The organism is Ktedonospora formicarum (assembly GCF_016587355.1).
GTDB lineage: Bacteria > Chloroflexota > Ktedonobacteria > Ktedonobacterales > Ktedonobacteraceae > Ktedonobacter > Ktedonobacter formicarum.
The window spans coordinates 57672-261055 of record NZ_BNJF01000010.1 but is presented as its reverse complement, the minus strand read 5'-3'; the positions used below and the strand labels follow the sequence as shown (position 1 = coordinate 261055).

Sequence of the window (203384 nt, the reverse complement as noted above, 5' to 3'; positions counted from 1 at the left end):
ATCTGTGAGGGTCTCGACATAATTACGAACCGTTCGGATATCCACCTCCAGACGATTGGCAAGTTCTGCGCCGGTCATACTCCCATGCGATTGTAGTAATTCCAGGACGGTGAGCACACGGGCGGTCGGGCGATAGACCAATTGCTTGCTCCTCTCAGGAAAGTGTCCTCAATTAGGAACGATTTTATCAGCTTATCGGGCTACAATCAAGAACGTAGACAGGGATGAGTGAGGTTGGAAGAATGCAATTTTAGACATCATGAAAGAGGAAGATAATGACCAGAACGGACCCAATGACGACACCTTTACAGCAACAGATTGACCTGGCAGTGCAAGAAGGTCAACGCAGTGTCCCCGCTGAGCTGCTTGAGCCATTCATGCGCCCGATTCAGCAACTTATTGATTCTTCTGCCGCCTCGAAGGCGCGAAAAGTTGGTGAGATGGCGCCAGACTTCACACTTCCTGATGCTCTGGGACGCTCGGTGAAGCTTTCGGAGCTCCTTCAACGGGGGCCGGTGGTTCTGACCTTCTATCGAGGCATCTGGTGCCCGATTTGTAATCTGGAGGTGCGTGCCTACCAGCAGGCCTTACCTCAGTTGGAGGCATTAGGCGCCTCGGTGGTGGCGATTTCTCCGCAGATACCAAAACAGAGCCTCTCGATGGCAGAAAAGCACGCTTTGAGCTTTGCGGTGTTGAACGATGCAGGCAACCTGGTAGCACGCCAGTATGGCCTGGATTTCATATTGGATGAAGCCGTGCGCACAGCCCATCAGCAATTGGGTGCGGATCTACCTGCCTATAACGGCGATGCATCGTGGCAACTGCCAATACCAGCAACCTTTCTGATCGATCAAGCTGGGATCGTGCGCCTGGCCTTTGTCGATCCAGATTTCACCCATCGCCTTGACCCCTCCATCATCATCGCACAGCTCAAAAGGCTCAGCGGAGCATTGGTAGAATAAAGGTATTGTTCGCAGGAAATTCGACACTGTATTCGACTTCCCAACAAACGAACTCGCTGGACAGAGCACCGCTATGTCGAACCTCCAGGTCAAAACAAGAGACCCGAAGGTTCGACCTTATTTTGGCTTTTGAGTGCATCACAGAATGAAATGAGAGGAATCTGTACAATTCTGTGAGTTATAACAACCTCAAAAAAAACAGCGAACTAGCTTGAGGGTTCACCAACAGTATCAGTTTCGGGAAGCAGCACGTTTCACTCTGCTATTTTTAGCAATAAATGCTTGACACCATGACCAAGAACACTCAGGATAGATTGTAGGGGAACGCTGCGATCTCGCTCCAGGATGGAGAAGCGTGTAAGCAGGCATTCATAGGCTATGCGGGCTTCCAGACGGGGAATGGAAGAAGCCAGGCACATGTGAATGCCATTACCGAAAGCCAGGTGCTTGTTGGGCGAGCGATAGATATCAAAGGTCTCAGCATGAGGAAACTGTTGTTCGTCGCGGTTGGCAGAGCCAAGCCAGAGGAAGATTCCCTGCCCGGCCCGGATATGCTGACCCGCGATTTGTGTATCGCTCAGGCAGAGTCGGCTCATTCGCTGCACTGGTGAGCGGAAGCGCAAGACCTCTTCAAGCGCACCAGGCAACAATCCCTGGTTAGCACGCAGTTCGGCCCAGATCTCGGGCTGCTCATCAAAACAGAGCATGGCATTGCCGATCAGATTGGTCGTGGTCTCGTTGCCCGCTAGCAACAGAAGGATACAGAAATCGACGATCTCATCCTCAGTCAACGGCTTGTCATCCACTCTGGCGGCCAGTAGATCGCTGATAAGATCATCTCTAGGCTCTTGACGTCTGGTCTGGATAATGCCTCGGCAGTAGTGATCCAGTTCCTCCGATCCAGCACTGGCCCGCTCTTTCGAGTCACTAATCATATCGTCCGAATAGCGTTTGAAGGTATCGAGCTCCTCGAGCGGCACACCGAGCATCTCAGTCAGGACAATCACCGGCAGGGGATAGGCCAGGTCGTGGATCAGGTCGAGCTGGTTCGTGTGTGGACGCCTGTCTAGCAACATATCGACAACCTGGCGAATACGCCCTTCCAGGCGAGCAATTGAGCGCGGCGTAAAAGCTTGAGAAACCAGGGCACGCAACTGGTGATGTCGCGGCGGGTCAAGCCCCAGAATACTGCCAATGCGCTCCCGTTCGACCTTCTCAATGGCGCCCCGCTGGGAAGAAAAGATGTCTGGTCGTCTGAGGATCTCCTGACAGAACTCATGGGTAAAGACTTCCCAGACGTGCCAACGTTTGTTAAAATGCACCGGGCTCTGCACACGCATTTCCCTGTACCAGGAGAAAGGGTTCAACCCCATCCTGGAGGCGGGATATTCGCGAGCGAGATCCCAGAGATTGACTGTGTTCACGACACTGTTTTCCTTTCTCATCTCTCTTCATCACAAGACGCTCACATTGTTGAGTATGAAACCTGGTGATGAAACTGACCAGTAGACGATAGAGGTTCCTTGTAGGGAGGCCCGGACCCTCTTTACTTACAAGAGGCAGAATTGCCAGTTGGTGGATGTTGCTGGAGGCTCTGTTCAAGAGAAGCCAATGATTTTCCTTTCAGAGAATACAATTCTTCCAGAGAAAAAGCATGAAGACGAACCGCTCTTTGAAACATCTCGCTGATTGACCATCCTCTTTCGACCGCTTTTAATGCGCTGGTATCAAAGACAGGAAGCACAGCCCCCTTATTCACTGCCGTGGTCACTTCTGGATCACATAAAGCGGTACGTTGCCTATAACCGAATAACAGAACTGGCGCGGGCAGAAGCACGCGCTGGCGTTTCAATCTGGCGGCAATGGACCCGGCGATCTTCTCACCAATCACAAAATGTTGTAGGCCCAACGCCGATGTGAGCATCTCCAGATGGTCCCCATATCCCTTAACCTGCTGAGCGTCTTTGTGCAGGTGTCCATCCGTTGCCGTTACGACCCCCAGATCTGTTGCCATCAGACCCACAGGGGTATAACAACTATCTTTGAGGATAGTGGTAAGTTCTCTCGTCGCAAAATGCAGGCTAAAATTCTCCTGTTGAAAAAACTCGTGCAGAGCCTCTGGAGATGTGGGAACCTGAAAAGAAAAGCGGTGATCACATCCGGTCCTTGTGACACCGTTGCCCTGCTCATTCCGAAAGAAAAACTCCTGGGGCTTACAATGGACGGTGATTGTCTTTCCATCACCCATGAGCTTTGAGCAGAGAATCCGCTTGTCTCCTTGACCACATTGAGGACACGATTTCGTCAGAATCCAGGGATTCTTCAATCCAGTGATCTTGCGATAAGCAATTCTTCCCTCAGGGGTGTGTAATTCTAGAAGAACTTTGAGGAAACTGCTCATTGAATCCCCATCAATCATTTCCTCTTTGGGAATGAAGTTAAAATAGAGTGGAATATTTTGCATATCGATTGCAAGAGCTTTCGCAAAGGTTTGCAACGTTAAGTAATATTGAATAGCTTTTGCCTGTACCAAAGTCTCTGCTGCTTGCATGGCGATTTCAGCAATCTGCTGATCGGCGAGCGTCCAGTAATCCCGATTGAGCGGTGGGGAAGGGAGCTTGCCATACTGCTCAGAAGTGATCTCTGTGACCCGTTTGGTGAGGACCGCAGGGTCTAATCGCCACAGATGATGTTTATAGTATCGCAGTGGAACTACATCTGTATCTAAGTTCGCCACAATCGCAATGTCAGGTTTGCTTAATCCATCCATGATCTCATCGTCGGTGATGCTTAGGAGATCTGTTTTCATGGCTGAAAAAACGTCGTGTTTGTTCAAAAACTCAGAAGAATGATGATAGCGCCTGAGAAAGGCTGTTCCTACTCCTGCGAGAAAAAGACACTGGAAAAAATATCCAATCTCGTAGAGAGGCGAAAAGGAATTGGGGACTTCCCCCCTGTTCCAAGGGAGTAGTCACTTCGTTTTTCCTCTGGCTTTCCTTTCCGAACCTGAGGGGTTCCGCCCGTCACATCAACCACATACAATTTTTCCGGATGGATCGTTCCCTGATGGATAATTAGTCGGGAAAGAAAATGCGCCACGGCATCTATATTCTCTAGAAGAATTTGTCTATATGATATGTATTTTCCCTGTTTCTCATAATACATATGAGAATTTGTATTCATATGAGACCCCTTTTTCTTTCCAGAGCAAAATTACACGCTCAGCATCTCCATTGTAGGAAAAGAGCAAAGCTCAAAAAGCAACAGCACGAAGCTCTCGTTACAGCGCAGGATCATCAATAATATTTTATTTACATGCAATTTCTTAGATAAGCTGCTTATGGAACATAAAGAGTAGAGTGGTCTTCTGCTGCATATTGGGCAAACGAATGGTCAGATTCGATGTGTGCGTCGCCTAAAGGAACACGAAGATTATGAACAAAGAGCAGGTCAGATCATCGGCGACGCAAGCAGCGTCCATGACGGACGCTGCTTGCGTCGCCCGCGTCGTTTGGCTTCCTGCTGGGTTGATGGGGAAAGTTCGCTCGTTCCCCTATCTGGAGGATGTGCCCATACGGGATCGCTGCATTGTCGCGCAGACATGCAAATTGTCCTGCTTGGTAAGGCCCATATAGTAAAGAGGCTCGTATAGTGCATTAGACACTGGGAACAAAAATATGGTCAGCAATTTTTTTTGACACGATCTCATAGTTAAGATATAGTCATGAACCCTATCAATCACATCCTTAGGATAGATGAGAGACTCACGGGACACCTCATCAACCCATGAGAGAACGATTTCAGAAAGGAGTGACGTCATGAGCGTAATCATTCCGTATGAGAATGCACGTCATATCCCTCCTGTAGAATGGCATCATCATGCGCGAACTTGGTGCCGAGAACACCGCATGAAGCAGCCCGTGGTCTATAGCGACGAATATAAGCGATGGCTGATCTTCCGCTATCAAGATGTGCTTCACGTCTACAAGCAGCCCGAACTCTACTCTTCCAGCCTGCTCCCAAGTGCCAATGTGCCAGTCAAGATTCCAAATCAAATGACTGGCATTGTCCAACTAGACCCTCCGCAACATCAGCGCTGGCGTCTGCTCGAACAAAAAGCGCTCGCAGCTTGTTCTCTTGCCCAGTTACGCCCCTATATTATACAGGTGACAAGTGAGCGCCTAAAAAAGATCCAGAAGCAGGGCCAGGCAGATTTTATGACAGAACTTGCCATCCCACTCCCCTTACTTGTCATGACAAAGTGGCTTGGTCTCCCTCCAGAACAATGGCCTCTCTTTCATGCATGGGTGGATAGCCTCATTCTTGTGGAAAAAGAAGAAAACAGGGAAAAGGTGCAGCGAGAAGTAGAAGTGTGTTTCCAGATAATTTTTAAACAACGGCAGCAACACCCCCGTCAAGATCTCATTAGCCATCTCTTAACCAGCAGTGTTGAGGGTCCTCCCCTGACCATCCAGGACCTGTTGTTTTTGGCAACTGAATTGCTCGTAGCAGGAACCTTCTCATCCACAGCCTTGCTTGGCAATATGCTTCTGTGCCTGGAACTTTTCCCCCAGGAGCTTGTTCGTCTCCGTCGTCATCCTGATTTGGTACAAAATACGTGCGAGGAGGTGTTACGATACATGGGGGCAGCACGCGTTGTAGAACATCATCTGATGCATTGTCGTATCGCTACTGAAGAGAGTCAATTGGGAGGACAGCGCATTCGCAAGGGGGAGATTCTCAGGCCAATCGTCTTTTCCGCAAATTATGATGAAGCGATCTTCGACCATGCGGAGTGTTTTTCCATTCAGCGTTCTCCCAACCCCCATCTAGCGTTTGGTTCTGGTATTCACTCTTGTCTTGGGGGTCAGCTGATGCGTTTGGAAGCACGCATCGTTCTGGAACAGATGCTGGAGCATTTTCACGAATGGGAAATCATGAATCCTCAATGTCTGGAGCAGCTGGACACTGAAATGATCTTTGGATTGAAAAGCCTCCCTATGCGTTTTTAAAGAGATGACTTTTATGGGAACTGCCACTCCAATATGATTACACCTCGGAAGCAAGTGCCGCAGCATGGCAGTTGTGTTCCCTGATCACAGAATCAAGATTGAGTGTCGCAATCTCACCTTTGTCAACAATGAGACATCCACCTACCACTGTATAGTAAGCATGTTGCGGCGCGCAGAACACGACAGCAGCAACGGGGTCACTCAACGCCCCCGCGTAGCCAACAGTATTGAGATCAAGCGTGAAGAAGTCCGCACACTTCCCTGGCTCCAACGCCCCGATGTCTGATCGCCCAAGCACCTGTGCGCCCCCACGGGTAGCAATCTCCAGCGCTTCGCGAGCCGTCATCAATTCTCTCGTCCTCAACGGATCGCTGGAAGGGAACGGCTGCTTTGATCCCTCTGGCGGGAACAATCCCATCTTCAACCGAGCAAGCAACAGAGCTTCCCGCACTTCAAGAAGAAGGTTAGAGGAATCATTACTCGCCGAGCCATCGACACCAATACCTACTTTCACATCACACTCCAAGTATTTCTTGACGGGAGCAATACCCGAAGCCAGTCGCATGTTCGATGATGGGCAATGGCACACTCCCGTACCCCTCTGACCGAAGAGGCGGATTTCCTCATCGTTAACGTGAATTGCATGGGCATACCATACGTCGTCTGCGATCCAGCCCAGTGTATCCAGATAGGCAACGGGCCGCATTTGAAAATGTTCAAGCATGTAGCGCTCTTCATCGGCCGTCTCACAGAGATGCGTATGGAGCCGAACACCATACTCTCGCGCCAGAGAGGCAGATTCGCGCATCATATCTGCCGTAACGCTGAACAGAGAACCAGGGGCCAGAACAATTTGCAGCATCGATCCACAGCCAATAGTATGGTATTGCTGAATGAGCCGGTGAGAATCAGCAAGAATGACGGACTCCTTTTCAACACAAGTATCTGGAAGAAGACCTCCAAGCGACACGCCTCCACGTGCAGCAACAAAGCGAACACCCAGCTCCCTGGCTGCGTGGATCTGGTCGTCAAGCGTACAGCCATTCTGGAAAATGTAGGTATGGTCGAAGGAAGTGGTGCAGCCGGAGAGTGCAAGCTCAGCGAGGCCAATGATGGTCGCGGTACGAGATGCATCCGGTGTACGACGAATCAAAACAGGATAGAGAGCACGAAGCCAGGGAAAAAGATCAGTGTTCTGAGCTCTCGGCAGGTTCCTGGTCAAAACCTGATCCAGATGATGATGGCAGTTCACCAGTCCAGGCAAGAGGATCTGGTCGCGCAAATCGAGAACCGTGTCTGCTGACACTGGCAGTTCACTCGTTAATGCCACCTGCTCTATGAAGCCATCCCGAGCGAATAAACCAGCATCTCGCAATTCCCGGCGCTCGCCATCCATCGTAACGACAAGCGTTGCGTTCTTTGCCAGCAATGTGGTCATCTGCTCCCCTCCTTTCTCATGTGAGAAGTTCATACCGAAACCAACCCAGGAAAAGCATCATCTTCGCAATTATAATGAATCCATAAAATAGGTTCTCCGCCATCTTGAAACGTCATACGCAGCGAGCGCACCATTCCCGATGAGATTGTTTGACGACCTCATAAGATGCTATTGGTCTACCCTCTAAACTGACAGAAGAAAGGATTTCTCTTGAAGGGAGGGAAAATAAGTCAGAAGGAGGAAATGTTATGTCGCTCAAATCAGAACCTATTGGACTTATTCCGGATGCAACTACTCATGTGGACAAAGCCACCTTCCCTTAGGTCAGCACATGTATCCACATGCGAGATACATCAGGCCCCTTTTTTCAGAATGAAAGGTTTACGGGTCTCTTCCCCAAGCGTGCGCAACTAGCACACATATCCTGGAGACTCGCTTTGGGAACATTTGCCCAAGGATGCTCTGAACGTCATGCGACTGAGGTGGTACTTCAATGAAACAAAACAAATATGATGATCCAGCATTCTTCACCAAATACAGTCAGATGCCCCGTTCCATCGGCGGGCTGGAGGATGCGATTGATTGGCCTGCCTTCCGCGAGCGACTGCCCGATCTTTGTGGGAAAGACGTGCTGGATCTGGGCTGTGGCTTTGGCTGGCACTGCCATTATGCACGCACGAAGCTTGCACGAAGCGTGGTGGGCATTGATCTCTCTGAGAACATGCTTACTCGCGCCAGAGAGAGCACCGACGATCCTGCCATTCAGTATCAACGGCTGGCGATTGAAGACATCGACTTTCCCGCAGACGCCTTCGACGTGGTGTTCAGTTCGCTAGCCCTGCAGTATGTGGAGCGGTTCGACCTTGTCTGTCGCAAGGTGTATCGCTGTCTGAAAACAGGAGGCACCTTCGTTTTCTCAGCCGAACATCCCATTTTTACCGCGCGAGCAGCACAAGACTGGTCGTACGGTTCGCATGGGGAGCGGTTACACTGGCCCGTCGATCAGTATCAAGAGGAAGGTTTGCGTCATGCCTGCTTTTTAGATGATGACGTGGTGAAGTATCACCGTACAGTTGCTACCTATGTCAATACACTCCTTGCCTGTGGCTTCCGCCTTTCGACGCTGGATGAACCATCCCCCACGCCAACCCAATTGAAGAGGCATCCCGAATGGAAGGAGGCACTGCGCCGCCCGATGTTTCTCTTGCTTGCAGCGATCAAATCAGACATGAAACAAACATGATTCATCCCGAATCTTGAAACGTCATACGTCGCACATCTGATAGTATTCCAGCTGTGGTAGAACATAACAGCCCAGAGGACAGGCTTTGGCACCGTGTTACTGGGAGCGGTGTTGGTGTCACATGCGGCATATGTTCTTCTCCTCAAAGACAGCGCTCGTCATCTCAGCCTTCATGCCACAGGCTGAGCGCGAGCAACGAGTTTGCTCTCGCGCCAGATGATTACGGCGCTCCAGGCAATGGCCAACCCTTGAGCCGCATATCCGGCGATCTCGACCCACATCGGCACCATCAGATCAATACCCAGAATTACGCCCCCGACGAGAAACAGCCCCCAATAGGCCAGGGGAAGATGCGTTTCAGCAGGAGAAGAACCCCCAGAAACCCATAGCCTACGATCAGGAAGAGAGACATCAGGAAGGGAGTATACAGTGCGATCCCGAAGCTCTGAAGCAAGGGGCTCTGGGCCACGGCTTGAAAGAATTCAGGCGAATGGAATTGCGTTTGCAGCGCGGGATCAAAATGAGCAAAAAGAGGGTTGAAGAACCCATCAATAAACAGAAGCCCCGCATATGAGAGTTGCCCAAGGAGGGCCAGAATCAAGCTGAGAGGCGCGCTCTTGCCCATGCGCTCATGATATTGCAGGTAGATGGCAAGTAGCCCAAACCCAGCCAGGATGGTACAGTAGGCTCCTATCATATGAGCAGCCATATACGCGGCGGCGCGTGGGTTGATCTCCACCGCGCGTCGTCCACCATGGAGAAAGGCCTCATAGAAAGGAAGGAAAAGCGCAGGGAGGATACTCACTCCCGCTACCATACGAGTCATACGAGCGAAGTTCGCTGAGGAAATGTTGTCCATACAAATTCTTTATAGCCTTCTTCTTACAGAGAAGAGACAGAAAGTCTCTCCATGCTCACCTGGAACTCACGTCCTGGTGGCTATTCCTGTTATGCATAGCCGAATGATTCCTGGGCTCCAGGATCATTTGGCAGCGATCATACCAATGACAGGATGAGCCAATGATATACTCTAATGCCTCAAGAGAGATCACATCGGCCTCATGATCTCAACCTTTTAGGCTCAGGATCAGAGAAGGTAAAGTTCTTGCTCCAACACAAGCCGGCTTCACTTACCATACCCCCTCCTTTCCCGATGCAATGAACATACAAGAGAACAATGAAAGAAACAAGTACGCAAAATAATTTGCGTAGTCTAGCAAACCATACTACAAATCAGATGCACTACACACCATAACAGCAATTGACACACAGCCTAAGCAAATCATTTGATCGTAGAGAGAAATATGAGCGGAGGCCAGCCAGACGCCTCCCTTGACAAGCTCCTCATCTCTGATCTATAGTATGTGAGTGAATATTCACTCACATACAGGAAGAAGGAGTCTATGGCAACAACGCGAGAGAAAATCTTGGAATCCGCTGAAAAGCTGCTGCACTTGAAGGGTTCAGCACATGTCACCACGAAGGAGATTGCACGTGCGGTTGGCCTCTCTGAAAGCGCGCTCTACCGACATTTCGACCATAAAGAGGACATCTTCTTCGCCCTCATGGCTGAGCATCAGCCAGCCTTCCACGAGGCGTTTCAGACACATCCGGCAGGCACAGCAACGGTCAGTGAGAACCTGATCGCGCTGGTGCTGGCGGTTGTCCATTATTATGAGCAATTGATCCCCATGGGTGTCTCCTTCCTGGCAGACAAGGAACTTTTGAACCAATTTCGTGCCACCACCCAACCGCTGGGTATGGGGCCACATAACGTCTTTGAGCGCCTTGCAGCCTATCTTGAGGAGGAGCAGCATCTTGGACGCCTCGGACGGCATCTTTCAGCCTTGACGATGGCGACACTCTTGCTAGGCCCCTGTTTTCAGCGAGCCTTCAACCACCAATTCATGGGCTTTGATCCGCTCCACCAGACGGTACAGCAATTTGCTGAAGAAGTGATACAGGGGTTGATTCCTGCGATGCTGCCTTCCTGACTGGGACTGAGAGGCGCGAGTTCCTCTGCGATGTATGTACGAAAGTTTCAACATGTCAACCGAATGAATGGACGGCAGATCGTATCTACTGAGTGAAGAAAAACAAGGAGACCCATTGATGTGAGAGCTTCACGGAACTGCTTTGCTCTGGGGCAAATGCTCTTGAACGCTCCTCTCTGCCTCATTTGAACGTGGCATACGCTCGTAGAAAGGACAACAAATGACGATCAGTGCTGCCTTTCCATATGAAAAGCACTATCAAACTGTGCTGGGCTACCAGATGGCCTATGTCGAAGTGGGTGAGGGCGATCCCATCGTTTTTCTGCATGGCAATCCTGCTTCTTCCTATGTATGGCGCAACATCATTCCGTATCTGCAAGGACTGGGACGCTGCATTGCCCCCGATCTCATCGGGATGGGCGATTCGGACAAGCTGCACAACAGTGGTCCGGGTTCCTATGGATTCTTCGAGCATCGCAGTTACCTGGATAGGTTACTTGAGGCACTGGGGGTGCGTGAGCGCATTACATTTGTCCTCCATGATTGGGGTGCGGCCCTCGGCTTTGATTGGGCAAATCGCCATCGCCAGGCAGTCAAGGGTCTGGTATATATGGAACCGGTTGTCAGGCCGTATAGTTGGGCGACCTGGCCGGAATTCACCCGTGATCTCTGGAAAGCCTTACGTTCCAACACGGGCGAACGCCTGGTGCTCGAAGACAATGTGTTTATTGAGCGCCTGCTCCCACACACTGTATTACGTGAGCTCAGTAAGGAAGAACTGGCAGAATATCGTCGCCCTTTTGCCGAAGTAGGCGAGGGGCGTCGTCCTATGCTAAGTTGGCCCCGTCAGGCACCCATTGATGATGAGCGCGCGGATATGATCGAACTGGTTACGGCATATGGAAGGTGGCTGACCCAAAGTGATGTTCCAAAGTTATACATCAACAATAAACCGGGAACGGCGACGCAGGCAGCACGGGAGCTCTGCCAGTCGTTTCGGGCACAGGCAGAAGTGACCGTCAAAGGCAGCCACTACCCACAAGAGGATTCGCCCAATGAAATTGGGACTGCGATTGCGACTTGGCTACAGATCCTGGCATAGACAGACATTCTGCTCGAAGTTCGCCTTCAACCGAGCAACGAGCAGGCAATCACAAGAGAGAAGAGAGCATGAGCGAAAAAACAACGCATACCACACAAGCATACTTGACTACTCCTGGGAAAGGCCATATGACTCTACTGACCAGCTTTCGCCGCAACGGCGCAGGTGTTGGCACCCCAGTGGGTACAGTCGCCTCACAGGGTAAACTCTACTTTATGACACCCGCCGATACCTGGAAGGCCAAGCGCCTCGCCCACAATCCACACGTCACGCTTGCACCTGGCAACCGCAAAGGGGATGCGCTTGGACCGGCGATTGAAGGCACCGCACGTCGCCTGTATGCAGAGGAGGCAAAGCACGCACGAAAACTGCTGCGTATAGGGATCATAGGTCGCTTCTTCGGGATCGTCTTTAACCGCAAATACCCCGGCGAGAAAACAGCGGTGTATGAAATTGTGCTCGATGAAAGGGACGCTAACATGGGAAGGGGAAGCATTGAGAAGGTGCAATCTGCGCATTCCTGATGCTGGACCAAAACAGCAATTGGGCAAAAAGAAAGGATAAATGTATGCCAGTTTCATCACGTCTTCGCCTGCTCGGGATGCTCTGCCTGATCGGCGGAGTCCTTCAGGTAGCAGATACGCCACTCGACCTGTGGTGGTCAGATCCCACGAGTCCGGTCCACGCAGTTGCTCGTTTGATCTGGGCCATCGCGAATCTCGCGCTCATTGGCGGCCCCCTAGGTATCATTGCCCATCGATTTGTCTCGCCTGGCTGGCTTACAATGGCAGGAGCAGGCATCGCGATTCTTGGCATGCTTAGCCAGGCGAGTGGGATGATTAGCTATCTGGTTTTCCCCGACTCTGGTGCCGGGCAGATATTGACACCGCCTGGTGGCATCCTGATCGCGCTCGGCATGGTTGTCCTGGGAATAGCGACACTATTAGGAAAGATGCTAGCGGGCTGGCAAGCATGGGCACCTCTCCTCGTTGGGCTGTACTTCATCGCTCAACTGGCCCTGATCCAGATTCCTTTCTTTCTAGGAAAAGGGCTGTTAATCTTCGCTCCCCTTGTTGATCTCTGGGGTCTTTTCTGGATTCTTCTAGGTGCGGTAATCGTCTTGTCAGAAGCCGTGCCCGCGCAACTTCCACTTGCGCGAACGTGATCCGAAATCCAGTCGCAGGACTGCGGAAAAAGGCAAGGCAACCCGCAGTCACAAAGATATTTCAGTGTTTGCCCTGGCAAACACTGAAATATCTTCTCCCCCCTCATACGTTTTCTGCACATATGCAAAATACGCGTGAGCAAAAAAACAATCAAAAACGGAGTCTATATGACAAAAAGCTTTCGTCCCACGCTTTTCTTCCGTGCGGGGCATATCATCAATACGTTTCTGTTGCGGATTGGCGTAAAGAAGGGCAATATGGTCTTACTGACTGTGCGGGGGCGTAAAAGTGGGCAGCCTTATACCGTCCCGATAGCACTTCATGAATATGGTGGACAACGCTGGTTGATCGCCCCTTACGGCATTGTTCAATGGGTACGCAATCTGCGTGTAGCAGGCGAAGCCACACTGACGCGCGGTCGCTACAGCGAGCATATATCTGCTACTGAAGTCAGCGTTCAGGAAGCAGCTCCAATCCTCAAAAAAAGTCTGATCAATGCTCGTTCTTTTGTACTGGCATACTTCGATGTCACAACTGATGCCTCGCTTGCAGAATTCGAACGTGAAGTAGCGAATCACCCTGTCTTCCTGGTAAAAAGCTGCTCAGAGAAGCTTCAGGCCGACAAAAGCACGCTTCAATAAAAGACTCGTTTTGACATCAGCCAATACACATCTGTGGCTCAGAGCAAATAAGGTGTGTGGCAAAAACGCGCAAACTCGGGATGAGCCTGTTTATTCATTGTCTCTCACCTTCTCTTGCGTTAAGACAGAATTTGTAGCCTTCATTCAACGGAAGATAGAGGCATTTAATTTTAATACAGGCATCGGCGGCAGCACAATACCAAATCCTGATAGTGGCAACGGCATTGTGCTGTTCTTGCCAACGCGCTACCTGATGCTCAAGCTCTTCACACGTGGCAATGCGGTGTGAGAGACATTAGCGGGCCTTTGTCCGCCAATTCGATCTCGGCCATATCCAAAGCAGGGCAACTCATAAGGCAATGTAGTACAATATGGCAAGCTCTCACGCGAATGATCTAGCCAGGAAGGAGTAGGCGCTCAAGGCGTGCGCTTCTGTTTTCCAATACTCGCACGCCTTGCCCGTTCGTGGTATTCATATGACCTTCTTCACATCCACTCACCAGGAACTTTCGCGTTTTCTCACCTTCTCACGCGATGAGTGGGCAACATTACGTAAGAAGGCATCAATAATCCTTTCCTTCATGCTCATGAACCGCCATTCTGCTCTCCTGATACTGCATGCGTCCGTCACATTATCCTCAAAGCGCACATTCTCATACCACATTCACCCATCCTGGTTAAAGAGCAATATATCTACGCAGGCCTTGCCTGTGGAGGGGCACGAGGTCTGCCAGAAGGAAGGTGGCGAGGAATGAGCTGGCTCCGATGAGGCTAAGGGCACACCATGCAGGCAGAGGGAGGCATAGGATATAGTAAGCGCTGATCATGACTATGGGAAAATGGAGCAGATACCAATGAAATGAGGCACTGCTACTGTATGTGAGCAGAGGGCATGTCCGGTTCATATAGGTACTTCCCAGCGTCAGCAAAACAATGAGGCTAGACCAGAGGGCAAGGCATTGGGTCGCCTGGTAGAGCATGGAATTCAGAGTATAGCGAGGTATCAGCAATTCGCCACGTAAGAGTCCCATACACCAGAGAGCCAAAAGGGTGCTAGAGCAGAGTATGCTCAAGATCAGCGCCTGACGCCCTTGCTGGCGTAGGACCTGCTGGATAGTGGAGTTGGCGAAGAGCACATACCCATAGATATAGATGAGCAGCCAGCAGGATGCGTCCGCCAGACTACAATACTCAGGGAAGGCTGGAAGCAGGGCAAGCCGCGTGAGCAGAAGAGGGAAGACTGGCATTAACAGCCCGCCCGGACAGTTACTCAGGTGCGCCATCCACACCTGCCATCTAGCACTCCGCAACAGGAGACACAGGGGAAGCGTAAGCAGCGAGAAGCCAAAGAGGTATGCCAGGAACCAGAGATGGTGAATATGGAGAATAATCAAGTAGAGCTTTCCCCTGAGCAGGATCTCACCGAAGAAGTAAGGATAGAAGGCAAAGAGCGACCCTTGATAACTATTATTGCTTATCATTGTCACATAGGCCTGAAGTGGGAAAAGCAGGACAAAGCCCAATGCAAGCGGCATGAAGAGGCGGGAGAAACGCTCTCTAACGAACTCGATCGGCGATTTACGTTTTAGCGCGAACCAGGTACTGGCCCCTGCCAGAAGAAAGTAAAGGGCCATACACCATTGAGTGAGCACGGGCAGAAAGGCTGTGAGCGCGTCATTCTGTAATCCTGGAGCGTTACGAGGCTGGTAGAGATCATGAAACACCTCTATACAGTGAATCAAGACGACAAACACGAAGGCAAGAGTTCTAAGCCAGTCAAAATAGTACAATCTTTGCGTTTTCTGTGCTTCTGTATATACCGTATTCATATTATTGCAGCTTTCTTTTGAGATGGAGGATATGCATTGAGAGGAATTTTAGAATTTACATGTGAATGGGGTATTGCCAAACTGGAGGAATTTTGTGGCCAAAGTGTGTCAATTATGTATGGGGTAAGAGGGACAGTGGACATACTTCTGTAACACCTCTACCGTATGCTATACACATTCTAGGAATTTCACATGGCATAACGAGGTTATCCAATGCAAGCATCATCAACGGATAGGCAGCAGGTTGAATATGAATCCCTTTCAAACAATAGAGGCCGAACAAAAATATGGCCTGCCGCCGCCTACCTTTTATTTTCATTTCCGTCAGGAATCCTGTATTTCGTTATCCTGGTCGTCCTCTTGGCCTTGAGCGTGGGTTTATTCATTGTCTGGCTTGGCATTCCCATATTTATTGTGATGCTGTATCTGAGCTGGCAATTCGCCATCTTTGAGCGTAACCTCGCTATACGCTGGCTCAATTGCGACATCGCGCCATTTACACTTTCCAGGCAACATAAGGAGAGCTGGCTCCAATATCTCCGTGCGCGCCTCACCAATAAGATGACCTGGAAGGCGCTGGCGTTTCTCCTGCTCAAATTTCCTCTGGGAATACTCAGCTTTGTCTTCGTTCTCCAGGTCCCAATCTTGATACTGGTTCTGGCCTTGATCACATTCATCCTGGGCGTCATCTGCACCCCCACACTCTATCTCATACTTGCGGCACGCAATGCGCCGCTTGTAATACGATGGCCTGGACAGAGGCCAATCTACCTTTATGGTATGAAGGATCTCATACGCTACATGTTTACAGGCTTTGGCCTGACACTCCTGCCCAGGTACATTCTTCTGGGGATGGCCTGGGTCTGGAAACAATTGGGGCGCACCTTGCTGGGCATGAGTAATCAGGATCTCCGTGTTGCCCAGGCCGAAGAACAGGTGAGACGTGAACAGGCCAAAGCCGAACGTGCCGAGCTGAGTCGCCAGCAACTTATCGTCAATGTCTCACATGAGCTACGTACACCTGTCGCCAGCATACGCGCCCATCTTGAGGTGTTGCTGAAAGCCTGCGAGCAAGATGACAGCCTCGTACTCCATCCTCAAGAGTTGAGCAACTACCTGGGCATCGCACATCGAGAGGCTGTACGCCTCGGCGCTCTGGTCGAGGATCTACTCTCGCTCTCGCGCACAGAAGCCGATACGTTGCGCCTGAATATGGCCTCAATTGTACCAGGAGAAGTGATTGAAGAGGTCTACCAGGCGTTACTCCCCCTGGCACGCAAGGAGCGTATGATTACGCTGGTTCGCTCGTTACCTGAGAGATTGCCACTCGTACAGGCCGATTATCAGCGCCTTACCCAGGTTCTAATGAACCTGGTACGCAATGCGATCACCTACACCCCCGATGGGGGCATTATCTCAATATCGACGCGACAGGAGCGGAGTGATTATCTGGTTATCTCGGTCGCAGATACGGGGATAGGCATTCCAGCCGATCAACTGACACAGATTTTTGAGCGTTTCTACCGTACGGATGCATCACGATCGCGTTCCTCTGGCGGCTTTGGCCTGGGTCTCTCTATCGTTAAAGACCTGGTAGACGCCATGGGGGGGCATATAACAGTTGAGAGTCAGGAGGGAGAGGGGAGCAGCTTCCATATCCATTTGCGGCTCGCTCAAGGGATAACAAATTATAACTCGCGGCCATAAGACCTGGACGTTAGGGCAAGCAGCGTGTACACTTAGCATGCATATCGTTGCCCTCTGTCTATGCTGAAGATATTTTTGAAGGAGAAGTTGGCACATGGCTCGCGTGCTTGTTGTTGAGGATGAAATCGCTATTTGTAACCTGATCTGCGGTGAGCTGAGTGCCGAGGGTCATACGGTCTACCAGGCCAATGACGGCCTGCAAGCGCTGACCCTGGTTGAACAGCACCAGCCGCAGCTTATCATCCTTGACTGGATGTTGCCCGGCCTGGATGGCCTCTCCGTCTGCCGCCGTGTGCGCCAGAACTACTTGATGCCTATCCTTATGCTTACAGCTCGCAACGAAGAGATCGACCGGATTCTGGGCCTGGAAGTGGGGGCAGACGATTACATTAGCAAGCCTTTCAGCATGCGTGAGCTTATGGCCCGGGTGCGCGCCATGCTACGCCGCGTTGACCTGGACCAGCGGCTGGCGCAGACCCTCCAGCAGGCTCGATCAGAACCCTCAGTAGCACATGCATCACCCGCGCTCACCCCCTCACCAGAGCAGCCCTCTATCATACGCGGACCACTTGAGATCGATCCCAACGCCCGCATCGCTAGGCTTCATGGTGAAAGCATCATGCTCACACCGAAAGAATACGAACTATTGATTTTACTGGCTTCACATCCAGGACGCGCCTTTAGCCGCGAGTTTCTGCTGCAACAACTCTGGGGATACGACTACGATGGCTTTGATCGCACCGTCGATACTCACGTCACGCGCCTGCGCAAGAAGCTAGGCGGCGTTGGAGAAAAGATTGTCACCGTTTGGAGCGTTGGCTACCGCTTCATGGAATAGCCTACAAATTGAGCCACATAGATGAGCGTACATCTGGGATGAAATGAAGGTAGTTTACACAGCCGTTGCGTATTCAAGGTGTGGGTAGGAGAAATCTCCTGGAATGTCTAGAGCGGGCCGGGTCATAAAAAGCGCTTCTGGCTCACAGATCCGGCGTCGAATGGGCATATCACTCAATTCAGGAGTAAGTGGAAACATTCTTTCCATGTCCACATTGGTTGCATGCGGGGGAACGCAAAAACTCGCTCGATGTCAAAGTAAACTGCTGGGTATTTAGCAGATACCGGCGGTTGCAGGTCATCGGTTTTCCTACCCCCAGAAGGTGTTTGCAGATCTCACTGCAAATCAGGTTGGCAGCCATCGCAGTGACAAAATGAATGTTGGGATGACGAAGCCAGGTCGCTTGCTCTATCCAATCGAATTCTGCCATCTTCCCCACATCTGCATTACTGGCTGTCATTTCACATGCCAGGCAACCCGTTTCAAACGGGATCACAAATGGTCCGATTTCCGCACAGATCCCATGATACTCCCCTTCGATGAAAGAAATATTCTCCTCAAGAGCAGCCTGGTTCACCCACATCATAATCTCACTCGGCTGATCGACACAGCTGACCACAAGATCCACGCCCTTGATCAGGTCACAGATCTCGTGTGGTCCTGCGATCAACCGTTGTACCGGCTCGAAGGTCACACCAGGATTGAAGCGGGCAAGCTGTTCCCCTGCGGCGGCGACCTTTGGCTTCCCAATAAAGCACTGCACGGAGTTCTTACAAATCAATTACTTCCACGTATCATGACTAAGTGCAGGCACGAACCTTCAGCTTTTTCATCGCTTCCTCCTTGATTATTTAAAGCCAAAACGACTACGGGAAGATCTCCTTTATTGTTATGTTGCTTGTAAATGGCCTTGCAGAGTGAGTTGCTTCAATCTAGCAGCATCCGCATAAGCCAACCAACCACTCAGTATTGTGTGTACGAAAACGCTGGAATAATCTCTTTGCCATAGGCATCAAGTGTTCGCTCTTTGTCTTTGGTCATCAGGTAGATATTGAATTGGGTGACGCCAAGATTGGCGAGTTCCTCAATACGCTGCTGACATTGTTGGGCCGTACCAATGACACAAAAGCGATCAATGACCTCATCAGGAACAAAGTCGACGTGGAGAGCGCCAACCTGACAATGTTGCTGATAATCATAGGTAGGGCGATTGCGTACATAGCTAGTCAGTTCTGGTGGTAAATTCTCTATCGAGTAGCGCGAGATCAAGTCGAGAACATGATTAGAGACGAGAGCAGGAAACCACCTTACTTGAGCACGCGCACATTCCAGATCATCAGAGACATAACTTGCGGCTGCGCACATGACCTGAAAGCGTGACCAATCGCGTCCAGCCTCCTCACACCCCTGCCGTACGAATTGAAGGCTCCACTGAATCAAATGAGGATCCGCAAATTGCAATATGACCCCATCGCCAATGCGTCCCGCCAGTCGAAGCGCTTGAGGACCATAGGCAGCAACAAAGATGGGCATGTTGCCATGTGCCCATTTTATCTGAAGCGTCCCATGAATCATCTCTCCGGAGACGAGCGAGCGTATCTCATGAGTGGCTTGTTCCATAGTTGCCAAGCTAGCAGGTTTCTTGCCAAGGACTCGTACCGCACTATCGCCGCGTCCGATACCCATGAGCATTCTTCCACCTGAAATCTCCTGCAACGTGGCAAAAGCGCTGGCAATAACACTTGCCTCACGTGTGCAAGGATTGGTCACGCAGGTTCCCAATCGTATACGACTGGTATTGGTTGCCATGAGGGTAAGAAGGGAGAAAGGTTCCATCCAGAGAAGATGAGAATCAAATAACCAGGCATAAGAGAAGCCTTGCTCCTCGGCTTTGCGTGTCAATGCAACAATACTGCTTGATGGTGGATCCGGTTTAAGTGTGATGCCAAACTCAATCATATGATTTCTGCTCCCCCTCTCATTCTAAAATATGCTCCTCATGCAGTATAGCCAGGGAGCCAAAGCCAGTGGTGAATGAGCTCAAAGGGGCCGCTATGACATTTAACATGAAAATTGTGCTCCTCAATGACCAAGACCACGACTGATAGATGAGAGAAATAACCTTGCCGATCTCTTCTTTTTCTGGGTTGGGGATTCAAATCGATACAGGAGATGCTCAATAGTGATAGAGGCACAATTGAGGACGGTGGCCTGATATCATGTGTCTTGTCAGCCCTGAAAGAGGCAAAGTGTTTCCGGCAAAAGCATGCAAGGCATTTGGATCTCAGCAGATCGTAGATGTCCTGCAGGGCCCTGCTTTTCCACAAAACCTCCGGCCTTGCGCATCGACGCAGGAGCATAGACTGACAAGCCTGAGATGCTCAAGGCTCTGTTTGTCCGCCCTTCTTTCTCAGGCCGTTTTTCAGCCAATTTGCAAATTGTGTATTAGAGCCAGGGCTGAAGCCCTGGTGAGCACATCAACTGTATCACTCACTCCTAGGCAATGCTGAGGTCGTATCGAGTGCAGGCCCAATCCAAACGGTTTGGATGTTCACGAACTCGCGTATGCCAAATACAGAGAGCTCACGACCATATCCACTATGCTTGATTCCACCAAATGGCAAACGCGGGTCGCTTGCCGTCATACCGTTCAGGAACGTAGAACCACTTTCCAAACGGCGAGCGAGTGCACGAGCCCGGTCAACATTGCGTGTCCAGAGGTTGCCGCCAAGACCAAACTTAGAAGTATTCGCCAGTTCGATGGCATGATCCGTGTCTCTGGCATGGGTGATGGCTGCTACAGGGCCGAACGTTTCCTCATAGAACAATGGCATTTCAGGAGTGACATGCGTCACGATGGTGGGTGCATAAAAGTAGCCCCGTCCATCCAACGGGCGGCCACCGAAGAGGATCTTGGCTCCCATATTGACAGAGCTTTGCACCTGCTTATCTAGAGTTGCACGCAGATCACCTCTAGCCATTGGCCCGATCTGGGTCTCACGTTGCAGCGGATTCCCCACACGCAACGTTGCAGCCGCCTCCACGAATTTGTGCTCGAACGCTTCGGCGACCGCCTCGACGATAATAAAGCGTTTGGCGGCGATGCAACTTTGGCCTGTGTTCTGGAAACGAGAGCGGACTGCAGTTTGGGCGGCGGCGTCCAGGTCGGCATCCTCCAACACAATAAAATAATCCGACCCTCCCAGTTCCAATACATGTTTTTTGAGGTGCTGGCCGCTGGTAGAAGCGACAGCGATACCCGCTTCCTCACTGCCAGTCAATGTCACCGCAGCAATACGGTGATCAGCAATCAGTTTTCCGGTTTCTGCTCCTGGCACCAGCACCGTGCGGAAGACGCCTTCTGGAAAACCACACTCACGAAAGACCCGCTCTATTTCCAGGGCGCAGCGCGAGACGTTGGAAGCGTGTTTGAGTACTGCGGTATTGCCTGCCATTAAGGCAGGTGCAGCGAAACGAAAAACCTGCCAAAAAGGAAAATTCCAGGGCATGAGCGCCAGAACAACGCCCAACGGTTGATAGGAAACATAGCTATCAGTTGCATTCGTGGCAATCTTCTCGTCCTCCAGGAAGTGCTCAGCATTTTCCGCATAATACTCGCAACTCCAGGCGCATTTCTCGACTTCGGCCTCGCTCTCTGAGAGAGGTTTTCCCATCTCCAGGCTTGCCATGCGGCCCAACGCTGTTTTGTGTGCCCGCAAATAGGTTGCAATACGCTGGAAAAGTGCGCTACGCAGAGCAAAATTGGTTTCACGCCAGGCTCTGAAAGCAGTATGTGCTGAGGCCAGCGCCTCGTCAATCTGTGCAGAACTGTATAACTCAAATGACTCGACGATCTCTTCTGTCGCAGGGTTTATCGATTGAATGTTCATAGTTACCTCCTTACAAGGTTGGTGCATCGTAAGCCAACCAAAATAATCAAGACTTCTTATTCATTAAGTGCCTGGGCTACGGCTTGCTCGAGCGTCAACTCACGGCCCTGGGACCAGGTCGTCTGGAAGGTTACATCATCGAGTTGAGTGCGCACAATAGTAATTATGCTATCAATTTCCCGCTTATCATTTGGTTGGTGAAAGGCTCCTAATCTCTCCATGGCACTTTCTGATGCGCCAAGCAAGCGCGCGGCTTGCTGCGGCTGGCCCAAACCACACACAGCTCCTGCAAGAAGAGCCAGAATCGTTGCTACTTGGAGCGTATTATTGATTGCACGTGCTAACTGAAGTCCCTGGCGGCTCAACGCTCTGGCACGCTCAGCCTCATTTGTATGCAAGGCAAGAAAGGAGAGGTTATTGTACATGAAAATGATTCGGCGAGTTTCTCTCGTCTGCTGTGACACTGCCAGGCATTCTTCATAGGCTTGCCTGGCAAGCTCATCATCGCCGCAAAAACGTGCTATTTCCCCTCTGATATTGAGCGCTTGTGCTATCCCTGGTTGATATTTCAATGAATGAAAGACTGTCAGACTTTCCTCAACGAGAGAAAGAGCTACCACTGGCTCTTGCAGCATCGTGTAACCCAGCAACGCAAGTGCCCAGGCCATCTGGAGCTGTTCCTTGACCTCACGAGCACACGCAAGCGCTCTACGAAACAGGTTCTGTCCAGCCTCAAGATCATAGAGAAACGCAAGATGCCCGGCGCTGAGCAGAAATTTGGGATGATACACCAGAGAGACCTCATCGAGCCTCTTTAAGAGGTGTTGCGTCCATTGGTGCCCTTGAGCATGATATCCATCACCATACCAGAACAGGCAGAGAGCACCCGCTAATCGTATGCCAAGTGCTACATCCCCACTCGTTAAAGACCAGGAGAGGACAGCGCGGATGTTCTCCTGGTCTACGTTGAGCCGTACAGACCAATACTCATAGCCTGCCATTCGCAACTCTGGCTCAGCTTGTTCCGCCAGCGCTACAAAATACTCGGCATGTCGTCTCCTGAGAGTTTCCTCCTCGCCATTTCTTTTCAGTTGTTCATGCGCATACATATGGATCATTTGCAGCATAACAAAACGGAATTCATCGCCTGGTCCCGCTTTCTGTTGTACGAGGTGTTTCTCCACCAGAGACGAAAGCCCCTCTACCACATCACAGAACAGGCCTTCGCCACAGATGTTCTCAATAGCTTCGAGAGAGCATCCTCCGCGAAAAACTGACAATCGGGCAAACAGCCGCTTCTCACTCTCATCAAGCAGGTTATAGCTCCATTCAATCGAGTTGCGCAGCGTTCGTTGGCGTGACGGGGCATCGCGTAATCCCCCTGAGAGGAGATGCAAGGACGAATTCTCCCTTGCCCATTCCAGGCGTTCCAATAACGCCTGTGGCGAGAATAGCTTGCAACGTGCCGCAGCCAGTTCGATGGCAAGCGGTAATCCATCAAGAGAGAGACAGATTTGCCCGATCGCTGGAGCTGTTACTTCGCTTAGCGTAAAGTGGGGCAAGACCATTTGTGTACGCCGAAGAAAGAGGAGCCCTGCTTCGGATTCCATAAGTTGCTCAATAGAAGGTCGCTCAGCGAGAGGCAGTGAGAGCGGTGGGACAGAATATTCCTGCTCTACAGAGATATGCAATGGTTCCCGACTGGTGACAAGGATTTTCAATTGTGAAGAAGCCGCCAGGAGTTTGGGAATCAATGGAGCGGCCTTGATAACATGCTCAAAGTTGTCAATCAGCAGTAATAGCTCTCGTCGGGCAAGCACTCGTTGGAGAGTACCTAATAACGGCTCCAGAGAACCTTCAACGATACCAAGCGCAGAGGCGATGGCTTGTGCCACCAGTGTATGATCTGAGAGAGAGGCAAGATCGACAAAGTAGATGCCGTCAGCATATGCTTCAGTCATCTCTGCCACCACGCGCAATGCTAGCTGTGTTTTGCCAGTTCCCCCAGGGCCTGTGAGTGTCAGAAGGCGAGACGCACTCAGCAGTTGCTTTACGTCAGCAACTTCACGGCGGCGCCCGAGAAAGAGAGGCGTCTGTGTGGGAAGAGTAGGCCTGGATACAAGATCTGGTGATGGTGAAACCCTGCTCCCAAGCAAACCAAGATCTTTTACACGCATGATAGCTTGAGTCCGACTATTGACCCCCAGTTTGCTGTAAATCTGGCGGTTATACCACTTCACGGTATTGAGGCTCAAGACAAGCCCGTCCGCAATCTGCTGATCTGATAATCCAGCAGATAGTCGTTTTACAATCTCTAGTTCGCGTTTGTTCAGTCGCTCTTGTGACGTACCCTTTTCTTCCATGTACTAGTTCCGTGGGGATGAGGCGTCTAACTATACGTTTCCGAATAGAAGTATTCTACCTTTTGCTACCTGTCTTGTCTATTTTTTCCCATGCTTATTTCCATTCTTTCGAATGGTGACACACCTCCTCATTTCTCTTATCCTTAAATAAGACGAAAGCAATACAAAAGCGAGCTCAAGAATCCTGCAGCATGTATAAGGAGTTACCTCTCCACCAAGGAATAGTATTGACACAGGAGTGGAAGATGTCACATGGCACCAGAGTCATAGTTGGAGAGCATTGAAACTCACGAAGACGCTGAGAACAACTATCTCAGGTTTTCTGCTCGTTCTTAAATGACGCTTGCAACGTATCATGTTGAGAAGAAAGGGAACAAGCATGTCAACACCAAATACCGAACAGAAGAAGAGTGCAAGTCAATTCGTTACGGAAGCGCGCAAAGCCATCCCAGAATTTACCGCCGCACAGGCAAAGGAGAAGTTAGATCAAGGGCAAGTTGGTCTTCTGCTTGATGTCAGGGAACCCGCTGAATGGGAGAAAGGGCACATTCCAGGAGCAGTCCTCGCCCCGCGTGGGATGTTAGAGTGGTATGCGGATCCAACAACGCCCTATGCCAAACCAGAGCTCACGACAAAACGAGATGCGCTCATTCTTGTAGCGTGTGCCTCTGGTGGGCGCTCAATACTAGCAGCTCAAACGCTCCAATCGATGGGCTATTCCAACGTGGTGAGTATGGCTGGCGGTTTCAATGAGTGGAAAAAGCGAGAGTACCCAGTCGAGGAGAAAACAACAGAGGGAAAATAAACGTTCCGCTGATACATTGCCTTTCTCTACCCTCATGCCTGGCACAAATGGATGCACAACAAGATTGCAGGGAACAACAAACACAAACGTGTATGCATATGTTGGTAACACATCAAGGAGTACCGATAGCTTGCGCAAGCTATCGGTACTCCTTGATCGTTCCTCAGATGACCGTTGTCGCTCGTTTATAGGTTTGGGTAGAGGCAGCGCTCATGGTGCTTGCTTTAAAAGCCGCACGTCCCATCACCCGGCGTGTTGCCCCCTCCATTAGTTACAATACCTGAACAGTCGTTAGGATGGTTGTTGGTAACAACACTGCCTCTCACGAGCACATTAGAGTTTGCAGTGGCGATGCCACCTCCTGACGAGCTTGTATTGTTAGTGATGATGCTGGCGGTAATGTTTGTTGTGCCAAGATTGGAGAGTCCGCCACCTAAACTCCCGGATGTGTTGTTGGTGATGGTGCTGGTGGTAATATTTCTCATCGATCACTTCAAATTGTTCCCCCAAGTCCTGATGAACAGTGGTCAGGAGAATACTTCCAGTTCAACGCCAGATCATGCCACTCCATCAGTTCATTCACTCGCCTGATTGTATTCTTTGATAGTGGTAACTCTTCAGGGGCGATGGGATAGCCAAACTGTGACCTGATAGAAGCGGTCAAAAGTCTTGTCATGTTGCTCTCGTGGGGTTCCCAGGCCATAATCACGAACCTGAACCATGGCCGTTTCCCACACTGTCCGATTTACACGAACTACAACCTACCTTTTTTGAGAGTGTATGCTCGAATGAAAGGACTTTGCCACAAAAATTCAAAGCAAATATGGGGTCCAAAGAGCATAAAAGCGAACACTTGAAGAAGAGGCAAAAGATGTTTCGAACACGTTTGACTGAAGAGTATACTCTTCAGATTCCATTCATTGGTGCCGGAATGGCTTTTGTGACGACACCGGCGCTGGTGGCCGCTGTTTCAAATGCGGGAGGCATGGGAACACTTGGCGCATCGCTGATCCCCCATGACCAGCTACGAGAACTTCTGCGACAAATCCGATCAATGACTACAGGACCATTCGGCGTGAACTTTATTCCTCATTTGACCGAGAAGGTTCAATTGGAAGTCTGTATAGAGGAGCATGTCTCGGTAGTCAGCTTCTTCTGAACCGATCCTCCCGAGGCATTCATTCATCACCTTCATGGTGCAGGGGTGAAGGTATGGATGCAGGTTAGTTCTCTTCAGGTGGCACATGAGGCAATCCAACGTGGCGTCGATGCGGTGATCGTACGGGGCATGGAGGCAGGTGGGCACAATCGCAGCACCGCAACAACCCTCTCGCTGGTCCCTGCTGTAGCGGATGCCATCACGCCAGTACCCGTCATCACAGCCGGGGGCATTGCCGACGGGCGAGGCATGGTCGCAGCGCTCGCTCTGGGTGCGGAGGCGGTCTGGGTAGGAACACGTCTGGTGGCGAGCCAGGAAGCATATGCTCACGAAGCGTATAAAAATCGTATCGTTGAGGCCACTGTTTCAGATACCGTTCGCACTACTATTTTTGGTCCCGAATGGCCTCATCAGCCAATGCGAGTCATTCGGAATCGGGTGGTTGACGAGTGGAGCCCGCGAGAGCAGGAGGTCGTCTATCCTTGCGAACCAGACAAATTCATTGGGCAAACAATCCTTTTGGGCAAGCCCGTACCACTTCCGAAATTCTCTTCCCTTCCCCCCAATCCCAAGACCACTGGCGACATCGAAGAAATGGCCCTCATCGCTGGAGAGAGTGCAGGCCTGGTGAAGGAGATCAAGCCCGCTGGCGAGATTGTACATGAGATGATGGAGGAGGCAAGGCAGGTTATTGAGCATAGGCTCCTAGGGGCCGTACGTCCTCCTAGAAAATAATTGGTATTGTTACGACCTTGACTGCCAGAAGCACTGGAGCGAGAGGTACCCTCGCAACCCCGCTCCCTTCAGCGTGGGGAGGGAAAGACATGTGTCCAATCCAGATTATTTGAGGAAGAGGAGTTTGCAACTGGGCGGAGATATATTATAGTGATTTGAATGAGCAATGGAACATGAGAAAGAAAAGCATATGCAAATGAAACAAAAAGCTGGCACAGTGCAACGCTGGACGACGATCCAGTTGCTGCTGAGCCACGGAATTACTGCCGCCATTATTGCCTTGGTCATGATCTTCCTGACACAGTTTTTATTTGAGCCACATTTCTGGTGGCAACTGTTGCTGGGAGGAGGTGCTTTAGGTTGCTTGCTAGGGCTTCTCTTTACCAGCAATCTGCTCAATGATCTTTTTATTATGGAAGTTATACTGACGCGGCTTGTTCGTGGATTGAGGATAGAGCAAATCCCCATACGCCGAAATTGGCCCGCTTCACCTCTTCTGGCATTCTTAACTACCTTCGCACAACAGAGAGATATGCAGTGGAATCAGGAACAGCAGACCAGCGAATACCGGGATCAACTCTTGCAGCAAGTTGCGAAGACGGCAGCGCAGGAAGAACGTAATCGCCTGGCTCGTGACTTGCATGACTCGATTAAGCAGCAAATATTTAGCGTGGTTGTCAGCACGGCGGCAGTCAAAGCACGTTGGGGGAATAACCTGGACAGTGCCCGTACGATCATAGACGATATCCAGCGCAACGCTCAGGAGGCGCAGGTGGAAATGCAGGCTCTCTTGCAACAGTTACGTCCCTTTCCACTTGAGAATGTCGGCTTGATGGAAGCTCTACGCACGCAATGTCAGGCCCTCGGATATCGTACGGGAGCACAGATACACGTTGAATTGGGAGAGCTTCCACCTGACGACAATTTACCGCTCGGTACCCAGGAAATGCTCTTTCGCATTGCCCAGGAGGGCTTCGCCAATATTGCTCGCCATGCACGAGCCTCACAGGCGTGGGTAAGGCTCTACCAGAAAGAGGACGAACTTCTCCTGGAGATTGAGGACAATGGTCAAGGCTTCGAACTGACGCAGATTGGTCAACAAACGACAGGAGGGATGGGACTTTCAAATATTCGGGAGCGCGTGCAGACTATAAAGGGAAAAATGATCATCTCTAGCGAGCCAGGTACGGGAACAAAGCTGGTCATTCACATCCACCTCCTGAGCACGCAGAAGGCACAGGAGGTACAGAAGCCGGATCAAGAACTTGAAGCTGTGGAACACAAAATAAGTAGACTCTTACATGGTGGTGCCTGGCTGGCCGGATTGTCTATGCTGGCGCTCCTCTATATGCCTCTTCAATTTGCACATGCAGGAGCGCTCGCACCAGCAGGAGCACTTGTAACACTCCTGATACTCTTCTTTATCTATTTCCTAGCCAGAAATTCCCGCACACAACTCGCCATTTTTCCTCATGGCAGGAAAGCGCTTCTGCATTCAACCGCTGAAAGCTATCTTTTCCTCGCGCAAATCTTCCTGTTCTGTGCGCTGGCAGGATACTATATCTACACCATTGTTACTTATTATATGCCTGATTTGTTGATTGGAACAGCATATTCTACCATAGGGGCAAGCATAGACATGCTCTTTACACGCATAGTGCCAACGATCTTTATCCTTCTTGCTTTCCTCTTCCTGGTGCGCTATGTGCTTATAGGCAGGCAGTATCGCGCTGCCATGTCACCAGGAGAAATCAAAGGAAGGATAAGAAAACAGGTGCGCTGGGTAGGGCTAAACTTCCTGGCCTGGTTTATAATGGTAGTGATTACTTTTGTTCTTTATCATTCCTTCTTTCTCTCTATAGAAGCTTTTTTCTCCCCGCACGCTCTTTTGGCCTATCCCCATCTCCTTTTGCTTTCGATCTGGCTAATCTTCAACATCATAAGCTGTTTTCAAATCTGGTCCTGGCAACATTTCTCTCCCAGAAAAGGGGTCTAGTGTGAACGAACACATTCGTATAGGTTTAGTAGACGATCATCGCGTGGTACGGCAAGGTCTGCGCGTCTTGCTGGAGTCATATGACAATCTGGTAGTGGTAGGAGAAGCTTCCAGCGGAGAGGAGGCTCTCCACCAGGTTGAAAGCTGGTCTCCTGATGTTGTGATCATGGATTTGTTGCTGCCGGGAGGTATCGATGGTATCGAGACCATCAGGCGCATGCGTGCCTTGATGCCTCAAATACATATTCTTGTATTGACCAGCTACACCGACGATGCGCATGTCATCGCGGTCTTGCGTGCGGGTGCCATCGGTTACGTCCGCAAAGATGCAGACCCTGAGGTGATGCTTGCTGCGGTCTATGCCACAGCGAGGGGGCAATCCCTGCTTGATCCAGCAGTGGCAGGAGCAGTCCTACAAGAGCTCTCGTATACAGAGAGACCCGAACTTGCACTCACCGAACGTGAACATGAGGTACTACGACTCCTGGCGTTGGGTCGTACAAATCGTGAAATCGCCGATATATTAGTGCTTAGTCCAGAAACAGTTAAAACCCATGTCGGCAGTATTCTCAATAAGCTGCACCTGGCGCACCGCATGCAAGCCGTCATTTATGCTCTTAAACGAGGGCTAATCTCCCTGGATGATATCGATCTGGACGAGAACACATAAGGCAATAGCGTGTCTGTCACTGCCCCACGCGAACCGTGAGTACACATCCAGACGATCCTGATTGTTAACTTTCGTTAGGTATGGCTAGCATCATCTTCCTCACCTGTTTGACACGTGAAGACGGCAATTTCAGGACGACAATTGAGCCGCATCTGTGGAGGAAGCATGCCAAGTCCACGACTTGTATAGTGCTGCATGGATTTAATCGTATAGTATCCGGCCACATATTTTTGTCCTAATGGAGGAACAATCGGTGCCCCCAAAAAAGGAAGTCGTACCTGACCTCCATGAGAATGACCAGAGAGTTGAAGATCTATGCGCTCCGTCACTGCAGCCACATCCGCAAAGTCTGGCTCATGTACGAGTAAAATGGTCACTTCCTGATCCGGAAACAATTCCAGAAGTCTCTCGAGGCGACTTTTATGTTCCCATACGGAGCGAATAGGCCCTCCAGCATTTGGCCAGAGATCATCCATTCCGACCAAGTGAAGCATGGCCGCACCACGATGCAATGTATATATCTTGTCGTTCAATTCATGAACTCCAAAAGCTTCAAGACATGACGGTTGTTCCAGCTATGGCGATACCTGCGCCTTTGAGAAGTGTACGTCGATTGATATGTTTCATTGCTTTCCTCTCCACTAGACACAATACCAAAGTGATCATGGTAATGGCTTGGCTCACAAACAGCGAAAAGATAGCGCAGAAGGGGAGGGAAGAGCAATGAGCTGATTCACAATGGGACTTTGCAGTGACCATCGCATACATACCCGCATTTCTCTTCACCAAGTTATACAGAAGAAATGAGCTTCCAAGCAGGTAATTTGTGCGAGGTTTTATCTACTGTCTGAACTGATCAGGAGGAACAAACGGCCCTGCCTGCTTCCCAACAACCTCTTCCATTATTTCATTTCTCGCCTGCTACAAGCTGGTTGCACATCCTGTGGGAAGACCCAATTTAAATGACAGATAACAGTGCTCCCCTATTCGGGGGAGGAAACTCCACCCGTATAGGTGTTTGCCTCAGGGAGGTGGAAGCATATACTAGCAATGATTCATTGATGTATATCAATCTTCTATGACTGAAAGTTGAGAGTGCCCGTTGCCACCAAAATGAATATACATGTTTTCAAAATAAATTAGCAAATAAAACATTGTTACACCTATCGCACAGCGAAATATCCTCTGGCTCAGCCTCTTGTTCACACCTAAGAAACTGAAAGAGAAAATAGCCTACATGAAAAAATATCTTTTGCAAACAGTATGCATTCTTTTTGCTGCGCTTCTTCTTTTGACTGGTTGCTATTACTGGTTCCTGACGCCTCTCTGGTCACAGATCGTGCATGCTGATAAAGAACCAATGCTTGATGCCAGCGAAGCTATCCTTATGGACAATGACACAGGCGCTATTCTTTTTGCCAAAAATGAAAATGTCCAGGTACCAATAGCCAGCACGACCAAGATTATGACAGCCCTGGTCGCGATGAAAAAAGGCGATCTTGATCAGATGGTTACCGTAGGTCAGGATGCAATTGATCAAAATCTCATTGGGAGTTCCGCGTATTTACACAAAGGAGAGAGCATAAAACTCCGTGATCTCCTCTACGGTTTGCTGCTTAATTCTGGAGATGATGCGGCTGTCGCTATTGCGGATAGCGTCGCTATCTCAGACGAACGATATGTCGACATGATGAACGAAGAAGCTCAAGAATTACATCTGTCCCAAACTCATTTCGTGACGGTGAGTGGCTTAGATACTACACTGAGCGGCAATCCACTCACTGGCAACCAGCCTTACAGTACCGCGAGCGATCTCCTTACGCTGACGCGTTATGCCATGAGTATTCCTCTATTCGCACACATTGTCTCTCAAAAAAACTATGAGATTGCGGAAACGACGACACATACAGCTCACTCCTGGAAGAACAGCAATGGCCTCTTGTGGAGTTATCAAGGGATGCTTGGCATAAAGACTGGCTGGACAGGAGCTGCTGGTGGCTGCCTGGTTTTTGCTGCCACTCGCCAGGGACATACTCTGATCGGAGTGGTCTTACATTCTGTAGGAAAGGCAAGCCAGCAACTCCGAGATAACCAGGTAGCCGAACGTCAGGCATTAGATGAACAGACTCGTGAAGCCGATGCTATATCACTGCTCAATTGGGGATTCGTCCAACCTTTAGAGAAGAAGAAAAAGTAATGATGGCAATCACATCTGTGCCAGTGTATACCTTGCCTCACCATGAGAAAATCGGCTCATATTGTTAGAAAAGGAGAAGAACTTTGCAACTATCCTGCTCCGCCAGAGCGACCTCGCCCTGAAGTTGATACGCCAGCCCAAGGAGGAGCATGGGATTCAAGCGCCATCTGTAATCATTCTCAGGAAGAGAACGCAAGGCTCCATGAGCATAAGCAATCGTAAGATCTGGCTGCTTGCTACATGAGGTGAGCAAGATTTGGATAGTGGCAACTTTCCTATGTATTTCCTGAGCCGATACCTCGCTCAGAAGGAGACATGGCGAGCGTGAGATGATTTCTGTAGGAGGAAAAGCAATGATCTTACGGTTACTTGCAACATCCTTTCCCTGGTTTGAGACACCACCTTGTAGTCAAGACAGTACACTCAGGACCACCTTCCATACATCGGAATCGGAATGCCCACCACAAATACACATACCTGCCTAGGAATGCTGTATCATATCTGATATACTTCTTTTGAGCAGGATTCATCACACAGTTCGTCGAGAGACTCCTCCCCATGAGAACACTCCATAGACTGCTCTTGCAGGAGAGATGCAGCTGATCGCACCTGCTAAGGAGAGAGAACGTGATATCAATTTTAGCCACGAAACTATATCTCCCCCGGCTTCGGCCTAACATAATCAACCGCCCCAATTTGATCGAGCAGCTTAACGAAGGGCTACACCGCAAATTGACTCTTATCTCAGCTCCCGCTGGCTTTGGCAAAACCTCGCTCATTAGCTCATGGGTCAGAGGCATCGGGCGGCCAACCGCCTGGCTTTCCCTGGATGAGGCGGAGAACACTCCTACGCGCTTTCTGGCATATCTCGTTGCGGCTTTGCAGACGATTGAGGGCACGATTGGAGAAGGAGTATTGGTTGCCCTCCATTCAAGTCAGCCACCACCAACCGAAATGATACTGACGGCCTTGCTGAACGAACTGACCACCAGAAGCGACCATTTCATCCTCGTCTTGGACGATTATCACGTAATTGATGCCAAGCCAGTTGAGCAGATCCTCAGCTATCTCGTCAATCACCTGCCCCCCCAAATGCATCTGGTCATCTCTACGCGTGAAGACCCTCAGTTCTCCCTGGCGCGACTACGTGCTCAGGACCACTTGACCGAACTACGCGCCGCTGATTTGCGTTTTACGCTCTCGGAAGCCACCGCCTTTCTCAACCAGATGATGGGACACCCCCTTGCAGATCACGACATCGCCACCCTGGAAAAGCGTACCGAAGGCTGGATTGCCGGTCTACAATTCGCCGCGCTTGCCATGCAGGGACACCAGGACACGACCCGCTTCATTACCTCTTTCACTGGCACCCATCATTTCGTGTTGGACTACCTGATAGAAGAAGTTCTCTCGAAGCAGGACGCTCATGTTCAGGCGTTTTTGCTGTACACCTCCATCCTCAAGCAGATGTGCGGCTCCTTATGCGAGGCCGTTGTGCCTGACTCATCGCTTTCCGGGCAAACTACTCTGGAATATCTCGAACGCACCAACCTGTTCATCATCCCTCTTGACAACGAACGGCGCTGGTACCGTTATCACCATCTCTTTGCTGAATTACTGAGAAAGCGACTACAATCAACGACCGCCTCGCCCATGGGTGAAGAGAGGCACCTCATCGCCGAATTACATCGGCGCGCCAGTGTCTGGTATGAAGAAAATGGCTTGGAACTGGAAGCCTTTCATCATGCAGTTGCCGCCCATGATATTGACCGCGCCACACGCCTGGTGGAAGGCAAAGGAATGTCCCTGCCATTTCTGGGCACGGTAGCCCCTGTACTCTCCTGGTTGGAGTCGCTCCCAACCGCGGATCTAGATGCCAGGCCCTCATTATGGGTAGTGTATGCCTCGGCGGTCTTGTTTGTCGGCAAAAATACCGCCGTCGAACAGAAGCGCCAAGCTGCTGAAGTCGCACTTCAAGGCACAGAACCAGACGACAGGGTCCAGGATCTTATTGGACGTATTGCCTCAATGCGGGCCACATTGGCTGTCATGCAACACGATGTAGAAACCATCATGACCCAGTCGCACCGCGCCCTCTCGTATCTGCATTCCAATAACCTGTCTCTCCGTACCGCAATTACCTGGACACTGGGATACGCCCATCAGCTGCAAGGAGACCGTGCGGCAGCCAGCCGAGCCTATAGAGAAATTATCGCCAGCGGAAAGTCATTGGAGGATTCTATCTATACCATAGCAGCTATGGTCAGTCTGGGCCAGGTACAGGAAACTAACAACCAGCTACCTCTAGCAACACAGACCTACAAACGCGCCCTGCAATTGGCAGGTAATCCACCGCTACTGATTGCCTGCGAAGCACACCTTGGATTGGCCCGTATCCTCTATCAGTGGAATAACCTGGAAGAAGCCTGGCAGCACGGACAACAATGCATTCACCTGACGCAGCAGATAGAGAGCATCGATACATCCATTTCGTATGCTGTGTTCCTCGCCCATCTAAAACTGACCCAGGGAGACATGATTAGCGCAACCGCCATTTTGGCTGAGGCTGAAGAGTTCGTGCGTCGGCAGAACTTTGAACATCGGATGTCTGATGTTGCTGCCGCACAGGTGCTTCCCTTGCTTCACCGAGGGGATTTCTCAACAGCAGCAGAACTGGCTCAGGAGTACCAGCTCCCTCTTAGTCAGGCCCGGGTCTACCTGGCTAAGGGAGAAACATCCGCAGCACTGACAGTGCTAGAGTCATGGCGAGAGCAGGTAGAAGGGAAAGGGTGGCAAGATGAGCAACTCAAAGTAATGGTGCTCCAGGCACTCGCACTCCAGGCACATGGTGAGCAGGATCAGGCAGTGCACCTGGTCTGTGACGCGCTGGCGATTGCCGAACCTGCTGGCTTCATCCGTCTCTTTGTCAACGAAGGGGCAGCCATGGCGCTACTCTTGTCGCAAGCGCAGGCTTTTGGGAGGATGCCGAACTATATCAGGAAGTTACTTACTGTATGGAAGGCTGAGGAACACAAGAACGAAACCGCCGCTCATCCGTTCCCACCAACCCAATCCCTCATCGAGCCACTCAGCCGACGGGAGGTAGAAGTTCTCCAGCTCATTGCGCAGGGCCTCTCGAATCAGGAGATAAGCGAGAGGCTGGTCCTTGCCCTAGAAACAGTAAAAGGGCACAATAAGAAAATCTTTGGGAAACTACATGTCCAACGGCGTACGGAAGCGGTTGCCCGAGCGCGCCTGCTTGGTCTGTTATAAGCTGCTTGCGTAAAAATTTTCTAGCGCCCCTCTACAAACGTGGTCTAGGTAAGATCCACAATGAGCCATGCAATCAACGAGTGAGCCCTCCTTCCCACTTGATACCCCCTCTCGAGTCTCGCCGCCATCGCTTCACAACACCACCTCAAACACCCCTTTCGAGTCTCTCCACACAACTGATCCTAGGGTTATTCTTCTAAAAGATTGAGGAAGCAGCACAGGCGAAGGCGACCGATTACAGAAGGGACAGAATCATGCCAAGCATATCTAATGCAGCATATGATCCAGAAAAATCTTTGATCTACCAAATCAGGATCAAGGGCCACCTTGGGTATGAATGGACAGATTGGTTTGAGGGGCTCACGCTCACAACTCTCGACAATGGCGAGATGCTTTTAACCGGCCCGGTGGTTGACCAAGCCGCGTTGTATGGCTTACTTAAAAGAGTGCGTGATGTAGGCATGCCATTGCTCTCGGTCATGTGCATTGATCCCGACCAGGATACGTCAGTAAAAGCCAAACAGTAAATGATAGTTGGCTTCGCGCGATCTAAGATCGGCCTCCGAGGAGGAGGTCCTCCTCTGTTCGTTCCCAGAGACAGGATGGGTAACCACAATTTTACAGAAATTCAATCCAGTAGCAATTCAACACTATATCCAGTAAAGGAGAAAACGGTGATGACCAAAGAAGGCATGAATACCTACAGAACAACCGCTATCGTCGTGGGGGGAGTGTACCTTGGGGGGTTCGTTGTCGGCCTTGCAGGGACCGGACTCATCCAATCTATTCTTGGTGCTCCAGATTACCTTTCTACAGTTTCTGCAAAGAGCATGATACTGGCAATTGGCGCGATACTCTGGTTGATGGCCGCCGTTGGTGACGCTGCTCATGGGGTTATGATGTTCCCAGTCCTTAAAACACACAGCGAACGTCTAGCCATCGGCTACCTCGCTTCCAGGATCATCGATGCCATCTTTCTTGCCATCCACGTTCTCCTCGTACTCCTTCAAATACCACTTGCGGGTGCATACATGAAAGCAACGGCCCCCACCACATTCTCCCTTCAAGCCCTGAGCACGACGTTCGTCCAGGCAATCCCGTATGCAGACAATATCGGCTGGATCGCTCTTGGGCTGGCTGGTTTGATGCTTAACTATCTGTTCTATAGGGCACGATTGGTTCCTCGCTGGATCGCTGTCTGGGGCCTCGCTGGGTACGCGATCATTTGTTTCGGAATGGTCTCGGAACTTATGGGATCCGGCCTGGGTCTGGTTTCCGAGCTTCCAGGCGGTCTGTGGGAAATATTCGTAGGAGGATGGCTGATCGCGAAAGGATTCAATGCTTCAGCATTCGTATCCCAGACGACAAGAACCAGCAGCACAGCAAAGCCAGAAGCTGCAAATTCGTGAAGAGTACCTAAGAGAATATATAATATCTGGATGATAGCGGTTGGGAGCCGAACGCGCAACGGCCTGGACAAAAGGACTGCCCAGGCCGCTGCAGGCAAGAGAAATGGCTTCCGATTACAACCGAACATCAAGGGACCGGTTATGATGATATCCAGGTTGGCATGCTCAAAATTCGAGACTATTTAAATGCACTTTTCGGGCAGAAGCAGAATACGCACAAGTGCACACGTTCGGGTCGCCTGGCACACACTCTCTCGCTTTGGCTGACCAGTCTCGTCCACCTCCACATGATACATGCCGATCAAAGCATGGGAGCGCTGCATTGCGCGCAGATACCCATCAACGACCGTCTCATCACCATGAAAGGCTTCTACCACGCCATCATACCATCGTCCTTGTAGCAGGACTGAAACATGTGTATTCTCCCCTTGCAGATTCCTCCACCAGTTCCGAGGAGAAATCACCTCGAGCACTTCATCTTCACGCTGATATCCCACCACGATGGTATATCTCTTCCCGCTCCTGCGCCCTTTGAATGACAAGAGAATGAACCGTTGACTTAACTTCCTATGGAAGGGAGAACGTAAGATCGACGAAAGAATGACATTGAGCGCCTTTGTCAGAATCAGCGCAGACTTTGAGATAGAAGGAGGACCAGCAGGTGTTGTGTCTACCTTCATACAATAGTCACCTCCATACTGCGTGTATTGCAGGCTCATCTCATTGATAAGCTCATTGCCATTGTAAAAAATATAGACTATTATGTGAAGTAGGTACTATTTTTTTATCTAATTTTCGATACTAAACTATCTTACTTTTTAAAAGGATGAATGCGATGCACAAAGCGATAGATGAGCGATGCTTGCCTCCCATCAGAGAAGCATTGTCGGTACTGGGAGGAAAGTGGTCTTTTCTTGTGCTGACGCACCTGTCTATCAGTCCTCTGCGCTTCAACCAACTACGGAGGCACTTAGAAGACATCAGCACCAAAGCATTAACTGATACCTTGCGCCATTTAGAAGCTAATGGAGTCATCCATCGTCGTGTCGTTCCTACTGTGCCCATCACTGTAGAGTATTCCTTAACAGAGAAAGGAAGAGATTTTCGCGCAGTCCTGAATGCCATGTACCATTGGGGCAAGGCCTGGGAAAAACAGCCGGACGAGAACAATCAAGAGCATTCAATGACGCAAGAAGCCACACAATAGCAAAGAACACTGCCCTTATTATATGAGCGAAAAAATCAGGACCAATTCTATGTTTGTTCCCTTGAGCGAAACTTTGATTGGTTGTATGTTGGTACAACAAAGAGGCTGAAACTCTTTTCTCTCAAGAATTTCAGCCTCTTTGCAAAACACAGTCTTATGACACCTGCCCCCACGTGAATTGTTCCCAGCCCTGCACTTGAGTCACATTTGCATCCAGCGGCGTATTCGCTTGGTCAGTTCGGGCACTCACATAATTGTTATTCGCTACAGCTTGCAGCGCGACCGTCCCGTTGCTCTGGGGCAGCCACCTGAATTGTTCCCAGCCCTGCACCTGTGTAGCAATTGCCTCCAACGGCGCGTTAGCCTGGTTAATTCGAGCACTCACATAGTTGTTATTGGCGTGTGCCCTCAATGCGATAAGACCACCGCCAGCATCAATCACATCAAATTGCTCCCAGGCCTGCATCAGAGCCACATTTGCATCCAGCGGCATATTGGTCTGGTCAGTTCGAGCACTCACATAGTTGTTATTGTTCGTTGTTTTGAGCCAGATAGTATGACCCACCGGAGCGCCCGTACCACCTGTTTGCATCCCACTCCATTTGAAGGTCGCAGCCCCGCCTGCTGGCAGCGTGTAGGAAAATTTTTCCCCATTCCACTGCACATTAAATGTCTGACTACTTGATGCAGAGTTATAGACAACCAGCACTTTGGTTCCATCGGGATTCTTGAAGGCAACATCCTGAATGCCATTACTCCCAGTGCTGGAATCAATATGATAGGCACCGGGTGCGACAAACTTACTAGCCTGCCCCAAAGCGTAGTAATCCCCGTTATAGGTGACGTTACCATTGCTCTGATCCACGCTGACAACACCACGGCAGGTTGAGCAGGCCGCGCCCGTACCGAGATTCGGCTGACCATTAGGGTCAAGCACCATGCCCCAGCGAACCACCGACTTGCCCCAATTGCGCACAACGCCAATCAACAGCGACATTGTATTGGGAAAGCCATTGCTATTTTCCCATGTTCCGCCAGAACATTCCGTCTCCCAGGCATCCTTGTTGGGATACGAGGTATGCACCGACGTCTGCGCATCAACGCTACCACCATAACAATGCCAGGCGGTACCAGCGGTGTAAGCATTGGCGGTTGCATCATTCAAAATGGTAGTAGGATAGCCTGACTGATCCCAGTTGTGGTCGTAACCCAGGATTTTCGTTGTAACACCGTTGCTAGCGAAGGCTGGTCCCAGATAGTTTTTAATGAAGTTGGTTTCATCGCTCGCAGGAAACGACATTCCAGGATAACCATTGGGCACATAGAGAGGCTCATTTTGCGGTGTAATGGCATAGATAGGTAATCCCTGGGCCTGATATGCTTGAACATACTTGACGAAGTAGTTGGCATAGGCACTATAGGCACTCGTGTTGAGTGTGCCACCCTCCATCGAGCCAGTCGACTTCATCCAGCCAGGGGGGCTCCAGGGCGTGCCCATAATCTTGATGGCAGGGTTGATCTGCAACGCCTGTTGCAGCACTGGAATGATATAAGCGGAATCATGGGCGATGGTGAAATGCGTCAGCGATGGATCGGTCTGTCCACTGGGTATGTCATCATACGAATACTCACCCACAGCAGGAGCTGGCCGCGTGAGATCTGAAGCACCGATAGGCTGGCGGAGGAAGTTCAGGCCAATGCCACTACTGCTACTAAAAAGGTTATTCATCAATGTAGAACGCTGACTACTACTCATCTTGTTATAGACAAGCCACGCGGAGGAGTCAGTAAAAGAAGCACCAAAACCATCCATCTGTTGAAAGGTCTGATTCTCATTGACGGTAATTACGTTTCCAGAAGCGTTACCAGCGGCAAACGTGAGGCCAGGTTGCTGCGCGAGATGGGTGCTGAGATCCCCGGTGGTGAGCCACACGCTAACTGTCTCTCCAGCAGCACGCGCGTGGAATGGTGAAGAGAAGAAAGCAAAGACACTACATGCGAGAACAATACAAATTACGATGATATGAAATACGTGTACCGGGAGTTTGCGAAAAAGAGTCGACCAGGACATACTATCCTCCATGATATTCTTGTCTGTCGGCCTAACACAAACAAAGACAATGGGCTCCTTCCCCATCATGCGGGACAACTACGTACCATTTACCAGTCTATGGCGTGGGATACCTCCTCTCCAGCAAGGGGTACATCAAATAACCTTCAATCCTATAATGTATTGTTTTTTCCATGCACTCTTGAACCTTTATTGCTAAAGCCGCTAAAAGCTCGTACTATATCAACTATACCTACCGCCCTCTTAAATGTCAATATGTCCAGATCTCTAGACCAAAAGAGCAACATCTCAACTGATGAAGACGGCATTACAGCCTTCCACCAATGCTTCTTGTTCAACGCCTCTTCACACATTCAGCAAACATTCAGCAAACAGACCGTAATATTTCAACCTACAGAGGTATGCTTCTTTTCGAGGTACATAGAAAAAGCCTCAACCGAAAATGTGCATTGATGAAAGGAGAATACCTTGTTTCGGCAAAAACCTTCTGGAAAAAAAATTCTGTTTCTAACAAGCATGCTTGCCTTGATGGGCGCGGTGTTCCTCATGGGAGGTATCACTATGTCCTCTGCCAGTGCGAACAGCCTGAATAAGACGCCACCAAAAGAGAAGCCTCCTTGTTCACAGTCCTGCAATCTTACCAAAGGCCTGGCGACGATAACAAATGTGAACGGCAATACGATTCAGGCAAAGCTCATGGGTACAGAACAAAAAGACAATCAGGTCACGCTCCTCACTACAGCAAAGACGACCTACGATCCAGATCGTAGCATCGTCGCGGTGGGCAAATCCATCGTTTTTGCTGGTACAATCAACCATGATGGGAGTATCACTGCTCAGTTGATTACTTCCTATGATCCTTCTGCTACCGACGTTACTGGAACTATTGTGAAGATTGATGGTTCAACCATCACGCTGCAAACAAAGGATACGCAGTCCATCGTTCACCTGACCAATAGCACAATATTCCTCAAACTCGATTTCAAGGACAAAAAGAAGCTACCCGCAACATTAAGTGACCTCAAAGTAGGCATGACTGTTACCGCTCACTGCACAGTTCATGGTAATGGTTCGCTCACAGCGCAGTCCGTCGTCATCGTTCCGGCAAATTCCGAGGTTAAGTAACATCTATACAGGAACTCACTTCGGTGGTAGAGTACTGCTAGATTGATGAGGCAAAACCAGGCACAGGTACTTTCTGAGCAAGATGGTACCTGTGTTGATGAGAGAAGGGAAACTGCGCATGACCATTCAGCGCGACACTGCCAATCAGAAACCAACCGTTCTCGTGGTTGATGATGAGCCGCAAATCATTGATTTTCTGCGTATCGGATTGGGCTATGAAGGCTTCCTGGTTCATGTGGCGACCACTGGACCAGAAGCATTAGAGAGCTTTACTCGATGCCTCCCCGATCTGGTGATCCTTGATCTCATGCTCCCGGGTTTAGATGGCATGGCTGTCGCGCAGCGGATCTCTAAGGCACACGATACCGCAATTATTATGTTGACGGCAAAGGAAGATGTCGAGGATCGTGTTGCCGGGTTAGATATTGGTGCGGACGATTATGTGACCAAGCCCTTTGTCTTTAAGGAATTGATGGCACGTGTACGTGCAGTTTTGCGGCGGCGTGGCAAAACTCTTGGAGATGTCCTCTCGTTTCAAGGTATCACGCTCAATAGAGTCACGCGCATTGTCGCTCGTGAAGAACGCACAATAGACCTGACTCCCCGTGAGTTTGAACTCCTGGAATGCTTTCTGATGCATCCACGTCAGGTCCTGAAGCGTGACGCCATCCTGGCCCGTGTATGGGGCTATAATTATGTTGGCGATGATAATGTCATTGAAGTTTATATTCGCCATTTGCGTGAAAAGTTACAGGATGATCCTCCACGACTCTTGCAAACAGTACGTGGCGTGGGGTATGTCCTGCGCGGCTAAGGAGGTAGTCCATGTCCAGACGTTTTACGTTCCCTCCCTTGCTAGCATCTTTGCCGATCCGATGGCGATTAGCACTGGTTTCCTTTGGTCTCTTCGCGGTATTGCTCACCGCCTTAGGCATCATCATCTCAACGACCGAGGAAAAGATATTGTTGGCAAACCAGGCAAATATCCTCTCCCAGGAAACAAACCTCGCGCAATCGCAGTTGATCGTCACCAAAACTGCGCCTACACAGTCACAGATCATCTCCTTTCTCTCAATGAGAAAAGAGGCGGCGGTCAGTATCGTGCCAATAGTAGAGGGTTTTGATCAGAACATGAGCGTCGCCATCCTTACCCCCGAAGGAGCGGTGCTAGCAACAAATACGGGCAACACTTCTATTTCCAAATATCGCGCGTTACCAGCGCTTCCTCTGACACGCTCATTTCTCCAACAGTGGCTCGCAGAGAAATCCTATAAGCTTGCCAACGACAACCATGGACAACGCCAACTGGTTATCTTGCAACAAATAATCATATGGGACAAAACAGTAAAAACAACACCAGATAACGATATTGTAGGATATAAAAAAGGCCTCTTACTGCTTAGTATCCCGACCACGACCATTGATCAGGCAATCTCGATTACCCAACTGACCCTGACTCTTGGTATTTTCATTGTCTTGTGCATAGCTGCCGCTCTCACGCTACCTCTTATCAGCGTGGCCCTTCGTCCTCTGCGAGAACTGGAGAGAGTTAGCTCTTTAATCGCTATGGGAACATTATCACTACGTCTGGCAGAGCCACCGACACGGGATGAGATCGGAGGGATGGCGCGAGCTTTTAACAATATGGTCGCGCGCCTGGAAGCGACGTTTGCCAGGCAAAAACGTTTTGTAGCCGATGTTTCTCATGAATTACGCACGCCACTGACTGGGCTTGGAGGAAGTCTCGAAATGCTTCTCATTCGAGCTGACAATGGGGATGAGGAGACCAGACATCATCTTCTTAATGGCATGTATCGCGAGGTCGAGCGTATGCAACGCCTGGTAACGGAACTGCTTGCTCTCACGCGCCTGGATGAAGGATATATGAAACCTCAAATTGAGACAGTACCTCTAGCATCACTGGTCGCAGAGGTGTATGAACAGGTTCAAGAACTTCTCTGTGGTCAGGAACTTTCTTCTCAAATACCAGCAGATCTTCCTGCGCTGCGCGCAGATATGAGTCAACTGAGACGGGTACTTCTCAACATCGTTGAAAATGCCCTGAAGTTTACGCCGTCCACCGGTTGTATCACCATTGTGGCATCAAGAGAAAGAACGGAACATATCAAGCTTGAGATACAAGATACTGGTATTGGCATTCAGCCAAAGGATCTGCCTCATGTCTTTGATCGTTTCTACCGTGCCGATCCATCCCGAACGCGCCTTTCCCAACAAATAGGTGGGAGTGGTCTGGGTCTCTCCATTGCGAAAGAAATCGTCGAAGCACACAAAGGAAAGATAGCCATCAGGAGTGCCCCTGGTGAGGGCACTACTGTGACGCTCTGGCTCATAGCGGATACTAGCAAAATGGCCGAGAGTGTCAGACACTAGGAACCTCCCATTGTGCCAACCATTGCTGTGTGCGGTGATCACGCACACGAATAATAGCTTTCTGCGGGTAGATATGGACAGCAAATGAGGCCAGCATATCTGGATCGTCCGAGCGATACACTAAGGTTTGATCATCATCACTCTTGACAGGTCCATGAAAGCCCGTATACCAGGGACTCATCAGATTGACATGAGTCAGCGGATGGGAACCCAGCGTTTCGGTGTGGATGAGTTGTGGCGACCCCCATCCAGAATGGGTATGCCCGCAAATATAGAGAGCAGCATTGGAGTGACGAGCAAGAATATCGCGTACCGCTGGCGAGTTTTCCACAAAGAAGAAGCGGGTCAATGAATCATCGTCGAGATTCCTAACAGGGTCGCGGTCCAATACCGTGTTTTTTAAAGGACAATGGGCAAAGATAATAGCGGTGCGCCCAGCATGTGCGGTCAACGTCTCATCAAGGAAAGCAAGGGCTTCTGGCGTAAAGACAACATCCATATTGAGTTCATACCTGTCAGGGAAAAACCAATCAGGCTGTTCAAGCATAATACACACGATACCCTCATCTTCCCCGGCAAGCCAGGCATACCGTATAGGTACAGCCCAGGTCGAGACGAATTCTTCAATACCATGAGGTGCGTTTTCGTCCTCCTCAGGAAGGTATTCGTGGTTGCCAATGCCTGGATAGAATGGCATGTCCTTTAAATACATGGCGAGTTGCTTTTTCGCTAATTCATAGTTTCTGAGCGCACCGCGTTCTACGAGATCGCCGGGAAAAACGCAGAACGCAGGACGGCGTTCCTCCTGCCACACTGTTTGCAAGTCGTCAAACATCTGCGCCATACGCGGAGTATGGAGCTTTTTCCACTGCTCATGATCGCGAAAATGCAAGTCTCCAATGGCCCAGAAATACAGCAGTTCCTGATCAAGTGGCGCTGCAATGTGGGTACTATAGCTGTCATCCATAAAAGTTCTAAGAACCTCCAATTCGTTTCATCAACTTGATCAGTTACTGCGAAGCCACCTGTAAACATTTGCGCGTTTTGACCGCTAGCGGGTGTTCAGATCCAAGGATGCGTTCTCGGATAGAGAGTGCCCGTTGGTAAAGAGCTACAGCTTCTTTTGTTTTCCCTTGCATTTGTTGCGAAAATGCAAAATCGTGCAGGATGTGCGTAGTCTCAACACGCTCCGGGTAGAGCTCACTGATGTGTAACGCCCGTATGTAAAGTGGCTCGGCTTGCGTGTACAGTTCTTGGTCTCGATAAAGATTGGCTAATCCAAGCAGCACATCGATAATGATGCTATTTTCTGGTCCAAGATGCTGCACTCGGATGGAGAGCGCTCGCTGATAGAGCGGCTCGGCCTCAGTATATTTCTTTTCTCTGGAGTAAAGGTCTGCCAAGCCGCGCAGTGTGTCCGCGACGTCGAGATTCTCTGGCCCAAGTTGTTGTTCGCGCATATGCAGCGCCCGTTGATAGAATGGCTCAGCCTCAGCGTATCTTCCCTGCCCCGTATACAGCCTTGCCAGTGCATGTGAGGCCATGGCTACCAGTGGGTGTTCTGGTCCAAAATGTTGCTCGTAGATACGCAATGCCCGCAGATTGAGATGCTCAACTGGAGCGCCCTCGTCCTTTAAGGTCGTAATCTGAGCCAATCCAAGCAGCGCAGAGGCCACAGAGGGATGGTCTGGACCCACGTGTTGTTCACGGAGATGCAGCATCCGCTGGGAGAGGATAATTGCTTCTGTATATTTTCCCTGTTGAGCTTTGACAAAGGCCAGGCTTCCCAGAATGCCAACTCTTCGGATCTTTTCCGCTTCTGCGAGTTGCTCCCAGATAGACAGCGCTCTCTGGTAAAGCGCTTCTGCCTGGGCATACTTTCCTTGATCGCCATAGACATGCGCCAAGCCGCGCAATACTCCAATGAAGAGAAATGGTTCTGTTTCAGCGCGCTGTTCCACAATGGATAATGCACGCTGGTAGAGCGCTTCCGCCTCTGTAAATGCTCCCTGACTGAAATAGATGCGTGCTAAATAGGCCATAGCTGAGATGTTCGTGGGGTCGGTCTCATCCACCTGTTGTTCTCGCATGGAAAGAGCGTGCTGATAAAGCTGGGCAGCGGGCATGTACAGCCCACGTTCATACAGGTATGCTCCAGCCCGCTCGAAGAGTTCGAACGCTTCGGGAAGCAGAACATGCTGCTCCCGAACTAAGGCAGCGCAGTCTTGCACCTGATCCAAATAGCGCAAACAACTGGGCCAGGAAGTAGCATCTTGCGGATTCTGTGGAAAAACCGCATTAAGTACTCGCACTACCCTCACCATCCATTGGCGTTGCTCTTCCGGTGAGAGACGCTCCCTCTGTACCACCTGCACAAGCCGATGAATACTGAGGAAATGCTCCTCCGCAAACCGTTTGATCAGAGAAAAAGCAAGCAGCGCTTCGAGCATCTGGTTGAAGCTGAGACGATCCGCGACAGCCGCTTGTAGCGCAGGAGGCCAATGGGCAACTCCTTTGGTAAGCACTTCTTCAGGAATCACATCCGGTGAGAGGAAAGCACATAACCGCAGTAGATCTGCCGAGGCCGGATTGGTCGCTTGGATGTGCCGGAACGAGAGTTCCCAGGTAGTGGCAACTGAGTGTGGGTACCCTATCGCCTGTCTGCCACGGCGCGAGAGCAGTGCACGACGATGTGCCTGATAGAGCTGGAGATAGTCCGTCACACCACACCCAGTCTCCTCGATATATGCACCTGCCTGATCGAGTGCCAGAGGAAACAATGACAATTCCGTTGCCAGAGTAGCCGCTTCATTCATGTGCTCATCTGATGCCTGGGCGAAGCGTCCCGCACGGCGTAATAGCAATTCAGCACCCTCAATGACACCCATGGCGCTTACTTCTAGAGAAGGTGCCAGCCAGCCAACTGCACTTGAGCGCGTAGTAAAAAGCATGCTGCCTAGTCCTTGGACTGGAAGATAAGGATGTACCATGGAGAGATCATCAGCATTATCTAGAATCAACAGCCAGGGTTCCTGGCACTGCTCTAACCAGCGAATAACAGCAGTCACCAGTTTGCGTTGATCTGTCTCATTCTTGAAGGAAACAGATGGTAGATATTCAGTAAGCGCCGCAAAGCTCATCAAGAGAGCCTCTTCGTTGGCAGCCGAGATCCAGAAAGTATGGATATAATGACCCATTTCACGAGCGCGATAGGCATACTCAACTGCGATTTGTGTCTTCCCAATTCCACCCAGCCCTTTAATAACCTGGGACTGTGTCAGAGCCGCACGACGGATAGTGGTTGGTTGGCTTGAGACCAGGGGAGTGAGTTGCGAAGTAAGCTGGTCGAGCAGTTCGTGACGTCCGGTAAAGTGGCCATTACGGGGATATGGAACTGTCCAGAGCGAAGCTCCATTGGTCATTGTCTGAGTCCTCTGCATAGCGCCAACGAGATCTTGTTCAGATGAAGAGACAGGGGAGCGATGTAGCAGCTCACGGAACCAGTGTTCATCCAGGAGCACCTTCTGGCGTGCAGCCCACCAAAGTACCCGAATCGCTTCTTCTTCGTGTTGTGCAGGAAAGGCGAAAGCTTGAACCCCTAATTCGATCAAATGTTGAAGGTGTTTGGCTTTGGGATAACTACTGCCCCCCTCCCATTGAGCGACCGCATTACGAGAAACACCAAGCTGGCTAGCAAGCCCTGCTTGTGTCAATCCAATCGTGGTCCGTAGGGTTAGCATCATCTGACCAAAGGAATAGTCTCGCTCTCCATAAGAGGATCTCTGCATTGGTGGCCCCCTATTCATTCCATGGACTGGCACAGAAGAAGCGTTGTAAAGCAATGTAAAGCGATATGCCAACTGCTATACAGTGATTCCTCTGAGGAGCGTGGCTATACTTGGAGAGCGGGTGTCCTTACCAAGCGAGCCAATGCCTGTTCAAGTCGGATTTGCGCAGTGTCACAGCACGCAGAAGCCAGGACTCCTGCAAGCTCTGCTTCTATGGTAGCACACTCTCAAGTCAAATCAGAAGTTCTCCCTGGCCTACTTACCATGGGAGAATGTGTCCAAGAGACTATGCCCTAAGGAAAGCAGCTAATTTGTGAAAGAAAGGAAAGCATCATGGCAGAAGGATCGCATGTTGCAGAAAAAACAATTGTACTGGTCCATGGAGGATTCGTGGATGGCTCTGGTTGGGAAGATGTTTACACCATTTTAACGAATAGCGGCTACCGTGTAGCCATTGTTCAGAATCCAACCCTCTCACTGGCCGATGACGTCGCAGCGACCAAACGGGTCATTCACGCACAGAGCTGCTCTGTGCTGCTCGTTGGTCACTCCTATGGTGGAGTCGTAATCACCGAGGCGGGCACTGATCCCCAGGTCGCCGGGTTGGTGTATATCGCGGCCTTTGCTCCCGACAAAGGAGGGTCGGTCTCAAACTTGATCCAGGATCCCCCACCTGGAGCACCTGTGCCTCCAATCCTGCCCCCTCAGGAGGGATTTTTATTCCTGGATCAAGAGAAATTCGCGGCCTCCTTTGCGGCGGATGTGGACGCCAAGAAGGCCGCGTTTATGGCCGCTTCCCAGGTTCCATGGGGGGTAGAAGCCCTCGAAGGCGCGGTCAGCGAGCCAGCGTGGAAGACAAAACCAAGCTGGTATCTGGTCGCCACCGACGATAAGATGATCCCTCCTCCTGCCCAGCGGTTCATGTCCACACGCGCAGGAGCAAATGTAGTGGAGACAGCGGGTAGCCACGCGATCTATGTCTCACAGCCCGCTGCGGTGGCAAATCTCATTGAACGAGCTGCCAAGGAACTAGAGGAGTCAACGCACTAAGCGCCGAGAGTGCCGCTCTGCGGATGCTCGCAGGGCGACACTCCTTTCATTACAAGGCCAGCTACTGAGATGGTGCAGAGCCAGATCATCAGCAGAAACAGACAAGAATTTCGCTTCTCACCTGTTTCCTTTCCCTCTTACAAACCGTCGAGGAAACGCATTGAGGAAAAACGGTACATTCCTTTGTAAAAAAACACCCAATAGGTATGACAGCACGCGCGAGTGACTAGTGAATTACATCTATTATCCATACATCATGCATTAAGATACATCTCCCTTTACTTATTTTAGACCATGCAAGCTATCATTGATCGCCTGCTGGTCGCTATCCATCGGCTCTAGATTGACGACAATCGGCTCCTGACCAGTGCGCACGATGATCCACTGCGAGGGAATGTCGCCAGCATTTATCTCTTTGTGCGGCACAAAGGGCGGTACATAGATAAAATCGCCCCCTTCGGCATCGGTCTGGAACTCCAAATTATCCCCCCAGGCCATCTGAACGCTCCCGGTAGCGACATAAATGACGGTCTCCTGCTCTCCATGATGATGTTTGCCAGTGCCAACATGCGCCTCTACAGTGGTGACACCTGCCCATATACCTTTGGTATCGGCGAGCTGTTTGGAAATAGCCGAGACACGTCGCATCCCCTCCGTCTGGGGCGTATTGCTATCAAATTGGTTTGGTTTGACGACGCGCACCGCCCATTCCCAAGACGAATGCTTGTTTGATTGTGAACTCATATGCATGCTTCCTTATGGGCCAGAACTTCAATTACGCCAGCAAAAGCGTATTATTCCAACTACAGAGCCACATCACGGCCATCCCTGGTGGCATAAAACACCGATGTCTCAACTAGCGCAAACTCGCTAATGTTATAGACCTGGGTAGTCTGCCAAACTAGATGAGACAGACTAGCAGAGCGTCATAAGCAATAGGCAGAGGAGAAAAGACACATATTCAGCACCTCCCCAACCGTCATGAGGCAGTTTGCATTGATATTGTTATCGTTGTTGACTTCTTCCACTGATACGCTGTATGAGCCCTCTATGCTCAGGATGAACCAGAGATGCCAGCGAAGGATTCCATAAACTGAATAATGGCTGAAGCATCTTCTTCACCCACTTCACGCATCGCAGCCGCAGCTACTTGCTGCGCGGCTGCCGTCATTGGCAGAGGCACGGAGACCGCAAAGGCCTCACTGAGCATGAGTTGAAAGTCCTTATACATTAAAGCCAGGGCAAAATCGGCTGGATATGTCCGCTGCCGCGCGTGCTCCAGATCAGCTTGTTGTCGCGGAGAGACCACCGCTGTCTGCTTGAGGACATCAATGAGTTGCGTTCTTTCAAGCCCAGCCTTTTCTCCGAGCACGAGCGCTTCCGCCAGAGCCTGCCTGCCCAGGCCCAGCAACAAATTGACTACCAGCTTCATGGTCGTCCCTTTTCCGCTTGAGCCCAGATAGGTGCTCTGCTGGCCAAGTACATCAAGAATGGGTTTGCAGTACTCATACGTCTCTCGCTCGCCACCGACAAAGATAACCAGGCTTCCCTGTTCGACTTGAGGCACACTGCCAGAGACAGCAGCGTCGATCATTGGCACATTCTTTGCTCTCGCCGCCTGGAACAGATGGCGCGAGGTCTGTGGGGCAACGGTGCTCATATCGATGATCACCGACGAGGCATGCACTCCCGCCAGTGCACCATCTGGAGCTAGCATAACTGCTTCCAGGGCATGATCATTGGTGACACAGGAGATGATGACATCGCTGGTGGCAGCCAGATCCCTAGGAGTCTGGGCCACCAATGCTCCAAATTGGCCCATGGCTTGTGCTCGCTCCACTGTGCGATCATAGACCGTCAAGGCATAGCCTGCATGCAGCAGCCTCTTGATCATAGGACTTCCCATATGCCCCATACCGATAAAGCCGATGTTCTGCTTGGAATTCCCAGTTCCCGTCATTATCCTAGTTCCTCCATTTCTTCATCCCCACACCAAGCGTACGATCCTTGTATGTTTCCCCTCACTATATAAGCCAGTACAACAATTCGATTACGTTCTTCAACATGAATGGATATACTCGAAATAATCGTCTTGCTTTTTTGCTTGCAGACAGAACAAGGAGAGAGAAATACTTTGACATCAAGCAGATACTATCGTGTCCTCTGAGTGAACTGCTGTCAAGCTGAGGCATGTTCCATTTTCTCTGTTTCGTCTACAAAGGTTGTGGAAACGTAAAAGTTGGCAAAATCGCTGCTGTTCGTTAGAAGGGGGAAATGAGTGTCAAGCGAGTTTAGCCTCCTCCACGAGACATCAAAGACTATCTCGTAGAGGAGGCTTGTGCTGACCATTGCTTGTCCAACAGTATTTATTTGTGAGTAATTGGGATTGAATCTTCCCTCACCTTACTGCGCGACAAATTCCTGGGCAAAGCGATGGATAGGGGTCAGATCAGCTGCGCTCTGAGGGAAATCAAGGATGATCTCATGGATGCCCGCCTCTTCAAGTGCCGCGATACGCTGACGGATGGTCTGCGGACTGCCCACAAGCGAGGTATCTCTGAGCTGATTTCTCACGGCAGGGGGAAGTTGCGCAAGCGCCGTTTCATCGTCATCAGCAATGGAGCAGACCGCGCCAGTGGTGCAGTGGACCGTCGCAAAATCGCGCCCCAGCGCCTCACAATGATTTTTGAGCACGGCGAGCTTATGGCGGATGGTCTCCAGATCACCACCCACATTACAAGCGTCACCATATTGGGCGACCAGCTTTAATGTGACCTTCTCACCGCCGCCACCAATCAGGATCGGGATATGTGGTTTTTGTACTCCCTTGGGCTGATTGATAGCGCCACGTACCTGATAATACTTCCCCTCGAAGACGGCCTCTTCCTGGGTCCACATCGCGAGAATCACCTGGAGGGCTTCTCGGAGCATGCGTAGTCGCTCAGGGGCATCAGGGTAAGGATAGCCATACGCACGATACTCATGCTCGTACCACCCGGCCCCTATGCCGAAGTTCAAGCGACCATGGGAGAGGACATCAAAGGTGCTGGCCATTTTCGCGAGCAAGGCAGGATTGCGATAGCTATTGCAAGAGACAATCTGCCCAATGCGAACGCGTTTCGTGTCGCGTGCAATGGCAGCCAGAGACATCCAGGTCTCGAAGGTGACCTCTTGAGATGGGGTAGGAACGGTATGAAAGTGATCAACCATCCAGATAGACTCATATCCATCTTCATCGGCTGCCCTGGCGACGTTTGTCATGGCTTCATAGGCCTCAACGGGATCCTTGATCATTGCCAGATTCATTTTCCAGCCGTTGGGAATTTCGACACTGAACTTCATGTTTTCCTTCTTTCCTTGAAAAGACAATCAGACAGATTCACCAAACCAGCGGAAGGTCCGCTTATCAGAACTGAACAAAAGGTCCCTTGCTAGATCTATAGAGATACAGACAAGCCCTTTTGTGGCAGATAGGGTAGTTAGGATATCCAGCATTGTTCTATTTATACATGTGTATTTATATATGTTTTTTTTGGTAAAACACAACAAAAAAACTTATGTGTTCATAGGGAAATCGTGTCTTACAGTAAAAATACTTGCGTACACGTGTCTGTGTCCCTCACGAAAAGTTTTTAAGTACCCTCAAACTACCTTTCATGAAGAAAGCAACACGCGTTTGGTTCCCTCCGAGCCATCGAGAAGCTTCGTCCTGCTGAGAAGACCCCAGCTTTAGCCGTGGGGAATCATCACAATGAGACGTTGACCCCTAAGAATGTTCAGCAACAAAACTGCTGATCAGTTGAAGATCACGCACTCCCAAGCGGAAGTCAGCGGCCGCAACCAGTTCTGCAATCTGCTGAGGATGACGTGCACCAACAATAGCAGCTGTAACAGCGGGATTTCGCAGCGTCCAGGCTATAGCAACGGTACCGGCTGTGACATTGTTCTCTTGCCCAATAAGGCCTAATAACGCAGCTAGCTGGAGATTGCGCTCAAGATTTGCTCCAGTAAAATCGGGATGTGTTTTGCGCCAGTCACCTTCTGCCAGATGGTTCACACGCTCCTTGCTCATTGACCCTGTAAGCAAACCAGACGCCATTGGGGAATAGACGATGGCCCCAATATCATTTCGTCCACAATACGGTAAAATCTCTTTCTCTACATCAGGGTGGATCAGAGAATAGGGTGGTTGAAGCGTCTCGACGGGTGCAATTTTCTCAGCACGTTGCATCTGCTCTACTGAGAAGTTTGAAACGCCAATATGACGAACTTTGCCTTCTTTTTTTAGCTCGGCAAGTGTATTCCACCCCTCTTCAATGTCGGGATCAGGAAAAGGCCAATGAATCTGGTACAGGTCAATCATATCAATGTCGAGTCGCCGCAAGCTCTCCTCAACCTCACGTCTGATCGACGTTGCTTTGAGACTATTGGCCACGCCTCTCTCTTCATCGTTTTCTTCCCAAATCAGAGAGCACTTGGTGAAGATATAGGGACGTTCACGTCCTTTAATTGCCCTCCCTACCACCTCTTCAGAATGGCCTAGACCATAAACAGCAGCAGTGTCAATCCAGTTGATGCCAAGGTCCAGTGCATGCTTGATAGTATTCTCTGATTCATGGTCATCTTGTGGACCCCAGCCAACTTTCCAAGGGCCCCCGATTGCCCAGGCTCCTAGGCCAATTGGAGTGATCTGCATATCAGTTTTCCCAAAACGAACTTTTTGCATGATTGTACCTCTTCACACTGTTTCTTGTCGTGACACGAGCGATAGATGGTGTTCAACGAGCCCGAATGTGCTCTTGTCTTTCTGTGAGCGCTGAGAAAATGATAAACGACCATTGGAGATCTGCCTAGTACGCACTTTCGTTGCACATACTTACCTCAAGGTTACTAGTAGCTTGCTCTTGAACTGAGCAAGCTCTCAGTTGCTTTCTCACTTGTCGCTGTAAGCGGCAAGCTGCCAGTTGAAGTAGTTCAATTACACCCAGATAATGTAGCAAGATGCGCATTCCTCTCAATAGGAATAAAGCGTCTTGATCGTTCATGCTATCTCTTGTAAAATATATTTAGTTCCTTCCAGAGATGTAGTATCTCATGGTTACTAGATAGGGAGAGGAATGTAGATGGTTCTACAAGAAAAGAACACATGGGTCATTCGGGAAAACGATTGTGAAGTCTGCTCGATTGAACAGGCATTGGATGCTATTGGTGGTAAATGGTCTTTTCTAATAATACGAGAACTGCTCCATGGAGCAAAAAGATATGGCGAACTCAGACGTTCGATCCAACGCATTAGTCCAAAGTCATTAGCTGCAACACTCCGCCATCTTGAAAACAATGGCATTCTTCTGCGCACTGTCTACCCCACAACACCTCCAATGGTTGAATATGCTTTGACGGAAAAAGGGAACGAGCTCCGTCCAGCTATTTATGCAATGAAAGCCTGGGGGAAACATTGGGGAAAACAAAGTAACTGAGCAAAAGACAATTATGTGATGATGTGGATACTACGGTTTTTGAGTTTGAGACCCACAAAAGCCGGGAGCACAATTCATTTTATGCCTTGATCAGCTTCTCAAGCAGCTTGGGGGTAATCCTGATTTTTCAGTAAATGTGGCTGTGTTTTCTGTTGACATCATTTGAGATATCCCTTATAAGTGCCAGATGTTCTGTTTGGAAACAGAAGGAGCAAAATGGGTGCATCAGAGAGAAAAATTTATAGAGGGCAAAGAGGCACATTGCAGAGATAAAACCTTGCTTCCAGCCATCTTCAATGCAGGCTCTCTGTATTTTTCTTTACGAGAAGGAGGCTCAGAGGACAACAGCCAGCTTTCCGTTTCCTGCTTGCGCAAGAAATCAGCTCAAATCCCCTTTGGCAATGAGCTTTTATAAAGAATACCTTCCATCATCGCTCCTATTCTTCGATTAACCATATCCCAGTCCATTTCCGATGACCCATCATTGACTGGTAGTTGGAGTTAAGGCATGAATCATAGGATAGGATTCTGTAGTCAGCCTTTGGTGCGAGATATCTCTTACTCCTCTGGGTGTGGAAGCATATGACTGTGGAGCAAATAGTGCCGGATGGCTGTTTCCCAGGATGAGATATATGCCTGGTAATGGTGCTCCTCAGAAAATCGCTCAATATACTCGTTCCCATGTGGGGAGAGAGCCGTCAAAGTATAGGTGACACGCACGCTGGTCATCTCCGACCCATCAGGCTCACATCGCACATCGATTCGACTGGTATACATTTGTGGCAAGACGTTAATATACGTTACATAAGCCTGTTCTCTGTCGTAGCCAATGATAGTCCAGATTTTCGCTGGTTCACCAACATGTTGCGTCATAAAGACGGTCCCTTGCTGAGCGACACCAGAGGTAGGATAGAGCATGTCTGGATTCCAGCCCTGTACCCAGTGCTTTTCACCAAGTGGCTCAAAGAGCGGAAAGGTACGAACAACCGGAGCTGGTATATAAATGACATGAGATCGTGTGACCTGTTGGGCAACAAAATTCGACATCTTACTTGTGTCCATACAATAGCCATCCTTCTGAAAGAAATACGCGTGGTAGTGGAGGCAATAATACATTGAGCGACAAGGCAATAGAGACAAGAAATGTTTAACTCAATTCTCCAGTTGAGTGCTACTCGATGAAGCGATGGCTGGCGCTTGCATCATAATCCATCCCATACACCTCCTTGAGCTGTGAAATTCGTTTGAGTGTTTCCTCGCTAAAGGGATGCTTGCGCTCAAATGCATGTAAAGCCATCCCCTCAAGCAAATCACCAAGAGAGATGTCATAATATTCAGCCAGGGCTTTCAAGACTTTCACCAGATTCTTTTCCATACGTGCCCCAATTTGCACTCGTTCAACAGGAATGCGCTGATTAGAATTGCTGGTCTGTTCTTCCGTCTGACCCATTTTCTTCCTCTCTTTCGCAAGTTGTTATCATATTTTATTGTTACCAATGTAACATGATAACAATAAAAAGTCAATCAGATGGAACCAGCAAAAAACATTTCTTCTTATGCTTAACGAGGTGGCGCTCATTGGCAATAGCATTCTGATGTTGAAACCCGGTCCAAAAGCCACGTTTGTGGAGAGCAGATGAAATTATATAGTGTTGCGCGATATTGCTGTGATACATCCCTTGACAAGCACACTTACGTTTGGTTATGCTCACATTATTGAAATGTTTCGATTGGTTGCGTTTCGATACTAGAAAATCATTTCACGACACCACGTTTCCCAGCGCGACCTTCAAACAACAATCTTCGGATCTCTATTTCGCTAAGGCTACTAACCAGAGGGGGAATGCGATGAAGCCTTCTGAGCCTGTTATTGAGCTTATTGGCGTAACCCGACAGTTTGGGGCAGTTCAAGCCCTCAAAGGCGTCGACCTGTCGCTCCATCCAGGTGAAGTGCATGCTCTGGTAGGTGAGAATGGCGCAGGCAAGAGCACGCTTGTCAAGATGCTTGCTGGCATCCACCAACCAGATGTTGGCATGCTCACGATGAATAGAGCGACCATTGAACTGCGCAACCCCGCGCAGGCCCAGGCACTGGGTATTGCCGTTATTCACCAGGAACCCAGCCTCTTTCCCGATTTAGACGTAGCCGAGAACATATTTATGGGTCGTCATCCCCGTGACCGTCTTGGGCGCGTGGATTGGCGACGAATGTATCGCGAGGTCGAGCACTTGCTTCAATCGCTCGACGTGCAGTTGAGCGTGCGCGCGCCTGTACAGGGCCTCTCGATCGCGGATCAGCAGCTTGTTGAAATAGCCAAAGCGCTCTCGCTGAACACACGTATCCTGGTCATGGATGAACCAACAGCGGCCCTTTCACCGCATGAGGTACAGGAGCTCTTTCAGATCGTCAGGCAACTACGCCAGCAAGGCGTGGCGATTCTCTTCGTCAGCCATCGCCTGGAAGAGATCGCTGAACTGGCTGACCGCGTAACGGTCTTGCGCGATGGCGCCCACGTTATCACCGCTGCCGCGCACGAACTGAGCACCGATGCCATCATTCGCCATATGGTGGGCCGTGAACTTGACACGCTTTTCCCCAAAGGAGAGGCAAAGATTGGCGACGTTGTGCTGGAGGCGCGTGGTCTGACACGCGCTGGAGTCTTCCGCGACGTGAGCTTTACTCTGAGGCAGGGCGAGATCCTGGGCTTCTCTGGCCTGGTGGGAGCGGGGCGTACAGAGGTAGCACGTGTTCTCTTCGGGATTGATCGTGCCGATAGCGGCACAATTCTCCTCAAAGGGCTGCAGATCTCACTTTCCTCATCCAGGGCCGCGATGCGCCATGGCATTGCCTATGTCCCCGAGGACCGACACCAGCATGGGCTGATGCTCGACTTCACCATTACCAGAAACATCACGCTTCCACTGCTTGACCGGCTTTCACGACTGGGGCTGGTGGACCAACGTCGCGAGCACCAGCTTGCCAGCACCTATGCGAAACAACTGCATGTTCGTTCCTCCGGGCTAGATCAGCTTGCCAGGGCTCTTTCGGGTGGCAATCAGCAGAAGGTTGTGCTCGGCAAGTGGCTGGCAACTGAGCCGCAGATTCTTATTCTCGATGAGCCGACGCGTGGTATTGACATCGGGGCCAAGGCTGAAGTCCATCGCATCATCTCAGACCTGGCTGCGCAGGGACTAGCGATTATTTTGATCTCAAGCGAACTGCCAGAGGTTCTGGCAATGTCTGATCGCGTCCTGGTCATGCATGAGGGCCGTGTCGCCGGCCTATTTGGGCACATGGAAGCCAATCAAGAGAATGTTATGTTAGCCGCGACTGGGCAGGTGGCTATATGAGCACAACCAGTACAGAACGTAAGGAACCGCGCACTTCTGCACGTACCAGCAGCAACCGCTTTATAGGCATCGTCAGCCGTGTACGCGAACTGGGCCTGCTAGCGGTCCTGCTGCTTATCGTCATTATCGTAAGTATACAGGTGCCACGCTTTTTGGGCCTCGACAACCTTGAACAGATATTGCTCTCAATCGCGATTCTGGCAATTGTCGCAGCAGGCGAGACAATGGTAGTCCTAACACGCAACGTTGACCTTTCGGTTGGCTCAATTGTTGGCCTGACAGCTTATATCGCCGCCAATACGCTTAAAGAACATCCTGGCACTAATGTCTTGCTGATCCTCCTGTTTGGCTGCATCATTGGGCTGGTGCTTGGGGCAATCAACGGCCTGATCGTGGGCATTGGACGGGTTCCCGCCATCGTGGCGACATTGGGGACGCTGTATGTCTTTCGCGGTCTCGACTTTATGATCGCGGGTGGTAACCAGGTCACTGCCTATCAGGTACCCGATAGCTTTCTCGCGCTTGCCACCACACGCATTCTGGGCATTCCGGCACTGATCCTCTTCGCGGCAGCTGTCATTCTGAGCTTCGCCTTCTTCCTGCGCTCGACTCGCTCTGGACGCCAGCTCTATGCCATTGGGAGTAATCCTGATGCCGCGTCACGGATAGGTATTCGCGCGAATCGCCTGATCTTCATGACCTTCCTGCTTTCGGGGCTTCTCTGTGGCTTAGCGGGTGTTCTCTGGGGTGCGCGTTATGCGACCGTTGACGCCCGGGCGGCAAGTGGTCTGGAGCTACAAGTGGTCGCCGCCGTTGTGGTTGGTGGCGTCAATATCTTTGGCGGCTCCGGTACTATCCTGGGCGTCACCCTGGGCGCGATTGTGCTGGGAACAATTGACAACTCCCTGACGCTACTCAAGCTCTCCCAATTCTGGTTACAGGCCATTGATGGAGCCGCGATCCTGACGGCGGTGACGCTTGATGCTTTCATTACTCGCTGGATACGGCGAAGACTGCTTGCAAGGAGGCAACGATGAACTGGCTACGCAAATCGCTCCGTACCTGGGAGGCTCTTTTGCTGCTCTTGCTAGTCCTGGTTATAATCCTTGGAAGTTCGCTTTCGCCTTTCTTTCTAAGCCTCTCGAACTTCTCGTTGATTATCAGTGATGTGATGGAGAAGGCCATCATGGCCCTGGCCATGACCCTGATCATCATCTCTGGCGAGATTGACCTTTCAGTAGCCTCAGTCCTAGGGCTTGCCAGCGTTGTACTTGGCGTAAGCGTGCGTGCGGGTATACCCCTGGAATTGGGCATGTTCCTTGTGCTACTGCTAGGAGCAGGCGCTGGCCTGCTCAATGGGCTGGCGGTAACACGCCTGGGTCTTCCCTCGCTGGTCGTGACGTTGGGTACACTAGGTCTCTATCGCGGCCTGGCATATGTTGTCCTGGGCGATCAAGCCGTGAGCAACTTTCCTGCCGCCTTTACGACCTTTGGCTTCGGAACTATACCAGGAACGCTCATCCCCTGGACCTTGCTGGTTTTCATTGTACTGGCAGTGCTCTTTGGGATTGTCTTGCATTGGAGTGGCGCGGGCAGACGTATCTATGCGGTTGGAAATAACAAAGAGGCGGCACGCTTCGCTGGCATACGCGTTGATCGCCTCAAGCTCGCGCTCTTTATGCTCTCCGGCATTATCGCGGCGCTGGCCGGTATCCTGTTTACCGCACGCTTTGCCAGCGCCCGCGCCGATAATGCGATTGGCTTTGAACTGGACGTAGTAACCATTGTCCTGCTTGGAGGGGTAAACATCTTCGGTGGTCGTGGTAGTCTTCTGGGCGTGATTCTCTCACTGATCATTATCGCGATGCTGCACAATGCCCTGGGTCTTGCCTATATCAGTGGCGATATTCAAAACACAGTCATTGGCGCGTTATTAATCTTTTCAGTGCTTGGGCCCAACATAGCTCAACGCATCCAGGCTAGCATAACCCGTAGGCGCATGGCGGCGCAGTGATTGCGCCCCATGTCATTGAACAATAATATTGTTTATATGCATGTCCAAAGGAGGACGTCATGAAGCTGTTTCGTACACTCGGCCTCGGATTCATGGTTGGTATCTTTCTGTTCCTTGCGGCCTGCGGTGGGTCAGATAACGGCTCAAACGCCAACGGGAGCAGCCCACTCAACATCGCCTTCCTGCCCAAGGCGATCAACAATCCCTATTTCGATACTGCCGCCAATGGAGGCAAAGATGCAGCAGGTGAACTCAAGGGAACGTTCAAGCAGGTTGGCCCCTCCGAGGCAAGCGCCTCTGAGCAGGTGACCTACATTACCACGCTGACTCAGCAGCATGTCAGCGCAATTGTGGTTTCAGCAAACGACCCAAACGCTCTAGCTCCTGCGCTCAAACGCGCCATACAGCAAGGGATCAAGGTCGTCAGCTATGACTCAGACGTAGCTCAGGACGCCCGCCAGCTATTCATCAATCAGGCAAACTCTGAAGATATCGGGCGCATCCAGGTTCAAACGCTTGCCAAGCAACTCAACTATACCGGCGAAATCGCCATTCTCTCGGCTGCCAGTACCGCCACCAATCAGAACACCTGGATTCAGTTTATGAAGGATGAACTGAACAAACCGAAGTACAAGAACATGAAGCTGGTCAAGGTTGCGTACGGCAACGACGATGACCAGAAGAGCTTCAACGAGACGCTGGGTCTGCTACAAGCGTATCCCAATTTGAAAGGTATCATCTCACCAACGACTGTAGGTATTGCCGCCGCCGCACGTGCTGTTGAATCAGTCAGCAAAGGTGGAAAAGTACTCATAACCGGACTTGGTACGCCGAACCAGATGCGCAAGTACGTAAAGGACGGCACTTCACCCTCCTTCGCACTCTGGGACCCCGGCCAGCTTGGCTACCTGGCATACTATGCCGCGAGCGCACTGGTGCAAGGGAAGATCAAAGGTCAGCCAGGAGAAACGTTCGATGCTGGCAAGCTTGGGAAGAAGACCATTGAGAACAACAACGTCGTTCTCCTCGGCCCGCCCACGGTCTTCGATAAAGATAACATCGACGAGTTTAATTTCTAATCATACGTTTCTTCCTTTAAAGGGACCTGATGCGTCTGCTCAGGTCCCTGCTATTTGCCAGAAAGTTAATCCCTTTCCCCCATAATTTAAGGTAAAAGGCGCCCTCTAACGCCAACTCTATATAGAGCATGTGTTACTACCCACGCTGTGCCTTACTCGAGATGGGGCCAGCATATTCAACCAACAGAGACGATATTCAACGCTTGTGCTAGTGTTCCTCTTGCGCATCATTCGTTTCTGAGCTATACTCATTGTAATTATAAACCGAGCATCGGTTTATAATTACAATGAGTGCAATGTTGAGTGAATGAGGTCATTTTATGGCGAATCAACGTGTAAGCAATACAGCGCTTGGTGCGGCAATATGCCGTTTTATCGAACAGTACCAGCCCAAGAACACCCGGTTGTTTGATGATCCGCTAGTCAAAGACCTGATCACCGCCCCTATCCGGACGCTGATGCAGATCAAAGGCATGCGCCATATGACGATCCAACAGATGGATGCCATAACGCCAGGGATTTATGGCGTCCAGATTGCACGAACACGCTTTATCGACGAGGCCGTCCGCGATGCTATCTCGCAAGGGATCGAGCAAGTAGTGATCCTGGGGGCAGGGCTTGATACTCGCTCCTATCGCCTGGCCGGAATAGAGCACACTCGCGTATTTGAAGTGGATCTCCCATCTGTGCAAGAAGCGAAGATGAAGAAGCTGCGCAAACATTTTGGACAACTGCCACAACGGGTCACCTTTCTTCCTATCGACTTCGATACGCAGAGCCTGGAAGCGGTCTTCAGCAAGACCTCCTACGACTTTGCCAGCCCGGCAATCTTTGTATGGGAAGGCGTCACGCAATATCTCTCTGAAGAAGCTGTCCGCCGGGCATTGGCATTTGTTGGGGTATCGGCCCCAGGAAGCATGCTCGTGTTTACCTATGTCTTGCAAAGCTTTATTGAACGACGTTCGGCGATTCCGGGTACCGAAAAGATGATGGATATGATGGCAAAACGGGGTGCTCCCTGGCTGTTCGGGCTGGAGCCCTCTAGCCTTACGTCATACCTCTCACCTTTTCATCTCCACTTGATCGCAGACGTTGGACATGTGGAGCATCAAGCACACTACTTCAAACCGGTGGGGCGGAAACTGGCAGTATCTGAAATCGAACGAATTGCGCAAGCAACCGTTGTTCATCCCTGATACAGTTTTTATGAATGTGTGAAAAAATTATGGTCTCTCCCCCTTGGTCACTCACCAAGTTTTGCGAGTGACCAAGGGGGAGACTAAGTAATACTAATCTAGGGCGTCACGCGCCGTGTGGCTCCCCAGATCAGTGTTGGAGTCCCAACAGAATTCCCCCCATAGGCTCCAATAAGGTTTCTCATCGCAAAAGCTAATCAAATTTTTTAGCACATGAGGCTTTGATAACGAAGCGCTCATCCTCATCGAGCAAGGGTCATCACGCATTCGAGATTATCAAAATTGCTCATCTATCAAAAAATTCCAAGCCTCTCTCATGAGATATACGGAAGCATCAATTACAGCATGTTCCTGGGCCATTCTCGATGGGACGCGACGTGAAACTATCAGGAAACTGATGAGGAGAAAAAGAGGGCCGATAATAAGGTTTCTACGAGAAACGCCAACCCGAGCATGCTGACATGAGGATATTCATTGCATAAGGGACATTTCTGCTTGCAGCTTCTTGAGAAGAGGTCCACTATCCCTGGGATCAAAAGACTCAAATCCTTGAAGATCGAGATCACGTCTCAGCAGAAACAATACAGTGTGGCGCCATTGGGCCAACTCAGGGGGTCTTGCGCCTTGCTTCCATTCCAAACAATAGTGGCGCAACCCCTTTAAAGCACCACGCGTACTTGCTTCAGCGCATAATCCACCTGACGAATAAAGCCAGGCATGTATTGCCTGGCCTATCTGTTGCGCTTTGGCTGGTGTGAGTGGATCTGATGCATGCATTGATAGCTGCCCAAGTAATTGAAATATTTCAGGATAGGATATTAAGCGTGTCTTATGCAGTTCGACTGAATATGAGGTCTTTAGATCCATCAGCCATTTGTTTTTTTCACGCTGCACCTGGCTCCAGGTGAAATAGCCACTCACTCCAGCAGTGAGGAGTGCTATCAGAGCGGAGATGAGTGCTGTTTGTAGCTCAAGGGGCATGGGTATCTCCTTTACTATCACAACGTTTTCTTTAGGCAACCAGCCAGCTCTATTTGACTCTCCAGCGACATCAACAACTATCCTATCACGTCTGTAAGTATCGTACATCAATGTGCGTACTTGATTTCTCATCTGCCCCACCTATCCTGTGACATCAAGAGATGCGGCGGCGACCAAGAGATTCATTAACCAGCCAGCCAAGAGCGCTGATACATTTTACAATACCGCTCGGCAGGATAACATCATTGAGAGGTATACCTCTTAGTCATCCTGCTCATTCAGAGGAAATTTCCAAACTGATCGTCTTCCCGGCATCAGAGAGCGCCTCTTGTAGATATTAGCGGTATGCTGATTGCCTTTGGTCTGGGGATCATTCTTGACAGCTGGTTGGGAGGTCGGATCGCGGATCGCGTGGGGCCAAAATGTTCGTTACTGATCGCTCTGGCGTTGTTATTGATTATAGAGCTTGTCTTGCCGCTAGTTACAACTTCATAGGTAGAAGGGTTATTGATGCTCTTTACCTGGGGTATATCAGGTGCATTGCCTCTCATTCCGCAACAACATTGCCTCTTGAGTGCGAGCACTAACATACGAATGTGATCCTGGCTCTGAATAATTCCATGTTTTACCTGGGAACGGCTGGAGGGGCAGCTATGGGAGGGCTGGTTCTCCATGCCATTGCAGTGACCCAGCTAGGCTGGATTGGAGAGGGCTGTACCTTACTTGCTATACTACTGCTGTTTATAAGCCTACGCCTGAACAAAAACATAGAACAGATGCCAAAAGAGCATATAAAAGAAACAGCGCCAAAATCTGAGTAACCAGCTTTACGCCCGAGTAGGCTCCGGTTGGCTTTTACTCGGAGCCTACTCGAGCGTAAAGTGACAAATGGCAATCTCATTTTCTGGTTACCATGATGGTTGTAGAGTCAAGGCTTGCTAACGCACATAACTGCCGCCATTAATGTCGAGCGTTGCGCCATTGAGTGAAGATTGACCTGGTTGGAGTACAAAGGCTATCAGATCTGCAACCTCGCTAGGTGCCACCATTTCTCCCAATGGAATATCGCTCACAGCTGCCTCTTTGCCATATTTATCAATATACTCTTGCGCCATCTCTGTATGCACGAATCCTGGCGCGATTGCAACAGCAGTAATTTCTTCGTGCGCGAATCCTCGCCCAATGGATTTGGTGAGGTTCAGAAGCGCTGCTTTTGCCGCACCATAGGGCATATAGTGAGGTGCCTCTCCACGGTGCGCGGCGCGACTCGCGATGTTGACAATCTTTCCACCGCCATGCTGACGAAAATGCTCTATGGCGAATCGACATAGATCGGCAGGGGCAAGCAAATTGATTTGGAGCGCGCGGTACCACGTTTGCTGCCATGTCGCAAGATCCTCTTCAACGCGAGCCTCCAGAAGAAGGCCAGCATTGTTCACAAGAGCATGGATTTGACCGGTTGCCCTCTCAGCTGCCTTCCACAAATGAGAGGCTCCATTAGGATCACTTAGATCAGCTTGAACAAGGGACCCTTGACCACCTATAGCAGCAAGAACCGCCGTTGCAGCTACCCTATCATGCCCATAATGCACAATCACATAGGCCCCCTGCGCTGCAAGCACATGGGCAGTTGCAGCACCAATGCCACGGGAAGCACCTGTGACCAGGACTGTCTTTCCATGCAAATTAAAATTCGTTGTCATACTATTGTTCGCTCCTTTCGTCAGGAAGAGAACCTTCTTCTATCGGGCGAGCATGCTTAGCATGTGTCAGCGCGCCCTTCAATTGGCACAGGTCCTTTCGTGAAGTCACTCACTATCTCTAAAGTGTGCTCATCACATGGTGTACTTTCTGGCTCCAATAACACATCATCCAAACCTAAAAAATTAGTTGGGAATGCCCTCTAAGCTTTTCTGCTTCTGATCAGACAACTGCTGATTGATACGTCTAGGATTGCGGCGGAACAATAGATCGGTTACCAAGCCAGCTCCAACGAGAATGATCACAAGGCCAATGAACGAGCTCAGAGTGAAAGCTTCTTTCAGGAACAACATGCCCCAGAAAATACCAAAGATGGGAGCCAGGAATGTTACCATGAGCGTTTTGGTTGGACCAGCGTGCGCAATCAACCAGATATAGAGCAGAAGGGTGACCGCAGTACAAAGGAGAGCCAGTGCTGCAACTGCTAGCAACACACTGGGAGCTGGTATGTGTATTGGAGATACGACCAGCGCCAGCGGGACCAAAAAGAGAGCCGCAAAGAATTGACTGCATGTTGATGTTGCGAGTGAACTCACCTTGTTCCCAAGGGTAACTTTAATATAGACACTGGCAATACCATAGGAGGCAGCGGCTGCTAGCGAAGCTCCAACCGAGAAGAGAAGCTCCAATGAAAAGGGAATTGAGCTCCAGCCAACCAGGATACTTACCCCCAGGAAACCCAGGAGCAGCCCCACAATCTTCTTGAGGGTCATGGTCTCCTTCATCCAGAGAACAGCAGTCAGCACTCCGAAGAGTGGGGTGGTCGCATTAAGTAGCGCCGCAAGCCCACTGGGGAGAGAGAGTTCTGCGATACCAATCAAGGTAAAAGGGAGAGCTGCATTGATGATTCCTATGACGAGGTAATGTCGCCAATAGCTCCGCCACTCTAGCCGCGTACGAGTCACAAGCGCGCATACAAGCAAACAAAGTCCGGCTAACAAAACGCGCATCGCCATCAAGGGAATCGGTCCCAGGACAGGTGCAGCGATACGAATAAAGAGAAAGCCTGCCCCCAAAACGCCGAGAGCACCAGTAAAACTCCAACTTCTTTTGTTTGCATACATGTTCTCCTTCCTCGATACCTTTTTTCTGTGTATTGATGTGTTAGAATACTCAGCCATTCGCCACCTCGTGGCAGCAGCTTTGGCCCTCATCTCAGATGGCGGTATTCCCACTCTTGGAACTCCCATCACCAGGAGTAGTTTTCCTCTCGCATTTCATGGAGAGGATTGAGAGTATCTTGCCCTCTTCCGCCGTTTCCATTAGAATATAGCAAGTTCTTCTATGTGTCCAATTCATAGTTTTCATATAAGTCATGAAGGTTTACTCATATGACGCTTACACAGCTTCACGTCTTCCTGGTGGTTGTGGAAAAGGGTAACTTTACACTCGCAGCCGAGCAATTGTATATGACGCAATCGGCAGTCAGTCATGCCATTGCCTCTCTGGAGAAAGAGTTGGGAGTTCTTCTACTAGAACGTCAGCGCGCAGGGGTGATCACAACCTCTATTGGTGAGCAATTGCTTATGCGTGCTCGCACCATCATCGATCAGACAGAATGCATTCGACAGGAAATGGCAGCAGCGAGGGGAATAGCGACAGGCAAACTACGCATAGGAAGCTTTTCCAGTGTTTCCAGGGGGGTTCTGCCTGCACTCCTTGGCTCATTCCGCCGAAAGTACCCAGGTATTACCATCACCCTTTTGGAAGGAACCAATCAGGAGGTCTATGACTGGCTCATCTCACGTGCCGTTGATATCAGTGTCGTTATCCTACCCGTCACTGGCGTTGATACCATTCCTCTTGTTACTGATGAGCTTGTTGCATTCTTACCTCCCGATCATGCATTGGTGCAACATACGACCATTCAGATCGAGCAGATTGCGGCAGATCCCTTTATTATGCCAAAGGGGGGATGCGAACCTCTTATCAGAACGATCTTTGAACGAGCTGGAGTCATCCCTCATATCGCCTTTGAAGCAAGTGAGACTGAAGCCATCCTTGCGATGGTTCAGGAAGGGCTGGGGGTAACAATTGTACCACGACTTTCCTTATCAGTAGATACGTCACATTTACAAGCCCTGCCACTTGATCCGCCCATCCATCGAGAGTTAGGTCTGGCGGTGCGTTCTTCTGCATCTCTCACTCCTGCAATGGAAGCGTTTTTCCATCATGCAGAAAATATCTGATCAGAGTGTTCCATTTCAAAGCTTTACGGAAGATACGCCAGGGTCATCCTTCGCCAACCAGAAGGGAACGAAAGAAGCCGGAATACAAGCACAGGAAGCTGGTCAAGGTTACCTACAGCAATAATGTCTTTCCGCCTGACCAGCCTATGGCATTTGATAAAGAGAACATCGACAAACCGGATTTCTGATTGATCACTCCACTAAGGACTGAGCCTTCGCTTTCCCCAGCTGATCCTCTGATGAAATGTTTACGGCTTGGGAGACCTTGGCATCAGTGAGGTTCACTTCGCTGAGGCTCACTTCACTCAGGCTGGCTTCACTCAGGTTGGCTTCACTCAGATCAGCTCCGCTCAGGTCGGCAAAGCTCAGGTCGGCTTCACTGAAGTTGACTCTGCTCAAATTGGCCTCATGTAGATTGGTTTCACTCAGATTAGCTTTGCTGAGATCAGCTCCGCTCAGGTCGACTCTACAAAGATCCCCTTTGCTAAGGTCAGCTCCGCTCAGATTGGCTTCAATAAGATCGGATTCACGCAGATTGGCCCTACTCAGATCGGCTCTACTCAGGTCGACTCTGCAAAGATCGGCTTCGCTCAGATTGGCTCCACTCAGGTCGGCTCCACTCAGGCTCACGTCACTGAGGTTAGCTCCGCTCAGGTCGGCTCCGCTCAGATCAGCTCCGCTCAGGTCAGCTCCACTCAGGCTAACACCACTGAGGTTAGCTCCGCTCAGATCAGCTTCACTCAGATTAGCTTCGATAAGATGATGACCTCTGCTGAGGTCAGCTCTACTGAAGCGTGCTTCGCTCAGATCGGCCTGGTTCAGGTTGGCAAAGCTGAAATTAGCTTCGATGAGGCCAGCTCTGCTCAGGTTAGAGAAGCTCAGGTCGGCAAGCTTAAGGTTAGCTCCGTTCAGGTCAGCTCCACTCAGATCAGTACCACTCAGATCAGTACCACTCAGGTTGGCTTGACAAAGGTTGGCTCCGACGAGATTGGCTCCGCTCAGATCGGCCTGGCTCAGATTGGCTCCGTTCAGGTCAATTCCACTCATATTGGCTCCACGCAGGTTGACAAGATTGAGATCAGCTCCACTGAAGTTGGCTTCACTCAGATCGGCGAAGCTAAAATCAATCTCATAGGCACAACACTCTTTGAGATCCAGGCCTCTCATATTTGCGCCACTGAAAGAAATGACACTTTCTCCTTGCTGAGCTGTCACGAGCTTTGCTTCTCGTAAGAAGGAGAATACCTGATTAATGCGGGGCGCATCAAGCTGACGTAAGACGGCTATTGTTCTTGTTCGTGCCACAATACGAACCTCAGAATCTGGCTGAGATATTCGTAAACTTTCTTTCAATAGCAAATCTGACATATGATCCAGATAGGTTTGAAGTATGTCTTCTCTCTGTTTGTCCCTGGCAATTTTGTGATCATTTCGATACTGGTGTTCAGTTTTTTCTTGCTCATTCTTACTGACAGTATAACTGAGCAAGAAACCACCAAGAGCAAGCACAAGAGGTACAATGAGGAGTTGTGTCCATGCCCACAGAGACTTCGGCGTCTGATATTGTAAGAGAACGACGAAACTGATGCACACTATGACGCCTATAATTAGAGCGACTCTCTTCTTTTGCATTGCCCACCAAAATACGTTTTTTTGTATCACAGCGCTTTTCCTCTCCTCCAGCATATATACCCATTGTAACCAGCGGTAGTATACAAACAGTTCATCAACTTCTAGCCAGTGCGAAGAGGAGTTTCTTCTGATAATCTCACAGAAAAAGACAAAACCATCATTCTTGCCATGTCATCTGACAATGGTTCAGACGTATCAAGTCCCAATGGACGGTTAATTGGTTGCTCTAACGAGTTTCTTTCGAGCACTCTTGAGATGGACAAATGTATCGACGCAGTATTTCCTTGTTCCCAACTGATTGACAATGGCCTATGAGGGCTATAGATTCCGAGCAGGCTGCCTAAATATCTGGCAATCTGATACAATACCGTATCGTCGTAGGTATGAAGCCTCCGCAGCGACGCGCACCAACAAGAGGTTTTGCAGATGAATCAGATATTTCGTGACTATCAGCTTGTCACTCAGCTTTCCAGAAAAGCATTTAGTTGTCTCTATCTTGCCCAACCCATTGCAGCATCCACAGAGAATGTCGTTATCAGGATCTTTGACTCTATTTCAGCTGACTTCGTGCAAGAGCATTTCCAGAAAGAAATCAACCAGATCACCCATCTTCGCCACCCCTTTATTTTGCCTCTTCACAGTGGAGGAATTGAACAGGGGCATCCTTATCTCGTAAGTGGGTACGCTCCTAGTGATTCGTTACGCAATCGCATTATGGCCTTGCAACCGCGCCCCTTTCCTTTAGCCAAAGCCTTGCTCACCATTGTCCAATTAGGGCAAGCACTTGGGTATGCTCACGCATGGAATATTTTGCACACAAACATAAAACCCGAAAATGTACTCTTCAATGCCCAGGACCAGGCGCTACTGGCTGATTTTATCCCTTCCAGCCTTACGAAGGACTATTTATCTCGCCAGCAACCAGACCTACAGAGCGCTCGCTATAAGGCCCCAGAACAATTGGCTGGCACGGAGAGTATGGAAAGCGATCAATACGCGTTAGGCTGCATAGCATATGAAATCCTGACTGGGCAGTCTCCTTTTACAGTTATAGCTCTTTCTACAGGTCAACTCAAACGCACTTCAGAACATCCTACACCGCTGACACAGATAATTCCTGGGCTCCCCAGCATGTCGATGTTGCAGTATGTAAAGCATTGGCAAATGAGCCAAGCGCACGTCACGCAAGCGTTGCCGCCTTTATGGAAGCGCTTACCGCATATTCCTTAAAAATCACAACGGCTTCATCCCCAGAGAGTATGATGTCTGCTCGTTCTATGGATGAGCTTGAAGCTTCATCCTTGCAACCACCTCATCCAACAAATGTTCAGAATAATCAACTTCAAAGGCCATTTTCAGAGAAAAGTGGGCTAGCGATACTGCCAGCCAGCAATCCCAAAGAGAATGTGGCAATACCAGTAGGAGCAGGGGGTAGCAATACGACGTCAGCCACGATGCTGGCTTCCTCTCCAATGCCTGTGATGCCTCCTCCTTTGATACCTCAGACCCCACATTATTTGCGAAGTGTCTCGCCAGAGGTGGATGCAAACGCACAATGGAAACCTCTTGCTGAGAAACAAATGCATATGCGGCGGAGGAAAGGACTTGTGGTAGGCATAGGGATAGCGATTTCTTTTATTTGTTTGCTTTTACTTGGTGTCAGTGTTTTACCTCTATTGCTCCCCAAATCAGACACAAAACAGGGTCTTGAGCAGACACCCACTATACCAGCTGTTACCGTGACACAAACACACGGGACACCCACTGCGCAACCATCAATTCAGCCCACAGCAACGGCGACTCATGAGGTGAAACCAACTCCTACCGCGACCCCAAGTCCGACACCGTCACCCACAAAGCCGCCCCCCACTCCTACTCCACCACCTTCTACACCAACGCCCAAACCAACTCATACGCCAAAGCCAACCCCCACTCCCTGTTGGTTATTTTGTTAGTGTGGAAGAACATTTCAGAGGAGCGTGAAGAAGCCAATGTAATGGCAGACGCACGCTCCTTTGAGGTGGAGGGAAATAGATAATTAGCTATCCTCTGATCAGGGAAAGCATATCCAAAACGCACAGCAGTTCTTGCATTCTGTCAGCCGTGCGAGATTCTTGAAAGCATTGTCATCACTCTGTCGCTCACATAGCCACAATCCACATACAAAACACCTCCGCACTGTGCCACACAAGCTATCATACGTACGCACCGGGATGCTTCTTGGAGCGACGAGTTGATGAGATATTTCCGGATGGAGGGGGCGTTTAGAGAATAGATACAGCTTGTTTGGTTATTAAAGCTACCAATAAGCCGCATAATTCCTATGCCACAGAGTGGAGATAGCATATGATAATCATTGAACATAGACTCAAGGAAGTGAAAACATGTCAGGCGATAGAGGCACAGGTCGTCGGACCAGCACCAGCCACACATCTCTTCATTTGTACTGGCATCATCATGGCGGATGCCGGACGTGTCGTAGAGCAAAGAGGCTTCAATGATGGAACGATTCCAGAAGCCCCACTTTCGTTTATCATTCCGGGGAATGATCGACAGTTCCTCTCCCTACATGCCGATAATGATACTCCTTTAAATATTATCTCAACAACAGCGTTTGTCTCCTTCACAACGCATAATGCCAGACATGTATATAAAGAGATTAAACATGCCCATGTGTATCAGCAGGGAGCACATCCTGTGCTTGTGATCATGCTCGCAATTGATATCCACGCTGACGCCATGCTCACCTATCATGTATCGATATTGGCAGGTCCAGCAAATTGAGACATCTCTATTAACAGAAGACACTAAAATAATAACCCATACGCAGAAACGCGCCAATATTTTTGGCGCGTTTCTGCGTATGGGCAACCCCTAGCACGTCTTTTATATCAATTCAAGCCCTCCGTCAACCGTGATGGCCTGCCCAGCCATCCATGTTGCTGCGGGATCAGAAAGCGAGATAATCCAGGGTGCAATATCCTCTGGGATGCCTCTGCGCCCTAAAGGGTTGAGGTACTCTTGGTCTGTTCAATCGTTTCAATCGCTGAGGCTGAAAACCCGGTTCGCTCTAGGATTGGCGTGGCGGTCGTACCAGGAGCAACAGCATTTACCCGAATACCATGAGGTGCTAGCTCAAACGCCCAACAACGGGTTAAATGCTCAATAGCAGCCTTACTAGCCGCACACCATAGGCCGATGACCATAGGTACTTGAGATGTTCACAATGGCTCCTTTGCTCTTCGTCAAGGTCTCCAGCGCGGCTTTACTCAGCCATGTAGGTCCTAATACATTCAAAACGAGCCTGATTACGGTGTGGTGGTGGAGTCATGAGTATTCACTCCTTTTACTTGAGGAAGATGAGCACATACCAGGCATCTTTCGTCGTGCTTTTCACTTCCCTTGCAACCAACAGCTCTTTTCCACCTCCAGAACCATTGTGACTAGGAGGCAAGAAGCTCCTCGATCAATTGCATAAGCTTCTCTAAGTCAAAGGGCTTCTGGAGGGTTCTAATATCTTCAAGAAGACTGCTTTCACAAGGCAAACTGGAACTCATGAGGAGAATGGGCTTCAGTTCGCCTGCTTCTCTTCGCCGCAATTGGGCAGCAAGTTCCAAACCATCCATCCCAGGGAGTCGATAGTCGAGTAGAAACAACGCGGGCGAGATCGTATCCACTATGGAGAGTGCCATCTCACCACTTGGAGCCAGAAACCCTTGATAGATCTCCTCACTGTGCAGCACTTCTAGCAGAATATCACCAAGGATGGGATCATCTTCAACAATAAGAATACTCTTGACAAGCGATCTCTCACTCCCTACGTATTGGAGATTTGTCATATGCTGGAGATTTGTCATATGCGTTCCTCAAGGACTTTCCTGGGGAAGCATCACATGAGCAGTCGATCCATAATCTCGTTCGCTCTCTACTGTGATGGTTCCCCTATGGTGCTTGACGATATCAGAGACAACATATCAGCCCATTTCTAAGCTGGAAAAAGAACTTTCCCTCTCATAAATACATATGTGATTCGCTTTCTTAAACTCTTTTTACGTGTTTACGTCGAAGAAAGGAATCACATATGAATGGATAGCGATAATAAATTTTGTTAAGACTGGTTGTAGATCCAGGGCTTACTTTTGAGGCACGGAGCGGTTAAGCCATTCCTCAAAGCGAGTTGGGGCGATCCGCGCATTTTCACCTGGAATAAGAGAGTTATCTTCCAGCTCCGAGCCGAAGTAGCGCGCATGAGCATCTGTGACTACCTGACGGGTATCATTAGTTGCGTCCAGGAAGCGACGAATGAATTCACCGAAATGAATCTTCTCGGGACCAGCCAGTTCAATCATGCCATTTACAGGCGCCTCAAGCGCGACATCTGAGAGTGCAGCCGCAACATCATCAGACACGATCGGCTGTATAAACGCAGTTGATACACGAACCGTTTGTCCCTCAGTGGCCTCCTGGGCAATACCACCGACAAACTCAGAGAATTGCGTTGCTCGAAGGATGGTATAGGGAACACGAGAAGCCTTGATCAGCTTTTCCTGGGCTGCCTTCGCTCGAAAATATCCGTTCTCGGGAAGACGGTCAGTACCAACAATTGACAGCGCGATGTGATGTTTCACACCAGCAGCCTCTTCTGCAGCCAGGAGATTACGATTCGATGTCTCGAAAAACGCTAAAACGGCCTGATCTTCCCATGAAGGTGCATTCGCCACATCAACAACCACCTGAGCACCCTCAAGCACTTGGGCTAATCCCTCACCTGTAATCGTGTTGACACCTGTGCGAGGCGATGCCGCAACAGCCTGGTGGCCGCGTTCAAGAAGCCTGCTCACGAGTTTTTTCCCAATGAGACCGCTACCACCAATAACCACAATCTTCATACAGAACCTCCTATCATCCTCATCCAATCCGCAGAAGAGGACGTCAAAACATCTATTCTGTTGAACATGGAAAGTCTAAGAGCCTTACTAGCACCTCTCTCACCAATCAATAACTCACCAGAGTCACATGCAATCCCATATAGAAGCACATCTATAGATATGCGGATTCGTGATCGTGCTGCGGTTACACTTTCCATTTCCGTGCTGCTTAATGCCATGAACTATTGAATGAGCTCTGGCAATTGCGATATGCGACGAAACACATTCAACACAAAACAACTATACATTTTTATTAAGGATATATTTTATCCTTAAGGACATTGTATATCCCCGATAAAGGGCTGTCAAGAGACTCGGAATCTATTTCCATATGAATGATGCTCTACTAAAGGCTCACCCAAACGCATGGTCAATGAATATGTGGTGTTACATCAGATCCAAAATGGCATTCTTGCTGGGGACTTGAATGAGAAGCCCTGACATCGTATAAAAAGAGGCATTCTTGCGATTTTCATGTGAGCACAATATTATGTTCACATGAAAATCGCAAGAATGCCTCTGGAAATGGGAAATAGAGTTCCTCTTCCTGGCGCATACACATCGATATTTACAAATATTCTTCATTGTGTGCTGCGCAGAAATACTACAGGAACAGCCTTCCACTCCTCTCTTTTTATAAAACCATCAACACAAACAAAGTAGGCATTGGCACTGGGGTGTAGGAGTAGGCGTTGGCTCAGAAGTTGGCGTGGGTTTAGGGTGAGTCGGCGTTGCCGTAGGAGGCTGAGCCACAGTTGGTGACGGAGCTACAGTCGGTGATGGCTTGGCCTTGGTAGGGGAGGGAGCCACAGTCGGTGATGACTTTGCTTCTGTAGCGGTTGCAGATGGTTGCTGCGTCGGAGTCGTTTGTAGGGCTGTCTCTGATGTAGGTGTTGCTTGCTCATAACTTTGCTTTGATTGATCTTGTGAGAAAAACACGCGAGGGACAACACCAACGCAAAGTAGAAGTAAGCAAACCATGACAACAGTCACTCCCACTCCGATTGCGACCTTTTTTCTCCTCGGGTGAGATGATGGTGCTTGATAAGGTATAGGAGTTCTTCCAAGGGCTAGCCGCTTTGTCGTTATTTCGTTATCTGGTAGCGTAAGACTCCCATTGTCTCTATTCATTTGGGGAGAAGAAGGCCAGGATGGAGCCTGATTCATTTTCCCAGTTGAAAGTAGTATTTCCTCTGGAAATGGGGTCGTTATCATATCCCAAGATGATGCAGTAAGTGCTTCAAGAAAAGCTATAATGCTCTTATGGCGTTCAGTCGGCTCTTTTGCTAATGCTTTGAGCACCGCAGCATCGACATGTTGCGGTATATCAGGGATAATCTGGATGAGGGGAGTAGGAGCTTTGTACTCTTGCTCTGTTGTTGAGTCACCAGCTGGGAAAGGGGGCTGTCCAGTCAGCAGTTCATATGCCAGGCAACCAAATGCATATTGATCACTCTCCCTGGTATATGTGCCTGCGAATTGTTCGGGAGGCATGGAGCGTGCATGCAGGAGATCGAGTCGAGATAAAGGCAAATACCTCTCCATGAGACTCAAAGGGGTAAAGTCAGCCAACAATGCCACGCCTTGATTATTAAAGAGAATGTTTTCAGGTTTGAGATTTGCATGCACAATGTTTTGTGCATGGGCATATGCGAGGGCCTGCCCTACCTGTACCAAGGTAGATATTGCTTTATCGAAAGGCAAGGGGTCTGCCGATTGAGTCATCATACGATGCCGCAATGAATTACCAGATACATATGCGCTGATCAAATAAGGGCGCTCTTCATCAAACCCGGCTTCAAGTAGAGGTACAATATAAGGATGCTGCAGTTGTGAGATCTGATCGCTTTCATCCTCAAACCGCTCTTGTTCAAATTTTGCCCCAATGGCGTTAAAGAACTTGATAATAACCTTTTCCGTAGTATCTGTAAGTTGTTGGGCAAGGTAGAGGCTACTCGTTGTTTTCCTGGCAAGCGCTGTAACAAGCTGATAGTCACGAAATACTTGATCCATCTGTAAAACCTCTTAATAAAATATTTAGTAGAAATGATCGTCTAAAGACGAAAAGGCTTGCAAACTCATCTCTCCATGGCTGTAAAATGAAGAAAAAGTTCATAAATACAACATAGGAAATATACCATGTGATTGTTTTCAGGGTGTAAATGTAGCCAAATGGTATTGATGAGAATAAATATGCGATCAAGCGCATTTTATGAAAAACAAAGCTCAGCATTTTATCCCCTAGAAGGAACTCATCTAAATAGTCCTCTTGCCTATTGATTGTTGAACAAAGATACTCGGGATTATGTTCATTCAGATGTTGCTCCAGAGTCGCCTGTTCATAGGAGAATATCCATGCGAAGTGACGATCCTTCCAGCAGGTATCAGCGTTACAATAGCGCCAGTCGTCGGGAGAGATATATCGAGGGGTGTGTCCTCTTCCCTATCTGGATCATGATTGAGGTACCCTTCCGTCTAATTCGTTGGCTGCTCCGATACCCATTCGGATTGCTGAGGGAGTACGCGACGTTATTTGGGGTAGTGGGTGTAGAAACGTACGCACGCCTATCTCGTCGGCTCAATCCCGTGAAAGTCCGCCTTACACAGGAAGGGATGGAAGAGGGTTATTTTGCTGTCATCGCAACTTCCGGATGGTATTGCTTTGAGAATGCTCTGGAAGCAGAGGTTCGATTGTGTGTGGGCAATGGCAGTGGAGAGATCCCAAGGAAATTGCGTGGGCAAGGATTGTTATTGCAGCCAGGGCAGAAGCACAAACTCTACTTTCCTCGTGAAGATAGCTCGTATGATCTGGAACTCTTTGGAAAGGGTGGGCGAAAACTAGATCGCATAAAGCTCAGAGTTTCAACGCGCTATTATGAGGATTAAATGCTCACGAGAACCAAAAGATATGTGGAAAACATCGGCGGTCGAATGAAGGATGCATCATATATATATAGCCGAACAACCTCCCAGATCGAGCCTGGAAGGTTGTTCGGCATCATAGCGAATAATTGACGCAGGCAGCTAATCAGCTTTGGGCTTTGATACCGAATTGCTGGGCATACTCCGAATTGAGTCGAGGCCAATCAAACTTCATCGCCTCACCAGCAACGATGCGCCCGATGGGCGTTCCACTGAGACGGTAATTCAGAACATCAAAACAAATGTGCCATCCGGCTGCCCCCATTGAGATGAAGCGGCGATCAATGTCATGCCACAACGTCAAACGTGTGCCATCACCAATGGCTTCAAGTTCCCACCGGATATTGTTACCACCCCAGTTATACTCAAGCGTCCTGGGAGCGTCGGCACGTGTCACTGTTGTTTCGGAAACTTGCGGCGTAGGTGCACCTATAGTGGTGAGTTCCACGGCGGCTCCAACCATCTCCAGGCTCCTATTAGCATCAAAAGGAGCCCACTCGCGCAGATGCGCCGGGTCGGTAAGCGCCTGCCAGACTCTCTCTGGCGAGTGACGCAGTTCTCTGACAAGAATGAGCGTCCATGTCTCTCCGTCCTTTTGTATCTGCGCCCCGTTGGCTGGGCCTGGGGTATAGTGCTCGCGATCAGTCATCATCTGCTCCTTTTCTTTATTTATGTTGGTGTTGATTGATCCATGTGATCGAGGTGGCGTTCGAGAGCATCCAGGTGAGAGGACCAGAACAGGCGGAACGGAGCCAGCCAGACATCTACCTCCTGAAGTGGCTCAGGTTTCAGCCGGTAGAGGCGGCGTTGTGCGTCCACCGTGGATTCCACGAAACCGGCCTCACGCAGCACTCGCAGGTGCTTTGACACAGTTGGCTGCGGCATATGAAGCTGATGCGCGATCTCTCCAACCGATAGTTGTGACAAGGCCAGAAGACTCAATATCGCGCGGCGATTTGGCTCCGCTATGATTTCGAACACTGATTCCATTCGATTGGTATACTCCACAGAGCATATGCTTGTCAAGGTATATACAGGCAGCCACCAGGCAACTGTTCTAGTCAGCGAATGGATAGAGCAATCACCAGCACCCACCAGATTGCGACTTCGCTGAATGATCACCCTTAATAGCGTACCAGTTGGGTGAGCTGTATGAGATTGCCACAGGTGTCGCTGAGCATGGCAATGGTCGAACCGGTCACATCGGTCGGCGCCATTGTAAATTCAGCACCATTGGCTTTTATCCGTTCGTAGTCTCCCTTGACATCATCGGTAAAAAACATCGCCGCAGGCTGGCTCTGTTGAAAAATAGCTTGCTGATATGCCTGAGCTGCGGGATTGCTGTTTAGGGCCAGCTGTAGCTCAGTGCCGTCGGGTTCCTCAGGTGAGGCCACAGTCAACCAACGGAATGGGCCTTGGCTGACATCGGCTTTCTTAGTAAAGCCCAGTACCTCCGTATAGAAGCGCAGAGCCTTGTCCTGGTCGTCGACATAGATCGTAGTTAATTTAATTTTCATCTCATTGCTCCTTTTTCTTGTTCGCGGTTTGGCCCGCGCTATCTTCTCAGGTCTTCTCTTTTATCATTGTCTCGAACGTAAGTTCCACACCTGTAGTATACCCCAATACGTATATACGCGTCAAGGTATATACAAATCAAAATCGGGCAACAACTTATTGAGTCCCTAATGGCATAGAAAGGAAAGGACACCTACTCGCAAGATGAGTAAGTGTCCTTATATATCCTCAAACTATCGTTACTGGTTGTATTTCAAACGCACGCCGGTAATGCTCGCTTGACCAGAAGTGTCAGCGCGCATTTATCACACATACTGACGCGTCAGCGACTGCTTGGCATCCAGGAGGTCTCGTGGCGTTCCCTCGAAGATGACCATGCCACCCTTCTTGCCGCCTTCTGGACCCATATCAATAATCCAGTCGGCATTGCGAATCACATCAAGATGATGCTCAATCACAATCACAGTATTTCCGCCATCAACCAACCGATTCATGATGGTGAGCAAACGACCAATATCCGAGAGGTGTAACCCGGTCGTTGGCTCATCCATAACATAGATGTTGCCCTTCTTGTGAAGTTCGCTAGCCAGTTTGATGCGCTGGCATTCGCCCCCAGAGAGGGTGCTCAAGGGTTGCCCAAGAGTCAGATAATCCAGTCCTACATCGCTCAGGGCCTGAAGTTTGGGCTGCACTTCTTTATTCTTCAAAAACTCCAGGGCCTGATGGATAGTCATACTGAGAACGTCGGCAATGGATTTTCCGTTTAAGGTATAGGCCAGGACTTCGTCTTTAAAGCGCTTCCCGCTGCACACCTCACAGGGAAGTTTGACTCCCTCCAGAAAGCCCAGGTCAGTGTAGGTCACACCTAATCCCTGACAATTGGGGCAGGCCCCCTTTGAGTTATAGCTAAAGAGACCAGCATCAGCGCGGTTGGCCGTCGCAAATGCTTTGCGAACATCGTCCATAATCCCTGTATAGGTAGCAGGGTTTGAGCGGCTGGATGTGCCAATAGATGTTTGGTCAATAACAACAGCTTCGGGATGCTGCTTGAGGAAGGCCTCATGTATCAGCGAACTTTTGCCCGAACCAGCCACACCAGTTACCACGGTCAAGATGCCAGTGGGAATATTCACACTGATATCTTTGAGGTTATTGACACTAGCATGGACCACTGGTAAAACACCCGGAGCCTGACGGAAGATCTCTTTGAGCGGTCGAGTATGTTGCAAATGATTACCAGTAAGCGTGTCCGCCTGCAGGAGACCTGCGAAGTCCCCCTCGTAGACAATGTGCCCACCCTCACTGCCAGCCAATGGCCCCATATCAACCAGGTAATCGGCTCTCTTAATGACATCTGGATCATGCTCAACCACAATCACAGTGTTGCCTTTATCGCGTAATTTCTCCAGGAGCTCGTTTAAGCGGTGGACATCACGTGGGTGCAAACCGATGCTTGGTTCGTCAAAGATGTACATCGCATCCACAAGGCTTCCATTGAGATGCTTGACCATTTTGACGCGCTGCGATTCGCCACCAGAGAGGGTATTGGTGGGTCGATCCAAACTTAGATATTCCAGGCCGATATCGACTAGATGCTGAAGTCGCTCAGTCAGCGTGCGTAGGATCGGGGCGGCAGCTGAATCGTCGAACGCCTTCACCACTTCCAGCAAATCATCGACCTCCATTGCTGACATCTCGGCAATATTATATCCATTAATCTTGCTGTTCAGCGCCACTTGATTGAGCCGCCCCCCCTTACAGAGTGGACAAAGACCGGGCTTCAAAGCAGGCTCAACCTTTTGTCGTATGCGAGGCGAGAGCGTCTGGATGTCCCGCGCCACGAATTTACGATTGAACTTGTACACTAGGCCTTCATAGGTGTTGTATGCCAGCCCCTTATGATTGCGTGGTTCACTATAGAGAAGTAAGTCTAGTTCCTCTGTGGTGTAATCCGCTACCTTTTTGTCATTGTCAAAGTAGCCAGAACGTGCATACAGTTCGCTTTCCACGCTGGCCAATCCTGGGGCAATGACGGCACCCTCGTTTAAGGACTTTGTTGTGTCAATAAGAGCATCCAGGTCAATGCCAATCTTGCGACCAAGACCATTACACTCCAGACACATGCCCTGGGGATCATTGAAGGAAAAGGCATTTGCATTGCCCACATGCGGTTTTCCGAGCCGCGAAAAGAGCAAACGCAACACTGTCGCGATATCAGTAACGGTACCTACCGTCGACTGCGATCCCCCACCCAGGCGTTTCTGGTCCACCAGCACCGCCATGCTCAAGTTCTCAATCGCATCTGCATCTGGTTGAGGATAACGCGGCAGGAAGTTGCGCACAAACATGCTAAAATTTTCGAACAATAAACGTTGTGCTTCGTTAGCAATGGTATCGAATACCATCGATGATTTCCCCGAACCAGACACGCCAGTAAAAATGATGATTTTGCGCTTGGGCAGCCTCAACGAGACATTCTTGAGGTTGTTCTCGCGCGCACCACGAATCTCGATATATTCTTGAACCATGCTGATATCTGTTCCCTCTGAATCTTTTCACCATGCTTTATCTGGCCTCCGCTATCGGAATGCCATTGTACAGACCCCGTTCGCATCTCCGCTCCTGGCTGTACAATGGAGCAGTATAACACAGGAGAATGGGCTAAACATCGTCCCGCTTGCTCTCCTTCAATGGGCTTATTCAGGAGCGACTAGTAATTGCGCCCTCTCCTGCTTTCCAGACATTTCTTGATTCTCAGACAGCTCAACTTTGCGCTTGCTCAAGCGTATACTAACTGCAAACAGGACCAGAGCCAGGAGCACGAAAACCACGCCAATCCAACCAAGCTGTGTGACAGAGACCATTTGCAGGGCGAACCCACCCAGAGCCGCACCACCAGCTATACCCAGGTAGAATGTTGAATTGTTGAGTGCGAGAATCACATTAGCATGTTCTGGTGTCAGATGGAGCAGGCGATGCTGCTGAGGTGTGAAGAGCATCGGCGCGCATGAACCCCAGAGGAAGAGGATGACTAATGCTCCCATTATCGAGTGCGTGGTAAGCGCTATCAAAGGCTCAATGATAAGCAAGCCCACGAGTGCTATGGCAATTGGGCGTGTAGAACCAATGCGGTCAATAACGACACCGATGATCAAGCTGCCCAATGCAGGACCAAGGCCAAAGGCAAGCAGATAGGGGCTCACATCAGAAGTATGCAGATTCTGTTGAAGCAATGGTGCTATATAGGTGTAGACCACATAAATACCCAGATTCCACAGTAAAGATGGTATCAGAGCAAGCAACACACGTGGCTCTCCGACAGGTGCTATACGCTCGCGCAAAGAGATTGTCGGAGCCGAGGCAGTTTTGGGTAGACCATAGAGTACAAGCACACTAAAGGCAATGCCAGCCAGCAGAGCTACCAGACCAAAGGAGAGACGCCAGCCGAAGTGCTCACCAATCCACGTTCCCAGTGGGGAGCCTAATACGGTAGAGATTGTCAATCCGGTCCCGACCAGCGCGAGCGCCTTACCTCGCTTCTCTGGCGGAGCCAGGGTCGAGCCAATAGTATAGGCGAGAGGACCAAATACTGCCGCACTACACCCAACCAGAATACGAGTGAGCAACAAGACAATAAAGTTGGGAGCGAGAGCTGAGCCTAGATTAAGGAGACAGAAGGCACCCAACGAGATAAGCAGCGCCTTATTGCGTGACCAGTGTCCGGTGAGTGCTGCTAGCACAGGCGCGCCAAAACCATATGTGAGTGAGAATGCAGTGATGAGCTGTCCCGCTAGGCTCTCTGTCACTCCCATCTCACGGGCGATTACGGGTAAAACGCCAGCCACGACAAAGGCATCCGTGCCCAGGGCAAACATCCCTAGCGCCAGCAGAAATATACGCGGATTAATCCTTGTTGAATGCTTCTGCTCGACTGATGAGACATAAAGCGGTGCTTGTGACATGTAAAAGAATACTCCTTTAGTCTATGGTGTAACAAATATAGTTACAATTGAAGGTGAAAAGAAAAACCATTGATTTGGGTAACAATGCCTCTCTCCCACTGTAACAAAATGTGTTACAACGACAGGCAAAAAAGAACCATGCCTGTCTGGTTTCATTGATTATGGAATGCTGATGAGCCAATTCCGACCTGGTTGTTATGGAAACACTGGCGTCGATGCTGGTGGTGCATTGCTCACCTGCTGGATGGGAACAGGCAGAGTACAAGCATTGCATTAGCATATACTGCGCTCCACCGTATCAATTGTAATGAAAATTATTACAATTAATACGGTGGGATTATAAGCTACAACAAAACTGGCTGTCAAGTCGCGTGCGTTGCCCTAACACTCAAATGTACCTCTCTTGAGAGAGGCTTCTGGGTGTAACTGTAATGGGTACATAAGGAGAAGGAACACATGAGTGCTAATAGTCGTTTTACCGTCGCACTGCATACATTAAGCTGGATGGCCCTGGTTGCGCGACAACGAGAAATTGTGACCTCGGACCAGATTGCAGCTAGCGTCAATACCAATCCCGTTGTTATTCGACGAATTCTAGGTGTGCTCGAAAAAGCCCACCTGGTCATTGTGCAACACGGAACAGGCGCTGGCTGGAAACTGGCTCGCACACCAGAAGCAATCTCGTTGCTGGATGTCTATCAGGCAGTCGAACAATCGCAGCTCTTTGAATTGCACCACAGCCAGCCAAACCAGGCCTGTCCTGTGGGAAAAGTATTCAGCTAGCCTTGAAACGCTTTTATGGGGATGGTGAACGCGCACTGAAGCAGCAGTTTGCCCAGGTAACAGTTGCTGACGTGTTACGTGAAACACTTACTCCTTCATCCTAGAGTCCGCCTCTTTGAAAGAGGCTTTTTAGCTAAGTGTAATCATTATAATTACACTTAGTTATCTCTTTGTTATCTTCTGGCTGCGGTTATTGAAGCGTTCGCGAATATGTAGTGTCATTAATCACTGGTATCTTGATAGGATAGGTGTGATTGCACACATTGCGCAAGATACAGGTATCACTAAAGTGAAAGAATGGTCCACTGATTAATCAGGCAAGAATGAAAATAGCAGCTAAACTAAATTCCAGAGGATGACAAGAATTTTTGCCACGTATCGTGCAAAGCGGGCGAAGAGCGTATCCATGCGCATTGTATCTTCCTTCCTTGCTCATATCATGTCGAGTGAAAGCGTCTCTGCTACACTAAACACGAATCTCGTCTTCTCATAGATGTTCTATGATGATGTAAGCTCATGGAATCTCAGAACTTGGGCAGGCAACGAAGGCGATTTCTGTATTCTTTCCCCTGAATCTGCTTATCCCTTGACTGATATCGCTTTTGCCAGTATACTTTTTTGTAGGGAAACGTTTCCACATCAGGGGATTTCAGTTACATGGCGACGATTAAAGATATTGCGAAATTGGCAGGCGTGGGTCTGGGTACGGTCTCGCGTGTTCTCAATAACACTGGCTATGTTAGTGAGGAGACACGCCAGAAGGTCTGGAGTGCGGTAGATGCATTGCATTTTGTTCCAAATGGAGCAGCGCGTTCCCTGGTGACGAAACGCACGATGACGCTTGCTGTGGTTCTGCATGATTTAACCAATCCCTTTGTTCCAGGGCTGGCCCAAGGTATCGGAGATGAAGCCAAACGGCATGGGTATACCATGATGGTGCTGGATACTGACTGGCATAACGAGTTGCACGCTATTACCACATTGCGCCAACAGGCGGTCGATGGCTGCATCCTGGTCTCACCGGCCAATGCAACCGAATTAGTAGACAAATTACAGAAAGCGAATATTCCCGCAGTCGTAGTGGATCGTGGCGAAGAATCAGGGCTGGCCCATATTACGGTTGATCATTATAAAGGGGCGCTGGAGGCTATGAACTGGGCCAAACAGCAAGGACATAGCCACATCGGCTTTCTCGCAGGGCCCCGTGGTCTGCGTTTCTCGGACCTGCGTTTGCGGGCCTATCTGGACAGTATAGGACGACAAGATGTATCTCTGGGAGAAGTTGACCAGCAAAAAAACCTGCCAATCGCGTACGCGGATTTTCGCTTCGACCAGGGACGGCTTGCAGCGGAAACGCTCTTATATGCTCATCCTGAAATCACCTGCCTCTTTGCCGCCAATGACCTTTCAGCTCTTGGGGCGCTCCAATACCTGGCGCAACAAAAGATTACCGTTCCAGATCAGCTTGCGGTCATTGGTTTTGATGATATATTCATCTCGTCGCTTGTCCATCCAACACTAACCACCATCCGGCAACCATTTTACGAAATTGGGATTACTGCTGCGCGCTACCTTTTGGAGCGTATTCAGCAGCCAGATAGTCCAATGAAACCCTATATGTTCGATGTCACATTGGTTGTGCGCGAGTCCTGTTAAAAACAAGGGTTCTTCAGAACTTCGTTTAAGGCTAAGAACATTTGTTTCTATGCATAGGACGCATCATGTATATTACCGCATGACTGGTCATTCTGTTCTACGTGCTGACTTGTTTTCTATCAAGGAGGAATTTGCACGATGCAAAAGGTATTCCCGAACGTTATGCGGGTCCCACATTTTACGGGTAACCGGAAGATTGATTTCATTGAAAAAGCGGTCCCGATGCCAGGTCCAGGACAACTCTTGATTGAGGTAAAGGCCAACGCACTCTGTGGTACGGATAGGGAACAATTCTTTCATGGCTCCAAGGTCACGCCAGGGCATGAAGCCACAGGTATCGTCGCAGCCACAGGCCCCGGCACCCAAACACCTGTTGGCACCCCAGGCGTAATCTTCCTGATGGACTACTGTGGTTCTTGTCGCTCCTGTCGCCAGGGCTTTACCAACCAGTGTTTGCAAAAGCGCGGCGATATGGGCTTCAATAAAGATGGTGGCTATGGCTCATATGAACTGATTCATGAAAACATTTTTTTTCCCATTGATGCAGACCTTGCTCTTGCTGATGCGACCCTTCTCCTGGACATCATGGGAACAGGTGGTCATGCTATTCAACGGAGTCGCTTGGTTCACCCCGATATCGAATCAGTGGTTGTCACAGGCGCTGGACCCATTGGTCTTGCAATTCTGGCAATGGTCAAACTGGTGCTTGGACAGGAGATTCCCGTGGTCATCTCCGATGTTAGTGAATATCGTTTGCAACTGGCAGAACGCCTGGGTGGAAAACCTGTCGACCTCAAAACAATGTCCCTGGCAGAAGGGGCACGCAAACATGGGATAAGCAGTTTTGATATGGCGGTAGATTCAAGCGGAAAAGGGGCCGCGCGTCAGAGTAGTGTGCAACTTCTGGCACAACGCGGCGTACAGATCTGTGTTGGTCACGGTGAGGATTTACACTTGCAAGTCTCTCAAGATTTGATTTCAACCGAGCGGGCCATACTTGGGAGCGAATACTTTCGCTATCATGAGTTCGCGAACAACCTGACATTACTGCGCCAGAATCAGAGCTACCTGCGACAAATTATTACTCATACCTTCCATGTGAGCGAGATTCAAGAAGCCTTTGATCTCTTTTTCCAGGGAAAGACAGGAAAGGTGGTGGTTGAACAATGAGTAAAGTCAAGCCCATCAAGGTCGCGCTCATCGGCGCAGGGGGTTGGGGATTGCAACATGCCCGTATCTTCTCGGCTCACCCGGACATCGATTTCTGTGCCATCGTTGGGCGCACAGAAGAAAAGACGAAAGCCAGAGCTGAATCATTTGGGGTGCGCTACTATCTGGATATTGACCAGATGCTGGAGAAGGAGCAACCCGACCTCGTCAGCCTCTGCCTCCCGAATCAGGGGCACTTCCAGGCTACGTTGCGCGTGATCGAGGCAGGCTATCCGCTCCTGGTAGAGAAGCCTCTGGTCTTTGATCTGCATGAAGCAGATACGCTGCTCAATGAGGCTGCCAGGCGTTCGCTCTTCTTCGCCATCAATTTCAATCATCGGTACGCGCAGCCAGTACAATTGGCAAAGCAAGCCATTGAGGGTGGACGCCTTGGCGAACTCAATTTCGCAACCTGGCGTTTTGGCGGTGAAGGGTCCAGCGATCATCCACACGCGAACCTGATTGAAACACAATGCCACGGTTTTGATATGCTTGAGTTTCTCTGTGGCCCCATTGACTCAATCATGGCTCAGATGACCAATAAAACGGGCGCAGGCTATCGGTCTCTGGTCCTGGCCTTACATTTCGCGAATGATGCGGTTGGGAGTCTGGTTGGTTCTTATGACACGTCGTATTCCTACCCTGATACACACCGGGTTGAGGTCAATGGCGACCAGGGACGGATTACCATCGAGGACACAGTGCGTCGCTATACCTTCCAGGCCGTGGGCAGCGAGACGAGTGAAGTCTGGCAGGCAGGCTATTTCAATGATCTGGATCGCGAGTTTCACCGCACTTTTGATCAACATATGGACAGGCTGCTTGAAGCCTTTAGACAAGGCAAAGAGCCCCCTGTGCAGGCTGCGGCTGGACGGCGAGCGCTACTGCTCGCCCGGGGCGCTATCCAATCCTTTGAAACAGGCAAACGGGTAACCATAAGATAGCAGAAGATACCTTCAAGCCTTCTGGCTAAGTGCTCAGAAGGCTTGTTCTTACCCAACTGGGCAATCCGTCTCGGAGCGCAATACCTTTTTCATACGGAGCCTGCGCCATCAATACCCGTGCCTTGCTCTCAGCCAAACGCAACAAATAGGCGTCCAGATATGAGTCAGGCTCAGATGGAGCTACGCAGATGGTTACTGCAAAGTTGGTATACATACTCTGTTCCAGGAGCATTGAACCTGCTAGTTGTCCCACGCGATCAAAGATCAGGCAGGAATCTCGCGCCAAATCGAGAGTCGGTGAAGAATATGTTGCCTGTACATACGCCAGGAATTTATCTGAATAGCCATAGAGCGCGCGCTCATGTGACTGAAGCAAGCGATAGATTGCTGGCACATCGTCCAGCGTTGCCCGACGTGCTGTAAAGCCCTCTGGTAAGGATGTGTCCATGTTCTCTCTGACTTGTTTTTAGAGTTCAAAGCGTGTACCAACGCTATTTTGAATGAAGGCTTCGGGAAGTACTGCCGCAATTTGATGAATTGCGTCACCATAGCATCATGATATCATTGCCTCACTTCTGTCATTAATGCTTTTAATTTGGTTGGGGTATCTTCCTGAGCCAGTGGTGTATAGACAACCATTTGCAGTTCTGGTTGCTCCGGCATTGGAAAGAGCGTTTGATGAAAGGTAAGACGCCCAACCTGTGGATGATTGACTTCAAAGAAGCTACCACAATCCAGAATGATCTCATGTTCAGGCCACCAGGCACGAAACTCCGGGCTGTCTTGTTGCAACTCAGTAATCAGCTCATTTAACCATCGATCATCGGGATAACGATCATACCTCGCATGTAATGAGGCAAGGCACCTCCGCGCATCGTGTTCCCAGTTGACATGAAAACTTCGTGAAGATGGATGCATAAAAAGAAACCAGGGGGCATTACGTTCTCGTATGGGACGGCTGGGGTAGTCGCCAAAGATGCGGTTCGCAATCTCATTCCACCCCACTATATTTAAGCGCTCATCAAAAAGTCTGACCGGATAGATAAAGCCATCAAGAATCGCTTGAGCAGCAGCAACAGGTCGTTGCTTTAGAATATCCAGTCTAGCAATGGCTGGTAACGAACTCTGCGCCAGATGAAACAGATGGAGGCGTTCCTCTTTATTTAGTTGTAGGATGGAGGCAAGGCGCTCCAACACCTGGTCGGAGACCTGAATATCCCGGCCTTGCTCAAGCCAGGTATACCAGGAAACGCCCACGCCAACCAATTGGGCCAATTCTTCTCGTCTCAACCCACGCGTTCGTCGACGCTGAAACGCTGGAAGCTCAAACTGTTCTGGTTGCAGACGTGCACGCCGATTTTGTAAAAAATCGGCCAGTCCCGCGCGGCGCTTGACTCTTTCTCTCATAGCTTCCTCAACCTTAATTGTCTCGTCGGTGTGCACCAGATGACATGACCATTGATAGCCTATGTCTCTCCAGACATATGATACAACAGACTCCTGGTTAAAGTAGAGGCACCGCTTCATACTATCACTGCACAGTTCTATGTACAAATGAACTGCGCACAAACTATTGGAATAGATGCTATCAGGAGGACACACTATGCAACAGCAAGATGCTTTGAGCCAGTCGTCGTCACTATCCGCACATTCTCTTCGTCATCGTGTTGGCGTACTCATTCAAGCAAGAGATACGACAGAAGCCATTCTTAGAATCCGCGAAGCAGAGCACGCAGGCATCCAACAAGCCTGGATGGCAATGGGAGGAGCAGGCTTCGCGGACGTCTTGACCGTTCTGGCGATTGCCGCCACGCAGACAGAAAGCATCACACTGGGAACTGCAATTGTGCCTGCCTATACACGCCATCCCATGGTCATGGCACAGCAGGCGCTCGCAATATACGATATCGCCCCAGAACGTTTGCGGTTAGGGGTTGGTTCCGGCAATCCATTGTTTCTTCAGAACCGATATGGTTTGGCGCAGAAAGCACCCCTGAGTTATCTCAAAGAATACCTTGAGGTGCTACGCGGTGTGTTATGGGAGGGAAAGATCAACTACCAGGGCGAGGTTTTCCAGGTGGAGGATACCTTACCACGCTCTGCTCCAACGCCCTTGCTGATCTCAACACTGGGCTTGAAGGCGTTCCAACTTGCGGGAGAGATAGCTGATGGCGCGCTGGCTTCGTTCTGTCCTGCACCCTATTTGCTGGACCAGGCTCTGCCAGTCTTACGAGCCGGAGCCGAGAAAAAGTCGCGCCCGGCCCCTCCTGTCATCGCGTGTTTGCCGGTCGCGATAAGTCAGGATGAAGCAGCGGTGAGTGCAGCAGTGAGTCAATTAATACAGCAGTTGGTGCATGCGAGCGCGCACGCACGCATGTTTGCACAAGCTGGTTGGGCTTCCGCTGTGCATGGCGATGAGGCAGCATTGAAAGCGCTGGCGCAGGCACTTGTGATCATTGGCAATGAAGTGACAGTGCAGGAGCAGATACGCGAACTATTAGCGAGTGGTCTGGATGAATTGCTGCTCTTAGCCATACCCATTGCGGACGAGGCAACGGAGCGAAAACAATTGCTCAATGTAATTGGTTCCCTTTAGCAGACTTGGCAGGTGAACGCACCATTTGAACCTTTCTATGGGTTCTTCTTGCCTATCTCAAACCGGGCTGCACCCCGGCCTCAATGCATATCCACCACGGAAGTGGCTTTACAGCGTAAGACCACTTCCGTGGATACCAGACTGTTACCTATCGAGGCAGAGACGCTTCACATCTGCTTAGATGTCTTGTTTATTCTCTTTCTTTGTCCGGCTAATGCACACAAGCTCTACTACAGCAGTATAAACCTGTAATAACGCACCAATATGCAAGAGCTTGACAAAGGATAGCCCTACAGTATATCGTTCTAGCAAGCGAAGTGCATTAGCTACCCTATTTTGTGCCTGATAAGGAGGTAAGCACCAGGAAAAACCCATCTCACCTCATTTCTCTGAGTGCGGCTTCACGCATGTACAACACATTTGCCAGCTTTGTTCCACATCGTTAGCTTTGAAACGGAGGGACCAGTTTCATGACCCACAACGTTTCGGGAAGGGAGCACAGGCGCTTATTTATTCCTTTCATCGCTCTCTTCATCATACTCTCTCTTCTCATGACAGCATGTGGTGAGGACAACGCCCAATCATCTGGCGCAAAACTGGGTGGTGATTTAGGCGTTGGCTTAAATGCGGACGTGGTAACACTCGATCCCCTGAAATCAACAGCCCTGGTTGACCGGCAGGTCATGCTCAATATGTATGATACGCTTGTCCAGGTCAATGCCCAAAACGAGATTGTCCCTGACCTCGCGACCTCCTGGTCATATACCTCACCAACGCAACTGGTATTCACCTTGCGCACCGATGTAAAATTCCAGGATGGCACCCCCTTGAACGCAGACGCCGTTGTATTTAACATTGAACGCATTCTATCTACCCAGTCTTCTCCGCGTTATAGCGAATTATCCAGTGTCGAGAAAGTGGAAGCTCAGGATACCTCTCACGTTCTCTTCCACCTCAAACAACCTTTCTCGCCTTTGCTCGCGACGCTTTCAGATCGTGCAGGCATGATCTTATCCCCAGCGGCAGTTAAGAGCCTGGGAGATAACCTGGGTAACGCGCCAGCGAAGGCGGGGAGTGGGGCATTTGCCTTTGGTGAATGGATCAAAGGTGATCATCTCACCATCAAGAAGAATACAGGCTATTGGCTCAAGGATAGCCAGGGGCAAGCACTTCCCTATCTGAACTCGATTCGTTATCGTCCCATTACAAATGGAAGTTTGCGATACTCCAATCTGCAAACCGGGACGATCAATGCTACCGATACGCTCGACCCAAATGACGTCCCCTCGGCTAAATCGAATCCCGATCTCGTCTATAAGCAGGCTGCGGCACTGAGCTTCTTCGGCTTTATGCTCAATACCAAGATGGCTCCCTTTAACAATCCAGCCGCGCGCAGGGCCGTCGAATGGGGCGTCAATCGTCAGGAGATACTCGATAGTGTGCTAAAGGGAAATGGTGTTCTCGCCAGTGGGCCTATCCCCCCTACGAGTTGGGCCTATGATAAGAATTTCAAGCCTTATACCTACGATGTTAACAAAGCGAAAGCCGAGTTGGCTCAGATTGGTGGTAGCCTTACCTTTACCATGCTCGTTCCCAGTGGTTCTCCTTTGAATACACAGGAAGCACAGTTTATCCAATCGGAACTGCAAGCGGCTGGTATTACGATGAATATTAAGCAGGAGACCTTCGCGACAGTCCTCAGTGATACCGACGCACATAACTTCCAGGCGGCCCTCATTGGGTGGAGTGGACGTCCAGATCCAGATGGAAACCTCTACTCCTACTTCCATACCGGCGGTGGCAATAACAATATGCAGTATTCGAGCCCACAGGTCGATACCCTGCTGGAAAAAGCACGCACCTCTAACGATCAGAAAGAACGGGCGACAGCCTATCAGCAGGCACAGCAACAAATCTTGCAGGATGCCTCGTATGTGTTTATCAATCACGGTGTGTCGATCCAGGCCACAACGGCCAGCGTGAAAGATTTTGCTATTTTACCCACGGGCATCATGATGTTTACCAGTGTCTACCTTTCCCAGTAGGAGGAAGGTTCGCTCTAGTCAGGTTGAACTTGCCACCTACCGGATCAGGTCCGGTAGGTGGCAAAGGGTTTTAAATAGCTATCTTGTCTGTGTACATATGGCCGAAGGGGGATAAAGTGCCTCAATATATCGCGCGACGTTTGCTGTTTATCATTCCAGTAGCTTTACTCGTCAGTTTCATGACGTTTATGACGATTCATCTTGTGCCTGGCGACCCGGCGCGTCTCTTACTTGGTGAGGAAGCGACCCCCCAGACTATAGCGGAACTTCACAAGCAGTTGGGGTTGGATAAGTCGCTCCCCGAGCAATTTGGATTGTGGTTCTGGCAAGCTTTACATGGCAATCTTGGGCAATCTATTCAACTCCAGCAACCAGTGCTCCAGGCCATCTGGCAGCGCTTACCCGCCAGCGCGGAGTTAGGAGTAAGCGCGCTGCTCTTCTCATTAATACTGGCATTCCCGTTGGGTGTCTATGCCGCGACACACCGCAATACCTGGATAGACTGGCTAGTGAACGTCGTAAGCCTGCTCGGTACCGCGACGCCGGGCTTTGTCTTAGGCTTACTGCTGTTGCTCTTCTTCACGGTCAACCTGCGCATCTTCCCGCCAGGAGGATATACACCTTTTACCGAGCGCCCTCTCATCAATCTCCGCGATCTTGTTCTGCCTATGGTGACGCTGGGAATGGGTTCCGTCGCGGTCAATATGCGCCAGATCCGGGCGAGTATGATTGAAGCTCTCAATCAGGACTATGTACGTACCGCACGCGCCAAAGGCTTACGTGAGCGAACTGTGCTCTACTCACATGCGTTACGCAACGCCATCATCCCAGTCCTCACCATCGTTGGGCTGCAAGTAGGGGCTGTGCTAGCCGGTACATTCGCCATCGAGACCGTCTTCCTCTGGCCCGGTATCGGGCAGCTCACGGTCACAAGCATCCTCTCCAAGGATTATCCAGTGGTACAGGGGGTTGTGCTGCTCTCGGCGCTTTCATATATGGCCGCGAATTTGCTCGTCGATATCTTTTATGCCATTCTTGATCCTCGCATAGGCTTCGATGCCCCGTAATCGACATACCTCTCTATTTGAAAAACTGGGAGAATCGCATGAGCGCATCAACAAACCTGGAGAATAATCTGGCGCTAGAAGCCAATGAGAAGGCCCGCAAACGCTTTATACAAGCCAGGAAGGCGTTCGCACACGATCCGCGCTGGTGGTGTGGAGCCATACTCATCGCCTTTGTGCTCGCCGCCATCGCTGCCCCCTTGATTAGCCCTTATCCGCCAACGCTCTACAATCCTACCCATGCCGCTGAGGGGCCGAGTGCCGCTCACTGGTTGGGAACCGATGCCCTTGGGCGCGATCAACTTAGCCGTATTATCTTTGGCACACGCATTTCGCTCTCAGTGGCGGCGATTACGATTCTATTGGGTGGGATATGTGGCACGCTATTAGGGATTATCGCGGCCTATAGTAGAGGCTGGATCGATCAGATCATCTCCATGATAGTAGACGCATTGCTCGCGTTTCCATCGCTGGTCCTGGCTCTGGCTCTGGTCGCGGCCTTAGGGCCGAGTATCATCAACCTGATCATCGCGCTTGCCGTGGTACGCATTCCCATTTATGCACGGATCGCGCGAGGGCAGACTTTACAGATCGCGGCCCAGGACTATGTCGCCGCCGCACATGTCAGCGGAACGCCGACATGGAAGATTTTGTGGCGTCACATCCTACCGAACATCTTCAGTCCCCTGCTCGTCCAGGCAACCATCTCGATCTCGTTCGCAATTCTCGATGAATCAGTGCTAAGTTTCCTGGGTTTAGGAGTCCAACCTCCAACCCCAGAATGGGGCGCGATGGTCAATGACGCACAACAGTACCTTCGGACCAATCCCTGGATGATGGTTGGTCCGGCCCTGACGATTATTGTTGTGCTGGTCAGCCTGAATCTCTTTGGAGACGCGGTACGCGATCAGCTTGATCCCAGAACGCAAACACAGGTTTCCGAGACAGCCACTACGAAGAGCTAGATTTTACGCCACACTCTCCTGAACATCTCCAGACAAATCCAGTTTCCACGGCATAAGCCATATGCCGTGGAAACTGGATTTGTCCTTATCCATCTCTTGTGCTCCCGCCACGAGAGAAGTCATCTTCTGTCGTAAAGTCAGCTCTACCAGAATTATCGGTAAAGTGTGTGACAGTAGTAATATGTAATTTATCGCCAGAGAGCGTGAGTGTAAAATCCCGTGTCCCAAACGTCTCGTCTGTATGCATCTGAGCCGGGTTTCCCTGATACATTGCGGTAGCAAAGCTTGCATCGCATGGTGGGATAACACAGGAGGGGCTTGAAATGAAACTGGCGAGAAGAGAGCCATCACGTTCGTTGAGTTCCACTAGATTCCAGCTTTTTGTGGTGGTATCAACATTGACCCAGTTACCAACAAATTTTGAAAGAGGAGTCTGAGTGTACTCTTCATGAGCATCAGGAAAGACAAGATGCGGCTCACCAGAAGTTTGAGGGGTCCCTTTAAACTCGTATAAAACAACATAATCACTTCTGCTTTTGGCAATGGTTGGACCTGTGATCATCCCTAAATGTGAGCCTCTGTGATTTTCTCCCAGTAATAATGGGCCACACTTGTTATAAGCGACAAGAAAGAGTGGCCCAGCCACCGTCGCGGCTGCTGGGTCTGCTTCGAAAATAAGAATGCCAGCACCTGAAATAGCCAACGCCTCAAAGCACTGATAGTAAGGATCATCTGTTTTAAAAACAATCTCACCCTTGAATTTAGCTGTTACATCGATGTAAGAACTTGGATACTCATCAAGCTGTTTAGGAGGAATGATTGGCCGAATATCGAGGCTTACATCTTTCAGGTTTTCTGGTGTCCATGTGACAGTAAATGTATGATGACTTGGATCAGGCGTTAATCCCACCCTCTTCGTTGGGGAGGTAGGCTGGCTGGTTGGAGGTGTGAATCCCAAATTACCTTCATCTCCATCACTACAGGAAGCAAGAGCCCCTAAAATGAGCACGAGGATACCAAAGAGTAAGAAAAGACTTCTTTTTTGATGGAACCGCATTAACATATCACGGGGCATACGGCCTCCTTGATAGCTAACGTCCAGGCTGAAAACGTTAATTCCTGGACATATCAATTTCCCAAGCAAGACAAAGTAAAATTATTAGTATCGTCACCTCTTGAATCAGTCAGATGCTATAGAATCCATCGATGTAATAGATAGACGTCACTTCTAACATTTCTTAGATTACGGGATATTACGTCTACACAGAAATATGTTGCCTGACAGGAAAGAGGATATTATCTTCCTCTTTCCTGTCAGGCAACATATCAATGGAATTGCAGTCTATTAGCACACTATGTAATGGATTTGATAGTCGATGGCAGCGAACTATTTCAGATGCATATCAAGTAGTGGCTGGCCCGTCTTTGCGACAATGAGTGCGAGGAGCCTGGCAAATTCCTGCTCATATTGGACTTGTGGAAGCTCTGGAACACAAAGCGGATACAGACGCTTGGCTATATAGGGCTGTTGCCAGCGAATACTCTTCTCACCATCGCTGACCTCATAAGTCCAATCTTTAGGATCTGAAGAGGCTTTATGCCGTTTGACAAGCGCGAAGTAGCGGATATTGTTCCACGGTATCATCACCTCCTGGCCTGGATACCAGGCAATCAAGCCTTCCTCCATTGCTTCAAGCTCTGGGCAGAGCCAACGTCGTAATCTCAAGTTGACAAGGAAACCCAGCGTTATCCAGGCTATCCACCAGATGGCGGCAAGAAACACATAGAAGAGCCAGGCATCCAGAGCCGCGCTTGTGGCTGTTGTGCCATAGCGCTCCAGGTACGAGGCCCACATAGAATACATGGACCAGAGTAAGAGTAGGATGCCACTAAAACAGAGAAGAATAAGAGCGACATTTATGATGATCGGCCCTCGATTAATGCGTATTTTGAGTGTTATCGGAGCTGTTAGCTGAGCATTTTGTTGCTGGAATGAGGGCTGAAATGCCGCCTGTTCCCGCCACTCACCGGTGAGAATCTGCTGGCGGCGTGAGGCTCCCTGGTGATATGACGTTTGTGCCTGAACAATACTTAGAAGCAAAAGTATAGGAATGACAATGACCAGGACATAAAGCTCTATTTGTGCTCGTTCAGGAAGCAACTGTGGATTGAAATTTACTGCGAGTAATGCAATCAATACAGTCACGCCGAAGAAAATGACCTGCACAATGGACCAGAGGAGACTCAAATTTTTCCAACGTTGCGATGCGTCAAATTGTATACCCATAGTCGATGATAGACTACTCATTATCTCTTGTTCTTCCTTTTTTATATGTGTCAAACTGCACTATGCCTGCCTCAATTCCGGCGATCAGGGGAGCCAGGAAGAGGGCACCACCCAGACAATGCATACAGTCGATGGCAGATAGTGCGATGCTTGCAGCAGGCCCATTTAAAAACATCCAGCTACCTTCCCCTAGTGATTGTGAAGGGGAGAGAAAGGGGCCTCCCAGGATTTCAAAGAAAAACATCATCCATGATGAGGAAAGGATAAAAGCCAGGCTCAGCACGCCCCAACTGGTCAGGAAACTACGTTGCCGTCGACGTTCCAATAACACGCCACTGATGTAGGCACAGAGAAGTCCAGTACTTGTGAGTAGCAGAATGGGGCCAGATGCCTGAGGATACAAAAAGTAGAGTAATAGTCCTGTAAGAAACAAGGCGCAGCTGCCCCGCCACCAGCCCAGGATAGCACCAGCCAATAACATCCAAAGGCCAATAAATACCCACAAAAGCATCACAAAGACAACGATAGAACTATCCAAACCACTTAGCGCGCCTGTATGCGAAAAGGTTGGTGGGCTCAAGATATAGGCCAGCAGAATGAGGAGCGGAAGGGCCAGAATATAGCCGGGAATAATCAGTAAATCCGACCAATATGGGGCCCCATAACAAAGAGGGAGATAGGGTGATTCATCTTCCCACTCATCCTCTTCCTCATCTGGCTCGTATTCTGGCTTATATTCAACCCTCTCTGCCTGCACTAACGAAGATGGCTCGTATTCTCTGTTATCGCCAGGCGTTAATACGACAGGTACTGGCTGATCGATGGCGTTCTGAAATGCCCTCGCAAATGCCTGCAATGATGGGAAGCGCTGTTCTGGCTGCTTCTCCAGGGCTCTCAATATCACCTGCTCAACGGCTGATGAGAACTCTGCCTGCTGACGAAGTGAAGGAACAGGGGCATTCACGTGCTGAGAGAGGATCTCCGCGAAGGTACCTTGAAAGGGAGCATGCCCACTTAACCACCCATAGACGATAATACCAAGAGCGTACTGATCGCTTGCGGCTACCGCTTGCCGATACATCTGCTCAGGTGCCGCATAGAGTGGCGTACCCACAATCCCACCATGTATGTTCCTCCCTTGTGTGGCGATACTAAAATCGGTTAAAAGGATTTCGCCATGCGCGCCTACTAACAGATTCCTGGGTTTAACATTCCGGTGGATGATATTTTGTTCATGCGCATACTGCAAAGCCGCTGCGACCTGTTGAACATACGCGTTCACCTGGGAAAGGGGTACACGGCTTCCAGGTGGATGACGCTCCTGAAGCGATCCTCCCGGCGCATAGGACATGACCAGGAATGGCTCTCCCTGATCAAAATCAAAGTTAAATATGCGCAAAATGTGTGGATGATCCAGGTGGGCCAGAATATGAGCCTCTTGCTTGAAAAGTTCTTTGTATTCATCACTCGCGCCCTGAGTGTGCAGTACTTTAATCACGGCCTGTGTATCCAGATGGATATGTTCTGCCAGATAAACACGCGCGAGTTTACTCTCACCTAATTGTTTGAGCAGGCGGTAATTTCCAAGGTGATCTTTATAGTTGACCATGTACCCCTCTCTCGATGTAAGCCTTTGTGGTCATTGTGTTCGCAGGTCATGAATGCCACGTCGCGGCTGTTGAGTCGTCTCTGGTGACTGCGGCAAGCGCCGTAAAGAGGGCACGCAAAGAAAGACTATCCACTCCATGCTCGAGGCTAGCAATACTGCCAGGATCGGTATAAATGTATAAGATGCTGGCTGTGAGGCTGATATGCTAATAAATGGACAAAACAACGGTTGTTGAAACATGAATGAATGAGACAAGGTTGATAGCGCTATGCTTACGAGGGCAAGTAGCAGTGATGATAGAAAATGATAGCTTTTTTGGCGCTCCTGCCAGATTCCCGCGCCTGCAGCAATAATCATCTGCGCCAATGTCGCCCCTAGAGCCGCAAAGATGGCAACACGCCCTTGAACTAGCAGTGGTACCAAAACAAACATATAGACGAAGGCGACCACCAGTGGCGCGCGCTTGCTTCCCACTATCGGCCCAATCAGCAGTTGCCATGTAAGAAAACTCAGGGATGGCAACTGATTCTCGTTCATATAGGAAGTAAGTGCTCCATTTCCAATCAACGTAGGGAGCAGAAGCAAGAGCGGAAAGGCACTGGCTATCAGAAATATGAGCGTACCTCTTCGCTCAAATGGCCCTCGTCGAAGTGGAAAGAGAACAATACGCTCCAACTTATTCTTGCTCGATGAGGGCATGGAGACATCTTGCAAAGCGGCGACGTCCACGTCTGAGATGGTTGTTTCCAGATTCGCGTCCACCTGATTTGGCAGTGTGATATCTGATATGGTAACCGGGGTAGAAACAGACAGACCACTCGCTGCGCGGAGGGCTTGCGAGAACTCCAGCACTGAGGCGAAACGCGCCTCGGGATCTTTCGCCAATGCTTTATGTATGACACGCTCTACTCCAGAAGGTAGAACAAGTATATGAGGAAACGCGGGTGGCAAGGCAGTAAGATGCTGTAACATCACCTGCGCTGATGATCCCCGAAATGGTCGTTCTCCACATAGCCACTCGTAAGCCATAACAGCTAACGCATACTGATCGCTTGCTGGCACTGGTTGTCGCTGAACCTGTTCAGGTGCCATATACGCTGCCGTACCCGCAACATGCTGCCCTTTAGGCGAGAGATCTCGCACCATGATCGCAATTCCAAAATCGCTCAAGAGTAGTTCTCCATGACGCCCAAAGAGAATATTTTCTGGTTTTACATCACGATGGACAACATGATGAAGGTGTGCGAAATGAAGCGCATCCGCAATCTGGCTGACATACTCTACCACCTGCGCTAATGGTACGTTGAGCCCCTTGGGTATGTGTCGCCTCAGGGTCCCCCCGATGCATAGTTCATAACCAGGTAGGGAGTGTGCTCTACCATCCCGAAGTCAAGTACACGTACAATATGGGGATGCTCAAGCTGTGCAACCAGGCGTGCTTCCTGACGAAAGCTCTCGAGTGCTTCCTGATTCTCCAGGCGACTATGCAGGAGCTTGATCGCGACCAGCATATCAAGATGCTTATGCCTGGCAAGGTAGACATCCGCAAAACCACCTTTCCCTATGTGTTGCACAAAATGGAAGGTATGCAGATCTGGTAGATCCTTCAGCGGCTTATCCATCCTGAGCCTGCCTCTGCCGACGCCTAAGTATGTATGACTGGACAATCGCTTCCAGGCCCACCATCAAAGGTGGCACAATAAGAAGTGAGATCCAGGGTGTCTGGCTTATCGCTTTGATGGTGAGTTTTTGGTAATCTCCTAGAAGTGGCGAGATGAGGGCAAAGGCCACATTCGACCAGAGAATCATGGCAAAGGCCGCAAGTGAATAGATGCCCCAGGAAATGAGCAGATTGCGCTTCTTCCGACGCTCATAGATGGAGCCAACCACAAAGGCAAAGGCTATCGATCCTAGGAGTGAGACCAGGTAAGGAAGAATAATCTGAAGGGGGGAGCCCAGTTTCAAATAGAACTGGATGGTGCCGGGGGCAACATTTGTGGGCTCTGAAGCGCCCCGATAAGAGCCAAGCAAAAGAACCACAACGAGCAGCCCAAGCATTGAACTAGTGTAATAAATCAGATTGATAATCGCTCCGCGCCATGCTCCAAACACAGGGCCGGTCAGGTAACTTGTGGGAAAGGAGAGAATAGCTGTGATAAGCTGAAAGGCGATCATAGTTCCTGCGAACTCATTTAACAGGTTTGATAATGTCATTATATCGGATGAAGTAGCTATCCCCGTCACGAAGTCCTGTAGGCCCACATATAGCATCAAGTGTGCAAAAGCTTGTAAGAGCACAACGATAGCACAGTAGAGTCCGGCGCGCCGCAGATCCCGACGCTGAAAAGAGCCTTGTATAATGGGCAGAACCATTGGCTTTTCTGAGCCAGACGCATCTACATTTGACTGGTGAGGCTGCGCTGTTGGATCATACTCTGGAGTAGCCTTCACCCTGGCTTGCTCCTGCTGGCTCAAACCAGAGACTATTTCCTGACTCTCCCTGTCATCGGCGACATCTTGCAGTGCCACAACAAAACTCAGCAAAGAAGGGAAGCGTGACGCTGGATCGTGACTAAGCGCTCGCGCAAACACCGCATCTATCGCAGGTGGGAGGGACGGAGTCTCCGGATACAGAGAGGGCGGAATGCGCTCCTGCTGCTTGATGATCTCTAGAAATGATCCCTGGAAGGGTAAATGACCACTTAATAGTTCATACGCAACGACAGCCAGGGAATATTGATCGCTTGCGGGTTCGGCACGCCCCTGGCGCTGTTCAGGTGCTAAATACGCAATCAGATCAATCAGATCATCCTGCTCTTGATATTGCGTGGTCATGGTGAGCGATGTGAGTTCCGGTGGGCGAAGCACCACTGTATTGTTCGCATCAATCCATATCTGATCAGGTCGTATATCACGATAGACCAGACCGCACTCATGCATATACTGGAGCGCGCTAGCAGCCTGGCCGATCACATCGACCACTGTGTGAAGCGGGACGTTGCTTCCCAGAGGATAATGGTGAAGGAGTGATTCTCCTGAGAACGTCGCAGCAATCAGGTAGGGGATGTGTTCTTTCTCGCCAAAACTATACATTGATAACAAATGAGGATGCTTTAGACGTAGTAGTGGTTCAATCTCTGTCCGAAACTGCTCGCGCGTCTCCTCATTTTCAATACGACTATGAAACAGGTAGATGGCAACTGGTGTTGTTTGCTGTTGAAGCTGCGCAAGGTACACATCACTTGTAGCACGCTCCTCTATCAGGTGCATAAGGTGATATTGATCAATATACTGACCAGCAAGCCCTACCATAATATACACTCTATCCCTTCTTCTCTTGAGATATAAGGCATTTGCATTAATCTCACTTTTTTTAAAATTATTCAATATATATTTAGTAGTGCTATTTCCCTGTATGTGGTAGTGTACGAGAAAAAAGGCAATGCTACCAGGACAGGGAGCGGACACTTTAAGGACACTTCGCTCGAAAAGCTTTATATACAACTATTTTCCCTATTTCAATTGTAATAACCTTTATGCAATAGCAAACTAATTGTGATTACACGCGGCTGAGAGTGTGATAGGAAATTCACGTAAAAAGAGAGACTGAACGCTTTACCTACCAATCCACTTCGTTTATACTATATTTGTAATTATTCTTTCTTGAACAAGGATGTCAGTCGGGATCTTCAGGAGGAAGAAGCAATATCCATGCATTTTGGACACCGTTTGCGTGAGGAACGCCTGCGCCGTCATCTCTCACAGGAGGCGCTAGCGGATGCGCTGACCCTTTCAGCCCGAAGTATTCGTAGATGGGAACGAGGACAGGCACTGCCTCAGGCCTCAATTCGGCTCCAGATCTGTCAGTTCTTTGATATCTCTCCCCAGGAACTCTTCGATGAACAGGAGCAGGTCACCTCACCTCAACCCCTCTGGTGTATCCCCTATCCTCACAATCCTTTCTTCACGGGTCGCGAGGACCTACTTGAAACTCTTCACAAGACTGTTTATGCTAATAAAAATGCCTCTTTCTCCAGAATCTATGCTTTGCAAGGGCTGAGCGGGATCGGAAAGACCCAAATTGTGTTGGAGTATGCCTATCGATACGCTCCTGAATATCATGCCGTCTTTTGGATTAGCAGCGAGACTACTGAGAGCATTTTATCCAGTATGCGACACATCGCTGACACGCTCGAATTACCAGAGCAGAATGAGAAGGATTCTCAACTTCTGATAACCGCGATGACACGCTGGCTCCATACTCATGATAACTGGCTGCTTATCTGTGATAATGTGGACGATCTCGCCGTATTGGATCACTTTCTCCCATCCGTAAGGCAAGGAGTAGTTTTACTCACGACGCAACTGCATGTTCTTGGATCGCGCGCGGTGGGGATGCATCTCGCGCCAATGGAGGAAGAGGAGGGAGCGCTTCTGCTCTTGAGGCGTGCTCGAGTCCTGCCAGCCCAGGCAACCAGCGAGCAGCTACAACAGGTAGCTATGAATCAACCTGCCCAGTATATGGCAGCCATACAACTGGTAAAGGCTACGGGAGCATTGCCGCTAGCGCTCGATCAGGCTGGTGCCTACGTGGAAGAGACACAATGTGGTCTACCAGCATATCTTGAACTCTTTCAGAGTCAGCAAGCAGCCTTGTTGCAACAACGAGGAGAGGGAATGCATCCAGCATCTGTCACGACCACCTTCACGCTCGCGATTACAGCGACCACTCAGCGGCATCCTGCGGTGCGAGACCTCTTGTACGTGTGTGCTTTGTTGGAATCCGAGGCTATCCCCGAAGAGCTCTTCCGACAAGAAGCAAAGCATCTCGGGAACTCGTTGATTGGTGTGGTCCATGACGCGTTGAGCTGGAATCAGATTGTTGCTCTCGCCTGCTCCTACTCGTTGCTCTCACGCCAGGGCGAAACACAAACGTTTTCAATGCATCGCCTTGTACAGGCGGTCCTGCTTGATACTATGACGCAGGCGGAGCGGGAAGAATGGACGATGCGCGTGTCTCATGCTCTCGATGCCGTCTTTCCTGAACTCAATGCCCTCTTTCCTGAGTTGCTGCCAACAAAGGATCATACCATCTGGAGAAAGCAATGTGAGCGTCTCATAGCCCATGTGCTCCTCTGTTTTCATCGAAGTAATGACAATGAAGGATCTCTTGTGCTGGCCTCTCTGGTAAGCAAAGCCTGTCAATATCTTCATCAACGCGGCCAATATGCACAAGAGGAACCGCTCTTATTGCGCGCGTTGCAGATTCGTGAGCATGCCCTTGCTTCAGATCATCCCCTGGTTGGAGCCTCGCTCAAAGACCTCGCGAGTCTCTACTGGATTCAGGGTCGATATACGGAAGAGGAACCACTCTTATCGCGGGCGTTACGCATTCGAGAACAAGCTTCTGGTCTGGACCAAGAGGACTTTATCATTACGCTTAATGACCTTGCGCTACTCTATTGGAAGCAAGGGCGATACGCAGAGGCCAAACCACTTTTATTGCGCGCGTTGCGCATCTGGGAGCAGACCCCCAATCCAATGAATCTGCTGGGGAGCGATTTACTCAACCATCTTGCTCTAACTTATTGGAGCCTGGGCAATTATGAGAAGGCGGAACCACTCTGCTTACGCTCCTTACGCATGTGTGAGCAAGCTCTCGGCTCAGACCATCTGTACAATACCTATCCACTCAATAATCTGGGTGGATTGTATCGAACGCTAAAAAGACACAACGAGGCAGAACCTCTCTATCTCCGCTCCTTGCATATTCGGGAGCAGGTTTTGGGCATGAATCATCCTGATGTCGCGACTATCCTGAGTAACATGGCTGATCTCTTTCGAGAACAGAGAAGGGATGCAGAGGCGGAATCACACTACCAACGTGCCTTACGGATTCGCGTGCAAGTGTTTGGTTCTGCCCATCCTTTGGTGGCTGAGACACTTAATGGCTGGGCCAATCTTCAGCGAGACCAGGGCAAATATAGAGAAGCGGAATCACACTACCAACGCACCTTGCAGATTCGAGGGCAGCAACTTGGGCATCAGCATCCCGAGACGGCGCAAACATTGCATGACTTTGCAGTATGTTCTCAACTGCAAGGCGAGGTGAGTAAGGGGAAGCGCCTTGCAGAACAAGCACTTCAGATTCGTATACAATGCCTGGGAGAAAGCCATCCGCAAACGGTGATGACCCAGGAACTGTATGCTCAGATGGGACAGGAGCAAGCATCATCGTGGCATCCAAAGCTTCCATAAAAGCGGTGAGAAGCGCGCTTCCTCTCCTGACCACCTCTATCTATTCAGCAAGGGCAGTTCGCATTGAGTATCATTTCATCAGGCAGAGATATGCACGGATGGCACCTTGTATCAATCCTGAGCAACTCTACTTCGGTGTCGATAGGCACGCGCCTTCTGGCGACTCCCACACCGGGCCATCGAGCACCAGACACCAGAGCGATTTTTGGAGGTATCATAGAATGCCTTCTGGCAGCGCTCATAGCGGCAGACTTTCAGCCTCCCCCAGGTACCATTTATCATAGCGGTAAACACCTCACCGATCAGGCTCGCCAGTGCGCCATCTACTCCGGCAATATCCGGTTCGAGCGTTCCCCGACCATCATCATGAAAACGAACCTTCAGTGGGGCAGCACTGGCAAGATGATTCAATACCCCGATTGGAGATGTGAGTACTTCCTTTTCAACATTGGCACGCAGAAGGCTGCGAAGGGCTTCTCGTAACTGTAAGACACGCCGCAAATCTCCTTCAGAGACTGGTTCCCCCTCCTTTAGCAAGCCATAGCCCACCAGCCAGGCACGGAGTTGCTCTGGACTTGTCAGCTCAGTATGCGCGTATCGTCCTTGCCCATACTGGGTATTTACGAGAGCCTGAACCACGGCAAGCGACTCTGGTACTGCTTTGTATTGCCCTTCCTGTCTGGTTGTCATCCTTGTTTCTCCTCTCCACGAATTGTCACCAGTATAGTGCATATGATAGTAACTTTCAAGTGAGAATAAAGCAAAACTAGTATCTTTTTTGTATTTCAACATACCTTTAGTGGGATAATAATGTCTCACCCAACACTAAATCGTACTGAAATACCATAGTTACTATTAAAACACATTGACTGGTGATTTTATTTTGCGATATACTGGCACAAATGGGACGTATTCCTACGACAACAGCTCCTCTGAGCATTTTGTTGCTATCAAAGCCAAAAGGAGAGAGATGGAAACGCAGGTACAAGGTTTAGGACAGACGCTACAGATGCAGATTCAGGAAGCGACTCCTGAACGGGTCGTGATGACAATGCCTGTTACAGTTCAGCATCACCAACCCTGGGGCTATTTACATGGTGGAGCAAGTGTCTCGCTTGCTGAGACAGCGGCAACCGTTGGAGCATACTTGAATTGCCCGCCAGGAATGCTTGCCTTTGGACAGGAGATAAATGCCAATCATCTCCGTCCTGTCCGGGAGGGGTTGCTCACTGCGACAGCGCTTCCCGCACATATTGGGCGCACCTCTCAGGTCTGGACAATTGAGATTCACAATGAACAGCAGAAACTGATCTGTGTTTCACGTTGTACCCTGGCTGTGATCGCCAGTCATACTGGTGGCACAACGAAATAAATCAAAACAATCCTGGACACCAAGTCGCTGGCGTTCAACTGGCTGATACAAATAAGTTGGATCAGCACACGCCAGCGCAATTTATCTGGAGATTTCCATGAAACAACAATCGCCATCCAAATGGATGACCCTGGTCGCCGCCTGTTTTGGGCTACTGATGCTCAATATAGATCTATTTATTGTTAATGTTGCCCTTCCAACCATTGGACACGATTTTCATACCCCGCTGAGCACTGTCTCCTGGACTATTTCTGGCTATGTGCTCATGATAGGTATCCTGCCAATGGGAATCGGTCGCCTCGGCGATTTATGGGGACAGCGAGCGGTCTATCTGGCCGGGTTGGCGATTTTCACGGGGGCCTCTCTGGCTTGCGGTCTGGCGTCAACGATTGAAGCCTTGATTATCTTTCGCGTCATCCAGGGCATTGGCGCGGCAATTATGACACCAGGTACGCTTGCGATCATTATCCGCGCCTTCCCTCCGCATGAACACGGCCTGGCGATTGGCATCAATGGTGGCGTCGCCGGACTGGGGCTCATTGCCGGTCCAGTCCTCGGCGGTTTGCTAGTGCAAGGGGAAAACTGGCGCTGGATCTTCTTAGTAAATATTCCTCTTGGCATCCTTGCCCTCATTCTGACAGTCCTCTTTGTCCCCGAGGAACGTGAGGCAAATGAGAGGGTGCCAGTGGACTGGCCTGGCCTGCTGCTTCTCTCCAGCGGCTTGCTCTTCCTGCTCTTTGGCTTTACCCAGGCAGGTGATGAGGGGTGGACTAATAAGGTGGTCATTGGATGTATCCTGCTCGGAATCATTCTGCTGGGGCTCTTCGTCGTTATCGAACGGCGGGTCCGCTGGCCGCTCATTGACCTGACGCTGTTTCGCAATCCCCCGTTCGTCATGGGCTGCCTGGGTTTCTTCTTCTTTTCAGCGGCCCTCTTTGGCTCGCAACCATACTGGAGCCTGTTTCTACAAAATACCTGGAATTTCACCCCATTACAGGGAGGTCTGGCGTTCTTACCTGCGACTGGCCTGATTGTCATACTCACCCCGCTGGCTGGAATCCTCGCGCAACGAGCCAAAGCATGGTTAGATATCTTCCTGATTCTGGCGTTACTACTGAATGGACTCAGCTTTCTCTTTGTCATGGTCGTGCTCTCTTCCCAGAGTACCTACATAAGTGGTTTTCTGCCAGCGTTTCTCATGCGTGGTCTAGCTATTCCTGTGTTTATGTCATGTGCCACACTCACTGTCATGAATGCCGTTCCCAAAAAGTTATCAGGGCTGGCATCTGGCACAATCGGGATGGTTCGTAATATTGGTACAGCCTTTGGGGTCGCGGTCCTGAGCCAAGTGTATCTTTTTTATGTCAATACCACCATTCCAACGTCTCTTGGGGCTAGCCGGACAGCGGCCGAGCAGTTTCATGTGCTTGGTCAGGGGGTAAATCGGCTCCTGCTCGAAAGCAATATTATTGATGGTTTTAAACTGATCGCGCTTGCCTGTCTCCTCCTCTGTTGTGGGGCAGCAATCCTGATCTTTCTCATGCGCATTCAAGCACGTAAAAAAGGGATCACTACCCCTATCCAGGAACAGAAGCCCCACCTCCCCATTTCCTCAGAAAGCGAATTTGTACGGTAAAGAATTACCAGAGCAAACGCATCTCCATGCATATAGGAAAGAAGAGGAGAAAGAATTGCTAGTTGTGAGAGGCGAGGCCTGGTGTTTTGTCAATCTAAAGCCATCATCAGACGATCCAGAGTCGGCGTGGTGAGAGGCGAGGAGCGTAGTTGCCCCATGATCTCCCGCGTCATTTGGCGTATCTCTTCAATATCGTCACCAAGATGCGCATCAATCCCAAGTACGGAAATACGCGTGCGCAACAGGGATTGGATGAAGATGACAGTGAGCCAGCGAGGAAGCCAGAGAAAGAATAGGGTCAGGCTGAAGGGCGTCAGGGATATACCCAGTGCTCGCAGGGCCAACAGCCCTTCGCGAATGGCCTGAACGAGCATCACAACATTGCTCCGCGACCGCGCAAGCTGTGCGCTCTTTTTCCCCGTCATCATGACAGCCGCGATGATGCCCATGTCCATGATCGCATGGGTTTTTAACCATGTTTGCATATCGGAATTCAGCCCCACAGTGAAGCCTGCCTGCTTGAATATTGTCGCGAGTTGGCGAAGGCGTGGCGTCACACTGCCATCAGCCTCTCCCAGCATCGTTGGTATCTGGCGAAGGGTGATATAGCGCACGACATCACCTTCGCGGAAGCCGCCAACGGCTGGAAAGCCGGGAACAACGCGCTGCTGATCAAGCTGCTCAAATAGCCCCATGCCAGAGGGATTGTTGAGCATAAACAATAGCGTGGGGACCTGATGATTGGCGGCAAGGATTGGCAAGATTGAATGAATCTGGTCGAGTCGTACAGTCACAAGGACAACATCATAACTATCAGTTGAAGCCAGATGTTCAACAACAGAAACTCTGGTTGTTGACCTTCGCCCAGTTGATGCATCCTGAAGTTGAATACCATGGGCGCGCAATGACGCTGCTCGTTGCCCCCGCGCCAGTAGCGAGACATTGTGTCCCGCCTCCTGAAGTTTGACGGCATACACACTGCCAATAACACCTGCCCCATAGACGAGAATATCCATATTTCGTTTACTTCCTTTCTCTTTTTCTGCTTGCAATAGTCACCAAAAAGCGGCGCGTTGGCTCGCGCCGTTGCGAAAAGAGCGTAACAAATGATACAATGAGCGTCAATCAGCAATGGAACGGAACATGTTGCCTATGCAACATGGGAGAAGAGAGTGATGCAAAAGCTTGATGGTGTGGAAGATCTGAGGGTTCGCCGTACACGCAAACTGCTTCAGCAAGCGTTAATCGAGGGCGCTGTGGAGAAGGGATTCGCGGCCCTCACTGTGCGCGATATTACCACACGCGCAATGGTGAACCGCTCAACGTTCTACCGCCACTACCTTGATAAATATGATCTGCTCGAACAACATCTCAATGAGATCTATGAGGTCTTGGAAGAAGATGGTGGGATCATAGAGACGGAGCGCCATGAAGGGCTCGTCAAGCTACTCAAGCAAATTCAACAATTTCCAGGCTTTTACCGGGTAGTACTGTGGGAGCAAGCTGATGCCTTTTTGAGCCAGCGCTTTCGCCAGCAGGCACAACAGCGTTTTCTTGTGTGTTTCCATAGGGCATTCCCCGAAGCCACTTCTGATCCTGATACCCCGCCAATCGATCTGAAATTCACGGCAGTCTCCTCGGCTGGATGTAGCGCGCTCGCCTGGTGGCTGGGGCAGGAGCGACCTTCTACACCCGAACAGTTTGCCCACTGGTTGCAACAGCTCATCTATGATATCTCGGTCTCCACACATAAACCCCAAAGATGAGTCCCCATTGCCTTGTCATATACGACCTGGACAATCGATGTTACAACCAGTGAAATCAGATACATTTACATATATTCACATCACTCATCTTCTCTACGCCTGCTTGTGCTGCAAAGCTTGATGAATGCCCGAGAGACTCTGACGAAGATCGGAGTACTCCGGTCTCCAGGAGCTCACTGCTTTGAAACGCTCATTGGAAACACGATAGCTCTTAATCAATTCAGGATATTTTGCCCCCATCATCAGACGCATCAGCAGATCTGGCATGGCAAACAAAGTTTTTTTCCCTACTTCGTGGGCCAGCGGATCAAAAAACTGCTGGCGGAGTTTGACAGTTGGCAGGCCAAAGGCCTTTGTAGCCCCAGTGACGAAAATATTCATAGATCTCCCTCTCTTCGAGTTGATACTTATATTTTTGTATTTCTGTACTGGAGACAGAGAGGCTTCCCAGAATGTGACAATCTGGCGCGACATTTGCGCTTTTTCACGATTGCTTTTACAATATCCCCAGCATCGCCGATTGCTTTGTGAATTTAACTTGGGAATCCTTTATAGGTGTACTTCAACATGGATCAATTTGAGGCTCTTCGTTCCTACCTCTTCTCAATCGCCTATCGTATGGTTGCCAGTGCGAGCATCGCGGAGGATCTGGTACAGGACACATATATTCGTTATCTTCAGGCAAAACCAGAGCATATTCAATCGCTGAAAGCCTATCTCACAACTATCATTGTTCGTTTGAGCCTGAATTACCTACAATCAGCGCAGCATGAGCGCGAACAATACTATGGCATCTGGCTCCCAGAGCCTATGATGAGCGCTACCCAGGATATTGCTGACAGAGTTGAGGCTGATGAAACTCTCTCTCTGGCTTTTCTCAATCTGTTGGAGAAACTCTCGCCCCCTGAACGAGCTGTTTTTGTACTACATGAAATACTGGATTTCCCTTTTGCTGACATTGCGGATATAGTAGAGAAAAAGGCGAGCACCTGTCGTCAACTTTTCCATAGAGCGAAAGAGCATCTCTCCGAGAAGAAACGGCGCTTTACCACTGATAGTGAGCAAGCGAACCAGTTGCTTGTCCATCAATTCGTCAATGCTATTCGTTCTGGCAATCTTGAGACACTCACGAGCATACTTGCGAAAGACGCCGTCTCCTGGGCTGATGGAGGCGGGAAAGTGCAAGCCGCTCGCTATCCTCTCACTGGCAATGCTCGTATCGCAAAAATGTATATCACCATATTCCAAAAATATTTGACTCCTACAATGAGCGTGCGCACAGGTGTAATCAATCACATGCCAGCGCTCCTTATTTTTGAGCATGATGTCCTTCTGGGGGTCTGGATACTGGGGTTAAATGCACAAACCGTCGAAGAAATATTTGTTGTCGTCAATCCAGATAAGCTGGCATATCTTAGCAAGCAGTTGAGTCAGGGGGCCGAACTGGGAGAGCTTATATAAAAAATTTTCTCAGTAAGAAAAAACAAGGTGTCAAAAACAGGCGTTAAAACTCTTCGAATACATGTCAAAGGTGTTTAAAAGCGATAGTACAATAGCATTATCATCCTAGTATAGTTATGAGAGTTTGCAATAGCGCCTGGAGAAAAGGGGGAAGTGCACATGACTCAAAGCAATATCGACGTAGTTAAGAGTGTCAAAGATGCTCCGATCAATTATGCACTGCTCAAACTAATCCACCATGAAGTGGGCAATGGTCTGGCCGTGCTTTCTGGATATCGGCACCTGCTGCAACGTACAATCTCAGCGCGTGCTCAAGAAACATTTCCCCCAACACAAGAAGCCTGGCAAGATCGAAATGATTGCTGTTTAGGCTATTTGCAGACAATGCAAGATCGCGAAAAGCGCTTGAATGATCTGCTGGCTCAACTACGTGAGCTCGCTCCTGAGGCAACAGATGAGCGACTCTGTCAAAACAAGGTTCGAGCAGATCTCGTGGCCATATTCAGACAGGTCATTGAACAACGTATTCCACTCTATCCTGATGGTATCGTACAAGTGAGCATACCTACGCAGCCGCTTTTTATCATGTGCGATTCTTTCTGGTTGCAGGCGCTTTTTGAACATATCCTCCTCAACTATATATTCACAGGACAGACTGTTACGAAGCCTGCTGAGATCCATCTAGCACCCTTTTCAAACCTCATGGGTCAGGAAGCGCAAATAACGATTCGCTTCAAAAACGATCTGCCGAGACACACGACCGAAAAAATAGGAGAATTCGGAGCAGAAATACGAATATTTGAGCATGGCGAGGTAGAAGCGTGCCTTGCACTATGCCATGAGATTTTACACGAACACGGAGGACAGATCTGGAGTGAGCAAGAAGGAGGCTTTTCACTTGCTTTGCCTCTGGTGGATTAGAAAAGAGAAAGGTTCATTTTATATAATGACCCCATAACACCCCTAGCCAAATTGAATATAGGGCGGGGGAATTGGTTCAGCAAGCCAGACCATATCGTTCCCCAGATAGAAGGCAATTCCTTGTTCTGAGGCCTCAAGCGCATTCACATGAAGTATGACCGGACGAGATGTACGACGGCGAGCCACCATCAGAGCCGTCTCCCTATCAGCAGAGAGATGGACATACTGGCGCTGCATTGGGCGTAAGCCTTGATCCCTAATGAGTTGTGTCGCCTCAGGGGTGGTACCATGATACAACACTTTCGGCGGAATAGCGGCTTGCATCTCAATCTTTCTCGGAAGAGAATGACCATAATAGGCACGGATCTTGCCATCTTTGACTTCAAAACGCTGCTTCTCCGATTGCGCCATGAGAGAGAAAATGTCTGTCTCTGTGACCTGCTCCCAGGAGCGATGCTGTTGGTGCAAAGCAGCTAATAGCTCTTCCATAGAGACCCAACCCTCAGCATCAAGGATCAAGCCATGACTCTGGGGATCATGACGCAGAACATACGCGAGCGTTTTACTTAGACGCTTGAGATGTTTTTCCATCCATCACATCCATATATTTTTCAATTGACAATAGAGCTCCAGTATACACTCTTGCCGCGAAAAAAACACTATGCACCCTTCAACTTTGCCATTGTAACTTTTCTAAGAATACTCCGCTGTAGAATGGGGTGTACCACTTAATTGATCTACATCCTACGCAGGCTGAAGCTCTGCGTCTACATATGCCTGCTCATGCCTTCTGAACACTGTTGTAGAACTATAAGAAATCAAAATCATAAGCAAGGTAAATATCGCCTATAAAACCGCTCACAGACGGCTTGAGCGAGTATAATGGTATCTGCATTCTTCAATATTTGGTAATGTCCTGACTCCATTGTTCTATCGAACCTTAACCAGAGAATTTAGCCATTCCAAATGACGTCTATTCTTGTTGTCTTTGCGATGATTTCTCATCCCTGGATCAAGTGGACTTTACCATTATCTTCAAATAAGAGAGAAGGAACTCATACATGCAATGTCCCAACTGTAAAGCAAAACTGCATTCGGGAGGCAAGTTTTGCTCCAACTGCGCCGCACCATTGCCTGAAGCGTTGGCTTCGACAGAGAAACCAACACTCCTGACTCGCTGGAAGCAGCATCGGATGAACACACAACACAACCATGAAACACATACAGAGACAGCCGGAGAAGCTCATGCCGCGATGCATAAGGCAGAGCGACTTGCCGAAAAGGAACAGGAGGAACGAGAAGAAGAAAATGAGCGGTTAATGATCTTTAGCGATGGAGTAATCGCCTTCGCTCTGACCATTGCAGCTGTTTCCATCAAGATCCCCAAAAACCTGGAAGAGCTAAATACCGTTGTCTTTGGCATTCGCCTCTTCTCGTACCTCTTAAGTTTTATTTTTGTGTATAATCTCTGGCGAGAGCACCATAGCATCTTCCATCACATTAAACGCAACGATGGCTGGCTCATCACCCTGAACTCTCTCTACCTAGCCCTGGTAGTCTTGATTCCAGTCAGTTTGAATATCATGGATGTCGGCCTTATTGACATCGCCCTACATCCTGAGGTAGCCCTGAGTAGTAGCAATATCTATAGTTTCTTGTTATTTCTGGGGTCGCTACTGGGTGCAAGTATCATGCTTCCATTGATGTGGCGATATGCCCAAAGCAAACAATCCAATACGCTCTTTGAGGATACTCAGCCAGAAAAGGCATTTCTTGTCTACACCAACTGGCGATTATCAGCCATTCCGATCAGTTTGCTCTTCTATATCCCAGCCTATATCATGCTCGCGTTGAATTACTGGGAGATCGGAGTTGGCATTGTGGTCGGCTACACAGTAATACGCTGGCTCTTTTTCTCCTTCTATCGTCGTCGCTTGCAGGAGAATTTGGATCTAAGCATCGGCAACGAAGATATGACCCGCATCCAGCTTTTTAGCGACGCCATTGTTGGTATCGCGATCACCATCGTTGCGGCCCAGATCGATCCCTCTTTCAATTTTGAAGACCACAACGCGGTCGCAACCGTCCTGACTGAGAGCTGGAGCCTCCTTGGCACCTATGTATTTAGTTTTGTCCTTATGGGGGTGTACTGGTTACTTCATTATCACCTGTTCAGGCTGATCAAACGGTACGACTCGGTACTACTGGGACTCAATTTTGTCTTCTTGCTTCTGATTATCCTGATGTTTATTCCTGCGCGCCTCTATACCAGCCACATGTCTTCTCACGTGTATGCGCTTCTCTTCAGTTGCTGGCAGGTAATCACTGCTGGAGTACTCTGGGCCATATGGCAGTACGCTAGCTATAAGACGGCGCGATCACATGAATACCGTCTTCTCAAGCGAAACATTCCATCCAAGAGACGTAAACGCTTTGCACGCATCCTTCTGATCAACCCACTCATCTTTGTGGGCCTGGCTCTCGCGAGCATCTTTCTACCCATTCCCACAACCGCCTATATTGTGATCTACCTCGCTCTGCTAGGCAGTACGTGGACCATCTCTCATTGGTCCACAAAAAAAATAGAAGATCTCTTCGAGCAAGATCCCGATCCAAAGGTGCCAGCCGAGGTCGCTACGGTCTAATCTCTGGTCTATCGTGCACTCCATTGAAGGTCTGCTTCTTCTTAGAACAAAAAGTACGCTCTTTCCTGGAGAAGGGAAAGCGCGTACTTTTTGTTCTCTAACAACCAAACAAGACGCCATTAATGGTTCCCAGTCATTGGAGCTTTTGACTTACTCTCATGGAGGTCTTGAGTGCGCAAAAGCAAACACTCAGAAACGAGTAACGCGATATCCATCCATGCTATACTCAACAAACCTCTCTTCTATAACAATAAGGAAGGAAGAAGCTATATTATGTCAAAAGATGCAAATCCCCAACATACGTTTCTCCGTATTATCTTGCTGGGTCTGCGCTTCGGCTGGCCCGTGCTCATACTTCTGGGTGTCCTCTGGTTCCCTTTTGACTGGCTAAGCGAAGTGTGGCCTGCATTTGGCGTCCCATTCCATGAGGTCTTTCATAATGCCCACGACCACTTTGTTGGGCATACTATCTTCTTTTTCATCATCGGCACACTTACTCTTAGCCTCATCCCGCAATTGCGCCGTCATCTGCACTGGTATGTCGCAGGCTTAATCCTGGCAGCGCTGGTACAGGAAACTATCCAGGCATTTTTCCGCGGTGAACTTCCTACCTTCACCGACTTCAATGCCTTTAAGGGCGATGCGCTGGGAGGCATCTGCGCACGGGGATTGTGGTTTGTGCTAGAACTCCTCCATTCGTTCTGGAAAAGAAAAAGCCCTATAACCACACCGCCGCGTATGAAATCATCCTAACGCCTCCACAATTTCGCCAACGCGGATTCCTTAGAAATCAATACGAACAAAAATGATGTGTCACCACCTCATCGCCTGATCATGTATATGGCTACTTGCCGCCAATGCCGTGCGGCTTCAGCGCAGCAGGATCAATCTCGTCGTTGCTGATTTGGTAGCGATTATCGGTTGAGAGGCGCAAACGGTCTTTCGTCAGATTAGGAAGGGCTTTGTGGATGGTATATGAACGGAAGAACAGTGCATCTCCGATCCCATAGTCAACAGTGTGCCACTGCGCCTGCGATTCATCTACAGGGATACCATGACCCCCAACAGCCCCAACATGCCTTGCACTATGCTCAACAAAGCCTAAATTATGGGTTCCAGGCCAGACTGCCAGCCCACCCAATTCACGTGGGCAATCACCTAGAGGCGTCCAACATGAATAGGTTTCTACTGAGCCACGAATGTAGTAGTAGTCCTGGTGCGGTGGTGTCGCAAAGGCCGCAGATCCAGGAAAGGTAATGCGCCCGATACGGCGCGGGTGAACAAAGACATCCCCTTCCAATAATTTTTGCGCTATTGCCATCAAGGCAGTATGACAGGGGAAATTATAGAAATTTGGAAGCCTGAGCACCTCGCGATAGGCAGCAGCGTATTCTGGCTGCCCTTCAGTCAGGGGCTCTTGTCCGGGCATAGCTCGCCCTTCCATAAGATCGTAAGCAGGATTCACCCATCCTGCCGCGCTCAACACTTCCAACATAGAGCGACGCACGGAGCGTACCTCGTCCGCAGGCACAAGCCCCCGGAAAAAGAGGTATCCTTGCTCACTCATTTGTTTCTGTAGCATTTCGGCGGCGGCGTTTGCGTCAGATTCTACAAACGACGTATACTCATCATAAATCTCAGATGCCTGACCACTCATTGCCTGTCTCCTCCATTGCAATCACACGTCTTCATGCAACATCATCGCGCGTATCACCTCGCTTTACAGCAACGGTGACTCTACGCTCAAAATCACATATGAGCCTCTAGAGCAAATCATCGCTTGACAAGGTGCAATTTATAGTGTTAAGCATACAAGCAAGAAGAGGTGATTGGCTTGTCAATTTCAGCGGACTTCATGGCATTTTCTCCGAGAAAGGCAGGAACTGAGGGTGCAATATCCAGATACGTTTTTATGGACCGAGTTGGCAGTTTCCCAGGAGGCTACTCCCTGTTACTTCACAAAGATGCGGGGCCATCAATCTCTCCCTCTGCTACTACGACACGAACGCTACAATCACGGCATAGATACCGGGCCACACCACCATCTGGATTTCTATGCCTTCTATATCGTTCAGAATGGGCAGGGCATACATCTGATAGATCATCACCCCTATACCATTGTGCGAGGAGATGTATACATTCTTCCACCTGGGGTTGTCCATGCATATCAGCGCTACCACATGCTTGAGCTTGATGCCTTCTACTTCCAACGCCATCTCTTCTCCACCGAAGAACTCGCCGCGCTACGCGCCCTGCCCATCTTCTGGCATCTACTGATCGGTACAGAGGATACTTCTATGGGGAAGGAATCTTGCTATGCACATCGCTTGCACCTTTCACCAGAACATCATCATGCTGTGAACACGATGCTCGCGGAGATCTGCATGGAGTATGCTGAGCAGGATCTCGCTGCCGTCCAGTTGACGCGCTGCCAGCTATTTCGCCTGCTGGTCTCTATAACACGCAGACAAGGGGCGGTGGATAAAAAACCGCCCCTCTCTGAGCTGAACGGGAAAGCACCCTATAGTCCTGACATTGTTCACATCTTGCGCATGTGCGAAGAGCGCTTCCATGAGCCGTTGACCGTACCCCAATTAGCTTCTCTGCTATTTCTCTCGCCTAGCCGCTTTAGCGAGATCTTTACACGCGAGGTAGGCGTCCCTCCAGCGACGTATATACGCCGCTTACGGCTAGAATGTGCCCAAACGCTGCTGCGTACAACGTCACTGAGTGTTACCGAAATCGCGCACCGGGTTGGCTTTAACGATGGTCCCCGTCTGACCCGTACCTTTCAAGCCGTTTTCCATCTAACACCAACTGCCTACCGGACCAATTTCGGATCATGAAGATATCCTGCCATTGCAGGCACTATTATATGAATCCAGGACCTCCTCAAGCACAATTGAAGGGTTGAACGCCACTTACATAATGGCGCCCAGAATCCAGGGAGCGAACTCTTCTTCACCGATGTCCTGGGCCTCGCTTTTACTCTTTTTGCCACTTGCCACGGCAATCACTTCTTCCAGGATCTGCCTACCAGCCTCCTCTGCGCTCATCCCCTCACCATCTAACATGACACCAGCGTTGAGATCCATATCATTGTTCATACTCTCATACATGGGAGTATTCGTCGCGATCTTGATGGATGGAGCCGGCTTAAAACCAAAGCACGAACCACGTCCAGTAGTAAAGGCCATAATATTAGCACCACCCGCGACCTGTCCAGTGGCTGAGACGGGATCGTATCCTGGCGTATCCATGACGACCAATCCACGTTCCGTAATCTGCTCAGCATACTGATAGACGGCATTCAAAGGCATGGAACCGCCCTTAGCGATTGCCCCTAGCGATTTCTCATAAATAGTCGTCAAGCCTCCAAGCTTGTTGCCAGGAGAGGGGTTATTGTCCATTTCCATCCCATTGATTGCGGCATATTGTTCCCACCAGCGCAAACGCTCAAGCAGTTTTTCACCCACCTCCTGACTGCGCGCCCGTCGGAGTAGCACATGTTCGGCTCCATATATCTCGGGCGTCTCGCTCAGAACAGCAGTTCCACCTTGTCTGATCAATTCATCGACACAATAGCCCAGGGCAGGATTGGCAGTGACCCCACTCCAGCCATCGCTCCCACCGCACTGAAGCGCCAGGGTGAGTTCGGAAATGGGAATAGCTTCGCGTCGCACATCATTCACTCGTGGGAGCAATTCACCAATAAGACGCACTCCCTCTTCCACAGTCTGTGCAATTCCCTGGTGCTCCTGAAGGTTGAGTGAGAGTGGCTCCTTCCAGCGTTCACCAACATCAAGCCGCATCTCACTAATCAGATTGGGAATCTGGTTACTTTCGCAGCCCAAACCCACCAGCAAATAGGCACCAACATTGGGATGAGCCGCCATTCCAGCCAGTACGCGCTGTAAGGTAGCGATCCCCTGGCTCCCCATCGCGCAACCGTTTTTATGAGTCAATCCAATAATGCCATCAATCTGGGGATAGCGGCGCAAAATTTCCGCCCCAAAGCGCTTCTGGATAGCGCGTATCGCACTGGCAGCACAATTTACAGTGCCAATTAGTGCCAGGTAATTACGTGTCCCGGCCCTGCCATCGGGCCGTCTATACCCCTGAAAGGTACGCTGCTCCTGAATTGAAACAGGTTGAACCAGGTGCAATTCACTCCCATAGACATACTGCTGATGGAGTGTACCTACCGCAAGGTTGTGGGTATGCACATGTGAACCTGCCTCAATTGTCTGGGTCGCAAAACCGATAATCGAGCCATAACGAAGTACAGGTTGCCCCTGCGCAATCTCCCGGAGAGCCAGCTTATGGCCTGCCAGTACGCGCTGCCCAACTATAAGCAAGCGACCATTTGGCAGGCGCACATGAAGGCCTTTTGCTAATGGAAGACGGGCAATAGCGACATCATCCCCTGCCTGCAAAAGAACAGCGACCTCCTGAAGATCAACAGGCTTACCACTCGGCAATGCGCCTCTTTGTATCTGAAAACGCTGCTGGGTCCTATCCATACTCCCTCCTTATAGTCTTAACGCGGCTATAACTACTCATTCTTGATACTATCACATTGTTGCTCCCAACAATGTGATAGTATCAAGAATGGCGGTGCCATAAATTTGGGCGATCCTATGAAAAATTGAGTATTGGAAAAAACCACCGCTCAATAGGAACCGGGTCAAGCAGTGTTTCATTTTTCTGAGGGCCAAAACGCGCAATACAAGAGACCTTTAGCCTCATTTCAGAGCATTCAAGTCTCACACGATAAGAATTTGTTCTGGGAAGAGCGAAATACAAATACTCATATTGCTGAAGAGAAAACACAGGAGCTACAGTAGCCCAAAGCCCCAGAAAGTAACAAGGGTCACCATAACAGCAAGAAGCGTTCCAGCGCATGCCTGAAGCACATTATGGGCGCCCACCTTCCAGCGTGCCCATCCAATCAGAGGGGCAAGAGGTGTAAGCAGGAGGAACAGTGGACCAAAAAATACCACGAGCATTGTACATGCCCCCGAAATCCCAATCATGTGCAGGCTAATCTTCCATTTCGCCACACTGGTAATCACGAGCGCAAGTATGAGCGAAATCAGCATAGCAACGGTTGTGCCTAGCAGGGGGCGCGAAGCCTGCAATAGAACAAGGATGAAGAATGAAACCGTCATACAAACGAGCGCGAATAAGACTGGTACCAACCGCTGCTCACGGCGCGAAACATGCTTATCCGTATATTTCCCTTGCCGAACGCCACGTGCGATGAAGAGATAAGGGAGAATCGAGACTCCCACGATGACAATCCCCCACCACAGGAACGCATGGAGCAAATCAGGAGCACTCATCAGCGCAGCCACCAGGAATGTAGGCGCTGCAACAAAGAGTGGATTAAAGATATCGGAGATGTAATGTGCAATGCGCTCACCCCTGCTCGATGAGAGGGCGGATGGCATATTCGTCACTTCAGTATCCGTTGATGAAATATTCATAGGCGATTATCTATGTCTTTCATACAAAGGCGTATATACAATCTTCTACATGCATCATAAATTAACATGTGATAACAGCTCTGGTCAAATTTCTGCTTCCAGGAAGGCACCGTTCATATGGAGAGCCATATTATTATGCGTGAATCTGCCTATCTGGAAATTAGGCAGATTCACGCATATGTGAGCAGGCAGGAGGCGATTACAATCTCAAAAGACTTAAGACAAATCACTGAGAAAGCGGTATCCAACCCTCTTCAAGGCGACTATAATCACAATCGACCAATGAGCCGCGCCAGGCGATTTCCTTCCGAAACTGCGTCGGAGATAGGGATAAGACCTATTGTCAACTCATCAATGCCCATCGAGAGCAGTTCCAATAGACGATCTCGTATCTTACTTTCGTCGCCAAAGACTAACAAACTTTCGATAAAGCTATCGGAAACAGAGTCGATCTCTTGTTGTGAGAAACCCGCCGCAACGAACATATTGCGATAGGCGGAGCGTGTTTGGTAAATGCTCATTGCTTGTCGTCCTATGCGTAGTGCGGTTGCTCGATCCTCTGTGAAAGCTACGGGCACATGAGCCACAATTGGCGGACACGCTCGCCCAGCTGCACTTGCCCCTGTCCTCATCGCAGGAAGCGCCGTATTCAACAGATACGGAATCGGACACATAACGGGAAGAGCGCCATCCGCCACTTCGCCTGAGAGTCGGAACGCTCTCGGTCCCAGCGCAGCTATGAACACGGGAAGCTGCGATGAAGCCTGCAACGACACCTCAGTCGCAAAGTAACGTCCCTGATGATGGATTTCGCCTTGGTGAAGTAAAGGGCGTAGTATTTGGACATACTCGCGCAAGTAGGAGAGAGGCGACTCCATTTCTATACCATACACATGTTTTGCGAATTCTGGCGATGAAGTGCCGATACCCAACCTCAGCCTGCCTGGGGCCAGGGCATGAAGGCTCAAAGCCTGCTGAGCCAGTTGCACAGGGTGATGTAAAAAAACCTGCACGATAGCAGTTCCTAGTTTGAGGCTTTTGGTGCGCATCGCCGCTGCAGCCAGTATCGTGAGCAGATCTGGATTCCAGGGTGGGCCCCCCACCCAGATATGGTCAACGCCTGCATCCTCAATCTCGATAAGTGACGTAACAAGCGTTGTCGGATCTGTAGGCACAACTGAGATACCAACACGTTCCTGGAAAGAACGGACTTCCTCTTTCTGTTCCATTCATCTCTACCTTTCTGTACTTCAGTTTGAGAAAATTTTCCAAAGTATGCATCATAGTGATACTTATGCAACGCGCTGTTGTACAAAAAGCTTAACAGGAGGTAGAATATTAGGTCAATCAGCAAAAAACCGCAATACGTTGTGTATGCGACAAAGGAGAAAAAAGTGACGCAAAAGCCAGAAGAAATCGAGGATTTACGTGTCCGCCGTACCCGCAAACTACTTCAGCAAGCCTTCATTGAGATCACGGTAGAGAAAGGATTTGCGGCACTTACCATACGTGACATTACGGAACGAGCTATGGTTAATCGCTCAACATTTTACCGCCATTACCTGGATAAATATGACTTACTAGAACAGTATATGAACGAAATCTATGAGATGACTGAAGATCAGTCCGCTTCCGCAGAGAAACAGAAGCCAGATTCTCAAGGAACATCGTCTGGGCCACTCAACCTGCTCAAGCATATCCAACAGAATGCAGAATTCTACCGTGTGATGCTTGGCCCAAAGGGAGATCCCTATTTTGCGCAACGTTTTCGCCAGAATACGGAGAAGCGCTTTCGCTCTTTATTCGCTACAGCGCTTAAGGAGCTACAGCCTGACACACTTCCCATCGACCTAAAACTCAGTTGTATTGCCTATGCGGGAATGGGCGCGACAGTCTGGTGGCTAGAACAAGAGCAGCCCTGTCCACCCGAACAACTTGCCATTTGGCTGGGTCAACTCAGTAGCGCTATCGCAGGCCCCTCTCTCAAACCAAACAAATGAGCTACACAGACAGCGTATGTCACACTTACAGAGATGTGGCAATGGGCAAAGTGAACCAGAACGTAGCTCCCTGACCAGGAGCACTTTGCACTCCCACACGCCCCTGCTGCAATTCAATGAACGCTCGGCACAAATAGAGGGTCAATCCGAAGCTCAGATCCAGTTCATGCTGAACTGTAGTGCCTTTGGTACGATAGAAGCGTTCCCAGATATGATCGAGTTCGTTTTTCGCAATACCTGATCCTTCATTATGAACTGAGACGCTAGCATGCGATTCAGCAATACGTAACCGGACCGTCACTGGACACTCTGGGGAAGAATAAACGAGCGCATTGATCAGATAAGTATTGAGAACGTACTTGATACGCTCAACATCAGCAATGACGGGTACGCTTTGATACGAAGAAGGAACATCAAGCACAATGGGATGCTCTGGCGCGGATTGTTGCTGCTTATTCACTTCATCTCTTAGTAGTGCGAGTAAATCCTCAGGGTGCAAGGACAACATGAGCGTATGAGTTTGGATACGTGCATCATCGACCAAGTCATTGATAATACGTTGTTGAAGCTGAGCCCCCTGCGAGGCTGCGACCAAGGGGCGCTGAACATGGTCAATAGGTTCACGTAACTGAGCGGAGAGAGGGGGAAGTTGTTTCTTTAACGTCTCCAATCGGCGCTGTGCTAATTGCAGATTACCCAGGACCCTCGTCAATGGAGTTCGCAGCTCATGACTTGCCAGGGTCAGAAATTCGCCCGTCTGGCGCGTTACTTCTCGTCGGGCAAGTACTTTCTTCTGTTTCTCTTCCTGAGCATAGAAATAGTGAATCCCCTCAATGAGCAGCATAGTCTGTGCAGTAACGATTTTCGCGAGCCCAATCTCCTCGGGCGTGTACTTCCCTTGAGCACTTATGTTGCCGATAAGCAGCATCCCAATCCATTGCTGCTCCAGAAACAAAGGAATGAGTAAGAAAATCTCGGGATCAGGAGATGTAGAGTTGGGGTTCATAAGAAAGGCTTGCTGATGACCAAAATCAGCACAGGAGCGTAACTGATCAGACGTAAGCACCACCTCCTGGTTTGCACTCAGGCGAGCGAATATAGCGTCATCAATGCGCTCTCTGAGATGGAAGCATCCCCTCATATCTTGCCAGCGCTGTTCTTGTTCATCAGTTAAGCCAGTTCCTGCAACAAAGTGCAGATGACCTGTTTGACGAGCAAATGCAAACATTTCCACATCATGACAATTCAAGACCTGCTGGATGATATTCACCACTTGCTGAGCCACAAAAAGTACTGGAGGCGAGAGAAGAAAGGTCTCTTCTGGCAAGATATACTCTCTTTGCCCAGGAATCTGCATGATCGCGGTAAGCAGGTCCAACATCGACTCATAGACACGTTGGAGATGAAAGACTTCCTGATAATAATACGTGAGCTCATGGAAGACAAAGACTGTTTCTTGTATGCCAAGCTCTTGATCAATCACGGGAAAAGAGCGGACGGTGACTGGAATCTTGCGCCCAGACGGGAGGCCCAACAAAAGGGTCTGTACTGATAAGTCGGTTCCCATTTTCCCAGCCAGCATGAGACTCATGAGCCATTGTCCTGAAGGAACAAGTGATGACTGCTCATCAGAATGGATATAGTGGTTAAGAAACTGCTGGTAATCTTTTCCCAGGTATTGGGCTTCGGAAGCCACTTCAAAGAGCTTACAAGCAGCGGCATTGATCCGTAGGATTCTCTGATTGTGATCACACGCAACAAGGCTATCCGGAAAATGTTCCCAGGCAGCTTGCAACCGGTGAAATTGTACCTGGTTGTGAGGTGGAAGCCTCCCAGAGCGGGAGCGAAGAATCGACTTCCCATCAGGAGTTCCACCACGTTTCAATTTGCGTGGCGTGACACGGTGTGAGCCTTTATCCACCTCAGAGTCCCTTTCCGGAATGCTCAATTGCTCTGCAAGCTGGGAAAAGCATACTACTATAAGCTATTGTATGCGTCGTGGAGAAGAGACTGCAATCTCATCACATTGAGATTGCAAGAGCAAACACACCGATTCGAGAGAAAGGCTCAATCATGAGACGCTTTCTCTTTGCCTACATTATTGAGAGAAATCAGCATAATATATAGCCCCGTAACAGGAACAGCTTTTTCGGGAGAGCATACCATAAACAGGGAAGAAATAATTTTTCCATTTTAAGGACAAGCATACTGATATATACCATCTGAGAAATAAAGATGATCTGCCAGGCACACATATGGGAAACAATGATACTGAAGAATTGCATACACTCTCTCGCTCAGTCTTTGCATCATTAAGTGAGAGTGTCCTTATCTACGACCTTCAAGGCAATATTGTCCAGATGAATAGCGCCGCGCAACAGCTCTTTGAAGTACAGCCAGAAGCGTTTGTTGGAATCTCCTGGTGTCAATTTCTCGCGTCTCTTAAGCCTTACGAACTGGAGCATCCGGAAGATGGTTCCAAGCCACAATCGATTATAGGCTGCGACAGGGATGATATATTACCACAGACAAATTCCAACGGGACCTCCCTATGTACTCCTTCTGGACACGAATTACAGATACATCTTGCCAGCGCACCAGTGTATAACCGACAAGGAAAGTTGATCGGGGGATACACAATATGTCATGACCTCACGGCGCACCACCAACAAGAAGCGCGCACATTACAAGCCTTCACATCTTTGCTCACGCTTGTAGAACAGCTCGTAGCAATCGCGTGTCGGGAAGAGACAGGCATAGACAAAGAGACATGCGCAATTTCCCCAATCCTGGTTACAGGAAAATTGCTGGTGGAGATTATAGCCAAGGTACTCAACTGTCATTATGTCGATGTCTTCGCGATTGATCCCCAAGGTGACCGTCAGCATCTCCTGGGTGCCAGTAACCTGACGCCTGAGCAGGAACAACGTCTACGCGAAGAAACCGAGCAAGCGCCTCTTTCTGATTACATCGACGAAGCTACGATTGCGCAGCTTCACGCGAACCAGGTAGTACTGCTTGATCTTCAACAGCAACCATATGTGACGCCGCGCTCGGACTTCGGGGCGCGTTATCGCCTACTTGCCCTATGGTACAGCATGGAGAGCTAATTGGCCTCTTCATCATCGCGAAGATGGAAGGCGAATATACAGACGTACACTATACCTATTCAAATGAAGAGATAGCACTAGCGCAGGGAACAGCCCGGCTCGCAGCTCTGGTTATTGCGCAGGTCCGCTTACTAGAAGAATGGGCAGCCACGAGAGCCACTGAGCAAGCCCTTCAGGAAATAAATCGTCGTTACGACGCTTTCATCAGTATCGCCAGCCATGAACTCAAAACGCCCCTTACCACCATTAAAGGCAATGTGGAATTGACCCTTCGGCGCCTAATGAAGCTTAATCATAATCTGTCCGCAGCACAACTAGACCAGCTACGAAAACCGCTCGAAACAGCACTACAAAGAGCACAGGTTCAGGCTCGCATGATCGAGGAATTGCTTGAGGCATCGCGTATTCGCATGAACAAGTTCACGCTGTCAATGACTCCTTATGATCTGGCAGACATTGTTGAGGAGGCCACAAAAGATATGCAGCAAGCAGTCACGGATCGCGCAATTATACTCGCGCCTGTAGAACGGCCCGTACCAGTCCAGGCCGATATAGACCGCATTAAACAGGTCATTCTCAATTATCTAACCAATGCCCTTAAGTATTCCAATCCTGAGTATCCAGTGGTGGTTCATCTTACCAGAGAAGATGGTTTCGCACGGGTCTCAGTGCAAGATCAAGGGCCGGGTATCCCATTGGAAGCACAGAAAAGTCTCTGGCAACGTTTCTACCGTGTGCCTGGAATAGAGGTTCGCCATGGTTCAGGCACGGGCCTGGGGCTGGGCCTCTATATCTGCCGAGAATTCATTGAACTCCATCATGGTCATGTAGGAGTCCAAAGCACGCCAGGAGAAGGTTCCACATTCTGGTTTACATTACCCATAAAAGAAACTGCCTGATAACCACCGAATTGGCATCATAGATCTTCGATGATGTATGGTATTTTCGAGAAAGCTATTTAGTCGACACCTCTTTCCTCCCTTGCCAAAAAGAACAAGCGTCACAGAAACGGAGGTCTGATGAAGATCACGAAACGCACCATCCTCGTCGATAATGTCCCCATTCACTATAGGGTTGCAGGCAAAGGTGAACCAGTGATTCTCATTCATGGGCTCTCAGGTTCGTCCCGCTGGTGGAATCGTAACATACCTGCCCTTGCTTCGCTATATCGCGTCTACCTCGTAGATCTTCCTGGTTTTGGGGCAATGAGACATCTAGCACCCACATTCGAGCTTGTTGAATGTGCTGCCTGGCTGGACAGATGGATGCAATCATTAGGGCTGGAAACGGCACACCTCGTCGGGCACTCAATGGGCGGCTATATTTGTATGGCGCTGGCAGTATTACGCCCTGCTGTTGTGAAGCATCTGGTCCTAGTCGATTCAATTGGGATGGCTTTTGGCAAACATACCAGCCGCTTGAGAACAATGGCACTCCGCTCTATTTATCGAACAACACCAATGTTCTGACCCTATATGGCTTATGACTTCCTCCGCGCTGGAAATGCTATGGTAGCACGCGCCGCAGGGCAAATCATGGCTCTTGATGCGGCATCCGTCGTCTCGGCAGTCACGGTTCCCACTTTACTCATCTGGGGATCTGAAGATGACCTTGTTCCACTTTCGCTTGGTCGCCAGCTACACGCAAGCCTGAGTGGATCGTACCTCCTGGTGCTCAAAGGCTCCAATCACTTTAGCATGTTTGATCAACCATCGGCCTTTAATAATGCTCTGCTAGCCTTCCTAGAAGGGGACGACATGGGGGAGCTATATGCTCAGGACCCCACTAGACCATTGCAAAATGCGGAATAAATAAACAGCGATGTTCCAGTAGGTTTATTTGAAACGTAGCATATTCTTACTAAAAATTTCAGCTATTGACAATCATATCCCCCTCATCATACACTTTGATAAAGCGCTTTATCAAAGTGTATGATGAGGGGGATATGAGGAAACGACGTTCTACACAGGCCGATGTTGCAGCCCTGGCGCATGTTTCACCAGCTATAGTCTCGTTAGTAATCAATGGGCACATGGATGGAAATGTGCGTATCAGTGCCCAGACCCGGCAACGAGTCTGGGATGCGATACGCGAATTGGGCTATGTTGCGAATCCGGTAGCACGCAAACTCGCTGGAAGTCAAAACCGCTTATTGGGAGTGTTTACCTACCAGGCCATCTTTCCTCTGGAATATCACGATTTTTACTATCCCTTTCTTATCGGAATTGAAGAGGAGGCCCAAGCGCAAGATTACGATCTCCTCCTCTTCACACGGCCCACTACGAATGGCAAGCGTTCTATCTATAAAGAGGGAATCAATAGCCTGCAAATGGCTGATGGCGCGCTTTTGTTAGGTGTGTACCAAGGGCCTGACGAAATTACGCAGCTTATGCAAGAAGGATACCCTTTTGTCTATGTGGGTAGACGCGACATACCCGGTATGAACATTCCATATGTCGCAGCTGACTATGTAGCGGCTACCGTTCAGGTGGTTGAATATATGCACAGCCTGGGGCACCGGCGTATTGCTTATCTATCTAAGCAAGATAGAATACCATATGAGGCGCATTATGATCGCCAGAGCGGCTACCTTCTTGCACATCAACGCCTTGAAATGGTACTTGACGAACGCTTGCTGATAGCGTGTGACCTGGAAGCAATCACCCCTGCATTACTACAGCAATATCTTTCACTTGGTGTAACAGCTCTATTATTTGAGGATATAAGCTATGCCCATAAGTTATTAAATGTAACGAAGCAAATGGGGATGAGCGTTCCTCATGATCTCTCCTTTGCGCTTCTGGGAGATCCACTCAACGAAACACAGCACCTAACTGGCATGACAGGCTTTTCCATTCCACGGCGTGAAATGGGAAAAGAAGCAGTGCATTTACTCATTAACCTTTTACAGGGGAACAACTCGTTAAAGGGACAACAACTGACACTGCCATGCACCTTTATGAAAGGGAACACTGTCATGCCTCCAACACATCTATAGAACAGAGCATTACTCAGAGGCCGCGCATCAGCTCGTGCATATGTCTTTACGTATGAACATATTATTCTTTATGCTTCCAACCTATGGGCAGACCATCCAACGATTAAACCTAGCTTCCATATTCATCAAACATACTAGCCAAAAGGAGAATACATATATGCGAGAGCGACAGACAGACATTCTTATCGCGGGAGGGGGTTTAGGGGGCATTGCCGCTGCGCTTGCCGCACTGCGGCTGGGGAAACATGTCATCATTACTGAGGAGACTGATTGGATTGGTGGTCAGCTCACTGCGCAAGCAGTGCCGCCAGACGAACATCGCTGGATTGAACAATCTGGTTGCACAGCCAGCTATCGCCGCCTGCGCGACGGGATTCGCGATTACTATCGACATTATTATCCTTTGCTACCCAAAGTCAGGGAGAATCCAACGTTCAATCCAGGAATGGGAGACGTGAGTCGGCTCTGCCATGAACCACGGGTCGCGATAGCAGTGTTAGAGGAAATGCTAGCTCCCTACCGCGCTAGCCGCCAGGTTGAAGTGCTTCTGCACTCTCGTCCTATCGCAACGGAATGCGATGGGGATCATGTACGTGCACTAAAAATCCAGAATGATGAAACAGGCGAGCAAACAGTTATTCATGCTCTCTATATCCTGGATGCAACCGAAATGGGCGACATTTTACCAATGGCTGGTGTAGAACACGTGATTGGAGCTGAAAGTCAAACTCAGACAGGAGAACTGCACGCCCTTGCTGGCGAGGCACAGCCACTCGATCAACAAGCGGTGAGTTGGTGCTTCGCGCTCGATTATATCCCCTCTGAGAATCACACCATCGAGCGACCAGAAACTTACGACTTCTGGCGTCGCTATCAAGCAGATTTTTGGCCAGGGCCACAACTTGGCTGGATTGATTACAACCCCGAGACACTTGAAACGCGCCACCGTGCACTCTTTGATGGAGATACCGACCGTGAACAAGGGCAGGACTTCTGGCACTTTCGGCGAATTTTTTACCGCCAACATTACCCACAAGGCCGCTTCCCCAGCGACATTACACTGGTGAACTGGCCGCAGATTGATTACTGGCTTGGTCCCCTGCTAGGTGTCTCAGATAAAGAAAAACAGAAACATTTACAGGCTGCTCGCCAGCTCAGCCTCTCTATGCTTTACTGGATGCAAACCGAGGCTCCACGTATGGGAGGTGGGTATGGCTATCCAGGGCTACGTCTGCGTGAGGATATTGTGGGAACAACTGATGGATTGGCAAAAGCAGTCTATATCAGGGAAAGTCGGCGTATCCAGGCAGAATTTACGGTCCTGGAGCAACATGTGGGTGTCCAGGCTCGTGCAGTAATGGGCTTACCAGAAGGGTCCGAACTCTTTACCGACAGTATCGGTATTGGGAGTTATCGCATTGATCTGCATCCTAGTACCGCTCTGCGCAACTATGTTGATGTCAGTAGCTATCCTTTCCAGATCCCATTAGGGGCACTCATCCCTCAACGGATTGAAAATCTGCTTCCAGCCAATAAAAATCTTGGGGTGACTCATATTACCAATGGCTGCTACCGTCTCCACCCGGTTGAGTGGAATATTGGAGAGGCAGCCGGAGCGCTGGCTGCTTATTGCCTAGAGCAGAAACTCACCCCAAGGCAGGTGCGTAATACTCCCATTCATCTTAAGGACTTCCAACGTGTACTTACGCAGGTACTCGGATTTGAGCTAGCCTGGAACAAGGATGCACGCATCACGAAAATTTAACGACCACAGCTTATGGCATTACTACCGAAATGCGGTAAGCAAGGAAGTTGCAAAAGGAGGGCTTCTGCAACTTCCTTACGCCCCCATATTAAAAGCACATTTACTAGAATCTGAAAGAAAAAAACATTGAATTCTCTTGAACTGAGTATTGCATAACGATTACATTCCTGAGCAGAGAGAGAGCAGGTCCTAGGATGCACGACGCAGCCAGTACCAGGCTGAGGGAATACCGGGGCGATCAAGGGACTCCACGGCACGTTCAAGTGTGAAATCTGGTCCAAATAGCGCCTGAACCTCTGAACGCGTGAGGCGATTACTTAGCAGTTCGTTAGGCATGAAGCCATAAAGCAAGAAGAGCGCACCAGGAGCAGCGAGCCGTATGACACCACGCGCATAGCCTACCCGTGCTGATTCCTCTATACTATGCAAACAGCCAAGATCGAAGAGCAAAGTATAGCCCGGCTCCAGCTTGAGCGTGTCTAGCTGAGTCACGTCACCGACAAAAAAGTCAACATTGCCCTCTAGATTGTCAACGCGGCGCTGTTTTTCACAAGCCTGTTCAATGGCAGAAGGAATGAAATCAATGCCTGTAACATCCCAACCATGACTCGCCAGATACAGGCTGTTCGTGCCAGTACCGCAACCAAGATCAAGAGCACGTCCTGAGGGCCTGGCCTGTAAGCCTTGTATCTCCGCAACGAGTTCGGGAGGCGTAATATTGGTATCCCAGGGAGGATTTCCACCTTCATATGCTTGCATAAAACGGTCATAGGTGGCGGGCCGCTCCTGGGGATCAGGGAAAAAAGATGACATAATAAACCTCCTTATCCTTTCAATATCTCTTGTGCACACCATCATTCTATCTTGTTCCCTACTCTCATTCAATCACCCATCATCACATTAACTCCTCCCATAAGAAACACGCCTCTTTACGTTATTGTTATGAGGGTAATGTATTGCTTTATACCCACCCCTAATGAGGAGGAAACCGTATTGGACGCTACAAATGGGGTAATACTTGATCCAGACTTCCTGGCGCTGGGTCTGGGCGGCACAAATATGATGGCCATGTTATGGACTGTGGCTATGGGTCGCCAGGCGGTAGGGGTTGAGATGCGCGGCGATCCCTTTCTTGGCGTACACTGGAATATCCGAGAAGACTTCTATCATCAACTCGGCCTGATTGATCAAATGATACTTGAACAATATGGCGAAGCACGGATACCACGCCGTGCCAATGGAAAGCTATTCCGTCTCGCGGAATGTTTCTATAGCGAGCAAACTTCCGCTGGGGATATCGTTGCTGACGAGGTCATTGATGGCTTCGATGCGGATCAACATATCGTAGGAACCATTCGCGATGTCGAATTTATTGATGATCGATGGAGAGATGGTTTGCCAAACCGCGTCATTACCATATTGGACCCACCTGTTCCACCGAGTCAGCCCGACGCTAAAAAGATTCGTACCTCGATGATAGAAGTGCTGGATGGACCTTCCACATTCCAGGCTGAGGCGGCATCCATACAGAAATTATTGCGTCGCTACCTGGAACTGATGGAGCAACAGGATCTAGAACACCATCACAAACCCAGAATCCAACTGTTTACGCATCATCGAGTCGTTCAGACGGAAAGCGAGGGCTTTATTCATTGCTCAGATGGGCGCAAGCGCATTCGCATCGAGGCCTTACAAGAATTTGATTTTAAGGGTCAGTTCGTTCGTGTGCGTGAACCGAATAGCCAGATTATTGATCTTGGAACGCCTGAACTCTTCATGATCGCCCAGGGCTTTAAAAGTTCCGATGCCAAACGTTTAGGTTTTGAGCAGCATGATGTCGAGGTCGATCACAATGATGGTCGTGGAGCCGTAGTAGCGCAGGCGGACTTCATGGCAGGTTTGCTTGAGGTGCTTGTTGGTGGACGGCTACGCCGACGCATCTCATCAGAGTTCGATGAGGACGGCAAGGAATACTGGGTGCGGCAGATCGCAGTGGGTCATGAGAATGATCCAGAGGTAGGTTGGGTTCTGGTCCAGGTACCCGACTTCAAGACCTTTGACCCTATAGTGGCTGGACTCGTTCCGGAGGGAACAGACCCCAATTCACCAGAGTTCTTTGCCTCATACCAACATTTGATCTATGACTTTTACATTGAACAAGCCGCACAAATTCTAGAGATTTCGCCCCAGGAACTTCGTAAGGTCCAGATGATCTATGGGCCAACACTGTTTAGCCTCATTGAGCGGGCTGGAGACGATTCCCTGGTCGCAACAAACGGCGTGGTCGCAGGCGATTCCTTCGGCAACGGGCACTTCCTGACCAGTGGCGGCGCGATGACAGGGATGATTGGGCATAGCGCACGCGTCCTTGAGTATTGGCAAGAGCGGGATAGAGGCACATCGCCAGCCGTTGCCATTCGCCAACTAGCAGATAGCATCAAAGAAGACACGCACGCCTGGCTTGAGGTCAGCGCGAAAGAATATAGTCAAGCCGCTCCGATCAACTTTGGCGCAAAGCGTATCGAGCAGATCAGTAAAGCCAGCGGCATTGCGACAAGCGCACGCTCTAACGCTATCGATGCCGCGCGTCGCCAGCGTCACGCGCTTATACCTCTTGATCCCTCAAACTGGCGAAGGCTATTCGTTCGCAATGGGAAGGTGCTTTCAATCTTGCCAGAATTGAATGCCAGCCATCCTCAACGCCGTTCAGAAGAGGCTGCAAGCTCGTTCCTCGCATCCCTGAAGGATCAGCCGTTCATGCCAAGGGCCATAACCAAGAAACTTGACCTGGAGTCTGAGCCAGGGCAAGGTGAGCAATCCATTATCAAGCTCAAGCTCAACGCGGACCCGGATATGTCAGAGGGTGAGCAGACCATTCTCATGCCTACGTTTAAGACTAGCGAGCTACTGAGCGATGGTGAACGTACCATTCTCAGATCCAAACCTAAGACTGACGAGCTACTGAGCGAAGGGGAGCGCACCATTCTCAGGTCCTCATTCGAGCGGGCACAGCACATTCAGAAGCAACTTCTCAGAATCGGATCGCTAACACCTCAGAACGCTCAGGTCTATGCGGTTCTGGAAATCGAACAGGGCGAAAATATCGCGCAACATATGACTATCAACGTGGCGGGCATGACTATCGGGCGGCCTGATCCCAAGCGAGGTATCAAGCCAGATATTGACCTCACACAGTTTGATACCTCTGGCTCGGTTTCTCGCCTGCACGCACGCATTCGCCTGCATAACAATCGTTACTATATCGAAGATCTCAAAAGCCGCAATAAGACACGGCTGGGCGAGCTGATATTAACACCGCTTCGACCAGAAATATTACAGAATGGTGATATAGTACACTTTGCCTCAGTAAAGGCCACTTTCCGCTTGCTTGGAGCAAGTGAGCTACCCACACCATGGGCACAGTCTTAGAGGTATCAAGGTTATCAGGTTAGAAAAAAGGAGAGTAGCTCTGTGGAGCAGATATTTGACAGCCACGCAGAGATGCTCTTCTTCTCTTAGCATGTGCCATCAAAAATCATTTGTGCCAGGATACAGTCTCTCAAGAGCTAATGAGTAGAGGAAATGTCAAAGAAAACCAGCACAGCATGATAGAAGGGCTTGAGGGCAATATGATGCCCGAGGAGTGTCTTAATCCCCATCATAATTATAACTCATCCCCTAGAAAAATGCAACGTCCAAAAGGCCGGTGTATTTGGGCATTTTATTGGGTATCCTTTCAAAGGCTCTGATTTTGCAGAGCACGGTATGTCTATATGGGCACATGCCCGCTGACACCTCTTAGGTTTTACCTCACATTCTAACGCGTTACATGACTATAGGAGCAAGCTCCCCACATTTCATGGGAGCTGTTTTGTCGTGCCTCTCACTATTCTTGATGGTTATTGAGCTGAAAGGAGCAATCCCGTATGGAAAGTAGCAGTGGGTCACTTCATCACTTCTCTGAGCGTGTCGAGCGTGTCTCTTTCGCGCGTATCCCCGATATCCAACCGATGCCAGGGCTGATCCAGATCCAGCGTGACTCTTTTACCTGGTTCAAGAATGAAGGTCTCCATGAACTGTTCGCCGAAATTTCGCCGATAGAAGATTTTACGGGCAAGAATCTCAGCCTGGAGTTTGTCGTACCATCACAGCCATTTGGCCCCCCCAAGCAGAGCGAAAAAGTCTGCCGTGAACGCGACGCTACCTATAGCGCCCCCTTGACCATGAAGGCCCGACTCACCAATAAAAACAGTGGTGAGATCATTGAGAAAGAGGTCTTTATGGGCGATTTCCCATTGATGACAGAGCACGGAACTTTTATCATCAATGGGAGTGAACGCGTAGTCGTCAGCCAGCTTGTGCGTTCGCCTGGTGCCTACTTCACGGCAGAAGAGGATACCATCACAAGTAAACGACTCAGTGGCGCCAAACTGATTCCCCAGCGCGGCGCATGGTTAGAATTTGAGACGAGCAGCAAAAACCTCCTTTCGGTCAAAGTCGACCGCAAACGTAAACTTCCAGTGACGACCTTGTTGCGTGCTCTTGGCGCCCTGGCGAGTGAGGATAATCATTATGAGGAGTTCGATTTGTCTACGGATGAAGGCCTCCTCGCCACCTTCGCCACCGTGGATAATGATCCTGTTGTGCGCTTTATGCAGGCCACTCTGGAGCGGGATCCACTGAAAACAGCAAACGAGGCCCTGCTTGAACTCTACAAAAAGCTTCGCCCAGGCGACCCGGCAACTCTGGATAACGCTCGCTCGCTAGTAAAAAACCTGTTCTTCAATGGTCGTCGCTATGATCTGGGTAAGGTGGGGCGCTACAAGCTCAACCGTAAGTTTGATCTCTCCATTCCCCAGACCAAACAAACTCTGACCATCGACGATCTGGTCTATATTGTGCGCCAGTTGATTGAGTTAAATAATGGGCGTGGGCGTCCCGATGACATTGATCATCTGGGTAATCGCCGTATACGTTGCGTTGGCGAACTGCTTCAGGCTCAAATGCGAGTGGGTCTGTTACGTATGGAGCGGGTTATCAAGGAGCGCATGAGTGTCATTGAGCCAGAGCAAGCAACTCCTGGCGCATTGATTAATATTCGCCCTGTTGTGGCGGCTATGCGCGAGTTTTTCGGCGGAAGCCAGCTTTCACAATTTATGGAGCAGACCAATGCGCTCTCTGAGGTTGGCCTCAAACGCCGTCTCTCTGCCCTGGGTCCCGGTGGGCTCTCAAGAGATCGGGCCGGAATTGAGGTTCGCGATGTGCATCAATCACACTATGGCCGCATCTGTCCCATTGAAACACCAGATGGAGCGAACGTTGGCCTGGTGAGCTACCTGGCTATCTATGGGCATATCAACGAGTATGGCTTTATCGAGACCCCATACCGCAAGGTCTATCATCAGCTCGCCGCGAATGACCCTCGCCTCATTGGTCGCGAGCTACGTAGTGAGATTCCCCAGTTGATCGCAGCCGGGCACAAACAGGAACACGTGGCCCCCACGCGAGTCGACGAGACTCTCTTTCGCACACTCTCACAGGAAATGGGAACAACCCAGTTGCGCATCCGTCCTTTTGTGAGCGATGATGTCATCTACTTTACAGCCGATGCTGAAGAGCGCTTCAAGATTGCCCAATTCAATGTGCGCCTGACGGCCAACAACGAGTTCATCGATGAGCGAGTAGCGGCCCGTTATCAAAATGAATTCATAGAAGAGAGGGTAGAACAGATCGATTATGTCGACGTGTCAGCGCACCAAATTGTGGGCATCGCTTCTTCGCTAATCCCCTTTCTAGAACATGACGATATCACCCGTGCGCAGGGTGGCGCGAATATGCAACGGCAGGCAGTACCACTCTTGAGCCCCAAAGCACCTATTTGTGGTACTGGTATGGAACGCGCGGTGGCTATAGACTCCGGTCAAGTCATCCTCAGTCAGAGCAATGGGGAGGTTACCTCTGTCACGGCACGCAAAATCGAGATTATAGATGAGCAGGGCGAACTCCATAGCTATCCCTTACGCAAGTTTGCGCGTACCAACGCTGGAACCTGCTTTAATCAACGCCCCATCGTGCGCAAGGGGATGCCGATCTACAAAGGACAGGTGATCGCTGACAGCACCTCAACCGAAAATGGAGAATTAGCCCTGGGACAGAATGTTCTGGTAGCCTTCATGCTCTGGGAGGGCGGCAACTTCGAGGATTCTATTCTGATTAGCGAACGCCTGGTACGCGATGACCTCTATACCTCAATTCATATCGAGGAATATGAGGTGCAGGTACGCGACACCAAACTTGGTCCAGAAGAGATCACACGCGATCTCCCCAATGCAGGCGCTGAGACATTGCGCAATCTCGATGCCTACGGAATGATCTATGTGGGAGCGCAGGTGGGGCCGCAAGACATTCTGGTAGGCAAAATCACACCCAAGGGCGAGACCGAACTGACCGCTGAGGAGAAACTACTACGTGCGATCTTCGGTGAGAAGGCTCGTGAGGTCAAGGATAGCTCGCTGCGTATGCCACATGGTGAGCATGGCAGGGTCATTGATGTCAAAATTATCTCGCGTGAGGCAGGCGACGAATTGCCAGCGGGTGTAAAAATGAGCGTTCGTGTGAGCGTGGCACTCAAACATAGAATTGGTGTTGGCGATAAAATGGCTGGTCGGCACGGCAACAAAGGCGTCATCTCACGTGTCTTGCCGGTCGAAGATATGCCTTTCCTCCCCGATGGCACGCCTGTTGATATCATCCTGACACCTCTGGGCGTTCCCAGCCGCATGAACCTTGGGCAGATTTTGGAGACGCACCTGGGCATGGCTGCTCACACCCTGGGAATGAAGGTAGCAACACCAGTCTTCGATGGGGCCACTGAAGCGGATATCCAGGAGATGTTCCAGCGCGCGGGACTCCCCCAAAGCGGCAAAATTCAGCTCTTCGATGGTCGTACCGGCGAGCCATTTGACCATCCCGTGACCGTTGGCTATGCCTATATGTTAAAGCTCAAACATCTCGTCGAAGAGAAGGTACATGCACGCTCAACCGGGCCCTACAGCATGATTACCCAACAGCCACTCGGTGGACGTGCGCAGTTTGGTGGACAACGCTTCGGTGAAATGGAAGTCTGGGCGCTGGAAGGCTATGGCGCGGCCAATATTCTGCAAGAAATCCTTACCGTAAAGTCCGATGATATTGTTGGGCGCGTCAAGACCTATGAGGCCATTGTGAAAGGAGAGGAAATCGTAGAGCCAGGCGTGCCAGAATCATTCAAGGTGCTAGTCAAAGAATTGCAAAGCCTGGGGATCAACGTCGAAATTCTCAACGAGGATGAGCAGCGCATTCAAGTCATTGAAGACGCCTCGCTTGATATGCTGCCCGAACTGGGTATTAACCTCTCTGGGGTAGAGCACGACGGATAATGTTGTCATGATCTAAAGCAATATACCGGGCCGATGGAGATCAATTCTGGTTTCCATCGGCCTTTTAATGAGCATTTGAGGACTCTGCTCTCTGATCAACTCCTACACCTAAACTTGCCAGGAAGGCATCTGCCAAAACATGCTTACGTACCGCTTTAATGTCTTGCAGAGGCGGAAGACCAAATAGCCTCCGATATTCCCGGCTAAATTGCGAGGGGCTTTCATATCCAACCTCCAGCGCGGCAGCGGTTACGTCTACCCTTCCGCTCAACAGGAGACGCCTTGCCTCCTGAAGGCGCAGGCGTTTCTGATACTGTAAGGGTCCCATCGTGGTGATGGCCTTAAACTTATGGTGGAGACCAGAGACACTCATATTGTTTGCTATGGCGAGTTCCTCAACAGTAAAAGATTGCTCATAATGTTCTTTAATCCATGTAATAGCCTTACCTACTCCCTCCGCCTGCTGCTCAAAGAGCACCTGCTGCAAAAAGAAGCGGGAAGCAGTTCCCGAGAGGAGGCGAAAAATCATTTCGCGCTTGAGCAATGCCGACAAAAAAGGGGCCTCTTTAGGCCTTTCAAGCAGCTTCAGCAACCTGATGAACAGGTCTACAAAGTCGGCATCGGATTTCCCCACGTATGCTCCAAGGCCCGGCTTTTCCTCGCCTGATTCGATAGCGATGTGAGCTTCCGCCACTACAGAAGCGATGTCTTTTGTCGTCAAATCAATACGCAGGCCATAATATGGCGCTTGTCTGCTTGCACCCACAACCTGGGCGAATGCGGGCAAATCAATCACAGATGCCAGATAATCGCCCGCGCGATACCGAAGCGCATCCCGGCCCAAACGCACTTCCTTTGCGCCTTGCAGAACCAGGCAAAAAGAAGGAGTCAAGACACTGGGAATCGCTGGTGTTTGAGCAGTATGGCGAACAAGCGAAAGAAACGGGATTATTGTCTGCCTGACCCCATCAGTTGTGATAAGCCTCATGGTCATCTGAAGCAGTTGCTCTAGAGCTTCTTGAGGGAACATATGGCTTCCGCCAGGGGACCTAACAGAGGAAAGTGATTGTTCCAGCATGTCTTTTTCCCGGTCTTTCTATCATTGGATGCACACCTTCCAAGTTCCTGGTTTGCTTGCATGCACACATCAACTTCATCTATTCAATTGTATCTTTTTACGAGACAAGGTTCCAGCGCTTTGCAGTTTCAGGCAAATTTTTGGCAGAAATGATCTACCTGATCTCCCTCCTTCAAGAGAGAATAGACATACAAACTTTTTGCAGGAGGTTTCTTCCGTTGACACAACAACAACCTATCGGCTCCGGCTTTGGAGCGTCAACAACAGCTAATGAGGTCATTCACGGGATCGACTTACGTGGCAAAGTCGCCATAGTCACCGGAGGCTCTTCGGGCATTGGCCTCCCTACGACACGAGCACTACGTTCAGCAGGTGCCAGGGTCATTGTCCCGGCACGCAATTATGAGAAAGCTGCCGCCGCTCTTCAAGGGATTGATGGTGTCGAGATCGAGGAGATGGACCTGAGCGATCCAACCTCTATCGATGCCTTTGCCGAGCGGTTTCTCGCGACAGGGCAGCCACTCCATATCCTGGTGAATAGCGCGGGCATAGGAGACACCATGACTCTGAGACGTGATGCTCGGGGCTATGAATTATGCTTCGCGACGAACCATCTGGGGCATTTCCAGCTCACCATGCGCCTCTATCCAGCGCTACGACAGGCCAAGGGAGCGCGCGTGGTGGCAGTTTCAGCCTGGGCGCACAGCCGCTCGCCCATCGTCTTCGAGGATATCCATTTTGAACATCGCGACTATCGTCCAGGGCTGGCCTATGGTCAATCCAAGACAGCCAATATCCTTTTCGCGAAGGCTCTGGATGAGCGAGGCATGGCAGATGGGTTACGTGCCTTCTCGCTTCATCCCGGTAGCATCGTCGACACGGGTCTCTCAAAGCATCTCAGCCCAGAGATCCTTCGCTCGCTGGGCCTGATTGATGAGAACGGTACCCCCATTATCGATCCAGCAAGGAACATGAAGACAGCTGAGCAAGGCGCTGCAACCAGTGTCTGGTGCGCGACGAGTCCCCAGCTTGATGGCATGGGTGGCGTATATTGCCAGAACTGTGATATTGCTCCACTCGTGCCAGCAGAGGTCGAAACAAATCAGATGGGGTCCTTCGCGCGAGGCGTGGCGCAGCACGCGATTGACAAACAGTCAGCAGGCCGACTCTGGAAGGTAAGCGAACAGCTCCTGGGGTGGCAGGAGTAAATATAAGGGCAAATGAGAGAAAAAGTGTCAAAAAAATGTGGCGCGCCACATTTTTTTGACACTTTTTCTCTCATTTGAGATCAGCGAAGCGAACCAATTTCGCCTTCCATGGTGCCTTGAGATTGCTTTGCTTCCGTCATATACTGGGAGCGAACTCTAGCAAAGCAATACCAGGGGAGATGAGTTATTCTGTAAACAATAGAGGTTATGCATGGAAAGCAAAACAAAAAACAGAAAAACGCGAGAACAGATTACTCAGATGGTCGAGAGGGCCTTTAGTGGGATCACACTTGCAAACAGTGATGACGCAATAAGGACATTAGACGAGGGTTGGTTTAATGCAGCATATGATCTACGGCTGGCGGACGGAAGAGAAGTTATCTTAAAAATCGCTCCACTCAAGGATGCTGAAGTTCTGGCATATGAGAAGGATATCATGACAACCGAGGTCGCCACTATGCGCCTGGTACGCGAGAACCCGGCTATTCCCGTGCCGGAGATTTATTACGTTGACACGGCTCGGGATATATGTGACTCAGATTATTGCTTTATGGAGAAACTGACTGGAGACAACTACGGTCCCGTGAAGGCCTCCCTATCCCCAGCGATGCAGGAAGCAATTGATCGGCAGATCGGCACCATTTGCCGAGAGATCAATAGCTTTACAGGCCCACATTTTGGCTATGCTGGCAATAGCGACCTGTGTGGTGATGCCTGGAAAGAGACATTTATCAAGATCGTTGATGCGGTGTTGGAAGATGGCTACAGGAAGCAGGCGAATTATGGCTATACCAGTGGTGAGGTCCATGATGCTGTCTTAAAACATGCCTCTTCCCTGGAAGCTGTCACGACACCACAGTTGATCCACTGGGATGCCTGGGACCGGAACTTCTTTGTCAAGAAAGGCAAGGTCACTGGCATCATCGATTTTGAGAGGGCGCTCTGGGCTGACCCCTTAATGGAATCCATATTCCGAGCCTTAGCCTTTGGAGGGATTTCTGACATGATGCGGGGATATGGCAAAACCACTTTCACACACGAAGAGCTTGAGCGATGCCACTTGTACACCCTGTATCTTGCCCTGGTGATGAATATCGAATGCTATTATCGAGAATATGATTCTGACGATGCCAGCAACCTATCAAAGCAGTTGATAGCGACAACCCTCAACTGGCTTAAAGAGAACTAACCACTTAATTAGGCGAAAAGGTGAGCGAGAAACGTACTTTTTTCTGTTCAGCAGCTAGACGTGGACGACTTCATTGATGACCTCCTGAATGTGGCATGCGCGCCCCCTTCAAGCCTAATGATTCGCGTAATATTCAGCCACTGCCGCGAACGATTCCTTTGGCTCCCAGGACATATCTGGATAGGTCGTACCATGCCTGTCGGCATAACTTTTTACCAGACCATAGCTAGCCATATCTAGATCATATTTGGGATCTTCGTGGTACGCCAAGATAGGTGCAACAAAAGTGAACACGAAAGCGCCATCGACACCGACGTCATCAAGAATACGCAGTACATCGTTGAGTTCCCGTGCCTGCACACCTTCGTCGCGCACATAATCACCATTGAGTTGCAGAGGATTCTGGGGGTCAACAATAGCCCATCCCCTCCCACCGACATTCTCAGCGCCTTGATAGGTACAACAGCCAAACTCGCCGATAACCACCGGCTTATGATAGCCAAGATAGCGCCTGACCATTTCGCCATAGGAGTCTTTGATACGCGCTTCTCGATACATATCCACACCTACGAAGTCGAACAGGCTCCAATCAACCATCTCAAGTGGAACAGAGAAATATGTCACATTGCCATGAAAGACCTTCCGGACAGCCTCATTCGCCCTGGCTAAGAAAGCATTGAGGACCTTATTATGGGTGCCAGCCTTTACCTGCTGCAAAAAAGCAGGGTGCCCTATTCGCTCCAGGACATTGTTCCCCTCGATGATCCCTTGCATAAAGAGCGTCAGTTCTGAGCCAATGCTCAATACCAGGCGTTGTGGGAAGGCGCTACGTAACTGCTCAACGACTGTTGCAGCTTTCACCAGATAGTCTAGTGTCTCTTCCTGACTCCTGTCCCACATCTCCGGCGAAAACCAGACGTCCAATCCTTGCTTGAGTGCATCCTCCGCCGCTATCATCAGCCGTTCGATATCCAGACCACAGATCCGAACCGCAGTGCAGTGCAAATCCTGTCGGATAATCTCAAGTTCGCGATGCACGGTAGATAGATCAAAGGTCGGACGCCACTGCTCTCCCATCATTACGCGCCCAACATCGTAACACACACCTTTCCGTTGCATAGAGGGACTCCTTTCCGTTTTTCTCATATGCGAGAAGGCGAGGAACATGACCTCAAACATACTTCTCACATAATCAATAATAATTATTTAAATAATTATTGTCAAGATCAGGAGTCCCATTTGTTAGAAATCCGATGTGCGCACACACAAAAGAAGAAACATCTTCGTGTAAGTGTCTCATCGCTTCTACGAAAGAACTATCCGATCCCCTCTGCTATAGACCAGACTTGTGAATTTGCCTCACTCCATTCCTTCGCGATCAAGCGACGACCAGTGAGCGCTTGCGATTCGTCTGAGGCGAGAAATACCGCAGGTGCCTGTATGATCTCCGCCGGTAGCATAATCGCTTGGAGATTCGCTGTCATAGAAGCTGGAACCATACCAGTTTTAGTGATCCCCCCTGGTAGCAGAACATTGACACGAATACGTGCCTCGCTCAACTCCTGTGCCCAGATGGCAGAGGCAGACTCAAGCGCTGCTTTCGACGGCCCATAGGGAGAGAACCCACGCCGCTTCATTCCTTCATAGTTCATACTAATATTTATGATGCTCCCTTCACGCTGTTGCTCCAGCAGACGTGAAACAACTGCGCGAGCCATATAGAAAGGCCCATTAACATTCGTATCTATAATCATCCGCCAGACCGAAGGCTCTGCTTCCCAAAAGCGCGTTGGCTCCGTCAGAAAAGATGCATTTACATACTTCATACCGCGACCTGCATTATTGACTAGAATATCAACACACCCAAACCGTTGGATGGTCTGGTCTACCACCTGTTCACATGCCTCTGGATTCGTCACATCGGCCAACAGCGCCAATACACGCTCAGATCCATATTGCATCACCAGTTGATCGAGTTCGGCCTGCTCGCGCGCAGCCGTTACGGTCACGGATGCTCCCTCTTGTAAGTATGCCTCCGCAATCGCGCGCCCTATCCCTCGTCCCGCTCCAGTCACAATCGCGATCTTTCCATCAAGCTTTCTCATTTCGATTGCTCCTTTTTTGCCGCTCCAATACAAACAATCAGCGCATTTCAGCCTTCTTCTCTTCCCCAGAAGAGAGGTGTATTCTTGATCCAAAGGCAGTATAGACGCTTCAGAACGCGGAGTGATAGAATGCTGGTCGAAAATAATTGTCTGATTCTGCAAATCCTGAAGATGAACATAAGAGGAAGAAGAGAAGGGACCCGGTTCGATGTCTACGATGCAAAAAGGGGAAACAGAACGCGAGATACAACGATTCCAGGCCAATCGTGAGGAATTGATTGAGAGAATCTTGCGGGCTCTTCGTGAAGATGGAACAATTATGCCATTGCCGGGGCTACATCTGGCTCGTTCATCCTCACTAACAGACCCACTTCATGGGATAACCATTCCATCGGTGTGCATGATTGCTCAGGGAGCTAAAGAGGTTCTGCTCAATGAGAGTCGCTATCGGTATGATCCTTTGCATTACCTGCTGACCACAATTGAGCTCCCCAGCGTAAGCCGGGTGGTAGAGGCCTCAAAAGAGCACCCCTACCTCAGCCTCCGCCTGGAACTCCCACCCCCTCTCGTAAGTTCGGTTCTCCTGGAAGCAGGATATACGCCGCCTCGGAAGCTGACGGATGCAAGAGCTCTTGAAGTCAGTCTACTGGGTGGAAATCTGCTCGATGCAGCCGTGCGTCTTATCAGGCTCCTGGATGCTCCCGCTGAAGTGCCAATCCTGCTGCCCCTGATTACGCGGGAAATCATCTATCGTCTCCTACAAGGAGAACATGCGGGCCGCCTCCTTCATCTGGCGGTCCTGGGAGGGTACACCTCCGAGATCGCCAGAGCCGTTACCCGATTACGCCAGGATTTCGACCAGCCATTGCACATAGAGGACCTCGCGCGCGAGCTAGGCATGAGCGTTTCGGGATTCCACCATCATTTCAAGACCGTCACCGCGATGAGCCCCATGCAATTCCAGAAGCAATTGCGACTTCAGCAAGCCCGCCACCTGATGCTCTCAGAAGGCCTGGATGCAACAAGCGCAGCCTATCAAGTTGGATATCAAGACGCGTCCCACTTCAATCGAGACTACAAAAATCTCTTTGGAGTTCCCCCTATGCGCGACATCCAACGACTGCGCGATGAAACGCGTGCTTTCTCTGGATATTGAGAGAGGCATACTGGAAAGCAAAAATCATCCAGAGAAAGAAAGGCAGCACATCAGAAGTGATGCGCTGCCGTGATGTCATAGTCACACGTGTTGCTTAAACCAGGCCAGCACACGTTGCTGATAATCACGCTGGTGTTTCAATTCGCCAAAGCCATGCCCTTCTCGTGGATAGACCGCCAGCACAGCGTCAACACGGTTCTCTTGCAGCGCGCGATAGAAGCCATACGCCTGACTGACGGGAACACAAAGATCCTTCTCGCCATGAACAACCATTGTTGGCGTGGTAACGCGGCGTGCATACGTGATTGGCGAGCGTTCGCGATAGGCTTCGGGATGGTTGAGGGGGTCAATGGGGTGATTATTCTGTCCAAGGAAGCGCATATCCCAGCCCTGCTCATTCGACTGAGCGTGATAGCTATGGAAGTCGCTGATGCCAGCCCCCATGATCGTGGCTTTGAAGCGATCCGTCTGAGTGACAGCCCAGGCGGCGAGGAAGCCACCATAGCTCCACCCCATAATCCCTACACGCTCACCATCGACCAACTGACGCTCAACCAGATACTCGACGCCACGTAGAGCATCCTGAAAATCCTTGCCTCCCATATCACCCAGCACAGCATCTGCGAACGCGACCCCATGCCCCATACTGCCGCGCACATTCGGACGCAGGATGGCAAAGCCAGCCGCAGCCAGGTAGTGCGTCTGGTAGGCGTAATCATCCAGCCACGCTCCAGAGGGACCACCGTGAACATGGAGAATCAAAGGAGGTGGCGTGTTCCCTTCATGGTGAAGCGGCCACGTCACAAGCGCGTCAATGAGCCAGCCATCAACGCTCTCATAGCGGATACGCTCGGTCCTCGCCAGGGTCAGGGTCTCCTCCAATTGTGGGTTCATCTGCGTGAGACGCTTCCAGGTGAGAGAAGGCTCAGTTTCGTTACTATAGTGCAATTCACCAAACCAGATATCATGAGGATGCTTCTCACAATGCGTAGCAACGACATAGCGCCGGTCAGGCGTGATTGATAGGTGGGGCCAATGGCGGTCACCCAGGATAAAATCATCACTCAGGGAGGTCATTGTACCAGTCGTGCTATCAAGCAGGGCAACCCGGCAAGTGAGATCCGCGAAGCCCGCACAGATCAAATGTCTCCCATCAGGGAGCCAACTACACCAGGTTGGACTCCAGTCAAGCTCCGGTGTAAGATTACGGGTCTGCCCATTCGCGAGCGAGATGGCATAGATATCGCCTCCATTGCGGTCCGGATCACTCCAGTTCCCCGATACATAGACGATAGTCTTGCCATCAAGTGACCAGGCGAGAGAGCATGCCTGGCGCTTTAACTGGCTGAGCTGACGAACCGCTCCCCCCGTGGATGCGACAATACCAACCTGCCCCCAGTACCAATCGGAGTATTCAGGGCCGGTGGCGAAGTAGACTGCGAACTGGCTACTATCAGGAGACCAGGCGTATTGCCAGATAGAGATGCCATTGGGAGTGACCGCTTCTGGCGTGCCATACTCGGGTCTCACCGTCCAGAGGCGGCGATAGCGCTCTTCGCCAGGGCGCATAATGATGGGATCTGCGTCAGGCTTGGGACCATCGTGCGAGAGAAAGGCAATGCGACTCCCATCGGGTGACCAGCCAACCTCAGTAATGCCATTCGGCATCGCGCAAATGGTCCGGCATTCTCCTCCTTGCCCAGGAACCACACAGAGCAGAGACTCATCCTCATGTCCACTTTTGGAAATAAAGGCTAGCTGCTGGCTATCAGGCGACCAGGAAGGCGACGAATCATTGATCGCGCCAGTGCTTAGAGGATAGGGAGTTCCTCCCGTCGTATCCACGCACCAGATGCGTCCTCGCTGCCTGGGCTGGTCTGGCACCCATTCGCCCACCACGAAGGCAGCACGTTGCCCATCGGGGGAAATAACCGCGCTCGTGACATTACGAACTTGAAAGAGGGTATCCAGGGTTACGGGCCCATGTGGATGCGTCGTAAAACTGGAAGTCGGTGTTTGTTGAGAGAGCGTAGAGTGTAACTCGTTCATTGGGAAAACCTTTATTTGTGTGTGATGAGAGCTTCGATTTCCGCGAATGTCTTGGGCGCGCCGCTGGTGAGGTTCTCGTAGCCCTGTTCAGTCACAAGGATATCATCCTCAATACGAATACCAGTATTCCAAAACTCAGGGTTCACGTCTTGCGTTTCGGCTGGGATATAGATACCCGGCTCAATGGTAAAGATCATCCCTGGTTCGAGTTTGGGATCTTCATCCCACGCCCCTGAGCGCTTGTACGGACCTAAATCATGCACATCGAGCCCCATCCAGTGACAGGTAAAGTATCCATAGAAGGGCTGATAGGTTTTATCCGCGATAAGCTGCTTCACATCCCCCTTGAGGATGCCCAGCTCAACCATTCCAGTTGTCAGGATCTCGACAGTATGATTATGGATATCGGTAAGCGTAATACCTGGTTTGACCATCGCCGTCGCACTCTCAAGAGCTTTGAGCACTAACTCATACAAGGTGCGCTGAGCGGGCGTGAAGCGCCCATTGATAGGATAAGTGCGCGTGATATCAGAGCTATAATATTGATATTCGCACGCCGAATCAATGAGGACCAGTTCACCATCTTGCATCTGACTGTTGTTCTTATCATAATGCATAATCGTCGCGTTCGCGCCTGCTCCGACGATAGGCGCGTAGCCGTGGCGAGGCGAACCGTTTTGCTGGTACACATAGGACAGTATCGCCTGGACCTCATACTCATACATCCCCGGCTTGAGAGCTTTGAGTACCTCACTATAGGCTTTGGCACTGATACGAGAAGCTTCACGAATGAGCTCGATTTCCTCTGCTGATTTGCGGACACGCATCTCACCAAGGATAAATCTGGGATCGGCAACCTGGCGCGGGACGAAGACGCGGCGGTTGCGGGCAAGCAGGTCTAACAACTGCTCATCGAAAGATTGGGCCTTACCACCACTATAGTAAAGCGTCTTACAACCCTGAAGATACTGGGGTACTTTCTCTGCGAACTGCTCAAGTGGATAGGCAATATCGGCGCCATACAAGCTCATAGCCCCCTCAGGACCTGCGCGCCTGCCTGTCCAGGACTCAGCAAAGGGGTCGCGTGGCGCAACAAAGAGGATAAAATGATGCTCTGGATGATCTGGGGCCAAGACGCAGATCGCCTCTGGTTCCTCAAAACCTGTTAAATAATAGAAATTACTGTCCTGGCGATATGTAAATTCCAGGGAATCGCCGCTACGGCGAAATTGTGGGCAGCTACGAAGGATTGCCACACCTGAGCCCATGCGATCCATAAAGGCTTTTCGTCGTGCTTCAAACATGCGATGAAATCCTCCTATCAAATACATCTGAGCAAGTTTCACAGCCCTATCGATTTCCAATGTCCAATGCGTACATTGTATGCTCTCTGTTCAGGGAAGCGCTTGTAGAATTCAGATACAATTCATGCAGATTTACGCATAGTTGCCTGACGAACGGACATGTTCGTCAGGCGAGGAACGATGACAATCAGATATTAAGGCTGCTCAACGATAGGGAAATAGACCGTATAAGGCTCGTCACCAATGTCACACAAGGGAAGAAAACGGGTGCTATGGGGTTGATTACGTGTTTGATAACTCCCTGGTTGCCAGGCTGCGTACTGGCGCTCATGGCTGGGAGCCAGTAGGGTTTCTGGATGATCTTTCTTGCCATAGAACATAGGGGCATCATCACAGAGACCAGCCAGAACCACAGGACCATCCATAAAGGCAACCATGTCAGGCGCATCCGGCAATGGGACGCTTTTCAATGTTTGTGGAAGAAGAATGCTCAGGGTATCGTCCTGCCAGACGCGGCGGATGTGGTAATAACTGGATGGCGCGTGAGGCACGCGTTGGCGCTCGCCATTTATCACAATCTCAGGCTCACCCGCGAGCCACCAGGGTAGGCGTAATGTGAGTGTAAACGCTGTGGGTTGCTCACAACTAATATTGAGCATATAGGCTGGATGGGGGCTCTGACGCGGGAGCTCACGTGGAATATTCAAGGCATAGACGTTGTGGGCCTTACTCTCCAACGAGACAGCAACTTCAGCCCCATTGTAATCCCAACGCAGGCGCGAGGGAAGATACTGGCTAACGACCAGCCCTTCATCATTGGTGAAATAGATATCGCGTGTGTGGCTTGCCTGTGCCTGCACAAGGGTACCATGGCAACACCAGAAATCATTGGTAGGCGTTCCCCAAACCTTGGTTCCCCCTGTCTCCAGAGGCAAGTAGTACGCGACCATGCCCGTCTGTGCATTCTGTTGCGCGAGAATTCCATTATAGAAATTGCGCTCATAGTAGTCGGCATAGGCGACATCACCCGTCCAGCGGAAAAGGTAATTCGCTAGGCGCATCAAATTATACACTGTACAGTGTTCCTGGTTCTCAGGCCCAAGCTGTCCAGCAAGTTGATGTGGAGGGCACCACATTTCATCACTTGTTTGACCACCAGTACAGAAATATCCACGATCAGTAACCGCGAGACGCCAGTATGCTTCAACAATGTCGCGCCAACGCTGTTCGCCTGTTACCTCCCAGGCGCGGGCCGCGCCATGCACTTCAGGGATAGTGGTATTCGCGTGCATATAGGTGAGCACATCTTCTCCAGCAAGCAGGCGATCAAAGAGGCGACGGCGCTTATAACGTTGCATGAGCTCTAGGTGTTCTCCTTTGCCAGTCACGCCATAGAGGTTCGCCCATACTTCAAGCATTCCTCCAGTCTCAACATCGAGAATATCGTCCATCTGCTCACGTGAGAACTGTCCTGTCCAGCGATAAAACCAATTCGCCCAACGGAGCAGTATGCCAAGCGCCTGCTCATTCTGGCCGATTTCGTACATATCATACAAGCCCATCAAGGTCTTGTGCAGCGTATAATGAGGAGCCCAGACGCGCTTGCCGCGTACGACCCAATCCAGATATTTTTCTGGAATAGAGCCAATCCACTCGCCTCCCATTTCTTGTTGACAACGGGCGAGCTCGGCGACGATAAAGTCAGCTTTCCCTTTCATTTCGGCATCATTTGTCACCGCGGACAGGCGTGCCGCAGCCGAGAGCCAGTGACCGAGGAAATGCCCACGCAACTGACTGGTCGGCGCTTCCCAACCCCAGTGACAATCGGCTGGCTGCTGGGGAGGATTCCAAAGTCCGGCCTCACTATAGTGGTTCTGTAGCAGATTGGCACTCTTGAGAGAGAGCATATAGTTGCGATTAAGCTCCGCTCGCCTCTTCAGCGGTCCTGACTGAAGCGTGACAGCGTTCCAGGGAAGCGAATGGTGAGTCTCAAACATCAAGGAACCTCTTTCTATGCCTATGTATCTGGTTACTACAGAGTAGGATACAGTGAAGTCACAGTAGGCACAAGACCAGTGGGTTTCTCTGACAGGACACGGGACCGTAACGCAGTTTCTTGCAGGCATATGCTCATCGCACGACACGTTCTCACGCGCCCTTGTGAACTTTGTCATGTGAGGAGCAATTTCACTTCTTCCGATTGGAAAGCAGAGTAGAGAGCCAGCTTCGGGCGGCTCCCTACTCACAGCACTATGAACACACTGGATTTAGCATACCTTGGTGATCTTCACTCCACCCCTCCTCCCGGAGAGCGTTGCCTTGAGCGCCCTCTAGTATTGGAAGTGGGCGCAAATGGATGCTCCAGGGCATTGGCAACGGCTTCAAAGCCGTAGCGCAGCATTGCCGCTTCATACTGTACTTTAGCTTGAACCAACTGCTTTCCCAACATCACGACCTCGACCAGGACCTGGCGAAGAGATTCGGCATCCCGAAGCGCAGTGTTGGCTCCCTCACCACGACCAGGAGACATAGTGTGAATCGCATCACCCAGCAGTGTCACATTTCTGGTTTGCCACGACTTGACAGGGCGTGATGAATGCAGGTTAACCAGAAAGGTATCGGCAACAGTGGCCTCCTCAACGATCCGCCGCAACGATGGAGGCCACTCCTTCAGCATTTGTTGCGCCAGGCGGTGAAGCATTGGGCCTTTCACACGTGCTCCCTGCTCTTCAGTGGATGCAAGCTGTGTTTGCGGACCATCCAGCATCCAGGCAAGATAATCTGGCACAACGGTCAAATGCCGATTCGGCGCAAACATCGCAGTAGCTGAGGCATACGCTTCACGCTTCCAACATGTCGCTACGGACATTGAGACCCCGACTGGTCCGGTTATTCGATTGAAGCTATCAATGAGCATGTCAGGAACCCACGCCAATGTGTCAGAGGTTAAGGGCGTTTTTCCGTAGATAAATGAGCCAATCTGGTCAATCTCAGCATCTGGTATAACCTGCTTACGAACGACAGAGTTGGTCCCATCAGCTCCAACAAGAAGATCACCTGTAGCCGAGGTTCCGTCCGTAAAGCGCGCGCAAACCTTCCCATCATCTAACTGCTCAAACCGCTCAAACGTTTTGCCGAAATGTACGATATCTTCGAGACCGATCAGAAGAATTTCACGCAACGTAAGCCTGTTAACACCAAAGAACGAATCGTCAGGAAGAGATGGAATAGGCTTGATAAACTTCTGCTTCAACTGATGATCGAGGAAGACCATATGCGTCGCTGATTTGAGAGCCGTCGCCACACAGAGCTGAAAAAGAGGCTCCGGTAGACAATCACGCAAGGCATGGCTACCTTCCGCTTTGAGAGTAATTCGGTAACCCTGATCTCGGAAATCCGCTGATTCATCACGTTCATACACGGCGACTTTGATGCCTGACTTTTTGAGGCCCTGTGCCAGGCACAGACCACCGATCCCCCCGCCGATAATCAGAACCTGAAGAGATGATTTGCGGGTTTCTAAAGAAGCATTGCACAGAACAGGTATCATAGTTATTTGAGCCTTTATCCCAGGCCCATTCGGAGCAAGTGAAATACTCGCGAGCACGTATGCATGCCTCCGAAATCAGAGCGCTGAAATGGGGAAAGATGAAGAGAATTACATGGGGAGTTGCAGAGGAATGACATAGGCAACCGCATGTTTCTGCTCCTTCAAGGATACCCAATTCTCCTGCCAAAAGCAAGACCTTGAAAATCATGCCAGTATAGCAAAATGGGAAAGAGTCTTTTCAGGCTCTTTCCCATTTTGCGCTTTCACAGAGACCCCATGAGTCTCTGCGTCTTCGTTTGGCTCTTATGGCTTGACCATAAGTCGGTCATTTTCATCAAAACTGTAGTTGGCGCTCTGAGGATGACCATCAGGCTGAACGATGACATAGTTGCCAATCCAGTGAGTGGCATTGGGATTCTTCGTCCCAGGGCCGGCCTGATAGATACCAATCGATGGATCAGGATCGAGAACACCATTGGCGGAATAGGGCAGGTTAAACCACGTGGTGACTTCATTCCAGGGGTAGGAAGCGTCGTGGCATTGACCCAGTCATCGTAAGAGACCTGTGCATAGTTGGTAGTGCTCAGATACTCTCCCCAACTCATATCCCACGGATTGAAAACCGCGAGGGAGCTGATTTGCGCGTTGGGATCGGTAAGTGGGTTTCCTGTTGCCCAGACACCCGCGACGAGAACAGAATGCTCAGCGTGGTTGACCAACACATCCACTGGCATTCTATAGCGTGCTACAGTTTTTGCCAGCCCAAGCGTTGCCTCTTGCGCGCTTGTATGGTAGATATGCTCATGGTAATTCAAATTACCAGGCTTCTCATAGTTGATACCAATTGACTGTGAACGAGGGTCCCCACCAAAGTCATACGCGATATTGGCAAGGGTAAATGGGCGGCGGCTTGCCCCACTTCCCTGAGGTACCAATGGCCCGTCAGGGGGGGTTAAAGTATGGTCCAGGTCATAGAGAATCTGCCCTGGTTGCGCATCATCAGGATTTCCTGACGCTGGTCCCTGATCGCTTTGATTGGGATAGCGCATCGGTAATCCTTTGGTGAGGTCTGTGTAATTCGTGATCGCCTGGATCACTGCGGAAAAGCAGTAGTTGCCTGTGTACTGAGGCCACGCACCTCCCTGAGTAGGCATGCCCGTGGTAGTACTTATCCCAGTTGCGCGTTCCATGAGCCCCAGATCTGCTCCATAGTAGGTCAGCTTTTTGCTAGCAGCATGGGCCTGAAGGGTTCCCGCGCTAAGCAGAATGCCGAAGAAGGTAACGACGATCAGGGGACTCAACCAGAGGTGCTTTCTGGACGTCGCTTTTCCAGTGTGTTGATTCATGTAGGTCTCCATCCATGGACTGTAAGAAGTATGCTTCTCATTCTCAAGAAGCCTGGGCACAATCGCTCCCTACCTTGAAAAAAGGAACCGAGATTAATAGGCCCTGAAAGGAGAGATGACAAACGCTTATCAGAAAACCACTGCTCACAATAAAGGGAGCGGACCTCATTCACACACAAGCCCTTACTGCGAGTGAATAGATCACCCAGATTTAGTGATAAGCGAGAGCGTATTCACTTTCTTCTTTTATAATCTCAAAAACTAGAGATTTGTGACACTTTTTAGGCAAAAAGTCCTAAATTGATCGTTTCTACCATATATCATGTGGAGAAACATGTGAATTTGGGAAACGAGGCTGGTGGGATTCCATCATTTTCGCTATCGATGAGGAGTGATCTAGGCATTCGCCATTGAGGCACTCGCAAGAGTATCAAATAAACAAGAGGATGAAAATAGCGGGAGTATGTTATGAGGACTCTCTTCTATCTGCGCGGCATCTACAATAAGAGACGCGTATCCAACTACTCATGGCGCGACCCAGACCTGTATTGTGGCATCCCCCCCACCAGAGGCGATATGCTTCCCATCGGGGGACCAGGCCATCACTCGTACGGGGGCAGTATGAGAAAAAACAAATACTTTGCGATTTGTCATTGTATCCCATACCTCAATCTGCTGATCCTCACTGGCATAGGCAAAGCGCCTCCCATCCTGTGACCATGTGACTGTCGTGAGAGGAGCTTGATAGCGGTAGCTTAATACTTCGCGACCCGAGATCGTATCCCACATCTGTATAAATCCATCATCTCTTCCACAAGCGATGCGTGAACTACTAGGGACATTCGGAGTATTTGAGGAGAAGCTATAGCCCAGCGATGGTGAATACACAGTTGGCGACCAGGCAACGCTCAAGACGCGCGCTGGTTGCCCCTGGTAGCGCATAATTGTTCTCCCTGTAAGGGCCTCCCAGGTCTGTACTGATCGATCATCACCACCAGAAACGATACGGGGGCCAGTAGACGAGAAGGCATCGGATGACCAGGCCAGCGTATTCACGCTGCCAACATGCCCCCGATAAATAATGAGTGGATTGCCCGTTGTTGCATCCCACACATGGACGGTTCCATCAGTAGCAGCGGAAGCAAGGAGTGGTCGGCTGGGCGCCCAGGCAATAGCGTTGATCGTACTACCTCCATGACCAGTATATCTCGCGAGCAAGCGGTCAGTCGCGACATCCCAGATACGCACCTGCGCGTCATTGCCAACTGTAGCAAGGCGTGACCCTTCGGGTGACCATGCCACCAGGCTCACAACATAAGATTGGTCCTTATAAAGGGGCAGCCTGCGTCCAGTCGGCGCTTCCCAGATATGCACGGTCTTCTCATGGCTTGCAGACGCAATGCGCACCCCATCGGATGACCAGGAGAGGGAATGGACCACATTTCGATGGCCTGTATAGCGAGAGACCAGTATTCCCGCTGATCCCCCCTGGGGCATAGCCTGAACAGAAGGAAGTGCGGAGGGCGTCACTGGTCCAGCATTCGCGCTCTGTGGGAGCACCGGAGTTGGAGGAATCACATTCCCGGCAAGAGGTGGCGCGGGACGTTCGAACCCGGAGGGTGGAGCAGACACTCCTGTTCCCATATTTAGGCGTTCAGAGGGAAGAATGGAAGATTGATGTGCCTGTTCCAGGGCCTGAGCAAACTGGCGGATAGCAGGAAAGCGCCGCCTGGGATCTTTTTCCAGGGCCTTCATCACAACTTGCTCTACGGCAGGCGTGATCGTTGGCAACTTTCGGCGCAAAGGGATAGGGGAAACCGCAAGGTGCTGTGACAGGACTTCGGTTGGCGACCCCTCGAATGGGCGTTCACCAGTAAGCCACTCATAAACAATAATGCCTAAAGCGTATTGATCGCTGGCTGGACCAGGTTGACCCTGGATTTGCTCAGGGGCCATATATGCCACCGTACCAGCCATGTTCTGCAAAGGTTGATCTTTGAACGTTTGGAGCAGCAACGCTATACCGAAGTCACCCAAGAGCACCTCGTTGCGTCTTCCCAGCAATATATTCTCTGGCTTGACATCGCGATGGATGAATTTCTCGTCGTGCGCATACTGTAAGGCTTCAGCAACCTGCTTGATATATGAAACCACAACGGACGGTGATACAACCTCGCCTTTGGCGTGGCGTTGCCGAAGTGTCCCTTGCGGTGCGTATTCCAGTACAAGAAAGGGAGCATTCCCTTCTATGCCAAATTCGAGCACACGCACAATATTTGGATGGGCAAGATGCGCGATAGTACGAGCCTCAGTGCGGAACCATTCTAACGGTTCGTTTGCCAGTTGCGCATGGAGGACCTTGATTGCCGCCTGCGTACCGAGATAGATATGCTCCCCCAGATAAACCTGGGCAAAAGCTCCCTCTCCCAAAAGTCGCACAATTTTGTAATTGCCAAGCTGTCGCCCAATATAATCAGCCATGTGCCAAGCTCCCTGAAATATTTGCCCCTCCCGTACCTCGCGTTTACACAATTAGCATAGCACAAAGGCAACCAAAAGAGAATGCGCACCTCGCTGGAGATCCAGGCACTTAAGGGAAAGGAAGCAAAGGTCTTCTTTTGAAAGGTGCCATATACCGGAGCCCCAGAATATACCCGTTAAACCATTGCCATCCCTTCTACACAAAACGAATGAGGGGCTTCATCTAGCAGTAAGCAGTGAATGTTTTAGGGTACAGAGCCCTGGACCACGCATGTGTGTCTCCATCCATTACAAAGCCGCCGAGCATGTGAAACAGCTCATCATGTCGCTACATACCCAAGCAGTATAGCCCTTTTCTCCCCCTCCTTCCGAAGATTGTTATAAAGCTCATGAGATGATCCCTTTTTCCATTCCACCGGCTAGTGAGGGTTCACCCCCTTCTCCAATATGATGCTAATGGGGCTTTACTCATTACATATTACTTTTTCATAAAGAAATACGGCAATTTCCAGCCATTTATTAGAAGATAATAAATGGTTAATTATGCATTTTTAGTTCCAGGTTTGTTTTGTATACAAAAAATAATCATGTCTTATTGAATAATGGATAAGAGTGTTTTCCCTTCTCATTGACAGATAAAATTACTTTCTGTTAATATAAGCCCCACAGTAAAGTAGCACCGCTAAGGAATAAAGCCTCTAGATAGAGAAGGATAAATAGCCATGTAAGGGTCAAATATCTATATGCTGATTTCATGCTTGGATGGTTGTTACACAGATAACAAGTGGCCATAAATCGCGCTACTTTTTGTACACACATTACAAATATAGTATGCTGTGATACATTTGTCGCTTGTATTATACTTCCCTCCACTAAGCATTTTGTTTTTTACCACCAGTAGCCATGTCCTTTGGGCGTTATTGCTTATTTGGTGTCTAGGAACACTGATTTCTCTTCAAGAGCATTGGTTGCTCATTATTTTTTCATAGGAGAAGTTCGAAAAGCGATGAACACGATATACAATCGGCGCCAAGCGCTGGCAATGGGAGGCCTGGCTGGCCTTTCTTTGATGAGTCTGGCTGCCTGTGGCAGTCTCGCGGCTACGGGTGGTGGAACAAAATTACAGCTTTTCTTCTGGGGCTCCACCTCGCGCGATAAGCTCACCAAGCAGGCCATTAAGGCATTCGAGCAGAAGCACTCGGACGTAAAGATTACGTCTCAGTTCACAGCATTTGATGCTTACTGGAACAAACTGAGCACGCAGATTGCTGCGGGAACACCTCCTGACCTCATTCAAATGGATATGCGTTATATCGCGGAATACGTCAAGAAGGGGCTTCTTCTCGATCTGTCTTCGGCGATCTCCAACAAGACCATTGACCTCTCGGATTTCGATCAGATTCTGTTGAATGGTAGTCAGGTAAACGGTAAGTTCTATGGAATTCCCCTGGGCGGAAACTATCAGGCATTCCTGTATGACAAAGATCTCCTGGCACAAGCCAAAGTGACCCTCCCCGACGCCTTTAGCTGGGATGAATTTAGCAACATCTGCACCCAACTGTCACATGCTCTGGGCAAGGGTATTGCAGGAACAGGTGACGAAAGCACCAACATCACAGCCTTCGAACTTTGGGTGAGACAGCGCGGGCGCGACGTCTATACCACAGATGGGAAACTCGGTTTTACACAAGAGGATGCTGCTGATTGGTTTGAATACTGGAGCAAAATGCGCAAATCCGGAGCTTGTGTCCCCATCGAAGCGGCTGCGGAAGCACTTACCGGCGGCACGCCAACCACCAACCTTGTCAAAGGGCAGGCAGTCTTTACATTCACGCTCTCCAATCTTTTGGATGCCTTCCAGGCGCTGATGAAGCACAAAGTGGGCATCCATATGCCACCAACCGGTGGAAAGGGAGCTCAGCCGGGCATGTATCTCAAGACTTCTATGCTCTTGAGCGTCTCGTCTAAGACGAAGTACACCGATGATGCCTCGAAGTTTGTGGGCTTCCTCATCAACGATCCCGACGGAGTCAAAGCCATCAGTGTAGAGCGAGGTGCTCCCGGTTCCACCAAAGGCCGTGCTCTCCTCCAGCCACAACTAACACAGACCCAGAAAGATACCCTGAGTTACATTGACTTGATCAGCAAGAGCGATCAAGCACGCTTGAAACAGATCCTCGATCCAGCGGGAGCGGGTGCCGTTGAGCAAGCACTCCAACGCGCGGGCCAGGAGGTTGGCTTTAACCGTGCCTCTGTCGCCAATGGGGCCAGCACCTTCTTTGCGGATGCAAAGAAAGCCATCGGACAAAGTTAACACATAGGAGTCGAAGCTATGGTACACGTTCCTAGCAAGCCAGTAAACGATATGATCGAGAAATCAGGGCGGGAGGTGAAACAATCTCGTGGCTTCAAACTCTCAGGTGAGGGGAAAGAGCATCTGACTGGCTATCTCTTTCTCCTTCCCTGGTTCGCTGGTCTAATTCTCCTGACCATTGGCCCAATGATCAGTTCGCTCTACCTTTCATTCACCAATTTCGATCTTCTCTCGCAACCGCAATGGGTTGGCCTGCAAAATTATCTGGCGATGTTCCAGGATCCGCGCTGGCTCAGCTCGGTAAAAGTCACGCTCATTTATGTCTTTGTTTCAGTGCCATTAAAGATGCTTTTCGCGCTGGGGCTCGCGCTTCTGCTCAATCGAGGCCTACGGGGTCTGGCGATATATCGCGCGATCTATTATGTGCCCTCTCTCTTAGGGGGAAGCGTCGCGATTGCCATCTTATGGCGGCAAATTTTCAACACAGATGGCTTAATCAATCAGGTATTAGGCTTGATTGGCATCAAATCTAGCATCAGTTGGATAGCGAGTCCAAATTATGCCCTGGGCACACTAATTATCCTGGCAATCTGGCAGTTTGGTTCACCAATGATCATTTTCTTAGCCGGGATAAAACAGATTTCGCCAGAGTATTACGAAGCGGCCTCGACCGATGGAGCAGGAGCACTGCGGCGCTTCTGGCATATCACGCTCCCTCTGCTGACACCGATTATCTTTTTCAACATGATCCTCCAAATGGTTGGAGCTTTTCAGGCATTCACACCAGCGTTCATTGTCAGCGGTGGAAATGGCGGCCCAATCGATTCAACACTCTTCTATACCCTCTACATCTACCTGGAGGGATTTGGCAATCGCCACATGGGATATGCCTCAGCTATGGCCTGGGTGCTCTTAATTGCAATTGCTCTCTTTAGCGCCCTTGCATTCCTGACCTCGCGCTACTGGGTATTCTATCAAGACGAGAGGAAAAACTAACATGAGCCGCTACCTTACGCGCACAAGGAATAGGATCTGGACGCAGCCGCTCGCTTATGCTGTCGTAATCTTTGGGGCAGTCCTCATGATCTACCCGGTTATCTGGATGCTGAGCGCATCCTTTAAGCCACTAGATGAGACTTTTACTAGCCCTTCTCTTATTCCTCAAACCTGGACTCTTGAGAATTACTCAGAGGGTTGGAACGCGCTTGACTATCCATTCGATGTCTTCTTCGTCAACTCGTTTATTGTCTGTATTGGGGCAGCTATTGGGAACATCATCTCCTGTTCCCTGGCAGCTTACGCATTCGCCCGCATCAACTTTAAATTCAAAAACTTCTGGTTTCTCATCATGTTGGGAACGATCATGTTGCCCTACCATGCAATTGTCGTTCCACAATATATTTTGTTCAAAAATCTAGATTGGATCAATACCTATCTCCCGTTGATCGTTCCAAAATTTCTGGCGACTGATGCCTTCTTTATCTTCTTGCTTGTACAGTTTATTCGTGCCATTCCCCGCGATTTAGATGACGCGGCAAAGATCGATGGATGCAACCATTTCCAGATGTATGCGCGGATTATCTTGCCTCTGGCAACTCCAGCGCTAGCAACAACAGCTATATTTACGTTCATCTGGACCTGGGGTGACTTCTTTACCCAGTTGATCTTTCTCAATGATCAGTCTGTATACACCGTACCAGTGGCGCTACGCACCTTCCTCGATAGTACTGGTATCTCGGCGTATGGGCAGCTCTTTGCCGTCTCTATCATCTCGTTAATCCCTATCATTGGTTTCTTCATCATTTTCCAGCGCTTACTCATTGAAGGGACAGCAACGTCAGGAATCAAAGGCTAAAAGAAGTGTAACGGGAAACGGACCCTGGGGGAGGAGTACGCTATGGCGCGAGGAACAGCGACAGATAGGTTGTCAGATGTTATTGATATGTTGCGGATGGCACACAAAACAGGCATCTTGTCAGTCAACCGCGACGGAGCGGGGAATGTCATCGAGCAAGGAACCATTATCCTGCAAAATGGGCAAATCGTTGAAGCAAGCTATGGTCCCTATCGAGGTGCAGAGGCATTACGCCTCTTACAGGGATGGCAACGTTGCTATTTCTCCCTTCTTCCGTCCACACACGCAAGCAACCCATCGTTACCAACACCACAGATGTCACCAACGATTAGAAATCCCACACCACCTCCAAATAGAGGTGGTATGGAATCGGGGGCAGCGCCACAGCGAATGAGAGCAGTCAATGAAGTCCTACCTTACTTCGAGCGTATGGGACTCACACGCCTCCATCGCCAGCTCTTCTTGTTGATTGATGGGCAGCGCAGCATATCCGAACTCATTCTGCTCATTGGAAATCGCACGGAGGAAGTGAACAGATTACTTGACGATTTAAGACGCGCTGGCTTGATTCGCTGGTAATTTATGAACTGAAGGAGTTCATTAACTATGTCGCAAATGCGAAAAGAGATACCACTAGCGTTGAAGAAAAGACGCTTTTCATTATCAGTCTATATTCCATTGTTGTTGGCTCTTTGTGCCATCATCCCACTCCTGATTACCATTGGAAGTATTGAAATATTTCTGCGACCAGCCTTGATCTCTCAGATTAGTACGGACATGGAGAAATCGACACAAACGCATATGCAATTGGTCGATACCTATCTCTCCGAACGTTTGAACGATGTCAAAACACTCAGCGAGACGGCTGCTATTAAGGATCAGCTCAAGAATCCACAGGCAGATAGCACCAATGTCAGGAATATCCTACTCAGCATTCAACACCGAGACATCGCAAACTATATTAGCGTTTCGCTTCTTACTTCCCGAGGGAACAATGTTATTTCATACCCTGCCCCACCAAGCTCACATGGGAAGAAATACCTGATTGTCCCAGGTGCTCAACAAGCGTTAAAGCAGTCAGGGCATGTCTATGTTTCAGATGTCTTCTATGATCTTACGAGTAATATTGCCTCTGTTGATCTCTATGCACGTGTAGTCGATAACAATTCGCAAATTTTAGGATATGTTCGCGCCTCTCTCAGCCTGCGACGCATCTGGGAACCAGTCGACAGTGAGCAGGAAAGCGGCAATAGCAGCTACGCGACTATTCTCGACCAAAATGGTGTACGCATTGCCTATACCAACCCAGACCTTTCAGGCTTCACTCGTTCACCTTTTCTCTTCAAGGCTATCGCTCCCCTCAGCACGGAAATAAAGAACCAGATCCAGAATGAGAACCTGTATGGACAAGATACCAATGCAGTGACTACAGAAGCGGATCCCGAGCTTGCCTCGTTCCAGAATAACGGCAAACAGGGTGATATTGGTCAGATCAATCCTGCCGGACAACAACAGGCATATGCTGTCACTCGCTACACAAGTAGCGTTGTCCCCTGGACCTATGTTCTTTTCAGACCACTCAACGCTGTCACCGGTTTGGCTGACCAACAGCTCATTAGTATCTTCATTATCGTTACATTGGTGCTGGTCGCCGTACTTGGTATCGGTGTAGTTGTCGGACGAAATCTCGCGCTGCCAATTCTCAGATCGGTCATATTGCTTCGCGAAAGTAATGTGAACCTCAAAACCCTGGCTGATGAAGAGAGCGTAGTGGCGGCGGAACAAACCTGGATGGTCGAAGCCTCACAGGTAGCACTCAAATCCGTCCAATACTATACCAACTCGACCTCTATTGCCGCACAACGTGTCAACCAGTTGACGCGTGAACTTGTCCGAGATATCCCCACCCTCAATAGAGAGAGGCTACAAAAAGTGCTTGGTGAGATTGCGGAGGCGGCATCATATATCGAACGCTCAGTCAAGCATCAGAAAACCATGAATGATAAGCTGGAAACCAGCCTGCGTGTCACCACCCAGGTGACCGAGCAGTTGACTCGTGGCGCCACTTCAACCAATGAAGCAGCCAGTCAGATGGAATACATTGTGAAACAACTCACCTCTGTCGTGGGAGAAAAATAAGCAGTGGCGTTGGCAGAGTGTGAGAGCAAGGCAAATACGGAAAAAGGAAAATCAAGGCACTATGAATAAGGTGTATCATCGTAGGCAAGCGATCAAATGGGGGGTAGGTGCCCTGGCTGGCTTATCTGTACTGGGGTTGGCTGGTTGTGATAGCTCCAGCATAACAAATACAGCGGCTGCTACATCAGGCACAATGCACATGCTTTTCTGGGGCTCCGCGACCCGCGAGCAAATCACGAAAACCACCTTTGATCTGTTCCATAAACAAAATCCGACATTCGCGATCACATCAGAGGTATATGGCTTTGATGTCTACTGGAAAAAACTCAATGCACTGATCGATGGTGGGAAGATTCCCGACCTCATTCAGATGGATATGCGCTATGTCGCACAATATGTTAGACAGAGACGCCTTCTGGACCTGACTGAAATCATTTATAACCAGGGTATCGACCTATCAGACTTTGACCCGCTCTTGCTCAGTAGCAGTAAGGTCAATAATACGGTGTATGGCATCCCTCTGGGTGGTAACTATCAGAGTGCATTCTATGATAAAGAGTCCGTCACGAAATCAACCGTAGGCGATCCACCAGCGAATATGAGCTGGGATGATTTCGCGAACTATACAACCGAACTGACCAAAGGTCTGGGAGGGTCGGTGTATGGGACAATGGATGCCAGTGGAGAAATTACTAACTTCGAAATCTGGATACGCGAACGCGGCAAAGAGCTCTATACCCGTGATGGGCATATCAATTTTAGTCAGAACGATGTGGGCGATTGGTATGAATACTGGAATAAGCTGCGTGATAGGCAAGGATGCCTCCCCTTCAATATTCAGAAAGGGTTAGATGTAGCCGGTACGCCAGAGAACTCCAGTATGATTAAAGGAAAATCAGTATTTCTGGTCACGCTCTCGAACCTGTTCGAAGCCTATCAGAAAGGGGCATTGGCGGCTTCACCCACGCGCCAATTGGGCATGATTGAACCGCCAACGGGGGGGCCCGGCTCAAGTCCTGGTCTTTACCTGAAGCCTTCTCTCTTGCTAAGTATCTCCGCGACAACAAAGTATACCCAGGCCGCCATCAATTACGCGAACTTCCTTATCAATGACGTGAGTGCTGTAAAAACTCTGGGCATCGAGCGTGGCATTCCTGGTTCGACCAAAGCTAAAAATTTGCTGAATCCTCAGCTTACCTCGACACAGCAGACCATAGCGGATTATGTCTCTCGTTTGTCGAATAGTGAGAATAAAACGAGAGTGAAAATTATTCTTGACCCACCAGGAGCAGGGCAGATCGCAGAACTCCTGCGATCTGTGTCCTACGATATCGCTGGTAAGAAAGTTTCAGTCTCTGAGGGTGCACAGTCATTCTATACCCAGGCGAAGAAAATAGTCGGGGGCTAGAAGCCACACTTCCCCACATTTGCCTCCTTCATATTCACAGGCCCTCCTGACTATAGTCAGGAGGGCCTGTTTTTAGCACTGGGAAGTATGAGAAAGCCCAAAGAAAAGCACCACTAGCTTTGAGCGGAAGGTAGTCTTTCATCCAGGGGAAGTTGACTTGCGGCAAGGGCCGCGCTGAGAGCCGAGGTCGTGACAATCTCGACCCGACCCAGCGTATAGGTGTCGCGGATATGGGTCAGGACACGCTCGCGATAATCTGCTTCATGTACGAACAAGCCGCCAACAAGGGCCAGGAACAGGCTCTCACGAGGGAAGCTGAGACGGCGGCTCACGGCCTTACAAGTACGGGCCAGTTCATAAGCCCCCTGCTCAACAATCGCTCCGGCGATCTCATCCCCCTGGCGCGCAGCCTGAAATACGCACGTCGAGAGCCGCGCGACTGTCGCACGTCCAGCAGGTGCATACACCTTAGCAATAACCTCTTCGGGCCGCGTGAGCCCCCATTGCTGGAGAATAAGATCAAGCAGCATGGTTGACTGACCACGTCCATCGGCATATTGGAGGGCCGCCGTCAAAGCTTTCTGACCAATATAGTAGCCGCTTCCCTCATTACCTAGCAAATAGCCCCAGCCATCCGCGCGAGCCTTGTACCCTAGCGAGTTGCGCCCCAACGTGATCGCGCCAGTGCCCGCAATGATAGCAACTCCGACGCGTTCTGGCAGGGCACAGAGGCCCAACTCCGCGTCATTGGTAATGTGAATAATCTCAGCAATTCCGCGTAATGGGGTCAAGAACATATCAATATCCGCCTGACGTGCAATGCCCGCGATACCAAACCATGCCTTGCGCACAGGCAATGAGCAGTCAGCCATCCGCGCGGTTTCCTCAACAGCTTGTTGAATATTCTGAATGGCCTGTTCTAGCCCAACCTGGGTATAGTTGGCACTACCCGCCAACCCTCGTCCAAGTTCTCGACCCTCATCGTCCACAATCACAGCCTGTGTCTTACTCCCACCACAATCGACCCCTAAATAACATCCTTGTTTTCTATGCATACGCCAATGGCTCTCTTTATGCTATTCATCATGCGATATGGAACGCAGTCTCGCTCGCCAACAACAAGCACTTTGATACACACCAGGATAAGTTTACTATACCACACGCATGGATGGAACGAACATAAAAACCATGCCTGTTGGGGTCATTGAGCAATTGTATGCGCAATGCCAAACAGGCATGTAACTTTAATCACGCGTAGAGACGTACTAGAACGGCTTACAGATGACCACATTAACATGCTCTTACAGTGAAAATTGGAAGACATAAGCTCCGCATATAGGTGTAGAGCTTCAGCCTACACAAAGTCCCCAGATTAACGAGGCGCTAAAGGACCATGCCCACCAGTTGGGAGCGTGATATCAGTCGTGGAGCGTAACATGCTCGCAGCCGCAGTGTACCAGGCGACAAGGGCACAAATGATAGCTAGCCAGCCACCAATGCCAAGCCAAACACGGTTAAATCCCGTGAGATGCCCAATCGCCAGACATAGGAACGTCAAAAACAACAGGCCTATAGTAGCCAGAAACGCCTTATTCATTCTCAGCGATCCGGTAAAGATGACGCCAAGAAAAATGGCCCAACACAGGTAGAAAAGTCCTAAGATGAGATGCTGCACACCCGCGCTCATGCCTGGAAAGATGCCCAGACCCGGCAGAAAAATCACTCCTAGAGCCGTGGTGAACCCTCCATATGAAGTGAAGAGCGTCGAGGTCTCCATATGCCCCTTGCGAAACTCCCACATGCCCGCCAGAAGCTGTACAATTCCTCCAACTAAAAGAATTGGGCCAATGGCTTTAAGGACACTTGTGTTTCCAAAAGGAAGAATAAAACCTGCATACCACGCACCAAGGATAGCCGTTGTAAGCGCGAGGACACTCAACCCAAGAGGAAGTGGGCTCGCAATGCGTGTCTCTTCAACGTCACGAGACACGGCCGATCTTGGTTGATAATTGGACATGACAGTTCCCCTTTCATGAGAGCCTCTCCCACAGCGGCAACTGAACTCATTGAGCCATTTCAGCATGCAATGATACTCATACCATCCTGGTTCCAATCGTTCTAAACCCTACTGAAGGCGAGGCACTGCACTTCTATTCTTCAGCCCTCTCCCTGATATTGAAATGGGAAAGGTAGGGCTAGCAAGCGACAATGCACTCACTGTTGCTCAGGAACTCTATTTTCGCCATTCTGTCCATGCTCAAGGCCGGGCATAGGTCATGGTCCACACATCGCGATCGCCAAGGTGAGACACAAATGTGTAGATGAGCATACGGCATGCCAGCGAACATCACCATCGTGCCAGCATCCCGCATCACAGTACCAATCCCGGCAGCATTCGTATCCAACGTCCAGATAAGCATCCAATGGAGGCCAATCGGGATCGCGGGACTGGTCGTATCAATCTGCTCTACTGTTATGTAGGAAGAGATAAAGAACATCCTTCTAAAGACACCTCCTATCACGCATGCCATTGCTCTTTAGGCGACTGAACATTTTCTTTGTGTTGAAGAGATGAGCTTTCAACAACCGTTTAGAGAGCAATAGTGAGATAATAGGCGGGCTCCTCATGTTTTCGTGAAAACATGAGGAGCCCGCCTATTATCTCACCCACAGTTGGCGAAGTAATGGAACAGCAGTCAGCAACTTCAGCTATTACGCTGTAACCTGAGCAGGCCAGCGGCGGGGACCAAGAATCGATGGAGCCCTTTGCTGATTTCCCTGGTCTCCGTATGCATAATCTGGCCCTGGCAATTATAGATGGTGAATTGCCTCGTAGCAACATCTTCCGCGAATTCCAGAATGACCCGCTCTTCCAAGGTGCCATTAACCACAATAAAGGTATCGGCAAGCTCGAAGCCAGGATTGATGACGGTATCCTGGTACATGACGGCGATTTGCTTCTCAGGTGTCGCGGCAAAGACCAGTGGATAGAGAGTTTCGGGATGTTGTGGCCGCAATTTGCCATCAAGGAGGGCATCGCGGTGTTCACGCCAGAAGGCGAGCCAGAAACGGACCATCGCCAGATGTTCCGCTGGGAGCGTATCCAACAACACAGAAATCTGCGGAACAGAGAAGAGAACATTCACGATTTGCAGCGCCGCGCTCTCTACAGGCTCATCTCCATGCCACATCAACATATCAGAATGCGCCGCCGTATCGCCACAGAGCAGACGAATATCGAGAGTTCGCACCCGATTTGTTAGAGCATCATTGGGGCAATCACCAGCGCGGAACAGGTTCCCGTACTTGCGCATGAGCGGGCCAATGTAGGATTGACGAAACTCGATCATGACGTCCGGTTTGAGTTGCCGGAGGCGAGCGATAATATCAGTTAGCAGGCGATCAACCGCTTCAGGCACCGAAAGATAATCTTGACTGGGGAGCAGTGTATGGACCTGAGCAGCAAAAGACCCGCGCTCAGAAGGCGCAAAGGCAAAGCTATCAACAAAATCCAGCTTGAAACCGTCCAGATCCCAATCGCGCATGGCCCGTTCATAGGTAGTGATGATATAGTCGCGTACCTCTGGATAACGTGGATCAAGGACGCCTGTCCCCAGGCGCTCAATCGTATGTAGCAGTTTATCCTGAAATCGAGCATATGCCTTACTGTGTACACCGACAAACGGGACAGAGTACCATAGCAGATACTTTAAGCCGAGTTCGTGGACGCGTGCCACATGTGCCTTCATATCGGGGATTTTGCTGGTCGCCACTTCCCAATCACCCGCATAGGCATAGCCACGAGCATTATCAGTTGTCTGCCAACCATCATCTACGATAATTGCTTCGCATCCAAGCCCCTTTGCCAGCCGACACTGTTCTTCCATTGTCGAGGCACTGACCTGCTGATGGAAACTGTACCAGGTTGAGTAGAAGGGGGCGCGTGCAACATCAGGAACAGAGGCAGGCTGATAGCTGGGCAGAGATGCCCACCACCGCTGAACCTGTTCCAGGCTTTCATAATACGCGATATCACGCGTATCCAAACGTAGCGTTGCCTCATAACTGGTCATGGGAGGTGTTGGCTCTACAAATACCTCGATTTTGCAGCTAAAGGTAGCCGCCTCTTCATGCACGCCAGCGCTCATTATCGCGGGTCGCAAGGCATCCGAGAAAGCGAATGTCAACCGATTCTGCCCACTCAAACTGAACAGGCAGCACACGGGAGCCTGCGAGGTGGCTTTCGTAGTGAACCTGTTAGCCCAATCAGACGGCAGGCCTTTATTGCGATCACCCGATGTATTCCAGAGGCCATGAATATCGACAATAGGATGTGACCAGGAGAGAGTCAAGCGCGGTGGGGGTGCGGGCTGTTGCGTAGTGATCTTGATATGTACCAGATCTAGGCCCTCTTCGATCTGGGTCGCGGCAAGGGTTGCCTGGAAACGGTCATCGGACCAGGTGAGCGCTATTTCGTGGCGACCTGTGTTAGTTCTGATCATAAGATAAGTGGAGACCCCATTTCTTGGATGTGTTGCTTGGCAGAGATGCATAGCTAGCTCAAGAGCCGATGAAACACAGGGGCAGAGAAAGGGAAAATCTGGTAAGGAATTGAGATGAAGATCTGCCCCTGCGGTCGTATCAGAGACCAAACTATATCTGTTCGCGCCAGGAGTATCTGGGATTGTAGCCTAGCAGCTTGCGAGCTTTATCGATAGAGAGCAATGTTTCATGCTCACCGACACCCTCTCGGAGTGGTACGCCTGGATAGACTTCCGTCATTAGCTGACGGTTGGTTTGACTCTGTGTGGTATCGGCGGCGGCAATAATAAAGGCTTCAGCGCCAGTGATATCAGCTTCGAGGCCCAGGCGACAACTCAGTGCGACGTCACGGGCGTCAACATATCCCCACAAATTCCATTTGCGCGTCCGAACATCCTCAGAAAAGGATGGGAAGCGGGCATAGTCATGTGGCTCCATGATATTCGAGAAGCGCAGGCCGACAAAAGGGATGCCGCTCCAACGGCTGAACTGTCGTGCCATCTCTTCACTGATGACTTTAGAGAGCGCATAGCTGGACTCTGGATAGAGTGGATGCTCTTCATCGATTGGAGCATAACTGGGTTTCTCGCGGTCAAAAGGTAGGCCCAGCGTAGTCTCACTCGATGCCCATACAACACGCTTTAACCCCAATGTCATAGCCGCGCTAAAAATATTGTAGGTGCTGAGGGTATTATTACTAAAGGTCGACCCCTCCGTCTGTCTGCCAGGGGCCGGGATCGCGCCAAGATGCACCACACCATAAGCACCCTGAAGCGCCTCGATAGCCTGCCCCAGATCGGTCAGATCAACTATAAGAAATGGTGAAATATCCTCACGAGGCGGCACCAGATCGACATTGAGGACTTCATACTGATGCTCTATGAGCTCGCGAATCACGGCTCTTCCCGCTTTGCCACTACCGCCGGTAACAACAATCTTTTTCATGTGTTGAAAGTCTTCCTGTTTGACAAAGAGCGCTAAAGGACACCGCTGCCAGGAATGCAGGCACACAACAATGCTCTGTTGACATCGCCTGATTCCTCAATGCAGCAAGCATGCCTATAGAATAGCACAAGAATTCTTTGGAAGACAAAACATTGTATCCGACCTCTAACCTCGTCCACGTGCGTGGCAGCCTCCCACACAATGGGACATATACAACCGAGAGCATTGTTCGCCCTCACCTTCAGTTGTGTTGGGAGGCTGGGGTATAGCGGACAGGAGCAGCAGCGACCAGTGCATAGACAGCTATGGCAAGGTGATAAACGCGACTCTGGGATAGTCGGGATACGAGAAATTCCATTCTGAGTAGACGCCTACGCCGCCTTGCCAGTTATATTGGCTGATATGGACGGTCCCATTATTGTTGATGCCCTCTACAATGGCGACATGCCCATATGAGCCTGCTCCCTGGACATTAGGTTGCAGAACAAGAATGGCGCCAACAGTAGGCATTGCAGAAACGTTCCAGTGATATTGCATGGCTCCATTGAGCCACTCCCATGCGTTTCCATACCACGGGACCCAGACGTCAGTCCGCTCGTGAAAACGTTTGGCTGCCCAATCGGTACATTGTCCAGGCCAGCCATGATTAGATGAGCCCCCTTGAATTGTCCCGTTGGTATTTGAATAGGTCTGTAGATCATCGTTGCCATAGATCGAAACCGCCGTCGCGGTCGCAGCCTGCGCGGCAACGGCGATATCATCTGCGTTGGAATTATAGAAATGCTGGGAAGGATTGAAGACATTTGCTAGATTCGTTTTCGCGTCGCTTCCCAGTGCGGTAGACGCGATAAGACTACCCGCCAGGATCAAAAGCAACATAGCTACAACGGCCACCTGTATCACAATGCGCCTGCCTTGTGATGATGGAGTGCGTCCCTCCCGCCTCTCTTTCCCTTCAATAACAAATGGTGAGCGCAGAGCAGTGGTTTTACTTTTCGTAATGGGAGGCTTCCCCAACAGCACATTACTCTCGTTCGAGAGTAATGACGATTTCAAACTTATATCATCCTGATGTACAAACGTAATATCATTCTGACGTACTTGATTATCATTAGATATGGATCCCCTCCGGGCAGGGGATTGTGTTGGTTGAGAGATTGAATCTTTCATCGCTATGTATCACATCCTTGTCAAAGGTTAGCCAAAAATAAAACTTCTTGATGTTGCGAAAGTATCTGGCCCAGCAGTCACTTAATCGAGCCAGATGAAATAGGCACCATTCCCAGCCGTGAAATTAGCATAGGAGAGGATACCCTTGCCACCGCCATTGGTGTACCAGCCATAATTGCTGGTATAGACGCTTGGAGATTGTCCATTTGAATCTATCTTTTCGACAACCGCGACATGGCCTACACCTCCCGCCCCTTGCACACCTGGCATCAAGACAAGTATGGCTGGAATATGTGGCTCTGCGGAAACCTGCCAGCCATGCGTTTGTGCGCCAGTTACCCACTGATTGGGGCTGCCCCGCCATGGAATCCAGCGACCAGTAAGTTGATGAAAGCGATAATTCGCCCAATAGGTATCTTCGCCTTTAGGCCATTGCGTAGGAGCCGCCACTGTAACGGTAGGATTATTACTTTTAGAACCAACACTGGTTGATGTCTGGCGATAACCGTATACCAGGATCATGCTCCCCACCATAACAATCAAAAGAGCCGCTGCGACACATGTATTGAACAACCACCCCAGCCGATTCGGCTTCTTTATATCAGGTATCAGGGCTTTGATCTTCTTGCTTGTGGAAGCAAGCGCATTGATGGAATCCACCTCAACAATGCGGCGTGTATCAGATGCCTGCAACTCATATTGAATGCGCTGCCTTGCCTGCGCAAGTGCGCGTGCCCTGCGCACGCGTGTCAGACTGTACGCTTCGCGCAAATTGTCGACCAATTGAGCGTTCTCGTTTGAAAGTCCCTGGAAATGTTGTACAACATCGTCTTCCCCTCCTTGGGCTTGAGAATGTTTATCCTGTTCTGTCATCGGTGTACCTCACGAATCTCTGATAGCGCACGCAGATGCTTAAGCGTACGAAAGAGCAGCATACGTATCGCCCCCTCTTTCTTCTCAAGCACCGCCGCAATTTGTCCAATGCTAAGCTCATGAGCGAAGCGCAGTTCCAGCACATCCTGCTGCACACGAGGTAATGTTCTGATGGCGGCATATAAATCGGCGTATGTCTCTTGCCGTAACAGGCACTTCTCAGGTGTCAAAGCGGTATCTTCGATAACGGCCTCGACGATCTCCATATGCAGTGGCAGGTTGCCTTGTCGCTTGAAGCGTCGAAAATGATCCGCAACCTTATGGTGCGCTACTTTCCAGAGCCAGCGTTCCTGATCGCGCTCGGAAAAGTCTTTGAAGCGCTCATATTCCAGGACAGCCAGAAAGACCTCGACCAGGAGGTCCTCGGCATCATCCCAGGAAGAAGTTTGGCGATAGAAATAGGCTAGAAGGGCAGGTGCCTGCTGTTCATAGAGCAAGGCGCTGGTGTTCTGCTCCTCAAGAGTGAATCCATTCCTCATAGTTCCCCTGTTTGTTTGAGATCTCCCGTAACTATTCAGGTTGTCTAAAAAGACTTGCATTGTACACAAGGAATCAGGTACGCTGTGCCTATGGACCGAGATGCTCAAATCGACTGGCTCATCCAAGAACTGACGAATGTGCGTCGTGCTTTGGATGAAGCCCTTCAAGAAAATGCACGTCTGAAAGAACGTATCTGTGAGCTTGAGCGCAAAGAGAAGAAAGACAGCCACAATAGTGGCTTGCCACCTTCTTCGGATCGCTTTGCGCGTCGTCCTCGCTCTGGACGTGAGCGCAGCGGCAAACGTCCCGGCGGTCAATCTGGGCATCAAGGCCAGACGTTACTGCAACGACACGACCCCGATCAGATCGTGGTTCACCGTCCAACGCACTGTACACATTGCGCCTTTGATCTACGCTTGGCGCCTGCTTCCCGCACCACTCGCCGACATGTGCTTGACCTGCCTTCTCAACCATTACAGGTGACTGAGCATCAGATCCAGCAGGTCGTCTGCCCTGGGTGTGGTGCGCTTTGCCAGGCTCATTTTCCAACGGGGGTCAGTGCCCCCGTGCAATATGGCCCCTCATTGCAAGCCTTGGCCGTGTATCTGAGCCACGTCCAACTGTTGCCTTATGCCCGTGTGAGCCAGGTTCTTGAAGATCTTTTTGACCATCGCCTTTCCGTTGCCACCATCGAGGGCTTTGTCATCCGTGCTCATCGGCGTCTTGAACCCGTTGAAGCAGCCCTCAAAGAAGCTCTTGTCACCCAGGAGGTCGTCCATCAAGATGAGACGGGCCTCTATGTCCAAGGCAAACGCCACTGGGTTCATGTGGTCTCAACGCCTCAACTCACCCATTATGCTCACCATCCCAAGCGGGGACGAGAAGCCCTTGAGGCCATTGGCATCGCTGCACGTTTGCAAGGGCTGAGCATGCACGATGGATGGAGCAGCTACTGGACCTACGGCAAGGGCCATGCCCTTTGCAATGTGCATCATCTGCGAGAATTGACCTTCTTCGCTGAAGAAGAGCATCACCTGTGGGCCAGTGAGATGAAAGTGCTGCTGCTGTTGATGCGAGAACTCGTTGCTCAAGCCAAAGCCCAAGGATGGAAGGCTTTTCCTGAGCACATGCAGACCATTCTCATTGAGCACTATCAGCAGATTCTTGAGCAAGGCTATCAATCAGTTCCCGCCCCACCTCTCGCACGGCCAGGAAAACGAGGCAAGCCCAAGCAACATCCTGCGCGTAACCTCTTAGATCGGCTGCATACCCATGCTGATGCCGTGTTGGCCTTCATGCGTGATTTCCGCGTGCCTTTTGACAACAATTTGGCCGAGCGTGATCTCCGCATGCTCAAGGTCCAACAAAAAATCTCCGGCTGTTTCCGCTCTGTCCACGGAGCTGATGCCTTTTGCCGCGTACGAAGTTATGCTTCCACCATGCGCAAACAGGGTCACCACCTGCTTTCTGCTCTGCAAACGGTGCTCGCTGGGTCTCCTCTCTTTCCTTCCTTTTCATGAACCTGAATAGTTACGATCTCCCCTTTCTATCGCAAAAAAGAGAAAAGTTTAACAACTTAATAATAACTATGCCCATTTTAGGTAGGTAAATACCATAATAAAAGCTTTTTGTCCCAAATGTGGAGGATTTACGAGCACCTTTTATTTTCCTTTTGACTAGATTACATAAAGACATTGATCTCTTATGAGGCTATAACTATGTGAGTTGGGTTTGCTCTGCTACTTTTTGGGCGAGTTAGTATAGAAATAAAGAAACACATGGACACTTTTGCGTCCATGTGCTGAATAATTCCCTTGGTATTTTTTGCTTTTCTCTCTTGTGGAGTACACAAAGGAACACGCAATGGCTTCACCCAAAGGAACAGGCATAACGCGCCGAGATTTTGTGAAGGGCGCAGGTGCCCTTGCGCTCGCGACGACAGCTCTGGATAGTAGCATGTTTACTGGTAATGCGGCCCCCTTTACAGCAAGAGCACAAAGCCGAAGTATAGGGCAGGGAATAAATATCTTACTTATTCATGGTGCGTTTGTAGATGCGTCAAGTTGGAACAGGGTGATTGGTATTTTGCAACCTCAGGGCTTCCATATCCTGGCAGCGCAAAACCCCAACACATCCTTTGAGAATGATGTTCAAGCAACCCGTGCGGCTCTACAATCGCTCAAGGGACCTACTGTAGTAGTTGGTCACTCTTATGCTGGTGCTGTAATAAGCAATGTTCCAACCGATGCGACGCATGTCAAAGGTCTGGTCTATATCGCAGCCTATGCGACAGGCGAAGGGGAGAGCCAGAATACCATTAGCGCGAAGTTTGCGCCCCCTCCACTGAGCAAACATATCGTTTCTTCGTATTTCAAAGGCTACATCCAGATTGATCCCCCCGCGTTCTGGGACGTGTTTATTCAAGACGCTCCAAAGGCGGAGGCACAGATCTTCGCCGCCGCGCAGAAACCAATTGAGCCGTCATGTTTCGCGGGAGTCACCAAATCACCTGCCTGGAAAAAATTCCCCTCCTGGTATCTCGTTTCGCGAAACGATCATGCCATCAATCCAGACGCGGAGCGCTATATGGCAAAACGAATAGGCGCCCATACGAGGGAGATTAACTCCAGTCATGCCTCCCCCATTACGCATCCGCGAGATGTTGTGGATATCATCATCGCAGCCGCACAGGGAAAGAGCTAACCCGTCCTTAGTTAAGCAGAGAATACATGCACAAGAATCATATGCAGGCACAGCTCTTCATCCTGGGATGAAGAGCTGTGCCTGCATATGTATGGGCTGGTTATACTACATACATACATTCACCTGATATGTATCCGCTAGATCCATAATGTGGTTGCTTTTGAAATCTTGCAAAGGGCCTGGGTTATGGTAGAGAAAATTACACCTCCATTTACAGAATCGACCGCGCAGGCAAAGGTAAAAATGGCAGAGGATGCCTGGAATACACGCGACCCAGAGATAGTCGTAAAGGGATACACCAAGGATTCCAATTGGCGCAACCGGACGGAATTTTTTACGGGGCATGATGAGATTAAGGCGTTCCTGCGGAGGAAGTGGGAGAAAGAGAAGGAATACCATCTCATGAAGGAACTCTGGTGCTACACAGGTAACCGTATATCGGTTCGCTTTGAGTATGAATGGTTTGACGCAGAGACAGGGCAATGGATGCGTACCCATGGAAATGAGCACTGGGAGTTTGATGATGAGGGCCTGATGCGCAGGCGCGATATGAGCGCCAACGACTACCCAATTCAAGAGTCGGAACGGAGATATCGATAGCAACATTGAGATCAAGGCGGCTTTCTTCAATATCCGTGTACATACATTCACCAACAATACCATAGGCGACACTCGGATAATGTTACTTCTTGTACATCAGCGAACGATCACATCTCGACTGCGCGCAGTCGAGATGTCCCTACGGTATGTGGCATATGCAAGCAGCTTTTCGAGGAGGTCGTCAGCGACTCTCATTGCTTGCCACAATACTATTCAATCTCCTGACCCTATTTCATTCAGGATTTCCTGGTGTAGAAAATAGAAAGTGATAGCTACTATTTCCGTATATGGCCTGATAGATAGTTTCTGCTGGAGGCCATACAAGAAGCCTATCGAGAGCGCAGACACATGCGGGTCGCGATAAAGGCTAGCCGTGGCTTGCTGCTGAGTCAAGATACTTTTTGCGGAGGTTCCAGACCAGCCTTTATGCTTCCCTAGTAAAGGAAGATATTGAGCATATGAAACGATTAATTGTGGGTATGAGTGGCGCGAGTGGGGCAATTATTGGTATTCGTCTCCTCGAAACGCTACATGACTTGCACATAGAGACCCACTTGATTCTTACCAAATGGGCCGAAGCCACCATTAAGCTTGAAACCTGGCAGAACGCAAAAGACCTGACCTGTCTTGCGACAACGGTTCATAGTGTCTCAAATCAGGCAGCCACTATTTCGAGTGGCTCGTTCGTAGCGGATGGCATGATTATCGTTCCCTGTAGCATGAAGACATTGGCGCATATACGGCATGGATTGGCTGATGATCTGCTCTGTCGCGCTGCCGATGTGACATTAAAGGAAAAACGCAAATTGGTTCTGGTCACACGTGAAATGCCTCTGAGCGAGATCCACCTGGAGAACATGCTAGCCCTGGCACGCATGGGAGCCGTGATCCTTCCGCCCATGCTCACCTTCTATAACCATCCCCAGACACTTGATGACATGATTAACCATGTTGTGGCCCGCACACTCGATCAATTTGGGTTCTGCGCCGATTTCGCGCAACGCTGGGAAGGTGTCAAACACTCGCCAAGCTCACAACAGCAAAAGGAGACGCAGATTGGCATATAAAGACTTCCGGGCGTTTTTGCAACGCTTACGAGATGAAGGTCAACTCTTACATATTAAGCAGCAGGTTCGGCTAGAGCCCGACTTAGGGTCGGCAGGGCGCGCCGTCACACGTTTGGGAGCGAATGCCCCTGCTCTCTTCTTCGATAACATCTATGGCTATAAGCAAGGCAAAGCCATAGCAATGAATATCATCGGTTCCTGGGCCAATCATGCCTTGATGCTTAACATGCCCAAACATACACCCATCAAGGAACAGTTCTTCGAATTTGTGCGGCGCTGGGAGCAATTTCCCGTTCCCGTGAAACGGATGGATAACGCGCCTTTCTATGAGCATGAAGTAAGCAAGAATATTAATCTTTTTGAGATGTTCCCCTTCTTTCGCTTGAACGACTATGACGGTGGTTTCTATATCGATAAAGCCTGCATTATCTCAAAAGATCTTGATGATCCTGACTCCTTTGGGAAACAGAATGTAGGCATCTATCGTGCCCAGGTCAAAGGCAAAAATCATCTTGGTATTCAGCCAGTTCCGATGCATGATATTGGCATACACCTGCGCAAAGCAGAGGAGCGTAATGAAAACCTGCCTATTGCCCTCGCGATTGGCTGCGAGCCAGTTATTACCACTATCGCAGGCTCACCACTCTTATATGACCAATCCGAGTATGAGATGGCTGGCGCAATTCAGGGTGAAGCCTACCCTATTGTGCGTGGGAAACGTACCGGACTTGATCTGCCCTGGGGAGCAGAGATTGTGATCGAGGGCGAGGTTATTGCTCGCAAACGCGAACCAGAGGGACCTTTTGGCGAATTTACAGGCAGTTACTCTGGCGGTCGCAATATGCCTATCATCGAGGTGCACGCCGTATATCATCGCGAGAACCCCATATTAGAGGATCTTTATCTTGGTACTCCCTGGACTGAGATTGACTATATGCTGGCTCTCAATACGTGTGTGCCACTTTATCAACAATTGAAAGATGCCTTCCCCGAGATCATTGCGGTCAATGCAATGTATACCCATGGGCTGCTTGCCATCATTTCCACCAGGACACGCTATGGTGGCTTTGCCAAAGCTGTTGGGCTGCGTGCGATGACAACACCTCACGGTCTGGGCTACTGCAAAATCGTTATTGTTGTCGATGAAGATGTTGATCCCTTCGATCTCAACCAGGTTATGTGGGCCCTCTCGACCCGCTTCGCACCGAGCAAAGATCTGGTCCTCATTCCCAATGCCTCTATACTGCCGCTTGATCCAAGCGCGGAACCTGCTGGAATTACGCATAAAATGGTTCTTGATGCGACGATTCCAGTTGACCCGGACATTCGTGGTGAATTCGCACAACCGCTCACGCCACCAGCCGCCACAGATCAGTGGGAGAAGATCCTTCGCGATCTGCTTCAGAAAAACACAGAAAGGTGTAATTTGCCCCATGAAAACCTGCCCCCGTTGTGACGCTGAAGGCTGTAGTGTCGTTGCGCAATCACCGGTTGAAAGTTGCTGGGAAATCTATAGTTGCCCTCGGTGCTTTTTTACCTGGCGTACAACAGAATCACCAACAATTACGGATGGTTCGCGCTACAATCAAAAGTTCAAATTAACGGTAGAGAAGCTTCACCACTTCCATGATGTGCCTGCTATCCCGCCTTTACGCAAGCTCTGAAAGCCACGCCTGATTAAAACAACCGATAGTCACCACAGGGTCCATTCGATCCTTCTATGACCAGATGCACCGCTCCGGGTTTGCTTCAAGTGAAATGGGAGTTACCTGGGAGGCGAACGGCCCGGACTGAGTCCGGGCCGTCAATCAACCCCATTTGATTCTAGATGCTGCGACTTCATCGGCAACTCACATTTCTCATTGCCCTTCATCGTATAAGACAGAGAGCATAGCAAATGCGGCTTCGCTTTTTTCGCAGCGTCTTGCACTGGCTCGTGGATTGCTATACAGGCTCTTTGTGCAGAGCAGAGACATCCAGTGCGCTATATGCGGTGTGACCACTCAACGCCAGAGTCAGGTCGAGATCGGCAATAAAGTTTTGCAAGACCTCCTCCACACCCTGCTCACCAGCAAGCGCCAGGCCCCAGAGGTAGGGGCGTCCCAATAGCACGGCCTTGGCCCCTAGCGCAATGGCTTTGAAGGCGTCTGCGGCCTTGCGAATACCACTATCAAAGAGGAGAGGGACCTGTCCTTTCACTGCCTCAACGATATCTGGTAAGGCATCTATCGCGGCTCTCTCACCATTCACCTGACGACCTCCGTGGTTCGACACAATAATGCCATCGATGCCAGCCTCAACGGCCTGGCGAGCATCATCTGGATGCATGATGCCTTTGAGCAGGATGGGAAGCTTGGTATGTTGACGCAAGAAAGGAATATCGGCCCAGGTGAGGCTGGGATTCCCAAAGATCTCCATATAAAGCTGAATCGCGGCATGGCGATCCTTTTCTGGTGGCTGTTTCAGTGACCGGCGAAAAACGGGATCAGTCAGGTAATTGACCAGACCATCGTACAAAGGAAATGGCATATACGCATTCTGTATATCATCTACACGCCAACCAAGGTAGTAGGTATCAAGCGTTACAACAATGGCTGTATAGCCAGCCCGCTCAGCTCGTCGCAGCAAACTCGCGTTGAAATCGGGATCTTTACTCCAGTACAATTGAAACCAGCGAGGCGTATCCCCAAGCGTCTTCGCAAGATCCTCAAGCGTGATATATGCGGCGGTACTTGGAATCATGGGAACTCCAAGCTTTGCGGCCGCTCGAGCGACCGCACCTTCGCCATCGGGATGCACAATCTTCTGAACCCCAATCGGAGCGAGTAAAAACGGCACAGGAAGCGTTTGCCCAAACAGCTGTACACTCAAATCACGCTGAGCGACATTTCGTAGAATTCGTGGCACAATACTCCAATGGCGAAACGCGGCAATATTCGCTTCCATTGTCTCATCCATGCCCGAAAGATACCCCCAGGCATCAGGAGACATGCGCTCTTTGGCCTGCAACTCAAGTAATTTAGATGAAGCTGGCACCAGTGGCCGCCTTCCGTTAAAACCATCAGTGTAGACTTGGCGCTGCCGCACGTTGCCGAATTGATGAGGTATAGTAGCAACAGTCTGAGTCGTTGTTCTCGTCGCCATCTCATTTCTCCGTCTATTCTTCTTCAAGAGCGGTACGCAATATCTTTTCTACTCTCTACTATCACAGAGCCATTATAGAAGTGAGGAGGAAATTCTCATGGCCTCAATCTATAGAGGGCAGATAGGTCGCGCAGGCTGAAGCGCGGCTCCTACATATGCAAAAGAAGAATGCAAAGCCATATACAGGGGAGGCAAGCACGTCGCGTAGGTTGGGTTCCCATAACGTCTCCCTCCCTCATCGTCCTTTCTGGTTCCATTCATTTCACTACCATCTTCCTCTATCAACTTGTGCTTGTGCCTAAGCGCATACTAGAGCAAGTATAGAGAGCGGATGGCTAATACACATTATCGGTCGAGCTTATGACATTATCACGACCATAATGATGAAAGCCCTAATGTAAGCCACGCATGTGAAAGCTTCGGGTTTGATAGTCGTAGATAGCAGCAAGCGAACTAGTAGTCCCGGTCGAAAGGAGTCAGGAAAGCAATGGGGAGTCAACCCACTCTCTCCTCCAAATGGGCAACAAGACGTGCTGAGAAAGCGCGGCGGATGGCCCGCGTTACCCCTCTTCTCCAGGGGTGTCTTCTGCCTACTGAGCGCATAGTTGAGGCACTTGAAGCATTACTCGTTCCCGGAGACCGAGTGGCATTGGAAGGGGATAATCAAAAACAGGCTGACTTTCTCTCGCGAAACCTGGCACAACTAAATCCACAGAAAATCCATGATCTGCATATGGTGATTTCGAGTATCAGCCGACCAGAGCATTGTGATCTGTTCGATCGGGGAATCGCGCGTAAAGTGAATTTCTCTTACGCGGGCGCGCAGAGCTTGCGTGTGGCCCAACTCGTTGAGGATGGAAAACTAGAGATTGGTGCCATCCACACCTATATTGAGCTCTATTCGCGCATGCTGGTTGATCTCTCGCCACAGATCGCACTCATCTGCGCTGAGAAAGGTGATGCGCAGGGAAACCTTTATACAGGTTTCAGTACCGAAGATACCCCAACCATTGTTGAGGCTACAGCTTTTCACGATGGGATTGTGATAGCGCAAGTCAATGAGATTACTGACAAGCTTCCTCGCGTTGATATCCCTGGCTCATGGATCGATATAGTTGTTCAGTCAGATAGACCCTTCTTTCTTGAGGCCCTCTTTACACGCGACCCACGCTCTATCAGTGAGATTCAGATCTTGATGGCAATGATGGTCATTCGCGGCATCTACGAACATCACCACGTCACCTCGCTCAATCATGGTATTGGCTTTGATACCGCAGCCATCGAACTCCTACTTCCTACCTATGGAGAGTCCCTTGGCCTGCGTGGCAATATCTGCCAGCATTGGATACTCAATCCACATCCCACACTCATCCCGGCTATCGAAAGTGGCTGGGTGAAGAGTATCCATAGCTTTGGGGGCGAACCAGGAATGGAAGCCTATACAGCCGCTCGGCCAGATATCTACTTTAATGGAGCCGACGGCAGCATGCGTTCTAATCGTGTCCTGGCGCAACTGGCTGGCCTGTACGCTACTGACCTCTTTATCGGCTCAACATTGCAGATGGATGGCAACGGCAACTCCTCTACTGTCACAAACGGACGCCTGGCTGGCTTTGGGGGCGCTCCTAACATGGGCAGTGATCCCCATGGGCGCAGGCACAGTAGCCCTGCCTGGTCAAGCCTGCTCCAGGGAGAGAGTCCTATTATGCGTGGACGCAAACTTGTGGTGCAAATGGTAGAGACCTTTCACAAAGGTGGTGTGCCAACCTTCGTCGAATCCCTGGACGCCATTCAGGTTGGGGAAGATGCCCATTTGCCTATTGCGCCAGTGATGATCTATGGTGACGATGTGAGCCATGTCGTCACTGAAGAAGGGATCGCCTATCTCTATAAAGCGCAGAGTAGCAATGAGCGACGTGCTGCGCTCGCAGCCATCGCAGGCGTCAGTCCAATAGGTATAGCAAGTGATCCGAAAGAAGTTGAGCGTTTGCGTCATGATGGATTAGTGGCCTTTCCGGAAGATCTGGGTGTTCGCTTAACCGATGCCAGACGTACACTCCTGGCGGCCAAAAGCATTGAAGAACTGGTTGATTGGTCAGGTGGGCTCTATCACCCACCTGACCAATTCAGGAGTTGGTGAAGCATGCAGTTCCAATCGATTAATGCAAGTTCAGCACTCACCCCTTCTCACACTGGTCTGACACTAACAGAGCGACGATCATTACCAGATGAAAACAAATCGCCTCAGAGAGAGAGCAAACGAGCAGAATGGCTCGCCAGTATGGCAGTGACAGCATTGCGCGAAGAAGCCCTCCTCACACCCAAGCCTGCGCTTGTGGATCGTCGAGGCTCTGGCGCGCATGTAGATTTGACCTTACCTCTCATGCTTGCCTCCGCGTCTACGCTGCATACAACATTTGTCGCGATGGCCCGTGCTGCCCACCAACAGCGACCGTCTCGCAGGTTACGTGAGCATCTAGCAGCACTAGGACGCGCTGGTGAGCAGGCAATGTTGACAACAACGTGCGGTGTGAATACGCACCGGGGAGCTATTTGGGCGCTAGGTTTACTGGTCGCTGCTGCCGCATTCAGCGACCCCGGAACTCCAGCACACATCCTGGCTGAGCGTGCTGGGAAGGTCGCGCGCTATCCTGACCGCTCCGCCCCATATGAGGTATCTCATGGCTTGCTGGTCCAACAGCGCCATGGCATCTCAGGGGCGCGCGAGGAGGCACAGAGGAATTTTCCCCATGTCATCAACGAGGCGCTTCCAATGCTTGCGGCTTCACGCGCATATGGTCTCACAGAGACACACGCCCGCCTGAATACCTTGATTGTACTCATTGCGCACCTTTCTGATACCTGCATCTTGTATCGTGGCGGTCCCAGAGCATTGCAGGTCGCCCAAAGCGGCGCGCGGGGCATCTTAGTGCGGGGTGGAACCTCAACGCCCCGGGGATGGGAAACACTTTGTGAGCTTGATCGCAAGCTCCTCACGTACCATGTTTCGCCTGGGGGCAGCGCGGATCTTCTGGCAGCCACGCTCTTCCTTACGTTTCTTGAGCAGGAAAGCCGGAGCGCCTGGGCTCACTTTTGAGCAACATCATTCGGATGGGGAGCACAGGTAGTACATAGGAAGTGGGTGTCAGACATAACAAAAGGAACAAGATCCCTATGGAGAAAATGACCTTTGAGTATCAGGCTTCTCACACTGTCAAACATCGTGCCCATGTCGGCGTGGTTGGTTCTGGCGACTTAGAAGTCTTACTTGAGCCCTCTGAGGACCACTCCGCACATGTGACGATTCGGACGAGCGTTGATGGTTTTCAAGCAACCTGGAAGGCCGTCCTGGATCGTTTCTTTCAACGCTATCAGCAGGCAGCAAACATTGAGATTAATGACTCAGGAGCGACACCTGGAGTGGTAATGCTCCGTCTAGCGCAAGCAGTTGAGGAGAGCCAGGCATGACAACACCACCACAGGGGCAGGCCCAGGCTCAGAGGCCAACAGCAACCAGCTTTATTGAACTGCGTGCCCGTTCACGGGCACAAGCATTACTGGATCAGGGCACTTTTCACGAATTACTTGGCCCCTTTGAGCGCCTTGAATCCCCCTGGTTAGAGATGCAAGACATAATCCCCGAGTCTGATGATGGGGTAATTGTCGCCCGTGGTCGCCTGGCTGGAGAGGAGGCTGTTATTCTGGCAATTGAAGGGGCATTTCAGGGAGGCGCCATTGGGGAAGTCGCAGGTGAAAAATTTATAAGTTCGCTGGAACTCGCCAAGCAGGATTGCGAACGCGGCACACCAGTACGTCCGGTGCTCCTGCTAGAGACAGGCGGCGTTCGACTCCAGGAAGGGCTGTTAGGAGAGGCCGCCATGGCGAGAATTCATGCCAATATTGTCGCGCTACGAGCACACGTTCCTGTCGTGGGCATCATTTCGGGCATGATTGGCTGCTTTGGTGGCATGTCAATCACGGCTGGCCTGTGTAGCTATCTGATCTCTACGCGCGAAGGGCGGCTTGGATTAAACGGTCCAGCAGTGGTTGAAGAGGAGGCTGGTATAGCTGAATTTGATAGCCACGATCCACCCCTGATCTGGAGTATCATGGGAGGAACGCAACGTGAGGGCAGCGGATTTGTGGATCTCCTCGTAGATGATGATATCGAAGTCATCCGACAGGCCCTACTCGCCGTTTTCGCCCGAGGGAAACCAGGTCATTACCGCAGCGCGCAGGTCCAGGCATATCGCTCACTCCTAGCCACTTTTGACCTTACCAATCAGCTCGACCCGGAAGTAGCACATGTGCTACTTAAAAGTGGGAGGGAAGTATGACTCAGACCCCACAACCATTCGATACCACACCCAGCAGAGGACACACCTGGTTCAACGCACTAGTCGGGCATGCCCCAACAGTGCCAGGCCTACCAGCCTCGCTTCTGGTAGCGGATACGATGCTAGAGCAAGAGCATGTTCGGGTTCTTTCCGTCGTCCCAGACCCACAAAACCGCTTCCCCAGAGCACAGCATGGAGAACTGGGTATTGATGAAGGCTGGGGACTCGCAAGCGCGGTGCGAGAAGTAATCGATGCAGACCAGAAAGGGCATCGACGGGCAATTATCGCGGTAGTCGATGTTCCCAGCCAAGCATACGGACGCAGGGAAGAAGTCCTCGGCATTCATCTTGCCCTGGCCGCAGCCATCGATGCCTACGTCATCGCCCGCCTAGCAGGGCATCCAATCGTCACCCTCGTCGTCGGAAAGGCGATCTCGGGAGGATTTCTTGCTCATGGCGCTCAGGCCAATCGCGTTCTCGCGCTTGACGATCCCAAGATCATGATCCAGGCAATGGCAAAAGAAGAGGCCGCACGCATTACCATGCGAAGCGTCAATGAACTTACGAAGCTTGCAGAGACAGTCATACCAATGTCCTTTGATGTAAAGGCCTGTATGCAATTAGGGATCGTTCAGAAAGCGCTTACAGGCATAAATGCTGACGCGCCAACAACACAAGAGATAGACCAGGTCAAACAAGAACTCCTCACAGCAATTACCGAAATACGCTCAGGCTCACGCGACCTCCCTGATTGGAGCTCATCTCAAGAGGTGCGAGAACATCGCACGGCAACACTGCGTGTGCGCGAGCAGATGGAGGCACAATGGCACGTTCAATAGACCTTCGACATTGGGCCGACCCACACGATCTACTAGTTTTACATGATACACGGCTATTGCTTTATTCAACCACGAGTCCGCCGCCCTGGGTAACATTGGCGCTACAGCGTGCGCCAATGGTTGTAGTTCGCCGCGCGCCCGCTAGTGGTGATCTACTTCCAGTAGGTATCCGAGGACCGAGCCGTAGCCAACGTTGCGCGGCCTATCTTCGTATCATGAGCCAGGGGATAAGAAGGATTCCCCCCGAACAACTGGTTACCACCCAGGACCGGATGCGAAATCAGCGATGGAGGCTGATCAAGGCCATTCAAGCGCTGTCGGAATTAGCGCCGTGGCTCCAGGCAACCGAGCTGTGTTGGGGGCCAACGGGCAGCGTAGGATTTGAGCTTGCCAGTGGTGTACCTACAGCCACAACTAGCAGTGATCTCGACCTGCTTGTTCGTGCACCACAGCCGCTTTCCTGGGAAATGGCGAAAGCATTGCACGCGCATCTGGCAAAGGTATCGGTACACACTGATGTACAAATCGAAACACCCTGCGGAGCGTTTGCGCTCGCCGAATATGTTCAACGATGGCCAGGCAGCCAGGCATCAATCCTTTTACGAACCACAAATGGCCTCAAACTTGTACGCAATCCCTGGGAAAGCACCTCCCACATGTATTGCCCTAAAGACACTTATCAGGCCAGAGCAGGCCTATGAGTGTGGCCTTTCTCTTTCCTGGTCAGGGGGCACAATATCCAGGAATGCTGCATACGCTCCCCAATCACGCAGCTATCGCGGCGACCTTGAAAGAGGCAAGCGAGGTGCTTGGGCAGGACGCCCTTGATCTTGATAGCGAAGACGCGCTTGGGTCAACAGTCAGCGTTCAGTTAGCGCTGTTGATCGCAGGCACGGCTCAGGCACGTGCCCTGCAAGCCAGCGGTGCCGCGCCCGATATGGTAGCAGGGCTCTCCGTTGGCACCTTCACTGCGGCCACAATTGCTGAATCGCTCAGTTTGCGTGACGCATTACTAATCGTGCGCCAACGCGGGATATTGATGAAGCAAGCGGCTCCGCCCGACTCAGGACTTGGTGCCATTGTTGGACTCAATGAGCGGCAGGTCCAGACCCTGATTGCGCCTGTGAACACTTCCCAGACACCTGTATTTCTCGCCAATATCAACGCGCCACGCCAGATGATCATTGCCGGATCTCGCCAGGGACTGGAAATAGTTCTCCAGCTGGCCCGTAAAATGGGGGCTCGCAAGGCGGCATATCTGAATGTCAGTGTTCCATCTCATTGCCCTTTGATGGACCCAGTAACAGATCATTTGACGCAAGCGCTTGCCAATATCCACCTTCAGACTCCACGCATCCTCTATATTGGCAATCGCTACGCACGAGTACTATGGACCGCCGAAGATGTGCGTATTGAACTCTCAACCAATGCTGCTTGCCCTGTCCGCTGGTACGACCTCACCACCAATATGTACGAACGTGGCGCCAGGCTTTTCATCGAACTTCCTCCCGGTCACGTGCTCACCGAACTTGCGGCAGTCGCCTTTCCCCAGGCCCGCGCGCTCGCCGCTTCTATAACCCGAGAGTCTGATATCACTCTTCTTACCCAACGAGTGCATGATAACACCAGATAGGCAAGAGGAGCGTCTCTGAATGGGCTCTTCGTCTGCCTGCTCATCGAAGCAGTCGGGGTACGAGCCACAGGCGTCGGTCTCAGCGGGATCGGCGTACTGATGGTCTACATGTTCCGACTACGGGAGCGAGCGGCTGTCAGGCGAAACAAGCAGTCCTAAGGGCGTCTCACATGCCCCCCCGATGGGCTACCAACCAGGTAGCTCGCGGGGGGTGATGTTTGTAACGGAGCCAAACAAATCGCAAACAGGAAAAGGGATACCTTCAGGGCATTATAGAGAGGAAACACGCGTCAGGGTGCTTCTCTCCTTCAAGGCAGAAGGTTCCCTGGCGCGTCTGGGGTCATTACATTCTCTTACCAGGTCACAGGTAAGTGAGCTGGTCCTGTAGTAGCGCTATCCTCAGGCCGCCAGGGAACCTCCGAGGGTGGAACAGCTAAGCGAATTGTTGGCAGGCGCTTAAGAAGCGTACTCCAGAGGACACGTAGTTCCATCCGGGCAATCTGCTGGCCCAGGCAGGCATGAATTCCTCGTCCAAAGGTAATCATCGGATTGGGATCGCGCTCAAAGTCGATCTCGCTGGCATGAGGAAAAACCTCAGGATCACGATTGCCACCTCTGGAATCGAGGAGCAGCACATCGCCCTTCTTGATTGGGCAACCACTGAGTTCCAGATCGTCGCGCGCGATGCGCGCGCGCCCTGCCGTGCCCAACGGCGTCATGCGTAAAATCTCCTCGATGGCTTTTGCCAGATACTCTGGATCATCGAGGCGCTCACGTAGATGTGCCAGCAATTCGGGACGCTGGAGCAGGATGAAGGCTGAATTGGTAAATGTCGTGCTCACCGTCTCAAAGCCCGCAATGATCAGCCCTGTCGCGAAACTCAGCATTTCTTCCTGAGTCAATGCCTCATCACCCAGTTCCTGGGCCTTCACCAGCGTACCCAATACATTATTGCGAGGTTGCTTACGCTCCTGCTCAATCAAAGGGAGCATATATTGCGCCATCTTCTGCCATTGGGCACTGGCTTCTTCTGGGAGCGTCTCGACAGAGAAGAGAACACGTGCCCATTGGCGAAATTGGGGTTCATCCTCACTCGGCACCCCCAGGAGTTCGCAGATGACAGTCATTGGAGTCTTGATCGCATAGTCCTCAAAGAGATCCGCCGGAGGGCCAGAACGTTCCATAGCATCCACTAGCTCGTTGGTCACTTCCTCCACACGTAGAGCTAGCTCGTTGGAAGCCTTCACAGTAAACCACTGCGTGACTAGACGGCGAATCTTGTTATGCCGGGCATCTGAGACAGTGAACAGCGAAGCCCTTTCGGTTCCCATACCAGGACCTCTCCCACGCCCTCGTCGAGGGATCTCCCCATCTGAAAATTGAACCGTCCCAATACGCGGATCAGTAAACGCTTTGACAATATCAGCATGCCGTGTTAGGAGGACAGCTTCACCCCCAACGGGCATACGCACACGCGCCACGGGGCATTCCGCCTGCAATTGGGTATAGATGGTTGGGTCCTCTACCTCCAGGCTATGTTCTGCCAGCGGGAAGGGATACGCGAGCACTTCCTCCTGCACCGTTGGCTGAACATGGTCACGGTTATTGTGTTGCGTCATGGATAACTGTTCCTTTCATTCTCCTTCTGGCTGCTTCCCTGCATCACAGAGAGGTCAGACTACAGATCTCCAGGGTCTTCTTCAATAATCAGTTCCTCTGTCTCATCCTCATTTTCAACTTGAAATACCTGGGCTGGACAGAGATCGACCGCCTGCATAATCCGCGCTCGTAACGTAAGTGGAGGATGGTTATCCACAACTTGCACCGTACCATCCTCATCGCGCTGATCGAACACCTGTGGGCATGTCAGAACACAGGTGCCACTGGCAATACATTTCTGAGTTTGAGCAATCACACGCATGGTATGCTCCTTTCTTCTCTCGAACGAGATCCACTGCTCCTTGTTCCTAGAGTACGCAGCCTCTAAAAATGGCAGAGACTAATGTACAAGCATGCCCCACAAGAGTTGGAAGAGGGGCTGCTCTAGCTCTTCAAGCGGAGACTGGTTTTCCAGGAGATCGATAGCGCTCGTAAAAGCCCCGAGAATAGTGGTTGCGACTAGGTCACGATGGAGGCCTTGCCGAAAGACACCGAGCTGGATGCCTCTCTCAAGAACCCATCGTGGGGGATCAAGTACCAGTGTATACAAGGCCTCCCGTTGCGCTGAATCAAAGAGCTTCTTCAACCGTCGATCACGCATAGCTGAGAAGAGGGGCTGATATTGCTGGTAGACATGGAGTTGCACCGACACCAGTGCCTGAAGTGCAGCGTGAGGATCGTCCGCATGGGGTTCGATGGCCTGGAGAATCTGGACCTGGGCATCTTTCACGGTCTGCGCCACCATTGCTCGGACCAACTCTTCCCGACTTCCAAAATGGCGATAGAACGTGCCGACACCAAGACCAGAACGAGAAATGACCTCATTGACTTCCAGATCCAACCCCGCTTCCACGAATACCGTCTGGGCAGCGGCCAGTAGCCGCGCCCGATTGGTCTGGGCATCAGTCCGCTTGCGCACTCCTGCATCATCGTTCATATTCGTCTCCTCATCTTGAGACCAGCCAAAGGAAAAATGAAGCTCTTTCTGGAGCGGTTTCTCGCGTATGGAAGCGGAATAGGTATTCCGCTTCCATAGAGAGCATACCCCGAAAAATAGCTGTTGTCAACAGATGCTTGAGATGATCAAACAGGTGATGTTTGTCTTCTCATACTTCCATCTGAGGCGCGCTTCTCTTCCGTGCTAAACCATGGTGTCGGACGGATCCCACCGCTTAGTGCTGGTAAGAATCGCCTGTAAACTTTGTTCTAGGATGAAGGCTTGCGTACAATTAAGAGCGCTGATTGCGCTCCATCCTCATGGACATGCAAAATCGTTTGCTGTTCTTCCGGCGTACAGCCAATTAACACCTTAATTTCGGAATCACGCTTCTCCAGATCGACATTCACAATGACTGCTGTGACCTGTGTATCCGGCATCGTCCCTCGCCAGATGTCGATTCCAGAACCATCATTGGAGAGAGTCCCTTGCAAGTATCCATAATCAAACGGATATATGAAATCAGAATAGCGTGGATGAGGAGTATCCCTCGCGCGATCAATGACAATCTTGCTTTCTGCAACAAGAGTGTCAAGGGATCGCCAGAATGCTGCCGATGACATACTATTTTCTCCCCCAAACAACATGAAGACACATAAGCCAGAATGCACCATCACTGACCAGCGGATATGTGTTTATTAACAAGTACAAGCGGATCCCCCACTATGAGAGGCCGTATCAAATAGGCATTGAGAACGATCAGGCAGCAGCGGTCACACGATACTTGCGTTTATCAGCAATCAACATCCAGAGCGATACAATCAGAAGCGCGACTCCAACTAGCATGATGGGCCCACCCAATAGCCAGCGATTATCATAATAATCGTCAGGGTGATCCTGATGTTCCTGTGTCTCATAGGACGTCAATTTGCCGCTGTTATCACGCAAAACAAGATAGGTCATGCTATAACCACAACCCTTATTCCCCTCGAAAGTAATATCCTTACACGAATCACTCCGATAGGTCATTTCGTCTAGATACGCACTATGTTCAAAATTCACAAACTGCTTGAAATCGCCTGTATTTACAAGATAAAAATGAGGGCTTGGGCAATCTACGCAGCGAATATAATAGCGGCTCTCCTCTGGCACAAGAGTAATATTATAGAGCCCTTGTGGAGCATGAGCATATGACACAGAATGCGATTGCAGACCCCACACGATACCCGCAATCGCAATGAGCAAGCTACCAATAATGCGTCCAGTATATGTGGTAATAAAGAGCGCGAAGACACGGACAAGACCATAACCGCCCCTTGCGGTCCCTCTGGGGCCCATAATGATTGTCATTGCATATGTCCTTATACGATAAACCATCAATCAGATAGCAGAGCCTACTCAGCAAGCAGCCTCTACAATCTCCGCAATAATATTAACGCAAATAGCCCTATCAAGTCACTTTTTAGTCATATATTTTTCCTACGCACAAATAATCACACTGCGAATTTCATATGAGTCCCTGATCCATTGCATTCTTAGATGACTGAACGGATGGTTCCGCCATCGACGCGGATGGTTGCGCCACTCACATAATCAGCAAAAGGGCTTGCCAGATAGGCGACCGCTGCGGCAATCTCCTCCGGTCTTCCCAGGCGACCAACATCATTGGGGACAAGATCCCGGGCCGCACCATACTCTATCTCTTCCCATGTTTCGCCCCAACCATTAGCAGGCGCTAGACGCGTAAGCAAATCCTGGACTTCGCCGACGAGAATCGCGCCCGGTGCGACCACATTTGACGTGATGCCAGTATCCTTGAGTTCGCGGGCGAGAGATACAGCAAGGTTATGGCGAGCAGCCAATGTGGCGCTGTAGTGTGGCTGGACGGCCATTGGCTGCATTGATAATCCGCCGCCAATATGGATGACTCGGCCCCAATGGCGTTCACGCATCTGGGGCAGTAAGCGCTGAATCATACGCACCCCAGAAAGCACATTGGTGTTATAGATCTGGGCCCAGAGTGCCGTCGTTGCCTCTGCCCATGATAGATGATCATAGACACCAGCATTATTAACCAGGATATCAATGGGGCCCTCAGACAGAGCAGTGGATACAACGATATCAGCTCCCTCATCTGTGCTCAGATCACCTATCGCACTCTCAGCCTGCCCACCATCAGCGCGAATCATCGCAGCGACATCATTCACCCGTTTTTCATTGCGACCATGCACCACGACGGTGGCGCCTTCCTTCGCGAGCATTCTAACTATAGCTTCACCCAAACCAGAGCTCGATCCTGTAACCAAAGCCCTCTTTCCCAAGAGATGTAATTCCATATTACTATCACTCTTTCATGTGTTTCTGCGAAATTGCCATGAGGTACCCAAAGAAGAGGCATAGGCTCCCTAGAACAATTCCAGCGAAATCGGTTGTGTCATGTACAAATTACACATAATCCATGCCAGAAACACTCTTAGCTTCACCCTGTATTTTTAAGCATGTTCATCCGTTGGCACAAATGTCTTGACGACTTTATACATACCCGGCTCAAACTTGGCGATAGTGAGCGCTTCTTGAAGATACGGTAGAGGGGTCAGGTCCTTACGCATCGCTTCATAATCCTCAACGCTACACCATTGGGCATACATCGTAACCTTTGTTCCGTCGACGCTTCGATGGAGGGTCGACGAAATAAAGCCAGGTGCATGACGTACAGAAACATTTGTAACTTGAGTGAGTAAATCAACAAGCCGTTGCTGGTTTACGGAGTCAACGATGAAGACATTAATAAATACCACCATGTCGTTATTTCCAGATTGTTGAGTCATAGGTTCTCTCCTTGATTGTTACCTTGTATTGGGAGCGATCTCGCTTTATTTATCGAAGTCAGTGGACAGGCTGAGTTCCAACCAGCGCTCTGTCTCAAAGAATGATTATTTCAACTTGTTTCATGGAGTATTCTAGCTCTGAGGAATTATCGTAACGAGGAGTGAAGTTATCATAGGCGTAAAAACAACAGGCTAGAATTTTCTGTCGCAAGAGATGAGGCGCGAACTGGCTTCAGACTTGCGTTTTCATTATGTGTCTCGTATATTACAAGCGCTGGAGGGGTTATTCCTCCGCAAAAGGAGTGCCGGGAAGCCTGGTCGGCCATCGGCGCTCCTTTTGCATACATATGGATGCGTCGGTGCTGGTACACAAACGAAACAAGATGAGAACAGAAGTCGAAAGGACGACGCAATGAATATTCCCTCAATCGAGGGCTATCTAGTACTCTTTCTGGCAATTGCCCTGGTAACCATAGTGGCCACACGCCGGATTGCAGTCCCCTATACGCTTGGATTAGTGATCGTTGGGTTGGGTCTGAGCATATTTGGCTTTCTCCCAGATGTCCACCTGACTCCGCCACTGGTATTATTTGTCTTTTTACCCGCCCTGCTCTTTGAAGGAGCCTGGTCTATCCGCTGGCATCTGGTCCGAGCCCATTGGCGCACAATTTTTTTCCTGGCGGGCCCCGGACTCCTCCTCTCTCTCGGCATCATCGCGAGTATCTTGCATGTCCTCGATGGGCTTGACTGGGGCACAGCCTTCTTACTCGCGGCGATTCTCTCACCTACCGACCCGGTTGCGGTCCTCAGCCTCTTCCGCCAGCTTCACATCGATGAAAGGCTCGCGACGATCATTGAAGGTGAAAGCCTCTTCAATGATGGCGTGGCTGGCTCGCTCTACCAAACCTTTCTCGCGGTCGTCCTACTAGCCCAGCAAGGTCATGCATCCGGTGGACTCCAAGCCTGGACAGAAGGGATAGGAACCTTTTTGCTTGAGGCTGGCGGAGCAATTGTGCTCGGTCTTCTTGTGGGCTGGCTCATGAGTCTTATCGTCAAACAAATCGATGAACCACTCATGGAAATGACCCTCACCCTCATTACCGCCTATGGGGTATATCTAGTAGCTGATCGATTTCACCTTTCCGCCATCGTTGCGGTGATTGTGGCAGCTCTGGTATTGGGCAACTATGGGCGCCGGATGGGCATGTCAGAACAATCTCAGGTTGCGGTCGATCAATTCTGGAGTATATTGGCATTCATTGCGAACGCCTTGATTTTTTTGTTGGTAGGGGTTCAACTCAATCCCCTGGCTCTACCCCTGGCTCCAGGCGGGGAGATTACGACCCTGCTGATTGCGGTCTTTGCAGTGAGTGTTGTGCTGGTAGCTCGACTAGCTCTGGTACTGGTATTGGCTGCTCGTTCGATGCTGATGCTCTCATCCCGTCTCCGGGGAATGGGTCCCAGCCAACGAATTCCTCGCTCATGGCAATTGGTCATCTTTTGGAGCGGGCTGCGAGGAGCTCTCTCCCTGGCGCTGGTCCTGGCACTCCCATCTGAGATTCCACATCGCTCCGTCTTAGTGATTTCTACCTATGCCGTGGTCTTCTTTACCTTGCTCATTCAAGGCATTACTCTGCGCTGGCTTCTCAAACGCTTTCCATCGTTACAGGCTCCCCCGCCAGATGAGGGTGAAAACCCTCCATCTGATAAACAAATCGCGGAGAAATCTATATAGTATCTGACACAGTTACAGCGATAGCAGCAGCAATCCATGCTGCTGCTATCGCTGTAACTGTGCAGCCTGGTCATCCTCCCCAAAGCAGTTGACAAAGATGGATTGAGGGGGTATCATTCTTTCAATGAAAGAAAATTTCATTCATTGAAAACAGCGGCAGAACACGTCAGGAAAATATCTCTGAGGCATCGTAGAGGAGCGAGCTCCGGGCTTCAGATACGTATGTCCTGATATTCGCCTGTCCTCCTACTTGGTATTCTTGTCTGAAAGGGAAACACATATGCAGCAAAATGCTACCAAATCAGCCGAACAAGTCAAAAAATCCCTGCGAGCCAGGGGCATTGGGTACGATACCGGATTCAGTGTCGATGGCGTCACCCGCCGACCATTCGATCCAGAGCTTGTCCGGCGCGAATTGCAGATCATACATGATGATCTGCACTGCACCGCGATACGCCTGTTCGGCGACGAACTGGACCAACTCGAGTTCGCCGCGCAACATGCCGCTGATCTGGGCCTGGAGGTCTGGTTCTCGCCATTCACCTACCAATATAGCCCCGAAGCTATGCTCAACCTGCTCGCAGATGCCGCCAAACGAGCCGAGCGGATTCGCCACCGAGGAGCAGAGGTTGTATTTGTTACTGGCGCCGAACTGAGCCTATTCAACAGTGGGTTTCTACCCGGTGGCAGCCTTGAGGAGCGCGTCGACAATCTCATGCAACGGAAGCCGGAAACACTCCAGATGCTAGCCGGACTCCCCGCCCGCATCAATGCTTTTCTCGCAAAAGCTGTCGCGACAGTCCGCGAGTGGTTCGGCGGCAAAGTCACCTATGCCTCGATCCCTTTTGAGGGCATTGATTGGACGCCGTTTGATTTTATCTCAGTCGATGCGCACCGCTCGAAGGAAGTGGCCCACATCTACCAGCAAGGCATCCGTACGCTCGTTTCGCAGGGCAAACCAGTTGCGATCACCGAGTTCGGTTGTACCACCCACCGAGGAGCAGCCGACTCCGGCGCTCGGGGCGGCGCAGAGATGATCGAATATGAAGGGTCCACCCCGGTCCGACTCAAGGGCGACTACATCCGCAACGAACAGGAGCAGGCCACCTATCTGCGAGAGCTACTGGACATTTTTACCGCCGAGGGAGTCGACTCCGCCTTCGCATGTACCTTTGTCTGCTACGGTTGGCCACACCGGAGCAATCCACGTGAAGATCTGGATATGGCAAGTTGGGGCGTGGTCAAAGTCCTGGAGGACCACTTTGGCGACACCTACCCTGATATGCCTTGGGAACCCAAGGCAGCATTCAGAGCACTTGCTGACTTCTACAAAGATTAATCAAAGGAGCTATGTATGCCTCTCCAATTTGGCCTCTCACTGCCACAAGGCTGGACAATGGAACTGGCGAGCAGGAAAGATCCTGTTGAAGCGTATGAAACAATGACACAGGTTGCCCAGGTCGCCGAGGAGGTTGGTTTTACCTCTCTGTGGTTGGTTGACCATTTTCAGACCTTTCCCAGGCCATCCCAGGAAGTGACCTTTGAGTGCTGGACCTCAGCCTCGGCCATTGCACGCGATACGCACCGGATTCGCATTGGGCAAATGGTTACCTGCAATAGCTACCGCAATCCCGCACTCCTGGCGAAAATGGCCAGTACCGTCGATGTGCTCTCACACGGACGACTGAACTTTGGGATTGGTGCGGGTGGGCTCGAGAATGAGTATTACGCCTATGGCTACGAATATCCGGAGACCCCGAGCGCCTGCGCCAGTTGCGCGAGGCAGTACAGGTGATCCTTGCCATGTGGACGCAAGAAGAGGCGGTCTTCGAGGGAAACTACTATCAGGTGCGCGGTGCCATCAATCAGCCGAAAAGCGTACAAAAGCCGCATATACCCCTGTTAATTGGCGGAGGCGGAGAGCAAATCACACTCAAGCTGGTTGCTCAGTATGGCAACGCCTGCAATGTCAGCGGTTCTCTGGAAACTATTCAGCGCAAGCTTGATGCGTTGAAAAAACACTGTGAAACCGTAGGGCGCGATTATGAGCAGATTCACCGCACCGTGACGCTCTCCTGTATGATTGGTGAGACCGATGAGCAAGCGGAAGCAAAGATTCCCACTAACCTGCCTGGTAGAGCCGCCATTTTAGCAAGCTCCCTGGTTGGAAGCCCGGATACATTGCGCAAACGCCTGGCGAAGTTGGAGGAGATCGGAGTTCAGGAGGTCATCCTCCGCTTCCCTGATGTCCTGAATCTGGATATGCTGCGCTTCTTTGCCAGGGAATTAATTGTGTAGGCGCTTGACCACAACAAGAGGTGTTATAAAGGCCACGGAAAGGGTCAAAACAAGTTTCTTGAAGAGTGGACAAGTCTCCCTTTCTGTTGACATCTGTTGCTCTTGCGTTCTTCCCTCGTTTCTGCTAGAATTGCTCCTCGTACGGTGAGTGACACCGGAATGTACGCCTGTGGAGATCCTGTAAGACCTGGTACATCCAGGCAGGTTGTTCGTTGAAGCAGGAACCGAACGCCAGATAGGGCTTGTCCGTATTTGGGTCAGTTTCGGATAACGGAACTCCACCAGAAACAAAGGGCAGAGGCAATCATTTTCACCTCTGCTCTTACAAATGTATTTGACAAAAAGAAGATCTCTTGTTAGCGTGCTGCGCGGCGTCCATAAGCCCATACGGATGCCGGGATGAAGACCGCGAGAAGACATAGACACCAGATGAGGGCGGAGATAATGGTTGAGGCATTAGGATGGTTAAGCAACAGACCACGCACTGCATCCATTACCAGAGAGACTGGCTGATGCTCAGCAAACGCGCGTAACCAACCGGGCACGGTTGTAAGCGGCACAAACGCACTACTACCAAACGCGAACGGCAGAATCCAGACCAGTCCAGCCTGCTGCACAGCCTCCACACTGCGAAACAACAACCCGCACAGCGCCGAGATCCACGCGAACACGAAGCTGACGAGCAATAGGAGCGCGGAGGCCGCAATCCAGGAGAGAAGCGTCCCCTCTGGTCGAAAACCAACGAGCAGACCAACGATCCAGGTAACCAGGATGATGAAGGCGCTGCGAATCTGGTCAGCAACAATGCGACCAGTAAGCACAGCCGATTGAGCCATCGGCAATGAGCGAAACCGATCAATCATACCGCGTTGTAAGTCGTTTGCGACCCCTACTCCAACAGAGGCTGAACCAAAGACAATAGATTGTACAAACACGCCAGCCATCAGGTAATTGATATAGCTGGTACCAGGGATGTTGATGGCTCCTCCAAACATGTAGCGAAAGAGCAGCACCGTTATGATTGGCTGGATAGTAGAGGTAACGAGTTCATCAGGAATGCGTGGAATTTGCCGTATCTAGCGCCTCGCTATCACGTATGCATTGACCAGCGTCCAGTAGAAGGCAGGGCGGACCAGTGGAACAACGGTCTCTACTGGCGAGCGTCTGCTACTGTTCATCGTGCGCTCCTTTCCTGTGTCTGAGCCATCGGAATCTGTGAAGACTGAGGCTTATCAATAGAAGAATGGCCGGTAAGGGAAAGAAAAACATCATCTAGCGTGGGACGACGCAAAACCAGATCCTTCAGAAGTATGCCTGCATCATCCAGATCACGCACAATTGCCACCAGTTGCTGCGCTCCATACGTCACTGGCACCACCAGATGGCGGTTTTCACTGTCGATCTGAATTTCGCCCGAGCTATATGGACGAATCACCTGGGAAGCTACCTGTAAGTCACTCCCATGACCCACAGTCAGTTCAAGCCGCTCTCCGCCGATTTGCGCTTTCAGATCATCAGCCGTACCTTTAGCGATGACGCACCCTTGATCAATAATCACGATCTGAGTGGCAAGTTGCTCAGCTTCCTCCAGGTATTGCGTTGTGAGTAAGACGGTTGTTCCCGCAGCTACTAGTTCTCGAATCACCTCCCACATAGCCAGGCGTCCACGTGGATCAAGGCCGGTAGTGGGTTCATCCAGAAAGAGAATAAGTGGCGTCATAATAAAGCTTGCCGCGAGATCGAGACGACGACGCATCCCTCCTGAGTATGTCTTCACCAGGCGAGAAGCGGCATCCATGAGATCAAAGCGCATGAGCAATTCACGGGCACGCCGCTTCGCGACCTTCGCCGAGAGATGATACAACTGCCCAACCATCTGTAAGTTTTCGTAGCCAGTCAACATTTCATCGACCGCAGCATATTGACCCGTCAAACCAATTCGCGAACGAACTGCTGCCGCATGCTTCACGACATCCAGCCCCACAATCTCCGCGTGCCCGCTGTCAGGCTTGAGCAGGGTAGTCAGAATACGTACGGCTGTGGTTTTGCCTGCTCCGTTGGGGCCAAGCACCCCGAGCACACTCCCTTCCTCAGCGATCAGGTCTAGCCCGGCAAGCGCATGGGTTTTGCCATACGATTTGTGTAAGCTTTCGGCCAGAATGGCCGGTCTGTTTGCCATCAGGATCGTTCCTTTCATCCGTTCTTCTCCAAGAGGGCATGTGATGCCTCCTCGCATATCAGAAGTGTAGTGGAGTGAAAAGATATTGTCCTGCCCCCCCAGGAGCACTATGGGGAGTATCTTTGACTACAGTAAGTGGAGTTCGCGCGCGCGTGTTACCGCCTGAACGCGATTGGTTACAGCCAATTTGGCGAGGATATGTTTCACATGACGTTTGGCCGTGTTGGGAGCAATGACAAGGAGGGCCGCAATCTCCTGGTTTGAGGCGCCGGTAGCCAGCAGTGTCAGCACCTCTCGCTCACGCCTGCTCAATGCTTCCGGGAGCAATGAGAGGGCAGGGGTTCCATCCTGCCCTACTTCAGGCGTGTTTGGGTGCGATACAGCCTCTAATAATGATTGCAGATAGACCTGCGTCGATACTTTGTAAACATTCAAGCGAACAAGCAGAATATTCATGGGCTCGCCTTCGTCGATGAAGAGGCGCACAAAACCTCCAGATTCTGCCAGAGAGACAGCCCGTGAAAGCGTTGCCAACGCGGTAGACGTCTCCCCTTGCGCCTGGTACACCAGTGATGTAAGAATCAGGGCTTCAATTACGCGCTTCGTCAAGCCAACCTGTTCTGAAGGAAGACGAAAATGGTCCAACAGGGCCAGTGCTTCTTTAAGATATGCATCTCGGGGTGCGTGTCGCCCCTGTGCGATGAGTACACGAGCCAGGAGCATATATTCTGTAAAGATCAAATTTCCTACCCCTGGGAGGTCTTTGTAAGGGTCCTCGGAGAATGCATTTTCATAACGAAGGTGCTGTGTTTTGAGCCAATGTGCCGCATCCTCAATCTGCCCCTGGCTCAATAGCCATCGTGTTCGCGCCAGTCTGGCTGCCGCCGTGACGAGTCGCGATGGCTGCATAAGAGGGAGATCCCCTTCGATTTCCTGCAAGATGGTAAACGCCTCTTTGTCGTTGCCTCTAATGAGAAAAAGGCGTTGTTGAATAAGATGGTATTCAAGGGTAAATTCCTTGTGGGCGGTCCTTAGCGACGCGCTTGACGCCCGCTGAAGCGCATGTTCAGCTTCGTTAAGACGGTTCCATTCGAGGAGCAGATTGGCATAAATCATGGAAATCCAGCCTGAAATGACCGGCTGGACTTCTTTGCGCGACCCAAAGAGCAGCAGCAGATGACGATACAACTGTTCGCTCTTGCGCAATTCGCCTTGCGTTTCATACAGGTCCGCCAGCATCCCCATAACAATCCAGCATCCCCATAACAATCAGGTTCAGGAAATGATAGTTCGTTACCGAAACCGTCGTGCGAGCCTCACTCAACACGCGCTCGGCAGCGGCAAAATCGAGACTCAACAGATATGCCATTCCTTGAGCCAGATGCAGACAGAGGGTAGCGAGGCCCCGCAAATAGAAGGTATTAGGCAAAGATCCTAACACTACCCTAATAGGGAGTATATCAGGGTGAGCATGAACGCTCAAGGGGAAGAAACGTTAATGGGAATGACTCAGTTCACCTGGCTAAAAGACATTATCTAGCAGAGGAATGCCAGGGTCCTGAAAAATCGTTATTATAGACATAACGGTTGAGGAGGCTACATTCTCAGGAAGGACACGCCGATAGAGAAAGATATATGGGCGATGATAAGGTAGCAAGCGCCACCAACTAGCATCGCGCCTCTGGCAAGCGACCTTATGAAGATTTTGTCTGAAGCAAAGGGGAATAAATCACATGAGAGAGAACACGCAAAAGCGGCGAAGTGAGCTTGCTAGTTTTCTGCGCACTCGGCGAGAGCGCTTACAACCCGAACAGTTTGACCTTCCTACACTTGGGAGGCGACGAACTCCAGGACTCAGACGTGATGAAGTTGCCCTTCTTGCCGGTGTCGGCGTTTCCTGGTACACCTGGCTTGAACAGGGGCGTGACATTACGGTCTCTGAACAAGTACTTGAGCGGCTCACCGAAACGCTACAACTCAATAACGAAGAGCGCCGCCACCTTTTTGTTCTTGCCCGTGGTATGGTTCCAGTTGTGGAGCAACACACCAATACAGCCCCAACCCCTCCTGGCATTCAAGCTGTGCTCGATGCTCTCTCACCCACACCCGCGATGCTCATTGATCATCGCTTTAATCCAGTTGCCTGGAACGAAGGTGCCTGTCACATCTTTGGTGATTTCTCTCTGCGTACGGAGCGAGAGCGCAATAGAATTTGGGATATGTTTACCAATCCTGCGGCACGCGAACTTTTTGTTGATTGGGAACTGGCTGCCCAGCATGCCGTCATGTATTTTCGTTCCGCCTATGATAAGTATATTGGTGATACCTGGTTTGAGCATCTGCTAGCCGATTTACAGAAGGAAAGTCTTGAGTTCCGCACATTGTGGTCACAACACAATGTGCAAGCCTCATGTGATATTTACAATGAGAAGATCTTAAACCATCCTCGGGTGGGTCGTCTCCACTTTGCCAGTACCATCTTTATCGTACCAGTAACACCTCCGCTTCACATGGTAACCTATGCACCGGCATCACCAGAGACAGCAAGCAAACTGAAGACAATACAGGAAACCATACATGCTGGCGCACAAACCCATTAAAGCCAGATGAGGAAACTACTTAGTGGATGAGAGAGCCGCATCCGAGTGAATATGAAAACTACCGCTGGTGTATATCTGACGAATCACGAGCATGGCAGAACCTTGTAGAGACGCATATTTTAAACGCGAACTCACAATCTGAGTATGCTCATGCATAGGAGAGGCCAGGTTATGTCTCATCTGAACCTGGATATTCTGCGCAATAATTGGGGCAAGCTGCTCAAGATGGCTGCTGAGCACCACAACCTCTGGCGCTAGAGTATTGACTATATTGATAATCGAAAGCCCCAGATATCTCGAAATTCTATCCACTACTTCAATTACTCGTTCATGCCCTTCGCGATATAACGTCGCGATATAATTTAGGGTTGGTGGCTCTGGATAGTGTGGCAACACAGTTGCTACCTGCTCAATGATAGCGGGTATAGAAGCATAGCATGTCAGACAACCTCGATTCCCACACACACATTCAACGCCGTCAATATCCACGACATTATGCCCAATTTCACCCGCATTGCCGTAAGGGCCATAATAGACATCTCCATTACAGACAATACCCGCACCAATTCCGATGCCACAATTGATACAGACAAAATCATGGACATTATGGCATTCGCCAAAATATTGTTCAGCTAAGGCCAGGGCATTTGAATCATTATCTATATATAAAGGGTGCTTAAAGTATTCCGCCAGCCGCGCACCGAGATAGAAAGAGAGAGGCTCTCGTATTCCCTTCGCCTCCGTCAAATAGGTTTGTCCTGTAGCAGGATCAACCGGGCCAGGAAAACCAATTCCAATCCCTATCACATTCCGACCAGTTGATGCCGCGCCTTCTAGTAACATCTCAATAGCTTGCCGAAGACGATTGACGGTATATTCCTGCTTCTCGGCAAGATCAAGTCCATCAATCTGGATCACCTCGCTGACCGCACCTCCAAGATCAATCAATGCGGCAGAGACGGCCTCGCGCGTCATAGAAACACCTACAACATACGCCACTTCAGCATGCACTTGCAATTGTAATCGAGGACGCCCGATAGTTGGATCGGCACTTCCAACTTCAACGATCATATTATCAGCTAATAATTCATCGACAATGTGGGTGATCGTTGCGGGATGCAAGCCTGTCACAGAGGCAAGTTCAGCACGGGAAACACGCTTGAGGTCCCATATAGCACGATAGACGAAACCACGATTGTTACGTCGCAGCCCCTTCAGGCTCGTTCCTCCGTAGTGTCCATTAGTTCGTGGCCTCGTTCCCATTTTGCATCCCCTTTATTTGATATTTTCAATTAAATATGGGCGTTATTATAGCGATATCACGGACATTTGGTCAAGATTTATGCTACTTTGCCCATCGGAAAAGACACTTTCTGATCCTATTCTACGCGAAATAATACTACAGAAGCAACATGCGCTCGAGATAAAGAAGATGGAAAGCGCCCCGGCTCCTGTGCAGCAATACTGCTCCAGATGGCAAACATTTACAGGCCCAAGAGTACCAATAACTGCTTTTTTTGATCAGCAATTTACATAACTTTGCCACAAAATGGAGTAGAAAGCATTGACAGGTATGTAAGAGGTATGTTATTACTTCATTGCGACTTTCAAATTAAGGACGCTGCCAGATTCCTGTCTCAGGGAGAGGGGGCGCATCGCTGAAAGCACCAGTGAAGGCTGACGCGGTTTTCTGCACCAGAGTCATATGGCAATACAGCACGTAAAAATGGGTATTTTGCCTATCATTCTATGTCTTTTTTTACGGCGGCAATTGCTATATGCAGCTTTAGTATACCAACGCCGTTGCGGTACGCTCAATGGATACGTTTCTCTGTCAGTGCCGAAGGAGATCAATTTGTGGCGAGCACTCAATCTTCGCAACAATCAAATGAGCAGGGCATTCACAATGCAGTAGCTGCGCGCTCTTTTTCTCCAAAGCTCTATTTCTTCCATTTGTGTACACTCTATCATCTTCTTAATCTATATGCTTCTCAAACGGCGAAGGATTACTTGTTATGACATGTATATCTATACAAGCGGATGTATAAATATGCGGTCCTTCTACTAGCATTTGGGTCTTACAAAGCAATCCCAAAGGAGGGAAAAATGTTTAAACAAAGGAATGTAGTGCTTCTGTTCGTTTTCGCGTTCCTTCTATCTCTGTTTGCAGCATGCGGCGATAGCGGTTCCAGTGGTGATGCCAATTCAGGGAATCTCACGGTCTGGGCAATGGGAGCTGAAGGCGATAATTTAAAAGCTCTGGCAGATGACTTTACCAAGGCCAATCCCAACATTCATGTCACAGTACAGGCCATTCCCTGGAGCGATGCACACAGCAAATTGCTAACCGCCGTCGCTGGTGGTCAAACCCCCGATGTCACGCTGATGGGCACGACATGGATGCCCGAATTCGCCAAAATGGGTGCTCTTGATACCCCCCCCAGCGATATCGATCAGAATAGCTTCTTCCCCAGCACCTGGAGCACAACGGTCTACAATGGCACCTCCTATGGTGTACCGTGGTACGTCGATACCCGCGTCCTTTTCTATCGTACCGATATCGCGCAGAAGGCTGGCATCACGCACGCACCTCAGACCTGGGACGAATTGCTGGCGGATGCGAAAGCGATGCAGCAAAAAGGGGGCGCGAAGTATGGAATTAACCTGGGCGCGAAAGACTGGCAGGAGCTGGTTCCTTTCATCTGGCAGGGTGGTGGTGATGTCTACAAAGACGGCAAGTTCACGCTGAACACACCTCAGACCGTACAGGCTCTCTCCTACTACCAGAGCTTCTTCAAACAGGGCCTGACACCTTCTTCCGCTCCTCAGAACTTTGACGGTATCCAGGCTTTTGTCCAGGGAACCCATCCAATGTTCATCTCAGGCTCATGGAACATCAGCGCTATCAACCAGAAAAGCAATGGTAAGCTGGATGGTAAATGGGCGGTCGCGACTCTGCCCAAGCAAAATTCGATGACCTCATTTGTAGGTGGTGGTGACCTGGCTGTCTTCAAAAACAGCTCGAATAAGGCGGCGGCCTGGAAGTTTGTGAAGTACCTCTCTCAGCCAGATGTGCAGCAGAAGTGGTACACCATCATGCAAGACATGCCAGCCGCGAAGGCTGCCTGGGACTCCGGCACACTTTCCACTGACAAAAACATGATTGTCTTCCGTAACCAGTTGAACGATGCCAAGGCTCCTCCCGCTATCGTGAAATGGCAAGAAGTCGCAGATAGCATCGATACCAATATGGAACAGGTTATGTTAGGCAAGGCAACCCCTGAGCAGGCCGCTCAATCTATGCAGCAAAACGCCGAATCGATTGGTACAGGGGACTAATATGAGTAAGGCTAAAACCGCGTTCGCAGCTTCACAGGCCAACGTGACACCTAGGGTGTCACGTTGGTCGCATATGAGACAAAATATCGCTGGATGGATCTTCGCGCTTCCCTGGGGTATCATTTTTCTTGTCTTCATGGCAGGCCCAATCCTGGCATCACTTATCCTCAGTTTTACCGATTTCAGCCTGGGCAATCTCGCCAATCCCTTCGATTTACACTTCATTGGCTTTCAAAACTACATTAAGCTTACCCATGATGCCACCTTCTTGAGCGCTGCTTTAAATACAGTGTACTTTGTGGTAGTTGGTGTTCCACTCGATGTCGCTATCGCTCTGCTGGTAGCCCTTGGCGTCAATCAAGGCGTTGGCTTCGTGAAATCGTTCTTTCGCGTTGGGTATTATCTACCAGTGGTCACGAGTATTGTTGCCGTGGCTGTCGTGTGGCGCTACTTACTCGATCCTGACGCGGGCCTGATCAATAATCTGCTCCATCTGGTGCATGTCCAGGGACCAAACTGGCTGGGTGATCCAACATTGGCGATGCCTTCTATCATCGCCATGGCAATCTGGCGCAACATTGGTTCGGGCATGATTATCTTTCTTGCGGGCCTGCAGGATGTCGATAAGTCGCTCTATGAAGCCGCTAGCATCGATGGTACCAACACTTTTCAGCGTTTTCGCTACATCACCTTGCCCATGATACGGCCCACCATGCTTTTTGTCGTGGTGATGACAAGCATTGGCTTCTTGCAGGTCTTCGCGGAACCCTTTGTTATGACTGGTGGTGGCCCGTTGAACCGTACCCTGACTGTCTCCATCTATCTCTATAAACAGGGCTTTGATTTCTTTAATCTGGGATACGCAAGCTCCATCGCGTATGTGATGTTTGTTGTCATCGTCATCATGGCAGTCATTCAGTTCCGCCTGTTGCGCCCACAAGATTAGAAGTGAGGAGGAAATGCGATGTATGATAGCATGACACCTGAACAATCAGCGGTAAAAGCACCATCCAGAGCACGTACAGTAACCCCGAAGAAGCATCACTGGGGCATCTATGTCTTGCTGACATTGGGACTGATTGCGGTTGTTGCACCGTTTTTATGGATGCTACTCAGTTCGTTTAAATCTCCCGCTGAGTTAGCACAATTCCCGCCAACCTGGATTCCTGAAGCTCCGACGCTCGCCAACTATAGCAAGCTTTTCACTAAACTCAACTTTCCGCTCTACTTCTGGAACTCTACCGTCATTGCCGTTTCAGTGACGGGATTAAATCTGATCTTCTGTTCTATGCTCGGATATGCCCTGGCGAAAATTCAATTCGTTGGGCGCAATATGATCTTTGTGCTTATCATTGGCACACTCATGGTTCCAGGCTCTGTTACTCTAATCCCGCTTTTCATCATGATCAGCAAATTCCATCTGGTCAATACACTAGCGGCTGTGGTTCTGCCGGGTGCGGCAAGCGCTTTTAACGTCTTCTTGATGCGCCAGTTTATGCTTGGTATTCCCGATGAATTGCTTGAGGCGGGTCGGGTTGATGGAGCGAGCGAGTTTTTCCTCTTCTGGCGTATCGCGCTTCCCCTGTGTGTTCCGGCCTTCGTGACGATGACTATTCTGACCTTCCTGGCTTCATGGAACGATTTCCTCTGGCCCCTCATCGTGCTGACTAGCGATCAAAGATATAACTTGCCAGTGGCAATTGCGACCTTCGCGATCGGCCAGTATGCATCAGATGATGGCTTATTGATGGCGGGGGCGGTTGTTGTCGTCCTTCCCGTTATCTTTGTCTTCCTGTTACTACAGCGCTACTTCACACAGGGTATTGCAATGACGGGTTTGAAGGGGTAGCTACTTACTAACTCTCGTTCGCAATTAGAAATGGATATGTATTCAAGTATGGACCAATTTACCACACAGGCAAATTCAGCTCGCGCTGATTGGGAAAAGCGAATAGGTCAACGTATTAAGGAAGGATCAGAGCCAGATCGCTTGCCAATCCTGCCCCCACCAGAACAAGTCGCGGCGACCTCAGGTGCTGGTCAGGTCACACTACGCTGGTCTCCTGTTGAGGGTGCTGTTGGCTACTTTATTTATCGTAGCGAACAGCCTACAGGGCCTTTCACCATTATCGATCATGGAGGCGGTGATGTCCTGGCGGTACCAGGTCTCGCCTATGCTGATACTACCTGTACTCCTGGGCAACAATACTGGTATGCCATCGCTTCAATCGCGGACGCGAAGGCTCGCCCAAGCGAGTTGTCGACAATCGTTGAAGCTCAACCCCAGACCCAGGTGTCTGAACCTCTAACGCTCCACATCCAGGCTCAGAAGGAGGCTGGACAGATCAATCCTCTCTGGCATATGTTGGGCGGCGAACATCTTTCCCAGCTATTCTATAAGGAAGGTCCCGGTAATAGCCAGATTGGTAGCGAGTACACCCAGGCCTTTACGATGGCACATCACGAACTTGGCGCTCGCTATCTTCGCGCGCACGCCATTCTAGATGATGAGCAGAACGTCTATCGTGAGGTCAATGGCGAGGCAGCCTATGACTTTAGCTCGGTCGACAGAATCTATGATTTTGTGCTCCAACTGGGCTTCCGCCCTATTGTTGAGCTTTCATTCATGCCGAGCGATCTTGCCACCGATGTCACGAAGACCATCTTCACATACAAGGGGATTATCTCACCTCCGAAGAATTGGCAGCGCTGGGGTGAACTAAATGGTCGCCTGGCTGCGCATCTGGTTGAGCGCTATGGGATCGAAGAGGTAAGCCAGTGGGGGTTTGAGGTCTGGAATGAGCCCAATCTTAAGGTCTTCTGGACCGGAACACAGCAGGAATATTTCCGCCTGTATGATGTCGCTGCGCGCGCCATTAAAGCTGTCGATGAGCGACTCAAGGTTGGCGGTCCCTCAACAGCGGCGGCGGAATGGGTTGTTGACTTCCTCAACTATGCTCAACGTGAAGGATCACCCCTGGATTTCATCTCAACTCACACCTATGGCAACTTACCGCTCAACTTCAAAGAGGCACTCAAGGCCGCGAACCTTCCCCATATCGAGGTCCTATGGACAGAATGGGGCATTACACCAACCCATTTCGCGCGCGTCAATGATGCGGCCTTTGGGGCTCCTTTCGTGCTTCATGGCATGAAGAGTGCACAAAAC

Annotated in this window: 175 protein-coding genes and 3 pseudogenes (1 of these 178 only partly in view); 96 read left to right on the top strand and 82 right to left on the bottom strand. The window is 50.3% G+C overall.

Going from position 1 to position 203384, the window contains the following annotated elements:
- Positions 1–141, bottom strand: a 141-nt coding sequence (locus K3T82_RS48790) for an HTH domain-containing protein (protein WP_220200095.1), incomplete at its 3' end; no start/stop codon positions are given.
- Positions 142–275: 134 nt separating this feature from the next.
- Here K3T82_RS48790 and K3T82_RS45545 point away from each other — a divergent pair.
- Positions 276–962, top strand: coding sequence for a peroxiredoxin-like family protein (locus tag K3T82_RS45545; protein ID WP_220200086.1), 687 nt, complete (start codon positions 276–278; stop codon positions 960–962).
- A gap of 254 nt (positions 963–1216) precedes the next feature.
- Here K3T82_RS45545 and K3T82_RS45540 read toward each other — a convergent pair whose 3' ends face one another.
- The 3 genes from K3T82_RS45540 to K3T82_RS45530 all read right to left on the bottom strand — a co-directional run bounded on the left by K3T82_RS45540 (position 1217) and on the right by K3T82_RS45530 (position 4565).
- Positions 1217–2386, bottom strand: coding sequence for a cytochrome P450 (locus K3T82_RS45540; RefSeq protein WP_220200085.1), 1170 nt, complete (start codon positions 2384–2386; stop codon positions 1217–1219).
- Positions 2387–2508: 122 nt separating this feature from the next.
- Positions 2509–3771, bottom strand: a complete 1263-nt coding sequence (locus K3T82_RS45535) for a hypothetical protein (protein WP_220200084.1) — start codon at positions 3769–3771, stop codon at positions 2509–2511.
- A gap of 641 nt (positions 3772–4412) precedes the next feature.
- Positions 4413–4565: a hypothetical protein gene (locus tag K3T82_RS45530; protein ID WP_220200083.1), complete on the bottom strand. Its 153-nt coding sequence runs from the start codon at positions 4563–4565 to the stop codon at positions 4413–4415.
- A 215-nt stretch (positions 4566–4780) separates the two neighbouring features.
- On the opposite strand from K3T82_RS45530, the gene K3T82_RS45525 reads away from it, so the two are divergent.
- A complete protein-coding gene (locus K3T82_RS45525; RefSeq protein ID WP_220200082.1) occupies positions 4781–5974 on the top strand; it encodes a cytochrome P450 in 1194 nt (397 codons plus the stop codon).
- A gap of 37 nt (positions 5975–6011) precedes the next feature.
- Here K3T82_RS45525 and K3T82_RS45520 read toward each other — a convergent pair whose 3' ends face one another.
- Positions 6012–7412 carry an 8-oxoguanine deaminase gene (locus tag K3T82_RS45520; protein ID WP_220200081.1) on the bottom strand — a complete coding sequence of 467 codons (1401 nt, stop codon included), beginning with the start codon at positions 7410–7412 and terminating at the stop codon, positions 6012–6014.
- Positions 7413–7905: 493 nt separating this feature from the next.
- Between K3T82_RS45520 and K3T82_RS45515 the strand changes: the two genes are divergently transcribed.
- Positions 7906–8655, top strand: coding sequence for a class I SAM-dependent methyltransferase (locus K3T82_RS45515; protein ID WP_220200080.1), 750 nt, complete (start codon positions 7906–7908; stop codon positions 8653–8655).
- A gap of 307 nt (positions 8656–8962) precedes the next feature.
- On the opposite strand, the gene K3T82_RS45510 is transcribed toward K3T82_RS45515, so the two are convergent.
- Complete coding sequence (locus K3T82_RS45510) at positions 8963–9514, bottom strand: hypothetical protein (RefSeq protein WP_220200079.1); 552 nt, start codon at positions 9512–9514, stop codon at positions 8963–8965.
- Between the two features lie 544 nt (positions 9515–10058).
- Between K3T82_RS45510 and K3T82_RS45505 the strand changes: the two genes are divergently transcribed.
- The 6 genes from K3T82_RS45505 (at position 10059) to K3T82_RS45480 (ending at position 13847) form a co-directional block, all read left to right on the top strand.
- Positions 10059–10649, top strand: coding sequence for a TetR/AcrR family transcriptional regulator (locus K3T82_RS45505; RefSeq protein WP_220200078.1), 591 nt, complete (start codon positions 10059–10061; stop codon positions 10647–10649).
- A gap of 220 nt (positions 10650–10869) precedes the next feature.
- Positions 10870–11751, top strand: a complete 882-nt coding sequence (locus tag K3T82_RS45500; RefSeq protein ID WP_220200077.1) for a haloalkane dehalogenase — start codon at positions 10870–10872, stop codon at positions 11749–11751.
- A gap of 68 nt (positions 11752–11819) precedes the next feature.
- A complete protein-coding gene (locus tag K3T82_RS45495) occupies positions 11820–12275 on the top strand; it encodes a PPOX class F420-dependent oxidoreductase (protein ID WP_220200076.1) in 456 nt (151 codons plus the stop codon).
- A gap of 44 nt (positions 12276–12319) precedes the next feature.
- Positions 12320–12916 (top strand): hypothetical protein, encoded by a 597-nt coding sequence (locus K3T82_RS45490; RefSeq protein ID WP_220200075.1) that lies wholly within the window; start codon positions 12320–12322, stop codon positions 12914–12916.
- Positions 12917–13084: 168 nt separating this feature from the next.
- A complete protein-coding gene (locus K3T82_RS45485; protein WP_220200074.1) occupies positions 13085–13558 on the top strand; it encodes a nitroreductase family deazaflavin-dependent oxidoreductase in 474 nt (157 codons plus the stop codon).
- Between the two features lie 10 nt (positions 13559–13568).
- Entirely contained in the window at positions 13569–13847 is a 279-nt protein-coding gene (locus K3T82_RS45480; protein ID WP_220200073.1) for a hypothetical protein, read from the top strand.
- Positions 13848–14235: 388 nt separating this feature from the next.
- Here the strand turns inward: K3T82_RS45480 and K3T82_RS45475 are convergent, their stop codons facing one another.
- Complete coding sequence (locus K3T82_RS45475) at positions 14236–15387, bottom strand: acyltransferase family protein (protein WP_220200072.1); 1152 nt, start codon at positions 15385–15387, stop codon at positions 14236–14238.
- 213 nt (positions 15388–15600) lie between these two features.
- Between K3T82_RS45475 and K3T82_RS45470 the strand changes: the two genes are divergently transcribed.
- Together K3T82_RS45470 and K3T82_RS45465 are read left to right on the top strand one after the other, a co-directional pair.
- The gene (locus K3T82_RS45470) at positions 15601–17094 is read left to right on the top strand and encodes a sensor histidine kinase (protein WP_220200071.1); all 1494 of its coding nucleotides are present in this window, start codon (positions 15601–15603) and stop codon (positions 17092–17094) included.
- Between the two features lie 94 nt (positions 17095–17188).
- Positions 17189–17932, top strand: a complete 744-nt coding sequence (locus tag K3T82_RS45465; RefSeq protein ID WP_220200070.1) for a response regulator transcription factor — start codon at positions 17189–17191, stop codon at positions 17930–17932.
- A gap of 178 nt (positions 17933–18110) precedes the next feature.
- On the opposite strand, the gene K3T82_RS45460 is transcribed toward K3T82_RS45465, so the two are convergent.
- The 4 genes from K3T82_RS45460 to K3T82_RS45445 form a co-directional block, all read right to left on the bottom strand.
- Complete coding sequence (locus tag K3T82_RS45460) at positions 18111–18695, bottom strand: TOMM precursor leader peptide-binding protein (protein ID WP_220200069.1); 585 nt, start codon at positions 18693–18695, stop codon at positions 18111–18113.
- 200 nt (positions 18696–18895) lie between these two features.
- Positions 18896–19891, bottom strand: a complete 996-nt coding sequence (locus K3T82_RS45455; protein WP_220200068.1) for a TIGR03842 family LLM class F420-dependent oxidoreductase — start codon at positions 19889–19891, stop codon at positions 18896–18898.
- Between the two features lie 527 nt (positions 19892–20418).
- Positions 20419–21822 carry an NAD-dependent succinate-semialdehyde dehydrogenase gene (locus tag K3T82_RS45450; RefSeq protein ID WP_220200067.1) on the bottom strand — a complete coding sequence of 468 codons (1404 nt, stop codon included), beginning with the start codon at positions 21820–21822 and terminating at the stop codon, positions 20419–20421.
- 56 nt (positions 21823–21878) lie between these two features.
- Complete coding sequence (locus K3T82_RS45445) at positions 21879–24185, bottom strand: LuxR C-terminal-related transcriptional regulator (protein ID WP_220200066.1); 2307 nt, start codon at positions 24183–24185, stop codon at positions 21879–21881.
- 379 nt (positions 24186–24564) lie between these two features.
- On the opposite strand from K3T82_RS45445, the gene K3T82_RS45440 reads away from it, so the two are divergent.
- From K3T82_RS45440 to K3T82_RS45415, 6 genes and pseudogenes are all read left to right on the top strand, one after another.
- The gene (locus tag K3T82_RS45440; protein ID WP_220200065.1) at positions 24565–24990 is read left to right on the top strand and encodes a rhodanese-like domain-containing protein; all 426 of its coding nucleotides are present in this window, start codon (positions 24565–24567) and stop codon (positions 24988–24990) included.
- 303 nt (positions 24991–25293) lie between these two features.
- Positions 25294–25581 (top strand): hypothetical protein, encoded by a 288-nt coding sequence (locus K3T82_RS45435; RefSeq protein ID WP_220200064.1) that lies wholly within the window; start codon positions 25294–25296, stop codon positions 25579–25581.
- Between the two features lie 232 nt (positions 25582–25813).
- The gene (locus K3T82_RS45430) at positions 25814–26149 is read left to right on the top strand and encodes a nitronate monooxygenase (protein ID WP_268886748.1); all 336 of its coding nucleotides are present in this window, start codon (positions 25814–25816) and stop codon (positions 26147–26149) included.
- Between the two features lie 15 nt (positions 26150–26164).
- A pseudogene (locus tag K3T82_RS45425) lies at positions 26165–26884 on the top strand (NAD(P)H-dependent flavin oxidoreductase); the annotation flags it as partial.
- 190 nt (positions 26885–27074) lie between these two features.
- Positions 27075–28880 (top strand): sensor histidine kinase, encoded by a 1806-nt coding sequence (locus K3T82_RS45420; protein WP_220200061.1) that lies wholly within the window; start codon positions 27075–27077, stop codon positions 28878–28880.
- Between the two features lies 1 nt (position 28881).
- Complete coding sequence (locus tag K3T82_RS45415) at positions 28882–29550, top strand: response regulator (RefSeq protein WP_220200060.1); 669 nt, start codon at positions 28882–28884, stop codon at positions 29548–29550.
- A 74-nt stretch (positions 29551–29624) separates the two neighbouring features.
- Here the strand turns inward: K3T82_RS45415 and K3T82_RS45410 are convergent, their stop codons facing one another.
- Positions 29625–30083: a metallophosphoesterase gene (locus K3T82_RS45410; RefSeq protein WP_220200059.1), complete on the bottom strand. Its 459-nt coding sequence runs from the start codon at positions 30081–30083 to the stop codon at positions 29625–29627.
- Between the two features lie 704 nt (positions 30084–30787).
- On the opposite strand from K3T82_RS45410, the gene K3T82_RS45405 reads away from it, so the two are divergent.
- The 4 genes from K3T82_RS45405 to K3T82_RS45390 all read left to right on the top strand — a co-directional run bounded on the left by K3T82_RS45405 (position 30788) and on the right by K3T82_RS45390 (position 36429).
- A complete protein-coding gene (locus K3T82_RS45405) occupies positions 30788–31747 on the top strand; it encodes a D-alanyl-D-alanine carboxypeptidase family protein (protein WP_220200058.1) in 960 nt (319 codons plus the stop codon).
- A 627-nt stretch (positions 31748–32374) separates the two neighbouring features.
- Positions 32375–35020, top strand: a complete 2646-nt coding sequence (locus K3T82_RS45400; protein ID WP_220200057.1) for a winged helix-turn-helix domain-containing protein — start codon at positions 32375–32377, stop codon at positions 35018–35020.
- A gap of 254 nt (positions 35021–35274) precedes the next feature.
- Positions 35275–35547: a hypothetical protein gene (locus tag K3T82_RS45395; protein ID WP_220200056.1), complete on the top strand. Its 273-nt coding sequence runs from the start codon at positions 35275–35277 to the stop codon at positions 35545–35547.
- Between the two features lie 150 nt (positions 35548–35697).
- Entirely contained in the window at positions 35698–36429 is a 732-nt protein-coding gene (locus tag K3T82_RS45390; RefSeq protein ID WP_236031939.1) for a DUF4386 domain-containing protein, read from the top strand.
- 182 nt (positions 36430–36611) lie between these two features.
- Here K3T82_RS45390 and K3T82_RS45385 read toward each other — a convergent pair whose 3' ends face one another.
- Positions 36612–37109, bottom strand: coding sequence for a PNPOx family protein (locus K3T82_RS45385; protein WP_220200054.1), 498 nt, complete (start codon positions 37107–37109; stop codon positions 36612–36614).
- A 155-nt stretch (positions 37110–37264) separates the two neighbouring features.
- Here K3T82_RS45385 and K3T82_RS45380 point away from each other — a divergent pair, with 155 nt between their 5' ends.
- Positions 37265–37636, top strand: coding sequence for a winged helix-turn-helix transcriptional regulator (locus tag K3T82_RS45380; protein WP_220200053.1), 372 nt, complete (start codon positions 37265–37267; stop codon positions 37634–37636).
- 154 nt (positions 37637–37790) lie between these two features.
- Here the strand turns inward: K3T82_RS45380 and K3T82_RS45375 are convergent, their stop codons facing one another.
- Positions 37791–39707, bottom strand: coding sequence for a glycoside hydrolase family 30 beta sandwich domain-containing protein (locus K3T82_RS45375; protein WP_220200052.1), 1917 nt, complete (start codon positions 39705–39707; stop codon positions 37791–37793).
- A gap of 468 nt (positions 39708–40175) precedes the next feature.
- Here K3T82_RS45375 and K3T82_RS45370 point away from each other — a divergent pair, with 468 nt between their 5' ends.
- The 3 genes from K3T82_RS45370 (at position 40176) to K3T82_RS45360 (ending at position 43223) form a co-directional block, all read left to right on the top strand.
- Positions 40176–40832 (top strand): DUF5666 domain-containing protein, encoded by a 657-nt coding sequence (locus K3T82_RS45370; RefSeq protein ID WP_220200051.1) that lies wholly within the window; start codon positions 40176–40178, stop codon positions 40830–40832.
- Between the two features lie 118 nt (positions 40833–40950).
- Positions 40951–41646 (top strand): response regulator transcription factor, encoded by a 696-nt coding sequence (locus K3T82_RS45365; RefSeq protein WP_220200050.1) that lies wholly within the window; start codon positions 40951–40953, stop codon positions 41644–41646.
- Between the two features lie 11 nt (positions 41647–41657).
- Entirely contained in the window at positions 41658–43223 is a 1566-nt protein-coding gene (locus K3T82_RS45360) for a sensor histidine kinase (RefSeq protein WP_220200049.1), read from the top strand.
- Here the strand turns inward: K3T82_RS45360 and K3T82_RS45355 are convergent.
- Together K3T82_RS45355 and fxsT (K3T82_RS45350) are read right to left on the bottom strand one after the other, a co-directional pair.
- Complete coding sequence (locus K3T82_RS45355; protein ID WP_220200048.1) at positions 43213–44190, bottom strand: metallophosphoesterase family protein; 978 nt, start codon at positions 44188–44190, stop codon at positions 43213–43215. The two genes, K3T82_RS45360 and K3T82_RS45355, sit on opposite strands and share 11 nt — an antisense overlap.
- A gap of 43 nt (positions 44191–44233) precedes the next feature.
- Complete coding sequence (fxsT, locus tag K3T82_RS45350) at positions 44234–47011, bottom strand: FxSxx-COOH system tetratricopeptide repeat protein (RefSeq protein ID WP_220200047.1); 2778 nt, start codon at positions 47009–47011, stop codon at positions 44234–44236.
- Between the two features lie 333 nt (positions 47012–47344).
- Here fxsT (K3T82_RS45350) and K3T82_RS45345 point away from each other — a divergent pair, with 333 nt between their 5' ends.
- Complete coding sequence (locus tag K3T82_RS45345) at positions 47345–48061, top strand: alpha/beta hydrolase (protein WP_220200046.1); 717 nt, start codon at positions 47345–47347, stop codon at positions 48059–48061.
- Positions 48062–48343: 282 nt separating this feature from the next.
- Here K3T82_RS45345 and K3T82_RS45340 read toward each other — a convergent pair whose 3' ends face one another.
- The 4 genes from K3T82_RS45340 to K3T82_RS45325 all read right to left on the bottom strand — a co-directional run bounded on the left by K3T82_RS45340 (position 48344) and on the right by K3T82_RS45325 (position 52787).
- Positions 48344–48805 (bottom strand): cupin domain-containing protein, encoded by a 462-nt coding sequence (locus tag K3T82_RS45340; protein WP_220200045.1) that lies wholly within the window; start codon positions 48803–48805, stop codon positions 48344–48346.
- A 310-nt stretch (positions 48806–49115) separates the two neighbouring features.
- The gene (locus tag K3T82_RS45335; protein ID WP_220200044.1) at positions 49116–50021 is read right to left on the bottom strand and encodes an NAD(P)-dependent oxidoreductase; all 906 of its coding nucleotides are present in this window, start codon (positions 50019–50021) and stop codon (positions 49116–49118) included.
- Positions 50022–50464: 443 nt separating this feature from the next.
- Positions 50465–51403, bottom strand: coding sequence for an LLM class F420-dependent oxidoreductase (locus K3T82_RS45330; RefSeq protein WP_220200043.1), 939 nt, complete (start codon positions 51401–51403; stop codon positions 50465–50467).
- A gap of 424 nt (positions 51404–51827) precedes the next feature.
- Positions 51828–52787 (bottom strand): aldo/keto reductase, encoded by a 960-nt coding sequence (locus K3T82_RS45325; RefSeq protein WP_220200042.1) that lies wholly within the window; start codon positions 52785–52787, stop codon positions 51828–51830.
- 397 nt (positions 52788–53184) lie between these two features.
- On the opposite strand from K3T82_RS45325, the gene K3T82_RS45320 reads away from it, so the two are divergent.
- A complete protein-coding gene (locus tag K3T82_RS45320) occupies positions 53185–53538 on the top strand; it encodes a winged helix-turn-helix transcriptional regulator (protein WP_220200041.1) in 354 nt (117 codons plus the stop codon).
- A gap of 196 nt (positions 53539–53734) precedes the next feature.
- Positions 53735–53953, top strand: a complete 219-nt coding sequence (locus K3T82_RS45315; protein ID WP_220200040.1) for a hypothetical protein — start codon at positions 53735–53737, stop codon at positions 53951–53953.
- A 143-nt stretch (positions 53954–54096) separates the two neighbouring features.
- On the opposite strand, the gene K3T82_RS45310 is transcribed toward K3T82_RS45315, so the two are convergent.
- Positions 54097–54600: a hypothetical protein gene (locus K3T82_RS45310; RefSeq protein ID WP_220200039.1), complete on the bottom strand. Its 504-nt coding sequence runs from the start codon at positions 54598–54600 to the stop codon at positions 54097–54099.
- A 109-nt stretch (positions 54601–54709) separates the two neighbouring features.
- Entirely contained in the window at positions 54710–54988 is a 279-nt protein-coding gene (locus tag K3T82_RS45305; protein ID WP_220200038.1) for a hypothetical protein, read from the bottom strand.
- Positions 54989–55386: 398 nt separating this feature from the next.
- Between K3T82_RS45305 and K3T82_RS45300 the strand changes: the two genes are divergently transcribed.
- The 5 genes from K3T82_RS45300 (at position 55387) to K3T82_RS45280 (ending at position 61178) form a co-directional block, all read left to right on the top strand.
- Entirely contained in the window at positions 55387–56889 is a 1503-nt protein-coding gene (locus K3T82_RS45300; RefSeq protein WP_220200037.1) for a sugar ABC transporter ATP-binding protein, read from the top strand.
- Positions 56886–57926: an ABC transporter permease gene (locus K3T82_RS45295; RefSeq protein ID WP_220200036.1), complete on the top strand. Its 1041-nt coding sequence runs from the start codon at positions 56886–56888 to the stop codon at positions 57924–57926. Before K3T82_RS45300 ends, K3T82_RS45295 begins: the two co-directional genes overlap by 4 nt.
- A complete protein-coding gene (locus tag K3T82_RS45290; RefSeq protein ID WP_220200035.1) occupies positions 57923–58903 on the top strand; it encodes an ABC transporter permease in 981 nt (326 codons plus the stop codon). The genes K3T82_RS45295 and K3T82_RS45290 overlap by 4 nt, the downstream gene beginning before the upstream one ends.
- Before the next feature lie 59 nt (positions 58904–58962).
- Positions 58963–59982, top strand: a complete 1020-nt coding sequence (gene rhaS / locus K3T82_RS45285) for a rhamnose ABC transporter substrate-binding protein (RefSeq protein ID WP_220200034.1) — start codon at positions 58963–58965, stop codon at positions 59980–59982.
- A gap of 320 nt (positions 59983–60302) precedes the next feature.
- A complete protein-coding gene (locus K3T82_RS45280) occupies positions 60303–61178 on the top strand; it encodes an SAM-dependent methyltransferase (protein WP_220200033.1) in 876 nt (291 codons plus the stop codon).
- A gap of 471 nt (positions 61179–61649) precedes the next feature.
- Here the strand turns inward: K3T82_RS45280 and K3T82_RS45275 are convergent, their stop codons facing one another.
- On the bottom strand, positions 61650–62159 hold the full coding sequence (locus K3T82_RS45275; RefSeq protein WP_220200032.1) for a hypothetical protein: 510 nt from the start codon (positions 62157–62159) through the stop codon (positions 61650–61652).
- A gap of 345 nt (positions 62160–62504) precedes the next feature.
- On the opposite strand from K3T82_RS45275, the gene K3T82_RS45270 reads away from it, so the two are divergent.
- The gene (locus K3T82_RS45270) at positions 62505–62654 is read left to right on the top strand and encodes a hypothetical protein (protein ID WP_220200031.1); all 150 of its coding nucleotides are present in this window, start codon (positions 62505–62507) and stop codon (positions 62652–62654) included.
- A 443-nt stretch (positions 62655–63097) separates the two neighbouring features.
- Here K3T82_RS45270 and K3T82_RS45265 read toward each other — a convergent pair whose 3' ends face one another.
- Both K3T82_RS45265 and K3T82_RS45260 read right to left on the bottom strand, forming a co-directional pair.
- Positions 63098–63862, bottom strand: a complete 765-nt coding sequence (locus K3T82_RS45265; protein WP_220200030.1) for an SDR family NAD(P)-dependent oxidoreductase — start codon at positions 63860–63862, stop codon at positions 63098–63100.
- Between the two features lie 183 nt (positions 63863–64045).
- Positions 64046–64984 carry a DMT family transporter gene (locus K3T82_RS45260; protein WP_220200029.1) on the bottom strand — a complete coding sequence of 313 codons (939 nt, stop codon included), beginning with the start codon at positions 64982–64984 and terminating at the stop codon, positions 64046–64048.
- 267 nt (positions 64985–65251) lie between these two features.
- Here K3T82_RS45260 and K3T82_RS45255 point away from each other — a divergent pair, with 267 nt between their 5' ends.
- Positions 65252–66109, top strand: coding sequence for a LysR family transcriptional regulator (locus K3T82_RS45255; protein ID WP_220200028.1), 858 nt, complete (start codon positions 65252–65254; stop codon positions 66107–66109).
- 192 nt (positions 66110–66301) lie between these two features.
- Here the strand turns inward: K3T82_RS45255 and K3T82_RS45250 are convergent, their stop codons facing one another.
- Entirely contained in the window at positions 66302–67414 is a 1113-nt protein-coding gene (locus K3T82_RS45250) for a pentapeptide repeat-containing protein (RefSeq protein WP_220200027.1), read from the bottom strand.
- Positions 67415–68167: 753 nt separating this feature from the next.
- Between K3T82_RS45250 and K3T82_RS45245 the strand changes: the two genes are divergently transcribed.
- The 3 genes from K3T82_RS45245 to K3T82_RS45235 all read left to right on the top strand — a co-directional run bounded on the left by K3T82_RS45245 (position 68168) and on the right by K3T82_RS45235 (position 70525).
- Positions 68168–68971 carry a serine/threonine protein kinase gene (locus K3T82_RS45245; protein WP_220200026.1) on the top strand — a complete coding sequence of 268 codons (804 nt, stop codon included), beginning with the start codon at positions 68168–68170 and terminating at the stop codon, positions 68969–68971.
- Between the two features lie 47 nt (positions 68972–69018).
- Complete coding sequence (locus K3T82_RS45240; protein WP_220200025.1) at positions 69019–69696, top strand: hypothetical protein; 678 nt, start codon at positions 69019–69021, stop codon at positions 69694–69696.
- A 391-nt stretch (positions 69697–70087) separates the two neighbouring features.
- The gene (locus K3T82_RS45235; RefSeq protein ID WP_220200024.1) at positions 70088–70525 is read left to right on the top strand and encodes a hypothetical protein; all 438 of its coding nucleotides are present in this window, start codon (positions 70088–70090) and stop codon (positions 70523–70525) included.
- 102 nt (positions 70526–70627) lie between these two features.
- Here the strand turns inward: K3T82_RS45235 and K3T82_RS50750 are convergent, their stop codons facing one another.
- The 5 genes from K3T82_RS50750 to K3T82_RS45205 all read right to left on the bottom strand — a co-directional run bounded on the left by K3T82_RS50750 (position 70628) and on the right by K3T82_RS45205 (position 74682).
- The gene (locus K3T82_RS50750) at positions 70628–70705 is read right to left on the bottom strand and encodes a hypothetical protein (RefSeq protein ID WP_420799424.1); all 78 of its coding nucleotides are present in this window, start codon (positions 70703–70705) and stop codon (positions 70628–70630) included.
- A 38-nt stretch (positions 70706–70743) separates the two neighbouring features.
- Positions 70744–70947, bottom strand: a complete 204-nt coding sequence (locus K3T82_RS49555; RefSeq protein ID WP_220200023.1) for an SDR family oxidoreductase — start codon at positions 70945–70947, stop codon at positions 70744–70746.
- Between the two features lie 237 nt (positions 70948–71184).
- Complete coding sequence (locus tag K3T82_RS45215; RefSeq protein WP_236031936.1) at positions 71185–71598, bottom strand: response regulator; 414 nt, start codon at positions 71596–71598, stop codon at positions 71185–71187.
- 276 nt (positions 71599–71874) lie between these two features.
- On the bottom strand, positions 71875–72630 hold the full coding sequence (locus K3T82_RS45210; protein WP_220200021.1) for an SDR family oxidoreductase: 756 nt from the start codon (positions 72628–72630) through the stop codon (positions 71875–71877).
- Positions 72631–73314: 684 nt separating this feature from the next.
- Positions 73315–74682: a serine/threonine-protein kinase gene (locus K3T82_RS45205; RefSeq protein WP_220200020.1), complete on the bottom strand. Its 1368-nt coding sequence runs from the start codon at positions 74680–74682 to the stop codon at positions 73315–73317.
- Positions 74683–75024: 342 nt separating this feature from the next.
- Between K3T82_RS45205 and K3T82_RS45200 the strand changes: the two genes are divergently transcribed.
- Entirely contained in the window at positions 75025–75555 is a 531-nt protein-coding gene (locus tag K3T82_RS45200) for a hypothetical protein (protein ID WP_220200019.1), read from the top strand.
- A 142-nt stretch (positions 75556–75697) separates the two neighbouring features.
- Here K3T82_RS45200 and K3T82_RS45195 read toward each other — a convergent pair whose 3' ends face one another.
- The 5 genes from K3T82_RS45195 to K3T82_RS45175 form a co-directional block, all read right to left on the bottom strand.
- Positions 75698–76240 carry an SRPBCC family protein gene (locus K3T82_RS45195; protein WP_420799423.1) on the bottom strand — a complete coding sequence of 181 codons (543 nt, stop codon included), beginning with the start codon at positions 76238–76240 and terminating at the stop codon, positions 75698–75700.
- A gap of 20 nt (positions 76241–76260) precedes the next feature.
- Positions 76261–76581 (bottom strand): ArsR/SmtB family transcription factor, encoded by a 321-nt coding sequence (locus tag K3T82_RS45190; RefSeq protein ID WP_220200017.1) that lies wholly within the window; start codon positions 76579–76581, stop codon positions 76261–76263.
- Positions 76582–76715: 134 nt separating this feature from the next.
- A complete protein-coding gene (locus K3T82_RS45185) occupies positions 76716–77108 on the bottom strand; it encodes a VOC family protein (protein WP_220200016.1) in 393 nt (130 codons plus the stop codon).
- A 303-nt stretch (positions 77109–77411) separates the two neighbouring features.
- On the bottom strand, positions 77412–79634 hold the full coding sequence (locus K3T82_RS45180; protein WP_220200015.1) for an ATP-binding cassette domain-containing protein: 2223 nt from the start codon (positions 79632–79634) through the stop codon (positions 77412–77414).
- Between the two features lie 168 nt (positions 79635–79802).
- The gene (locus tag K3T82_RS45175) at positions 79803–81068 is read right to left on the bottom strand and encodes an MFS transporter (RefSeq protein ID WP_220200014.1); all 1266 of its coding nucleotides are present in this window, start codon (positions 81066–81068) and stop codon (positions 79803–79805) included.
- Positions 81069–81524: 456 nt separating this feature from the next.
- On the opposite strand from K3T82_RS45175, the gene K3T82_RS45170 reads away from it, so the two are divergent.
- From K3T82_RS45170 to K3T82_RS45155, 4 genes are all read left to right on the top strand, one after another.
- Positions 81525–81851, top strand: coding sequence for an Rrf2 family transcriptional regulator (locus K3T82_RS45170; RefSeq protein WP_236031935.1), 327 nt, complete (start codon positions 81525–81527; stop codon positions 81849–81851).
- Between the two features lie 657 nt (positions 81852–82508).
- Positions 82509–83507 carry a LacI family DNA-binding transcriptional regulator gene (locus K3T82_RS45165; RefSeq protein WP_220200013.1) on the top strand — a complete coding sequence of 333 codons (999 nt, stop codon included), beginning with the start codon at positions 82509–82511 and terminating at the stop codon, positions 83505–83507.
- Between the two features lie 138 nt (positions 83508–83645).
- On the top strand, positions 83646–84677 hold the full coding sequence (locus tag K3T82_RS45160) for an alcohol dehydrogenase catalytic domain-containing protein (protein ID WP_220200012.1): 1032 nt from the start codon (positions 83646–83648) through the stop codon (positions 84675–84677).
- Complete coding sequence (locus tag K3T82_RS45155) at positions 84674–85660, top strand: Gfo/Idh/MocA family protein (protein WP_220200011.1); 987 nt, start codon at positions 84674–84676, stop codon at positions 85658–85660. The genes K3T82_RS45160 and K3T82_RS45155 overlap by 4 nt, the downstream gene beginning before the upstream one ends.
- Before the next feature lie 25 nt (positions 85661–85685).
- Here K3T82_RS45155 and K3T82_RS45150 read toward each other — a convergent pair whose 3' ends face one another.
- The gene (locus K3T82_RS45150; RefSeq protein WP_220200010.1) at positions 85686–86108 is read right to left on the bottom strand and encodes a hypothetical protein; all 423 of its coding nucleotides are present in this window, start codon (positions 86106–86108) and stop codon (positions 85686–85688) included.
- A gap of 113 nt (positions 86109–86221) precedes the next feature.
- Positions 86222–87067, bottom strand: coding sequence for a helix-turn-helix transcriptional regulator (locus K3T82_RS45145; protein ID WP_220200009.1), 846 nt, complete (start codon positions 87065–87067; stop codon positions 86222–86224).
- Positions 87068–87263: 196 nt separating this feature from the next.
- On the opposite strand from K3T82_RS45145, the gene K3T82_RS45140 reads away from it, so the two are divergent.
- The 4 genes from K3T82_RS45140 (at position 87264) to K3T82_RS45125 (ending at position 92330) form a co-directional block, all read left to right on the top strand.
- Positions 87264–88256, top strand: coding sequence for an LLM class flavin-dependent oxidoreductase (locus K3T82_RS45140; protein ID WP_220200008.1), 993 nt, complete (start codon positions 87264–87266; stop codon positions 88254–88256).
- 470 nt (positions 88257–88726) lie between these two features.
- Positions 88727–90301: an ABC transporter substrate-binding protein gene (locus tag K3T82_RS45135; protein ID WP_220200007.1), complete on the top strand. Its 1575-nt coding sequence runs from the start codon at positions 88727–88729 to the stop codon at positions 90299–90301.
- Positions 90302–90417: 116 nt separating this feature from the next.
- Entirely contained in the window at positions 90418–91368 is a 951-nt protein-coding gene (locus K3T82_RS45130) for an ABC transporter permease (RefSeq protein ID WP_236031934.1), read from the top strand.
- Between the two features lie 38 nt (positions 91369–91406).
- A complete protein-coding gene (locus tag K3T82_RS45125) occupies positions 91407–92330 on the top strand; it encodes an ABC transporter permease (RefSeq protein WP_220200006.1) in 924 nt (307 codons plus the stop codon).
- An 85-nt stretch (positions 92331–92415) separates the two neighbouring features.
- On the opposite strand, the gene K3T82_RS45120 is transcribed toward K3T82_RS45125, so the two are convergent.
- The 5 genes and pseudogenes from K3T82_RS45120 to K3T82_RS45095 all read right to left on the bottom strand — a co-directional run bounded on the left by K3T82_RS45120 (position 92416) and on the right by K3T82_RS45095 (position 99538).
- Positions 92416–93405: a hypothetical protein gene (locus K3T82_RS45120; protein WP_220200005.1), complete on the bottom strand. Its 990-nt coding sequence runs from the start codon at positions 93403–93405 to the stop codon at positions 92416–92418.
- A 312-nt stretch (positions 93406–93717) separates the two neighbouring features.
- Positions 93718–94638 (bottom strand): hypothetical protein, encoded by a 921-nt coding sequence (locus K3T82_RS45115; protein ID WP_220200004.1) that lies wholly within the window; start codon positions 94636–94638, stop codon positions 93718–93720.
- Positions 94631–96226 carry a serine/threonine-protein kinase gene (locus K3T82_RS45110; RefSeq protein ID WP_220200003.1) on the bottom strand — a complete coding sequence of 532 codons (1596 nt, stop codon included), beginning with the start codon at positions 96224–96226 and terminating at the stop codon, positions 94631–94633. Before K3T82_RS45110 ends, K3T82_RS45115 begins: the two co-directional genes overlap by 8 nt.
- 30 nt (positions 96227–96256) lie before the next feature.
- Positions 96257–97848 (bottom strand): annotated as a pseudogene (locus K3T82_RS45105) (serine/threonine-protein kinase).
- The gene (locus K3T82_RS45095; protein WP_236031938.1) at positions 97841–99538 is read right to left on the bottom strand and encodes a serine/threonine protein kinase; all 1698 of its coding nucleotides are present in this window, start codon (positions 99536–99538) and stop codon (positions 97841–97843) included. Before K3T82_RS45095 ends, K3T82_RS45105 begins: the two are co-directional and overlap by 8 nt.
- Positions 99539–99937: 399 nt before the next feature.
- On the opposite strand from K3T82_RS45095, the gene fxsT (K3T82_RS45090) reads away from it, so the two are divergent.
- A complete protein-coding gene (gene fxsT, locus K3T82_RS45090; RefSeq protein WP_220200000.1) occupies positions 99938–102484 on the top strand; it encodes an FxSxx-COOH system tetratricopeptide repeat protein in 2547 nt (848 codons plus the stop codon).
- A 111-nt stretch (positions 102485–102595) separates the two neighbouring features.
- Here fxsT (K3T82_RS45090) and K3T82_RS45085 read toward each other — a convergent pair whose 3' ends face one another.
- Positions 102596–103174 carry a CGNR zinc finger domain-containing protein gene (locus K3T82_RS45085; protein WP_220199999.1) on the bottom strand — a complete coding sequence of 193 codons (579 nt, stop codon included), beginning with the start codon at positions 103172–103174 and terminating at the stop codon, positions 102596–102598.
- Positions 103175–103454: 280 nt separating this feature from the next.
- On the opposite strand from K3T82_RS45085, the gene K3T82_RS45080 reads away from it, so the two are divergent.
- Positions 103455–103856: a hotdog fold thioesterase gene (locus tag K3T82_RS45080; protein ID WP_220199998.1), complete on the top strand. Its 402-nt coding sequence runs from the start codon at positions 103455–103457 to the stop codon at positions 103854–103856.
- Between the two features lie 97 nt (positions 103857–103953).
- Entirely contained in the window at positions 103954–105492 is a 1539-nt protein-coding gene (locus K3T82_RS45075; RefSeq protein WP_220199997.1) for an MFS transporter, read from the top strand.
- An 89-nt stretch (positions 105493–105581) separates the two neighbouring features.
- On the opposite strand, the gene K3T82_RS45070 is transcribed toward K3T82_RS45075, so the two are convergent.
- Positions 105582–106508 (bottom strand): ketopantoate reductase family protein, encoded by a 927-nt coding sequence (locus K3T82_RS45070; protein WP_220199996.1) that lies wholly within the window; start codon positions 106506–106508, stop codon positions 105582–105584.
- 159 nt (positions 106509–106667) lie between these two features.
- On the opposite strand from K3T82_RS45070, the gene K3T82_RS45065 reads away from it, so the two are divergent.
- Positions 106668–107258 carry a TetR/AcrR family transcriptional regulator gene (locus K3T82_RS45065; protein WP_220199995.1) on the top strand — a complete coding sequence of 197 codons (591 nt, stop codon included), beginning with the start codon at positions 106668–106670 and terminating at the stop codon, positions 107256–107258.
- Positions 107259–107351: 93 nt separating this feature from the next.
- On the opposite strand, the gene K3T82_RS45060 is transcribed toward K3T82_RS45065, so the two are convergent.
- The gene (locus K3T82_RS45060; protein WP_220199994.1) at positions 107352–107639 is read right to left on the bottom strand and encodes a hypothetical protein; all 288 of its coding nucleotides are present in this window, start codon (positions 107637–107639) and stop codon (positions 107352–107354) included.
- Between the two features lie 186 nt (positions 107640–107825).
- Here K3T82_RS45060 and sigJ point away from each other — a divergent pair, with 186 nt between their 5' ends.
- Together sigJ and K3T82_RS45050 are read left to right on the top strand one after the other, a co-directional pair.
- On the top strand, positions 107826–108719 hold the full coding sequence (gene sigJ, locus K3T82_RS45055) for an RNA polymerase sigma factor SigJ (protein WP_220199993.1): 894 nt from the start codon (positions 107826–107828) through the stop codon (positions 108717–108719).
- A gap of 159 nt (positions 108720–108878) precedes the next feature.
- A complete protein-coding gene (locus K3T82_RS45050) occupies positions 108879–109640 on the top strand; it encodes a histidine kinase (protein ID WP_220199992.1) in 762 nt (253 codons plus the stop codon).
- Between the two features lie 42 nt (positions 109641–109682).
- On the opposite strand, the gene K3T82_RS45045 is transcribed toward K3T82_RS45050, so the two are convergent.
- Positions 109683–110231, bottom strand: a complete 549-nt coding sequence (locus tag K3T82_RS45045) for an RNA 2'-phosphotransferase (RefSeq protein ID WP_220199991.1) — start codon at positions 110229–110231, stop codon at positions 109683–109685.
- 470 nt (positions 110232–110701) lie between these two features.
- Between K3T82_RS45045 and K3T82_RS45040 the strand changes: the two genes are divergently transcribed.
- Together K3T82_RS45040 and K3T82_RS45035 are read left to right on the top strand one after the other, a co-directional pair.
- The gene (locus K3T82_RS45040; protein WP_220199990.1) at positions 110702–112285 is read left to right on the top strand and encodes a TMEM175 family protein; all 1584 of its coding nucleotides are present in this window, start codon (positions 110702–110704) and stop codon (positions 112283–112285) included.
- A 273-nt stretch (positions 112286–112558) separates the two neighbouring features.
- Positions 112559–113038, top strand: a complete 480-nt coding sequence (locus tag K3T82_RS45035; RefSeq protein WP_220199989.1) for a hypothetical protein — start codon at positions 112559–112561, stop codon at positions 113036–113038.
- A 91-nt stretch (positions 113039–113129) separates the two neighbouring features.
- Here the strand turns inward: K3T82_RS45035 and K3T82_RS45030 are convergent, their stop codons facing one another.
- Complete coding sequence (locus K3T82_RS45030) at positions 113130–113942, bottom strand: phytanoyl-CoA dioxygenase family protein (RefSeq protein ID WP_220199988.1); 813 nt, start codon at positions 113940–113942, stop codon at positions 113130–113132.
- A gap of 232 nt (positions 113943–114174) precedes the next feature.
- Here K3T82_RS45030 and K3T82_RS45025 point away from each other — a divergent pair, with 232 nt between their 5' ends.
- The gene (locus tag K3T82_RS45025; protein ID WP_220199987.1) at positions 114175–115131 is read left to right on the top strand and encodes an AraC family transcriptional regulator; all 957 of its coding nucleotides are present in this window, start codon (positions 114175–114177) and stop codon (positions 115129–115131) included.
- Between the two features lie 75 nt (positions 115132–115206).
- Here the strand turns inward: K3T82_RS45025 and K3T82_RS45020 are convergent, their stop codons facing one another.
- The 3 genes from K3T82_RS45020 to K3T82_RS45010 all read right to left on the bottom strand — a co-directional run bounded on the left by K3T82_RS45020 (position 115207) and on the right by K3T82_RS45010 (position 119003).
- Positions 115207–116808, bottom strand: a complete 1602-nt coding sequence (locus K3T82_RS45020) for a UxaA family hydrolase (protein WP_220199986.1) — start codon at positions 116806–116808, stop codon at positions 115207–115209.
- 315 nt (positions 116809–117123) lie between these two features.
- Positions 117124–117774, bottom strand: a complete 651-nt coding sequence (locus K3T82_RS45015) for a hypothetical protein (protein ID WP_220199985.1) — start codon at positions 117772–117774, stop codon at positions 117124–117126.
- A 269-nt stretch (positions 117775–118043) separates the two neighbouring features.
- Positions 118044–119003: an LLM class flavin-dependent oxidoreductase gene (locus K3T82_RS45010; protein ID WP_220199984.1), complete on the bottom strand. Its 960-nt coding sequence runs from the start codon at positions 119001–119003 to the stop codon at positions 118044–118046.
- Positions 119004–119168: 165 nt separating this feature from the next.
- On the opposite strand from K3T82_RS45010, the gene K3T82_RS45005 reads away from it, so the two are divergent.
- Entirely contained in the window at positions 119169–119774 is a 606-nt protein-coding gene (locus K3T82_RS45005) for a TetR/AcrR family transcriptional regulator (RefSeq protein ID WP_220199983.1), read from the top strand.
- Positions 119775–119799: 25 nt separating this feature from the next.
- On the opposite strand, the gene K3T82_RS45000 is transcribed toward K3T82_RS45005, so the two are convergent.
- On the bottom strand, positions 119800–121695 hold the full coding sequence (locus K3T82_RS45000; RefSeq protein ID WP_220199982.1) for a sensor histidine kinase: 1896 nt from the start codon (positions 121693–121695) through the stop codon (positions 119800–119802).
- Positions 121696–122029: 334 nt separating this feature from the next.
- On the opposite strand from K3T82_RS45000, the gene K3T82_RS44995 reads away from it, so the two are divergent.
- The 6 genes from K3T82_RS44995 (at position 122030) to K3T82_RS44970 (ending at position 127647) form a co-directional block, all read left to right on the top strand.
- Positions 122030–122884 carry a PAS domain-containing protein gene (locus K3T82_RS44995; RefSeq protein ID WP_220199981.1) on the top strand — a complete coding sequence of 285 codons (855 nt, stop codon included), beginning with the start codon at positions 122030–122032 and terminating at the stop codon, positions 122882–122884.
- Positions 122863–123783 carry a GAF domain-containing sensor histidine kinase gene (locus tag K3T82_RS44990; RefSeq protein ID WP_220199980.1) on the top strand — a complete coding sequence of 307 codons (921 nt, stop codon included), beginning with the start codon at positions 122863–122865 and terminating at the stop codon, positions 123781–123783. Before K3T82_RS44995 ends, K3T82_RS44990 begins: the two co-directional genes overlap by 22 nt.
- A gap of 120 nt (positions 123784–123903) precedes the next feature.
- Positions 123904–124353: an alpha/beta fold hydrolase gene (locus K3T82_RS44985; RefSeq protein ID WP_220199979.1), complete on the top strand. Its 450-nt coding sequence runs from the start codon at positions 123904–123906 to the stop codon at positions 124351–124353.
- 39 nt (positions 124354–124392) lie between these two features.
- Positions 124393–124695, top strand: coding sequence for an alpha/beta fold hydrolase (locus K3T82_RS44980; RefSeq protein ID WP_220199978.1), 303 nt, complete (start codon positions 124393–124395; stop codon positions 124693–124695).
- Between the two features lie 134 nt (positions 124696–124829).
- A complete protein-coding gene (locus K3T82_RS44975; RefSeq protein ID WP_220199977.1) occupies positions 124830–125882 on the top strand; it encodes a LacI family DNA-binding transcriptional regulator in 1053 nt (350 codons plus the stop codon).
- Between the two features lie 157 nt (positions 125883–126039).
- Positions 126040–127647 (top strand): FAD-dependent oxidoreductase, encoded by a 1608-nt coding sequence (locus K3T82_RS44970; protein WP_220199976.1) that lies wholly within the window; start codon positions 126040–126042, stop codon positions 127645–127647.
- A gap of 189 nt (positions 127648–127836) precedes the next feature.
- Here K3T82_RS44970 and K3T82_RS44965 read toward each other — a convergent pair whose 3' ends face one another.
- Positions 127837–128460, bottom strand: a complete 624-nt coding sequence (locus K3T82_RS44965) for a class I SAM-dependent methyltransferase (protein ID WP_220199975.1) — start codon at positions 128458–128460, stop codon at positions 127837–127839.
- 180 nt (positions 128461–128640) lie between these two features.
- Between K3T82_RS44965 and K3T82_RS44960 the strand changes: the two genes are divergently transcribed.
- Both K3T82_RS44960 and rpoB read left to right on the top strand, forming a co-directional pair.
- The gene (locus tag K3T82_RS44960; protein ID WP_220199974.1) at positions 128641–131076 is read left to right on the top strand and encodes an FHA domain-containing protein; all 2436 of its coding nucleotides are present in this window, start codon (positions 128641–128643) and stop codon (positions 131074–131076) included.
- Positions 131077–131573: 497 nt separating this feature from the next.
- Positions 131574–135065 carry a DNA-directed RNA polymerase subunit beta gene (gene rpoB, locus K3T82_RS44955; RefSeq protein ID WP_236031933.1) on the top strand — a complete coding sequence of 1164 codons (3492 nt, stop codon included), beginning with the start codon at positions 131574–131576 and terminating at the stop codon, positions 135063–135065.
- Positions 135066–135129: 64 nt separating this feature from the next.
- Here rpoB and K3T82_RS44950 read toward each other — a convergent pair whose 3' ends face one another.
- Positions 135130–136095, bottom strand: coding sequence for an AraC family transcriptional regulator (locus K3T82_RS44950; RefSeq protein ID WP_220199973.1), 966 nt, complete (start codon positions 136093–136095; stop codon positions 135130–135132).
- Positions 136096–136361: 266 nt separating this feature from the next.
- Between K3T82_RS44950 and K3T82_RS44945 the strand changes: the two genes are divergently transcribed.
- Together K3T82_RS44945 and K3T82_RS44940 are read left to right on the top strand one after the other, a co-directional pair.
- Positions 136362–137351, top strand: a complete 990-nt coding sequence (locus K3T82_RS44945) for an SDR family NAD(P)-dependent oxidoreductase (protein WP_220199972.1) — start codon at positions 136362–136364, stop codon at positions 137349–137351.
- Positions 137352–137562: 211 nt separating this feature from the next.
- A complete protein-coding gene (locus tag K3T82_RS44940) occupies positions 137563–138540 on the top strand; it encodes a phosphotransferase family protein (protein WP_220199971.1) in 978 nt (325 codons plus the stop codon).
- Between the two features lie 114 nt (positions 138541–138654).
- On the opposite strand, the gene K3T82_RS44935 is transcribed toward K3T82_RS44940, so the two are convergent.
- Positions 138655–139659 carry an abortive infection protein gene (locus K3T82_RS44935; RefSeq protein ID WP_220199970.1) on the bottom strand — a complete coding sequence of 335 codons (1005 nt, stop codon included), beginning with the start codon at positions 139657–139659 and terminating at the stop codon, positions 138655–138657.
- Positions 139660–139856: 197 nt separating this feature from the next.
- A complete protein-coding gene (locus tag K3T82_RS44930; RefSeq protein ID WP_220199969.1) occupies positions 139857–140645 on the bottom strand; it encodes an SDR family NAD(P)-dependent oxidoreductase in 789 nt (262 codons plus the stop codon).
- Positions 140646–140853: 208 nt separating this feature from the next.
- Between K3T82_RS44930 and K3T82_RS44925 the strand changes: the two genes are divergently transcribed.
- Positions 140854–141801, top strand: a complete 948-nt coding sequence (locus K3T82_RS44925; RefSeq protein WP_220199968.1) for an AraC family transcriptional regulator — start codon at positions 140854–140856, stop codon at positions 141799–141801.
- Between the two features lie 81 nt (positions 141802–141882).
- Here the strand turns inward: K3T82_RS44925 and K3T82_RS44920 are convergent, their stop codons facing one another.
- The 6 genes from K3T82_RS44920 to K3T82_RS44895 form a co-directional block, all read right to left on the bottom strand.
- Positions 141883–143850: a S9 family peptidase gene (locus tag K3T82_RS44920; RefSeq protein ID WP_220199967.1), complete on the bottom strand. Its 1968-nt coding sequence runs from the start codon at positions 143848–143850 to the stop codon at positions 141883–141885.
- 11 nt (positions 143851–143861) lie between these two features.
- Positions 143862–145154: an aminopeptidase P N-terminal domain-containing protein gene (locus K3T82_RS44915; protein WP_220199966.1), complete on the bottom strand. Its 1293-nt coding sequence runs from the start codon at positions 145152–145154 to the stop codon at positions 143862–143864.
- A gap of 194 nt (positions 145155–145348) precedes the next feature.
- Positions 145349–147151, bottom strand: coding sequence for a beta-L-arabinofuranosidase domain-containing protein (locus K3T82_RS44910; protein ID WP_220199965.1), 1803 nt, complete (start codon positions 147149–147151; stop codon positions 145349–145351).
- A gap of 290 nt (positions 147152–147441) precedes the next feature.
- Positions 147442–148704: an FAD-dependent oxidoreductase gene (locus K3T82_RS44905; protein WP_220199964.1), complete on the bottom strand. Its 1263-nt coding sequence runs from the start codon at positions 148702–148704 to the stop codon at positions 147442–147444.
- A gap of 263 nt (positions 148705–148967) precedes the next feature.
- Complete coding sequence (locus tag K3T82_RS44900) at positions 148968–150050, bottom strand: hypothetical protein (protein ID WP_220199963.1); 1083 nt, start codon at positions 150048–150050, stop codon at positions 148968–148970.
- Between the two features lie 525 nt (positions 150051–150575).
- Positions 150576–152531 (bottom strand): serine/threonine-protein kinase, encoded by a 1956-nt coding sequence (locus K3T82_RS44895; RefSeq protein ID WP_220199962.1) that lies wholly within the window; start codon positions 152529–152531, stop codon positions 150576–150578.
- A gap of 1006 nt (positions 152532–153537) precedes the next feature.
- On the opposite strand from K3T82_RS44895, the gene K3T82_RS44890 reads away from it, so the two are divergent.
- From K3T82_RS44890 to K3T82_RS44865, 6 genes are all read left to right on the top strand, one after another.
- Complete coding sequence (locus K3T82_RS44890; RefSeq protein ID WP_220199961.1) at positions 153538–154845, top strand: ABC transporter substrate-binding protein; 1308 nt, start codon at positions 153538–153540, stop codon at positions 154843–154845.
- Positions 154846–154863: 18 nt separating this feature from the next.
- Entirely contained in the window at positions 154864–155841 is a 978-nt protein-coding gene (locus tag K3T82_RS44885) for a carbohydrate ABC transporter permease (RefSeq protein WP_220199960.1), read from the top strand.
- Between the two features lies 1 nt (position 155842).
- Positions 155843–156700, top strand: a complete 858-nt coding sequence (locus K3T82_RS44880) for a carbohydrate ABC transporter permease (protein ID WP_236031932.1) — start codon at positions 155843–155845, stop codon at positions 156698–156700.
- Positions 156701–156742: 42 nt separating this feature from the next.
- Positions 156743–157279, top strand: coding sequence for a DUF4388 domain-containing protein (locus tag K3T82_RS44875; RefSeq protein ID WP_220199959.1), 537 nt, complete (start codon positions 156743–156745; stop codon positions 157277–157279).
- A 27-nt stretch (positions 157280–157306) separates the two neighbouring features.
- Entirely contained in the window at positions 157307–158839 is a 1533-nt protein-coding gene (locus K3T82_RS44870; protein WP_220199958.1) for a cache domain-containing protein, read from the top strand.
- 61 nt (positions 158840–158900) lie between these two features.
- Entirely contained in the window at positions 158901–160247 is a 1347-nt protein-coding gene (locus tag K3T82_RS44865) for an ABC transporter substrate-binding protein (protein WP_220199957.1), read from the top strand.
- A 113-nt stretch (positions 160248–160360) separates the two neighbouring features.
- On the opposite strand, the gene K3T82_RS44860 is transcribed toward K3T82_RS44865, so the two are convergent.
- On the bottom strand, positions 160361–161302 hold the full coding sequence (locus K3T82_RS44860) for an N-acetylglucosamine kinase (RefSeq protein ID WP_220199956.1): 942 nt from the start codon (positions 161300–161302) through the stop codon (positions 160361–160363).
- A gap of 317 nt (positions 161303–161619) precedes the next feature.
- Entirely contained in the window at positions 161620–162264 is a 645-nt protein-coding gene (locus K3T82_RS44855; protein WP_220199955.1) for an acetate uptake transporter, read from the bottom strand.
- A gap of 317 nt (positions 162265–162581) precedes the next feature.
- Between K3T82_RS44855 and K3T82_RS44850 the strand changes: the two genes are divergently transcribed.
- The gene (locus K3T82_RS44850) at positions 162582–162728 is read left to right on the top strand and encodes a hypothetical protein (RefSeq protein ID WP_220199954.1); all 147 of its coding nucleotides are present in this window, start codon (positions 162582–162584) and stop codon (positions 162726–162728) included.
- 224 nt (positions 162729–162952) lie between these two features.
- Here K3T82_RS44850 and K3T82_RS44845 read toward each other — a convergent pair whose 3' ends face one another.
- From K3T82_RS44845 to K3T82_RS44825, 5 genes are all read right to left on the bottom strand, one after another.
- Complete coding sequence (locus K3T82_RS44845; RefSeq protein ID WP_220199953.1) at positions 162953–164749, bottom strand: glycoside hydrolase family 36 protein; 1797 nt, start codon at positions 164747–164749, stop codon at positions 162953–162955.
- A gap of 151 nt (positions 164750–164900) precedes the next feature.
- The gene (locus tag K3T82_RS44840; protein ID WP_220199952.1) at positions 164901–165734 is read right to left on the bottom strand and encodes an NAD-dependent epimerase/dehydratase family protein; all 834 of its coding nucleotides are present in this window, start codon (positions 165732–165734) and stop codon (positions 164901–164903) included.
- 303 nt (positions 165735–166037) lie between these two features.
- The gene (locus tag K3T82_RS44835) at positions 166038–166790 is read right to left on the bottom strand and encodes a CHAP domain-containing protein (RefSeq protein WP_220199951.1); all 753 of its coding nucleotides are present in this window, start codon (positions 166788–166790) and stop codon (positions 166038–166040) included.
- A 195-nt stretch (positions 166791–166985) separates the two neighbouring features.
- Positions 166986–167777, bottom strand: coding sequence for a CHAP domain-containing protein (locus K3T82_RS44830; protein WP_220199950.1), 792 nt, complete (start codon positions 167775–167777; stop codon positions 166986–166988).
- A complete protein-coding gene (locus tag K3T82_RS44825; RefSeq protein WP_220199949.1) occupies positions 167774–168316 on the bottom strand; it encodes an RNA polymerase sigma factor in 543 nt (180 codons plus the stop codon). The genes K3T82_RS44830 and K3T82_RS44825 overlap by 4 nt, the downstream gene beginning before the upstream one ends.
- A 90-nt stretch (positions 168317–168406) precedes the next feature.
- On the opposite strand from K3T82_RS44825, the gene tnpC reads away from it, so the two are divergent.
- From tnpC to K3T82_RS49550, 6 genes are all read left to right on the top strand, one after another.
- The gene (gene tnpC, locus K3T82_RS44820; RefSeq protein ID WP_236031670.1) at positions 168407–169837 is read left to right on the top strand and encodes an IS66 family transposase; all 1431 of its coding nucleotides are present in this window, start codon (positions 168407–168409) and stop codon (positions 169835–169837) included.
- 343 nt (positions 169838–170180) lie between these two features.
- A complete protein-coding gene (locus K3T82_RS44815) occupies positions 170181–171020 on the top strand; it encodes an alpha/beta fold hydrolase (protein ID WP_220199948.1) in 840 nt (279 codons plus the stop codon).
- A gap of 186 nt (positions 171021–171206) precedes the next feature.
- A complete protein-coding gene (locus K3T82_RS44810; protein WP_220199947.1) occupies positions 171207–171620 on the top strand; it encodes a nuclear transport factor 2 family protein in 414 nt (137 codons plus the stop codon).
- Between the two features lie 458 nt (positions 171621–172078).
- Positions 172079–172687, top strand: coding sequence for a UbiX family flavin prenyltransferase (locus K3T82_RS44805; protein WP_220199946.1), 609 nt, complete (start codon positions 172079–172081; stop codon positions 172685–172687).
- Positions 172677–174143 (top strand): non-oxidative hydroxyarylic acid decarboxylases subunit C, encoded by a 1467-nt coding sequence (locus K3T82_RS44800; protein ID WP_220199945.1) that lies wholly within the window; start codon positions 172677–172679, stop codon positions 174141–174143. Before K3T82_RS44805 ends, K3T82_RS44800 begins: the two co-directional genes overlap by 11 nt.
- Positions 174121–174351 carry a non-oxidative hydroxyarylic acid decarboxylases subunit D gene (locus tag K3T82_RS49550; RefSeq protein WP_268886746.1) on the top strand — a complete coding sequence of 77 codons (231 nt, stop codon included), beginning with the start codon at positions 174121–174123 and terminating at the stop codon, positions 174349–174351. The genes K3T82_RS44800 and K3T82_RS49550 overlap by 23 nt, the downstream gene beginning before the upstream one ends.
- Before the next feature lie 280 nt (positions 174352–174631).
- Here K3T82_RS49550 and K3T82_RS44795 read toward each other — a convergent pair whose 3' ends face one another.
- Positions 174632–175831 (bottom strand): lactate 2-monooxygenase, encoded by a 1200-nt coding sequence (locus K3T82_RS44795; RefSeq protein WP_220199944.1) that lies wholly within the window; start codon positions 175829–175831, stop codon positions 174632–174634.
- A gap of 487 nt (positions 175832–176318) precedes the next feature.
- Between K3T82_RS44795 and mdcA the strand changes: the two genes are divergently transcribed.
- The 7 genes from mdcA (at position 176319) to mdcH (ending at position 182640) form a co-directional block, all read left to right on the top strand.
- Entirely contained in the window at positions 176319–177971 is a 1653-nt protein-coding gene (gene mdcA / locus K3T82_RS44790) for a malonate decarboxylase subunit alpha (RefSeq protein WP_220199943.1), read from the top strand.
- Between the two features lie 3 nt (positions 177972–177974).
- The gene (locus K3T82_RS44785) at positions 177975–178928 is read left to right on the top strand and encodes a triphosphoribosyl-dephospho-CoA synthase (RefSeq protein ID WP_220199942.1); all 954 of its coding nucleotides are present in this window, start codon (positions 177975–177977) and stop codon (positions 178926–178928) included.
- Between the two features lie 77 nt (positions 178929–179005).
- Entirely contained in the window at positions 179006–179299 is a 294-nt protein-coding gene (locus tag K3T82_RS44780) for a malonate decarboxylase subunit delta (RefSeq protein WP_220199941.1), read from the top strand.
- Positions 179296–180168, top strand: a complete 873-nt coding sequence (locus K3T82_RS44775) for a biotin-independent malonate decarboxylase subunit beta (RefSeq protein WP_220199940.1) — start codon at positions 179296–179298, stop codon at positions 180166–180168. Before K3T82_RS44780 ends, K3T82_RS44775 begins: the two co-directional genes overlap by 4 nt.
- Positions 180165–181007: a biotin-independent malonate decarboxylase subunit gamma gene (gene mdcE, locus K3T82_RS44770; RefSeq protein ID WP_220199939.1), complete on the top strand. Its 843-nt coding sequence runs from the start codon at positions 180165–180167 to the stop codon at positions 181005–181007. The genes K3T82_RS44775 and mdcE overlap by 4 nt, the downstream gene beginning before the upstream one ends.
- Positions 180992–181708 (top strand): malonate decarboxylase holo-ACP synthase, encoded by a 717-nt coding sequence (locus K3T82_RS44765; protein WP_220199938.1) that lies wholly within the window; start codon positions 180992–180994, stop codon positions 181706–181708. The genes mdcE and K3T82_RS44765 overlap by 16 nt, the downstream gene beginning before the upstream one ends.
- Positions 181705–182640 carry a malonate decarboxylase subunit epsilon gene (gene mdcH / locus K3T82_RS44760; protein WP_220199937.1) on the top strand — a complete coding sequence of 312 codons (936 nt, stop codon included), beginning with the start codon at positions 181705–181707 and terminating at the stop codon, positions 182638–182640. The genes K3T82_RS44765 and mdcH overlap by 4 nt, the downstream gene beginning before the upstream one ends.
- Before the next feature lie 353 nt (positions 182641–182993).
- Here the strand turns inward: mdcH and K3T82_RS44755 are convergent, their stop codons facing one another.
- The 7 genes from K3T82_RS44755 to K3T82_RS44725 all read right to left on the bottom strand — a co-directional run bounded on the left by K3T82_RS44755 (position 182994) and on the right by K3T82_RS44725 (position 188064).
- The gene (locus K3T82_RS44755) at positions 182994–184259 is read right to left on the bottom strand and encodes a cytochrome P450 (protein WP_220199936.1); all 1266 of its coding nucleotides are present in this window, start codon (positions 184257–184259) and stop codon (positions 182994–182996) included.
- Between the two features lie 59 nt (positions 184260–184318).
- Positions 184319–184561, bottom strand: a complete 243-nt coding sequence (locus K3T82_RS44750) for a ferredoxin (protein ID WP_220199935.1) — start codon at positions 184559–184561, stop codon at positions 184319–184321.
- 78 nt (positions 184562–184639) lie between these two features.
- On the bottom strand, positions 184640–185236 hold the full coding sequence (locus K3T82_RS44745) for a TetR/AcrR family transcriptional regulator (RefSeq protein ID WP_220199934.1): 597 nt from the start codon (positions 185234–185236) through the stop codon (positions 184640–184642).
- A 269-nt stretch (positions 185237–185505) separates the two neighbouring features.
- Positions 185506–185859 carry an inorganic diphosphatase gene (locus K3T82_RS44740; RefSeq protein WP_220199933.1) on the bottom strand — a complete coding sequence of 118 codons (354 nt, stop codon included), beginning with the start codon at positions 185857–185859 and terminating at the stop codon, positions 185506–185508.
- Positions 185860–185995: 136 nt separating this feature from the next.
- Positions 185996–186586, bottom strand: a complete 591-nt coding sequence (locus tag K3T82_RS44735; protein ID WP_220199932.1) for a hypothetical protein — start codon at positions 186584–186586, stop codon at positions 185996–185998.
- A gap of 185 nt (positions 186587–186771) precedes the next feature.
- The gene (locus tag K3T82_RS44730; protein WP_220199931.1) at positions 186772–187572 is read right to left on the bottom strand and encodes an SDR family NAD(P)-dependent oxidoreductase; all 801 of its coding nucleotides are present in this window, start codon (positions 187570–187572) and stop codon (positions 186772–186774) included.
- Between the two features lie 156 nt (positions 187573–187728).
- Positions 187729–188064, bottom strand: coding sequence for an antibiotic biosynthesis monooxygenase family protein (locus K3T82_RS44725; RefSeq protein WP_220199930.1), 336 nt, complete (start codon positions 188062–188064; stop codon positions 187729–187731).
- A 412-nt stretch (positions 188065–188476) separates the two neighbouring features.
- On the opposite strand from K3T82_RS44725, the gene K3T82_RS44720 reads away from it, so the two are divergent.
- From K3T82_RS44720 to K3T82_RS44710, 3 genes and pseudogenes are all read left to right on the top strand, one after another.
- Entirely contained in the window at positions 188477–189799 is a 1323-nt protein-coding gene (locus K3T82_RS44720) for a cation:proton antiporter (protein WP_220199929.1), read from the top strand.
- 325 nt (positions 189800–190124) lie between these two features.
- Positions 190125–191138, top strand: coding sequence for a hypothetical protein (locus tag K3T82_RS44715; RefSeq protein WP_420799422.1), 1014 nt, complete (start codon positions 190125–190127; stop codon positions 191136–191138).
- Between the two features lie 15 nt (positions 191139–191153).
- Positions 191154–192097 (top strand): annotated as a pseudogene (locus K3T82_RS44710) (LLM class F420-dependent oxidoreductase).
- Between the two features lie 356 nt (positions 192098–192453).
- Here the strand turns inward: K3T82_RS44710 and K3T82_RS44705 are convergent.
- From K3T82_RS44705 to K3T82_RS44690, 4 genes are all read right to left on the bottom strand, one after another.
- Complete coding sequence (locus tag K3T82_RS44705; protein WP_307811413.1) at positions 192454–193164, bottom strand: ABC transporter permease; 711 nt, start codon at positions 193162–193164, stop codon at positions 192454–192456.
- 107 nt (positions 193165–193271) lie between these two features.
- Positions 193272–194276: an ATP-binding cassette domain-containing protein gene (locus K3T82_RS44700; protein WP_220199927.1), complete on the bottom strand. Its 1005-nt coding sequence runs from the start codon at positions 194274–194276 to the stop codon at positions 193272–193274.
- Between the two features lie 126 nt (positions 194277–194402).
- Complete coding sequence (locus K3T82_RS44695; protein WP_220199926.1) at positions 194403–195521, bottom strand: LuxR C-terminal-related transcriptional regulator; 1119 nt, start codon at positions 195519–195521, stop codon at positions 194403–194405.
- Positions 195496–195633: a hypothetical protein gene (locus tag K3T82_RS44690; protein ID WP_220199925.1), complete on the bottom strand. Its 138-nt coding sequence runs from the start codon at positions 195631–195633 to the stop codon at positions 195496–195498. The genes K3T82_RS44695 and K3T82_RS44690 overlap by 26 nt, the downstream gene beginning before the upstream one ends.
- A 376-nt stretch (positions 195634–196009) precedes the next feature.
- Here K3T82_RS44690 and K3T82_RS44685 point away from each other — a divergent pair, with 376 nt between their 5' ends.
- Positions 196010–196876 (top strand): helix-turn-helix transcriptional regulator, encoded by an 867-nt coding sequence (locus tag K3T82_RS44685; protein WP_220199924.1) that lies wholly within the window; start codon positions 196010–196012, stop codon positions 196874–196876.
- A 15-nt stretch (positions 196877–196891) separates the two neighbouring features.
- Here the strand turns inward: K3T82_RS44685 and K3T82_RS44680 are convergent, their stop codons facing one another.
- Entirely contained in the window at positions 196892–198139 is a 1248-nt protein-coding gene (locus K3T82_RS44680; protein WP_220199923.1) for an ROK family protein, read from the bottom strand.
- Between the two features lie 843 nt (positions 198140–198982).
- On the opposite strand from K3T82_RS44680, the gene K3T82_RS44675 reads away from it, so the two are divergent.
- The 4 genes in view from K3T82_RS44675 to K3T82_RS44660 are tightly spaced (at most 48 nt apart) and all read left to right on the top strand, a layout consistent with a single transcriptional unit that may run on beyond the window.
- Positions 198983–200215: a sugar ABC transporter substrate-binding protein gene (locus tag K3T82_RS44675; protein ID WP_220199922.1), complete on the top strand. Its 1233-nt coding sequence runs from the start codon at positions 198983–198985 to the stop codon at positions 200213–200215.
- Position 200216: 1 nt separating this feature from the next.
- Complete coding sequence (locus K3T82_RS44670) at positions 200217–201161, top strand: carbohydrate ABC transporter permease (protein ID WP_220199921.1); 945 nt, start codon at positions 200217–200219, stop codon at positions 201159–201161.
- An 18-nt stretch (positions 201162–201179) separates the two neighbouring features.
- Positions 201180–202064: a carbohydrate ABC transporter permease gene (locus K3T82_RS44665; protein WP_220199920.1), complete on the top strand. Its 885-nt coding sequence runs from the start codon at positions 201180–201182 to the stop codon at positions 202062–202064.
- A gap of 48 nt (positions 202065–202112) precedes the next feature.
- Positions 202113–203384, top strand: the 5' portion of a protein-coding gene (locus K3T82_RS44660) for a GH39 family glycosyl hydrolase (protein WP_220199919.1). Its footprint extends 573 nt past the window's final position; 1272 of the gene's 1845 nt are visible here — the first part of the coding sequence; it begins with the start codon at positions 202113–202115; its stop codon lies off the right edge, out of view.

Coding starts and splice junctions, on each gene's coding strand:
- K3T82_RS44695 (WP_220199926.1), bottom strand. CDS start 195,521: ATGGGGATGCTGGCGGACCTGTATGAAACGCAAGGCGAATTGCGCAAG.
- K3T82_RS44965 (WP_220199975.1), bottom strand. CDS start 128,460: ATGTCATCTTTTTTCCCTGATCCCCAGGAGCGGCCCGCCACCTATGAC.
- K3T82_RS44825 (WP_220199949.1), bottom strand. CDS start 168,316: ATGAGGAATGGATTCACTCTTGAGGAGCAGAACACCAGCGCCTTGCTC.
- K3T82_RS44930 (WP_220199969.1), bottom strand. CDS start 140,645: ATGAGAAAGCTTGATGGAAAGATCGCGATTGTGACTGGAGCGGGACGA.
- K3T82_RS45170 (WP_236031935.1), top strand. CDS start 81,525: ATGAGTGCTAATAGTCGTTTTACCGTCGCACTGCATACATTAAGCTGG.
- K3T82_RS45110 (WP_220200003.1), bottom strand. CDS start 96,226: ATGGTCAACTATAAAGATCACCTTGGAAATTACCGCCTGCTCAAACAA.
- K3T82_RS45200 (WP_220200019.1), top strand. CDS start 75,025: ATGCGAAGTGACGATCCTTCCAGCAGGTATCAGCGTTACAATAGCGCC.
- K3T82_RS45115 (WP_220200004.1), bottom strand. CDS start 94,638: ATGAGTAGTCTATCATCGACTATGGGTATACAATTTGACGCATCGCAA.
- K3T82_RS45205 (WP_220200020.1), bottom strand. CDS start 74,682: ATGGATCAAGTATTTCGTGACTATCAGCTTGTTACAGCGCTTGCCAGG.
- K3T82_RS45295 (WP_220200036.1), top strand. CDS start 56,886: ATGAGCACAACCAGTACAGAACGTAAGGAACCGCGCACTTCTGCACGT.
- K3T82_RS44670 (WP_220199921.1), top strand. CDS start 200,217: ATGAGTAAGGCTAAAACCGCGTTCGCAGCTTCACAGGCCAACGTGACA.
- tnpC (WP_236031670.1), top strand. CDS start 168,407: ATGGACCGAGATGCTCAAATCGACTGGCTCATCCAAGAACTGACGAAT.
- K3T82_RS44970 (WP_220199976.1), top strand. CDS start 126,040: ATGCGAGAGCGACAGACAGACATTCTTATCGCGGGAGGGGGTTTAGGG.
- K3T82_RS45305 (WP_220200038.1), bottom strand. CDS start 54,988: ATGGGTCAGACGGAAGAACAGACCAGCAATTCTAATCAGCGCATTCCT.
- K3T82_RS44980 (WP_220199978.1), top strand. CDS start 124,393: ATGGTAGCACGCGCCGCAGGGCAAATCATGGCTCTTGATGCGGCATCC.
- K3T82_RS45390 (WP_236031939.1), top strand. CDS start 35,698: ATGACCAAAGAAGGCATGAATACCTACAGAACAACCGCTATCGTCGTG.
- K3T82_RS45505 (WP_220200078.1), top strand. CDS start 10,059: ATGGCAACAACGCGAGAGAAAATCTTGGAATCCGCTGAAAAGCTGCTG.
- K3T82_RS45300 (WP_220200037.1), top strand. CDS start 55,387: ATGAAGCCTTCTGAGCCTGTTATTGAGCTTATTGGCGTAACCCGACAG.
- fxsT (WP_220200047.1), bottom strand. CDS start 47,011: ATGCAGAGATCCTCTTATGGAGAGCGAGACTATTCCTTTGGTCAGATG.
- K3T82_RS45490 (WP_220200075.1), top strand. CDS start 12,320: ATGCCAGTTTCATCACGTCTTCGCCTGCTCGGGATGCTCTGCCTGATC.
- K3T82_RS45070 (WP_220199996.1), bottom strand. CDS start 106,508: ATGGATATTCTCGTCTATGGGGCAGGTGTTATTGGCAGTGTGTATGCC.
- K3T82_RS45165 (WP_220200013.1), top strand. CDS start 82,509: ATGGCGACGATTAAAGATATTGCGAAATTGGCAGGCGTGGGTCTGGGT.
- K3T82_RS45380 (WP_220200053.1), top strand. CDS start 37,265: ATGCACAAAGCGATAGATGAGCGATGCTTGCCTCCCATCAGAGAAGCA.
- K3T82_RS44880 (WP_236031932.1), top strand. CDS start 155,843: ATGAGCCGCTACCTTACGCGCACAAGGAATAGGATCTGGACGCAGCCG.
- K3T82_RS44775 (WP_220199940.1), top strand. CDS start 179,296: ATGACAACACCACCACAGGGGCAGGCCCAGGCTCAGAGGCCAACAGCA.
- K3T82_RS45045 (WP_220199991.1), bottom strand. CDS start 110,231: ATGGAAAAACATCTCAAGCGTCTAAGTAAAACGCTCGCGTATGTTCTG.
- K3T82_RS44865 (WP_220199957.1), top strand. CDS start 158,901: ATGAATAAGGTGTATCATCGTAGGCAAGCGATCAAATGGGGGGTAGGT.
- K3T82_RS44875 (WP_220199959.1), top strand. CDS start 156,743: ATGGCGCGAGGAACAGCGACAGATAGGTTGTCAGATGTTATTGATATG.
- K3T82_RS44810 (WP_220199947.1), top strand. CDS start 171,207: ATGGTAGAGAAAATTACACCTCCATTTACAGAATCGACCGCGCAGGCA.
- K3T82_RS44920 (WP_220199967.1), bottom strand. CDS start 143,850: ATGAACGAGTTACACTCTACGCTCTCTCAACAAACACCGACTTCCAGT.
- K3T82_RS45185 (WP_220200016.1), bottom strand. CDS start 77,108: ATGAAAATTAAATTAACTACGATCTATGTCGACGACCAGGACAAGGCT.
- K3T82_RS45445 (WP_220200066.1), bottom strand. CDS start 24,185: ATGGAAGAAAAGGGTACGTCACAAGAGCGACTGAACAAACGCGAACTA.
- K3T82_RS45515 (WP_220200080.1), top strand. CDS start 7,906: ATGAAACAAAACAAATATGATGATCCAGCATTCTTCACCAAATACAGT.
- K3T82_RS45325 (WP_220200042.1), bottom strand. CDS start 52,787: ATGCAAAAAGTTCGTTTTGGGAAAACTGATATGCAGATCACTCCAATT.
- K3T82_RS45530 (WP_220200083.1), bottom strand. CDS start 4,565: ATGTCTGCGCGACAATGCAGCGATCCCGTATGGGCACATCCTCCAGAT.
- K3T82_RS44685 (WP_220199924.1), top strand. CDS start 196,010: ATGAGAGAGAACACGCAAAAGCGGCGAAGTGAGCTTGCTAGTTTTCTG.
- K3T82_RS45375 (WP_220200052.1), bottom strand. CDS start 39,707: ATGTCCTGGTCGACTCTTTTTCGCAAACTCCCGGTACACGTATTTCAT.
- K3T82_RS45180 (WP_220200015.1), bottom strand. CDS start 79,634: ATGGTTCAAGAATATATCGAGATTCGTGGTGCGCGCGAGAACAACCTC.
- K3T82_RS45145 (WP_220200009.1), bottom strand. CDS start 87,067: ATGAGAGAAAGAGTCAAGCGCCGCGCGGGACTGGCCGATTTTTTACAA.
- K3T82_RS45255 (WP_220200028.1), top strand. CDS start 65,252: ATGACGCTTACACAGCTTCACGTCTTCCTGGTGGTTGTGGAAAAGGGT.
- K3T82_RS45085 (WP_220199999.1), bottom strand. CDS start 103,174: ATGACAACCAGACAGGAAGGGCAATACAAAGCAGTACCAGAGTCGCTT.
- K3T82_RS44720 (WP_220199929.1), top strand. CDS start 188,477: ATGAATATTCCCTCAATCGAGGGCTATCTAGTACTCTTTCTGGCAATT.
- K3T82_RS45075 (WP_220199997.1), top strand. CDS start 103,954: ATGAAACAACAATCGCCATCCAAATGGATGACCCTGGTCGCCGCCTGT.
- K3T82_RS45265 (WP_220200030.1), bottom strand. CDS start 63,862: ATGACAACGAATTTTAATTTGCATGGAAAGACAGTCCTGGTCACAGGT.
- K3T82_RS45335 (WP_220200044.1), bottom strand. CDS start 50,021: ATGACGGGAACTGGGAATTCCAAGCAGAACATCGGCTTTATCGGTATG.
- K3T82_RS45535 (WP_220200084.1), bottom strand. CDS start 3,771: ATGAAAACAGATCTCCTAAGCATCACCGACGATGAGATCATGGATGGA.
- K3T82_RS44990 (WP_220199980.1), top strand. CDS start 122,863: ATGGTACAGCATGGAGAGCTAATTGGCCTCTTCATCATCGCGAAGATG.
- K3T82_RS45125 (WP_220200006.1), top strand. CDS start 91,407: ATGAGCGCATCAACAAACCTGGAGAATAATCTGGCGCTAGAAGCCAAT.
- fxsT (WP_220200000.1), top strand. CDS start 99,938: ATGCATTTTGGACACCGTTTGCGTGAGGAACGCCTGCGCCGTCATCTC.
- rhaS (WP_220200034.1), top strand. CDS start 58,963: ATGAAGCTGTTTCGTACACTCGGCCTCGGATTCATGGTTGGTATCTTT.
- K3T82_RS44895 (WP_220199962.1), bottom strand. CDS start 152,531: ATGGCTGATTATATTGGGCGACAGCTTGGCAATTACAAAATTGTGCGA.
- K3T82_RS45340 (WP_220200045.1), bottom strand. CDS start 48,805: ATGAGTTCACAATCAAACAAGCATTCGTCTTGGGAATGGGCGGTGCGC.
- K3T82_RS45385 (WP_220200054.1), bottom strand. CDS start 37,109: ATGAAGGTAGACACAACACCTGCTGGTCCTCCTTCTATCTCAAAGTCT.
- K3T82_RS45235 (WP_220200024.1), top strand. CDS start 70,088: ATGATAATCATTGAACATAGACTCAAGGAAGTGAAAACATGTCAGGCG.
- K3T82_RS44900 (WP_220199963.1), bottom strand. CDS start 150,050: ATGAATCAACACACTGGAAAAGCGACGTCCAGAAAGCACCTCTGGTTG.
- K3T82_RS45140 (WP_220200008.1), top strand. CDS start 87,264: ATGCAACAGCAAGATGCTTTGAGCCAGTCGTCGTCACTATCCGCACAT.
- K3T82_RS45450 (WP_220200067.1), bottom strand. CDS start 21,822: ATGAACATTCAATCGATAAACCCTGCGACAGAAGAGATCGTCGAGTCA.
- K3T82_RS49555 (WP_220200023.1), bottom strand. CDS start 70,947: ATGGTCATCGGCCTATGGTGTGCGGCTAGTAAGGCTGCTATTGAGCAT.
- K3T82_RS45270 (WP_220200031.1), top strand. CDS start 62,505: ATGCTGATTGCCTTTGGTCTGGGGATCATTCTTGACAGCTGGTTGGGA.
- K3T82_RS45040 (WP_220199990.1), top strand. CDS start 110,702: ATGCAATGTCCCAACTGTAAAGCAAAACTGCATTCGGGAGGCAAGTTT.
- K3T82_RS45455 (WP_220200068.1), bottom strand. CDS start 19,891: ATGATTGAGTTTGGCATCACACTTAAACCGGATCCACCATCAAGCAGT.
- K3T82_RS45210 (WP_220200021.1), bottom strand. CDS start 72,630: ATGAAGATTGTGGTTATTGGTGGTAGCGGTCTCATTGGGAAAAAACTC.
- mdcA (WP_220199943.1), top strand. CDS start 176,319: ATGGGGAGTCAACCCACTCTCTCCTCCAAATGGGCAACAAGACGTGCT.
- K3T82_RS45280 (WP_220200033.1), top strand. CDS start 60,303: ATGGCGAATCAACGTGTAAGCAATACAGCGCTTGGTGCGGCAATATGC.
- K3T82_RS45030 (WP_220199988.1), bottom strand. CDS start 113,942: ATGAGTGGTCAGGCATCTGAGATTTATGATGAGTATACGTCGTTTGTA.
- K3T82_RS45330 (WP_220200043.1), bottom strand. CDS start 51,403: ATGAAGTTCAGTGTCGAAATTCCCAACGGCTGGAAAATGAATCTGGCA.
- K3T82_RS45060 (WP_220199994.1), bottom strand. CDS start 107,639: ATGAATATTTTCGTCACTGGGGCTACAAAGGCCTTTGGCCTGCCAACT.
- K3T82_RS44855 (WP_220199955.1), bottom strand. CDS start 162,264: ATGTCCAATTATCAACCAAGATCGGCCGTGTCTCGTGACGTTGAAGAG.
- rpoB (WP_236031933.1), top strand. CDS start 131,574: ATGGAAAGTAGCAGTGGGTCACTTCATCACTTCTCTGAGCGTGTCGAG.
- K3T82_RS44975 (WP_220199977.1), top strand. CDS start 124,830: ATGAGGAAACGACGTTCTACACAGGCCGATGTTGCAGCCCTGGCGCAT.
- K3T82_RS45010 (WP_220199984.1), bottom strand. CDS start 119,003: ATGGAACAGAAAGAGGAAGTCCGTTCTTTCCAGGAACGTGTTGGTATC.
- K3T82_RS44950 (WP_220199973.1), bottom strand. CDS start 136,095: ATGTTCCCTCAAGAAGCTCTAGAGCAACTGCTTCAGATGACCATGAGG.
- K3T82_RS44850 (WP_220199954.1), top strand. CDS start 162,582: ATGCCAGCGAACATCACCATCGTGCCAGCATCCCGCATCACAGTACCA.
- K3T82_RS44785 (WP_220199942.1), top strand. CDS start 177,975: ATGCAGTTCCAATCGATTAATGCAAGTTCAGCACTCACCCCTTCTCAC.
- K3T82_RS44805 (WP_220199946.1), top strand. CDS start 172,079: ATGAAACGATTAATTGTGGGTATGAGTGGCGCGAGTGGGGCAATTATT.
- K3T82_RS44840 (WP_220199952.1), bottom strand. CDS start 165,734: ATGAAAAAGATTGTTGTTACCGGCGGTAGTGGCAAAGCGGGAAGAGCC.
- K3T82_RS44925 (WP_220199968.1), top strand. CDS start 140,854: ATGTCTACGATGCAAAAAGGGGAAACAGAACGCGAGATACAACGATTC.
- K3T82_RS45465 (WP_220200070.1), top strand. CDS start 17,189: ATGGCTCGCGTGCTTGTTGTTGAGGATGAAATCGCTATTTGTAACCTG.
- K3T82_RS44745 (WP_220199934.1), bottom strand. CDS start 185,236: ATGAACGATGATGCAGGAGTGCGCAAGCGGACTGATGCCCAGACCAAT.
- K3T82_RS45095 (WP_236031938.1), bottom strand. CDS start 99,538: ATGGTAGGGCTTGCTGGTCAGTATATTGATCAATATCACCTTATGCAC.
- K3T82_RS45430 (WP_268886748.1), top strand. CDS start 25,814: ATGGGGTCCAAAGAGCATAAAAGCGAACACTTGAAGAAGAGGCAAAAG.
- K3T82_RS45195 (WP_420799423.1), bottom strand. CDS start 76,240: ATGACTGATCGCGAGCACTATACCCCAGGCCCAGCCAACGGGGCGCAG.
- K3T82_RS44985 (WP_220199979.1), top strand. CDS start 123,904: ATGAAGATCACGAAACGCACCATCCTCGTCGATAATGTCCCCATTCAC.
- K3T82_RS45510 (WP_220200079.1), bottom strand. CDS start 9,514: ATGGACAACATTTCCTCAGCGAACTTCGCTCGTATGACTCGTATGGTA.
- K3T82_RS45545 (WP_220200086.1), top strand. CDS start 276: ATGACCAGAACGGACCCAATGACGACACCTTTACAGCAACAGATTGAC.
- K3T82_RS44780 (WP_220199941.1), top strand. CDS start 179,006: ATGGAGAAAATGACCTTTGAGTATCAGGCTTCTCACACTGTCAAACAT.
- K3T82_RS45245 (WP_220200026.1), top strand. CDS start 68,168: ATGAATCAGATATTTCGTGACTATCAGCTTGTCACTCAGCTTTCCAGA.
- K3T82_RS45155 (WP_220200011.1), top strand. CDS start 84,674: ATGAGTAAAGTCAAGCCCATCAAGGTCGCGCTCATCGGCGCAGGGGGT.
- K3T82_RS44675 (WP_220199922.1), top strand. CDS start 198,983: ATGTTTAAACAAAGGAATGTAGTGCTTCTGTTCGTTTTCGCGTTCCTT.
- mdcE (WP_220199939.1), top strand. CDS start 180,165: ATGACTCAGACCCCACAACCATTCGATACCACACCCAGCAGAGGACAC.
- K3T82_RS45160 (WP_220200012.1), top strand. CDS start 83,646: ATGCAAAAGGTATTCCCGAACGTTATGCGGGTCCCACATTTTACGGGT.
- K3T82_RS44910 (WP_220199965.1), bottom strand. CDS start 147,151: ATGTTTGAGACTCACCATTCGCTTCCCTGGAACGCTGTCACGCTTCAG.
- K3T82_RS44735 (WP_220199932.1), bottom strand. CDS start 186,586: ATGACAATCATTATGGGCCCCAGAGGGACCGCAAGGGGCGGTTATGGT.
- K3T82_RS45260 (WP_220200029.1), bottom strand. CDS start 64,984: ATGTATGCAAACAAAAGAAGTTGGAGTTTTACTGGTGCTCTCGGCGTT.
- K3T82_RS44995 (WP_220199981.1), top strand. CDS start 122,030: ATGGGAAACAATGATACTGAAGAATTGCATACACTCTCTCGCTCAGTC.
- K3T82_RS45365 (WP_220200050.1), top strand. CDS start 40,951: ATGACCATTCAGCGCGACACTGCCAATCAGAAACCAACCGTTCTCGTG.
- K3T82_RS45065 (WP_220199995.1), top strand. CDS start 106,668: ATGCAAAAGCTTGATGGTGTGGAAGATCTGAGGGTTCGCCGTACACGC.
- K3T82_RS45120 (WP_220200005.1), bottom strand. CDS start 93,405: ATGCCCCGTGATATGTTAATGCGGTTCCATCAAAAAAGAAGTCTTTTC.
- K3T82_RS45135 (WP_220200007.1), top strand. CDS start 88,727: ATGACCCACAACGTTTCGGGAAGGGAGCACAGGCGCTTATTTATTCCT.
- K3T82_RS45190 (WP_220200017.1), bottom strand. CDS start 76,581: ATGGAATCAGTGTTCGAAATCATAGCGGAGCCAAATCGCCGCGCGATA.
- K3T82_RS44935 (WP_220199970.1), bottom strand. CDS start 139,659: ATGCAACGGAAAGGTGTGTGTTACGATGTTGGGCGCGTAATGATGGGA.
- K3T82_RS45485 (WP_220200074.1), top strand. CDS start 13,085: ATGACAAAAAGCTTTCGTCCCACGCTTTTCTTCCGTGCGGGGCATATC.
- K3T82_RS45475 (WP_220200072.1), bottom strand. CDS start 15,387: ATGAATACGGTATATACAGAAGCACAGAAAACGCAAAGATTGTACTAT.
- K3T82_RS44750 (WP_220199935.1), bottom strand. CDS start 184,561: ATGCGTGTGATTGCTCAAACTCAGAAATGTATTGCCAGTGGCACCTGT.
- mdcH (WP_220199937.1), top strand. CDS start 181,705: ATGAGTGTGGCCTTTCTCTTTCCTGGTCAGGGGGCACAATATCCAGGA.
- sigJ (WP_220199993.1), top strand. CDS start 107,826: ATGGATCAATTTGAGGCTCTTCGTTCCTACCTCTTCTCAATCGCCTAT.
- K3T82_RS44725 (WP_220199930.1), bottom strand. CDS start 188,064: ATGACTCAACAATCTGGAAATAACGACATGGTGGTATTTATTAATGTC.
- K3T82_RS44740 (WP_220199933.1), bottom strand. CDS start 185,859: ATGTCATCGGCAGCATTCTGGCGATCCCTTGACACTCTTGTTGCAGAA.
- K3T82_RS45420 (WP_220200061.1), top strand. CDS start 27,075: ATGCAAATGAAACAAAAAGCTGGCACAGTGCAACGCTGGACGACGATC.
- K3T82_RS44730 (WP_220199931.1), bottom strand. CDS start 187,572: ATGGAATTACATCTCTTGGGAAAGAGGGCTTTGGTTACAGGATCGAGC.
- K3T82_RS45360 (WP_220200049.1), top strand. CDS start 41,658: ATGTCCAGACGTTTTACGTTCCCTCCCTTGCTAGCATCTTTGCCGATC.
- K3T82_RS49550 (WP_268886746.1), top strand. CDS start 174,121: ATGAAAACCTGCCCCCGTTGTGACGCTGAAGGCTGTAGTGTCGTTGCG.
- K3T82_RS44815 (WP_220199948.1), top strand. CDS start 170,181: ATGGCTTCACCCAAAGGAACAGGCATAACGCGCCGAGATTTTGTGAAG.
- K3T82_RS45405 (WP_220200058.1), top strand. CDS start 30,788: ATGAAAAAATATCTTTTGCAAACAGTATGCATTCTTTTTGCTGCGCTT.
- K3T82_RS44860 (WP_220199956.1), bottom strand. CDS start 161,302: ATGCATAGAAAACAAGGATGTTATTTAGGGGTCGATTGTGGTGGGAGT.
- K3T82_RS45320 (WP_220200041.1), top strand. CDS start 53,185: ATGGTTCTACAAGAAAAGAACACATGGGTCATTCGGGAAAACGATTGT.
- K3T82_RS45080 (WP_220199998.1), top strand. CDS start 103,455: ATGGAAACGCAGGTACAAGGTTTAGGACAGACGCTACAGATGCAGATT.
- K3T82_RS44795 (WP_220199944.1), bottom strand. CDS start 175,831: ATGGCGACGAGAACAACGACTCAGACTGTTGCTACTATACCTCATCAA.
- K3T82_RS44680 (WP_220199923.1), bottom strand. CDS start 198,139: ATGGGAACGAGGCCACGAACTAATGGACACTACGGAGGAACGAGCCTG.
- K3T82_RS44700 (WP_220199927.1), bottom strand. CDS start 194,276: ATGGCAAACAGACCGGCCATTCTGGCCGAAAGCTTACACAAATCGTAT.
- K3T82_RS45310 (WP_220200039.1), bottom strand. CDS start 54,600: ATGGACACAAGTAAGATGTCGAATTTTGTTGCCCAACAGGTCACACGA.
- K3T82_RS45440 (WP_220200065.1), top strand. CDS start 24,565: ATGTCAACACCAAATACCGAACAGAAGAAGAGTGCAAGTCAATTCGTT.
- K3T82_RS44765 (WP_220199938.1), top strand. CDS start 180,992: ATGGCACGTTCAATAGACCTTCGACATTGGGCCGACCCACACGATCTA.
- K3T82_RS45050 (WP_220199992.1), top strand. CDS start 108,879: ATGACTCAAAGCAATATCGACGTAGTTAAGAGTGTCAAAGATGCTCCG.
- K3T82_RS44905 (WP_220199964.1), bottom strand. CDS start 148,704: ATGATACCTGTTCTGTGCAATGCTTCTTTAGAAACCCGCAAATCATCT.
- K3T82_RS45355 (WP_220200048.1), bottom strand. CDS start 44,190: ATGGATGACAGCTATAGTACCCACATTGCAGCGCCACTTGATCAGGAA.
- K3T82_RS44890 (WP_220199961.1), top strand. CDS start 153,538: ATGAACACGATATACAATCGGCGCCAAGCGCTGGCAATGGGAGGCCTG.
- K3T82_RS45495 (WP_220200076.1), top strand. CDS start 11,820: ATGAGCGAAAAAACAACGCATACCACACAAGCATACTTGACTACTCCT.
- K3T82_RS44755 (WP_220199936.1), bottom strand. CDS start 184,259: ATGACGCAACACAATAACCGTGACCATGTTCAGCCAACGGTGCAGGAG.
- K3T82_RS45020 (WP_220199986.1), bottom strand. CDS start 116,808: ATGGATAGGACCCAGCAGCGTTTTCAGATACAAAGAGGCGCATTGCCG.
- K3T82_RS45290 (WP_220200035.1), top strand. CDS start 57,923: ATGAACTGGCTACGCAAATCGCTCCGTACCTGGGAGGCTCTTTTGCTG.
- K3T82_RS45035 (WP_220199989.1), top strand. CDS start 112,559: ATGTCAAAAGATGCAAATCCCCAACATACGTTTCTCCGTATTATCTTG.
- K3T82_RS45240 (WP_220200025.1), top strand. CDS start 69,019: ATGGATGAGCTTGAAGCTTCATCCTTGCAACCACCTCATCCAACAAAT.
- K3T82_RS44845 (WP_220199953.1), bottom strand. CDS start 164,749: ATGATCAGAACTAACACAGGTCGCCACGAAATAGCGCTCACCTGGTCC.
- K3T82_RS45215 (WP_236031936.1), bottom strand. CDS start 71,598: ATGACAAATCTCCAGCATATGACAAATCTCCAATACGTAGGGAGTGAG.
- K3T82_RS45175 (WP_220200014.1), bottom strand. CDS start 81,068: ATGTCACAAGCACCGCTTTATGTCTCATCAGTCGAGCAGAAGCATTCA.
- K3T82_RS44830 (WP_220199950.1), bottom strand. CDS start 167,777: ATGACAGAACAGGATAAACATTCTCAAGCCCAAGGAGGGGAAGACGAT.
- K3T82_RS45275 (WP_220200032.1), bottom strand. CDS start 62,159: ATGCCCCTTGAGCTACAAACAGCACTCATCTCCGCTCTGATAGCACTC.
- K3T82_RS44915 (WP_220199966.1), bottom strand. CDS start 145,154: ATGTTTGAAGCACGACGAAAAGCCTTTATGGATCGCATGGGCTCAGGT.
- K3T82_RS45525 (WP_220200082.1), top strand. CDS start 4,781: ATGAGCGTAATCATTCCGTATGAGAATGCACGTCATATCCCTCCTGTA.
- K3T82_RS45345 (WP_220200046.1), top strand. CDS start 47,345: ATGGCAGAAGGATCGCATGTTGCAGAAAAAACAATTGTACTGGTCCAT.
- K3T82_RS45150 (WP_220200010.1), bottom strand. CDS start 86,108: ATGGACACATCCTTACCAGAGGGCTTTACAGCACGTCGGGCAACGCTG.
- K3T82_RS44940 (WP_220199971.1), top strand. CDS start 137,563: ATGGAAAGCAAAACAAAAAACAGAAAAACGCGAGAACAGATTACTCAG.
- K3T82_RS45395 (WP_220200056.1), top strand. CDS start 35,275: ATGCCAAGCATATCTAATGCAGCATATGATCCAGAAAAATCTTTGATC.
- K3T82_RS44885 (WP_220199960.1), top strand. CDS start 154,864: ATGGTACACGTTCCTAGCAAGCCAGTAAACGATATGATCGAGAAATCA.
- K3T82_RS45520 (WP_220200081.1), bottom strand. CDS start 7,412: ATGACCACATTGCTGGCAAAGAACGCAACGCTTGTCGTTACGATGGAT.
- K3T82_RS44870 (WP_220199958.1), top strand. CDS start 157,307: ATGTCGCAAATGCGAAAAGAGATACCACTAGCGTTGAAGAAAAGACGC.
- K3T82_RS44665 (WP_220199920.1), top strand. CDS start 201,180: ATGTATGATAGCATGACACCTGAACAATCAGCGGTAAAAGCACCATCC.
- K3T82_RS45015 (WP_220199985.1), bottom strand. CDS start 117,774: ATGAATATTTCATCAACGGATACTGAAGTGACGAATATGCCATCCGCC.
- K3T82_RS45470 (WP_220200071.1), top strand. CDS start 15,601: ATGCAAGCATCATCAACGGATAGGCAGCAGGTTGAATATGAATCCCTT.
- K3T82_RS45500 (WP_220200077.1), top strand. CDS start 10,870: ATGACGATCAGTGCTGCCTTTCCATATGAAAAGCACTATCAAACTGTG.